This window comes from Dysgonomonas reticulitermitis (assembly GCF_054601275.1).
The window spans coordinates 57,672-275,673 of sequence record NZ_BAAHWU010000001.1; the positions used below are offsets into that span (position 1 = coordinate 57,672).

Consider the following 218,002-nt stretch of genomic DNA (forward strand, 5'->3'; position numbering starts at 1 on the left):
ATGATACATAAAAATAGCTTCATAAAATTGTTTGCAATAGCATCGCTAAGCATGTTTTCAGTAGCTTGTGTGGATGTAGATTTGCAACCGAAAACCAGCATACCGGCAGATGTATATTTTGACGATGATGCTCAGGTAAAAACCTATGTAGATAATCTCTATGCTCCTCGTACCGGTAGTAATTCTTTCGATCAGGAATTTTCCATTCATACAACATACAGCTACGGTACTTTTGCGTTGGATAATAATTCGGATAATCAAACCAACAAATACTATGACAAGTCTTTCTCTCCCTCCGAATATCAGGTTGGCGCATCCGGTGGCGATTGGTCTTTCGGCTACATCTATAAATGCAATTATTTCTTCCAGTTCGCGCTTCCAAAATACGAAGCAGGTCAGATTGGCGGTAATGCGAACAATGTAAAACATTATATCGGCGAAGTATATTTCCTTCGTGCATACGAATACTTCAAAAAATTGCAAAATATTGGCGATTTTCCTATAATTACGGATATTTTGCCAAACGATAAAGCTGTTCTGATCGAACAAAGTAAAAGAAGGCCTAGAACGGAAGTGGCTCATTTCATTCTGGAAGATTTGGACAAAGCGATCGAACTGATGTCAGGTGATGGCGGTACAGCAAAAACAAGGATTACTCAGAATGCGGCATTACTTTTCAAATCGCGTGTGGCTCTTTACGAAGGTACTTGGCTGAAGTATTTTAAAGGTACAGCATTTGTTCCCAACGGAACGGGATGGCCGGGAGCTACAAAGGATTACAACTCGGGCTATACGTTCCCTAAAGGAAGTATCGATAACGAGATTACTTTCTTCCTTGACGAAGCGGCTAATGCAGCGAAGTTGGTAGCGGATGCGATAAACCTTACACCTAACAGCGGTGTGTTGCCTCAATCGAATGCCGATGGAGATAACCAATACATTAAAATGTTTGGCGATGTAAACCTGAATGGATACCCGGAAGTCCTTTTTTGGAAACAGTATGTAAGAGGGCTTACCACTCATAACGTGGTGATGGCTACCAACAAAGGCTGTTACAATACCGGCCTTACACGCGGATATGTAGATAATTTTTTGATGGAAGACGGAACACCTGTATATGCGGCCGGAGCTGCTTATAAAGGAGATGACGATTTAAGTGATGTTGTGGAAAACAGGGACGGACGCTTGCGCTTATTCCTCAAACTTCCGGGACAACTCAATTACTGGAAAGGCGGTGCGATCGACGCTCCGCATACACAACCGTTAGAGCCTTATCCAGCTGTTTATGATGGTGGTGAAGAAACAGGCTATTCAACAGGTTATACAATACGTAAAGGTATCAGCTTTGAAACCGATCAATTAACAGAACATAATGGAAGTACTACAGGTTGTATTATTTTCAGAGCGGCGGAAGCCTATCTGAACTATATCGAAGCCTCTTATGAAAAAAACGGAACCTTAGATGCTACAGCTAAAGACTATTGGGCTAAAATACGCAGCCGTGCAGAAGGTCAGACTGTTACTTGGAGCGAAATACAGACGAACACAATCAATAAGACTGACATTACAAAAGAAGCTCCTAATGACTGGGCTGCCTATTCTGCCGGTGCGCTATTAACAGACCCTACTTTGTATAGTATTCGCCGTGAACGCCGTATGGAATTCTTAGCCGAAGGATTAAGAAAAGCGGATCTGAAACGTTGGAGAGCATTAGACCAGTTGATTACCACTCCTTACCATATTGAAGGATTCAAATTGTGGGGAGGTATGCAAAATGAATATGCAGCCGGTTTGTTGAAACCGGGCGTTAATGTATCATCTCCATCACAGAGTTTGTATATACGTCCGCTTGAAGTGGATGCAACCTCAAAGATTGCAATTAATGGCGGATTCACATGGCGAAAAGCTCATTATCTGAGTCCGATTGCGGTGGAACATTTTTTGCTCTCATCAAGCGATGGTTCAACTATCGAATCTTCGCCAATCTATCAGAATCCTTATTGGCCTACAAGGCCTGAGCCTGCAACGGAATAAGTTTGGTTATCTGTTTATTAATGGGTAATTACTGTTTAAGAAACGGCAATTACCCATAAAATTAAAAAAAATGGAACGTATATTACTTTTATTTATAACAATCCTGTTATCCGGTTCTGTCTGTTCTGCAGGTAAGAATCAAAGAAAAAATGCTATTTATCCCGGTGCTGTCCTGCCCGATAATAATGGTGTGCATGTTAATGCCCATGGTGGCGGCATCTTGTATCACAATGATAAATATTATTGGTTTGGAGAACATAAAGGAGAACACTCCAGTTCTGCATTTGTTGGCGTGACTTGTTATTCTTCCGGAGACTTATACAATTGGAAGGATGAGGGCGTGGCACTTTCAGTTAGCAATGATCCTAACAGTGACATTGTTTCCGGTTGCGTATTGGAACGTCCCAAAGTGATATACAATGAAAAAACGAAGAAGTTTGTAATGTATTTTCATTTGGAACTGAAAGGCAAAGGTTATGAAGCCGCAAGAGTGGCTATCGCTACCAGCGATAAGATAACCGGCCCTTATACTTATCTTAAATCTTACCGGCCTAATGCAGGCCATTGGCCTATCAACCTGACCGAAGCACAACGTGCGGATACAACTACACTCATCAATTTCGCTGAATGGTGGACTCCCGAATGGCGAAAAGCGACTATCGACGGCATGTTTGTCCGCCGTGATTATGAAGGCGGGCAAATGTCTCGCGACATGACCCTCTACGTGGACGATGATGGTAAAGCGTACCATATTTATTCCTCCGAAGAAAATTTAACGATACAATTGGCTGAATTAACGGATGACTACCTCGGCCATACCGGCAAATATATACGGATTGCACCTGCCGGACATAACGAAGCGCCGAGTCTCTTCAAAAAAGATGGCAAGTACTTCATGATAACTTCCGGTTGTACAGGCTGGGACCCTAATGCCGCTCGCCTCTTTACTGCCGACAATATCTGGGGGCCTTGGACAGAACACCCCAATCCTTGCGTCGGTGCAGGAGCAGATCTTACTTTTGAATCTCAAAGCACCTATATACAACCCGTCATCGGGAAAAAAGACGCCTTCATCTTTATGGCAGACCGTTGGACCCCCAAACACCCTATTGACGCCCGTTATATCTGGTTGCCTATCTTATTTGAAAACGGATTGCCTGTCCTGAAATGGTTCGATAAATGGGACTTATCTATATTCGATACGAAAGAGGTGGTATCGGGTGCAACTGCAAATAATGATTATAAATTGGCGTGGGCAGAGGAATTTGATTACGAAGGCAAACCCAATCCCGATTTCTGGTCATACGAACAAGGCTTTGTGCGCAACGAAGAATTTCAATGGTATCAATCCGATAATGCGAATGTTCATAATGGCATCCTTACTATCGAAGGCCGGAAAGAACAAAAACCGAATCCTGATTACAAAGCCGGCAGCCCTCGCTGGTCACAAAACAGGCAATATGCCGAATACACCGCCGCAAGTATCAAGACCAACGGGAAGAAGGAATTTCTGTATGGCCGGTTTGAGGTTAGGGCAAAAATACCTGTGGCAAGTGGCGCTTGGCCTGCTATCTGGACATTGGGCAATACTATGTCTTGGCCTTCAAACGGCGAAATAGATATTATGGAATATTATCCGATAAATGGTATTCCTCATATCTTGGCTAATGTGGCTTGGGGAACAGAGCAACCCGGAAATGCTAAATGGGATTCGCAAACAGTACCTTTTTCAAAGTTTACGGATAAAGACCCTGACTGGACGGATAAGTTTCACATTTGGCGGATGGATTGGGATGAGGAAGCTATCCGTTTGTATTTGGACAATGAGTTGCTGAATGAAACATTATTGTCAGAAACCATCAACGGATCACTCGGAGCCTTTAAGAATCCATTTAAGCAGCCTCATTACTTGTTACTGAATTTAGCCATTGGCGGACAAAATGGAGGAATACCCGACGATACCGCTTTTCCGATTGAGTATCAGATCGATTATGTAAGAGTTTATCAAAAATAAGAAAAGCATTAAGGTTTGATTCCTTCAAATTTAAGAATTATGGAAATTACATTAATTCAAGAAAAATTCCGGTCGCTTTATGGTGACGGAGGATTGGTTTATACTTCGCCCGGACGTATCAACCTTATTGGCGAGCATACCGACTACAATGGGGGATTTGTGCTTCCCGGAGCTATTGACAAAGTGATGTATTGCATCATAAAACCCAATGGCACATCCGATACTATACGAGCTTATGCCTATGACCTGTCGGAATCGGACGAGTTTCAACTGGACGATATTCCGATCAAAGGCTGGGGAAAATATATTTTCGGGGTTTGTCACGAAATGATTAAGCGTGGAGCTGAAATACAAGGTTTTGATACAGTGTTTTCCGGCGATGTTCCGCTTGGGGCTGGTATGTCCTCGTCAGCAGCGTTGGAAAGCTGTTTTGGCTTTGCCCTCAACGATATATATAATTTAGGTTTCGACCGTTTCGCTCTTGCCAAAATTGGCCAGGCGACAGAACATAACTATGTAGGTGTCAAATGCGGGATCATGGATCAGTTTGCCTCCTGCTTTGGTAAAGCGGGCTCGTTGATTCGTCTCGATTGCCGTTCGCTGGAATATGAATATATCCCCTTCAATCCCGAAAGTTACCGCTTGGTATTACTGAACACCTGTGTAGCTCATGAGTTGGCTTCATCGGCATACAACAAACGGCGTGAGTCGTGCGAGAATGCGGCGTCTTACATCCGCAAATATCATCCTGAAGTGGAATTGCTGCGTGACGCAACCATAGATATGCTCAAGGAAGTGGCGAATGAAGTAAGTGCGGAAGATTATATACGGGCTGAATTTGTCATCGAAGAAATAGAACGTATGGGAGAGGCTTGCGATGCTTTGAAGCGCGGCGATTACGAAACTGTAGGAAAAAAAATGTATGAGACGCATATCGGTCTGAGCCGTAAATATGAAGTAAGTTGCGAAGAGCTTGATTTCCTGAATAACATTGCCCGAGAATGTGGAGTAACTGGTTCGCGTGTTATGGGTGGCGGTTTTGGCGGATGTACCATCAATCTTGTTAAGGATGAATTGCACGATGCGTTTGTCAAGCGTGCGACTGATGCTTACGAACAAAAATTCCGCATCAAACCGAAAGTCTATGAAGTTGTCATCAGCGATGGCGCGAGAAAACTATAAGTATCCAATAATAAAGAAAGTTCCATGAAAAAATGTTTTTTACTGCAGATTTGCTGGATTATTGTTGGTATTACATGCGGGCAAACCCCCAAGGTAAGCATTACATTGCATCCCGGGCAAGCTCAAACTACTATCAGCAAGCACATCTACGGGCAGTTTGCCGAACATCTGGGCAGTTGCATTTATGGTGGATTGTGGGTAGGAGAAAACTCGCCCATTCCCAATACGCACGGTTATCGCAACGATGTAGTCGCTGCCCTGAAAGAGTTGCAAATCCCAAACTTGCGTTGGCCCGGCGGCTGTTTTGCCGATGAATATCATTGGATGGACGGTATAGGTAGCCCTGAAAAACGTCCGAAGATGGTAAATAATAATTGGGGCGGAACGGTGGAAGACAATAGTTTCGGTACGCACGAGTTTCTAAATCTCTGCGAACTACTGGGCTGCGAACCTTATCTGAGCGGAAATGTAGGCAGTGGAACGGTGGAAGAAATGTCGAAGTGGGTGGAATACATTACTTCTGAAGGCGATAGCCCAATGGCGAATTTGCGCCGCCGGAACGGTCGCCAGAATGCATGGAAAGTGAAATATTTCGGTGTGGGCAATGAAAGTTGGGGCTGTGGCGGAAACATGACCCCCGAATTCTATGCAGATCAATATCGCCGCTATTCAACCTATTGCCGCGATTATAATGGGACTCGTTTGTTTAAAATAGCCAGCGGAGCCAGCGACTACGATTACAATTGGACGGAAGTCCTGATGAAAAATGTAGGGCATAAAATGCAAGGTTTATCTCTTCACTATTATACGGTAAAAGGTTGGGAAGGCAGCAAAGGCTCGGCAACCCAATTTTCGCCCGAAGAGTATTATTGGACGCTGGGGAAATCCCTCGAAATAGAAGAAGTGATTCAAAAGCACATTGCCATTATGGATAAATACGATAAAGACAAACGTATTGGCTTAATGGTGGATGAATGGGGCACTTGGTGGGATGTAGAACCCGGTACGAATCCCGGATTTCTCTACCAACAAAACACACTTCGCGATGCGATGGTGGCGGCTTTGTCACTCAATATTTTCCATAAATATGCCGACCGCATCCAAATGACGAATATCGCACAAATAGTTAATGTGTTACAATCCATGATATTAACCGGTAACGATAAAATGGTGCTGACACCTACTTACTTTGTATTCAAAATGTATAAGGTACATCAGGATGCACTTCTTATACCATTGGAAATAACGAGTGAAACCAAGAAGATACGCGAGCGTGAAATTCCTGTTGTATCGGCTTCGGCTTCCCGAAAAGACGGGAAAATACATATATCGCTCGTAAATATGGATTTGGAATCGGAACAAGACGTAATGATTAAACTTTCCGGTGCGAAAACCGGCAATGTGACGGGTCAGATTTTGACAGCAAAAACCGTCAACGACCATAATACTTTTGAAAATCAGGGAGTAATCAAAGTTGCTGATTTTAAATACGTAAAGCTAAATAAAGGAGAATTGAGCGTGAAATTACCGGCTAAGTCAATCGTTGTTTTAGAAGTTTTATAAAGAATTGGTTAAATAAACATATTATGAAGAAAATCCTTTTCATCCTGTGCCTCGCCTTCGTTTGTTTACTATCGTGTACAAAGAAAGAAACCTTTGAAGTAGGCAAGCAAGCCTTCGTGTTGAATGGCGAGCCATTTGTCATTAAAGCGGCGGAAATTCATTACCCACGTATTCCGAGGGAATATTGGGAACACCGTATTCAAATGTGTAAAGCCTTAGGGATGAATACAATTTGTTTGTATGTCTTTTGGAATATACACGAACCGGAAAAGGATCAATTTGATTTTACGGGCAACAATGACGTAGCTGAGTTTTGCCGTTTGGCACAAAAGAACGGAATGTATGTGATCGTGCGCCCCGGTCCTTATGTGTGCGCTGAGTGGGAAATGGGTGGACTGCCATGGTGGTTACTCAGGAAAGACGGCATCGCTTTACGTACGTTAGACCCTTATTTTATGGAACGGGTAAGAATCTTTATGGGTGAAGTAGGCAAGCAGTTAAGCGATTATCAACTGGCTAAAGGGGGCAATATCCTCATGGTGCAAGTCGAAAATGAATATGGCGCTTACGGTATCGACAAGCCTTATGTCGGGGCTGTCCGTGATATAGTGAAAGCTTCAGGCTTTAATCAAGTTCCTTTGTTCCAATGTGATTGGAATTCCAATTTTGAGAACAATGCCCTGGAGGATCTGCTTTGGACGCTCAACTTCGGCACGGGTGCTAACATAGATGAACAGTTCAGACGCTTGAAAGAGCTTCGTCCGGAAACACCGCTGATGTGCAGCGAGTTTTGGTCCGGCTGGTTCGACCATTGGGGTGCTCAACATGAGACGCGCAGTTCGGCGGAGTTAGTCGCAGGCTTGAAAGAAATGCTTGATAAGAATATCTCTTTTAGTTTGTATATGACCCACGGAGGTACGAGTTTTGGGCATTGGGCAGGTTCTAATTTCCCGGGCTATGTACCCGATTGTACATCTTATGATTATGATGCTCCTATCAATGAGCAGGGTAACGTAACGCCTAAGTTTTTCGAAGTGCGGAACTTATTGGCAAACTATCTGCCCGAAGGCGCTACATTGTCTGCTATCCCTGATTCTATTCCAACTATCGCTATCCCAAGCATTGCTTTTGAAGAAGCGGCTTCTATCTTTGATAACCTGCCTACGCCTCAAGTAAGTGAGGATATTCACTCAATGGAGTACTTTAATCAAGGCTGGGGAAGCATCTTGTACCGTACAACTTTACAACAATCGGATATATCTCAATATATTAAGGTGACGGAAGCACACGATTGGGCGCAAGTCTATATAGACGGAGTTCGCATTGGCGTATTGAACCGATTGAAAGGAGAAACTTCGTTATCTATTCCTGCTGTGCGCGAAGGAGCGGTACTCGACATTTTAGTGGAAGCGATGGGCAGGCGCAATTTTGGAGCCGGCGTATTAGACTATAAAGGCATTACTGAGAAAGTAGAACTCCTTAATGAACGAGGAACTACCGAACTGAAAGGCTGGCAAGTATATTCCATTCCGGTGGATTACATTTTTGCGAAAAATAAAAAATACAGTAAAAAAACAATTGGAGAAAACCAAGCTGCTTATTACCGTGCTACTTTTAGTTTGGAGAAAACAGGGGATACTTTCTTAGATATGACGAATTGGAAGAAAGGTATGGTTTACGTGAATGGTCATAATCTCGGTCGTTTTTGGGAGATAGGTCCGCAACAAACGCTTTATCTTCCAGGTGTGTGGCTGCGGAAAGGAATCAATGAAATCATTGTATTAGACTTGGTTGGAACAACAACATCCACTGTCGAAGGTTTGCGTAAGCCTATATTGGATGTATTGAGAGGGAATGGTGCTTATAAGTTCCGCAAGCAAAATGAAACCTTAGACTTAACAGCTGAAAAACCTGTTGCGAGTGGTAGCTTTAAGCCTGGCAATGGTTGGCAGAAAATACCTTTCAATAAAGCGCTTCCTGCTCGCTATTTTGCTTTGGAAGCCTTGAATTCACAGGGAAATGATGACTTTGCCTCTATTGCTGAACTTGAAATACTTGGCGAAGATGGTAAACCCTTGTCCCGCCAGCATTGGAAAGTAGTGTATGCCGATAGTGAAGAAGCAGATGAGGCAAATAACATTGCCAGTAATATCTTCGACTTGCAAGAATCAACGATATGGCATACGAGTTATTCAAAGGCTAAAGACAAGTTTCCGCATCAAATAGTAATAGATTTAGGCGAAGACAAAGTAGTTACGGGCTTTGAATATCTCCCGAGAATGGAAGCCAACAAGCCGGGTGTGATCAAAGACTATAAAGTGTACGTCAAAACAAGTCCTTTTAAATTATGAAAAAGATAACGACTACGGATTGAAGATTTATAGGTTAGATTACGAATAAAATTCGGGGACTGTCCCTAACTTTGTGTAAATGTCGACTATAAGTCGAGTTCTTTTAAACATTCATTCAGGTATAAAATCCTCATCCCGACTGGATTGATACTCATGGTGATTTAGATAGTCTCCAACATATCTTCTGTGATATGAACCTGTATACCAACAGTTATAGCCGATACCCCAAAAGTGATCCCTCCAGTAACGACCTTAACTTGCGATAAAATTATGAGAACAGGACTGGAAAAAGATTCTGATGGCTTATGGAGGAAATGAATCCTGATAAAAAGGACAAAGATCTGAATCTGAAGCCCTATCCTTTTCCCAGGGCAGAATGGGACGGACTAAGGACTTTGGTAAAGATAGAATCGGAACGTTATATCAAATCCAGTGGTAAGACAGAGAAGGAAACCCGGCTTTATATCAGTAGTCTTGTGGCTGATGCTAAACTCATAAACCAGTCCATACGCGCTCACTGGAGTGTTGAAAACTCGTTGCATTGGGTACTTGATGTTGGTTTCAATGAAGATAGAAGTCGCAAAAGAAACGGATTTGCTGCTCAAAACTACTCTTTATTAAACCGGATAGCTTTAAACCTGTTGAAAAACGACAAAATAACAAAAGTTGGTGTCAGAGGGAAAAGGCTCAAAGCAGGGTGGGACAACAACTATCTAATCAATCTGATTAAAAATTAGATGCGTTTGACCTGAACTTAATTTCAATAATAAAATACTCTATATGCCGAGTTTCCTATGGAAGAGACGTAATATGTTTGCAGTTTTTCGGAAGAAACGCCTTCCATAACCTGCCCTGTTCCAAATATTATATCGTAAACAGATCCACATTTAGAACATTTGGCTGTACCGTCATTTGTAGGCACTACTCTGATACTTTCCAATCTTTCGTGAGGACAACATAGGTCAAAAGCCGCAAAGGGTGTTGGATTCAGGGTAGACCCCGTGTTAATGATAAGTAATCCGGAATAACCAATATATTCGTTGCTTAAACGAGGTGCAATAAACGTTTGTACCCCCTTCACCCCTGCCAATTGCTTATCGTATGCATTCTTATCGGCAGCTTTTATATAGACACTCATACTGCCAATATTTGCCAAATTATGATCTACGAAACCTATATTAAACTTAAAATCTACAGGTTTTGCAGGAATTGTATACTTAGGTTCTTCTTTACCGCATGCCGAAAGAAGAACGATTAACCCTGCTGCAAATATATATTTTATTGTTTTCATCTTATTATTTAAAACGCCAATACCAGGCGAATTATTATACTCTGTTTAATTTCAGAGCCTCCAGATTCCTCTTCAGTCCGGTATATTTAGCCCGTTTAACGGCCGAACCTTTAAATATCCGTTGATACTCTTCAACAGATAAATTATCGAGCTTATCGAAGGACAGATCCAGAAAGGCCTGCGAAGGGTTGAACTCTTCAGTCCTATGCGGCCGGGCATATTTATTCCACGGGCACACTTGCTGGCAAATATCGCATCCATAAAATCTATTGCTAAGATTCGGCAGTACAGACTTATCTATATCACCCTTATTCTCTATCGTTTGATACGAAATACACTTGCTGGCATTGACCACTTTAGGACTTACGATGGCCTTAGTAGGGCATGCGTCGAGGCAGCGGGTACAGTTTCCACACAACAAATTCAGAGGTGTATCATATTCTAATGTCAAATCGATTATCAATTCGCCCAAGAAAAAATAAGAACCCATCTTGGGTACAATCAATAATGAATTTTTCCCAATAAAGCCTAATCCCGCTTTCGCTGCCCAATAACGTTCCGGTACAGGGGCTGTGTCTACGAAACAACGTCCGTTTACAGTCGATTCAAAAGAACATATATAATCATATAATTTATTAAGCTTTTCTTTTACAACGTCGTGATAATCTTTTCCGTAAGCATAATATGCAAATTGCGGATGTTCCGCGGGCTGTTTTGTTTCGGGATAATAATTCAGCGCGACACAAACAACAGATCGGGCATTCTCTACCAGCAATGCCGGATCAAGCCGTTTATCCTTGTTCCCCGCCATATAGTCCATATCGGCATGATACCCCGAAGCAATCCACTCGTTAAAGTGCTGCTGTTCCTCAACACTAACAGGTTCAGCCTTACAAATACCGCAAGCGTCAAAGCCAAGGCTGTATGCATATTCTTTTATTTGCCGTGATGTCACTTCTGATATTTATCAACTCTTTTTACACCATACGAATCGAAAGCTACAGGATCTATGTATATTTCTTCCTTCGTATTCTTGTTACGGAAAATAACAAAATCGTGATCTTTAAACCAGCCGTCTTTCGCTTCTTTTGTCTTATTGCTTCCAAACAGGTATAGCTTTCCCTTCTTCGGCTTAGCCTCCCATTCGCTATTCAGGTACATCCGTGTCAGGTAATTGCCTATTGCCGCCGAAAAAGCCGCATAACCTTCATAATTGGCCAATCCTGCGACAAATGTCTTTTGAGGATCACTGTCAATTACTCTCCCCGAAAAATCGAGAGCTTTAGCCGTCATCTCCTGAGAAAAATCAACGATCATATCTATATCGATCTTTTTGTCCAACTCTTCATCGTTAGGCAAATTCTCATCGATATATTTTGCAAAAGCTTCATCCTTCACTTCATATGTTTTCCGTCCCCCGCCATCTTCATATTTGACGGCCATACGATATATATTTCCCTTCATTAAAAAAAGGAATCCCAGTACTATAAGAAGACTGGCTGCTATCCGTATAAACGTCGCTTTACTATTTTTCTTCATTAGAGTTTATATTTAATAAAAGATTATTCTATTTATTTACAGGTGTTTATACATAGTTGATTTTTTAAACACAGAGTCGCACCGAGTTAAATATCACGGAGTTACACCGTGAACCATAACTCCGCGCGACTCTGTGGTTAATTTATTGTTTATGAAATCCATAAATCTTTATTCTATATAATATCTAGTCAACAGTTATCAGCCAACAGTCAACAACTTGTACCTCGTATCTCGTCTACTCATAACTTTTTAACTAAAAAGTAACAAACTTCTACAGTGAACAGTAGTTAGTAGTTAGTAGTTAGTAGTCAGTAGTCAGCGCTCAGAACTTAAAACTTAAAACTTAAAACTCATAACTTTTTAACTCCTGCTTTTCGTTTTAACTAAAATGTAACAAACCTCTACAGTCAACAGTTATCAGTCAACAACTCGTACCTCGTATCTCGTCTACTCGTAACTTTTTAACTAAAAAGTAACAAACTTCTACAGTGAACAGTAGTTAGTAGTTAGTAGTTAGTAGTCAGTAGTCAGCGCTCAGAACTTAAAACTTAAAACTTAAAACTTAAAACTCATAACTTTTTAACTCCTGCTTTTCGTTTTAACTAAAAAGTAACAAACCTCTACAGTTATCAGTCAACAACTTGTACCTTGTACCTCGTATCTTGTCTACTCGTAATTTTTTAACTAAAATGTAACAAACTCCCATAGTACATGACAAAAAATATTGCAAAATCTTATATTGCCCTTACAGGGCGCGGTTTCAGGGGATTTCATTTTCCCACCCAAGGCGTTGCCATTGGGCTATATTATGTAGCCCCTTCAGGGCATCAAGGAAAGAAACAGGCTGAAAGCCTGATATATTCCAGCCCGGGGTAACACCCCGGGGAGATGACAACCGAAGGAACTGCGCCCTGTAAGGGCAACATAATAAGCCTTTTAAATATATATAAAATATTTTTTGTCATGTACTATGCAAACTCTACACTCATTTTCAAATTTTCAAATTCGCTAATTATCAAATTTTCAAATTATCACTATATCTATAGATAAAACGAACGCCGGACAATGTTTCACTCTTCGTTCTTCACTTTTCATCGCTTCGCGCCATTCTTCATTTTCACTTTTTTTTGGTTGCCTTGATTTTCTTTAAGTATTCTGCCAAATATACAACAATGTTTTTGAACTTTAATAAAAAATAGAAGCAGGTAAATATCTACCTGCTTCTCGCTAATTGGTCATCATTGTTTATTCAAATACATCACAACTCCTCGAATCTTGCCTGGAAGAAACGAAGATATTTAGGTTCATAGATCATTTTCAATCCTCTGGCATTATGCCTGTTCTTATACATCTCTATTATACTATATGCAGCCACGTCAAAATGTGCCTGAGTATATACGCGGCGAGGGATAGTAAGGCGTACCAGTTCCAGTTCCGGGTAATAGTGGTCGCCGGTGTCCTTATTTCGTCCCGCCGAAACAATACCCCGTTCCATACCCCTGACTCCACATTCTACGTAAATATCAGCAGCCAGCTTTTGCGCAGGGAACTGATCCTGAGGAATATGCGAGTAGAATTTTTTAGCATCGATAAACACTCCATGCCCACCTATCGGCAATACAATAGGTATTCCGGCTTCTTGTAATAATTTGCCAAAATACTCCACTTGTTTAATGCGCGAGGCAATTGTCTCATCCTGTACAGCCTCTATCAATCCTTGCGCCATTGCTTCCATATCACGGCCTGCCAGTCCTCCGTATGTCGGCATCCCTTCGTATACTACAACAAGGCTGCGTAATTCATCGTACAAATCAGGATCGTTACACATCACCAATCCGCCAATATTCACATAAAGATCTTTTTTGGCGCTAACCGTGGCAGCATCGCTATATGAACAAAATTCGCGGTTGATATCTTCCACGCTTCTCTTGTTATAGCCCGGTTCGCGTTGCTGTATGAAGTAAGCGTTTTCTATATTGCGGGTAGCATCCAGCACCACTTTTATTCCATACTTGTGAGCCATAGCAGACAAAGCTTTCATATTTTCCATACTTACCGGTTGCCCTCCGGCCATATTTACCGGTGCACCGACAGTAATATAAGCTACATTCTCTGCTCCTTTTTCTTTTATTAGTTTTTCAAATTTATTCAGATCTATATTTCCTTTAAAGGGATGATCCGATACGCTTTTGTATGCTTCATCAATAATCACATCTACGAATGTTCCTCCGGCTATTTCCTGATGCTGGCGTGTAGTTGTGAAATACATATTGCCGGCAACATACTGTCCGGGGATAATTGTACATTTACTCAACAGATTTTCGGCGCCACGTCCCTGATGGGTAGGAACGATATACTTATATCCATAGTATTTGCGGCATGTTTCTTCCAATGTATAAAAACTACGGCTACCGGCATATGCCTCGTCACCGATCATCATCTTCGACCATTGCATGTCGCTCATCGCGTTTGTCCCGCTATCAGTCAGCAGGTCGATATAAACATCATCGGCATGAAGCAAAAAGGTATTCCACCCTGCTTCTTTCACACATTGAAGGCGATGTTCGGGCGTTGTCGTCTTCAGCTGTTCTACAACTTTAATCCGGTAGGGTTCGGCCCATGGTTTCTTGGTAAATGCCATACTATAGATTTTCAGGTTAAATTTTATATAAATGAGTATACTCACAGAGCAGGCTAATTATCCATTTGATAAGATATCGCATCGCTCTTTACAAATATAGTAATTTTTATCGAAAAACAAATATTAAAAAACAATATTTCACTTACGTTTTATCATTTTCTTAAGACATAGCTGTAGACTTTAACTTAGCGGGAGACATATAGTTAAAAGCATCCTTTAGGCTCAAGTTTATCGGATCCGGAATATTGTTTCCTACTCTTTTTTTATATATTTGCAAGTAATTCTTTACGAACAACTAACATCTGTCAGACATATGAAACTATTTTTCTATACAACTTTACTGCTTGCTATTTCCCTTTTTACTTTTTCATGTAAAGCAAAACAAGACCAAGCGATGAAAGAGCATTATAGTACCGTAAATAAGTACTCTGCTTTAGAATATCAATTATTGAGAGACAATAATTCTCTCTTACTAAGTAACTCTACCTCTAAAAACAATAATCAAGGCTATAATAATTCCGTTAGTCTACAGCCACATCAAGATCAGGTAAATTCCAGCGAGTTTAAAGTTTTATATGATGATTCGGAAATTGTAAATGGAGACGTTTACCGGGAGGCAGCAGCTCACAGGCAGCAGCTAACAAACGACTGCAACTGTGGTGAGATGAAGACTAGTGTAGCTACTACTGCTACCATCCCTTCGGCGCCCGCAATTGCTGCAACAACCAATACTACGGCATCCGGCAATGTTGCGCCGGCAACCTTGCCTTCTGCACCGCAAGCGCCGGCAGTAGAAGTAAACCAGACTCCGGCTATCTTTGCTCATTTGCTTGATGCAGAAAAAAAACCGATACGCCGCGTAAAAGTGAGATTTATAAATGAGGATGATCGAGACCGGCTAAAACATTACAGCGTAATTATTGCAGCCCTGTCTAAACCGGCAGGTGTCGAGCGCCTGAAAAAAGCCTTTGCGACATCCAGTGACCAGATTTTCTTTGTACAGAATGAATTAGGTATACACTATGCTATTATAGGCAGCTATGATACAGAACATGAAGCCAGTGATAAAATAAGAAGAGTATATATGGAGTATACCAATCCTTATACGACAGAACAGCTATTTAATAAATATGGTATTAAATTTACCGATTTGTGGATTCTGAAAAAATAAGTGAGAATGAAAATTAAATTCTTGGGCACTGGAACATCTACAGGAGTCCCGGAAATAGGTTGTAAATGTGAGGTATGTATCTCAGACAACATAAAAGACAGGCGCTTGAGGGCGTCTGTTTTGATACATATTGAAAAAAAGAAAATATTGATCGATTGCGGTCCCGACTTCAGGCAGCAAATGATAAACGAAGAGTTTACCCCGATAGACGGAGTTTTGTTAACCCATGAACATTATGACCATGTAGGAGGATTAGACGATTTACGGCCATTCTGTAAATTCGACGATGTAGACATCTATTCGGAAAGCACCACTCTGAATGCTTTAAAGCTTATGATACCCTATTCTTTTGGTGAACGCAAATATCCCGGAGTACCGGTTTTCCGTTTGCATGAAGTAAACCCTGATGAGATTTTTTCTATTCATGGAGTAGATATACAACCAATAAAAATATTGCATTACAAATTACCTATATTAGGTTATCGCATTGGCAATTTTGCCTATCTTACCGATGTAAAATCTATTCCCGAAGAAGAATATTCCAAACTTAACGGGCTGGATGTTCTTGTCATAAACGCCCTGCGAATAGAAGAACATATGTCACATCTAAATTTGAGACAAGCTTTGGCCGAAGTGGAAAAAATCAGGCCCGGAAAAGCTTATTTCATTCATATGTCGCATCATATAGGGTTACACGAAAAAGTGCAAAGACTATTGCCCGAAAATATCTATCTGTCGTATGACGGGTTGGAAATAGAGATATAAAAGTAGTTATGTATTATAACTTCATCGAGGCAAATTATTGTAAATTTATTTCTTCTTAGACTTCTTCGGAGGAGCTTTCTTTTCAGTTTTTTCTTTGTCAAAATCCACCGGGTTGACCTTATTCATCAGATCGAGAATCTTTTTTTGCCGCATTTGAATATAACGCGATGGTTTCGCCGAATTAAACCGGATAGGATTCGGTAATGTTGCTGCAATCAAAGCAGATTCTCCGGCAGTAAGCCTTTTTGCCGGTTTATTGAAATGAGCCTGTGCCACAGCCTCAGCACCATAAATATTTTGTCCCATTTCGATGGAGTTGAGGTAGACTTCCATTATCCTTTCTTTACCCCATATCAACTCTATCAGGAATGTGTAATAAACTTCCAGCCCTTTGCGGATGTAGGAACGCCCCGACCACAAGAAGACATTTTTGGCTGTCTGTTGGCTTATGGTACTCGCGCCACGCTGGCGTTTACCCTTTTCGGCTTCATTCATCGCTTTTTCTATCTGGTCGAAATCGAAGCCCGAATGATCGAGAAATAAATTGTCCTCAGAAGCAACTACGGCCAAGGGTAACGATTTGGAGATTTCGCCAAGGGGAACCCATTGATGTTTACAGACAACCTTTTCGCCGGAGAAAAGCTGTGAGGCATTGTTCCATACCATCAATGGGGTATAATAAACAGGGACGAATTTGAGTAAAACGACTTGAAAAATGCTGAATAAGAACAGCGAAACAACGATACGTACAGTCCATCTGAATATTTTCTTTCTCATCCTTTTTTGTTCTCTTTAAAGTACGAAGTTAATAACAATTAAGAGAATTTAATGTTAGCCGGATGAAAAAATATGACGACAAAAAAGCCTTCCGGATTTTGTTTGTCCGAAAGGCTATCTATCAGTGAACAGTGAAGAATTAGCTAATTAGCAGATTAGCAAATATGCCAATGACGCGAAGCGACAAAAACATCTCCGAATCTCCGAATTTTCAAATTGGCTAATTTACTATACAACTCCTTGTGCGATCATTGCACGTGCTACTTTCATAAAGCCGGCAACATTTGCACCTTTTACATAGTTGATATATCCGCTGGCCTCTTTACCATATTTCAGGCTTTGACCATGTATATTTTTCATTATTTGGTGAAGTTTCTGATCTACTTCTTCTTCTGTCCACTGTATGTGCATCGCATTTTGGCTCATTTCCAAACCTGATGTGGCTACACCTCCCGCATTGACAGCCTTGCCCGGAGCAAACAATGTTTTCTTTTCGATGAACAGATCCACAGCCTCGGCAGTACAACCCATATTCGAAACTTCAGCTACACAAGTTACACCACTAGCAATAAGAGCAGCTGCATCTTTGTCGTTCAATTCGTTTTGTATAGCGCATGGCAAAGCAATATCCACTTTTTGTTCCCAAGGTTTTCTGCCCGGATAGAATGTAGAGTTAGGGTATTTTTCCGCATATGGAGCTACAACATCGTTGCCCGAATCACGAAGTTCGAGCATATATTCGATTTTCTCTCCGCTAACGCCATCCGGATCGTATATATATCCGTCAGGACCTGATATGGTAACTACTTTTGCTCCTAGTTCGGTCGCTTTCAGGGCTGCACCCCAAGCTACGTTGCCGAAGCCTGAAATAGAGACCGTTTTACCTTTAATGTCTATATTTTTAGCTTTCAACATCTCGTTTACGAAATACAAAGCTCCAAACCCTGTCGCTTCGGGACGAATAAGCGAGCCGCCGTAATCGAGCCCTTTTCCCGTAAATGTACCCGTATTTTCCCTTGCCAGTTTTTTATACATGCCATACAAGTAGCCGATTTCGCGAGTACCTACGCCTATGTCGCCGGCAGGAACGTCTGTGTCGGGGCCGATATTGCGCCATAGTTCAAGTATGAATGCCTGACAAAAACGCATGATTTCGGCATTCGATTTGCCTTTCGGACTAAAATCGGAACCACCTTTACCACCTCCCATCGGAAGTGTAGTCAGCGCATTTTTGAAAGTCTGTTCAAATCCTAAAAACTTAAGAGTTGAAAGGTTTACAGATGCATGGAATCTTAGGCCTCCTTTGTACGGGCCGATGGCGTTGTTGAACTGCACGCGATAACCAATATTTACCTGGATATCGCCTTTGTCGTCTACCCACGCAACGCGGAATGTAAATATCCTGTCGGGTTCAACGAGACGTTCTATGATACGGTTTTTTTCAAATTCGGGGTGCTGATTGTATACATCTTCAATGGATACAAGTACCTCTTTAACAGCTTGTAAAAATTCAGGCTCACCTGGGTGTTTTGCCTCTAGTGTTGATAAAATGCTATCTATTCTCATGATTTAAAAGGTTGAGTCAGTTAAATAACTATACAAATGTATAAATAAAGAAGCATTTAAAATCATTTTATTATTGTTTTTTTTATGATTTAAAACATAGAATAGCCTGATCATAACGTAATGGATCTGAATGAAATGACAGATTTTTTTTTATTTTTGATTAAAATGACAAGGTGTAACAAAGCATGAAATTAAAATGTTATAATTTCCAAAGAAAGGTGTTATATTTGTCTCTCTGAAAAAAAGAAGAGGTTATGATAAATATTTATAAAATAGCCAGCAAATTGAGAGCCGAATCAAAACATTTGCCTATAAACAGGATAGAGCTTGAAGATGCCCTGAATACACTTATCCACAGGGTGCTTTTTCCTATATGTGACCAGGAAAAATCGCGGGAAAAAAAACTTTATTATTTTTATTCGGTTCTTGTCGAGAATATTACTGCTTTGCTGGATCGTAAACAAGCTGAGGAAATTGTTGACAAGTTTATCGCAAAATTGCCTGAATTGCAGGATCAATTATATGAAGAAGCTGAGGAGTACTCACTGAATGACCCTGCTGCCAAATCGGTAGAAGAGGTGATATTGACGTATCCGGGTTTCTTTGCCCAAGTGGTTTACCGGATATCCCATGAGTTTTATAAAATGAATACTCCAATCATTCCACGCTTGTTTTCGGAATACGCCCACTCTAAGGTTGGTATAGATATAAATCCGGGTGCAGAGGTCGGCAGGGCGTTTTATATCGATCATGGTACAGGTATTGTAATTGGCGAGACGACTATAATAGGTGACAATGTGAAGATATATCAGGGTGTGACTTTAGGCGCTTTATTTGTAACCAAGGGCCAAAGCAATAGAAAGAGGCATCCGACCATTGAAGATAATGTGGTGATTTATGCCGGAGCCACGATTCTTGGGGGAACGACCGTCGTGGGGCACGATTCGGTGATAGGAGGAAACGCCTGGCTGACAAAAAGCGTAGTCCCTTACTCTCTGGTACAGCAAAATGCAGAAATCAGAATACATAATACTCTTAGCCCAAAAGGTGATATTCTCGATTTTAATATATAATGTCAATCAGTAGTTAGTAGTAAGTAGTTAGTAGTTAGTAGTAAGTAATAAGTAGTAAGTTACGAGTTTTTGTCGCTTTGCGCCGTTGTTTACGGCTCACTGTTTACTGTTTATTAAATAATTCTTTGTACTTTCGTAGCAACTAATCAATAGAATGTGATGGAAGAAGTACGTAAAAATCCTGCCTCTCTTATAAAAGCCACTTTCCAACAGGCGATAGCTACTTTAGCTACTGATTATAATGGAAGTTCGCTGACGGACATTTTTATAGTAGTAGATAAGGAAAGCGGAGAGGTCGCATTTTATGATGATGAAGAAAACAAAGTCGGTGAGATTGTCGTATTCGATTGGGTAAATAAAGTGGATGAACTGGAAGATGAAACCATTATATCGGTGCTCAGAGAAGTGACAACACAACTGGATGATGAGGATATGTTTTCTTCCCTCGATTTATTTAAGCCTTTCTCAGTGAATTATTCCGACGATAGCTTTTCCGTTATAGAAGAACTTCTGCTGATCAATGAGGATTCAATTGTGAAGATAGACAATGACCTGATGGAAAAATTCGATCGCGAATTCGACGAATTTCTGGATAAACTGCTGAAAGAATAATCAACTCTTCTTTTTCTTTACAGACCAACCAAAACCTCCGATCTTATTTCCAAGTTCGTAGTATTGTCCGTGTGAGTATGCGATAGGATTGGCGTCTTCGAGACTGAACTTGCCGGTTTCGGCATTCATATATTTTTCATCCGCTTTTACATTCACCACGTCGGCGATAAACATGTCGTGCGACCCTAAACTGAGTATTTCTCTTACCCTGCATTCTATATTCAACGGCGATTCTTCAATGACGGGAGCCTGTACGATGGAGGCTTTTCCGGCAGTCAATCCCATATCCGCGAACTTGTTAAAGTCTTTACCTGACTTTACACCGCACCAGTCGGTAGCATAAGCCAGCTCCTGTGTCGTAATATTGATCACAAACTCCATATTCCTTTTGATGATTTCGTACGAATACCTTTCGGGGCGGACAGAAATATAACACATGGGCGGATTAGTACAGATGGTTCCCAACCAGCTAAGTGTTATTATATTGTATTCTTCCGCGGTGCAGCCACAACTAATCATCGCGGCGGGCAGCGGGTATATCAATGTTCCGGGTTTCCAGTCTTGTTTCATTTCAGGATGACCTCGTCTTTCTTTATTTTGAGGTCGCAATAATGGCAGCGTAATTCTATGTTCTTGCAATCGATGACATTGAAGCGTGTTTGCATCGGTTCGTTGTTCGTTATGCATTTCGGATTGTTGCACTTTACGATACCCTTTATGACCTGAGGCAGTTCTACCCGTTTCTTCTCCACCACCCTGTAATCTTTGATAATATTCAGGACTACATTCGGCGCTATCAGGGCTATTTTGTTTATTTCATCCTCTTCGAAAAACTTGTCGGCAATCTTTATAATACCCTTCGAATCCATTTTTTTGCTTTCAAGGTTGTTTCCGATTGTAATAGGATTGTCCAGTTTTTCCAATCCCAACAGAGATACGACCTTAAAGACGACATTGGTTGGTATATGATCTATTGCTGTGCCGTCGCACAAAGCGGCTACTTGCAGTTCTTTTCTTTGTTCTTTCATGTTGTTGTCGTGTTAGAATCTACTTTTATATTCAACGAGTCGCAAATAACGGCCTGTCTTGTGAAAACACCATTCTTAGCCTGTTCGAAGTAGTAAGCTTTCGGGCTATCGTCCACGTCCTGTTGTATCTCGTTTACCCGTGGCAGCGGGTGCAATATTCTCAAATTATCTTTAGTATCTTCCAGCATGTCTTTCCTGAGAATGTATACGTTCTTCACTTTCTCGTATTCCATCAGGTCTGTGAAACGCTCACGTTGCACCCGCGTCATATATAAAATGTCGGCATGATTGATTACCTCGGGCGAAAAATCAATATCCTCATCGTATTTTATCCCTCGTTTGTCGCAGAAGTTCTTGTAAGTATCCGGTAATCTCAGTTCTTCCGGCGCTACAAAGTGGAATGTAGGGTTAAAGTGTGACATGCCTATTATCAGTGAGTGTACCGTGCGTCCGTACTTGAGGTCGCCAACAATGGTGATAGTCAGGTTTTCCAGCGTGCCCTGCGTTTTATATATCGAATAAATATCCAACATGGTTTGTGTAGGGTGCTGGTTGGCTCCGTCTCCGGCATTGATAACCGGCACAGACGATACTTCCGAGGCATAGCGCGCGGCGCCTTCCAGGTGATGACGCATAATGATGATGTCAGAATAGTTGTTTACCATCAATATCGTATCTTTCAAGGTTTCGCCTTTGGAAGAACTGGTTGTGGCTGCATCGGAGAATCCTATGATCCGCCCTCCAAGCCTGTTTACGGCAGTTTCGAAACTCAGGCGTGTACGGGTTGAAGGTTCGAAAAAGAGAGTGGCGCAGACTTTACCCTCCAGTAATTTTCTGTTGGGCTGTTCATCGAACTGTTTTGCCAGATTCAGTATTCGCAGAATGTCCTCTTTCGAATAATCTGTAATTGAAACCAGACTTTTGTTACTCATACGGTTATTATATTTTGAAAAGATGATTTTAGATCAAAAAAAATCCCCGAAAAAGAAAACTTCTTCGAGGGCAAAATATCTGATTGTCGCAATAAATCGTGAATAATAAACAGATCGTCGTAAGGCATATGGCTCATATTATGGATGGATGCTCTTTTCATAAAATTACGATCTTATTTCTTACAAAGATAAAAACTTTTTTCGAGATAGTTTGTATTATTTTTTTAGTAATTAGGGTAAATGCACGAAATAAATTTGGGTTTGCCCTACCCTATTTCCCCAGCAATCCCCGTGTTACATTCCATCTGAACTGCAACAACTTCCAACCTTTCGACGGGGTTAACCTGATTGTATAAATAAGGAACAGGACAATAGAGCCCAGCCATTTTTTACATTCCGACAGCATCCGGCCGCGATATGCTTTGGGCGAAACAGCTTTTGTTCGTATCCGTTCACTCTTTCCTATCGAGTACGTCAGTTCCCTGAAGTGAGATTCCGATAATTTCTTTTCAGGGATATAGTGGTGAATACCCATTTGCGGAAGATAGTAAAAAACTTCATTTCCCCGGGTCAGCCTGTCGTACAGATCTTTCTCCTCAGCCCCGATAAGCCCTGTCCCTTTTCTTCCCAGCTCTACATTGAAAAGTCCGTATTTGTCAAACACTTCTTTCCTGAACGCGGAGTTTCCTCCTCCGGGATATTTGCCATTGCGGAACGGCTTCTCCTTATCCCCTTCGTACAATGCTCCCCCCAGAAGCTGCTCGGTATAGTGGGACAGCCATTGGGGCTTTTCTACCTCATAGACGGGAATAATAGGCCCTCCGCAAGCGCTGACATCAGGGTACGATTCAAAAAAACAGGATATACAGGAAAGGTAATGGTCGAACACGGTAGCATCGTCATCTACAAAAACGAGTATGTCCCCCCTACTCTCCTTTACTCCTCTGTTGCGGGCATAGGATAGCCCCTGATTGGTTTCCAGGAAGTAATGAAACTCTACTTGCGGATAATCTGCCTGAAATTGCCTGAAAATACTCTCCGTACTATCTGTACTATTGTTGTTCACCATGACTATCTCATAGTCTTGGTACGGAAAATCCTGTTCTGCAACACTCTTCAAAGCGTTGTACAGGTATTTTTCCCTGTTATATGTACAGAATATGACGGATAGTTTCATTTTTTTCAGTAGTTAGTAGACAGTAGTTAGTAGACAGTAGACAATCTCTTCACTGTCTACAGCCTACTATCCTACTTAATTCTTTTAACATTCATCACAATAATCCCTACCAGCAATAGTATCAATAGTGCCGAAGATGCTGTCGTCACAGTACGGCTGGTATGGTATCCTTTCGGCTCGAATCTGAAAATTATTTCATGTTCGCCTGCCGGTATGCGCATCGCTCTCAATGTCCAGTCGGCACGGAAATGAGGGACTTCCTTGCCATCGATAGAAGCCTGCCACCCGTCAGAAAAATAAATCTCGGACAAAACAGCCAACTGCTCGCTTCCGGCTTTCGATTTATACGTCAATTTGTTTGGCTTATACCCTGTCAATGTAATGGTTGCCGTAGAATCGGCAACTATATTCAAGCCTGATAATTCGCTTTCGAAACGTTTATCTACAACAGCGGTTCTTGCTGCGTCTAACGTATTCAGGGCAAGAATTTCTTCATCAGCATTGTTCACCAACTTGTATTCACCCACAAACCACGCGTTACCCATTGCATATGGGTTTACAAGAGGCGGCTGACTAGGATGGTAGATCACATATTTGGCATTCAGCATGTTCAGTGAAGGTGTACCGGCAAATGAAGCTGTAATAGTATCAATATTTTGTGACTGGAAAGAACCGATTATATGATTTACCTCATCACCTAAACGGTGTTCGATCAACTCCTGATAGCGTTTTAGCTTGGCGGCATGGTATCCTCCTACCGATTTATGATAATATGATGTACTTGTTTCTTCGAATGTATTGTTCAGGTTCAGCACCCTGTAAGAAGGATGTTTGTCTTGCAATATCGCTTTGTCGGCGACTGATTGCGGGAATGTCTGAGTTTTATAGGTAGACTTGTTAACAAAGTTCTTTTCACCTAAATATCGTTTATCTACATTCCACAAATCGGCCAGTATCAGAACTGTTATCCCTATAGATCCGTACAACGCCAGTTTCCGCGCTTCCATTTTCGAACGAAGGGCAAAAAGCATCACTCCTCCCGCAAGCAGGACAAACAGAAGCGATCTGAAAGCATCGGCCGTCAGTAAATCTTTGCGGTCGGCAAGCAAAGCCTGGTAAAACCATTCAGGCACTTGATCTTTCCATCTGCCATCATTTTCTCCCGCAAAGTTGGTAAACATACCCGGAGCAATCCATGCGACTAAACAAATAACACCGATTGTACCCAATGATATGTAAAGAGCTTTTGTCAGTTTCTTTTTATCTATTTCGCCGGAGAAAAACTCTTTTACTCCCCATACAGCGACAATCACTACCGTTAAAGCCGGAATGACCAGAGCCGAAGACACTGCCCTGAATTTATTGTAAAGCGGGAAGTTATAAAAGAACCAGTCGTTGAACCATTCCAGATTTTTACCCCACGAAAGAAGAATAAAAAATACTGTAGCGGCAAGTAATGCCCATTTCACATTGCTGCGAATAATTATCATCCCCAGAATAAACAAAAAACAAACGATGACACCGAAATAAACAGGACCTGACGTAAATGGCTGAGCGCCCCAATATTCGCGCATCACCTGCGCCACCTGATTGGCAAACTCGGCTGGTATTTCTCCCGATTGTACTTTTTGAGTCAATATCTTAACACTCTTCGAATCGTTATCATACGGTTTGGAGACGCCTCCATACAGATTTGGGATCATCAATGTAAAAGTCTCCGCTTTGCCGTAACTCCAGCCAAAGGCGTAATCTTTATCCAACCCTTCCGATTGTTGGGCAGCCTCCGGTTTATTCAGTGTCAGTTCCGATTTTCCGCGTGTACTTTCCCTTGCCATTTCCAGATTGCCATAAATATTGCCCGCATTACAGGCAAGAGCCAATACCAGAGCAATAGCCAGTACGCCCGACGCTTTCAGAAATGTTTTTACATCTTTTTTCGATAAAGTTTCTATGGCATATGCGATAAACAGAATAACACAAAGCAAACCCGTATAATAAGTCATTTGCAGGTGGTTACTCTTTATTTGGAATGCCAGTCCCAAAGCAAAAAGTATCCCGCCCAATAATATCTTTTTCCGGAACAATGCCATCAGGCCTGCTACGATCAGTGGCATATAGGCCAATGTCCATGCTTTGGTAACATGCCCTGCATCGAGGATAATAATATTGTAAGACGATAACGAATAAGCAATCGCGCCTAATACAGAAACCACCGGACCGAAACCCATCATACAAAACAGGATGTAGGCCATCAGCATGGCTGTAAATACAGCTCCGGCACTACTGCTTCCTAATGCTTTCAGCGGAGTTTCGAGTACGTCGAGAAAGTTGGGACTGCCGCCCCAAATACCGATCTGATAAGCCGGCATCCCCGAAAACATCGCTCCTGTCCATTCAGACGATTCACCCTCGTTGTTATAGTAGTCGCTCAACTCCTTAGATGCTCCCTGAAACTGGGTAACATCGTGTTGAGGAAGAACCTTTCCTTCGATCAGCGGACTGAAATAAAACATCGTTATCGCCAAAAATGCAACGACTGCGATTACGTGCGGCAAAAGCGTTTTCAGTAGGGTTTGCTCTTTCTTTATCATCTTATTTCGTGTTTATTGTTATTTTTTCTTTATTTCTATACTCTTTTGTCATGCTGACGACAGGAAGCATCCTTATTTTCATGAGATTTTTCACTTCGTTCAAAATGACACAAGGGAGGATATTTCGTTATTTCTTCTTCAATATATAAATAAGCGAACTGCTTCGTCTTTTATTATTCAATGTACGCAGGAAAAACAGACCTCCTTTGACCAATCCCACAAGACCGGCAAGGAATGTTCCTTTATTTTTCTCGCTGAGCATGGATATGTAAAATGCGTCGAAATACATCGGCTTGACGGCAACAATCTTGAAATGATGCCTGTTTGCCAGATGCTCGAAATCGGAAGGTGAAAAATGCCACAGATGGCGAGGCACATCATACGCAGCCCAATATTCTTTATAATGTACCGCGTCGAATGATTCCTTGTTAGGCAGGGCGATAACGACAGTTCCGTCGTCTTTCAGCAATCCATGAAGACGATCCATAACACTGTTTAAACGCTCAAGATGCTCCAGTACATGCCACATCGTAACCACATCCTTCGCCTGGCAAGGAATATCGTACAGGTATCCGGAATCCTGACAGTTGATATCGAATTTTTGTTTAGTGTACCTGCGGGCTTGTTCCGATTTTTCTATCCCCGTTACAATCCACTTCTTCGACTTCATTTTGTTCAAAAAATAACCTGTCCCTGAACCTATATCGAGCAGCATTCCTGCTTTTTTAGGAGCATATTGTATTACGGTCTTAGCCTTCGACTTCAAAGCAATCTTCCGTACCAAATGATACAGGGTGTTAATTATACCCTTATGTGTGTCGGAATGTGAAACATATGCCGATGCTTCGTAATATTTTCCTATTTCATCTTCGGATGGGAAATCCTGCGTCAGGGCAAAACCACATTTGCTACACCGGCAAATATCAAAAACTTCCTGAGTAGTAAGGTAATCCTTACACGACAGATAAGGTAGTAATTCGGAATTTCCGCAAACAGGACATATATCGGTATGTATCGCTTTCATTTTCAATATTTAAATTGAGTACGGTCTACTTCATCAAAACTCTTGATTATCTGGCAATCTTTCCAGTCGCTATAATCATCGTCGTTACTATTAACAGCTATAATTTTGCCCGTTTTGGCATTTTTCGCCGCCTGCAATCCGGCAATAGCATCTTCGAAAACAATTATCTCCTCCGGTTTTTTACCTATAATTTCCATTGCCAATTCGTATATCTGCGGATCGGGTTTTCCCTTGATTTTCCCATTGTTGTAGACTACTTTGTCATACTCGAACCACTCTGTCAGAGGTAGGTGTTCGAAATAAAAATCCAAATTTTCTTTTCCCGACGCGGTTGCTATTGTAAAAGGAATATTGTTGCTTTTCAGGAAGTCCAGGAAGTCTGTCGCCCCGGGAGCCAATTGCATATCTGTTTCGAGGCATAGTTCCTGATAAAGACTTTCCTTTTCCATTATATAATCACTCACTTGCGTCTCGGTCAGAGTATTATGAAATAAAGATTGTAAAAGATCGCTGTTATTTTTTCCGTGCATCCAACGGAATTTGTCTTCATCTGAAAGAAATAAATCATAGCGTGTCAGGAATATATCCCATGCCCGATTGTGCAAACCCGTGTCCCAAAACAATGTTCCGTTAAAATCAAAAACAACTCCTGAAAAATGCATTCTGTTTTATATTATTCCGCCACAAAAGTACGTATTTTTTTGATAAATGGATAGTTCTACCAGGGCAAACGCACGAAAATAGCCAAAATGTTACATTGTGTTGATTTTCATAATATTGAAACTATTGCTTACATTAAAATTACCGGATTGCTTCGTCGGCTAACGCCTACTCGCAATGACGTAAAGTATGGGTTTTATCCGTCATTATCAACAAGCCTTTGAAGTTTTTAAACAAGATTTCCCCGATTTGGCGGAACACGAAAGAATGGATATCCATTAAAAGAAAACAAGACAGAAGGCGTCAGATAATGCCCGACGCCTTCCTGTTGACTTACTTTCTAAACACTACATTCTCAAATACAAATCGCACGTTTTAATGAATTAAGCCGACTTCCGTATGGGTAGGCTGCTTCGTTTTTTTATTCTTTAGGTTCCCGTAACCGATCCTGTACAAATCTTAGAGTCTGTTTAAATTTATATCAAAATTCGAAACGAAGTCCGGCATTGAAACCGAAAACACTTTGTTTGTCGGTACGGATACTCACCGGCTGATTGTTATCGAAGAAATAGGAATATCTTGGTTCTACATATATTCCCCAGTCCTGATAAAGCCTGTAGGATATACCCACCGAAGCATTCAGCGACCATTGCAAGCCGTCTATTCCTTCTTTTATCGCCCCGTTCGTATTCCTCTTAGTGTAGGTATAATTACGCTTCAGACCTTTTTCACCCATAACTCCCGCGGACATGTAAACACTCCAGTTGGAATTGTCCCACAGATAAACAACCGCATTGAGAGGTATACCCAGATAATGCAATTCCTGCTTAGCTTCTATAGCTTCGTCTCCGGGCGATGCCGAGTTGAAGCGGGATGAAAGATATGTATACATCAATCCCGTTTCGATACCGATGCGATCACTCAGGTTCTTTCTCACAGAAACTCCAAAGGACAGCGGTAACGAATGCTGGGCATTGCCCATCGTATAAGGATCTTTCGCGGCATATAAGCTTACATTACTCACCAGTTCACTCTTTAATTCAGCCGCATAATCGACATACATTCGTTTATCCATAGTATTCGAGGCACTTCCGTTGGATGAAAAGGCAGCAGCCAATAGCCAGTCTTTCTCTTTCTTATTCTTTTTTCCGGCAAGCCATATTTTAGGCTCCTCTTTTCGTTTCGCATCCGGTTTTGCAGGCACAGAGTCTGAAATCTTAACTTCAGACCCTGCATCAGCAATAAATTCAGAGAGTTTCTTTTCTGTTTCCCGCGCGGCAGAATCTGTAGAGAGAGATTTTTCGATGTCCGCCACAGTGTTTACACCATGACTTGTTGTTACAGATTCTGCTTGTTTTGCCATCAGCCTGACGCTTCCGGCCGATAACATCTTTCTCACAGGTACCGGACGAGCCGGTTCTTCTGCCTGTTGATGCTTCTTTTCGATTGATATTGACGGCATCTGATCAACAGATAATATCTGCCCGACGGTTGCAGGTTGTCCGTCGATATTGTCTTGCGGGCGGAAAAGAAAGACGGACACAAGAACAGCCACAGCAGCCGCAGCTCCTGCTATCCACCACAGCCTCAGCCTCTTTTGAGGTTTCAGGCGTTGTTCGATTTCAATCCAGCTATCGGCATCAACCGGTATTCTGTGACCTTCCAACTTCTGTCTTACCAGGCGGCTGAAATCGTCAAGTTGTTCGTTATATTCTTTCCTGTCTCGCATTTTCATGCATAATTAAAGATTCCACATTCTTTTGTAACACTTTTCTGGCTCGTATAAACTGCGACCGCGACGTGCTCTCTTTTATATTGAGCATTTCGGCAATCTCAGCATGACTGTACCCTTCTATGGCAAATAAGTTAAACACAGTGCGAAAGCCATTAGGCAAGTCTGCTATACAAGCCATCAGTTCGCCGGCAGATATATGTTCCAACGCAGATACTCCTACATCCCCGGCCACATCATCGTATTCATCAATACTGGTGCTTATCCTTAAAGTATCATTACGCCGAAGATATTCAAGAGATGTAGTCACAAAAATACGCCGTACCCATCCACCAAACGATCCTGTACCAGAGTAAGAATCCATTTTCGTATACACTTTGACAAAACCGTCCTGAAGCAAATCCCGGGCAGTTTCCCGATCACCGACATACCTCATGCAAACACTCATCATAGCCGGCGCATACAGCTCGTATAACTTACTACGAGCCTTTGCATCGCCACGTTTACATCCAGCAATCAGCAATTGTTCATCCATCGGTTTTCCACTCTCTACATATTATGATGCAGAATGGGTATAAAAAGTTGCACTATCAATTTCTTAAAAAAAGTAAAGCCTCGCCAAAGACGAAGCTTCCTTACTATTTCTTATCCTTTTATTTTTCAGGATTCATTTCCGGATTATCCGTAACGCCGTAGCATGTTTTACCATCAGGCGAGAGGATAAAATTCTTTATGGTTTCCTCGCCTCCGTTTGCCGCAACTTTAGCCTCCACCACCACAGCTATTACCTCTTCTGTCTTTTTACCATCGTATAATTTGGTCGGTTCAGGCTTTATAGCTTTCAACGAATCTATTGTTTGTTGCACTTTGGTCATTTGCACAGTATAGGCATCGGTAATCACTTTAGCCGACGTGCCCAGTCCTACCAGATCTTGCTGGAATTTTGTCAATTGTTTTTCTGCCGCTTCAATTTGCAGTTTTACAATCTGCCCGGCTTTTTGTTTTATATAGTTGATGCTATCGCCTACAGTAACTTTTTTCAGTTCCTTTACATCTTTCACTTTCACATCTTTTGCCATTTCGGTATTAACAATATACTCTGTAATCGCACTATCGTATTTGCCCGAACAAGAAATAGTGAAGAAGGCAATAGCAGCCAATATTACTGCAAAAAAATATCCTTTCATAATTTTCCTATTTAAATATGTGTTTCATTATTTTACTGATAAAAAAGTTTGCTTCATTATAACAAATGTATAAAAAGTCTTTGAACCTTACCAGCTACAATCCAAATAATTTAAGGTCGCCTATTTTCTTACCTTCGAAATGTTAACGTCTAATAGTAATTTTATTTTTGACCTTCCTGATCAAAGACTTACAAAAACTTTTTACGAAGCCATTCCCTGACCGGAATATCGTATAACTTCATAGAGAAATACGCCACAGCTATAGCTGTAAACACTGTCAGCACGGCATAAGGGCCGGCTTGTACCAAAGTAAGATTGTTGTTTGCCACATAAGCCATATAAGTATAGACTATCGGATAGTGCGTAATATAGATAGGATAAGATATATCACCTAAGAACTTACATACATGGGTTGCTTTTTTCCCGTTTACCTTGCCTCCTGCACCCAGCCATACAATAAACGGGAACATTATTATCAGGCAGAAACACTCATACAATCCGTTCATCCACATATGTTCCGTTCCGCCCAGGCGAGGTACGGAAAACAAGATCACAAGCAAAAGACTTGCCGTAAGAAACGCATGTTTGGTATATCGCAACTTACCTATGCGGGATAGCAATAATCCGCCCAGAAACGGAAACGCCAGGCGTGTGAAACCGATGCGCAACTGGGCAGGGTCGTCGATAGTCCATCCGCCTGTCAGATCCCCATTAGGATTGGTAAGCGCATATTGAATTGTAAACCCGGCAGCCACAGCGACACAAACAGCCAATATAATTTTTGACAAATGACGGAAAACAAGTGCATACAGGATATTTGCTATATATTCGAAAAATAATGACCACGCAGGCCCGTTGAGCGGATGCATTCCGCCCCAACCCCTTATATCCAAACCTTTACCGACAGGAATCAACGTCATGCCGATCAGCATAACCAGCAGCATTTTCCATACAGGAACGTCATGCATATTCCAACCCATGCGGGAGGAATCCTGAAAATAATAGAAAGCCGCTCCGACAACAGAGCCGATTATAATCATAGGTTGAAGACGTATGATACGGCGTTTGAAGAAATCTTTAAGCGTCATCTTACTCCAACGGTCATCGTAAGCGTAGCCGATAACATAGCCCGACAAAAGGAAGAAAAAATCGACCGCCAGATAACCATGGTTTATTATTTGTTTTATATGATCTCCCCTCGAATGCATTTCGAAGATGTGGAAAATAACGACCATCAAAGCTGCTACACCACGCAGGCCATCGAGTATTTCGTAGTGAGGCTTCGAGTCTGCCAATTTTATAGATTGTTCCATCTTGGTTTTAAAAGATTATTGATAAATGAATGTTATTATAGTGCCGGATGCAAAAGTAAGATGAATCTTATTATATCGATTGTTTTTAAGAAAAAAATCTCATCTTTTTTGTATAATTACAAATCATTTGATAAGCTCAAACACGTTTTTGTTTTTAACGCCTTCTTCGTCCTATGGGTGCCCCGTACTTGAAGCTAACGGCGCAGCTAAAGCCTGACAAGGCAGCCGCTTGTCATGCGTCAGTTTCCCGCGCATTAGTTTCGCAGGCGCGGCAGTGATGAGCATATGTTGAGAATATAAGCAATCTGTGATTGCGCGCAGAAGAGAATAAAAGAACGTTTTTACATTACAGCAATAACTTTAACTGCTGATTGGCATAAAGTATTATTATTTATTTTTTCGAATAATGATATCTCATCGATAACACATAGATTTCTATCAGATCCTCGTGTACCGAATAGATTATACGGTGTTCAGAATTTATACGCCTCGACCAATAGCCGGCAAGGTCATACTTGAGAGGCTCCGGTTTGCCGGTTCCGGTAAATGGGTGCTCTGCAATGTCTTCCAGCAACGATGTTATTTTATTCATTATCGCTTTATTGCCGCTTTTTTTCCAATATTCAATGTCTTCCAGAGCCTGAAGTGAATATATTATTTCCATATATCAGCGGTTTTTATAGCTTTTCCCTTACCGGCCTGCAATTCATTTTCAGCCGCTTTTATGCGCTCAAGCATAACAGGAGAAGACTTAATATATTCCGTTTCCTTAATCGAATTATATTCATCCAGAGATATAATGACAACACTTTCGTTGCCGGACCGGTGCACTATTAGCGGCTCACTATCATTTATAACCTTGTCTAAATAGCTTTTGAGGTTATTTCTTAAATCTGTATAATTCGTTGTTCTCATATTATTTATCATTAATAAGTACAAATATAAGTACTTATATACATAAATACAAATTTTGGATAAATATTTTAAATAGTAAAAGCCTTGTCTTGTAACAAAGCTTTTGCAACTAAAATCGAAAAATAAACCTATTTGGAAAGGTTCTTTTTCAGCTCCCGGAGATGATTTTTCAAGGAATCGACCAGGTCGTCTTTTCTTACCTGAATGACAAGTTCTTTTCCGTCTTTTCCTGTTATCTCCACCCTGTTTCCGAAGGCCGAAACATCGGTGTGTTTCCCTAAAAGTTCCAGATTACGGAGCTTGTCGGGCAGTTTTACTTTTTTGAGGCACGAGGTTGTTTCGCCCGCCGTACGCACCTGAGTTATCTCGATGGCTCCTACCGAGGTGCGCCATGCGCCGGGCCAATCGCCAACAGGAAGCACGTTGCCGTCAGCGTCGAGAATATCGGCTATATCGAGCTTGTCTATCTCCTCGAGGCGCCTGAGCACATAGTCGGAAGTGATATTCAGCACCTCGTTGCGCTCGTCCATCAGTTCGGCAATCCTTTTTTTCACATCGGGATTATCCAACAAGCGGTTACCGCAATAGCCTGCGTTCTTAGGGCTATATCCTGCCCGTATAACAGCCTGTGTGGCATTGAGGTCGGCAAGATACTCGCGGCAAAACAACTCCTGCTTGTCGGTCAACTCAGTCATTTACGGCTTTTTTACATGTTCTTTTCACTCTCTTTTCGACCGAAGGAGCTACTATCGGCGCGTCATTTTCGCTTACTTTTTCGAGCCACGAGCGCAGGTCTTTCACCTTGCGGATCAGACAGCTGGCACACGATTGCGGCGTTTCGTCCTTTTCGTTCACAATGTTCCACAGCGAATAGATGCGGCTCATAGAATAGCGGTGTGTGCGGTCTACTTCGTCGAGAAGGATTTCCACTTCTGATTTTAGTTCGGGATTAATCATTTCGTTACTTTTTTATTATCGATAATTTTTACTGCAAAAAACACAAGAAAAGCTGCGGCAAGGCCATACACAAACAGCTCGCGGGTCCATAGCACGAAAGCGAACAGCATGCTAAACAGCCACATGAGATGAAAAGTAAGGCAAGGGCGGCAGTTGAACGGTTTCGCATCGAACCGGCTATCCAGTTCAGGCAGTTTGACCGACAATACATTGCCCCAGTAAAGAGCCACCAGCGCGGTCATGCCAATGATTGTTATTATAATCCATGTTTCCATATGGTATAGATAAATTCGTTTAGAAAAAGCTTACTTAGAGCCTGTTTAAATTTCTAACGAATATTTTCTTATATAGATTAAGAAACCTGTTCTTCATTCATTTTTAGCCTCTTTTTGTCTGATTTATCCTTTTACTCAGTTCATATAGCCCGCTATTATCACTTCGTAAAAGAATAAATCAGTCTGAAAACAGTTCTAAAAATTTGAATGATATAAATTTAAACAGACTCTTAAACTTGAATAAAGGTTTTCTTATTCAAAATAAACACCCATAAATTTGAATAAGATATTTACTATTAAAATTAATTGCCATTTTATTTGAATAACATTATCTTTGTTTAAATGAAATTCAGAAGGGACGGATTTTTTCAGGAGTGGTCGGAAGATTCCAATATATCATATATTATTGTTTATCAATTCAATAGTTTATAATCAGGTCGGTAAATATATTTTATAACACTGAGTACCACTGAGCAGACACGGAGAAACACTGAGTTTTTTTAGGCTCAGTGAATTTCAGTGTAACTGTTTTTTTCTGATAAAACAAGTTATAATTAACTGATAGTTAATACCATAAAATATTCCGACCACTCCTGCGGATTTTTCCCTTTTTAATTAATGCCCTTCCGAATGTACTCACCCCACCTCCTTCCAGCGCCGGAAGAAGCCCGGATTCTCCTGAATATCTTTTTTAATTTTAGACACAATGCGCTGTATACTATATGCTTTTACCTGAGTGATCTCGGCCAGCGAATCGTAGTTGACCGCAGGTTTAAGACTGACATACATTTTGAAAAGCTCAAATTCGCGCAGATTGTAGTTGGCATATACATAACTAAAAATATCGTCTTCGAGCTGCTTTTGCTGGCGGTCGAGTTCCACCAGATGCTCCACGTCCATATCGGAACGGTCGAAGTTGGGTTGCAATTCGCAATAGCGGTTCTCCTTCATACTGCCATTGATGCAATTCGTAAAATAAGAGCGGATGAAGTAAGATTTGTAATCTTTGATCTTCAAACCTGAGAACAAAACGATGTCGTATATCTTGAGATAAGTATCATTTAAAATATCAACATCGTAAACTCTTTTGCCGATGAGTTGCCTCTCCACCGATTTGTGATCTCTGTCGAACCAGCGGTTAAAATCTTCAGCCATCTCGGCATACAGGCAATCGACACTATCCATATCCCTTTCGCGCATGAAATACTTTTTCCCTTTATTCTTTCCAAATGAGTTTCCTAAAATCATGTTTATTTTATTTAAAGCTATTGGCTCTTAGCTGTTAGCCTTTAGCTGATTATTAATTATTAATTATTAATTATTAATTATTATTTCCGAAAGATTCGCTTTGCGTCGCTAGAAGCTAACAGCTAACGGCTGAAAGCTATACTCTCAAGCTTTTCCCCCTGAATTCGATACGGCGGGTCATGGAGATAATCCGTTCGAATACCCGTTCACCGTAGCGACGGACAATTTCGTCCCTGCTCAGATTAGTAGAAATAATGACCAGTTTACCATATTTTTCGGCGGCGTCCATCACTTCGGCAAAGGCGTAGCGGCGATTGCCATACTGCATGCTGACCTCTTCTGTGCCAATATCGTCCAGCGAAATTATATGCTTTGTCAACACCTCATCCAGATTGCGGTTCATCTGCTGCACATCGTATACCGAAACTACCTTTTGCATATAGTTCAGGATGATGGCAGGCAACACATACCGCGCCAGGAAACTCTTACCCCGCCCGCAATCGCCATACAAGAACAATCCCCTACCCTCGTTGCAGGCAAGCCATGCGGCGACTTCTTCGTATTCGGATTGCCAGGCAAACGCCTTTCCTTGTGTGGAAAGGAAGTAAGAGAAGCATTCTTTAAGGGCGCTTCGCGCATCGGGTATCCCAATCCTGACCAGGGACGGGGGCAACGACATGCCATGTGTCTCCATTTGCCGCCATACGTCCTCGAAACTATTACCAACGTGCATCATCTTTTGCATTTTTAGTTGAGTTATTCAACCCCCGGTGTTTATCCTGCCTATCCACTTCAGCGACCGCCATTTTTCCCCGGGTTTTTACGTTACATTTACTTTCCGGCTTATCCGGCAAAAGCGTGTAAACAGGCGACTTCTTCTTCCGTTGCCCCGGCACAAAAGAGATCAGTCCTTTCTGCTGAAGGCGGCTACGGACGTCGATCAACGTTTTTTCGGTGACACCGATGGTTGCCGCTATGAGTCCGTTGCTGCACCCGAAAGGGTTTTCCCATCCGCGAATGTTCGACTCCTGCATCAGAAAGTAGTAGAGATCGGCTTCGGTAGAGGTAAGCCTTGTGCGGCGACGCTCCTTCCAGAAATGATTTATGAGTTCTATATAGTTCATTATTGGACTATGTCAATACATTTCACTCAGGCGGTCGGCGAGTATATCGTATGATTGCGACACCAGCTCTTTTTGGCCTTTATTATAATCTTTCAGAATACTGTTGAGACGGGAGGTCAGCACGGCAGTGTCTTCGTAAAACTCATCCCAATCGCTATCGAGTATAGCAACCGACTTGAGTTCGACTTTGTCGAGATACACCTCAAACTCGATACACACACGCACATTGCCTATCATGTCGTCGAAATCGGACAGGCTGAGGCGATCCGAGTCGTAGAGGTGGCGCGTGACATCCTTTACTATTGCCGACATTTGCTTTTCGCTGCAATAGCACTCGATCGGTAAAATGTTTCTTAAAGCTCCCATTGTTTCAAGATTTTTTGGTTATACATTCTATTTATCGTTCTCTTTTTTGTGAATAATACTATTAATCGGTTCGTTTTTAACTTGTTTGTATCAAAAAATATTTACATTTGTGATTAATTAGACTTTCAAAAACAAAGATACACTAATTTGTGAACATATTAATCACAATTAAGTGAATATTTTTGTTAACAAAAGCTAATACAATAGAAGTTAGAGGATTATGAAACCGAACAGCAAGGCTCTATATATTAGATAAAGTTCTTACGAAAAAAAACAAATCGAACATTCACTTATGGAAGTATACGAAAGAATAAAAAAGATTCGGGAGGATTTATTCAATGGTTCGAATATTGAATTTGCCAAAGCTATTGAAGAAAAACCGAACACTACCAGCAACTGGATGAGCGGAAGCCGAAAGGTGGGGCTGGAGGTTATCGAAAAGATACTATCAAGACTGCCACAGATAAATTCGGGTTGGCTGCTGTCGGGCGAGGGAACGATGTTGAAATCGGGAAGCAGTGAAGATCCCTACCTGATCACCAAATCGGGAATAAAATACTACCAGTTGCCCAATGGAAAGTTTCTGATGCAAGTGCCCTTTGTTCCGGTAAAAGCCTATGCCAAATACGTAGACGAATGCCGCGACGCGGAGCCGGGCGAATCGCTGGACGAATATAACTTTATAGTAGACCAGATAGGTCATGGCAGGTATATGGCCTTTGAGATAAAGGGGGACAGCATGGATGACGATACGCGCCGAAGCCTTGCCAATGGCGATATTATACTGGGGCGTGAACTAAATTGCGAGCACTGGAAAGAAAAACTCCATACTAGAGAGTATCCGAACTGGATAATCGTATTGGACAATACCATCCTGTGCAAACAGATCATAGATCAGGATCTGGAAAGAGGTACGATCACCTGCCACTCGCTCAACCCATCGCCGGAGTATGGGGATTTTGAACTGAAACTAAACGATATAAGGCAGATGTTCAATATCATACAGCGGGTATCGAATATGGTGTAGAAAATTATTTATTGCATTTCTCTAGGGATAAAAAAACATTTTATGCAATTGACATTCCTAATACAGATTTGTATGTGATTTTTTTCTTGCATTCCGGCACCGGGATATAAATCTTTTCCCTCCCAAAACACACCTCTAACGGAATCAAATTTAGGATCGACAAGAGATGCGTAAGCTTCGATTACGGCGCAATCCAACGGTCTTAATAACAAATCGGGAGAGGCGGTAGATACAGCCCTATTGACAGGCAATTTTCCACCGGTAAGTTGAAAAGCTTTTTCGAGTTGATAGTATGCGTCTTGTAAACCTTTGAGATATTGCGAGTCTAACAAATCCATACATTTACCTAAATCAATGTAAGCCCCTAATACTGACGGATTTTTGATTTTTCCTTTTGCCTTCTGCTCTTCGGCAAAAGATAATGCGCGTTCGTAGTTGTTTTCCCAAAAATAAAATCCATTCCCGAGCCAATCATACTTGTTACAACTTGGCCTCATTGAACTGGTATTTGTAACAATTTGATTGCGTACCTTTTCATCACACCCATGAAATCCGACAATGAACGTAGGTCTCTTAGAATACATCTATTATTGTCAGATTTGTTTATAAATAGGGTTCAAATCTCCATCTTCTGAAAAGATACCTGCTTTTTTTAAAAATTTGACAGCTTCTTCCTTAGACTCAATTGAGGGATATTCTAAAAGATTATCGAAAGCTTCTTTATTTATTTGTTTTGAATAATATATTTTAGTATCAGCGTCTTTAATAGGTTCGTTTTTTCCTGCTTCGTTATCCCAAACCTTATACCAAGGTGTATCTTCTTGATGCATTAATTTTGTAAGCTCATCTCCAGAGACATTTCTGTATTTGACATAGACTTTATTGAGTAGTATCCTGTGGATAGGTTTGATACAGATAGTTTCTTCTATCAGAAATTTTTTTACTAAATCATCTTTCCGTAAATCCTGCCCTTCAAACAAACTATGCAACGAAGGCATTACTGGTCCATATTTCCAAGCCTCTATTTTATCGGAAATAAGAGGTGTGTCATTAAGAGCAAGATTCCATCCATGAGAAATATATACTAATTTTATTAGCTGCAATACAGATAGTGGAGTACTCTCTCTATTTGATTTCTCAATAAAATAACCTGCTATTGTTGAAGATATGTAACACATGCAGCAATAATTTAAATTAAAAACAAAATTTTTAGTAGATTTGTTCGTTCATGACTACTTAATTTAACCTCATACTAAGCAAGAAGCGGGTTGCAAAGGTATTATTTCCTATCCAAAAATCCAAATAAATTATCTTTTATTCACTCCAAAAATTTAAACTTATCGCCTCGATCTCTTTCATTTTTCAGAAAAAAGACGAAACCTTACGATATATCCTCCAGCCAACTATTCCCGCCGCAAGGCTTCCGATGCAAGCCAAAACGACAAGCCAACGCGGATATATCTTTACTTCACGAGTTTCGACAACAGGGTATGGTATGGCAATAGTGTCGGACAGGGCAACAGTATCAGTTCTTAGCCTGTCACGATAGATATATTTATATTTCTCGAGCCAAACGGTATCTCCCTTGAGTTTCATAAATACCGAATCGTAAAGATGTACCGAGTCGCGCTGCAAACGATCGCGATATTCCGTCCGCACCGATTCCACTGGAACATAAACGGTATTGCTCTTACAGCCCGACAATGCAAGGAACAAACAAAATAACAGGCACCCCACCCCATCCCTCCCCAAAAGGGAGGGGGTGAATTCCCTCTTTACATCGAAACACGGACAGGCTTTTGCTGCAAATTCGTAATGTCCGTAAACTTTTGCTTCGGAATACTTTACTTTCAGATCATTTACCAAACCGATAAGAGATGCTTTCTGCGCTTCGGTACGGGTATCGGATGGTTTACCGTCCTGATCGAGTCCGCCGATATAGCATATTCCCACCGATGAAGAGTTCTGCCCCAGAGTATGAGCTCCTATTTGTTCTTCGGAACGTCCCTTGTGCACCGACCCGTCAAGATATATCACGTAATGATAGCCTATCTTGGCAAATCCGCGTGCCTTATGCCACCGGTCTATATCTTCCACGGTGAAATGCTGCCCTGCCTTTGTAGCAGAGCAGTGTATGATTATTTTGTCTATTTTTCTCATGATTATTGTCAATTTGAAAATTTGAGAATTTGAGAATAAATTTTAGTTATGAGTTTTAAGTATAAAGTTTTAAGTTATAGGTTATGAGCACTTACTACTTACTACTTACTACTTACTACTTTTTCATTTGCTAATTTTTCATTTGCTAATTCTCAAATTTGCTAATTAATTACTCGTCTTTGATGTCTATTATATCAGTTTTTCGGGCAAAGAGCTTAAAGATATTCACTTTGACATTTTTTCCCTTTGCCGCAAAATAATTGACATAAATACTTTCCAGTTCGACTCCGTAAATAACAAGGAGCATCAGCAAGGGAAGCAACTCGATACCAAATGGCCGGGCAAAGGCCTGACCGAATGTATAAGCGAGCACTACCCATAGAACATAGCTGCTAATCTTGTCGCAGGTGCGACGAATAGCTCTCGATTTTTTTACCGGTTCCTTCCTGTATCCGGATGCGGCAATACCGAAGCGGAGATCGGCAAGAGTGAGAATAAAAGCTGTAGCCAATAACCATTTTGCCCAGATAAAAAAATTGAGAAGCCCAACTAGAAATTGATCTGTATATGTCATTATGATATAGTCGTTCATAGTGATTGATTATAAAAACATATTTCGGTTGCGGTACTCAGCATCCTGTTTGTCTATCAGTATGTTGCTGACAGACCATACCTCACCTTCTTGAACCTCTTCTTTATCAAGGAGAACGGCACTTATGGAGTTCGCCACACCTTCTCCAACATCTGTTTTATCTATCAAGACTGAGCTAATCTCACTCCCGCTCATATCTGTGCCCTGAGGGGGCAATCCGTTATCAAAATCTGCCATTTTACAAAGGGTTTAATGTTGTTAATACGATTCTGAATTGAGCATAAACACCACATATCTGAAATCCGTTTTGCGGAATGCCGTTTAACCCTACAAGACGGCTGTAAAATTCAGGATGACCGGAAGCCATATACTTACCGTCAGAGGCTTTTAATACTTCATCTGATGCAGGATTGTTATTCTTGAAAAAACAGCGCGGATCATCGTCCACAACATCCATCCATTCAGGTTTTTGTATGTTTTGCCAAAACGATTTGTCCGTTGTTTCTGTGTTCAAATCAAAATCCTTGTGCCAACAACGGCGCAAATGTATGTTACCTGCTTTAGTAAATGTTGCAGTTCCCAACGCACAGAATGAACTTCCAGCCGGATAGTTGACACCGTTATAAGTTACATAGTCGGCTGTGTTGCTTTGGTCGGTGTCATGCTCAACAAGATACCAATAATCTGAAATTAAAGCCATACCCGCCGTTATAATGTCACTTGGTATTTTATTTGCGACACGGACTTGCAGGGTCTGATATTGCAGTTCATCAATAATTTCGTACACTTCTGCATTTTCTGATGCTGTGAATGACGTTTTACCACTTACACTCTTTATTATATTTTTCTTTGTATAAAGTAAAGATGTATAAGTAATGCCGTTGTATGTTACAGTAGCTAAATCCGTATTGTTCGACCTGACAATAAACAGCTTTGACAAACCGTTTTCATATCCTGTGATCTCTGAAACAGGCGTATTATTTAATGACTTAGTGGTATCAACATTCACTCCGAACTCTTTTGAAAACGTTTGAAGTATTTCCAAACTGCCTATGCTCTTTTTCCCACCTAGCCACATGATATTTGAATCTATATAAGCCGTTTTATTCAGGGATATATCTATATCATCCGACAAAGAGATAGAATTATTATTTATCACAAAATTTTCGTGTGGATTGAAGGGGTTGAATGAATTTTTCAGATTTGCTGTACTCACAAAAAATCCATTTCTCATTGATGTATATCCGAAATAGATTGACCTGCGTTGCTCAAACTTGTGTATAATTGAGTTCGGCAATACAGCCCCCTCGATAGAAGCGTTGTTTGCAAAAACCCAACGATACATAGATAGAGTTTCACCCAACTCAGTCACCGGAGAAGGAACGGTTAATCCGGCATTGGTACATCTCCTTACAAATTCGTTTCTAAAATCCAATTCAGTCGGATTTACAATTAAGGCGTTGTTTGCGTCTTTAGGCTGCAAGGTCGAAAATTCGGTTTCAGTTCCTATTCTGAACCTACAACTGTTAAAAGCAAAATAGCTGTTCAGATAAGTCGTTAATGTCGTTTGACTGACAACAATATCACATTGATCGAACAAAGACAGATTCCCAAGCATAGTATACCATCCGCTGTAAAATGAATTATTTATACTTGCTGTTTGTACATTAGGGATAGAAGTCACCACCTTTTTAAACAAACTCTGTTTAGAGGTCAGTCTAAAGTTTGAAGGAAGAGCACTTTGAAGACCGTCTATAATAACATTTGAAAACACAAAATTTAAACTGGGACTTGTGTTTGAAGTTGTAAATGTAGGTCTTATTAAAGATACATCTTTAAAGTATCTGGATGTTTCTCTGTCGTCATTATGTGCACATAAAAAGTCAATCAATACTGTATTTGCCTTTCCGTGACCAATAACATAAAAATTTTCATAGCGGCCTGTTGTTACTCCAGAGAATCTATATACACCATTCGCTAGTATATTGACCAGATTTTTGCCGAGGGCATTTGTGGGATTCTCGCGAGTTCCGTCACCGGATGAGAACGGATAACAGAACAATACGGTTTGTCCGGTAGCAATAACATCTATACCGTTCGGATTGTAATATTTATCTCTAAAACTATACCTCATAATCTATATTGTTTACTGTTGGTGTTATTATTATTCTACCATTAGTCAATAACGACATGCTGCAATTATCGAAAACGGCTGTATCTCCCAGTCTTTCATCATTAAAAATCCGTTGAACGGAAAGAGGCTGTTTGTCAAAGAGAACAAGATCATCGACCTCGAACTCTTGTTCGCCTTTTGTTACTTCGTATATCATAATATTTTTGCTTTTGCGTAAATAAATAAATACCCTTTGGAGTCGGTAAGAGTGCGGATAATGCTGAAAGTAGACAGTTCTCCTTTTGGAAGAGAGACTTCCACGTCTTCGCCGATAGCTACAATGTTTCCGTTAATTCTGCATTCACCGACATTATGCCCTTCCACCCGATAGATAGCTATCTCTTCACCGATAAACATATCTGTTTCGGTAGATTCCATAGTCAGGGAGATGCGCCGTTCAAGCTGAATCCTTTTTACTGCTTCGCCAAGTTCGGCGAACATTACCTTGCCCGATTCAACCGTGCCATCGGTATTCGTCTTCGAGGCAAAGACAAAAAACGAATCCGGATCTTTTATTTCATCCAGTTCCGATAAAGGAACCGGTAATATACTTGCCATATTTTTTAGTAGTTAGAGAAGTTCAGGAGTTAAAGAAGTTAGAGTAGAGTTGCCACTTAACTCCTTTGACTACTTAACTCCTTAATTTAAATTAAAATTGCTTTTTTGTTATCTTCGGTAGGTACCATCACACCCGGATGAGTGCCCAGTACAAGTATCTTGTTGAACTTGCGGGCATTGACCTCAAACAGGGGATAGATAGAATTCTTGGTAATCGCAATACTATATCCCGAAGCCTCGCCCTGTTGCCCCGTTTGCTGGCTAAAAGCGATAGTCGCTCCTCCATCGCTCCCGAAAGAGTAAAACATACCTTGCGAAGTTTTGAACACCACCAAGTATTTACGACCTGCCGATAATAGCAGATTGGATGTTTTAGATGCTTCGGGCGTACCCACAAATGTGGATAAGGTCTGTTTGAAAATGCCGCTATCCTGCGTTTCGGTAAAATTGCTTTCGATCACCGTATCCATCCGCAAGTAATCTACATTTTGCGTCTTGATTGTGTCCACCATACAACCGTCATACAAGGCATCACCTTCGAACTGATAAGCTACAAAGTCGTCAATATCGAGCAGATATATCTCAGTGATACCTCCCGCGTTATATTCGCACGAATGCTTAATATTTTGTATCAGTTTACATCCCATAGTTTATAGATAAAGCTGTTAGCTAATAGCCATTAGCTGTTAGTGCTTCGCGCCGCTAAGGGCTAAAAGCTATAAGCTAATGGCTAATAATGATTTTTTACGGAGCAACTACCGTTGAATCCACAATAGATTTGATAACACTTTCGCTTTCGAGCAGGCGGCCAATCTCCATTTCTGTTCCTGCCATTGTCACCGTCCAACCGTTGGCATCGGCTTCGGCAGCGCCCGAAGCATAGTTGAAAGCCGTTGCACTCAATCCGTTGATACGGCCGAGAACGACTATACGGCCCGATTTATCTACGACCACTACCGTAAATCTGCCCAGACTCAGAGCATCACCCTGATTGAGAATGTTGTAATCGTATTCGCTAAGTGTAAAGTTTACTGTATGGGTACGGTATTTTCCGCCGTTACCATTTACGGCTAACTCGTCGGAGAAGGAGGCTGTATTTTCCACAAAGTCTACTTTATAGGCTTTGGCTCCATCCGCTAAGGTTATCGCCGTAATAGCTGTAGTTGCCGAATCGGGTGTATATGAGTTTTCCGAATCGTAGTTGTAGAGATACAGCGCTTTTACTCCGGCTACTGAATAATTGCAATTTTCTTTTGTAATATTTGACGTTAATTTACATCCCATGATAAAATAATTTGAAAATTTGAAAATTTGAAAATGAATTAATTTGAAAATAAGTTAATTTGAAAATTAGCAGATTAGCAAATGTTTTTGTCGCTTGCGCTCCATTTTCAAATTTGCTAATTTTCAAATTGGCTAATTGACGTTTAGTTATTCGGTGAATAATACACTACTTCGTCTTCGAACGGAATAACGAAGCCCAGACGCAAACGTCCATCGATGAAGATTTTGTTGTCGTGAGGAGCAGGGAATTGTCCAAGGCGGATCTCTTCAAGATCGCTCAACAGGTCGGTACCCAAAAGGAAGTTCGATGCTTCGGCAACAATCATATCATTGTCGGCAAGACCTTTCACCGGTACGATCTCTGCGCCAAGATATTTAACCACATCATTTTCTACGATGAAGTTCGGATTTACCACCACGTTTGCACCAAACACACCACCCAAAGCGATTTTCACCTTCATCAGTGTAGCATAAGAAACATACACGTTAAGGCTTTCCTTTTCGAGACCTGCGGCTGCAACATCGTCGGGAAGCGCTGCAAAGGCTTCCTCGATTTCTGCCAATACATTGTCTTTGGTAAGGGCAACGCCTATAACCTTCACGGCCTCGGCGCTGTCGGTCAATACTTTGATAACGCCATCGAAGTCGTTGGCATTGGCTGTGCTGTCGCCTCGGAAGATCTTAGTTTCTATCTCGCTGCTCAATTCATTGGCAAGCAGAGTCATAGTAGCTTCTTCCAACGTGTCGGGCAATTCCTGATTCCTGGCTCCGGGACCCATCATCCAGATGGTACGTTTGCGCTCAAGCTCGTCGATACATTGTTCGAGGTTGATTTTATAGGTTTTTACTTTCAATTCTTTTTCGCTCAACTTGGCTATCTGTTGCGGTGTCCACGCGCAGTCGCGGGTATCGGCCTGAAGGATGTTTCCCGCAATGTCGATCAGATTGAGCTGAGTAGATTCCTTCACTCCGATGATAGGAGTTATTTTTCCTTTTTCTATCAGCTTTCCGCCAAACACGGCTTTAGTAAACCAATCCATGTTGGATGAAGGCTGATAAGTCAATGATGAAATGTCGTACATATTTGCCATAATGATTAATTTGAAAATTTGAAAATTAGGTAATTTGAAAATGAGCTATTGGCTGTTAGCTGTTAGCCATTAGCTGAGCAAAGCCACAAAAAGCTATAAGCTATCGGCTAAAAGCTAATGGCTAACCTCTGCGTATTATAGTTTGATTAAGCGCCATCGCCATGCGTTCGGCTGTAGTCATTTCGCTAACAGGCTTTTGGATATTGAGTTGCACGGCAGGACGGGCCGACGGCGTGCGGCGACGCATTTCTTCCACCTGTCCTTTGGTGTCTTCGAGCATCGATTGCGCTTCGCCTAATGACTGAGTAAGCAGGTCGATAGTTTGTTGCATCTCTGCGATTTTAGCTTTCAGAGCTTCGGATGTTTTAGGATCGAAATTCGAAGCCAGTTTTTGCTTGCGGTTGCGTCTCATGGCTTGCGGAGCTTTGGTTTCCTCGGGTTTGGTCTTGTCTTCCGACGGTTCGCGCGTTTCCACAAACTGCCCCTGCTCGTCTACTACCAAGAGGTTTCCATTAGCCAGCTTGTGTTCCCCTGCCGGCATCTGTTCGCCTTCGAGCGTAACGAATCCGTCTTCGTCCACATAGGCTTCTTTGCCGTCGACCAGCACGAACACCACATAAGGGATACCGCTTGCCGTAGCATCGGCAGAGGTGACAGTATCGAGGTCGAGAAGAAACCTCGATATCCGCCCCAGCAATGTAGATTCTTTTCTTTTTTTCTTGTTCATAATTAGTTGTTTATTTGATTTTGACATGGCAAGCTCCTGACTGAAGAAGCCCTCGAGCGAAAAGCCTTTGACATGGCCGGTCATTACCTGGCTGTCCCAATAGGCTTTATCATCGATCTTGTAACTGCACATTAGCGTACCTTTGGGCAGGTTGGCAAATCCCAGCGCATTGGCTTTGTCGTTGCGGGGGTCTTCCACAATCCAGAGTTCTGTCAAATAATTTCCGGTGAGAGGGGTGCTGTGCTGATGTGTCGTATTTTGCAGGGCTACACCTGTGCGCATCATTTTGCGGGCAATTTTTTCTATCTGTTCGGCCGAAAAGCGGATGTAATAGTCTCCCAGCTTTTCGCTGCGGCGATAGATCAGTTGTTCGGGTTTGAGGATAACGCCCGTAAGCACTTGTTTCTGCGTGTCTTTGTTAAGGTACACTTCTTCTTTGCCTTTGCCGAGGGCAACGAAATCGACCTCGTTGGCAGGCTGGTCTACAAACGAAATAGCCCAAACGCCTGTTTCGTCGTTCTCGTTTTCGTCTATCAGTAAGTTGTAAACAGGAATCTTCATATTGGTAGCGGTTATTTTCACTTATAGATAATTGCAGGAAAGAAAAATGCAATTTCAGTCAACAGTGAATAATTAATACCGCATCATTCGTCATTGCATTATGTTCGCAATGACGAGGAGATAATAATGAGTAAACAAAGAGTAAAAACTTTTAGCTTAGCACGTTGTTAATAAAATTCAATTACTTTATCTATTATAAAAATATCCGTGAAAAAATCACGGATGATAAAAATAATTGTATATTTGTTGAATATTAAGCAAAAAACCGCCAAGCTATGTTATTACGACTAAAAGTAAAGAATTTCCTTTCTTTTTATAAGGAAACAGAATTCAACATGTTTCCTAATCCAAAGCGTACAACTCTATCCGACCATATTTATACAGATATGGAAGTGCCTTTGTTGAAGCAGGCGGCAATATACGGCCCGAATGCTGCCGGAAAATCTAATTTGCTTAAGGCTATTGGTTTTATTGTTGGTTTTGCGAAAAAAGAAAACTATCTAACCGCAGAAATAGAATCAAAAAAAATTAAAGACTTTAAATTTGCACTTGTCAAAGAGAATACAGACCCCATTTCTATATCCATAGAATTCGAAAACGAAGGCAGATACTTTATATATGAAATAGAAGTAGATGAAGATATTGTAAAAAAGGAAGCTTTATATATTTCAGGAATTGGTAATTCAGAAAATCAGTTATTATTTCTGAGAAAGTGTAAAGAAATAAAATTATCAGAAAAGCTTGACGAAAAGTTTAGAATAGCTACGAATAAACTTATAGAAGACAACCCTCTATCTTCAATACTGTCTCTTAATAATAGATTTCCCATTATCGATAACGAAGATGTGAAGATTGCATATAAATGGTTCTCTAAAAAAATTGAGATTCTATCAACATCAAGTTTTATACCGCAATTGTTCAGTCTTTTAGCTAAAAACGACATGAAACTCCTTCATTTCACAAATAATATCGCGACAAAATTAAGCTTGGGAATCGGAGCTTTAATAATTGAAGAAGATAACCTTTTAGATTTATTGGCTAAAGATCCGGATTATTATAATTATATAAACGAGATAGTAAAAAAAACATTTAAAGATAAGGATACAGGGAGAGTATCTTTGGGCTCGTATAATAAACCTTCTATAAACATAGAAAAGGTCGATAATAAATTCCTTGTAAAAAAATTATTATTTGAACAATATGGCATAGATGGTTTTATCGGAAAATTAGCTTTTGATGATCAATCGGATGGCACAATTCGGCTTTTAATGTTAATTCCGGCATTATATGAAATGATTAATTCTAACAAAGTTTATTTTATTGATGAAATAGAACACAGCATCCATCCGGCTTTAATCTATAAGTTGCTTGAGTACTTCTCTAAAACAAAAACAAAAGGACAACTGATATTTACTACTCACGAAACGGAACTGTTAAATCAAAAGAAACAGCCGAAAGAAAAAGATACTGAAAAAGAATATACAGACAAACTGTTTCGTGCTGATGAAATCTGGCTTACAGAAAAACATAACGGAAATACTACGCTTTATTCATTAAATGACTTCAAAGAGCATAACACAATAAATATAAGAAACGGTTATATGGACGGAAGGTATGGAGGTATACCCGATATCGAAGAATTGATAGAAGAATAACCTCTAAACCTTACTTGCCATGAGTGATGAAAAGAAAAACAGTTACATAAAAGAAGGCGGCTTTAGGGAGATAAAAAAATCGAAGCCGACGACTAAAACAAAAGAAGTTCCTGCAAAACCTGCTCAACTGATACCGGAAGCAAGAGATGGATATTCAAAGCCAGAAAAGAATTTCAGTTCGTCTCTGTTTATCATTATTTCGGGAGGTGAAGAAAAAGAAAAGAAATATTTTAAAAAGTTGAAGTATGATTCAAGAACTCATTTCCCAAGAATAGATGCTAGATTCTTTTCTAAAAAAGGTCAGGGACTTGATCCTGAACAAATGCTCGAAAAAGCAAAAAATGTACAAAGTGGATTACAAGAGATTGTTAAGTCTGATAAATTTTATCTGGTTTCTGATGTAGATCATTTTAGAGCTAAGCTTTTAACGATAATACCAAAATGTAAGGAGCAAAACTTTAATCTAATTATTAGTAATTTCTGCTTTGAAGTATGGCTATACTATTCATGCTTCGATTGTAAACCAACAGACTTTGTGAAACCTAAAGAACCGGATAAATGCAGTGGAGCGTGTAAAGAGTATGTCCACAACAAATATAAAACCGGAATAACTCCGCATAGAGCTTTTTTGTATATTGAAGAAGCTATTGTAAATTCAGAAAAAAACTATACAGAAGATAAAGATGGTATTCCATCCGAATTTTCTTCTCAAATGCATATTTTAGCAAAAGAAATATTGCCTCTTATAAAAGAAGAGCTGTCAGAATATAGAAAGAAAGTACAAGAGGTAGCAGAAAGGCATAAAAACTCTAAGCCTAAAGATGCTGAAATACTCTAAACTGTCAATGACGAAACCTTTTTCTTACCCCCTCTTCAAAAACCTCTTCGTCAAATACCTCCGTACCGGCACATCATAAAACTTCAGGCAGATATAAGCTAAAACGATGCTTCCGGCAACAACTGCCGCCGCACCGGGAAATGATTCCTCGAATGTAAGATCATTATTCTTCACCCAGGCAAAATACAGGTAGATGAAAGGGTAATGTACCATATACAAAGGATAGGAAATATCCCCTAAAAACTTGCATATACGGGTTGTGTACCGATCGGTACATTTTCCCGAAGCTCCCAAATAGACAAGAAGCGGAAAAAACGCGACAACACACAACGTATCATAGATTCCGTTCATCCACAAATGACCGGCTCCACCTATGCGCGGTACAGCCAGAAGGGCAACCACAGCCAGAGTGCATATCCAAAAAGCGCCCCTTATATCAGCAGGTTTGAAAACGCGGGAAAGGAGCAATCCGGCCGAAAAAGAAAACAATAAGCGCAGCGATCCTCCTGTAAATTCTGTTCCGGTAAGCGAAAATCCGACACAAATATCACCCAAAGGCCCCAATATGGCAAATGACGCCAAGCCGCATCCGGTAGCAAAAACCAACAAGGCAAGCGCTTTGGTCGGTAGCTTGCGAATGAACAAGGCATACAGGATATTAGCAATATATTCGAAGAACAAAGACCAGCTTGGCCCATTCAGGGGAAACATTTCTCCTACACCCCGGACTTCTGTTCCGACAGTAGCCGGTATCAACAGCATGCTGAGAAATGTAGCGACAAACAACGCCATGACAGGCACTAACGACACATCCCATACCGGGCAGCCCTGAGTATAGAACATCACTGCCCCGATAATGGCTCCCATCACAACCATCGGATGAAGGCGTATGATACGGCGTTTGATGAAGTCCTTTATTTTCATTTTGCCCCAACGATCGTCATAAGCGTAACCGACAACGAATCCTGACAGTATAAAGAAAAAATCGACAGCCAAATAACCATGATTGATGCGTTGGTCCAAATGGCTGGTCGCAAAAGCTTCAAACAGGTGAAAACATACAACTGTGATAGCAGCCACCCCGCGCAATCCATCAAGTATCCCGTAATGTGGTTTGGTATCGGCAAATGCAGCCATAGGGATTTGTGTTTTCGACATAAGATCTGTTTCTATTTTTAATATTCCGGTCTTTCAAAAAGGAAGTTGCAAAAATAAGAAAAATCTTGGGATAGAGAATGATAATTGCCTGATAACATCCGGGCAAACGAAAATCAGTTCATCTGGATTGCTTCACTCCGTTCGCAATGACGGAGTACAAAGTTAAATAAGAAATCAAATACTTCCACTTTGTAATTTGTTTCATATATTTACGTTGTTTTTAATAACAAAATACTTACTTTAACATAAAGATCATGAAACAAACATTAAAACTGTTCCTATTCCTCTTGATGGCAACTTCGCTTAACGCGCAAAAAAACGTAAATATCGATAGCCACAGATTCAGACTCAGTTACCGAAGTTTTCCGGATAAAGCCCAAACTCCAAAGTTTTTCTATTACAGCAAACTAATCAATATGCCGGGAGAAACTCAGGAATCGTTAAGTAATATAGATGACCTGTATGATGCTTTGCAGATACAAGGTCAACGATTTGTCACAGACAATAAAGACAGCGATTTTTCTATTACAGTAAATCTGTTGCCGGTATCTTTCTCTGTTCCTGAGGTAAACGAGCGCGTAGAAGAAATAAAAGACAGAGATGGGAAGATTACCGGACGCAACCACTATTACAGTGTTATTGTTTCGTACTCTTTCAATGCAAATGCTCTATTTAAGCAGGGTGACAAACTAATTATCAACCAGCCGGTATTTAATAAGTTTGCCAGTAGCCTGAAATACCAGACTAAAGAATACTCGACATTGAAAGACGCAAATAATAACTGGAAATTGCAAAGAGATGATGTCTTTGAAAAAATAAGAAGTGACCTTGCCTTTGAAGCGATAAAAAACGCAACCTTTACATTTTCACGTCTATATGGATTTGCTGAATCGACATCGTCGGAAATGATAAAGACTATAAATGAGAAAAAACATCCTGAAAATGAGAAACTCAGGGAAATGGCCGACAACCTGAAATCGAAATTAGAATCGATGAATCCCAACAGTGGGCTTACCGAAGCCGATGTAGAAGAAGAGCTGAATTACTTCAAAGAACTGCCTAAAAGATATACCGACCCTAAGCTGAAAGCAGATGTTAAACTCCGCTATGTAGGATATTACAATGTAGCCAAAATATATTTCTATTTAGATCAACCTGAAAAAGTAGCAGAATATGCCGACTTGCTTTTCGCAAACGACCACGACAAAAATGATGGTAAGAAAATGAAGGAAGAAGCAGCGAAACTGATCGAGTCATTCAATGCCATGGATATAAAGACAAGGCATTTCAACACCGATAATTATTTTGTGGATTAAAAACAATTCCTTTCTAATTAGATATAAAACAGTCTCTCGATGTTAAGAGGCTGTTTTTTTTCGTCATTGCAAACGCCAAAAAAATTTCCTTGTGAATTTAAACCATCGGATGAAAAGGATAGTCTATATTTGTAAAGCGCCTCTCTTAATCTCCACAAAGGGGAGAAACAGGACTAAAAGCGAACGATTATGAATGTAATCTTTTCATATATAAAGGCAAAACTTCCCCTATGGGGGGCGGGGGGCTTACTGATCCTTTGCATTGGTTTATCCGCCTGTGGAGACGATAACCCGTACACGCCCGACCCGACTCCGCCGACGCCAACACCAAACCCTAATCCACCGACACCGAAGGAAAATATCGTCTTTACCCTCGATGGCAACCTCATCCGTGCGGGAAAGGGGACGACAGGCGATGCGGTCTTTAATATCGATGGGGACTATATCCGTGCGGGAAGCAGCAAATCGGGTGACATTGTTTTTAACCTGGACGATAAGCTGATACGTGCAGGAAGCAGCAAGACCGGCGACGTGGTCTTTAATATCGACAACAACTACCTGCGGGCGGGCGCTTCCGCCACAGGTGATATTGTCTATAATGTGGATGGAGAGTATGTAAGAGGGGGAAAGGATACAACCAGTCATTTAATTGCGACCATCTATAAATATAATGATGATGAATGGTATATCTGTGCAGGTAGCAGGACTTATGGAACTACGGTATATACCATTTATAAATATAATGATGATGAATGGTATATCTGTGCAGGCAACAGAACTTATGGGACTACGGTATATACCATTTATAAATATAATGATGATAAATGGTATATCTGTGCAGGTAACAGAACTTATGGAACTACAGTATATACCATTTATAAGTATAATGATGATAGATGGTGCATATATGCAGGCGATAACATATATTAAAAGCATGAAATAACCATGCTTCAGGTTACACTCCTGCCCAACTATCTATGCTAACCATACTATCCTGCACACGGTATATATCGGATACGGCCACACGAGGCTCGATGCGGATAGATTGTATAGCTTGCACTAGTGTATCCTCCTTGCTGGCGCGGACATTTTGTCCGTGTCTTGTTCGAAGAGCAATCGTTCTTTTTGCTGCGCAACACACAGACGGGACGTCTGCGCGAGCGAAGCAATCCGGAAGAAAGAACCACAAAACGCCAAAAAATTTCCTTGTGAATTTAAACCATCGGATGAAAAGGATAGTCTATATTTGTAAAGCGCCCCTCTTAATCTCTCCACAAAGGGGAGAAACAGGACTAAAAGCGAACGATTATGAATGTAATCTTTTCATATATAAAGGCAAAACTTCCCCTATGGGGGGCGGGGGGCTTACTGATCCTTTGCATTGGTTTATCCGCCTGCGGAGACGATAACCCGTACACGCCCGAACCGACTCCGCCGACGCCAACACCAAACCCTAATCCACCGACACCGAAGGAAAATATCGTCTTTACCCTCGATGGCAACCTCATCCGTGCGGGAAAGGGGACGACAGGCGATGCGGTTTTTAATATCGATGGGGACTATATCCGTGCGGGAAGCAGCAAAACCGGGGATATTGTCTTTAACCTGGACGACAAACTGATACGTGCCGGCAGCAGCAAGACAGGCTACGTGGTCTTCAACATAGACAACAACTACCTGCGGGCGGGCGCTTCCGCCACAGGTGATATTGTCTATAATGTGGATGGAGAGTATGTAAGAGTCGGGAAGGGTACGATGACTACTCAATTATATAATATGGAATTTATAAATTGGTCTGATGGCTTACATTCAGGTGAAATATATGCAGGAAGCACTTTGTTATATAGAATGGAATTTATAAATTGGTCTGATGGCTTACATTCAGGTAAAATATATGCAGGAAACACTTTGTTATATAGAATGGAATTTGTGAATTGGTCTGATGGCTTACATTCAGGTAAAGTATATAGAGAATAGCTGGGTACTATCGCCCCAGCTAAATAACTCTTACACTCCTGCCCAACCATCTACACTTACCATGCTATCCTGCACACGGTATATATCGGATACGGCCACACGAGGCTCGATGCGAATAGATTGTATAGCTTGCACTAGTGTATCCTCCTTGCTGGCGCGGACATTTTGTCCGTGTCTTGTTCGAAGAGCAATCGTTCTTTTTGCTGCGCAACACACAGACGGGACGTCTGCGCGAGCGAAGCAATCCGGAAGAAAGAACCACAAAACGCCAAAAAATTTCCTTGTGAATTTAAACCATCGGATGAAAAGGATAGTCTATATTTGTAAAGCGCCCCTCTTAATCTCCACAAAGGGGAGAAACAGGACTAAAAGCGAACGAGTATGAATGTAATCTTTTCATATATAAAGGCTAAACTTCCCCTATGGGGGGCGGGGGGCTTACTGATCCTTTGCATTGGTTTATCCGCCTGTGGCGACGATAACCCGTACACGCCCGAACCGACTCCGCCGACGCCAATACCAAACCCTAATCCACCGACACCGAAGGAAAATATCGTCTTTACCCTCGATGGCAACCTCATACGTGCGGGAAAGGGGACGACAGGCGATGCGGTCTTTAATATCGATGGGGACTATATCCGTGCGGGGAGCAGCAAATCGGGTGACATTGTTTTTAACCTGGACGATAAGCTGATACGTGCCGGAAGCAGCAAGGCCGGCGATGTGGTCTTCAACATAGACAACAACTACCTGCGGGCGGGCGCTTCCGCCACAGGTGATATTGTCTATAATGTGGATGGAGAGTATGTAAGAGGGGGAAAGGGGAAAGGAACCACTAAATTATATGACCTCTATTTCAGTTCTTTCTCAGGAAACTTGCTCAATGGTACTGTATATGCAGGAACCACTAAATTATATGACCTCTATTTCAGTTCTTTCTCAGGAAACTTGCTCAATGGTACTGTATATGCAGGAAATACTAAATTATATGACCTCTACTTCAGTTCTTTCTCAGGAAACTTGCTTAATGGTACTGTATATGCAGGAAATACTAAATTATATGACCTCTATTTTAGTTCTTTCTCAGGAGACTTGCTCAATGGGACTGTATACGCAGGAAATACTAAATTATATGACCTCTATTTTAGTTCTTTCTCAGGAGACTTACTCAATGGGACTGCATATCTATGATAAAAGATTCTTAGTAAAATTAGCTTCAAACGCCTGCCCAACCATCAACGCTAACCATACTATCCTGCACACGGTATATATCGGATACGGCCACACGAGGCTCGATGCGAATAGATTGTATAGCTTGCACTAGTGTTTCATTATCGATATTCGCTGTCGGTTCTGCGATGGGTAGCTGTCCGCCGTTTTGCATCATGCGACTAAAAGCCGGTTCAAATCCTCGGGATGAGCGGGCAAAGAAAGAATCGAGATCGGCAGGTTTCAGTTCTCTGCGTTCAGAATTTATATAACGTACCAATCGTAAATTCTTGCTGGTAGATTCACGGTTAACCACATACTCTCCGCCCTCTACTTCCATATTTGTGCCCTCGATGCGCATACCGCCCTGCGCATGTCGCTTTCCACGGAGGAGACCGCCATCTGCGAATTTGGCAAGCTGCTTGGTCATAATTCCTATTTGCACAGCTCCGGCAGCACCTACTATGGCTGCCAGTGCAATATTGAAAGGAAAAGGGTATGCACCAAGCGTTTTAGTTACCCCCTGAGCAACACTTGCCGTAGAATCTGCTATATTCTTCATTAGTGCAACTTTACGGTTTAGTTTATCTATTTTTTCTTGTTCGGCTTCTTTCTTAGCTTTCTTTGCTCGTAGTTCACGCTCTTTCCTTTCTATCTCTTGTTTTTCACTAAGCATTCCATCATAGGTCTTCTGCTCCTCATCTTTCCGTTTCTTCCCTTGCTGGCGCGGACATTTTGTCCGTGTCTTGTTCGAAGAGCAATCGTTCTTTTTGCTGCGCAACACACAGACGGGACGTCTGCGCGAGCGAAGTAATTTACCAAATCCATCTATGTTATCTTTGATCTGAGGAGCTAACCCTTTAAAAAAATTAGTCCCATCCTGCATAAGATTATTAAATTCACTAATTATAGGAATACCTTTTTTTGCTTGTATCGGGATTTCATCGATAGTATCTTTAAGCGCTTTGTAATTCTTTACACCATCTGTCAGTTCTTTATTAAACTTGTCTAATCCTCTTGATTGTACATCAATTATAAATCCTTTTTTCTTCGGGTCTTGCATAGCGTTTTATTGTATAGATAAACAACTTCAAATTTGGTTTAATAAAAAAAGCCCGAAAAAAATCGGGCTTTTAAATATCATGAAAACTTATTTTTAAATATAGCACTTAAGTACCTCAGACTTGTATAATTGTAATGCATCGTATCAGTCACGTGAGTAAGATCTTTATCTAAAAGAAAGAAAACGTTATATTTCTGACCTTTTGCTTTATAGGTATGGAGAACAGAGTAACCCAAAAATTGTTTGCTGTTTTTTAATGAATGATGCCTATACATAGCTTCTGCATACATTTTCTTATAGACTTTGATCTTTTCCTCCAACTCTACAATTCCTTTCAGTCTAGAATTATTTATCCAATCATATGAGGCTGTCTTATTTTCCTCATATATTTCTCTATAGCTATCTAATTGTTTTTGCGAATGGCGAATTAGTACAGGAGCAGCTTCTATTTCTTTTTTAAAAAACTCTATCTCTTCGATTGTTTTTCTCGAATAATTTAATGTATCAAGATATGATATATCTATGGTTTCATAACTATCTCCGTAAGAATGTTTCATCCAGTCTTTTACAACCTTTTCTGCTTTTTCCTGAGGGCTTTTGTACCAAAGTTTGTAGCCAATTAGTGCAACCAAGATAGCCAACACAATGTAGTTCTTTTTCATAGTCTGCTATTATTATCTTCGAGCCATAAAGATAAACTTAAAATCAAGACAATTTAATATTTCCTGTCTTTAGTTTTTAACAAAATCCCTTGCTGGCGCGGACATTTTGTCCGTGTCTTGTTCGAAGAGCAATCGTTCTTTTTGCTACCAACACACAGACGAGACGTCTGCGCGAGCGGGAGCCTCTATTTTCAATTTCATAGTTTTTTCTGCCATAATACTTTTTATCTTATAGATAAAGAATTATTAATCCGATAATTTAAACCAGATATTAGTTTTTTAGTCTTATCTTTATATAAAGAATAATATTAAATACTATGAAAAGATATTTATTGATAATTGGATTATTACTTCTCAGTATTGTTTCTATTAATTGCCAAGAAAATTCCTCCGATAAAAGTCTGTTTAATAATATTTTTGAAGTATTTGAAGGCAGAGGAGTAGCAGCTCCGGTTTACACCATTAGACCTGACAGAGAGAACTTTGAAGTATTTGAAGGTAGAGGAGTAGCAGCTCCGGTTTACACCATTAGACCTGACAGAGAGAACTTTGAAGTATTTGAAGGTAGAGGAGTAGCAGCTCCGGTTTACACCATTAGACCGGACAGAGAGAACTTTGAAATATTTGAAGGCAGAGGAGTAGCAGCTCCAGTTTACACGATTAGACCTGACGGAGAGAATTTTGAAGTATTTGAAGGCAGAGGAGTAGCAGCTCCGGTTTACACGATTAGACCTAAATAGCCCCCTTGCTGGCGCGGACATTTTGTCCGTGTCTTGTTCGAAGAGCAATCGTTCTTTTTGCTACCAACACACAGACGAGACGTCTGCGCGAGCGGGGTTCTTCATGTCTGCCATAATGTGTTTTATATTATAGATAAAGAAATTGTTTTCCGATTAAACTATTCAAAGATTAAAAAGTCTTATATTTATAAGCATAATAACACCAAATTATGAGATACATTATTCCGTTTTTTCTCCTATTGACTTTGCTGTTCACTGTCAATTGCGTGGGTGATGATGATATTTATAATTCGTCTTCCGGTACTAGAACCATTTATAGGATAAAGCTATATGGGGATACTTACTATGTAGAAGATTATTCTTCCAATAAAACGATTTATCAGATAAAACTGTATGGAGATACTTACTATGTTGATGATGATTCTTCCGGTAAAACCATTTATAGGATAAAGCTGTATGGAGATACTTACTATGTTGAGGAGTATTCCTCGGGTAAAACCATTTATAGGATAAAGCTGTATGGAGATACTTACTATGTTGAGGAGTATTCTTCGGGTAAAACCATTTATAGGATAAAGCTGTATGGAGATACTTACTATGTCGAGGAATATTAAATTCCGGATTTAATCCCTTGCTGGCGCGGACATTTTGTCCGTGTCTTGTTCGAAGAGCAATCGTTCTTTTTGCTACCAACACACAGACGAGACGTCTGCGCGAGCGGGGAAAAGAATTATTAATCCGGTAATTTAAACCATACGTTAATTTTTTAGTCTTATCTTTATAAACTTAATAACACCAAACTATGAGACACATTATCCGTTTTTTTTTCATGTTGACACTGTTATTTACTGTCAATTGTCTGGGTGATAATATTTATAAATCATCTTCCGGTAGTAGAACCATTTATCAGATAAAGCTGTATGGAGATACTTACGATGTTAAGGATTATTCTTCCAATAAAACGATTTATCAGATAAAGCTGTACGGAGATACTTACTATGTTAAGGATTATTCTTCCAATAAAACGATTTATCTGATAAAGCTGTATGGAGATACTTACGATGTTAAGGATTATTCTTCCAATAAAACGATTTATCAGATAAAGCTGTACGGAGATACTTACTATGTTAAGGATTATTCTTCCAATAAAACGATTTATCAAATAAAGCTGTATGGAGATACTTACGATGTTAAGGATTATTCTTCCAATAAAACGATTTATCAAATAAAGTAATATGGAGACAGTTACCCCCCGCTACCGCACGATTGCATCGTGTGGCGATTAAATAAGCCACGCGAAAGATTCGCGCGGTAGCGAAGAGCGAAAGAATATCACTTAGCGTTGTAAATATCGGAATACCGGTACTTCATTTCGAGGCGGAAAAGCTCGTCCTTCGAATTGGGTTTTATCGTCAGGTCGTCCACAATCACGTATCGTTTTGTGGATAGTTCGTACACAGCTTTCGAGGCGCTCAGTTCGCGCAGCCACTCTGTCACCTCGCGGGTAATGGGCATGGTCTGCACCGAGAATTGCTCTTCCACATCCTTACTGAATACGGCTTCCAACTCGCTGCTGACAGTCTTGTCGGGCGTATGCGTTTTGAAGATGGTGTTGGTCTTCGTCTTAAATTCCGATTGGTCTGTCCCCGCGAAGTTGAAACTGCTCCATCCTCCCAGCGAATTGAGGAACGCAAAGTCGTTGACCTTGTGCAAACACGATGGCAGTATCCTGAACCGCAACGGCTCGGTCACTGCAATGTAATTGTCCTCGTCGGGCAGCGAGCGCGACAGGCAGGCTTCCACCCGTCCGGCATTCGGATATTCGCTTATTGCCCCGTCGATGTCCAGGCGGATGGTATTCACGGCATGGAAGAGGTGCTTCGGTTGGGTGTGCATCACCTTTTCGGCAAGGAAACGTCCCGACTGGCTGAGGATACGGTACGTAATGGCAAGATTTCCCCCTGCCTCGTTGTCGTGACCGGCATCGGAAAGCAGGAAGTTGAAATACTGTGTCTGCCCTTTGATGTGAAACAGCGCGGGCTGGTTCGTAAGCGGTTTTGCTTTCGTATCTTCCGAGGTGTCGTAAACATAGGCCGACAGGTCGTTCGTTTCAAGATTGCGTCGATAGCCGCTGACAAGGTATAATACATCGGAATAGTAAAAGAGCGAATTTTCGTAATGGGTTCTGGTCGATATCAGTCTTTTAGCCGCGAACCGGAAATCGCGGACTGTACCGGTATCGAACCACAGGTGTTCTTCGTTCAGGAACCGGCGTGAATAATCTTTACTCTCCAGTATATTGACATTGAACCACAGAGGATTATTGGCATAAGACTTGGTCAGGGTAGTGGCAAGCGAGCCCATATTTTCGCCATCAGGCATACTGTCCGTTCCGGGAAATACGCCTGTGTCTTTATACAGTTCCAAATGCAATTCCACGGGGCTATGGCCCTCGGAGAAGGAATCTGAATCGGCAACAGTGGAAGGATCACCTGAAAGCGAAAAAAAACGTTCGTTCCCTTTAACCGTAAATGCATACTTCTTACCTCCGCCTTTCGACTTGAGATGAAGGGATTCTCCCAATGATAAAGCTCCGTGAGAATCCTTGATGAGAGATTGGTTCAATTCAAAATTATCTCTTATAAATTCATTTTGCATCAGGCAGTTTTTGAGGCTTTCAACCGTTTTCTCCCTGTAATATTGCCATCCGGCGGCATATTGGCTTATAGTACCTATGTAAAACACTCCCGGCCCGATTTTGTCAAGGTCGGACGTTCCCTCAAATTTATGTTCTGTCCCTGTATTTTCTTCTATTATGGAAAACGCGGATACGTTCTCATATATTTTTATACCGTGCACGTCGCTCCTGATGAATGTATAGCCGCAATTATAGAAATTCAGGTCAATATCTATCAGAGTTTGTGCATTCTCCATTGCCTCGAACTCTGCAAAATTCGGATTGGAGGACAGAGAAAATTTGGCAGGTCCGGTTACTTTGGCTATATCTTTAAGTTCTTCTATAAAATATCCCATGATTGTTTAATTTGAAAATGAGTTAATTTGAAAATTTGCCAATTTGCAAATTCGAAAATGGCGCAAAGCGATAAAAGTTAATTTGCTAATTTGCTAATTTAAAAACGTTCGTCATTGCTTCGAATAGTTTGTCGTACCACTCGTTTTCGAAGCTGTTTTCTATTTCGCGTTCGAGGGTTGCCAGCACAGGACGGCCTTCTATGCCGTCGCGTTTGATGGCATTGGCTATGGCAAAGAGCGTACTGTTATCGGTGGAAATGCCACGCGACTGCGCCCACTCTTTCAATGCGCTGATGGGCGGCATCTTACCCGGACGGCGGCCTTTTTCGATGTAGTCGATGTAGTTGTTGAATAAAAGCTCTATCACCACATTGTCGCCATTGTTGCCGAAGCTGATACGGGAACCCACATCTTTTACCAGAGCGCTGTCCTTCAGGGTGTTTCTTCCCGTTTTGCTGTTCACCCCGGCACTGTCGTTATCGAGGACAAACTGAGCCAGGGCCATCATGTCGCGGCTTATCTCTTCGATTACTTTTAACACATGATCATTCATATGATAATAATTTTGATTTTAATTGCCATATGGAACTCGCGTGATTTTTATTATCATGGACTTTAGTGATTTGACAAAAATCATGCTTCGTTTCATTTTCTTGTTTTTAGATCAAATACAGGAAACTTGTCTGTAAACACTTCGCAGGTGTTGGCAGGAGAAATGTCGAAGCTTCTCAGTGGGTTTGCTTCTTCAAACCGCTTGCCGGCATCGAATTGTTCGTCTATCAGGCACAAATTTTGCATGTTGGCTTGCGTCATATTGACGGAAAAACGGCATCCGCAGGCATTATCGTCGTAGTAGTTGCTCAGCGTCAAATAATTCCAGTCGGGTTGTATGCTGACGCCCAGTTCATTGCCGTGTTTCTTTATCCGTTCGATGATATTCAGCCCAACGGAAAAAGCAAGGCTCTGCAACTCCGCGACCGTGTGTTCCTTGCCGGGCAAAAAAAGAATAGAAAAATTAACCGAATTGGAGAATACATTGCCCCGGTTATACCCTGTCAAAGGATCTTCGAGCCACAAGAGAGGATAAAAGTCTTTGCCGCTACCGAGTTCGTAGTTACGTTCGTAATAAAAGGCTTTCAGCGATTTGTGCTGTTGTGCCTGTGTGTAAAAAATGTCGATTATACTGTTTATCATAATTAATTAATTTGAAAATTCGTCAATTAGCAAATTTGAAAATAACGACTTTGCCGCTTCGCGCAATTATCAAATTTTCAAATTATCAAATTGGCTAATTGGCATAGAATAGATAAACTTTTACAATCTTCATGAAAACAGTAAAAATGATGTAACATTTTTCGGATTGATACGTTATATAATTATTGGACATTTAAAAAAGTAACGTTATGAAAAAAGTAGTTAGTCTTTTTATTATTTCATTATTCAGCTTGTCTGTATTTTCACAAACTCCCGGCAAAACAATTCTGGACGATATACAAAAACTATATAATGCCGCAGGTGCTGCCGCAGGGAATAAGGATTATAAAAAAGCTATCGTTATTTACGACTCGCTGATCAGCTACTACAACCATCTGCCGGACAAGGATAAGGGAGCAGTTTCTCCTTTCCTCGGTTCGGTTTATTATAATAACGCTTGCTCCCACAGCCTTTTGAACAATAGCGAAAAAGCATTGGATAACTTCGAAAAAGCAATAGAATATAAATGGAACGACTACGCACATACGCTTCAAGATTCTGATCTGGATAACATCCGGAACGAAAAACGGTTTAAAGACGCGATACTGGAACTGAAAAAGATAGGGGATTTTACGCAAGTGCTAAAAGATGCGAACGGCTACAGTAACGAATTACCCAAACAAAAAATAGAGTTTACATACCTTGAGGCATCCAATCCGAATCTGGTACGTGTCCGCCAACATTTCAACCTCGACAGCATTGCAGGCAAGGGTGATGAAATATCGCAGATAAAAAATCTGATGACATGGGTTCACAACCGTGTCAGGCACGATGGAAGTTCTTTCAACCCATCTTCGAGAAACGCAATCGATATAGTGAAAGTATGCGATGCTGAAAACAGGGGAGTTAACTGCCGTATGATGGCAACAATGCTCAACGAATGCTATCTGGCAATGGGTTTCAAGTCACGGTTTATCACTTGCATGCCTAAAGAATATATCTCCGATTGCCATGTTATCAACTCCGTATATTCCAAAACGCTGAACAAATGGTTATGGATGGATCCTACATTCAACGCCTATGTGAGCGACGAAAAGGGCAACCTGCTCAGTATAGCCGAAGTAAGGGAACACTTGCGCGCCGATAAGCCGTTGGTACTGAACGAAGATGCCAACTGGAACAATCAGAGTAAGCAGACAAAGGAGTATTATCTGGATTCGTATATGGCTAAAAACCTTTACTGGCTGACGTCTCCTCTACATAACGGGTATAATGTAGAGACAGCCGGAACTACCAATGGTTATCTTAACTTATATCCTGTGGGTTACACGCCCGATCCTGTCAGGAACGATTATAGTACGACAAATGATAAGGTGTTTTGGGAGGAGTGATCAATTTGATAATTTGAAAATGAGTAAATTTGAAAATGGATTTACCGCCTGCGCAATTTTCAAATTTTCAAATTGATTAATTTTCAAATCATCTCCGTATCTGTTTCTCAAACTTGTACTGGTCTTCTTCGGCACGCGACTTGTCTATGCGGTAAAGGAGGAATCCGAAAACTTCGACAACTGTTTTTTCAGTGATCGTACTAAACAGATATATCTTATCCTCTGCCAGATCGGCAATAGTTTTATACCACCCCCATTTATTACAAAAGTCTCGGTATCCCTTAGAAACCGGTTTGCCTGATCCACCACCGTTGAATAGTGGTTCAAAATCTCGTCGGATCTTCTCTTTTTGAGTAAAAAAAAACCTATCAACGGCAGCACCTTATCGCAGGTCAGGTTGCGAAACATCGTTTGCCGTTCTTCGGCCAGGTCGGAGTTGTACTTCTCACCGGCAGGACGGCAAAGTACAGCCAGCATTTCCGATAATTTGCTAATGCTTTCGCTGCCGATAATGCTTTCAATATCTACCCATTCGCCCAGGGTAAGCTTGTCCGAGAAGGATACGAAATAATCTTTGCCACCGATGCTCACTTTATTGCACGGTTCGGGCTCCGGGTCAAAAACGAAACGGATAGCTTCGGTGATAATGTCAAATACCTGTGCCGGAGCTTCGAGCAGCACATTGGCCTCTACGTTGCATACATCGGCCACAAAACGGACATATTCCTGTTTGGTCTCAGGCTTCTGCGCGTTCCATCTCTCATAATCAGCCAGTTTTACCTCATGCCAGCCTTCGGGAATAACAATTGACGTGTTCTCAAATTCAAGTTTTATCATATGTTCTAAAATTATCTAAGTAACTTATAGATAATTTGGCGGGGAAAGGATGAGGGGGGAACATCGAAATGAAATTTATCTATATAAAACGATAAAATCTCTCAAAAATACATTTTATAGATATTTTACAGAAAAAATAAATATATTACGAGATTTATTCGTTTTATTTGTAGTATAAACCTAAAATGAACAAAATTTATGTTGATTAGATTTAATGTTTCTAATTTTTTGTCGTTTGACGAAGAAACTGAATTTAACATGTTGGCAGCAAAGTCGCTGAGAACTCACAAAGAACATGTATATTCTGTAAAAAAGAACTTAGATGTTTTAAAAGCCTCTGCTATATATGGAGCAAATGGTGCAGGAAAATCGAATTTGATAAAAGCGATAAGAAACTTAAAAGAAATCGTAACTAATGGTGTGGTTTCTTCTGATATTACCAATAAAAAATTTAGAATAAAGTCTGAAAATAAAAATAAGCCTATCTATCATGAGATAGAATTTTCTATAAATAAACAGATTTATACTTATGGTATAAGTTTTGACAATGATATTGTTCTCGATGAATGGCTATATGAAACGGGTACAGCTAAGGCTAAGATGATATTTGAGAGAACTCATTCTAAAAGTAAAAAACATCCAATAATTAAGGTTGCAGACAAATACGTTCAATCGGAGAGAGCTAAAATGCGTATTTCTATAATGGAGGAAGATATTCTCAAGCAGAACCAACTGCTTATATCACAGAACAGCACTCTTAAGATTGATGAGATTAATGATGTTTTGGAATGGATTCAAAAAAAATTGATTATTATCTTTCCTAGCACAACGAATGAAAATATTGCAGCAATCTTGTACAAAAATGATATTTTCAGGAATTTTTCTGAAACGACCTTGAAATCATTTGATACAGGAATTGATGCTCTTGAACTTAAAAGCGAGCCATTGGATGAATATCTTACTAAAAGTCGAACGATAAAGATGAATGATTTAGATGGATTGAAGAAGCATCTAGATAAAGGAAAAATGGCAAAACTATCTCCTTTTAACTCTTTAACAATGGCAATAAAGGAAGAGAATAAATACATGGTTAAAAAATTCTTAATGAACCATAAAGATGTGCCTTTTGGAACAGAAGAAGAATCAGACGGAACAAGACGCTTGATAGATTTTATTCCTTTACTTTTCTCGGTTCTAAACCAAGAAATCACCTACATTATCGACGAAATAGACCGCAGCCTGCACCCATCTCTGTTGCACATACTTATCAAAAAAATAATGGATGACAATACAACTAAGGGACAATTAATATTCACAACTCACGAATCAAGCTTACTTAACTGTAAAATCTTCCGGTCAGATGAAATCTGGTTTGCTGAAAAAAACAAAACGACTCAGAGCACAGAACTATATACGCTTAACGAATTTAAACCACGCCCAGACCTCGATATAGAAAAAGGATATTTAAACGGACGTTTTGGAGCTATTCCTTTTTTATCTAAATTAGAAGATCTAAACTGGCATGAACAATGAGTGGATTCAAAGTAAGAGGATACGACAGGGAAGCCTCCGCAAAGAAAAGAGATTACAGTTTGTTTGCCATAGTATGTGAAGGTACAGTTCGTGAACCCGAATATTTTCGTCCCTTTATGAATAGTATCGACAAACTTAAGGTTGATATAATAGAGGACAAAGATGGCAAACGAGGCTCTGCTCCTAAGAAACTATTAGAACGAGCTAAAGAATATATTACAGAAGTTGGTTTGTCTGAAAAAGACGGGGACACACTCTGGTTTATTGTAGATGTCGATAAATGGCCAAGAGAGCAGCTCGAAGAACTAAATGAATATTGTTTGAATATAAAGAATTGGAATGTTGTAGTAAGTAATCCTTGCTTTGAAATATGGTTGTTGTACCATAAGCGTACAGACTTGAATACTTATGACTGCTCGTCATCGAATAAGGCCAAACAAACACTTCACACCATAGAACCGGGAGGATATTTTTATCTGGAGTATCTTCCTTTGCTCCCGGAAGCTGTAAAGAATGCGAAAGCAAAGGACACGAATAAAACACATTACATGCCTAATCCGAAAGAAACGAAAGTTTATCTTTTGGGTGAAGCCTTATTAGATAAAATGGGTAAACCAAGATTTAATATATTTGCATCTAAATTTTTACCTACTTTAAAACTTCAAATAAAGAAGAAATAAACCCAGCTTGCCCAAATTCATGCTATCACCTCTGCTTACGGCTGTTACCGACCTGATTATAAACTATTGAATTGATAAACAATAATATATGATATATTGAAATCTTCCGACCACTCCTGGTGATTAGCTCCCTTTATTTATTCCTCTACTCTGGTGCAATAAGACCATCTCTCCTTTTCATCTATAATTCCTTTATATTTCAACTTAGTTCCTTCTATTTCATATATCTGTATAGCAGGCACAAAACTAAAAGCTTTATCGTTAATTATATATTTAATCCCAATTGATTCTTTTTTATATAACCCATTTGGATAAAACACCACATTATATGCTATAAAATCTTCTGAGAAATATATCCCTCTTTCCGTATCCCAATCGAACCTCCACAACCCCTGTATCGGATTATACATTCCTTTATAAGTAGCATAATGAGGATCATTCGGATCATTCCAGTCACCGCCCCATACGAATTTCTCGGGTTCGTCATCATCACTACCACCACAAGCCGAGAAAGCAAACGATAAGCTAAGCAACAGAAATATAGACAGTATTTTCTTCATAATCGGTCTTGGTTTAGTTTTTAGTTTGTATGCTGCAAAGATAAAGTATTTTGTTTAGCAAAAGATACAAAAAGGACTTATAGTTAAGGCAACTCTCAGATTTATATTTCTCTCTGGATTGCTCCGTTCCTATTGGCTCCGCCGATTACTTCGTAATTCAGGATGACAAAGAATTACTTGCCTTTTTGGGGGTTGATATATCCAACAGGGTTTCGGGGCTTGGATTCAGTTACAACTTTCTGCTTTTTAGCCAATTCGGCAAGGGCGATGTATATTTCATCAAAAGCATTTTGGTTATCTTCACTCAGGTCATTTATCGCCCTGAGGTTTTCTTCGCTTTGTTCTTCAAGTGCTTTTACATGTTGCCAAAGGTTTTCTATCTCTTTTGATGTAGCAGCATGTTGCAGTAAATAATTCCGCACAGTGACGAAAACCCGCATAATATTGATATTTACTTCAATAGCTATATCACTATTGAGTAACCCCGAAAGCATTGCAACACCCTGTTCCGTAAAGGCATAGGGAAGATATTTATCACCTCTGTGTTTGCGGTTTGAACTCATCACAGTTTGTGACGAGTTGGAGTCATTTTGGGAACTCATCACAATTTGTGATTTCAATTTTTCCCATTCTTCTTTTTCCAATTGGAACATAAAATCAGATGGAAATCGCTTCATATTGCGCTTAACCGACTGATTTAATGTTCTTGTTTCTACCTGATACATTTCTGCCAAGTCGAAATCCAGCATTACCTTACATCCGCGTATCTCGTATATTTTGCTTTGGATGATTGAGAGTTCCATGTGTTAGTTCTATTTTTCTGTCGGACATAAAGGTAAAAATAATAGTCGGAAACGCAAGTACATTTTTCCGTCCGCTCAGACTTCCGAGTCTTATTTTCGCGCACTATCCCTAATTTCACTAAAGCCTTTCCACTAATCTTAATGTAAAATACTATCTTTATAGGAAATTTTCAGAAAAGGTAAAACCACAGAGAAACACAGAGTTTTCACAGAGTAGATATGTTTATAGAAAGAGATTTAACGGAAAGAATTTTAAGATGTGCTTATACTGTTCATACAGAACTCGGACCGGGACTTTTGGAAAGTGCCTATGAAGCATGCCTTTTTTACGAACTGCAACAAAACGGACTAATTGTAGAAAGACAAGTTGAGCTTCCTGTTGAATATAAAGGTATAGAAATAGAAGCCGGATATAGAATAGACCTGCTTATTGAAAATAAAGTTATTTTAGAACTAAAAGCTGTGGAAGAATTTAAAGACATTCACACCGCCCAACTATTGACTTACCTCAAGTTGGCAGAATGTAAAATAGGTTATTTAATAAATTTTAATGTTAAATCGCTGAGAACAGGAATTAAGAGATTTGTAATGTAAAAACTCTGTGCCTCCTCCGTGTTACTCTGTGGTTTAAAGAATAAGGCTAAAAAATAAAAACTATGAAACACCTCTATCTCATTATCCTGCTGCTGTTTGCCACTGGCTTGCAAACGGAAGCATGCACCACCGCGATCGTTTCGGGAAAATATACCGCCAACGGTCGTCCTTTGCTCTATAAACACAGGGACACAGGCTCGTTGCAAAACAAACTGATGCACTTTACCGACGGCAAATACAGCTATGTAGGCATCGTCAATAGTAGCGACAAAGATGGTAAAGAAGTCTGGGGAGGCTACAACTCGGCGGGCTTTGCCATTATGAACTCGGCTTCGTACAACATCAATCCTACCAACGAAGGGAATGAAGAGCGCGAAGGTATCGTCATGAAAATGGCTTTGCAACGTTGCGCCACGCTTGCCGACTTTGAGAAGTTGCTCGCCGGGCTGCCCAAGCCCATGCAATTGAGCGCCAACTTCGGCGTGATAGACGCACAGGGAGGCTGCGCTTACTACGAAACCAACGACATAGGCTATAAGAAATTCGATGCCAACGACCTGTCCACCGCACCGATGGGATACATTATCCGTACCAATTATTCCTTTTCGGGCGATAGGGAACGGGACATGGGGCTGAGCCGCTATCAGTCCGCTTCCGGCTTGTTTTATAAGGCATCCCTGGCAAACGGTCTGTCTTACAGGTTCTTGCTTCAGGACGTATCGCGTTGCCTTACTCACGGCATCACTGGCGTTGACCTGTACAGCATCATGCCCGAAAACGGCGATAAACCGGTATATTATCCGTTCCGCGACTTCATTCCCCGTTATTCTACCTCATCGGTTATTGTGGTGCAGGGAATAAAAGACAAAGAACCTGTGCAGCAGACTACCATGTGGACAATACTTGGCTCGCCACTGACCACTCCGGCTATACCTATATGGTTGAATGAAAATAAGATATATCCATCGACCATGCTTGCCGGCGAAACAGGCAACGCCAAAATATGTGATTGGTCATTGGAGTTAAAGAAACGATTATTCCCTATTGAAAGGGGCGAAGGCAAGGATTACATCGATCTGTCGGCACTCGTATCAAAGGACAAAGAAGGCGTTTTACAGCGGATTTCAGGCATAGAAAATCAAATTTTCGATTATTCGGAAAAGGCCATTAAAGAATGGGGCGGAAATGGCTATACAAAAGAGGATTTAAAAAGCTTTTATGAAGAAATTGGCAAGAAACTGGAGGAATATTTCAATTTGTGATATTATGTTCGCTTTTATAAATATTTACATCGGGGAAAAGCTTCGTCATTGCAAACGGAGAGAAGAATAAACTGGATTGCTTCAGGTAAACCCTCGCAATGACGAGAGAAGAGTAAGACACGTCAAAAGAAAAACAAAAGGGGACTTCGTCATTGCGAACGGAGTGAAGAATAAACTGGATTGCTTCGGGTAAACCCTCGCAATGACGAGAGAAGAGTAAGACACGTCAAAAGAAAAACAAAAGGGGACTTCGTCATTGCGAACGGAGTGAAGCAATCCAGAGGATGATAACTGGATTGCTTCAGGTAAACCTTCGCAATGACGAGAGAAGAAAAAAGCAGGAAAAAACAAAAAAGAGGACTTCGTCATTGCGAACGAAGTGAAGCAATCCAGAAAACAAAAAATTAGTGGAAAGAGGAGGCTGTGTATACATTATGACTAACCAACGAAACGGAACACTATATATTGGTGTTACTTCTCGATTGATTGAGCGTGTTCAGGAACATAAGACTCGTATACATACTCAAAGTTTTACTTCAAAATATGGATGTACTATGTTGGTGTATTATAACGTTTTTAGTTCGATAGAAGAAGCTATAGCTGAAGAAAAACGAATAAAAGCAGGCAGTCGTTCCAAAAAGTTGAAATTGATAGAACAAATAAATCCTGAATGGAAGGATTTATGGAACGAAATAAAAGAATGGTAACTTCGTCATTGCGAACAGAGGGAAGAATAAACTGGATTGCTTCAGGTAAACCTTCGCAATGACGAGAGAAGAGTAAGACACGTCAAAAGAAAAACAAAAGAGGACTTCGTCATTGCGAACGAAGTGAAGCAATCCAGAGGATGATAACTGGATTGCTTCAGGTAAACCTTCGCAATGACGAGAAAGAAAAAAGCAGAAAAAACAAAAAAGGGGACTTCGTCATTGCGAACGAAGTGAAGCAATCCAGAGGATGATAACTGGATTGCTTCAGGTAAACCTTCGCAATGACGGGACAGAAAGAAAATATAAAACAAAAATAACTTTAACCTAAAATAACAACCAAAGACATGACATTGTACGACATCGCAATCATCGGCGGAGGCCCTGCCGGATACACGGCAGCAGAGAGAGCTTCGGCCGGAGGACTGAAAACCATCTTGTTCGAAAAGAACGCCTTAGGCGGAGTGTGCCTCAATGAGGGCTGCATTCCCACAAAGACGCTTTTGTATTCTGCCAAAACGCTCGACAATATAAAAAACTCGGCAAAGTACGGCGTCTCGGTAGAAGGTGAAGCAACCTTCGACCTACCCAAAATCATTGCCCGCAAACAAAAAACGGTTCGCAAGCTGGTAGCCGGCATCAAACAAAAGCTGGCGGCGCACGACGTGACGGTCGTAACAGGCGAGGCGGTAATAGATGGCGAGGACGGCGAACGCAATATCCTGATCTCTTGCAACGGCGAAACCATCACTGCCGCCAAAGTATTGCTTTGCACAGGATCGGAAACCATCGTTCCGCCGATCAAAGGGCTGGAAGGAAGCGATTACTGGACATCGAAAGAGGCTCTCGACAACAAGGAACTGCCCGAATCGCTCGCCATCATCGGCGGAGGCGTTATCGGCGTGGAGTTTGCTTCGTTCTTCAACAGTTTGGGCGTAAAGGTGAATGTCATAGAAATGCTTCCGGAGATACTCGGCGCGATGGACAAAGAACTGTCGGCAATGCTCCGCGCCGAATATGCGAAGAAAGGAATCAACTTCCATCTCGATACCAAAGTAGTGGAGATAAGGGGTAAGGAAGTGATCATCGAAAAAGACGGCGAACAATCGACTATCCCTGCATCCCGGATATTGCTGAGTACAGGCCGCCGCCCCGTAACGGCAAACCTCAGTCTCGACAAGCTCGGAATAGAGCTGTTCCGCAACGGCGTGAAGACTGACGGACAAATGCGTACATCGCACCCGAACGTATATGCCTGTGGCGATATTACCGGATATTCTCTTTTGGCACATACGGCTGTACGTGAGGGAGAAGTGGCTGTCAACAATATTTTGGGTAAAAAGGACAACATGAGCTACAAGGCTATTCCGGGAGTAGTTTATACCAATCCCGAAATAGTAGGCGTAGGACAGACCGAAGAAGAACTTACTACGAAAGGAATCGCATACTCGGTATTGAAGCTGCCGATGGCCTATTCGGGACGCTTTGTTGCCGAAAACGAAATGGGCAACGGCGTGTGCAAGCTAATCGTAAGCGAAGACCAAAAGATAATCGGCTGCCATATGCTGGGTAATCCGGCATCGGAACTGGTCGTCATTGCAGGAATAGCTATTGAGAAAGAATACACTGTGGATGAGTTCCGCAAGATCGTATTCCCTCACCCTACTGTGGGCGAGATTTTACATGAGGCGTTGTTTGCGTAAAACGGAATAAAAGAGAAAAGGGCTGTCCCAAAAGTATTTTCTTATATCTATTTACATACGCTACGCTCCTGTGACCGTTGATTGTCATGTTGAATTGCAAATCGGCGGAGCCAACAGGAGTGAAATATCTCTTTTCCTGAGGAATGAGATCCTTCGTTGCGCTCAGGATGACAAATAGGATAACACTTTGATAGTGTAATTTTACTTTTGGGACAGCCTCTTTCTTTATTCTTTGTAAAATAGATTCTTTATTTCAATACCTCGTCAATTTTAGCTTTCATCGCTTCGCCGCGAAGTTCACGGGCTACGATTGTACCATCGGGGCCGATGAGGATAATATGCGGAATACCATTTATACCATACAGAGTGGTAGGTATTTCTTTCGCATCTAAGATCTGAGGCCATGTCATGCCGTCTTCCTCGATAGCTTTCCTGGTCTTGTCCACTTCATCCCAAACCACAACGCCCAACAGTTCGAATTTATCGCCCTTATGCTTTGCATAAATTTCTTTCAGGTTAGGGCCTTCGGCACGGCACGGGCCGCACCAGCTTGCCCAGAAGTCTACCAATACATATTTGCCTTTTCCGGCATAGTCCGACAACGATTTCTTGGTTCCGTCGGGCTGATCGATGGTAAAGTCTACGAATTTCTGTCCTGCGGCTGTTACCTTCAGAGCATTATTGCGATCTATCAGACGAGTAACCATAGGCAGAGACGCAACACTCTTGTCCAGTTTGGCAAATATTGTATCCATTTGCCCTATACGATACGACATTGACATATCGCTTGCCACAATGGCGCCAATTATATTGTTTGCATTCTTATCGAAGGATTTCTCCAATTGGGCGGCATATCTCGGAGACCATGAAACTTCATCTATACTGTCGAAGGTTTTTCTCATCTGAGCTTCGTCTTTTATCTTTTCTTTCAGGTCTTTGTACAGATCGGAACGCTCTTTATACAGATCAGACATCCCTTTGTTGTAAGCCACCAATGCTTCGTTGAGTGCAGTACCCGAAGCGCTGCGTTCTTTCAGATCGGCGATAATATTGCCGTCCTCGAGTATAAGATTGGCGTAGTTGCGTTCGATACTGATTCGGGCATACTTCGCGCTGTCTGCCGTTCCTTTAAACAGGAATTTGTTGCCGGCTACTACCGTACTGTCTATTGCTTTGCGTGTATTATAATCGTAAAGATAAGCTTTCTTTCCGTTCAGGGCATCGTCTGCAACTCCTTCTACCGTGTACGACTGTGCTTTAATGCCGGAAGCAACAGTAAGCAAACCTATTGCCGTTGTTAAAAAAAATCGGGTTACTCTTTTCATCGCTGTATGTTAATTGATTAATATCATACAAATATAAAAAACAATTTCAGGAAACAATGTTTCAATCAAGAATGCTTTTCTTTTTATCCGGTTAAACACCTAAATTGTTATTAATGCCAATCAGCAGTTAAAGTTATTGCTGTAATGTAAAAGCGTTCGGTTATTTTCATACTTTTCTTCTGCGCGCAATCACAGATTGCTTGCGTTCTCAACATATGCTCATCACTGCCGCGCCCTGCGAAACTTATGCGCAAGAAGCTGACGCACGACAAGCGGCTGCCTTGTCTGGCTTTAGCCGCGCCGTTAGCTTCAAGTACGGGGTACCCATAGGACGAAGAAGGCGTTAAAAACAAAAACGTGTTTGAGCTTATCAAATGATTCGTATACTACAAAACCCGGAGCGAGTTTTTTTGTTTAGCCTTTAAGTCCGTTATGGGTCGGACGTTGAAGCGGGGCGCAAAAGCGTTTTTGGTTCCTTTTGCGGCTTTGGGCAAAAGGGACGCAAGCAATCTGTGATTGCGCGCAGAAGAAAAGGATGAAAATAATCGAACAATTAATTACATACACTTCGTTCCTGTGATTCCTATGATTATTAATTCAACTACTGATTCACATTATTAACAAAATATTTTTGGAAAACAAAAACAAATAATTACTTCTGTGTCTCGAAAGTGCCCTTGCAATATTGTCTAACAAGCATTGTGATCTGCACTATAAAAAGTATCAAAAACCTGGACTTCTGAAAAGATGCTCTAGGTTTATTTTTTTATATTACTTTATCACCGGCTTTTTTGTAACGAGGGCATCCTATGTGATGAGGGTGAAGCAATACGGACACAACGTGTACGAATCGGGAGTGAGAAGGGAATAAAAAATAATTGTATCTTCGTAATCGGAAACAATTAGTTTATGACAAACGACCATATAAAGAAAGCGGGTAAATTTATCTACAAGTACAAGTTTACCATTCTTTCGCTGATATACATCGGGCTAATAGCATTTCTGCCTATCAGGTTCGCGCCCAGCATACCAATGGCATTGCATGTACTGTCGTTTCTCTTTTTGCTGAACATTCTGGCAAAGACGAAATACACCCTTGCATTTACGCTGGTATTGGCGTATATACTTACTTTCAACGCCTATTTTGCATTCGTCTTGGGTACAGATGTATCGCTCGAAGTAATGGCTTCCATCTTCGAGACCCATGCCGCCGAGGCCGCCAGTATGCTCAAAAAAATATGGTTGCCCGCTATCGTGGCTTTTGCTGCGACCTCTGCCCTATTGGTATTTGCCGAAAAGGAATTGAAAGAAGCTAAATTCTCACGTAAATATTCTATAATCGTCCTGTTGGCTTATTTGTTGGCTATTCTCCCTATCATCTGCTACAAACGGATAAAGTATGAATATCAGGAAGAACTCTTTCTAGAATTTCCTGTACGGGTAGGGCAAGACAAGGTGAATATGTATGCCCCTGTGCTTTACGGCAATATAGCCACCATTGTAGCCTACCGGGAAGAAATGAACCTGCTGCGTGAATTTGCACAGGCTGAAAAAAAGCTGCCCGAAGGAATTGTATATAGCGATACCATACAGGTTCCGCAAAAAATATATCTGGTAATAGGCGAAAGCGCCTACCGCAAACATTTGTCGCTATACGGATATGCCGTGAAAACGACTCCGTTCCTCGATAGCCTTTCACTTGCCGAACCGCCTGTGATGAGGCGCTACGACGGCATAGCGGCGGCTCCCTTTACACGCAATGTATTGCGGATGGCTCTGTCGTTTGCCTCGCCACGCGACATGAAGCCTTTCTACGAAGAAAAAACATTGATAAATCTTGCCAACGACGCGGGTTACGATACGTATTGGATATCGAACCAGGGGGCTTCGGGCATACAGGATTCTTATTTGGGATATCTGGCTGCGAGCACAAAAGAAGCCATCTTTACGCAAGGGGGCTATCTGGCGAACGATGATTTTGACCTGATTCCTCTACTCAAAGGGGTGCACAATGGCAGTCGCAAGCAGTTTTTCGTTATTCATCTGGTAGGCAGTCACAACGATTATTCTGACCGCTACGATGCCGAAGATGCACAAGCCATACCGGGCGACAAGTCCCTGAAAAACGAGTACGACCGTTCGATCCATCATACCGACAGGGTTTTGCGGGAGATTTACAAGGTGATGCAACAGGATTCTACAGCGGTGTTCCTGCATTTTTCCGATCATGGCGAGATATTGGGCAAAGGTCACGGTCCCTGGAAAAACGGCGTGGCTCAGTTCGATATTCCGTTGCTGACTATCAACCGGAATGCCCAACAGATAAACAACGTAATGACAAAATACCTCGATCCGAAAACGAAGCTTATCAACAATTCGAGCACGATATACGTTTTGGCGGAAATGATGGGTTACATCATCCCTCAAAAATACGTGGAGCAATCGATCGAAGACGGCCGTTATGTACGCCATGCCGACCAAAGCTATTCGCCGTATGCGGATGTGAAGGAGGATTAGTTAATTTGAAAATTTGGAAATTTGAAAATGGCGCGAAGCGACAAAAAGGCTAATGTACTAATTGGCTAATTGGCACATTTTCAAATTGGCATATTTAACTCATTTCATTACCTTTGTAGGCAACAAAAATACAGATGGCAGATAATCTCAAGCGAAAAACAAGTTTAGCCCTTTTCTGGAGTTTCGTGGACAAGGGCGGGCAGCAAGTTATCCAACTTGTTTTCTTTTATATTCTCTCCCGTCTGATAGCCAAAGACGAAATAGGCGTCGTAGGGGTGCTCGCCTTGTTTACCGCCGTTGCCAACCTGTTGCAGGACAGCGGATTTTCGTCTGCCCTTATCCGCAAAAAAGAGGTAAGCCCGCAGGAATATACTTCGGTCTTCTATTTTAATATCTCGATAAGTATTTTTATCTACATCGTTTTCTTTCTGGCGGCTCCTGCTATTAGCTGGTATTACGAAAAACCGGTATTGACAAACCTTTCGCGCTTTATTTTCCTTGCTTTCGTATTCAATGCCTTTGCCACCATACAGAATGTAAACCTGATAAAAAAGCTCGATTTTAAGTCCAACACCCGCATCACTCTCTTTGCAGGGTGCATATCGGGATTGGTAGCCATCGCGATGGCATACTACGGGTTCGGAGTATGGAGCCTCGCCGCTCAACAGGTATTACAGGCTTTCCTGCGAAGTTCGTTACTTTGGATGTTCGTCAAATGGCGTCCCGAAGGAGGATACAGGCATGTGCACATTCGCGAGATGTCGTCTTTCAGCCTGAAACTGCTGCTAACAGCATTGCTCAATCAGGTATGTTCCAATATATTTCCGCTTATCATCGGTAAACGGTTCTCTTTTGAGCAGGTGGCTGCTTATGGACAGGGTAACAAGCTGACCAGCACACCACAGTCGATAATCAGCGAAGGAATAAAAAGTGTGGCTTATCCCTTGCTTACCAACGTGGGCGAGGAAGGAACCAGAGGCAAGAAGGTATTCCGCAAAATAGTACGCATCACGGCATTTATTTCCTTTCCGGTGGGCTTATTGCTTATTGTTTTGGCAAAGCCGGTAGTCGCGTTCTATCTGCCCAAAGAATGGGGCGATGTAGTTCCTATCCTGCAAATACTGGCAGTAGGCGGGGCTGTTTATCCGCTCTACGGACTTGTCTCCTCGCTGCTCCAATACAAAGGAAAATCGGGGATGATGCTACGGATCGAAGTTTTCCGCAACATATTGCTGCTCCTGTCCATCCTCATCAGCATCAAATACGGTGTTGTGGGTTTGGTCGCAGGAATCAGCCTGGTAAATCTCGTAGCCTTTTGCGTCGGAATATACATTTCGGGCAAAACGATATTGTACACACTGAAAGAAGTATTTCTGGACGTTGCTCCTTATATGGCTATTGCCGGCATATCGTTTCTGCCGTTACTATTCCTCAACAAGTTGGGAATCGAAAATATGTACCTTCTGTTTGCCGTTCCGCTAGTTCTGGGCAGTTTTTTATATCTGCTTATTGTAAAATTGCTGGGATCGGTAGTATTGCAGGAGACAATAGATTTTGTAAAACAATCTTTTAAGAAATCATGCTAAAAACGTTGCAACTTATATTTGGAATATACCCCCGCCGCATCATGCGAAGCGTGAAAGCGATACCGTGGTACAGACGAACGAAAAAAGAATTTGCCCGACAAACAAAAGATTCGGGCATGCCTTTTCCATTGACTAAGAGTTATCCTTGTCTGCGTGATAAGGATGAAGACGGTGGCAATGCATCGGGACATTATTTCCATCAGGATTTGCTGGTGGCGCAACATATTTTTAAAGCTGATCCGGCGAGGCATGTCGATATAGGTTCGCGCATCGACGGCTTTGTATCTCATGTGGCATCGTTTCGCGAAATAGAAGTGATAGATATCCGTCCTTTAGATAGCGAATTGCCCAATATTAAGTTTGTACAGGCAGATATGATGAATCCTGTAGGCGAACACCTGGAAGGCTATGCAGATTCGGTGTCTTCGCTCCATGCCACAGAACATTTCGGGCTAGGCAGGTACGGCGACCCTATCGATGCAGAGGGGCACCTGAAAGGCCTTGTTAATATTTATAATATTTTACAACCCGGAGGAACGCTCTATTTTTCCGTTCCTATTGGCCCTCAGCGGGTCGAATTTAATGCGCACAGAGTTTTCTCGGTACGCTATCTGCTTGATTACTTTGAAGATAAATATAGCTTGCTGTCTTTTTCGTTTGTAGACGACAGGGGCGATATCCATCGCAATATTGAGTTAGATGAACAGAAAACAGCCGACAACTGCGGATGTAACTATGGATGTGGTATATTTATTCTGAAAAAGAAATGAAAATGAGCTGATAGCTATTAGCTAACAGCCGCATTATATAAAAACCAGATGGTAACAGTACTATTATCAGGAGGATTAGGGAACCAGATGTTCCAATACGCGGCGGCAAAGGCGTTGGCAAAACGGCTGAATACGTCTGCGGCAATAGACCTCTACCCCCTGACAAAGAAAACACATGCCACTATCCGTCGCTACGAACTGGGGATTTTCAATACAGACGCACCTATCGTATCTACCCTCAGGGGGAGGATGCTGACAAAGGCGCGCCCTTACGTTCAGAAGCACAGAGCATTCTTCCGGCGTTTCGGACTGTTCACCGACACCTATGCTATTCTTTATCAACCTGCATTCGACTCCCTGAAAGGAAGTGTTACTCTGTCGGGCTATTTCCAAAACGAAAAATACTTTAAAGGCGCTGAAGCCGATATTCGCGACGCTTTTACCTTTCGCCATCCCTTGGAGGGGAAGAACAAACATGTCGCAGGACTCCTTACCGCCACAGAATCTGTATCGATACACATCCGCCGGGGCGATTATGTGCAAAATGCAAACGTAGCGTCCAACTTCATTACTTGCGACGCGTCGTACTACGAAAAGGCTGTTACGTATCTGTGCGAAAAAGTAAGCAATCCGTCTTTCTATATATTCTCCGATGATTTTGATTGGGTAAAAGAAAATCTTAATTTTGGAAATCATCCCGTATCGTTCGTCGATTGGAACAGGGGAAACAAAAGCTACATCGACATGCAGCTGATGAGCCTTTGTAAGCACAATATCACAGCCAACAGCAGTTTTAGTTGGTGGGGAGCCTGGCTCAATGCCAATCCTGATAAGATTGTTGTTTGCCCCGATAAATGGTTTCGGGAGGAGAAGAAAAACGCCATGCTGAAAGATTTTTATCCCGAAGGATGGAAGATGATATAAAGCCAATAGCCTTTAGCTAATAGCTATAAATTAATTTAACGATTTAATATTTAAATATTTAAACATTGAATTTTTAAATCATTTAGTTGCTAAAAGCTAACGGCTAAGAGCTAAAAGCTATAAAAGAATTATGACAAAAGTTTCCATATTAATGCCGGTCTACAATGCAGAGCAATATCTTGCCCAGGCAATAGACAGTATCCTGAACCAGACGTTCAAGGATTGGGAACTGATTATTATAAACGATGGTTCTACCGACAGTAGCGAGACCATTATATCCCGCTACAAGGACAATCGTATCTACTACTACAAGAATCCCGAAAACCTGAAACTTATAAAAACCCTGAACAAGGGGATCGATTATTGCCACGGGAAATATATAGCCCGCATGGATGCCGACGATTTCAGTTTTCCTGAAAGGCTGGAATATCAGGTCGAGTTTTTGGACAACAATCACGATTATGTGATGTGTGGAACAAACGCCATTGTGATAGATGGGAATTTCAATAAGACCGGTAAAATACGCAATCTGCCGGACGACAATCTACTTCAGGTCAATCTTCTGTTTTCGCCGCCGTTTATTCATCCCAGCGTAATGATCCGCCGCGAAGTTCTTCAAAAAAACCGTTACGATGAGGATTACAAGCATGTGGAAGATTACGAATTATGGTGCCGCGTAGCACGGCAGGGCAAGGTGGCAAACCTGCAAAAAGACCTGCTGGCTTACCGTTGGCACGATACCAATGTATCGGTGCTGAACAATCAGTTGCAGGAGGAAATGAAAGACAGGATTATCCGCGAACAGCTAAAAAGACTGGATATAGAGCCTACCGACGAGGAACTTTATTGTCATAAGATCACATTCAGGCTCTACGCTTTGGGACGGAAGCAGGATATTTCCGTACAACAATCCGAAGCTGTTTCGGCATGGTTTGAAAAGCTGCTTCGCCAAAACAAAAAGATAAAAAGATACGACCGGGATGATTTTAAAGCTTTCCTATGGGCACGATGGGCAGTGCTGTGCATCTCACAAAAAAGATATTCAAAAATATTCTCGCCGGCTTTTGCCTCATACCATCCGGACGTACTGTCACAATTATTTGAACTGTTTTTTTTCTTGAAAAATAAATAATGGAAGAGAATCTGAAAGAGATATATAACCCCGAAGGATCGGAACTAAGGACATTGCAACTCAAAATGCTCGATATACTGATTACCGTAACCGACATTTGCGACCGTCACAACCTGCCGTATTGGATAAGCGGAGGAACACTGTTGGGTGCAGTCCGGCATGGAGGATTCATCCCTTGGGATGATGATATAGACATCGAACTGCTTCGTCCTGATTATCAGAAATTGCTCAAAATATTGCCGAAGGAGCTACCCGGTAACCTGTATCTGCAAACCCCAAAAGAGAAATCGTACCGGCTATTGTTTTCCAAAGTCAGAGACAGAAATTCCATCGTTTATTCCGAAGAGGAAGATATGGCAAGTTATAAGGAAAAAGGCATATTCATCGACATTTTTTCGGAAGAAAGAAGCTACCGTTGGCTCAAAAACATTGTCGATTTCTTCTATGGAAGGGCTTTTCGCCGATTGAAGCGTGGACGTCCTTTTCATTCATTAAAATATTTCTACGAATATACTACGTCGTTAGCGCTCTACCCTATCGGCATTCTGCTGATATGGATTGCCCGTGGCATTTGCGCCATCACCAAGCCCGGCAATATTCTGCACAGCTACGGCATCGGCAACTCTACCAACCACAATGCCCGGTACATGTTTCCGGTAAGTAAGGTAGTATTCGAAGGTCGTGAGTTCTCCGCGCCGAAAGATGCAGACACTTATCTGACAAAGCAGTACGGAAACTATATGTCTATCCCTGCGAAAGATAATAGGCCTAGCCACTTTATGAAAGTAGAGTATCTTGGTAAGTAGTTAGTAGTAAGTAGTAAGTAGTAAGTAGTTAGCTTATAGTCTTTTATCACTTCGCGCCATTTTAACTACACTTCGTTCCGTTGAACGTTGTTTCACATTTTCAAATTGGCTCATTTTCAAATTGGCACATTGGCACATTGGCAAATTAGTTTTACTTTTGTAAGTAGAAAAAAGACAAACAATGAAAACGAGCATGAATAGCGATTCACCAAAGTCTATGATAATTTTGTCATGCGAGTTTCCATACCACCATTAAAAACAAAATTATCGTATGAAACAAACGCTACTTACTATATTTACAATATTCTCAGGATTCCTGACAGGGCAAACCCTTAACATCGGGGTGATTACCGATATGCACTACCTGTCGGAAAAGCTGATGGATGGCGGTTATGCCGTAGACAACTACGTATTTGCCGGCGGTAGGAACATAAAAGACGTACCTGCCGTGCTGGATAAAGTGATCGACGAATATCTGCACAGCAACATCGAAGTGCTGCTCATATGCGGTGATATGACCAAAGACGGTGAAAAGCAAAGCCATACCGACTTTGTAAAGAAGCTGAAACCATTGCAGGATAAAGGAGTCCGCATATTTGCCATTCCGGGAAACCACGACATTAATATACCTAATGCGGTAGAGTTCAGAGGGAATAAAACCTTTCCCGTGCCGAACGTTTCGCCCAAAGAATTTAGTGACATATACGCAAGCTGCGGTTACAAGGGCGCGCTAAAATATGATGCCTCATCGCTGAGTTACGTGGCTGCGCTCAATAGTAAAACATGGCTGCTGGCAATAGATGCCGCCAAATATACCGACGGGGCCTCTTCGTCGGGACGCATATTGCCCGAAACGGAAAAGTGGATTGTGGACGTGCTCTACGAAGCCCGTGAAAAAGGTATTCAGGTGATAGGCATGATGCATTGGGGACTGACCGAACACATTATGTATCAGTCGGTAGTGTTTGGAGACTATCTGGTTGGGGATTGGGAAAGACTGAGAACCTTGTTTGCCGACAAGGGTATGAAAGCTGTATTTACGGGGCATTTCCATGCCAACGACATCACGGCTTTTACTTCCGGCGAGGGAAATACCATTTATGATATAGAGACAGGCACATTGGCAGCCTACCCGTTTGCCTATCGCTTTGTAGAACTGGATGCGGAAGGAATGAATATTACGACCAAAAATGTGACATCTATTCCCTCGAATCCCAATCTGGCAGCCGATAGCAAAAAGCTGATACGCCAATTGGCACATAAACAGGCAGAGGGTAAACTCAAAAAGATGAACCCGGACTTTCCGGCTGAAATATCAGCCCGTTTTGCCGAAGTATTGGCACAAATATTTGTACTCCATGCCGGTGGCGACGAGCAGATGGACGATCACCTGAAACAGTTGATACAAAATCTGGCTCTGGCTTTGGGGAATCCGGATGAGGATATGGACGAAATGCAGCTCGATTTTCCTCCTGCCGACAATAATACTTATTTGCCAATTTGAAAATGTGCCAATTTGAAAATTTGAAACAACGTTCAACGGAACGAAGTGTAGTTAAAATGGCGCAAAGCGACAAAAAGGCTAACTACTTACTACTTACTGAAAATATATGCTACAACTATCTCTATATAATGTTAATATATCAATAAATCTACCACTATGAAAGCGTATATATTTTTGCTAATATGTGTTTTAGGTATTTCCTGTAAATCAAGGAATGATAAACCAAAAATATATTTCTCCGATGTGGAAAATTTTTGGATAGCATATGACAGCCTTACTGATACAAACGATAGTATCGCTGTAATTCAGGCATTGTATTTCGACAAAGCAAGTAAAGGACTATCAGAATTTTTTAAAGTCAGACCAATGTTTACTCCAAGTGCTTATGTAGAATCGATAAGAAAACACCCCAAATTTTGGCAGTCGGTAAGAAGCCGCACCGAAAAAATAAAAAATGAAGTCGAAAGTATCGACAAAGCTTTCTCTAAAATAAAAGAAATATATCCTACATTCAATATTCCTGAAATCTATTTTTTAATAAGCCCTATTGGAACAGGAGGAACAACTTCTCTTGATAACAAAATGTTATTATTAGGAGCCGAAATAGTTATGGCAGATTCAACCGTAAGTAAAATAGAATTTGACAGTCCTTTAAATAACATCATAGGTACAATCAATGTTCCTCTATACGTTATCCATGAATCAATCCATACAGCACAAAACACAGAAAATGAATCCAGTGTATTAATAGAAACTCTAATGGAAGGTTCTGCTGAATTTATTTCATGTTATATCCTAAACAAGCCATTCAGAGAGAAAAAATATAATTTTGGCTACGAGAACGAATGTATGTTATGGAATGAAATGAAATTAGATATGGAAAAAGATTCCAACTTTGATAAATGGTTTGGTAATTATTATTCAAATCCTCATCCCGATATGGGATATTTTATAGGATATAGAATAATTGAATCTTATTATAATCTTAAAGAGAATAAGGCCGAAGCTTTGATTAAAATAATAGAACTAAATAATCCGAACGAAATATTATCAGAAAGTAAATACAACGGAAATTGCAATTAACTAATTACCTAAAATACAAGATGCTACAACTATCTCTATATCCCGATCTGATAGAAGCCGGATGCGACGAGGCCGGACGCGGTTGTCTGGCTGGGCCTGTTTTTGCGGCGGCAGTCATATTACCCGACGATTTCGAATGTGAGGAACTGAACGACTCGAAACAATTGAGCGAGAAAGTCCGCTACAAGCTTCGCCCCTTTATCGAAGAAAAGGCTTTGGCATGGGCGGTCGGCATTGTGGATCAAAAGGAAATAGACGAAATAAATATACTCAACGCATCCTTTCTGGCAATGCAGCGCGCTGTGGCTTCGCTAAAGATAAGGCCACAACATCTGCTGATAGACGGCAACCGCTTCCGCAAATACGAAGACATACCTCATACCTGCGTAGTGAAGGGTGACGCCAAATTGCTGCCCATAGCAGCGGCATCGGTGCTGGCGAAGACATACAGGGACGACTTCATGCTGAAAATAGCAGAAGAACATCCTCTTTACGACTGGAAGAATAATAAGGGCTATCCGACACAAAAGCATCGCGATGCCGTATGCAGATACGGCGCTACGCCCTACCACAGGCTAAGCTTTAACCTGAAAGAAAAGCAACTGAAACTGGATTTTTGAGGAAATGAGTAAAACGATGGTTAAGATTTCATCTGGATTGCTTCGTCAGCTAACGCCTCCTCGCAATGACGCATAAAGCCAATACTTTACGTCATTGAGAGACATATTTTCTCTTCTCGTCATTGCGAACGAAGTGAAGCAATCCAGGGTATTGATTATTAATGGATTGCTTCGAGCAAAGCTCTCAATGACGGGCGTTAAGATATTGAATAGTCTTTCATCAACTCTTGAGGGTAACCGTCATGATAGCAAATATACAATATTACAGAGATGGAAAAGGGCAAGAAGCACGATATTCCAAAGAATCCATAATATATTATCTTATGAGAAAGGCTATTCTCGTCGTAAGGATTTAAAGCGCAATCTATATCCATAAAAAAGGTGTATAATAAATTTGCAACTCCCATCATGATAAGATATGCGATTCCCTGAAAAAACATTGTAAATAGAGTTACTTCAAAGTATGGAGCAGGAATCAATATACTGCCTATAATGCAATAGGAAATAAAACCTAGAAGTCCAGCTATTACCAGAGCAATGTTGTATTTTCGCCGATGGCTTTTCCACCACTCTCTTGTCCTAAATTCTTCATTCACCATATACGGAAACAAAACACCTACTTGGCAGCGCCTTCAGCCACTTTCTCAAACAAAACCGCTTCTTTTGCCCTTGCCTTTTTTACAGATTCTTCATCTTGAGGATTGATTCCGTATTTTACAGGAGCAGGTATCGTGAGTTTTGTACCTAAGGGTACATTATTGACATTCTTTATTTTGCCTTTATTTTCTTCGTAAATGTATACCCAGAAAGACTTATTTCCGTAATATTTCAACGCTATATTTCGCAATGTATGTCCGGGCTGTATAGTTTCCACACCTATGGCTCCATTTGCCGATGCCTGCGGAGTAACAGCTTCAGCCGGCTTAACAGGTGGCGGTGGCGGAGCTTGCATATCCCTGCCACGGTCTTTCAACAAAGGATTCGGTTCTTGCACATCTTTTTTTACTGCATCCTGCTTTGGCGCGAGAGTATCCATAAGAATAACGTCAACTTGAGGCTTCGGAACAGGAGCTTCTGCTACCTGCATATTATTTTCGCTATCGGATGTAGCTTTGTCGAAATACGAAACTATCTCCTGAAAATACAATCCTCCTACAACAAATCCGGCTATAATGAGGAAAATGAAGAATGCAAGAGTGATATACCGCTTGCGTATACCCTTTCTTTTTGGGACTATGTCTTCGTAGACAAGGTCGCCGTCTTCATCATCAATCATTTTACTTGCCAACTTTTTATCTTTTAGCTTGTCTTCTTTTATTACCAAAAGTATGTCTTCTATATTTACATTGTGCGATGCAGCCTCTTCTTCTATCTTAGCGATGATGTCCTCCGGAACGTATTTGCTTGCAGGCTCAATTATTTTTTCTTCTGTTGCAGACTCTGGTTCAGCAACTTCGTCCGCAAGTTCTTCTACGACTTCTTCTTCCGGTATGCCAGTATTTATAATTCCAACAGATTGAGTAGCTGTTTCAGATATATTTTCAGTGATTTCTTCTTCTATGGTTACATCTTCTTCAACCTCTTCGCCTTTTTCTTCCTCAATTTCGCTTTCTATATTATCAAAAGTCACGCCCTCCTCAAGCACAACACTCTCGAAGTGTGCAAACGGACGGTTCACAGACTCTTTCAGCAATTTATCGGGATTGAAGCTCAGCTTGTAATGCGCGGCTATTTCAATGGCCTCTCCGGTATTTACATCCACACTCTTGCGCGCATTTACTTTTACAAGCTTGAAAGTACCGAAGTCTTTAATCTTTACAGATTCGTTAGCCTCTATATTTTCCGTAACTACAGCAATAAGCTCCCGCAAGAAAGCTTCCGCGTCTTTCTTGGTTATTTCCTGTTTTTTAGCCAGAAGATCTATTAAATCCTGGAGGCTGAGACGTTCATCCATTGACCTCTAATTTTTTAAGGTTATCTTTTATGCTCTGACAGGGACGAAAAGCCAGCGTTATTTTAGGAGGGACAAGGAAACGTTGTTTCGATACAGGATTTACCGATATGCGCTCTCCTTTTTTCTTCGTTTCGAACTGGCCAAAACCTTGTATATTAATGGTATTGCCTTCTTCGAGATTGCTGCTTATAACAGATACCGCCGACTCCAGCACTTCAGTTGCCTGGCGCTGTGTCCAGCCTAAACGTTTGGCAAGGGTAGCCACTAATTCCTGATTTGTCATAATTCATATTTTAAAAGCTGTTAGCCATTAGCCGATAGCTGTTAGTAACGCAAGCGACAAAAAAGCTAATAGCTAACGGCTAACGGCTATCAGCTGTTAACTATTGCTTATTTCTCCAAAAAGGTCAAACGGATGCGCATCGGTAACGCGAACATCGTAATATTCTCCAATATTAAGAATTTTATTTTTCTTTACCAACACTTCGGGGTCAATTTCCGGCGAATCGTACTCAGTGCGGCCGATATAATAATCAGCATCCTCTCTGTCTATAATCACTTTCAGGGTTTTACCTATTTTCGCTTCGTTTATTTCGAGCGCTATACGTTCCTGTACGGCCATCAGTTCGTCCATGCGCTCTTGCTTCACAGCATCGGATATACTGTCTTTATAGTTATCGTAGGCGTATGTTCCATCCTCGTGCGAATAAGGGAAAGCCCCCATACGTTCGAAGCGTACATCTTTTACAAACCGGAGCAGTTCGTCAAAATCTTTCTGAGTTTCGCCGGGATGCCCCACCATTAGCGTTGTGCGCAGATGTATTCCGGGTACTTCTTCCCGGATGCGCTTCATCAGGTCGTATGTCTCTTGTCTGGAAATATTGCGGCGCATCTTGGTCAACATATTGTCGCTGATGTGCTGCAAGGCTATATCGAGGTATTTGCACACGTTGTCGTTTTCGCGCATTACCCTCAACAGGTCGTAAGGGAAATGAGCGGGATAGGCATAATGCAGGCGAATCCACTCCACGCCGGGTATCTTAGCAATACGTTCGATGAGTTCGGGCAATTTAGCGGTCTTGTAATTGTCGAGCCCATAGAACGATAAGTCCTGCGCTATTACCTGAAATTCTTTTACTCCGTTGGCTACCAGATGGCGGACTTCTTCCTCTATCTCTTCTATCGGGCGCGACTGGTGTTTGCCTGTCATGATAGGGATAGAACAATAAGAACAGGTGCGGTTGCAGCCTTCCGATATTTTGAGGTAGGCATAATGTTTCGGCGTGGTGATGCTGCGTTCCAAAGCAAGGTCTTGTTTGAAGGTCTTGCCCAGATCGGAGATCAGCGCCTTCCATCCGAATTTGCCGTAAAAATTATCTACTTCGGGTATTTCTGTCCTGAGTTCATCCATGTACCTCTCGGTAAGGCAACCCATTACAAACAGTTTACTAAGCTTGCGCTCTTTCTTGGCTTCGGCAAATTCGAGGATCATATTGATCGACTCTTCTTTGGCATCGCCTATAAATCCGCAAGTATTGATTACAACTATTTCGCCTTCCGACTTGTCGGGATCGTGCTTTACGGTGTATCCGTTAGCCAGAAGTTGTTTCATGAGCAGCTCGGAATCCACCAAATTTTTGGAGCATCCGAGTGTTATAACGTCTATTCTGTTTTTCTTCATTAAATTTTTACCAGTGTCTCCCGTTTCTCAGGATTTGCAATCAGGAATGATCGGAAGATTTCAATATATCATATATTATTGTTTATCTATTCAATAGTTTATAATCAGGTCGGTAAATATATTCTATGACACTGAGGCTCACTGAGCAGACACGGAGAAACACTGAGTTTTTTTTAGTCTCAGTGAACCTCAGTGCCTGCTCAGTGTTTCTCAGTGTAACTGTTTTTTTTTGATAAAATAAGTTGCAATTGACTGATAGTTAATAACATAAAATCTTCCGCCCATTCCTGATTGTAAATCCGAAAGAACGAAAGACCAATTTTCATATGTATAAAGCCAGATTTTTTCAATATCGTCAAGGGCTTCTTTACTTATTGTACAAGAAGACATTATTTCAAATATTTAGCATGAAGCTTTTCCAAATGTTTTACCCCGTCAAAATTTCTTACAATCTCACTTTTTTCTCCTTTTTTCAGTTCGTTCACAAGGGCTTTTTCCCGATTTTCCTCTTGCTCAAAACATCGTAAAGCCGCCCTGATAACTTCACTTACAGAATTATACTTTCCGGAAGCAATTTGTTCATTGATGAAATTTTCAAAATATTCGCCCAACAAGATGGATGTATTTCGTGCCATGACTTTTTCTAACAAATATACCAATTATTGGTATACGATCAAAATGTTTTTAAAGAATTTACCCACCAAACAGGCTGTCGACAAATTCTTTGCGGCGGAATACCTGCAAATCGTCGATACCCTCTCCTAAACCTATATATTTAACAGGAATTTTAAATTGGTCTGATATGCCGATCACAACACCGCCTTTGGCCGTGCCGTCGAGCTTGGTAATAGCCAACGCTGTAACGTCTGTTGCAGCTGTAAACTGGGTCGCCTGCTCAAATGCATTTTGTCCGGTAGAGCCGTCGAGTACGAGAAGCACTTCGTGTGGAGCGCCCGGAACAATTTTGTTCATAACGTTCTTTATCTTGGTCAGCTCGTTCATCAACCCCACCTTGTTGTGAAGACGTCCTGCCGTATCGATAATAACCACATCGGCATTGTTCGACTTGGCAGAGCTCAGTGTATCGAATGCAACGGATGCCGGGTCGGAACCCATCGACTGTTTTACAACAGGCACGCCTACACGCTCGCCCCAGATAACCAATTGTTCTACGGCAGCGGCGCGGAATGTATCGGCAGCGCCAAGATAGATCGATTTACCGGCTTTCTTGAACTGATTGGCCAGCTTGCCTATTGTCGTCGTCTTGCCCACACCGTTTACACCTACCACCATGATTACATACGGCGAAGGTTGGCCTTCCAGCGAGAAGTCTTCCATATCACCCGTATTGTTTTCGGTGAGCAGTTGGGCAATCTCATCGCGAAGTATGGTGTTAAGCTCTTCGGCGCTCACGTATTTGTCTTTAGCTACACGGTCTTCGATGCGCTCTATGATTTTCAGCGTGGTATTTACACCAACATCCGATGTAATCAGGACTTCCTCCAGGTCGTCGAGCACATCTTCGTCTACCTTCGATTTTCCGGCTACGACGCGCGACAGTTTAGAGAACATCGACTCTTTGGTCTTTTCGAGTCCCTTATCTAAAGTTTCTTTTTTTTGTTTCGAGAAAAAGTCAAATAATCCCATGATAGTTTAATTCTTTTTGATTTATTCCTGGCAAAACAATTGCCTTGTGCAATCTTGTAAATATCTTTATTAATGGCCTTGTACAAAGCTACAAAATGGATAATAAAAAACCTCCCTGCATGAGAATGAAGGAGGTGTTTTAGATATTTTTAACAAGATTATTTTGCGAAATAATCTTTTACGGCTTCATTAGGAACCATTTCTTCTTTAAATGTGTAAGCGCCTGTTTTAGGAGACTTTACCATTTTAATTACTTTTGCATAGTTACGACCATCTTTAGCAGATGGATCACGGTAACCCGCTACTGTCTTCTTTGCCATGGTTTATATTGTTTTACTTAATTTCTTTGTGAACAGTCATTTTTCTAAGAATCGGGTTGTATTTTTTCAACTCAAGTCTTTCTGTTGTATTCTTTCTGTTTTTTGTAGTAATGTAACGGGATGTACCCGGCATACCACTTTCTTTGTGCTCTGTGCACTCGAGGATCACTTGTATCCTGTTTCCTTTTGCTTTCTTAGCCATTTCTCTTTCCTCCTGAAATTATGCGTTCAAATAACCTGCTTCCGCCGCTTTTTTAAGCGCGGCATCCAACCCTATTTTATTGATTGTACGAAGCCCGTTAGCTGAAACGTTTAGGCTGATCCAACAATCTTCTTCTACCCAGTAGAATTTTTTAGTAAAAAGATTGACGTTAAATTTTCTCTTAGTCCTTTTATTAGAGTGAGAAACGTTATTGCCAACCATAGCTTTCTTTCCTGTAATTTGACAAATCTTGGACATTGCTATCGTATTTTTTATGTTTATTTTTCTATATTCGTGTGCAAAATCGGGATGCAAATTTAGTTATATTTTTCAAACCTACAAATATTTATCACGTTAAAGTTTTGTTTATTTTTCATTTGACAGAACAAAAAGATGTAAAGTCTTAGAGGGTTACTCATTTTTGATTACTTTTGTCAAGTTCATAAACAGAATAAGCAAAACTAAACAAATTAGACAATCCTAAATGCTTTTTAATAGCTATATTTTTATCGTTTTATTAATCATAACCTTTGGACTATACTATATACCTAAGCTGGGAAAACTTCAGATCCCAATCCTTATTATATCTAGTCTTATATTTTATTCTTACGATCAATTTCACTTTGTTCTGTTGCTGCTTTTTTCAGCCGGAATAAATATACTGACCAGTTACTATGTAGTGTACGGGAATGTTAAAAGAAAAAAGATATTGGCGCTCACAGGTGTTATTGCTAATCTTTGCATCCTTGCTTTTTTTAAATATAGTTCTCTTATATCTACATTCCTTAACCCTGCCGACTCGATAGGCAATTTTTTACTACATATACCTCTGCCCATTGGAATATCCTTTTTCACATTCGAGGGGATAAGCTTACTGATGGATGTTTGGAAAGAAAAATACGTGAAAAATAAGCAAATAGTGTCTAAGTCGTTAGCCAAACATGCTCAGCACACCTTGTTTTTCATATCCTTCTTTCCTCATCTGATAGCTGGTCCTATACTGAAAGCTCACGAATTTTTCCCGCAGATCAAACAGAAATACTTCAAGGAAATACCGTGGGAAGCTGCATTTAAGAGCCTGATAACGGGTTACTTCCTAAAAATGGTTGTGGCAGATAACCTGAAAGATTTTACTTTCTGGATTACTTATTTTGAGTCGGCTTCATCACTCACACTCATTGTTATGCTGTTTGGATATTCGATCCAGATTTTCGCAGATTTTGCGGGCTATTCTCTTATTGCTATTGGTCTGGCAAAGTTATTTGTGTACAACTTCAATATCAACTTCCATTTCCCTTACATATCCACTTCTTTTAAAGAATTCTGGAAACGATGGCATATTTCACTCTCTACATTCCTGATGGAGTATCTTTATTTTTCGTTGGGTGGAAACAGAAAGGGTAAAATTCGTACATATCTCAATCTTATAGTAACCATGACTTTGGGTGGATTGTGGCACGGTGCAGCATGGAGTTATGCCCTGTGGGGGTTAATGCATGGACTGTTATTGGCTATCGAACGATTTATAACAAACAATAATCCAGGTAAAGGATCATACAAGTTTACCAATTTTATTAAATGTATATTCGTTTTCTCAGCGGTTTCTCTTCTTTGGTTGTTTTTTGCGCTCCCTGATATAAATCACGTTTTCTCTTTTTTTCGATCTGTAGGAAACAATCTCTCTTTTAATAATGATATTAGCCTTATCAGTTATATACTGGTATATTCTTTCCCTGTGATATTGTATCATTTGCTTTACCTCTGTAAAGGGAGTTTCGCTTGGAATTTTATTAAAAAAATTGAGTTTGTATTTTATGCCAATATGTTGTTTCTCATTATTACAAACAGCGGAACGACATATGCTTTTATCTATTTCCAATTCTAAGAAAAACGATTTATGATAAAAAAAACACTTTTAGGTTGTTTACTGTTGCTTTCCATCCACTTTTATGTAAGGGAAATATACAAGCCTCATGTTATACAAAGTCAGTCCCAATGGCAAGACAATCAGATATTAGCTCAAGGATATCTTTATTCAAACACTGATAGCATAGAAAATCTGTTAATAGGAAGCTCGATGACCCTGAGGCTTATAATGGATAGTCTCCCCAATTTTTACAGATTGTCGTTCGGAGGCGAAGCCCCAAGACAAGGCTTAGGACTAGTTGTTTACAAAGGAACTTATCCTAAACGGGTCTTTATAGAAATAAACACTTTGATAAAGGAAACCAACGATAATTTCAGCAATAGCTTGTACAACCCCGTACTTGCCCCCATACGCGAGAAATTTATTTGTATGCGCGATGGCAGACAACCTATCCCTTTATTAACGTTAAAAGTAAGAGTGAATATTGTAGAACGCATTGTTCCCGCCAGTTTCTATGTGAAGAATGAAAATAACAGGAATACGAGAGTAAATAACACTGGCAATATAAAAATCAAAAAGCAAGAAACTCTTAATGCGAAACAACAAGAAGCATTCGAAGAAACGAAGAATTTAATAGAAAATTTAGTTCGCAATAAAGTAGAAGTTATTTTCTTTGAAATGCCTCAGGAGAGAGACATGGATTGCAAGTCAGGTGTTTATCCGCTGTATAGGACGGTGGCAGAATCAAATTTTGATAATGGCAAATATGCCTTTTTACCCAAACCGGAATGCGGAACTTATGAAACCACAGACGGTATCCATCTGGGGTATGAAGAGGCAAAAAGATATACATCTCATTTCAAAACTCAAGTAGATAGTCTTATCCGAAAAAACAAATAATATTTATATTTGTGCCATGGATACAAAGCGCATATTAATTACCGGAGCAAGCGGCTTTATAGGCAGCTTCCTTGTGGAGAAGGCTCTGGAAAAGGGGTACGAAACATGGGCAGGCGTACGCCGGAGCAGCAGCAGGGAATACCTCAAAGACGAGCGTATACAGTTTATAGACCTTCATTTCGCCGACAAGGAAAAGTTGACAGTTCAGCTAAAAGAATTTGCAGCCGGGCATGGTAAGTTCGACTATGTAATTCATAATGCAGGAGTTACCAAATGCCTGAACCCTGTTGATTTTGACAAGGTAAATTTCCGTTATACGGCAAACTTCATCGATGCCCTGAAAGATGCCGATTGCACTCCCGAAAAATTTGTACTGATGAGCAGCTTAAGCGCTTTCGGCGTAGGTGACGAGATTAATTACACGCCTATCTGCCTGCCGGATAAACCGAATCCGAATACAGCTTACGGACGGAGCAAGCTGAAAGCCGAAGAGTACTTGCAATCGGCTACTGATTTCCCTTATATAATATTGCGTCCTACGGGTGTATACGGCCCGCGTGAAAAGGATTACTTCCTGATGCTGAAAACCGTAAAATCGGGACTGGATGTGGGTGCAGGATTCAAGCCTCAACACCTGACGTTTATCTATGTCAGGGATTTGGCGGATGCCGCGTTTCTGGGATTGGAAAGCACAGTCTGTAACAAAGCTTATTTTGTAGCCGACGGTGATGTACACACCGACAGGGAGTACACCCGGCTGGTGAAGCAGGTGATAGGCCGAAAACACGTCCTCAGCCTGAAAGTACCGTTATGGCTGCTTAAAGGTATTTCGGTAATGGCAGAGGAATTGTCGAAGCTGACCAAGAAACCGTCGACCCTCAACCGGGACAAGTACAAAATAATGAAGCAACGCAATTGGGAATGCGATATAGAACCTCTGAAGAGTGATTTAGGTTTCTCGCCCAAATATAACCTGAAGCGTGGACTCGAAGAATCGGTTAAATGGTACAGGGATAACGGATGGCTGTAAAAAAGTAGTAAGTAGTAAGTAGTAAGTAGTAAGTAGTGAGTTGTAAGTTGTAAGTTGTAAGTAATTAATTAATAACGTACTTACTTACCGGTTTTCGCTCACGAAAAAAAATGGTACAATCTTTATATTACTTAAAAACGGAATTTAGCAAAGTCGGGTTAGCAAAATAGCTAAAAACGTGATTATCACTACCAAAAACACCTCTTTTACTATTAAAAATAATGAACGTTGTAAGTTGGTAAGGAAAATTTTTATTACCTTTGTAGCGCTTAAAAAATATGTTCTACAACATAAAAGATCTGGAATCGATTTTAAGACATAAATATCGTTGATTCAATTTTTTAACTATAAAATTTAAAACAAAGATGATTAAAGTAGGTATTAACGGTTTTGGACGTATCGGTCGTCTTGTATTCCGTGCTGCACAAACAAGAAATGACATTCAGGTTGTAGGTATCAATGACCTTATCGACGTAGAATACATGGCTTATATGCTACGTTACGATTCTATCCACGGACAATTCAAAGGAACTGTTGAAGTAAAAGACGGTAAATTGGTTGTTAATGGAAACGCTATCCGCGTAACTGCCGAAAAAAATCCCGCAGATTTGAAATGGAGCGAAGTAGGCGCTGAATACGTAGTAGAATCTACCGGCCTTTTCCTCGAAAAATCTAAAGCACAAGGCCACATCGACGCCGGTGCAAAATATGTAGTAATGTCTGCTCCTTCAAAAGACGACACCCCTATGTTCGTTACAGGAGTAAATACCGACAAATATGTAAAAGGAACTCAATTTGTTTCTAACGCGTCTTGTACTACAAACTGTCTTGCTCCTATCGCTAAAGTATTGAACGACAAATTCGGTATCGTTGAAGCTTTGATGACAACTGTACACGCTACCACTGCTACTCAAAAAACAGTAGACGGACCTTCAGCTAAAGACTGGAGAGGCGGACGCGCTGCCGCCGGCAACATCATCCCTTCTTCTACAGGCGCTGCTAAGGCTGTAGGTAAAGTTATCCCCGAATTGAACGGAAAACTTACAGGTATGGCATTCCGCGTTCCTACATTGGACGTATCAGTTGTAGACCTTACAGCCCGTTTGGCTAAAGAAACTACTTATGCTGAAATCTGTGCTGCTATGAAAGCTGCTTCTGAAGGCGAATTGAAAGGTATACTCGGATATACTGAAGACGAAGTTGTATCAACTGATTTCATCGGCGATGCACGTACTTCTATCTTCGACGCTAAAGCCGGTATCCAACTAAGCCCAACTTTCGTAAAAGTGGTTAGCTGGTACGATAACGAGTGGGGTTATTCAAGCAAAGTATGTGAACTAATCGCTCACATGGCTAAAGTAAACGGATAATATCAATTATCTTAATATACGGAAAAGAGCTGTCTCAAAAGGATGGCTCTTTTCTCTTTATATATATTCAGACTTTTATTTTATATTTGCCGATACTATACCGTTGCACATCAGTCCCACACGAAAATAAAAAAGCTAATGTAAACCTAGAAAAAAACGAAGCAATCCGCAAAAGGAGCTGGATTGCTTCGGATAAATCCTCGCAATGACGAGAGAAAGTTCGCAATGACGGGTATATTATTTCTTCCTGCAAAGACAATCTACCAAGTGGTCATTTATAAAACCCGCAGCCTGTAAATGGGCGTAGCAAATAGTAGAGCCAAAGAATTTAAATCCCCGCTTTTTCATATCCTTACTCATAGCATCCGATTGGGGAGACGACACAGGAGCCTCACTCAACGATTTAAGGTTATTTACTATCGGTTTTTTATTAGGGAAAAATGACAATGTATAATCGTAGAAACTGCCAAATTCTTTTTGTATCTCGATAAACAGTCTTGCATTACTGATTGTCGATGCTATCTTCAACCGGTTCTTTATTATTCCGTCAAACGTCATTAAACGTTCAACATCTGCATCGGTCATCTTAGCTACCTTCTCAACATCAAAACCATGAAAAGCTTTACGATAGCCTTCACGTTTTCTCAAAACGGTGATCCAGCTCAAACCGGCCTGCGCGCCTTCCAAAACCAGAAATTCGAACAGTGTTTTATCATCGGTTACAAGCCTGCCCCACTCTTCGTCGTGGTATTTTACATACAATTCGTCTGTTCCACACCACCCACAACGCCCGTTTATTATATCCTCCATTTTGTAGTTCGTTATTTAACCGATATTGTTATTGTAGAGTTCTCTTTCTCGTCATTGCGAGCCTAAAAGGCGAAGCAATCCAGAATAAAAGAACTAGATTGCTTCGGGTAAACCCTCGCAATGACGAAAAAAGATAACTATTAATTATACGTCGGCAGCGTAGAGAACTCTTTAGAGTAGCGCATCATCTGCTCAGCATAACCTTCAGTGTAAGAAATCTTTACATCCGTAATTTTGCCATCAGCGCCTTTCACAACTTCAAATACCGGATTTACGAACCCTTTGTACGGTTTCATATTCAGTTTCTTATAGCGTTCAAGAACTTCCTTATGCAGCTTCTGGTCTACCTTCACTGCATAATTTCCGACAATGGCCTTTGCTCCGTTGAAGTCTCCTTCCGACTTGATACGTTGTATTTCTGCCAGCAGGTCGCCGAATAATGTACGCAGCTTGCCGTAATCGTTCACTACAACATAAGTCTTTCCGTCCCGCACTTTGAACTCAACCACATTGTCAGCCTTTCCTATTTCATATACCCAACGGGCTATCAACTGACGGTTGCGCATATGCGATTCTTCAATGTCTTTACCCGGTTCGATGCGCACAAGCTGTGTCATCAACCCGTTCATCATAAACTTGTAATACTCTGCTTTGTAGGCATCGGCATTCGGGATAATGCCCAACTCCACCAGCTTGGCATCGGCAAGGAAATAAAGCCCGAACAGGTCGGCGCGGGCTTCCTCGATAGTAGAACTAAATTCGCCCAAAGCATTCGGATCTACCTCCGGTAACAATTTACCCGAACCATGACCGAGACATTCGTGCAAATCGGTATGCAACACATCGGTAATGAAGCCGTACTCTTCTGTCGATTTAATTTCCACATCAGACCACATAAATTCTTTACCGAATCCGGTATGGGCGCCGGCTGCATCGTAAGCCTCCATTATATTTTCGATAGTAACCGATTTAGAGCCGTGATCTTTGCGAATCCAGTCGGCATTCGGCAGATTGATGCCGATAGGCGTCGCAGGATAACAGTCACCGCCCAGTTGAGCCACAGTAATCACTTTGGCAGTAACACCTTTTACGGTTTCTTTCTTGAAACGTTTGTCCACAGGCGAATGATCTTCGAACCACTGTGCATTGGCGCTGATAGTTTCGGTACGCTTGGTTGCTTCTACGTTCTTGAAGTTGACAACCGACTCCCAACTTGCTTTAATACCCAGCGGATCACCGTAAACTTCGGTAAAGCCGTTTACAAAGTCCACCTGCGAATTTAAATCTTCAACCCATGCAATGGCATATTGATCAAACATCTTCAAATCGCCACCTTTATAATAAGCAATCAGTTTGGTGATAACGTCTTTCTGCTTGTCGTTTTCGGCTACAGCCTGAGCTTTTTCGAGCCATGAAACAATCCGTTCGATGGCAGGGGAATATAGTCCGCCCACTTTCCAGACTTTTTCGACCAGCTTGCCGTTCTCTTTCACCAAGCGGCTGTTCAATCCGTAAGATACCGGGGTAAGGTCGGTCGTATCTTTCATTGCGCCATAGAAGTCCTGCACGTCTTTCTGCGTAACACCTTCGCCGTAATAGTTGTTGGCAGAAGCCGCAATCAGATCACCGCCCGACTGATTCACTTTCTTAGCCATTACCGCAGGGTCGAACATCACAGGGGTAATCATAGTGATGAACTGCTCCACGGTTTGCCCGTCCTTTACAGGCACTTTGTCTGCCGGAAGAGCTTTTACCTGTTCCGCGAAAAACTCTTTGGAGAATGCAGGCAGGAATTTTTCTTCTCCGTAGTGGTGATGTATTCCGTTGGAGAACCATACACGCTTAAGATAAACTTCAAATTCTTTATAATCGGGAGTGGTTTTATCTCCTTTATAATTTTCATAGATGGCCTCCAAGGTACGGCGGATAGCCAGATTGTATCTGTTATTCTGATCAAAGAGAATATCACGTCCTTCGATGGCTGCCATCGACAGGTAGTAAACCAATTCTTTTTGTTGTAAAGTGAGATTGTTGAATCCCGGCACATAATAGCGTAAGATTTGCAGATCGGCAAACTCGTCTACCTCATATTTGAAATCGGCAGGGGCTGCGTCCGCTTGTACCTGTACATTCGTTCTTTGTCCGCCGCATCCGGCAAACAGCATGGATAATCCGGCCATAGCAATAAAAACTGTTTTTTTCATTGTTTGTTTATTTTTTTCACACCTGATACAAAAGTAAGGATTTATTTTTTTCCGTCATTACGAGTGCAACGAAGCAATCCGAAAAATGAATGGTAATATTATAGATTTCTTCGCCTTTGGCTCCGCTTCGCTCTGCCGAATGTTGTTTTAGGCTCGCAATGGCGAAATTCTATGACAATACTCCTAATCACCGACCGTAGAATCAAATAGAATATCTTTCATCGAGATACTGTATGCCTCTTCATCCGATTCGCTCCGTGTGATTCTTAAAGTGTTTTCGTCCACAAATTCAATGTCCTTGTCACAGCCCAATACGCAATTTTCGATGTAAAGAGGAAAATAAAGTTTTTTATCTTTATTGTACCCGATAATATTCCCTCTGAAGTAAGACCGGAAAAGGTACTTCCCGTTTTCTATAACGCTATTTTCACTTCCCTTATTGAGGGTGAAAAGGTCAGCCTGATAATAAGTAGACCTGATAGGAGTAACAATGTCGCCATAGCCCGCAGCATACCGGTTATGGCTTTTGTTGTCGCGACCCCATTTTTCTTCATAATTCAGGTAATAATAAATATCATCGTCTTTAGCTCCCCGTTGATATATAAACTTACTTGTCTTGCTCATTTCTTTCAGCTTGTCTAATATTTCAGGAGTGCTTCGCAACTGATCGGTAATCACAAAACGGCCCTCAATACAGTCTTCACACTTAAAACTTGGTTCTCCGGCATACAACAAGCGGTAATGCTCCAATGTATTCATATCAAGGAGATGGAAATTTACATTACGCTCTATTATAGCCTGTCCCATGAATCCTTCTGTTGTCGAAAAATAGAGATACGGCTGGTCGAGAACTGTTACCTGCTCAAACGATGACGAATCGATGGTAAGGTATGCCCATTCGTTTTCCAGGATCAGGGTTTTAGACAGAGTATCTACACCGTAGGCACCCAATTTGCACTTTGCGGCATATACCCGGTTGAGGGTGTCGCTGTAAAAGTACGAAACGAATCCATCTCCGGCATATAACGAAACATAGGTGGAATCGCCCTGCAAAGAGCTTTGGTAAAAGCCTCCCAAAGGGACGGATATGCTTTCGTCCGAAACATCAAAAAGCAACCCTACATCATTGCAAACTGTCACATTCTTTTTACATGATAATAATAAGGCAAAGAAACAAAGTAGGCCGAGTGTTGTTTTCAGATTCATCAAGTTATCTAAGTAACTGTTTAAATATACTATGCCATCCTGAAAAAATGAAGGGTCTTTTTCTTCTTTAGGAACAAGACGCTTCCTCTGTCAGCATGACGAGAAAATAAAATATATCAGTAAATTATATTAGTATTCAACAAAACTATTTGCATCCGAAGATAATAAATTAATCTGATATACAATATATTCTCACATGATCACACTTAAATATTTACTTTTTTAAAATTTATTTTCCGTTATTTCTTCTGCGGGCGCTTTTGATCGTTGCGATATTGCTCCATCTGCTTGTCGATAGACTGATTTATTTTCTTATTCATATCTCCGGGCACATTGTAGCTCTGACAGTGGGTACTGCAATAATTACAATTGTCGACGCACTTGTTCGTACAATCGGGATAATTACATTCATCATATCCCAAAAGGGCATTTACTACGACGGCACAAGAAGTAAAGGATGTAAATAGAAACAGAATAAAAGTTACGATCAGGATTTTTCTCATATATGTCGTTTTTTACAAAAATAGTAATCCCCAACGAAAATGCAATGCCTGAAATAAAAAACAGGCTGTGTTAAAAGATGGAATTTCCGTCATTGCGAACGAAGTGAAGCAATCCAGATTATTGATTATTACTGGATTGCTTCGGGCTATCGCCCTCGCAATGACGTGCAAAATACCTTTTGGGCATCCTCTTCACTCTTAAATTATATTATTATTGTAAACATTACCCTCTCAGTACCAACAGTGGCGTATCGGAGTGGAAGAGCATCTTACGCGAAATACTGGGACTGAACATACGTGCAAAGATATTGCGCTTGCTGGTAGTCAGGGCCAATATCTGTATTCCATCGTCTTTTATGTATTCATCGAGGCTCTTCAGCATATCGTTGGTATCGACCAGCTTGTAATCCAAATTTAAGCCCGGATACTGCCGTGAGAAATAAGACTTGATCCCTTCCAGCTTGATCTCGTCCCACTGATCTCCTTTCTTCTGCGAGATGTGCGTTATCGAAATACGTATATCGCCGAACGGTTCGAAAAGCTTGGCCAGCAGGTCGAACGAGATAAGGTCGCGTTGACTGAAATTGGTAAGGAAAGCAATGTGCTTAACGTCTTTCATATCAGCAAACGGCGTATTTTCGGGAATGGCTATCAATGGCACGTGAGTCATCTCTATCACTTCGGCTGTCACACTACCTATCAGGTCGGCGTCTTTCTGGTCTTTGCCTCGTGTACCCATCAATATAAGGGTCGGTTTATATTCCTTTGTAAAAGTTACAATTTCTTCTTCGGGCAAGCCTTCACGCAATACATACGAATAATTGACAGCAGGAAATTCCCCATCCGAGATTTTTTTGTCTATCGTATTACATAGCTTCTGGATATTTTCCTTTACTTTTTCTATTATATTCTGAAATTCTTTTTCTTCCTTTCCCTGATATGCAAATGCCTCGGCCATAGGAAGAGCCGTAGGAAAGTATGGATTAAAATACACATGCATAATCTTTACTTTCGCATTCAGTTCGCGTGCCAGGTTAAATGCTATCCGGCATGCCTTGAGCGAATAGTCCGAGAAGTCGACAGGAATAAGAATCCTTCTTCGTCCGTCGTCAGTCCTATATGTTTCATCGTTATCGTAGCTGAACAAATGGCGGCTTTCTACAACATTGAGGGCTCTGGGAAGATCCGATTCCTTGATACGGATGCGCACTCCCGGAGCTACGCCCGGATTATCGGCATCTATATCATTAATATGGACTCCAATATTCTCACTTGCCAGAACTTTTTTCAATATTTGGGCTTTTTCATTTGTATGAATCGCGAGTGTTACCAATTTATCTTCCATTAGCCTTTTATATTTTTAGGTTGGTTATTATCTCTATATTTCAAAAAGAGATGAACACTGCTGTATCCATCTCCTTGTTTTACCTTTTTCAGACCTCTTTTGGTTCCATCATTTCCAAAGCCATATCCAAAATAGTGGTATCGTCAAGAGAGACGTATCCGCCATCCGGACCGGGCTCGAGATGTACTCCACAGCTTTGGCCCTTATTGTAATTGGACCCGCCAAAGTAATTTCTTACTGTTTCCACAGGTAATTGCAAATTTTCAGCTATTTGATGTATACTTCCATCAGGCAGATTGTCTTTAATTCTGCGAAGCTCTGTAAATTTTATAACTCTAGCCATACTATCTATGTTTTTAAATGGTAAATGATTAGGAATATGCTCCTAAAGTTATAAAATACTTTTCTGAAAAACAATCAAATTATGCTTAGGAATATTAAAAAGCGCTATAAATGAAAATAAACAGAATAGTAAGCCATATAGTACCTGCGACAATATAGCTTCTAACAGTTGAATATACAGGTATTTTAAGTTCTTCTTCAGGTACTTTCAGGATGTGGCGCCGCGAGGTTAAATAAATATAATAGACCAAAAAACCGGTAAGCGAACCCCAGATAGCCCCGCCTACGACATCGGAAATGAAATGTACCCCCAGGTAGATACGTGAATAGGCGGTTGTGAGCGCCCACAAAAAAATAGTCAGCGTATAGAATTTATTCCGGAAAAGAAGAGAAGAAAAAACCACGACGCCGAAACCGTTTGCCGCGTGATTGGATATAAACCCGTATTTACCGCCTTTCTGCCCGTTGACGGTTTCTACAAGTGCTGCAAAGTCGGGGTGATGGGTCGGGCGAAGCCGTTCGAAATAAGGCTTTATAAATTCAGCGGATATGTAATCGCAAAGTAGTCCTACCAATACCGCACAAGCCAATACCAGCACAGCTTCTTTCCATTTCATTTTGTAAACGCAGGCAAAAAGAAATACTATAGCCAGTGGCAGCCATATTACTTTTCCACTATACAAATACATAAAATTGTCCCAATATTCGGTGTGATGGTCATTCAACCACAGAAACAGGTCTCTTTCGAAAGGAAGGATTTTTTCTACTAAGCTCATTCTTTTTAGCTGTTAGCTGCTGGCTATTAGCCATCAACTACTTACTACTTACTACTACTAAATAATTTCCAGTTTATCTTTCTGCATCCATCCCACTGTGCCGTTGTCTATCTCAATTTCGAGCCAGTTACGGTCTTCCTTGGTCACTTGTACTTTAGTACCGGCATGCAGTACGGTCAACTCTTTACTATTGATATCGGGAGAACTGACCATAGGTGCAGAACCCACCATAACGACGGCTGTGCCGCGGTGTTCGATTTTCTCCTTCTGCCTGAAAGTAAAAATATTCGCGAATATAACTATAACTATCAGCACAATACCTGCATAGAATGCTGTTTTTTTGACAATTATAAGTTTTGAGAAAAAGAAAGCTACCAACGATGCCACAAACAACAAGAAACATACGACGGCTGTCTTAGCCCAAGCATTAGCGCTGAACAGGTTTTGCACGGCATTGAACCAGATAGACAGGAAGAATGTATCGGCTACCAGTATTTTATCCTCAAGCTTGGTAGAGAGGTAGTCAATATTGTGTTTAGTATCCCTGTCACCCGGATCGAGCAGTAAAGCTCTTTCGTAGTTGAGGCGGGCATGTGCCAGATCGTTCACTCTGAAATAGGCATTCCCCAGATTGTAATACAAACCGGCAGACTCCAGACCTTTTGCCTTTTGTTCGTTTTTTTCTTTTTCGAGCAATTCGATAGCCTTGCGAAAGTCGGCTTCGTTATACAGGGTTGCTGCTTGTTCGGCAACAGATATTCCCGCCACTGCCGCGGAGTCTTTCTTCACAGGGGGAACAGAATCCTGAGCATAAGATGTTGCAAATGCTGCCAATAGGATCAAATATGATAATATTATCCGTTTCATTATTTTTGAGTTTTAAGTTATGAGTTGTAAGCATTAAGTACTGAACCACTTACTACTTTCTACTTTCTACTTACTACTTTCTACTTACTACTTACTACTTTTTTCATCGTATTTTCCATTTTACCAATAGCATCCACCGTATCGTTATACAGCTTGTCCATATCCCCTTGTCCCGAAGGTGCATAGCGGGCAAATTCGCCTGTATCGAGCACGCTCATAAATGTGGTTATAAGCTCCCCACCTACTCCGTATTTGGTCAGTTCGGCTTCTATATTCTCCCTGCTCAGGTCGGCAACAGGGATCGTAAGCTTATCGCTGAGATATCCCCATACGGCGCGGAGTATCTCTTCATAGAAACTGTCTTTCTGCTGGGTTTGCAAATATTTCTTAGCCAGTTTCAGACGTTTTGTAGCCACCTTGTTTGCCTTCCTGGTACGCATCAGAGCGATGTCTGCATTGGCTTTAATTTGCTTCCTGTATATGACGGAGAAGATAATAAACAACGCCAGCGGCACAAGATAGAACAACGCATAGGATAAGGAGCCTGTAAAGAAATTATCCGGATTGTGGAACGAAAATTCGCCAGTCTTGATATAGCGGATATCTTGTTCTATTTCCAGCTCCTTCTGGTTGGAATAGCTGGTAGATGTATTCTTCCCTGCGTTCGGGTCTTTATCCACATCGAGCGTATAAGCCGGAGATGAAACCGTTTTATAAGAATTGGTTCTTGTATCGAAATAAGAAAATTCGATAGGTGGTATAGTAAACTTACCCGGATAGCGCGGGATAAAGTTATATTCGATTGTTTTTGTCCCTGTCAGTCCGTTTTCGGTCAATTTGAAATCGTTTTTCACCTGAGGGTCGTAAGTCTCAATATCCTTAGGAAATTTAATTTCAGGATTTTTGATCAGTTTCAGATTACCTGTTCCGCTTATATCGAGCTTGATGGTAACGGCATCGTTTGCCTTCATTTTCTCTTTCGAAATAGAAGGAGTAAAGTTGAAAGCTCCTACCGCGCCCGAAAATCCGAGGGGCTTGCCATCTATCGGCAGAGGAGACACATCTACCGTTTCGGGTGTTGTCCGAAGTACTTTGCGGGCTTCGGTCATCACGTTCTGAGGGCCGAAGAATGTCTGAACCTTACGTCCCGATGCTACCTCGAATACGATTTCCATCGTTCCGGCAGGAATAGTCATTTTACCCGACCGCTGAGGAAAGAGGAGTGTTTTCTTTACATCTATCACATAATAGTTTCGGCCGTTGTAGTGTTCCATTTGCATCTGGCGGTTGGCCGGAAGCTCGAAATCTTCGGTCATGAAACCCTCAAACTCAGGGAATTGTATCTTACCTACGTCTCTTATATTCAATACCGTATAGAAACGGAATGTGACTACTACGGCCTCCTGCTCTTTTACTTTGGTCTTTGAGAAGATTGCTCTCACGAAGGCATCGTTAGGATTAACGGTTCCATCGGTAGAAGACTGTGTTGTTGCCTGAGGCTGCTGCCCCGGCTCTGTTGCCTGTGCGTTCTTATCAGGCGGTAGTACGCGTATCTGTGCCGAACCCGATTTGTAACTGTGGCCGTTTACTTTTATTGTTGCCGCAGGAAGGGTGAATGTACCTTCCTCTTTAGCCATCAACACGTAGGTATATGTAATGTTACTTTCTGATGTGGTTTTTCCGTTTACACTATACGAACTGTAATTCTGCGACACAGACGGGCCAAACAGCATATCGAAACCTCTTATCTGTTCGGGAACCTGTGGCTCTTCTGAGGCATTACCACCTCTGAGTACATACTGAAGTTGTATCCGCGCACCTTTGACAGCAGATGCGGGAGCATTGATAACAAAACTTACATCCTGCGCGCATATTTCAGATATGCCGGTGAGTAATAACAGGAATAGAAACCAATACTTTTTCATTAACCTTTCTCTAATTTTTGGCAAAGTTACAATTTTAAGTAGTAAGTAGTAGGTAGTTAGTAGTTAGTTTTTTTAAGTTTTAAGTTCTTACTACTTGCTACTTACTACTTAATTTATATCGATAGCAAATTGTGCACCCGTATTGTCACCGGTTCCATTTGCAATGTTTTCTCAGTCGTTGCCGTTTCGTCATACACATCGCCCCATACATCCCTCACCTTACGTCCCGTAGGCGCCGAGTACAGAACCGTGACAGAACCCTCGGGAATAGTAATCACTCCTATTTTCTTAGGTTGTAACAACATCTTGCGTATTTCTACTACTTTATAAACTTTCCCGCCTACCTTTTCTTCCGAAAAACTTTGACGCCTGCCTGAAATATTGCTGGCGTAAAAATTGTCGATGTACGGAAAATCAGTATCCAGTATCCTGCTTATTTCCTTAGTGGTATAAAGCTTATAGGTAACAGTCAGTGTATCTTCCAGATTGACATTACTTCGGGATGGTATCACCCTTACAAAGGCGTCGACATTGTCTATTTCCTTTGCCATTTCGCCAATATCTTTTACCTCTATGCTGAAGTTGTCCGACTTGTATCTTTTACCATCTATCACAACCTCGCCCCGGGGCAAGGTATATTTCCCTTTCTTCAACGCCTTGAGAATGTATGTCGATGAGGCTGAATATGCCTGTACCCTTTTTCCTTCCTTGAACGTTGTAGAAAGAGATGTGGAAAGAGACGGACCATAAACAATCTCGAATCCGCTCATATTTTTTATGATAACGGACTCTTTTACTTCCTTATTGCTCTTTACAACATAGGCTATCTTAAATTGCTCTCCTACCGTTACGGCTTCGGGCGCTTGTATAGTCACTTTGTTTTCCTGAGCCGGTACCGGTATGGCAAAAGCAAGTAATAACGTGGCCAAAATATATAGCCGTTGTAAAGAATAGTGTTTCAATTTATTCATTACCAGTCTTTATTCTGTCTTCTGTTATCCTCGTTCTTACGTTTTTGTTCCTGCGCTTTGCGTTCTTTAACACGTTGCTGTGTGCCCTTTTCGTCTTGTTCTATTGCTTGCAGTATCTGCTGGATGTTGTCTTGCGACATCTGGTTCTGCTGGTCTTGCTTATCTTTCTGATCTTGCTTATCCTGATTTTGATTTTTGTTCTGGTCTTTCGGGTCCTCTTTTTTATCTTCTTTCTTATCGTCCTTATTCTGATCCTGACCGCCTCCGCCGCCTTCACCTTCCTTGTCTTTCAACATTTTCTGTACTACGGCAAGATTATAGCGGGTTTCATCGTCTTTAGGATTGAGGCGTAAAGCATTCTTGTAGGCTTCCATCGACATTTGCAGATTATCGGCTTGTTGTCCGCCGCCCGGTTGCCCTTGTCCCTGTTGAGCCATCTGCTGCCCCATTTGTTGAGCTTGCTGACCTTTCTCATTAGCCTTTTTCTTCAGATAAGTATTGCCCACATTGCTCCATGCAGCGCCCATCTTGTCTTTATCTTTACTTTCCAGTTTCAGATAATGGTCGTACTCTGTCAGGGCATCATCCCATCTTTGTTGTTTATAATATGTATTCGCCAAATTGAACGAAGCCTCTTTCGATTTTGCATTCTCTTTGATTGCCTTGGCATATTCGGCTTCGGCAGCGCCGAATCGTTGTTCATTATAGGCATTATTCCCCGCGCGGACAGCCTTACGCTCTGCTTTTTGAGCAGACAGGCCAACAGCCATCAGGGCAAATAATGTTATCAATATCGTTTTTTTCATAACTTTAATTATCAGTGACCCCTCCAACCTCCCCGTGGGAGAGGCTTAAGTCCCCCTCGGGGGATTTAGGTAAGCTTTATTTAAACAATCGTATATTCCTGAATATCTTGTTCTTCTTATCGAAGATACATACCTCGACAAAGAGCAGAACCAACATAGCCCATGCGAATATCTGGAACTTTTCGTCATATTCCGAATAGGCGGCTCCTCCGTCGATACCTTTCTTTTGCAATTTTTCCAATTCAGCCTGAAGGCTTTTCAATGCACTGTTTGAATTGTCGGCATGTGCATACAACCCTTCTCCGGCTTTGGCTATCTGGCGGCACATTTCTTCGTTGAGTTTAGTAACCACAGGTTGTCCCTGATTATCCCTCTTCATATCTCTCGCGCCTTCAGCCACAGGAATCATAGCCCCATCGGTAGTACCGATACCTATAACATTCACATGGACACCCCTTTTGGCAGCTTGTTCGGCGGCTTGTTCGGCATTGCCTTCATGCCCTTCACCATCGGTAATGAGAACGATGGCCTTATCGATATTTTCATCGTTGGAAAAACAACTCATACTAATGTCGATCGCGCTTCCGATAGCCGTTCCCTGTACCGGAACAAGCCTTGTATCAATCGTTTCGAGAAACATTTTCGCCGATTGGTTATCGGGGGTCATTGGCAATTGTATAAAGGCTTCTCCTGCAAACACAACAATAGCGACCTTGTCGTCCCGGCGCTCGTCGATGATGCGGGTAAGTATTTGTTTGGCCTTTGCAAGCCTGTTTGGCGAAATATCTTCGGCCATCATCGAATTGGATACGTCGATGGCGATAACAAGTTCTATCCCTTTCCTGTCAACAGATTCTTTCTTTGTTCCGAATTGCGGGCGAGCCAGTATTACGATCCCGAAACCAATAATGACCATTGTCAGCCAAAATTTCAGGTAAGAACGTTTTAGCGAAAGCTCCGGCATCATTTTCTTTACCAGAGCAAGTGTGCCCAGCTTTTCCACGCTTTTGCGTTTCCGTATATTCAGGAAGATAAACCCCAGAACGAAAACCGGAATGGCGAAGAATAAATAAAGGTATTCCGGATTGGCAAACTTAAATATATTCATGTTCGAGTTGTTTATAGCTATTAGCTGTTAGCCATTAGCTAAAAGCTTTTAATTCTTAATTTTTCATTCTTAATTTTTCACTTTCAAGGTATACTCCTCAACCATGTACGGCGAAGCAGAATTTCACAACCGACCAGCAACAGGGCTGCCAGCGCATACGGGAAATAAAGCTCCTTGCGTCTGGTCACCGTATTTACTTTAATATGGGTTTTCTCCATCTGGTCTATTTCTTCGTATACCTCTTTCAGGCTGGTATTGTCCGTAGCCCGGAAATAAGTACCTTTTGTTATGGATGCTATTTCGGTCAACGTGCGTTCGTCGAACTCACCCGACACATTCATACGCTGCATACCGTAAGGAGTCGCCACATTGGCATACGACGTACCGCGCGAACCCACTCCGATAGTGTAAACACGAATACCGTACGATGCCGCCAGTTCGGCAGCCGTAAGCGGCGCTATTTGCCCTGCATTGTTCGATCCGTCGGTAAGCAACATCACCACTCTCGATTGCGACTTACTGTCTTTAAGCCTGTTCACGGCATTGGCCAGTCCCAGGCCGATAGCCGTACCATCTTCTACCATGCCGAATTTCACATCATTCAGCAGGTTGAGCAATACGCGGTGATCGGTAGTCAGCGGGCATTGTGTAAAGCTTTCGCTTCCGAAGATAACCAGCCCGATGCGGTCGTTGGGACGGTCGTTGATAAACTCCGCCGCTACTTTCTTAGCAGCATCCAAACGGGTAGGATTGAAGTCCTGCGCCAACATGGTACTTGATATATCGAGCGCCATCACAATATCTATCCCCTCCGAATTAGTGGTATCGGACGAGTTGATACTCTGCGGACGCGCCAAAACCACAATAACCAAAGCAATAGCCACAACCCTCATCAGGAAAGGCAGGTGACGCATATAAACCCTCGCTGTGGAAGGCGCTTTATCGAATGCAAAGCCCGAAGATAGCTTGAAAGAGGCCTGCGTTCTCCTCAACTTAAAGATATACCAGCCGATAAGCGGTACAAGCAATAAGAGTAAGAATAAGTATTTGGGATTTGCAAATTCAACCAATTCCATATTTAAATATCTTTAGCTTTGTTTTCTTCTTTATTTTTTGCCGCCGGGCCTTCACCTCCTTCTTTTTGCTCATCCAGAGTGGGACGTTCTTCTATCTTCGTCTGGTTTACAAAGAGATATGCATTCACAAGGCTCAGGTCGTTTTCGTCGGTAAACGGAACATACTTGGCAAACTTAACCATGTCGGCAAGCCTTAGTATCTGCGCCAGTCCATCGGTAGCCGACCGGGTATCGGTAGCCAGATGCACAGCCGAAATAATGTCTTCGGAGATCATCTCGGGAGCATCGATACCGAAACGGCGGTCGATATAACCACGAAGAATATCGGTAAGTTCGGTATAGTATTCTTTTTCCTGACCTCTTTGCCATATTTTCGATGCTTTCAGCTTATCCAGTTTCTGCAAGGCTGTTACATGCGGAGGCAATTCCACTTTAGGCTTGAAGTAGTATCCCATTTTCTTTTTCCTCAGGATGAAGTAAACAACCAGTCCGATAATTGCCAGCAACAGTACCAGCAACAACGGAATAAGGAGTTCTTCGAGAAAATCCATCAAAACAAAAGGCTGACTCTGAATATCCTTTATATCGTTGAGTTGCAGCTTCACAAAATCGATAGAGTCGGTTTCGTGGTTTTTCAGTTTTTCGAGATATGCCAATGTGGAATCGGACAACTGCGGAGCCGATACTTTCAACCCGAAGTCATTTGTCAGTAACGTATCCGTTCCGTCGATAACCATCATATGCGGTATATGATACAAGGTGGAATCGAACGAGGTGACTACATATTTCTGGCTGATGGTCATTACCTCGGTCATCACCGTATCGGGTTTCAGCATATCCAACACTTCCACCCCTTTGACGAGGGTATCGGGATAGACCTGAAACAGGATATTGCGCCCTTTGGGGACGATAGCCTCCACGTTTATGATCGCCTGCTCGCCTATCAGTATATCGGAAGGCTGTATGGTAGCACGTACAGTCGTTTTCTGCGCAAAAAGCGAAAAACCCGTGCAGCACAGCAAGGCAAGCAATAGTATATTTTTTAGTCTCAACATATATTCTCAATTTGGAAATTAGCCAATTTGAAAATTAGCCAATTCCATTTTCACATTTTCACATTTTCAAATTGGCACATTAGTTATCTTCTTTTTTTAAACAAAGCCATCAATGCTTTTACATAATCTTCGTCGGTACGCACCGAAACGCTGTCTACCTTGCTGCGGTTGAAAGAGGTCTGCATACCGTCCTGCTGTTTCTTCCACCAGTCTTGGTAAACTTCACGTACTTTGCGCGACGATGTGTCCACCCATTTTTCGGCGCCTGTTTCCGAATCCATAACCTTCATCAGCCCCACATCCGGCAGCTGCGTTTCCAGATTATCGTACACCTGCAAGGCTACAATATCGTGCTTGCGGTTGGCAATTGTCAGGGCATTGTTATAATCCTTTACATCGATAAAGTCGGAGATCATAAAGGTCGTACACCGCTTCTTGATGACATTGGTCAGATACTTGAGCGCCATACCCATATCGGTCTTCGGACTTTCGGCCTCGAAGTTAATCAGTTCGCGGATAATGTACAGGATATGTTTCTTCCCTTTCTTAGGTGGAATAAACTTCTCTATCTTATCGGAGAAAAATATCACCCCGATCTTATCGTTATTCTGAATCGCCGAAAAAGCCAGCGTGGCGGCTATCTCGGTGACAACATCGCGTTTGACAGATTGCCTTGTACCGAAATCCTGACTGGCAGAAACGTCTACCAGCAGCATGACTGTGAGTTCGCGCTCTTCTTCAAACACCTTGACGAAAGGCTTGTTGTAACGGGCGGTCACATTCCAGTCGATGTCGCGTATATCGTCGCCGTATTGGTATTCGCGCACTTCGGAGAAAGCCATCCCCCTGCCCTTAAAGGCTGAGTGATATTGCCCTGCGAAGATGTTGCGTGACAATCCGCGGGTCTTGATCTCTATCTGGCGTACCTTTTTTAATAATTCACTTGTTTCCAAAACACTCTAAGCTGTTAGCCATTAGCCGTTAGCCAATAGCTGGTTTACAATACTAAAAAAGCTAATAGCTAAAAGCTATCAGCTAAAGGCTTTATTTAAGGTACTTCTATCTTATTCAGTATTTCGCTGATGATTTCTTCCGATGTTGTATTATTGGCTTCCGCTTCGTAAGTCAGGCCTATACGGTGGCGCAATACGTCGTGGCATACGGCGCGAATATCTTCCGGAATCACATAGCCCCTGCGCTTGATGAAGGCATAAGCGCGGGATGCCAGCGCCAGACTGATAGATGCACGCGGAGAAGCTCCGAACCCGATCATTCCTTTCAGCGAAGTCAATCCGTTTTCTTCAGGGAAACGTGTAGCAAATACGATGTCTACGATATATTTTTCGATCTTCTCATCCAGATAAACATCGCGTACAACTTCGCGGGCGCTGATAATTTCGTCGGCTTTCATCACCGGAGTAAGGTGTCCGTAGTCACCCGAAAGATTGTTGCGAAGGATGAGTTTTTCTTCTTCTTTTTTAGGATAGTTGATAACCACTTTCAGCATGAAACGGTCTACCTGTGCTTCGGGAAGCGGGTATGTACCTTCTTGCTCAATCGGGTTCTGCGTAGCCATCACAAGGAAAGGAGACGGCAGTTTATACGTTTTTTCACCGATAGTTACCTGACGTTCCTGCATAGCTTCGAGCAAAGCGCTCTGTACCTTTGCCGGAGCACGGTTGATTTCGTCAGCCAACACAAAGTTAGAGAACACCGGACCGTGCTTTACGAAAAACTCTTCGTTCTTCTGACTGTAAATCATTGTACCCACTACGTCGGCAGGTAGCAGGTCGGGTGTGAACTGTATACGGCTATACTTGGCATCGATAAGCGAAGCAAGAGATTTTATAGCCAATGTTTTCGCCAATCCGGGCACCCCTTCAAGCAGGATGTGTCCGTCGGCAAGCAGCCCGATAAGGAGAGATTCCACAAGATGTTTTTGTCCGACGATGACTTTATCCATCCCCATTGTGAGCGCCTCTACAAATGCGCTTTTACTCTGTATCCTTTCGGTGAGTTCTCGAATATCAACTTGCGCCATACTTTTAGTCAATTTTGCGTTTATATTTATTGTTTGATTATTCCATTTTAGTAAGCACGACAAAAATAGAAATGTTAAATCTGAAAATTGCTATTTTGCCGTTAAAAATATTTAAGCTACGTAAAAGATATGGCTAACGCGCCAATACGTCAATTTGAAAATGTGAAAATGTGCCAATGTGCCAATTTAAAAATGTGCCAATTTGAAAATGTGAAAATGGCGCGAAGCGATAAAATACTATAAGCTAACTGCTTACTGTTCACTGCTTACTGTTCACTGATAAATGACTGAATTAATCTTTCTTTTGTTCATTCCGTTTTCCTGCAAAAATATCGTACCGGCGAAATTCGCATTGTAGCGAACCGTTTACCAGCTGGATCTTTTTGGACGGTTTCAAACCGATCTTGTCGAAGCACTCCTTTTTGTAGCTGAGTATCCACGCCGAATAACCGGTGAAAACGTGCTTTATCCGTTCTCCCAACCGTTCGTACATTCCCAACAAGTCATCGGGTTTTATGCGTTCGCCGTATGGAGGGTTGGTTACCAGAATCCCCTTTCCGGCAGGGGCTTCGGCATATTCCTCGAAAGGCATAACTTTCAGATCGACACACTTCTCTACTCCGGCGCTTTTTATATTTTTCGACGCAATGGCGATTGCCTCGTCCGAAATATCCGATCCGTAGATTTTATATTTAAATTCGCGTTCGCCGCTATCGTCATTGTATATAGTTTCGAAAAGGCCGGCATTGAAGTTTTTCCATTTCTCGAAAGCAAAACTCTTCCGGTAAATCCCCGGAGGCACATTCATGGCTATCATGGCGGCCTCGATGAGCAACGTACCCGATCCGCACATGGGATCGACAAAGTCCGATTCGCCACGCCAGCCTGTTTTCAGTATCATTCCGGCGGCCAGCACTTCGTTGAGTGGGGCTTCGGTCTGTTCTACACGGTATCCTCTTTTGTGCAGCGACTCGCCCGAACTATCGAAGGACAAGGTACATTTATCGTGCGCTATATGAAAATTGATAAGCAAATCGGGGTCTTTGGTATCTACCGAAGGACGTTTGCCTGTCTTTTGCATAAAGTAATCGGCAATGGCGTCTTTCACCCTATATGCCACAAATTTGGAATGGGTAAAATAGTCGGAAAAAGTAATGGCATCGATGGCAAAGGTACTGTCTTCGGTGAGATGTTCGTACCAGTTCATCGCCTTTATTTTTTTATAAATATCATCCGTATTTTTCGCTTTGAACTCATACACGGGTCGAAGTATACGCAAAGCCGTGCGGCAATGTACGTTAGCTTTGTACATGAGGGCAAGGTCGCCCTCGAAGGAAACCATACGTGTGCCTATTTCGAGATTATCGGCTCCCAAAGCGATAAGCTCCTCTGCCAAAACGTCTTCGAGACCGGCCATCGTTTTGGCTATCATCGCAAAATTTCTTTTTATCATCTATTTATTTAATAAGTACTGGTTAAAAATTAAATGACCATTTCGTTCCGGATTGCTTCACTCCACTACGTTTCGTTCGCAATGACGAGAAAAAAGCATTAGAAACATATCAATCTTACAATTTCACTTTTTTCGATTTGCCTTTCGATTCGTTGTGGAAAGCATCGATGGCTGTCACCACGTATTTATATTGCTTGCCGCCGCCTTCGTATGGCAGTACAATAGCCGCATCGCGGGTAACGGCAACAATGAACCGCGCATTCTCAAGATTCTCTTTCTCGCCTTTGGCAAAGCGGTATACTACGTAATACTGAGCCGTAGTAGGATCGTATTTGTCGGCATTGCTTCTCCAACTAAGGGTGTGGGTAGTAGCCGTATAAGCCTCCGTCAGTTTATCCACTTTCTTCGGTTTTTTCTTGTGCATATGGGTATATGCAGGTATGAGAGCCGGATAGCGGTGATAGTTATTTTTCAGACGGGTGGCAATATCCTTATAGTTGTCCAGCAATTCGTATGCAGGCCAGAAGCAATTGCCATGTACGGTGTTGAAACTACGCGAAAGCACCATCTTCTCATCTAACTGGTCGGCGCCCGAAGGGGATGTAGATACATCCATTGTACGCTTCACATCCTGACCAATGTAAAGCGGTTGCTCAAAATTGTTGAGCGCCCACCACTCTATCAATGTCTTATAATCGGCCGCTTTATTTCCTATTTCCCAGTATATCTGCGGCATATTGTAATCTATCCATTTATTTTTTACCCACAGTTTAACATCGGCGTACAGGTCGTCGTAGTTTTGAAGCCCGTTAGTATTGCTGCCCGATCCGTCGGGTGTATTTTTCTTGTTGCGGTAGATGCCGAACGGACTGATACCGAAACGCACCCACGGCTTGTTCACATCTATGGTATTCTTTATTTCACGAATCAGCATATCTACATTGTAGCGGCGCCAATCGTCGCGCTGATTCTGGTTAAAACCTTGCGCGGCCGCATAAGTATTGAAGCTTTTATTGTCGGGGAAAGGTTCTCCGGCTATCGGATAGGGATAAAAGTAGTCGTCCATGTGAATGGCATCGACATTGTAGTTCAGAATAATATCTTTTACCACATCGCAAATAAACTGCCTGTTTTCGGGAATGCCCGGATCGAAGTATATATTCTTTCCATATTTTACAAAACGCTCCGGATATTTGTTATAAATATGGTTGCTTGCCAACACGTCGCTCTCGCCCGACGTCACACGATAGGGATTGAGCCATGCATGCAGCTCCATATTGCGTTTGTGGCACTCTTCGACAAGGAAAGCCAGCGGATCGAATCCATTGTCGGGAGCTTTGCCTTGTGTTCCGGTGAGGAATGCGCTCCACGGTTCGAGATTGGATTTGTAAAACGCATCGGCATAGGGGCGTACCTGAAATATGAGGGCATTGATGCCTTCGGCTTGCAATTCGTCCAATACCCGGGTGAAGTATGCCTTCATCTGCTGGGAATTCATCGACTTGTAGCGGCTTTGCCATGCTGTGCTAAGCCATGCGCCACGAAATTCGCGTTTGGGATGAGCTATATCGGAGAAGGTTATACGTTTGGTTGTTCCGCAAGAGGCAAGTATCAGTGTAAGTATCAGTGTAAATAAAAACAGAGCGTTGGTTCTCTTCATAATTGATTATATTATAATTATTTCTGCAAAAATAGGAATAATAACGGAATATCTCATTTCGCAGGAATAGAAGCTGTAACAAAAAGCATCCATCTTAATAAATGAATGCTTTTATATTCTTAGTTGCCTCCCCAACGCTTCAGTTTGGGAAAATACATCCTCATTTGTTGAACAGCTTCATCACGTGTCAGATTGAGGCCTGTATCCCGATTGAAGTCATCTACATAGTTTGCACAATGTTCTATCATCTCATCCATTGTTACATCCTGTGTATAGCGACCATTTTTGAAGCAATAGATACAGTATTCCTCATTTTTGCTCCGATTGGCATTGGTTCCAAAAAGCCCTTCTTCTTCCATGGGCATGCCACAACTTTGACAAATTAGTTTACTTTCCATAATCTACGTTTTAGAGTTCGTATCATTGATAATACAATGATACAAAAAATAAGTGATTAAAACCATCACGGCCTTAATCACTTAAAAAAATAGTGTTTATAGATGATTATTTATTCCGTATATTTCTCGCTGCCGTCTAACGGCGATGTAGAAAGACCGCTAACAGCTTTATCCGCGGCCGGGTCGTCAGTACCCATAGCATTAAGCGCAGCAAAGTCTAATTGTGGACTGTTACCGTTGAGCGTTTTCATAAAGGGGGTTCCACTCTTTATATTATTAGTAAAATAACCGCCCATTTTCAGGAAAATAGCGCCCGATTGCGGGTTTCCGGAAGGCATGACACCCCCTGCATAATCCACACGTTCAAGCGCACCGGCGGTAGCGTCGTTCGTAAATGTATACTTCTCGCACTCGTAGAATGTTCCGTTCCGGCCAATGTAGTAGTCGTTGTTCCATGTGCCGTAACGCGTCAGGTGACCGGTTGCCGGGCCGAAGTTTTCAAGGAAGTGATGAGCGCCGGTGTACCACTTCAAAGTCGGTTGCACGCCATTATTGTCGACCGCAAGGATTTCCGCACGGCGCCATTCGGCCACAAACACCCATTCCGTACCGTTGTGGAACCAAGCTTTATAGAGCGACGAGTAAGGATATTTTACCTGATCGGGATGAGGCCTTACACGGGTCAGCATCTTCAGCACTTTTCCGGCAGGCCACATGGCGTTATAACGGCTTTGCCCGCCGGTGCCTTCACCTGAGAATACCGTATATGTGAACAATCTACGATATTCGGACTGATTATTAACGCGCACTAGCCTAGGCGCATATCGCCCTGCGCGCGGATCGGCCGGAGTTGTTTCCGGAACCGCATTCCAGATAGAGAACAGTACCCGGCGATCGGTCAGGCTATTCACCTGAATACCCGCATAACCTTCGCCAAAGCCGTTACACATAAAGTAGGAGTTCAATATATCCTGGCCTTCGGGTATAAACACTTCAGAATAGAAATATTCCATCTCTCCGTCAGGCTTGTCAGGCTTGATGTGTACCGATGGTCCGCGCCGTCCGAAAGTAGCGCTTGCCGACGGCACCCAGTTCAGCCCGGTACCGCTATAACCGCCCGAGCCGCGTGTTGCCCAGCCCGAAACCCATAATTCAGGGAAATAGAAATAATAGCTGCCGCTTCGAGTGCCGACAACACCCATATCCAACTCGATGGTATGCGCTACCTGCCCTTCGGGAATTTCCGGTAAAGCAACGCGATGCAGAATCAGCGTATCCGTATTCACGTTGGTCTTCGTGTAAAGATAATTGTAGTCGTAATCCGTTCCGTCATTTTCTTTCTTGGCCGGCACTCCATTGACCTTAACCTTTACATTCAGCGTATTGCCCGCAGCATTACCGGCACGCCCCCGCAATGCCAGTTGCAGTTCGCCTTTATAACGAACGGTAAAGTATAATTTGATGCGTTCCGTTGTTCCGGCAGTTGTCCATACCAATCCGTTGCTTGTACTTAACGACGCGCCCGACCCCAGTCTGGTTCCCATATCGTTAGTCGCCAAATAGGAGTTAGAATATGTCGGAATCTTATAGACTTTATACTTATCGGTCTCTTCTAACAGATGCCGGGGATTGTTGTCGCGGCCGGGTTCCGGCTCTTCTAACCATTTCATATACACTTTCCATGTTTTCTTCGATCCGTTTTCAGCACGGACGGTGTAAATCATCGGGCTCTGTGAAAAGTCCTGTATACTGCCCGATATGGGCGACAGGCTGGCATTGTCGGACACCGTAATCTGTGGACGGATCAGCTTGCTCACATACCAAGGAACAAACACTGTGATCGAGTCTTTGTCTGTATCGATCTCCGTTTGGATTTTGTCTCCTTCTTTAAATTCGGCAAATTCGGATAAGCTAAAGTCGAACGAGAGTATTTGATTGATCCCCTGACGATTAGGATCAGGTTTATCAATCTCGGGATATTTGGTATCCTCACATTGTGAAAATACAAGGACGATAGTCAAAGCAAATAAAATATATTTAATTTTTTTCATAACAAATTGGCTATTAATTATTGAACTTTTCCAAACAATTCAATTTCACCCACAGAGCCATGCCCGTTGCGCGAGCCGTTCGGCGCTGAACCCTTCAGTACGAATTTCACGCTTTTAGGATTGGCTACCGATACAGGCAAAACAACCGTCGTAACGTGAGTTACAGCTATATTCGGCACATCATTGCCTTTATAGAGAAGCTTGAAACCATCGGCATCTACCGAGCCGAGGTCGCCGCCCCATCCATCCCAATCCACGCCGCTTGCATCTTCAATCGTGCTTGGAACGTCGGTGCCGTCGCCCTTCACCCAGATGCTGAAATAGCCCCAACGCCCGTTGGCAGCGCCATTATTGACGCGCGAGTAAATCATAATGAGATCGAGGCTTCCCGAAGCGTCTTCCACATTGTAGAGCAACCAATGGTCTTGATACTGCTTGCTGCTGGGACTGTATTCGCTGTGCCAGTAGGTGCCGGGGTCACCGTCATACGTAGCTCGGAACGATCCTTCGCTGGACTGTGCCGAACTGCAAGAACCACCTGTGATAACCAGCTTTCTGGTTGGAAGCCCTGCCTGTGCTATCGCCAGCGACGCGACGCGTTCTTTGCTCTTCACCGCCACAGTAGAGTTTCTCGGGCTAATAGAAACATTCGGCTGTGTTACAATTTCCAGATGCTTGTCTTTCACCGTGACAGACAACCAATCTTTCGCCGCGTCGGGCACCTCTATGGTAACCGATTCAGCAGTCGTATAAAACCGGTTGAGGTATGTTTCACCTTCCGCGACAAACGTCAAATTAGCCTCTTCAATAAATAGTCCTTCCGGTACCGGAATTTTATCTTCAGAGCATGAAAATAATGCCGCTACGAATGATAGTATATAAATAAATTTTTTCATATTAAAATCAAAATTAAATGATTGACTAATAGGTAATTACTGCGGATTCTGTTCCAATTCGATAGGATAAGCATTCAATTCCCGCTGCGGGATAAGTTCTACTATCAGCAAAGAAGTAGGCGCTACAGTAAGATGCACAGGTGATCCGTTCAAATGGCTTCCCGGATAGTTGCGATCGAGTGTCAATCCGTTACGGAATATATCATATTTGCGCTGTGATTCCCAAGCCAGTTCCAGGCGGCGTTCGTCAAGAATGTCTGTCAGATCTACCGAACTGAGTTCAGGAATGCCCGCCCTGCTGCGGATCGTATTTATATCTTCCAACCCGCCACCATTGAGATGGAATTCAGCTTCGGCACGATTCAAATACATTTCTGCAAGACGTATCATTACCGGTGAATAAAGGTGTGACTGATCTTCCTGCATAGAGCATTTGTAGATAAACCATTTCGGATAATCGTTCCTCTTGTTTATGGCATCCTCTATCACTACATAACGTTTTTTGGATGTTGATTTTTCTACCACATAGTAACCTCCGGCATCCTCTTGTACTACCGCGCTGTTAAAATCTTCCGGTTTTTCTGCGATGGTATAAGTTCCTCCGCTTTCAGTCACCTCACGGGTAACGTACATAGGAATATCGTTGATATATCTCAGCCATTTATAAGGAGTATCAAGTTTTTGCCCCCTGATAAAGCCATGACGTAAATCTTGCGGATATTTATCAAGCAACTGAAGATAAGTAGATGACGGATACATTTCACCCCAACCGACATTATCGATCTCGGCGTACAATGCTCCTACCGAATAATAGTCCATATTATACTTTTTAAAGTCTACGTCCTTATTCATGCGGATAGCAAAAATAGTTTCCGTATTGCTTTCGGGCACAGCATTTGCATAGTTCTGATAAGCAGTACCCTGCAACAAAGTATAACGTCCCGAAGAGATAACTTTATCCGCATACTCTTTCGCCTTTTGCCATTCGCCCATATACAGGTATACGCGTGACAAATATGCCTGAACTACCTCTTTGGATGCATAGATATCCGGTTTATTTTCGGTCATCAGCCTTTCAGCCTTTTCCATATCGCTTATTATCTGCTCATAAACCTGTTTTACTGTGGCACGAGACGGAAAATCTGTGATATCGGTGGTCAGTTTAAGAGGAACACCCGGATTTGTTTCCGGACTTTGTACATAAGGGCGTCCGAATACATTGCACAGGTTGAAGTATAAGAAACCGCGCAGAAAGTAATTTTCTCCCAGCAACTGGTCTTTTGATGCCGATTCACCTTCAGTAATCAACTCGATCATGGAATTAACATTGACCACTGCCTGATAAGTGTACTGCCACAGGTTAGCGGTATAATGGCTGGTATTGACACGCCGGTAGGTATAGGTATTGTAAAGTAAGTCGGATGTACTACCGCTCAACGAAATATTATCCCCACCATACTCCCCAACCTGATGAATAGGTTTAAAGTAATATTCCTCCTTCAGCTTGGCGTAGGTACCTCGCGTAATATTCTCTATATTGTTCGGATCAAGCCCTCCGGGCGGAACCGGAACCTCACTATAAGGCAGGCGTTCCAAATCGCATCCCACTAGCAGCAATGCCGCTACTCCTGCTATAATAATTTTTTTTAGTTCGTTTTTCATTTTATTTTCAGTTAAAGATATTTCAGTTAAACGACAATCTGAAGTTAAATTAGAATGTAAGATTCAAACCCACTGAGAAGCGGCGCGGAGCCGGATATTGCATACCTTCGCTAACATTACCGTTGTTTCCGCCGGTAATTTCCGGATCGAAACCGGAGAAATCAGTAATCGTAAATAGCTTTTCACCCGATAGCGTGAGATCCAAAGCTTTAACCTTTATCTTATCCAGCATCTTCTTAGGCAATGAGTATGTAAGGCTCAGGCTGCTCATTTTAAAGAAGCTACCGTCTTCGAGATAGCGGGATGAAGGTTTTTCAGACATTTTATTGCCTCCCCATATAGCTTTAGGATGAGTAGCAATATCTCCCGGCTTTTCCCATCTGCTCCATCCGTCCTTAAGCTTCATCGAATTAAATTCAGGGTACGCACCATCGTTATCGAAGAACTGGCGCGCCCCGTTATAGATTTTGTTTCCTGAAACAAATGTCATGCCTGCCGACAGAGTAAATCCTTTGTAACTGAACGAAGTAGTCAAACCTCCCGCAAATTTAGGCTGTGAACTGCCCATTCCTACACGGGGGGTAGCTTCATTCCAATTGGTAGTAAGCCTACGGCCGGTAACATTTCCATCGGCATCGTAATTGTAGATATACCACATAGGATCGCCTGTGTACACATCCACACCTGCCCATTCGCGCAAGTACCATGCATCTACATTTCCTCCTTCTACCCTCTTTTTCTGAGCGCTCATATCTCCTCCTTCAATATAAGGTTGTCCTTCATATAATTTTTCAACTTTCCCTTTGTTGAAACCTATATTGAAATCGGCTGTCCAGAGAATGTCTTTGGTACGGATAATATCCGGGCTAACCACAATTTCCACACCCTTGTTTCTTATCGCGCCTACGTTGCGCCACTGGTGAGGGTATCCTGTAATGGTAGGAAGAGGAATATTGTACAGCAAGTCCGAAGTGTTTTTGTCGTACCATTCTATACTTAAACCTACACGGTCGAACAAACGCGCGTCTAAAGCAACGTTGGTTTCATAACATTTTTCCCATGACAGGTCGGGATTCCCCAGGCGGCTTGGAAATACGGACGGTATACCATTATATTGTGTTGAAATGGAATATACCGACAGATAACCATAGTTAGAGCCAGGAACGTTACCTATAGATCCGTAGCTGGCGCGTAATTTCAGCTGATTGACCCATGGAAGGCCTTTCATAAACTCTTCTTGATGAATAGCCCATCCCGCGCCGAACGTAAAGAAATTACCATAACGGTTATTCTTACCGAAACGGGATGAACCGTCTCTACGGAAAGAGAACTGAGCCATGTATTTGTCATCGTATGTATAGTTGGCATTGAAGTACACGGATTGTATGGCATATTCGTTGATACTACCGCCCACACTGTAAGGATTGGCCGCTACGTCTAGCACTTCGCTACCTGCAGGAATGCCTTGTCCTTCAGACCTGTTCATTTCGGCGCGGTAGTCGCTGAACTCATATCCCAGGAATGCGCTTATGTTATGCACCTGATTGAATGTATTTATATAACGCAGCAACTGGTTGGTATAGCGTGTAGTATAAAAGTTGTTTGTTGCCCCGATGCTGCCACTATAACCTTCGGCTCCGATTGCTTTCGGGTCGGTATAACTTTCGTCAAGTGTATAACGATAACCTATATTATTGGTAGATTCGAATATCAACCAGTCCGTAAATTTATAATCGAAGCCTACGGTTGCCGAAATACCGACTGCTTTCCCCCTGCTCCATCCGTAAGGTATATTGTAAAGATAATTGCTCATATCGCGTCCGTTCCAGTCGGATTCGTCACCTGTACGTACACTTCCATCTTCATTATACGGGTAATCCCATGGTAAATTAAGCATAGCCGAACGCACGCTGTGCTCCTGTGAGAAGTTACGGTAGAAACTACCTGAGAACTTGGTTTTGATAGTTAACTTATTGTTCACCACATAGTCGTTGTTGCTGCGAAGGCTGTAACGTGTGTAGTCGAACCCTTTCATAGTACCTTCTTCTTTGTAATAATCCGCCATCAGGAATGAACGGGTCTTCTCACGGCCTGCAGTATAGCTGACAGTATAATTCTGAGACAAAGCGTCACGTGTGGCAATATCGAACCAATCTGTGTCGTGCTTCAACAAGTCTTCTTTAACCCATGAAGTAAGATTCCCACCCATAGATGAAGTATAATCATAGAGTTCCCTCGAGTTCATTAATTTGAAATTACCAAGGTACTGTGTGGCAATGCCAACTTTTGCCGATATATTCAATGCATTTTCACCCGACCGTCCCGATTTAGTGGTAACAATGATAACCCCGTTAGTGGCGCGCGAGCCGTACAGAGCCGTAGCAGCCGCATCTTTCAGTACACTGATGCTGGCAATTTCATTCGGGTTGAGCGGAGCTCCTACCTGAGCCACTACACCGTCGATAACCCATAACGGATCTGTTGGTGAATCGAATGAACCTTTACCACGGATACGGATTTGCGCTGCTTCGCCCGGTTTTCCCGAAGTGTTGAGTACCTGTACTCCGGCCGCTTTACCCTGCAACATGGAATTCACACTGGGGGAAGTAACAGTTTTCAGATCTTTTTCGTTGATTACAGCAATAGAACCGGTTACCGAACTTTTCTTCTGAGTACCGTAAGCAACAACGATCACTTCGTCCAGAACAGAAGATTTGGACTGTAATGTAACATTTATTGTTTTCTGATTTCCTACAGTCATTTCCAATGGTTCGTGTCCTACATAGCTAAAGACAAGAACCGGGTTTTGTCCTCTCAGGCCAATAGAGTAATTCCCGTCGATATCGGTCATTACACCATTGGTTGTATTTTTTTCTGTAACGCTGACCCCCGGAAGAGGTTCTCCTTCGTTATCTGTAACTTTACCGTTAACAGTGATTTTTGCCTGATCGATGTCTTTCACATCTGCTAACTCAATATTTGCAATAATATTCGCGGCATTATCCCTATAAATAATAACCTGGCGGTCTTCGATCTTATATCCGGATGTTTTATCCAGAATTTTATCCAAAATCTGGGAGATAGTACCTTTGTCAATGGATAAATCGACGCGCTTATTTACATTTACAGCCTCATCGTTGTAGAAGAAAATATATTCGCTCTTACTTTCTATTTCACGGAAAACATCTTTCAGGGCTTTATTGTGAACCTTCAATGTAAGTACTGTGTTTTGGCTGTACGTGGTACTTGCAGAGATTACTCCGATTCCAATAAACATCAAAAAAATACTTATTTTCATTATCCGCAAGCATTTTTTAAATTTATAACATGGATGGTTCTTTTTAATGAATTGTTTCATAGAAATACCATAGATTAAAGTTAATAAAAGTTTAATTTCTAAATTAGGGTAATAAGTTAAAATTCAACTTATTCAAGATTGATCGGCTCCTTTTTTTTCATAAGCTATTAGTTTTTAGGGTTTTATTTTTTTTGGGGTAGATTCGATTTTTATTTTTTCACCGTTTATTTTATAGCTGATAGGAGCTGTAATTCCAATATATTTGAGAGCATTCTCCGGAGTTCCCTTCAGATCCAGTTTTCCACTCACCCGGATATTGCTAAAGTTCTTCGCGTCATATATGAATGAGATATTGAAATATCTTTCTAATTTTTGAAGTACCAGATCAAGGCTCTCACTTTTCAGCATCAGGTATCCATGTATCCATGACACGTAGTTATCGACGTCTACTTCCTGAATATCCGCCTTACTGGAAGCTATGTCGTAAGAGAACATCTGGCTCGGATATATTTTATAGCTGCCTTTCAATTCCTTACTTTTGATATTGACCGCACCTGATACCAGAACTACCGACTGTGCATTCGCATCGTTATATGCCGAAACGTTCAATTTCGTCCCCAACACATTCACGTCCATATGGTTTGTTTTTATAATAAAGGGACGGTCTTCGTCTTTTGTTACATCCAGATACACTTCGCCCACAAGGTATATTTCTCTTTTATCCTCGTCGAAAACCGTTGGATATATAAGTTTTGTGCCGGAGTTTACCCATATTTTAGTTCCGTCGCTAAGGGTCAGGAATGTGGTTTTTCCATAAGGAACAATCAGCTGATTGAGCGATGGTTTTCCATTCTCAGCGCCTTTTATTTCTTCCGAGTCCACATTGATACGTCCTTTGTCATCATATACTACCTGCGAACTATCTTTGCGTATATTAACCACTTTATTGTTTGACAATATCAGGCTGATATCCCCCGATTGCGCTGTCTGGTTATCATCCAGCATCGACGCATAATCCACCTCTATTTCAGTTTTATTCGAGGAAACATAGAAGTAACCTCCCACCAATAACAGAACGATAGCGGCAACAGAAGCGACCTGCATCCATCTTCTCAAGAAGAATCGTTTCTCCATCTTGTCTCTTCCTATATTTTGCTCGATCCTTTCCCAAATGAGCTTTTTTTCGTCGATGGACAAGGCCGGCTCTTCTATCTTTATATTTTTTATTATATCTTTCAAAGTGTAAACGTTGTCTTTAAGTTCGTCATCCCTGTTCATTTCATTTTCCCAGAACGCATCCAGTTCCGGTGTCGGGTTAACTATCCATTTCATGAATAAGTCATTATCCAACAAGGAGGAAATAATATTGTCCGAACAATTTTTTCTCATTTATTATAGAGATTATAGAATACAAACGATACTCGCAAATCGTTTGTACTCAATTTGTAATTAATTATTTTTTAAAGAAATCTATGATTCTAGTCGAATATCTTGATAAACAAAGCAATAAAGAGGGAGAAATCCATATTTTCTCTAATCTTGGATATCGAGCGATGGATTAAATTCCGGGCCGACTGATAATTTATTTGTAGCAATTCGGATATTTCTTCGTACGATAAGCCCATCTGGTAACGCAGATAGATAGCCTCTTTTTGTCTTGGATTGAGCAAGCTCATCACCCGCTCAAATTTTTCTTTTATTTCTTCTTCATTTTCAGTTTCTTCCTGATCGTTGGAATATTGATATGTGGCAATGAAAGGCAGATCTTCGGGAGACACATAGGTCAACCGCTTATTCCGGGCAATGCTGTCGAGGATCATATTCTTCAAAGAAAACAAAAGGTAAAATTTAGGATTGGTAGTCGGAGAAATCGATGCTCGATTATTGTGTAACTTTACGAATAGATCTTGTATACAATCTTTGACGAGACTTTCATCTGCAACAAATTTCATCCCGTACCGGTAAAGCGGGTCTAAAAATGTTTCAAACAAAATAGAGAACGAGATTTCATCTCCCTCCCTGAATTTGTCCCATTGTTCTATTATGTTTTTGTCCAAGCCTTGCTAAATATCAAAAATTTCTACAAAAATAACAAAAACTAACAAAAAATCTTATTCGTTCTTGTTATTTTACAAAAATGATATATATTTGCAAAAGAAAAAAGAAAAAATGAGTTTTCGATTAACAAATACATTTTGGTGGTGGCACTTACAACTCAAAAAGTCGTGAGCAAAGCTGGTATGTATATATAATTGGGAATAATGAAATACAAAGCTTGTCGTAACTCACGACAGGCTTTTTTTATAACAGAAAAAAATTAAACTCAACATAAAATGGAAAAATTTGCAGTAGACATCAACGGTTATTATGGAGAATTCGGAGGGGCTTATGTACCTGAGATTCTCTTCGATAATGTGGAGAATTTAAAACGTACTTATCTCGAAGTATTGAACGACCCCTCGTTTCGCGAGGAATACAATTCCCTGCTCAGGGACTATGTAGGGCGTCCGTCTCCCCTTTATCCGGCAAACAGGCTTTCCAAAAAGTACGGATGCAAAATATACCTGAAACGCGAAGACCTGAACCATACGGGTTCACACAAGATAAACAACGCCATCGGGCAAATACTGTTGGCTCGGCGCATGGGTAAAACCCGCGTCATTGCCGAAACAGGAGCCGGACAACACGGTGTGGCAACAGCTACCGTCTGCGCACTGATGAATATGCAGTGTATCGTCTACATGGGAGCTACCGATGTAGAACGCCAAAAGCTGAATGTACAGAAGATGGAAATGCTGGGAGCAACTGTCGTACCCGTAACCAGCGGCAATATGACATTGAAAGATGCTACCAACGAAGCTATCCGCGACTGGTGCAGCAATCCCTCCGACACCTATTATGTAATCGGATCTACCGTAGGGCCTCATCCCTACCCCGATATGGTAGCTCGCCTGCAATCGGTTATCAGCGAAGAGATACGTAAGCAGCTGCTCGAAAAAGAAGGCTTTGAAACGCCCGATTATGTAATAGCCTGCGTAGGCGGCGGAAGCAACTCGGCGGGAACAATTTTCCACTTCTTAGACGAACCCGAGGTTAAAATAGTACTTGCCGAAGCCGCCGGAGAGGGTATAGACTCAGGGAAATCTGCCGCTACCATCCATCTGGGAAAACTCGGTATCATTCATGGAAGTAAGACACTGATCATGCAGTCGGAAGACGGACAGATTGAAGAGCCTTACTCTATCTCTGCCGGACTCGATTATCCGGGTATCGGCCCGATGCACGCACATCTGGCTAAAACAGGGCGCTCGACAGTTCTTGCCGTTACTGACGATGAGGCCATGCAAGCTGCTTTTGAATTGACAAAACTGGAAGGAATTATTCCCGCCATTGAGTCGGCGCATGCTCTGGGAGCGTTGGACAAAGTCAATTTCAAACCGGACGATGTGGTTGTACTCTGCCTGTCAGGACGAGGGGATAAGGATATGGAAACGTATATAAAAAGTTATAAGTAGTAAGTAGTAAGTAGTAAGTAGAAAGAATGCAAAACAAAAGCTAATAGCTATAAGCTTAAAAAATATGAAATACAAAATAAACGTCAAAACAAAAAAGCTTCTCGCCGACCTTCAAACACCGGTAGGCATTTACCTGAAAGTAAGGGATGTATATCCCGAATCGGCTCTATTGGAAAGTTCCGATTATCACAGTGCCGACAACAGCTTTTCATTTATCGGTATCAGCCCTATCGCCCGGTTTAAGGTAGAAAATAACGAGATAACCCGTACCTACCCCGACAATACGGTAACGCAGGAAACATTATCCTGTCACGAAAAACTAACTTATAAATTCCACGATTTCGTCAAGCAATTCGATGTACAAGGAAAAAATGAAACCGGCGTCAACGGGTTCTTAGGATATACCTCCTACGATGCTATCCGCTATTTTGAAGCCGTAGACCCTATAAATAAAAAACTGAACAATGCCGATGTGCCGGAATTCTACTATATTTTGTACCGTTTTATATTGGTAATCAACCACCTGAAAAACGAACTGACAATAGTAGAAAATGTGGTGGAAGGCGCAGAAGAAAAAGCGCACGAGCTGGAAGCCATCCTCACCAATAACAATATAGCCTTGTACAATTTCGAGACTGTAGGCAACGAGCAATCGATGATCAGCGATGAAGAGCATCAGGAAATGATAAAGAAAGGAATTGCCCATTGCAAGCGTGGCGATGTATTCCAAATCGTTCTCTCGCGCTGCTTCACCCAAAAGTTCGCGGGAGACGACTTCAAAGTTTACCGTTCGCTCCGTTCCATCAACCCTTCGCCCTACCTCTTCTACTTCGATTTCGGTTCGTACCGCATATTCGGCTCATCGCCCGAAACCCACTGCAAAATTGCTAAAGACAAAGCCTATATAGACCCCATTGCCGGAACATACTTCCGCACGGGAGACGACGAAAAAGACCGCATCCTCTCCGAAAACCTGTTGAAAGATGAAAAGGAAAACGCCGAACATGTGATGCTTGTCGACTTGGCACGAAACGACCTCAGCCGCAATTGCCACGACGTTAAGGTAGAGTTTTACAAAAACGTACAGTTCTATTCTCATGTCATCCACTTGGTTTCACGGGTTAGCGGCGTTATCGAAAAAGGAAAAAACAACATGGAAGTTTTCGCCGACACTTTCCCTGCCGGAACATTGTCGGGCGCACCCAAAGTAAGAGCGATGCAACTGATTCGCGACATCGAGAAACAAATGCGTGGCGTATATGGCGGTTGTATCGGCTACATCGGCTTCAACGGCGACCTCAATCAGGCCATCACGATACGTACATTCCTCAGCCGCAACAATACGCTTTACTATCAGGCAGGAGGAGGAATCGTTTCCAAATCGGATCCCGAAACCGAAGTCATGGAGGTGAAAAATAAACTGGGCGCTCTGACCAAAGCCGTAAAGTTTGCAGAAGAATTAAGAAATTAAATCAGCTTTTAGCCGATAGCTGTTAGCTATTAGCTGTTAACTTTAATAAGATCCTATGTTTGAAAGAGATAAATATGAATAAGTAATAAAAATACTTCATGGTTTTATAAAACAAATAAAAAAGAATTAATAATCAGGCTTTAGCCAAGCTATCAGCTAACGGCTAATAGCTAACAGCTCTTACAATATGAAAATCCTAATATTCGACAACTACGATTCGTTCACATACAACCTCGTTCATCTGGTAAAGGAACTGGGATACACCGACGTTGATGTACACCGCAACGACAAAATAAGCCTTGCTGATATTGCAAGATACGACAAGATCATCCTGTCGCCGGGCCCGGGCATTCCGTCCGAAGCAGGCTTGCTGCTTCCTCTCATAAAAGAATACGCCGGAAAGAAATCCATACTGGGCGTTTGTCTCGGACATCAGGCCATCGGTGAAGCATTCGGGGCAAAACTCGCCAATCTGGAAAACGTTTACCACGGAGTGGCGACACTAGTCGATATTGTAAAACCCGATTATCTTTTCGACGGATTGGGAAGCAAAATAGAAGTAGGTCGCTACCATTCATGGATAGTAGATCCGAACGGACTGCCCGATTGCCTCGAAGTAACAGCCACCGACAGCAAAGGACAAATTATGGCTCTCCGTCATAAAGAATACGATGTGCACGGTGTACAGTTTCATCCCGAGTCGGTATTAACTCCTGCCGGAAAAACAATAGTGAAGAGTTTTCTTAATAAGCCATTAGCTCTTAGCTGATAGTTTTTAGCACGCAAAGCGATAAATAAAAATAATTATAAACGAGAGCTATCGGCTAAAAGCTAATAGCTATAAGCTTTAAATAAAATTATGAACAAAAAAATCTTACTGACCGAAAACGACATTCCAAAGAATTGGTACAACATTGTAGCGGATATGAAAAACAAACCGCTTCCGCCACTCAATCCTCAGACAAAAGAAGTATTAAACCCCTCCGACCTGGAGCCTGTATTTGCCAAAGAGCTTATCAAACAGGAACTTTCGCAAGAGAGATGGATCGAAATACCCGACGAGGTAAGGGAGCTCTACAAAATATGGCGGCCAACCCCGCTTGTAAGGGCTACCGGATTGGAAAAAGCGCTAGGAACACCGGCCCATATTTACTTCAAAAACGAAAGTGTAAGCCCTGTAGGTTCGCACAAGCTGAACTCGGCTTTGCCACAGGCGTATTACAATAAAATGCAAGGCATCGAACGCCTGACCACCGAAACAGGAGCCGGACAATGGGGCGCAGCTTTGAGCTTTGCATCCAGCGTATTCGGTCTCGGACTGGATGTATATATGGTAAAAGTAAGCTACGGACAAAAGCCTTACCGCCGCATGATGATGCAAACATGGGGAGCCAATGTAGTAGCTTCGCCAAGCAACACAACCGATTCGGGAAGAAGCATATTAGCCAAAGATCCCGACAACTCGGGAAGTCTGGGTATCGCTATTTCCGAAGCTGTGGAAGCAGCCGTAAAAGGCAAAAACACGAGGTATACGCTGGGCAGTGTGCTCAACCACGTTATTCTGCATCAGAGCATTATCGGATTGGAAAGTGAAAAGCAAATGGAGATTGCCGGAGAATATCCCGACATCGTGATCGGATGTTTCGGTGGAGGTTCTAACTTTTCGGGAATAAGCTTCCCTTTCCTTCGCCACAAACTAACTGACGGTAAAGATATTCGCGTAATAGCGGCCGAACCTGCAAGTTGTCCGAAACTGTCGAGAGGTAAATTCGAGTACGACTTTGGCGATACTGTCGGACTAACGCCTCTATTGCCGATGTACACGCTTGGGCACGATTTTCAACCTGCCGACATTCACGCCGGAGGACTTCGTTATCATGGCGCGGGAACTATTGTCAGCCAATTGCACCGCGATGGCTTCATCGAAGTACAGGACATTCCTCAGATAGAAACATTCGAAGCAGGACAACTCTTTGCCAACACCGAAGGGATCATCCCGGCACCGGAATCTACCCACGCTATTGCATCTGCTATCCGCGAAGCAAAGAAAGCGAAAGAAGAAGGTGTACAGAAAACGATACTTTTCAACCTGTCGGGACATGGATTGATAGACATGACAGCCTACGACACATACCTGAGCGGAAAGATGACAAATTATAAATTAACTGACGAGGATATAGCCAAAACAACAGACATTTTAGAGAAATTGGTCTGAATAAAATTCGGTATGGATATTTGTCCTAATATTAGCCTGCTAACAAAGTTTTTTTGTCAGAAAATTATTACCTTAACGGCCGTTTTTAAAAACAAGTATATAACGATATAAACAGATCAGCAACTATTTTGTGAATTTTAAAATTCGGTCAAATGAGCAACATTCACACCTCCTATGTAAGGATAAAGCGAAGAGACGGCCGGGATATGTCCGGCGATGAGGTCGATTATTTGTTCAACAATGTGGTCAATGTTCACGGCGATTTCGGTTCTTACTGGGTACGCATCGTGAAGAAGTACAGGGCTTCCGGACAATGCTTGAATATCCAGTTCGGATCGGGTAAAAGGACGGAAAACATATTGCGGCTTCCGGAAATTTTCAAAGAATATTATGTCGTGGAAAGGATCAATTACGAACACAGCCTCGACCATATATTCGAGTACGGATACAAAGAAGGCGATGCCTTTGCCTCAGAAACTCCGCCGCGACTGTGTAAATATGCTTTCGACAAGGTAATCATTACTTGTGAGGAAAACTGGCTGAAAAAGGAAGGAGCCGAATGGATGAGCTCCGACACGCAGGAACTGCTGATAGACGGATCGTATTACTGCTGCAATTGCAGGTCGTACGTAGACGTGTACGATGATTCTGAATATTACGGCACTCAGATAGGCTATACCGAAGATTATCCATACGACTATTTTGTGCTGACCGAATCGTCTGCCATACAATTTATCGACCCTCCGTTTTTGGAACAGCTATGCGCCGGCAAATTTGTAAGGATGCCCCGGTCTTCGAAGATGGAATTCCTTTACAAACACAGGAAGGTACTGAGTATACGGAAGACGGGGCTTGGCAATATAGAAATATCGTCTGCCGACCATTGGGACAATTGTGTGGATGAGGCTTACCTCGAAATGAGAAAGAAATTAAAAACTTTAAAATAATTTGATGAAAAATCTAAGCTGGATTGCTTCACTACACTATATTCCGTCATTGCGAGGGCTTGACCCGAAGCAATCCAGTAAGAAGAAAATTAAGAACCTCTTTGTCATTCTGAACGAAGTGAAGAATCTCTCGAAAACAGAGATGCTTCCTATCGTCAGCATGACAAAAATAAAAAGTCAAGATGGCTTGAACTTATAGAAAAAATGAAACAAACACTAAACAGATTATTTGAACATCAATATCTGAACCGTGCCGAAGCGAAGGAAATACTGACCAAGATGGCGGCGGGGGAATATAACGATTCGCAGATTGCCGCATTTATTTCGGTATTCCTGATGAGAAGTATCAGTGTAGACGAGTTCCTCGGATTTTCCGACGCGCTGCTCGATCTTCGGGCAAATGTAGATGCGTTGGCAGCCTACAACCCTATCGACATTGTAGGTACAGGTGGCGACAACAAGAACACGTTCAACATATCCACCCTGTCTTGCTTTGTGGTGGCGGCATCGGGTTACAAGGTAGCCAAGCACGGCAATTACGGAGCGACATCGGTTAGCGGGGCATCCAACGTAATGGAACAGCATGGAGTAAAATTCACCGCAGATGTAAGCAAGCTGGAGGAATCGCTGGATAAAACCAACATCGCATACATGCACGCCCCCTTGTTCAACAATGCGCTGAAAGTAGTAGCGCCTGTACGTAAGGCATTGGGAGTGCGCACGTTCTTCAACATGCTGGGGCCGGTGGTCAATCCCATCAAACCAAAACGGACTGTATTGGGTGTATTCAACCTGAAAATGGCGAGATTATATTCCTACATGTATCAGCAAACCGATGTGGATTACTCTATCGTTCACAGCCTCGACGGGTACGACGAAATATCGCTGACAGGCGATTTCAAGATCATCAATAAGTTCGAAGAAAAAATCTGCAGCCCCGAGCAAATAGGCTTTACCCGTTGCTTGGAAAAAGATCTGGACGGAGGAGCAACACCCGAAGATGCATCCAGAATATTCGACAATGTGATAAATAACGTAGCGACCCCTGCCCAGAAAAACGCAGTGATTGCCAATGCAGCCACAGCCATACAGACAATCAACCCGAAGCTTTCGTTCGAAGAATGCGCGGCGCAGGCGAGAGAGTCGATAGACAGCGGACGGGTGAAAGAAACGCTTGAAAGGTTTTTAGTTTTGAATACGTAATGTTATAAGTAGTAAGTAGAAAGTAGAAATCTTGAAATCGAATTTATATATATGAAAAAAGTACTGATAATCAACGGGCATCCCGACAGGGAAAGTTTTTGCTTCGGATTGCACGAAAGCTACAAAAAGAGTAGCCTGCGAGCGGGTAATGAAGTAAAGGAAATCATCCTTGCGGATATGACCTTCAACCCCATACTGATGTACGGATACCGCAAACGCACCGAGCTGGAACCCGATTTGCTCGAAGCATGGGAAAAGATAAAATGGGCTGAGCATATCGTTTGGATATACCCTACATGGTGGGCATCGCCACCCGCATTGCTAAAAGGCTTTATCGAACGTGTTTTCCTGCCCGGATTTGCATTCGAGTACCGGGAAAAATCGCCGTTCCCCAAAAAACTGCTCACAGGAAAGACTTCCGAGATAATCAGTACAATGGATGCCCCTGTATTTTACTACAAATGGATAGTAAAGGACATTGGCGGAAAAATGATACGTAAAGATATAGGAGCATTCTGCGGAATAAAAAACAAACGCACCACCTATCTGGCAACGCTAAAAACATCGACACCCGAACAACGGCAAGGTTGGCTGGAGAAAGTAGAGAAACTAGGAAATAAGGGATAAGTTATCTTAAAAACCATAAGTATAAAACCGCTATTTTTTATTAAGTTTGCATTACATTTTTAATAACAACTAAACACACACTATGAACTGGACTACAACCTTACCATTTATTCTCGACAATGTCGATGGCGATCTTAAGATCGTATACACTCCGATGAATCAAAGATTTTATCAGAACGGACAGGAAATAAAAAGAACCGGCTCTGTTTTCGGCGGACAAAAGTATAAAGTAGAAACTACCGATGGCGGCGACAACATCGTATCGGTAAAAGGCAATCTAAAAAACGGAAGACAGATCGTATTCAGGGGCGAAACAATAAATCTGGAAACTCCAATCAGTACATTGGCTCTTATTCTTTCATTCTTGCCTTTCATCTTTATTGCTATTCTAGTATTTTCCTTACTGGGAATAACAAAGCAGCACTTTGGAATTATAGACGGAGCACTATTAGGGGGTTGCGGGGCTCTGGGAATGCAGATGATAGCAAATATGCTACGTGGAGAAAAAGATTTTATCAAACAATTAATATACAGTATAGTTATCGCAGTAGCTGCAACTATTTTATTTATCGTACTTGCTCTGATTGTCGGATTCTTTTTTGGTCTGATCTTCGGTGTGGCATTTTCATTATTTTAAAAATTAAGTTTTGAGTCAAAAAAGTACACTTATTATGTCGATGGGCCGTGTCAGGCTGGCCATTTTTAGCCTGTATTTTTGTACCGGCATCTGTTTTTCAAGCTGGGCGAGCCGCATACCCGACATCAAAATAACCTTAGGATTGGGAGATGCGGCGTGGGGTACCATCCTGTTGATGATTCCCGTAGGGCAAATCTGTGGGATGACTATCTCCGGTTTACTGATCTCTAAAGCAGGAAGTAAGCGGATATTTCCAATCGCCCTTACAGGTTATGTGTTGGCGTTGCTGGCTATCGGCATTTCATCGACGGAATACGCACTGATTATGAGCCTGATTGTCTTCGGATTCTTTGGCAACTTCTGTAATATATCCGTCAACACACAGGCTGTGACTCTCGAAAATGCTTACAACCGCCCTATCATGGCATCGTTTCACGGAGGATGGAGCCTAGCCGGACTGACAGGCGCGGCAGTAGGATTACTTATGGCATCGTTACATATACACCCGGTATATCATTTCTGTATTGTCGGCGCTCTTGTAATCACCACTCTGCTTGTCAACAAACCCTATCTGCAAGACGATTTGAAAAAAGAAAAAGACCCTGCCGATATTGCCGCCAAAAAGAAAAACAAGCCCGAAACATTTCTGTTCCTATTGGGTATTGTGGCCTTCTGCGGAATGGCAGCCGAAGGCGCCATGTCGGACTGGAGCGGGCTATTCCTGATAGATGTGGTAGGTACTGAAAAACATTTGGCTCCTATCGGATTGGCAGCTTATATGATTACCATGGCATCGGGGCGCTTTATGATCGATAAAGCCACACAGCGGTGGGGACGCCAACGGGTAGTTCAGGCAGGAGGAATACTTATTGCCACAGGACTGTTTACGGCAGTGGCTTTTCCGCATTTCATCACTACGATTATCGCCTTTATGATTATCGGTTTTGGTACAGCGGGCATCGTGCCGACAATATACAGCGTAGCCGGACAGCATACCAAAATACCGACAAGTATTGCACTTACCATCGTTTCCAGCGTCAGCTTCCTCGGTTTTCTGATGGGGCCTCCGCTGATCGGGTACATTGCAAGTGCAACCAATCTGCGGTATTCTTATGCACTGATCGGGCTGTTTGGTATTGGCATCGTAATATTGGCATCTGTGATCAAGATTTTCAGAGTAGATAAGAGAAGAGTATAAAATGAAGAATATGAAAAACTAAAAATATTTTTGGCTCTGCCGATTTTCAATTCACTTTTCACTTTTAGCTTTTCACTTTTTTTGGATTGCTTCACTCCGACTCGCAATGATGGAAAAAGAAAAAACTTATAGAAATTATGGCAAATATATTAGACAAAATAATTGCGAATAAAAGAATCGAAGTTGAGCGTCAGAAAGCCGCACTTCCTCTAGTCGATTTGGAGTATTTGATTCCCAATGTAGAGGCGGTAAAATCATTCAAAGAAGCTTTGGCTAACTCTCCGACAGGTATCATCGCCGAATTTAAACGCCGTTCTCCGTCCCGAGGCTGGATATTCAAGAACGCCAGAGTTGAAGATGTTATTCCTCTCTATTCACAAAACGGAGCCAGCTCCATATCCGTGCTTACCGATATGGACTTCTTCGGAGGGAACCTGAATGACTTGGAAGTGGCTCGCAGCTTGACAGACACCCCTCTGCTCCGCAAGGATTTCATGATAGATGAATATCAACTCTATCAAGCAAAACTGTCCGGGGCAAGCGCCATACTGCTCATAGCTTCGGCTCTGACTATCGCTGAAACAAAACAACTGGCACAAACAGCCAAAGAACTCAGACTCGATGTACTGCTCGAAATACATAACGAACAGGAGCTGGGTCACATCAACGACAAAGTGGATGTAGTGGGCGTTAACAACCGTAATCTGGGTACGTTCGTCACCGACGTGCAAATCTCGTTCGACCTTGTTGAAAAAATACCGGACGAGTTTATAAAAATATCCGAAAGCGGTATTTCGCTGCCTCAGACTGTTATCGATCTGCAAGCAGCAGGCTATCGTGGTTTCCTTATGGGAGAAAACTTTATGAAAACCGCCGATCCGGGCAAGGCTTTAGGCGAATTTATAATGCAACTGGGATGAAAATTAAAGTCTGCGGGATGAAGTATCCCGGTAATATAAGGGAATTAAATAAGCTTCCTGTTGATTTTACAGGGCTGATTTTCCACAAAAAGTCTCCCCGTTACGTAGATGACCTGAAACCGGCGGACATCCGGAACTCATTTCACGGAGGTAAGGAAAAGGTTGGCGTATTTGTGAATGCAGACATGGATTATATTATACAGATGGTTAACGAATACACCCTATACCTAATCCAGCTACATGGAGATGAATCCCCCGATTTTTGCAAGGAACTGAATAAAACGGCGCCTGTTATCAAAGCTTTCAGTATCACAGAAAATTTCGATTTCGACCAAACGAAGGCTTACGAAGACATCTGCGACTATTTCCTTTTCGACACAAAGACACCCCGGCATGGAGGCTCGGGACTAAAATTCGACTGGAAAATACTGGACAGATACAGCGGCAACACGCCGTTTTTCCTTAGCGGAGGAATTTCTTCGGAAGATGCGGAAAGGATAAAAGAGATACAACATCCCCAACTATATGCAGTAGACCTTAACAGCAGGTTTGAAACTGCACCGGGACTTAAAGATATAGAATTAGTGGAACAATTTATTAAACGACTAAAAGATGAACAGGATCAACCGGCTATTCAATGACAAGCAAAAAGACATACTATCCATCTATTTTACAGCAGGATTTCCTCAACTGAACGATACATGCGAAGTTATCCGCGAGTTGCAGGCAAACGGTATCGACCTGATAGAAATAGGCATCCCATTTTCCGATCCGATGGCCGATGGCCCTACAATTCAGGACAGCGGAACAGTCGCCCTGCGCAATGGCATGACTTTGAAAATACTTTTCGACCAACTGAAGGGTATTCGCAAGGATGTGGCTATCCCCCTGATTATGATGGGATACCTGAATCCTGTGATGCAATACGGTTTCGGAAATTTTTGCAAACAATGCGCCGAAACAGGTATAGACGGCGTGATTATCCCCGATCTGCCATTCAACGACTATATCAATGAATACAAACCTGTTGCGGACAAATACGACATCAAGGTAATTATGCTTATCACCCCCGAAACATCTGACGAACGCATCCGTCTGATAGACGAGCATACCGACGGGTTTATCTACATGGTGTCTTCGGCATCTACCACAGGAGCGCAAAAAAGTTTTGATGAAAAGAAACAGGACTATTTCCGCCGTATCAACTCTATGGGATTGAAAAACCCTCGTCTGATAGGCTTCGGTATATCGAACAAAGCGACATTGGAAGCTGCCCGGCAAAATGCAAGCGGAGCAATCATCGGCAGCAAATTTATAACCCTGCTGAAAGAAAGCGCAAATATAAAAGAGGCTGTGAAGGCGTTGAAGAAAGCGTTGGCGGAGTGATTTCAGTGAACAGTAAGCAATGGCGCAAAGCGAAAAAGGCTACAAAGTTAAAAGCTAACTGTTGACTGCTGTCTGTTGACTGTTGACTGATAACTGATTACCTCTTCCTGAGAATATTTATATCACCGCCTTTCTTGTACTTGATACCATCCGAACCTTCGGCCTCGATAACATAGAAATAAACACCGGTGTTTACATATTTACCGTTGTACTTCCCGTCCCAGCCTTTCGCCGGGTCAGTCCACTGGTAAAGCTTCGTACCCCAACGGTTGAAGATCGTACACTTGAATTTGACCAGGGATTTGTATGCCACTCTGAACTCTGCATTAGAGCCAGATGGATTGCCCGGAGAAAAGTAGTTAGGCACATCGAGATCAGATTCGGTTACTTTCACAGATACGCTTGTCGTATCCACACAAATAGAGTTACGGTCGGCTACTTCAAGAGTTACCACAAAATCACCCGATTGCCCGAATGTATATCTGATATCCTTATCCGTATAGCGGGCAACCGGATTTTCCATATCCTTTTTATTGTAAATAAACCACGTGTAATATGCGGTCACAGGTTCGTTGGAATATCCGTAAAAACTAACAATAACCGGGGCTGACCCTACAATCGAGCCATTTTCTTCGATTCTCATCTCGTTGGGAGCGTTCCTTAACTCTTTCTCGGCTACAATATGCGCTTCGCAAGTAACAGCCATTTGCGCCTGCATCGAAACAGTCAGAAGAGATATAAACAATAATACCGGTAGTTTTTTCATTTTAGAAGCTATTAGCTATTAGCCGTTAGCTGGTTTCCAATACTTAGAAAGCTAAAGGCTAAAATCAAAATAAACAACCCTCTATCTTTTAACGGACAGAGGGTTCTCTTATTATTTTATATCGAAAGTATTATATCCGCCTTCTTATTGGTTGGCACCGAGGGCAACGCCCACCTTCTTAAATACTCTTTCTATTCTTTCCAAAGCAATATCGATTTGCTCTTTTGTATTCGTTGCCATCAATGAGAACCTGATCAGCGTATCGGCAGGAGCTACAGCCGGTGAAACAACCGGATTGACGAAAACACCTTCTTCGAACAACATTTTGGTGATCATGAATGTTTTCTCATTATCTCTGATAAACAACGGAATAATCGGGGTAGAAGTATGACCGATTTCGAAGCCCCGGCTACGGAATCCTTCCAATGCATAGTGGGTAATATCCCACAGATGCTGAATCCTTTCAGGCTCAGACTGTATGATATCCAACGCGGCGCTGGCAGCAGCTGTAGCGGAAGGCGTCGCACTGGCGGTAAATATATATGCACGTGAGTTGTGGCGAAGATAATCGAGAATAGTTTCATTTCCTGCAATAAATCCGCCGATAGAAGCCAACGATTTACTGAATGTACCCATAATGAGTTCTACATCATCAACAAGACCGCATTGGTCTACAAGCCCCTTACCACTAAAGTCTTTACCAAAAACGCCTAAGCTGTGTGCTTCGTCGACCATAACGCTGGCATTGTATTGTTTTGCCAGACGTACTATTTCCGGGAGATTCGCCACATCGCCTTCCATACTGAATACACCGTCGACAACGATAAGCTTCACCTTGTCCGGCTCGCATTTCTGCAATTGCTTTTCAAGAGAATCCATATCATTATGGCGGAACTTCAACTTTGTTGAAAACGAAACCCTGGCGCCTTCAATGATTGAAGCATGATCCAACTCATCCCATATGATATAATCTTCACGACCTGTTATGCAGGACAAAACACCTTCGTTGACGCCAAAACCCGTAGAATAGACAATAGCATCTTCTTTACCTACAAATTTCGCCAGTTTTTTCTCCAGCTCCACATGTATATCAAGTGTTCCGTTCAGGAAACGTGATCCGGCCATTCCCGTACCATATTTCTTTACGGCATTGATGGCTGCTTCTTTTACTTTGGGATGATTAGTCAGCCCCAGATAGGCATTAGAGCCAAACATCAGTACTTTTTTACCATTGATGACTACTTCCGTGTCCTGATCGCTCTGGATTTGTCTAAAGTAAGGGTAAATTCCGGCGGCGCGCGTTAATCTTGCCGCGTCGAACCGATATAACTTATCAGTTAATAAACTCATATTCAATATTACAACAAATATCTATTACTATAATTGCTACCTGTCAGTTTTGGATTCTACTCACAAATCGCAGGCTGCAAAAATAGCTAAAAAAAATCATAAAGAAGAGGTTTTGATATAAAATTTTAAAAAAGGATAATTTAAGACAATCTTATATTAATTCTAGCCGCAGTATATTGCTTTTTTTCTTAATTTTGTGGTTTGGTCTGATATATTGTCAATTATACAAAATATTAGTCTGAACAGAGAAAGAAAGACCAAAAACTGAATGGCAAAAAAGAAAAACAAACATAATTTCTGGAAGCGGTTACACTTCAAATACCGTCTTTCGGTAATGAACGAAAATACATTGGAAGAAGTATGGAAGATAAATGCTTCCATGTTTTCGGGCGCCATGTTGCTTCTCGTCTTTGCCGGCTTTCTTATTACCGTGACATCCATTATCATTATTGCCACACCCATCCGTTACTACCTGCCGGGATATCTCGACGCCGAGATACGTGAAAAGGCTATCAGGATGTCTTTCAGGGCAGACTCGTTGCAAGAACAAATTGACAATCAGAATATATACATAAACAACATGCGGGGTGTATTTGCCGGAAGAATACTGAATATAGATTCGGTAAAGACGACAATGGTAGATACCGTATCCATTCCGGATACCGATCCGTCACTTCAGAAATCGAAAGCCGAACGCGAGTTTGTACAACGGTACGAAGAAGAAGAAAAATATAACCTGTCTGTTCTTCCGGCGTCGGTTACCGGCTCTGCCGAAAGCTTCATTTTTTACAAGCCGGTGAATGGCTCTATTGTCAGCAAATTCAATCCTTACAACGGGCAACATGGTTTAATCCTTAAAGTTTTATCGAAAGAAACCGTTCAATCCGTCATGGCCGGCACTGTACTGTCTGCCGGTTATGACATCAACGGCGGATACACAATTCAGATACAGCACAAAAACGGGTATGTTTCAGTGTATACAGGTAATACCATGCTATTGAAACAGACAGGAGACAAAGTGCGGACAGGTGAAGCTATAGCTGTCGCAGGAAGCGATAAAGATAAAAACGACGGGACATTCGCAGGATTTGAGCTTTGGTACAAAGGAAGCCCTGTAAATCCGGAAGACTTTATCCTGTTTAAATAAAAATTACCGGATAACATGAAACGAAATATTGCAATACTTGGTTCAACGGGCTCCATCGGCACACAAGCGCTGGATGTGGTGCGCGAACATCCCGGACAATTCGAAATATATGCGCTTACTGCAAACAACAACATAGACCTGCTCATAAAACAGGCCAGGGAGTTCCAGCCCGAAGTTGTGGTTATTGCATGCGAAGAAAAATACAACCGGCTGAAAGAAGCCTTACACGACCTACCCATAAAAGTATGGGCGGGAAGTGATGCCATTGCACAGGTGGTAGAAAGCCAACCGATAGACATGGTACTCACGGCCATGGTGGGCTATTCGGGATTGAAACCAACCATAAATGCCATAAAAGCAGGAAAAGCGATTGCTTTGGCAAATAAAGAAACGCTGGTAGTAGCAGGCGAGTTGATAACAAGCCTTGCCCTGGAAAATAAAGTTCCCATTTTGCCTGTCGATTCCGAGCATTCGGCGATCTTTCAATGCCTCAACGGAGAGCGTTCCCCCATCGAAAAAATCATCCTTACGGCATCAGGCGGCCCGTTCCGTAATCACTCTATGGAGCAGCTCCAAAAAGTAACAAAGAAAGAGGCTCTGAGACACCCTAACTGGAATATGGGCGCAAAGGTTACGATAGACTCTGCCTCGTTGATGAACAAAGGACTGGAGATGATAGAGGCTAAATGGCTGTTCGATGTCAATCCCGATCAAATAGAAGTTGTGGTTCATCCGCAATCGATCATACATTCAATGGTGCAATTCGAGGACTCGTCGATCATCGCTCAACTGGGATTGCCCGACATGCACCTGCCCATACAGTACGCGCTGGGCTACCCTGCACGCCTGAAATCGAACTTCGAACGTCTCGATTTCTTCAAGCTGAAAACAATGACTTTCGAAGAACCGGACACCAAACGTTTCCGCAACTTGTCTTTTGCTTTCGAAGCGGCAAGAGCAAAAGGAAATATGCCTTGCGCCATGAACGCAGCCAACGAAATAGCCGTAGCCGCCTTCCTGCAAGACAAGATAGGATTCCTTGAAATGAGTGACGTGATTGAAAAAACAATGCAAAAAACAGCTTTCGTACAGGTTCCGGCATACGACGATTATGTACAAACCGATATCGAAGCCCGCAGTATAGCACAGGAATTTATAACCCAGCCCCTCCAACCTCCCCAAAGGGAGGCCTGATTCCCCCTGCGGGGGAACTAAAGGGGGCTAAACAATATAATATATAACATAATTAAATGGAAACAATTTTAATCAAGGCACTACAATTAATTCTGAGTTTATCGATACTGGTTGTAGTACATGAGTTCGGCCATTTCCTTTTTGCCCGGATTTTCAAGATAAGAGTAGAAAAATTTTATCTTTTCTTCAACCCATGGTTTTCCCTGTTTAAGTTTAAACCTAAAAACAGCGAAACCGAATACGGTATAGGATGGCTCCCTCTTGGCGGCTACGTAAAAATATCGGGAATGATAGACGAATCGATGGATAAAGAACAAATGGCTCAGCCTGCCCAACCGTGGGAATTTCGTTCCAAACCGGCATGGCAACGCCTGTTGGTGATGGTAGGAGGCGTTTTGTTCAACTTTATCCTTGCTATTTTCATTTTTGCAATGATATTGTTTGCATGGGGCGACAGCTATATACCATTCAAAGCCGTAAAAACGGGTATGGAATTTCCTGCTGTAGCCAAAGAAGCCGGATTTCAGGACAAAGACATACTCATCAGCGCCGACGGCAAAGAACTTGCTCATCGCGCAGGCGTGGTGTATATGAACACTGTTATGCACTTTATCGATGCGAAAGAGGTAGTAGTAGAACGCGACGGTAAACCGGTAACAATAACACTTCCCGAAGATTTTGCGGAGAAAGTGATTGCAGACAAAGAAGTTCCACCTTATTCGTTTTGGGTGTCGCCTGTTGTAGATTCAGTCATTGCAAACAGTGGCGCCGGCAAAATAGGGCTGATGAAAGGCGACAGCATTGTAGCTATTAATAATGTCAGTGTGGCATCCAATAACCAGACTATACGCGAGTTGAAGAAAACAAACAAAGACTCGCTTGTTCTGGTTTCATTTTACAGAGACACCACTCTGATCACTGCTGTGGCAAAACTGGACAGCACAGGCGCTTTAGGTTATTATCCTAAATTCGATTTGAAATCGTTAATAAAAGAAGACGAATACGGATTCTTTGCCTCACTGCCTGCCGGAGCCGCCTTGGGCGTAAACACCCTGAAAGGCTATGTAGCGCAGGCTCGCTTTGTATTTAGTAAGCAGGGAGTCAAAAACCTCAGCGGATTTGCCGGAATAGGAAACATGTTCCCTCCTGTTTGGGACTGGCATGCATTCTGGGCTATGACAGCTTTCCTGTCCATCATTCTGGCGTTTATGAACATTCTGCCCATTCCGGCATTGGACGGAGGCCACATCATGTTCCTGCTCTACGAGGTCATTACCAAGCGGCAACCAAGTATGAAGTTTATGGAATACGCGCAGATGGCAGGGATGGTGTTCATCTTGCTACTGCTCATAGTAGCCAACGGAAACGATATACTAAGGATATTTTTTAAGTAGAAAGTAAAGAAGTTAAAAGTAGTAAGTTAAAAGTGATAAGCCAAAGCACTTAAAACTCATTACTCAAAACTTATAACTTATAATTATGACAGTAACGGAACTTATAAATAAAAATGATAAAACAGCTTTTTCTTTCGAGATTTTGCCCCCGTTGAAAGGCAACAATATAGAAAAAGTTTACAATATAATAGATAAGCTGATCGAATTCGATCCGCAATACATCAATATAACCACGCATCACAGCGAATATATCGATCAGGTTATGCCAGACGGTACTACCAAAAGGGCAAATATCCGCAAACGTCCGGGATCGGTAGCTATTGCGGCAGCCATTCAACACAAATACGGGGTAACAGCCATACCGCATATGATCTGTAAGGGATTTTCGAGGGAAGAGTCAGAATATGCGATGATCGATTTAAATTTTCTGGGTGTCCATAATTTATTACTTTTGCAAGGAGACGGCAAGCGGCTGGCTCCTGAACAGATATACCCCAACCGGAACGAATATGCGACCGAGCTTCAGCAGCAGGTCAACGATTTCAATGAGGGTATATCCGAAGACGGTTCTACTTTCGAAAAGAACGCTACGCCTTTTGCATACGGAATGGCGTGCTATCCGGAAGTGCATGAAGATGCTGAAAGCGCGGAATCGGACTTGTTTTACATGAAGAAAAAAGCGGACAACGGAGCTGAGTATTTTGTTACCCAGATGTTCTTCGATAACCGGAAATATTTCTCCTTCGTGGATAAATGCCGCAAGGCTGGAATCACACAACCGATCATACCGGGAGTGAAGCCAATTGTACTAATGAGCCAATTAGAAGTTCTTCCCCGTATTTTCCGTTCCGGTATTCCCGAAGAACTGGCATCCGAACTGCGTAAGTGCAAAACGGACGATGAAGCCAAAGAAGTAGGCGTGGAATGGGGTATCAAACAATCGAAGGAGCTAATCGCACACGGTGTACCAAGCTTGCACTTCTACTCGCTGCTGGCAACAGAAAGCGTGAGAAGGATAGCAAAGGAAATATACTAATAAGCTGTTAGCCTATAGCCATAAGCATTTATAAAGCGACATAGACTATAAGCTAACGGCTAACAGCCAAAAGCTAATTGAAAAAATGTTTTTTAAAGATATAATAGGGCAAAAAGATGTAAAAGAGCGGCTGACACGTACAGCCAGAGAAGGGGTAATACCCCATGCACAGCTCTTCTGCGGACCGGAGGGAATCGGCAAGTTTCCTTTGGCGCTGGCTTATGCCCAATATCTTAACTGCGAGAATCCATCGGAAAACGATTCGTGCGGGCAATGTCCATCCTGTATCAAATACAATCATCTGGCACATCCCGACTTGCACTTTGTTTACCCTATCGTAAAAAAAGCAGCGAAGAAAAAAGAAGTTTGTGACGACTATATTACCGATTGGCGCAACTTTATAAAAGAGAAGGATTATTATTTCAGCTATAACCAATGGCTGGAGTATATCGATGCCGAAAACTCGCAGGGGCTGATCTATGCGAAGGAAAGTGAGGAAATTCTCCGCAAACTGAGCCTGCGCATCTATGAGGCAAAGTACAAGACCATGATTATCTGGATGCCTGAAAAGATGCACGAATCGTGCTCCAACAAGTTGCTCAAGATCATAGAAGAACCCACGGACAATACAGTTTTCCTGCTCGTTTCCGATACGCCCGATAACATTATTACAACCATACAGTCGCGCTGCCAGCGGATTAATATACACGGTATAGAAAAACAAGATATCGTACAGGCTTTGGAGTCGGCATACAACATCACGCCCGAAGATGCCGGGAATGTCGCACACCTGTCGAAAGGCAGCTACCTGAAAGCAATAGAAACAATTAGTCTCGACGAAGAACACAAGCTCTTCTTCAACCTGTTTGTACAAATGATGCGTGCTTCGTATGCACGGGATATTAAACAAATAAAAACCATAGGAAACGAACTGGCAGGCGTAGGACGCGAAAACCAGAAAAGTTTTCTGATATATAGCCAGCGGATGATTCGTGAATACTTTATAAGTAATCTCAAGCATCCCGAAATGATATACGTATCGTCCGACGAAGCAAATTTCGGTACCCGTTTCGCTCCGTTCATCAATGAGCGCAATATTACCGGATTTATGGACGAACTGGCCTTGGCCGAAAGACATATAGAACAGAACGTAAATGCCAAAATGGTATTTTTCGATCTGTGCCTTAAAATTACTATGTTGATAAAAAGTTAATTTCAAAAATTTAGTAATTTAGGGGACGCATAACTTACAGTCGACAATCTGCAAACCGCTAACCGTTGACTGTGAACCGTATAAACCCACAAAGCCGGAAAAAGGGGCTTTGTTTTATTAATTAAATATTATATTACAATGAATTCAAACCAAAATACATACCCATTCGATTGCCAAGGTACCTGCAAAACACCCATAGGATGTACGTGTGCCAAATCAAATGGAAAAGTACCGGAAACAGGAGAAGTAGAACTTTCCGCCAAAACCGCGGTTAAAACATGTGGATGCAAATCGGGAGGAAGCTGTGGCTGTAAGTCCGGTGGAGGTGGTTGCTGCGGTTCAAAAAAAGGAGGCTGTTGCAGCGGAACCAATAAACTGGAAGTATACAATTGGCTGCAAGATTTGCCGGAGATAGCAGGCGAATCGCAAATGGTAGAAGTACAATTCAAGAACACTCGCAAAAGCTACTACCTCAACAGTAACAACATAGAAGCATTTAAAGGAGATATGGTAGCCGTAGAAGCCACTCCGGGACACGACATCGGCGAAGTTACGCTCACCGGCAAACTGGTGCAGTTGCAAATGCTGAAAAACAATTACAGAGGCGAAACCAAGCGCATCTACCGCATAGCCAAGCCCAATGATATAGAAAAATGGAACGAGGCCAGGGCTAAAGAACATAAAACAATGTTGCGCGCGCGTGAGATAGCCGAAGAACTTGCTTTGGCAATGAAAATCAGTGACGTAGAATATCAGGGAGACGGCAATAAGGCCATTTTCTACTATATAGCCGACGAGCGTGTAGACTTTCGCCAACTGATCAAGGTATATGCTTCTGAATTTCGTGTAAAGATAGAAATGAAACAAATCGGGGCCCGTCAGGAAGCAGGGCGTGTAGGCGGTATCGGTCCATGTGGACGCGAATTGTGCTGTTCCAGTTCCATGTCGAACTTTATTTCGGTATCTACATCGGCTGCCCGTTTACAAGACATTCCTTTGAATCCGCAAAAACTCGCCGGACAGTGTGGTAAACTGAAATGTTGCCTCAACTTTGAGGTCGATACATATGTAGAAGCGCAACGAAAGTTGCCTTCCCGCGAAGCTGTATTGGAAACAAAAGACGGTTCATTCTACCATTTCAAAACAGATATCCTGTCCGGGGAAATGACGTATTCGACAGACAAGAATTTTGCCGCAAACCTTGTCACTTTACCTAAGGAACGTGTTTTTGAAGTAATCAAGATTAACAAACAGGGAGGAAGGCCTGCCCATTTGGCGAATGAGGCTCAGGAGCAAGCAGAAAAACCGACATCACACGATATCCTGCAAGAGAATATCAACCGGTTTGACAATAATAGAAACAAAAAGAAGTTCTCGAAAAGCAATAATAACAACAATAATGAAAACAAGGATTTAAACCGTCAGGGCAAAAATCCGGAAAACAGGCTACAACCAAGAAACCAAGGCAACAACAAACAGTTAAATATTAAGCCTGGAAATAACAATCAGAACCAGCCAAGCCAACCGAATAATCAGGTTCAACAAGAAAATAAACAACCAAATAATAATCAACAGGAGAACCGACAACCTGGCTACCAGCAGGAATATCGACACAGGAAAAACCGGAATAGAAATAAGCCGTACAGAAATAACAATGGACCGTCTGATCAGAAAAAGCCTGAATAATAAAGCCCTTCGCGCCCTGCTGTGCGTATTCTTGGCCATTGTTTATACCTCTTGTAATCATCGGGAGATATATTATAATTTTCATGAATTAAAGAATACGGAGTGGGCACAAAACGATACGCTGTTTTTCGATATAGACTCTACCCTTTTCGAACTGAACAGGCCTTACCTCATGTCGATAGAAGTTACCAATAACGTAAATTATCCTTATCAGAATATTTGGTTCTTCGTACAAATAAATCTGGAAAACGACAGTACATTCAGTGCTATCTCTAAAGAATACCTGTTGGCTGACAAGTTTGGAAAATGGAAGGGATCGGGCTTCGGCTCATTGTATCAGCTTTCACTGCCGATGGATGATATTGTATTTAAAGAGAAACGTAACTACCGGATAAAGATCGAACACGGAATGCAGGACGAATCTCTGATAGGAATAGAGAAGCTGGGAGTAAAAATAAGCAAGGAATAAATAAAAGAAAGCGGGTGTTATTAGAAGACTACACCCGCTTTTTTCCTCGTACTATTGAAAAACCTCAAAACCTATTCACCCAAATTATTTATCTTCTGTTTCTTTCACTTGATGCTAAACGATAGCTACTGTTAGACGATGAACGTGTCGATTTAGTATCCTTATTGTTTGATCTTACCGAAGGACGGCTGCCTTCTTTGCTTCTGTCCGGACGGCTATTATTGTTTCCGTAATCCGGACGGTTATTGTCCTTCCGGTTGTTATCGTACTTCTTATCATTGCCTTTATTCCTGTCCGGATTGTTGTTTCCGTAGTTATAGTCGCGGTTCGGGCGAACGCTGTTACCCTTATACTGGTTATCCCTGCGGTCATAATTGTAATTCTTATAATCGTATCTATAATCGCGTTGAGATTTGCTCTTTGAGAACCATACTACCTTATTCCGGCGACTGTCATGGTAGCGGTTGTCGCGGCTGTCGCGTATAACTACCTGATTGCGGTATCCTCTGTAACGGGCATAATCTCTGTAATGGCTATGGTGATATCTCCAAGGATCATTCATATTCAATACCACTTTATACATTCCGTACAAATCGTAGTGACGATATGCATATGGAAGATAACGGGCTGAGATCCAGTGTCCACGATCGAAATAGTAGAACAACGACATATTTACATCGTAGTAGCAGTCAATATCAGGAAGGTAGTAATAGTTCACATAGTCATACCCTACCGGACCCCATGCAGGCTGACGGCCTATATTGATGTTGATGCTTATATTTTGAGCTTCTACCGGATTATTAAAAGATGCTATTCCTATTAATAATGCAAATGCGACGATAAACTTTTTCATAATGCTGCGTTTTAAGAAGGTGAATACTTTTTATTTTCATCTCTTTGTACCTTTGATATGATTTTCACCAAAAAGATTAATCACAATTCATCTCTTTAAATTTTATTAACATAGTAAAATCCTTCACGAATTATTAACCACATGAAAACAAATCAATTACCTGCAACAAACAAAGATTTGTCTAATTTTAGGTTCTGAGAGTAAATGCTTAAATTTGTAGAACTTGTAAATATATCGCGGCTGTACATATTATTCCTTATATATCGGAGAAGGCATAAATATGCTTCACACGATAAATAGTTATCATTATGTTTTGGGGGAAGTACTATAATGGTTCGGTTATATTCATCCTTTTCTTCTGCGCGCAATCACAGATTGCTTGCGTTCTCAACATATGATCATCACTGCCCCGCCTGCGGAACTAATGCGCGGGAGGCTGACGCACGACAAGCGGCTGCCTCGTCGTGCGTCAGCTGCGCCGTTAGCTTCAAGTACGGGGCACCCATAGGACGAAAAGGCGTTAAAAACAAAAACGTGTCTGAGCTTATCAAATGATTCGTATACTACAAAACCCGGAGCGAGTTTTTTTGTTTAGCCTTTAAGTCCGTTATGGGTCGGACGTTGAAGCGGGGCGCAAAAGCGTTTTTGGTTCCTTTTGCGGCTTTGGGCAAAAGGAACGCTAGCAATCTGTGATTGCGCGCAGTAGAAAAGAATTGAACAATAAAATATATCAATAAGCTTTTTATGTAAACTTAATCATAGTACATGACAAAAAATATTACAAAATCTTATATTGCCCTTACAGGGCGCGGTTTCAGGGGATTTCGTTTTCCCGCCCAAGGCGTTGCCATTGGGCTATATTATGTAGCCCCTTCAGGGCATCAAGGAAATAAACAGGCTGAAAGCCTGATATATTCCAGCCCGGGGTAACACCCCGGTGAGATGACAACCGAAGGAACTGCGCCCTGTAAGGGCAACACAATAAGCCTTTTAAATATATATAAAATATTTTTTGTCATGTACTATGAAACTTAATATAAAATGATTCGAGTTGCTTTTATTTTTACAGCGCTATTAATCCTGCCTTTCAAAAGATTATGCACAACAGAACATTTAATGTGAAAGTTTATTCATATAAGTCTGATGGAACGGTTTCCAGAGTTGAGCAAAGAGTGACGTATTCTAATAAAAGAGAAACAATAAAACTATGAAAATAACATTGAGCTTATTATTATTGATCGTAACAATGAACTGCTGTTCTCAAAACAAACAAGACAATACCGAAAGGTTAGTCTTAGGAAAAGAGCATGCTGAAAAAGAATTAAGAGAATCTTTATCAGATAGTCTGCTTCATAACGTTGTAAATAAAGACAAAATCTTAATTGACAAAGAAGAAAATGCAGTAAAAATAGCAGAGACGATACTGTTTCCAATCTACACCGAAGAAAACATTATCAGACAACGTCCGTATGAAACCTACCGAATTAATAACTACTGGGTTATTAGTGGAACATTACCCAAAGGATATCTTGGCGGCGTTTTCCTTATAATACTGGATGCCAGAGACGGAAAAGTAATACGTATAACGCATGGAAAATAAAACATTTATACTAACTAAAAACATAAACACATGAAAAAGACATTTGTAGCATTATTGATGCTGGCAGTAACCGTAATGGGATATGGTCAAAAGCCTATCTTGAAATTCAAGTCGAATGGAAATTTCAAAATCGTACAATTTACCGACGTCCACTACAAAAAACTAATGAAAGAATCGGAGGTAGCCATACAGCTAATCAATGAAGTGCTGGATACCGAAAAGCCCGATCTGGTAGTTTTCACAGGAGACATAATTTGGGCGAAACCTGTATTTGAAGGATTGGACGATGTTTTCGATCCGGTATCGAGGAGAGGAATACCCTGGGCGTATGTATTTGGCAATCACGACGATGAATTTGGAGTTTCGCGTCAGCAATTAATGGACTATGCCACCCGGAAACCTTATTGTCTGGCTCAGGCAGGCGATAAATCCTTGTCGGGAGTAGGTAATTACATACTCGAAGTGAGAAATGCAGCTAAACCGGACAGCATTGGTTCGCTTCTATACTTCTTCGATTCAGGAGCATACACCCCGATAAAAGAAATCGGAGGCTACGACTGGTTACGGCTCAATCAGGTGAATTGGTTTAGCGAACAAAGCGCGGCTTATACCAAAGCAAACAATAACAATCCTTACCCGGCATTGGCTTTCTTCCATATTCCATTGGCAGAATATCCTATCATGAAAAATTCTGAGAACGCTCAAATAATCGGAAGCAAAGATGAAAAAGAATGCAACGGCAGAATCAATACAGGCATGTTTGCGGCTATACGTCAGGCAGGCGATGTGATGGGAACATTTGTGGGACACGACCACAATAATGACTATATAGGAGAATACTTCGGCATATATCTAGCTTATGGTCGCTACTCGGGTGGAAAAACCGTATATAACGATCTTGGTAAAAACGGTTGCCGCGTGATAGAACTCAAGGAAGGGAAACATGAGTTTTCTACTTACATACGTCTACTTGGTGGCGAAAAGCTCTATCTTGTTCATTATCCTGAAACATTCAAGAAAGCAGAAAAATAATATAATATCAAAGAGGCTGTCCCAAAATATTGACAGCCTCTCCTTATTATTATGATCCAAATATTGAATTAAATCCAACGAACATAAGCAAAGTCCATACGGTGTGCCATATCCGGATGTTTAGGGAACACACGATATGCAAAATTACACAGACCCGGTATTTTCGCTACAGTCTTCAACTCGAGGTAAACTTTAGAGCCTTCTTTCTTAACTTGCTTGAACTCCATCGAAGAAATAAATTTATTCACTTGTTGTTCGGCATCGTATTCAACAATTATACAGTCTACACCAAGATCGCCAACCATGTCTTTCTTGTCGATAACGACTTCTATTTCTATCTTTTCGCCTTCAATAAAGTGAGCATTTGTCAACTGCGATCCATCAGCGATACTCTGTCCGTTAACAGTAAAACGATCTACAGTAAACTTATCCCATTTGGTTGCAGTATCTTCTTTCCATGCCGCAAGTTCTTTAGCTTTAGCATAATTATTTTCCGTCACCAATTTAGAACGTTTAGCTTCCGGGCTATAGAAATTCCTGATATAATCATCTATCATTCGCTTGGTAGTATATTCAGGTGCGATATTAGCTATCGAGTTCTTGATAAACTGTATCCACTCAGGAGAGTATCCTTTCGAGTTGCGAGCATAATAAAGAGGAAGTATATCGTTTTCGAATGTAGAGTATATTTCCAGCGCATCCAGCTGATCCTGATATGCCTGGTTTGTATAAGTACGCTTGTCGGTCAATGCCCAACCTGCATCTTTACGATAACCTTCGTACCACCATCCGTCGAGAACCGAGAAATTCAGTACACCGTTCATTACAGCCTTTTCACCCGAAGTTCCCGAAGCCTCGAGCGGACGGGTAGGTGTATTCAGCCAGATGTCTACTCCCGAGATCAGACGTTTTGCCAGACGCATATCATAGTTCTCAAGGAAGATAATCTTTCCTAAGAATTCAGGACGACGCGATATTTCGACAATTTGCTTGATCAATCCTTGTCCGGCTCCATCGGCAGGGTGAGCCTTACCTGTATAAAGAAACTGTATCGGATATTTCTCGTTGTTCACCAGTTTAGCCAGACGGTCGAGGTCGGAAAACAACAAGTGAGCGCGTTTGTATGTCGCAAAACGGCGTCCGAATCCTACAAGCAAAGCATCAGGGTTGATCTGGTCTACAACAGACATGATTGCCGAAGGCGCTTTCTGGTTCTTAATCCAGCCCTCTTTCACTTGTTCGCGAACGTAGTTGATCAGACGTTTCTTCATCGCCATGCGAAGCTTCCATATCTGCTCGTCCGAAACACTGTGTATCTTAGACCATATATCGTGATTAGACTGATCGTCATAGAAATTCTTGTCGAATGTTTTTTCGTACAATTCTTTCATTTCTTTGGCTGTCCACGTCGGCATATGCACCCCGTTGGTAACATGTCCTACATGCAGTTCTTCGTGGAAATAACCCGGCCATATAGGCTGGAACATTTTACGCGATACTATTCCGTGCAGATAGCTTACACCATTGGCCTCGAGACAAGTGTTCAGTGCGAATACGCTCATACTGAACTTCTCGTTGCTACCCGGATGTTCACGTCCCATATCTACAAAATCTTGCCAGGTAATTCCCAAACGGGCGGGATAATTGCCCATGTATTTACCTAACAGTCCTTCATCAAAATAGTCGTGTCCCGCAGGAACCGGGGTATGCACAGTGTACAAACCGGATGCGCGCACGACTTCGAGCGCCTGGTTGAATGTAAGTCCCTCACCTTCTATAAGGTCGAGCAAACGCTGTACGTTGATTAGTGCGGCATGGCCTTCGTTACAGTGATATATTTCTTTTTTAATACCCAATTTGTTAAGCAACAAGATACCGCCGATACCGAGCAGATACTCTTGTTTCAACCGGTTTTCCCAATCTCCTCCGTATAGCTGGTGCGTAATAGGACGATCCCATTCGCTATTCAGCTCCATATCGGTATCGAGCAAATATAAGCTTATACGGCCTACATTTACTTTCCATATATTTACATATATATCGCGATCGTGGAATGGAACAGCCAGGATCATCTGGTTTCCGTCTTCGTTCAGTACCGGTTCGATAGGTAGTTCGTTGAAATTCTGGGGCTCATAGTTTGCCACTTGCTGTCCGTCGGGAGAGATAGACTGTGTAAAGTAGCCATAACGGTATAGAAAGCCTACTCCCGCAAGGTCGACATAGCTGTCGCTGGCTTCTTTCAGATAATCGCCTGCCAAAACGCCCAAACCTCCGGAATATATCTTCAAAACAGAGGTAAAACCATATTCCATGCTGAAGTATGCAACTGATGGTTTTGCCGTATCATATTTTTTAGACATATATGATTCGAAATTCTTAACAACGCTTTTCACCTTGCTTAATAGGGCTGCATCTTTAAGAATTTCTTCTATTCTTTCGTAAGAGAGTTTTTTTAACAGAAAAACAGGATTATGCGCTGATTGGCTCCATAATTGAGGATCTAATTCTGCAAAAAGGTCCATTGCCTCATTATTCCATACCCACCATAAGTTACGTGATAGTTTTTCCAATGACAACAGCTCCTTAGGTAGATTAACTTGCGTATACGCACTTCTCCAACTCGGAGTGTTCGAATTACTCGCTTTAATTCTCATAATTTTATTTTTATACTATAATAGACTGATCTTGAGTGTAGACTGCAAATATAACTAATTTAAAGGTTTATTTTTCTGCATTTTGTAAAATAGAACACCGCAACGATTGCAAACGATTGCGTACCAGAAGTTTTAAGTTTTAAGTTATAAGTATTGAGTATTGAACTACTTACTACTTACTACTTACTACTTACTACTTACTACTTACTACTTACTACTTACTACTTATTTACTCTTCCCCCTTTCATTGGCCTCATCAAGTGCTTGTGCATAAGCGTCCTGATAATAGGCAAAGAAGTGCGCCCAATCGGCCAGAGAGGCTCTGTCCAGAGCAGCTTGCCGTAGCAGGCGCTCCTGTTCGGCACTTTTGGTTGTCATTTCAAATACACGGTTGCAAATATCTTCCGATACTTCCATAAAGTTGTAATCGTCGCGTGTAATAACCTCTGCACCGTCGTCCATTCCGCGCTCATCTCCCATCTTACGCATCCAGAGCCCAAATCCGGCCAAAGACGTAGTAATAGTAGGCACCGAAAAGGCGATACTCTCGTGCGGGGTATATCCCCACGGTTCGTAGTAGGACGGGAAAACGGAGACATCCATACCTATAAGCAGGTCATAATAAGGGACATCGAATATACCATCGTTTCCATTGAGGTAAGACGGTACGAATATGATTTTCACCCTGTCCTCTTTCCGGTTTTCCATATTCAGATAACCTATCTGGTTCAATATCGAATCGTTATTCATATTGCGCAACCAGTGAGTTACGTGCGGATGGCTAAGCGGAGTATCCGGTGTTTTCTTATGTTTAAGACGTTCTTGCAAATCCACACGGGCTGTATCTATCCATGCCGGTATGGTAACGAAAGCAATAACATCTTTTTCCAATTGTTTTATACGTTCCAAACGTCCCATAGCATCTATAAAAACATCGATACCCTTATTGCGGTATTCGTAACGGCCGCTGGTGACTACCAGTAAAGCATCGGGCTGAATATCGTATCCGAGAAGTTTCTCCGCTACATTTATTAGTTTCCGGCGTGCGGCAAGGCGTTTTTTCTCGTGCTCCGCCCCTACCGGGATAAAATCTTTTTCGAAACCGTTTGGCGTAACCACAGGTTCGCGATGCAGGAGTTGTTTACATTCACGTGCAGTTATATCACTGACAGTAGTGAAGCAATCCACTTGCCTGGCCACGATCTTTTCTATCGAATGCTTGGCTTCCATATTCAGCTCACGTGCCATCTGGTCGCTGTCGTATGCCGACAGATAGTTGTATAGAGGTTTTCCGTTTCCGGCTATCGATCGTCCTATAGATGTAGCATGTGTGGTAAACAGCGTACCCACCTTTGGCAACCGGTCTTTTACGTACAAAGCCCCCATACCCAGCATCCATTCATTAAAGTGAGCTACGACACTTCTGTTCTCAAGTTTGTAGAACCGATAGATACTCTCTATTACCGCCCCTGAAGTATAGGCAAACATGCAAGCTTCGTCATAATCGCCATAGGCATGTAGTGAATCCACCCCATACTTTTTCCACATATAACCATATATGGCATCTTTGTTGGCAAACGTTTGGGTAAAATCGACGAGAATCACGATAGGGTTCCCCGGTATCAACCATCGTCCTACGCGTACATTAAGCCTGTCGTATACCGAAGCCATCTTGACCCAGCCGGCCAACAACGTTTTATCTTCTTCAAACCAGGGATTATTTTTATCTTTCCACATATCGGGACCTATAAAAACGACATTGTCCTTGTACAAATCCCTCATTGTTTTTGCCTTTGTCGACAAAACGGTGTATATCCCTCCTACTTTATTACAGACTTCCCAGCTTGCTTCAAATATATACTCAGGTTTTTTCTTTTGTTTAGCCATAAGATAGTTTTAGTTCCACTCGACCTCTTCCAACTCGAAATACTTATTAATTTTAAATAAGTAAAAGTTGTCAGTTTCTTTTTAGTAACTTTGTGCCGTCTTTTATTAACAACATAATAAAGAAAGCAAAGATAATAATTTAATATATATACCGATTGTGAGTAGCAGGAGAAAACTAAAAAAAAGCATAAATACAACGATGGATTTACTCTGTATGGATTGTATTTTTTATAAAGTATATGTTGTGGATGCAGATATAGAAGCAGCCGATAAAGTGATCGTTCACATAGCAGAAGCACAGGACGAACTACTGAAAAGGGCAAATTCCACAGAGGGAAAAGAAGTAAAAGGGAGAATCAAGGCTTATTACAAAAAGCTGAATGCCGATTTCGAAAAGCAAGTAAATGCTATTGGCAAAGAAATAGCAGCATTAGGTTAAATGAGAAGTATTTGTAAATTTATCCTCCGTCTGATAGGATGGAAGATAACAGGTTTGGCAGATCTACCCGGCAAGTGTGTCATCTGCGTTGCCCCGCATACCAGCAATTGGGATTTACCATTGGGACTGATAGTGTACAAAGCCATGGGACGAAAAGCATCGTTCCTCATCAAAAAAGAATGGTTCTTCTTTCCGATGAACCTGCTATTCGATCTGCTGGGAGGAATACCTGTAGACCGTTCGAGAAAGACTTCGCTGACCGACCAAATGTCGGAAATATATGCAAAGAACGATACATTCCAGCTGGCCATAACACCCGAAGCCACCAGAAAACTGAACAATGAGTGGAAAATGGGGTTCTACTATATTGCATTAGCAGCCAACGTGCCCATCGTAATTGCAATACTGGATTATGGTAAGAAAGAAGTCGTTTTTGCCGGTGCATTTATGCCTTCAGGAGATGCCGGAGCAGACCTGGAAAAAATAAAATCTTATTATAAAGGCGCGACTGCCAAATTTCCGGAAAGGTTCTCTTTATAACAGTGAGTAGTCAACAGTAAACAGTTAGTTACGAATTACAAGTTTTGTCGCTTCGCGCCATTGGCACATTTTCAAATTGGCACATTTTCAAATTGACTAATTTTTCATTTTAATAATATGCAACAAGATGACATACTCAGGATTACTCTTGTGCAATACGACATTGCATGGGAAGACAAACAGAAAAACCTGAACAGGATAGATAGTATCGTGTCGGAACTGGCCGGACAAACAGATGTTATCGTGCTGCCCGAAATGTTTTCGACCGGCTTTACGATGAACAGCCGTAATCTGGCTGAACCTACGGACGGGAAGACCATTGGGCGAATAAAAGAATGGACTGCAAAATCAGACGTTGCCATTTGTGGAAGTTACATTGCCGTAGAAGAAGGTAATTACTACAATCGCGGCTTCTTTATCACTCCCGATAAGGAATATTATTACGACAAACGCCACCTGTTCAGAATGGGCAGCGAACCCGGATCTTTCTCGGCAGGAAAAAACCGCCTCATATTTGAACATAAGGGCTTCAAAATATGTTTACTAGTCTGTTACGACCTTCGATTTCCGGTATGGACAAGAAATGTAAACAACGAATACGACTTGCTCATTTACACAGCCAACTGGCCTGCTTCGCGCATAAAAGTATGGGAAACATTGCTGGCGGCAAGGGCAATCGAAAATATGAGTTATGTTTGTGGAGTAAATCGTGTGGGCACAGATGGAAACGGGCTTGTGTACAATGGGTGCTCGAAACTGATAAATGCCCGTGGAGAAGAAATTTCGAATATTGGAATAAGTCAGGAACAAGCCGAAACTGTAGAAATATCCAAAACCGAACTGGAAGCATTCAGGGCAAAATTTCCGGTATGGAAGGATGCCGATGAATTTAAAATATATTGAAAACCAATAAAATAAATAACAAAAAGAATTTATTGATATATTTTTGTCATCCTGAGTGAAACGAAGGATCCCAGCCTTAACAGGCACGAGATGCTTCCTTCGTCAGCATGACAAAGAGAAAGAAAAAATATATCATTAATATTTATAGAATACTTAATCGCTTAACAGATCAACATTATGAAACGAATCTTAAAAACGACTTTATTTTTCGCAGCAATAGCCATTGTTGCTTTTGCAATACAGAGTTGTAACTCTGTGAAACCTATCGACAAAACCAAACTAGAAGGAAATTGGGTATTAAAAACTTTGCAGGGAGAAAATGCCAAAACTGCTTTTGCCGGAGAATTGCCTAGCATTGGATTCGACTTTGAAAAAAACTCGGTACACGGAAGTGGTGGCTGTAACAGATACACAGGCGCTTTCACCCTGACCGAAAAGAACGAATTTTCAGCGCCGAACCTGGTATCTACAATGAAAATGTGTGTAGACCCCAATAAAGAACCGCAATTCCTGACCGCACTATCTACTCCCAATCTGGCAGTTTCGATAGAAGACGGTTTACTAACATTCTCACAGAACAAAACTGTTCTGATTCAGTTTGAAAAAGGAACAGAGAAGCCTGCGCTAACCAGCGAAGCTTTGACCGGGAAATGGAATCTGACATCGATAGCCGGTGGAGATTTGGCTACGCTGTTTGCAAACAAATTACCATCCATGGAAATTACTGCCGATGGCAAAGTTTCAGGTAATGCCGGTTGTAACAACTACCGTTCGACTTATACGTTGGACAGCAATACTGTAACTTTCGGGCCTGCAATATCTACCAAGATGGCATGCCCAGGCCTTCAGGGCGAACAATTATTCACTTCGCTCCTAACCACTCCTTTACAAGCCGCTTTGGACGGCAACAAGCTTACCTTTTCCAAAGAGGGCAACGTTGTGCTTGAGTTGACAAAAGCTGAATAATTTGCTTTCTTCATAGGCAGTTAATATTATTAATGCACATCAGTAGTTGAAATTAAGAATCACAGGAGCGAAGTGTGTGTAATTAAAATGTTCGGTTATTTTATGTATATAATCATTCATAGAACCTGTTTAAATTTTATTCGTTCCGATTTTCAGAACTATTTTCAGAATGATTTTTTCTTTTTTGAAGAGCGAATAGCGGGCTATTCAAGCTGAAGAAAGGGAAAAATCAGATAAAAAGAGACTGAAAATGAACGAAAAAAGAGCTATAATAAAATGTTTTGGTAAAATTTAAACAAGCTCTAAACATTTTACTTGTTTTGTACATTTTGTATTTTTAGTACTAAACGGTTTAGCATCCATAATATAACTGTAAGTATTCGGTGAACCCTGTCTTTCTATCATTATTGCAGCATGTATCTTTGTTAGCAAAACAGAATTTATATGCGAAGCAAAAAGTGGAACATAGAAGTTTTTGAAGCAATTTACAATCGTTATCATGAGAGCGGTTTACCGCCAAAAGCCTTCTGCGCCAATGAAGGGATTCGCCTGGATCGATTTTACGAATGGCGGGTAAAGTTGACCATCCCAAAGAAGCGCCGGTTCATCCCCGTAAAAGTGGGTAACCAGGGTCAATTACGCCTGCCTCACCGGAATAATCCTGCGTATTCATCCCCCGGTACTGTCCGGGGCGGGAGTTATTTTATTTTTTGAAAAAGAGATAATTATTTTATGACTTTAACAGTTAAGAGTTTGTTACTCAGTTTTTTTTAAGACAAATTGGTATTATCAAGATAAACAGATTTTCCCTGGTTATATATTATGTTGTTCCTACAGTTTTGTTATTCGATCGATATATCAGCTTCAGTTGTGTTGGCAATTGTATAGTTAGAGCCTGTTGAACTATAAAATTATCTTCATATTTAGTTTGTTTGGGGCATCTAAAAAATGGCTTTTTATTACAAAAGCCATTTTCTTTTATCTGTTTTACCCTTAATTTGTTTTGTTCCCATTCTTTATTCGCCCACTTTTGCGTAATGCTTGATCCAATATATATTGTATTTGCCCATTGGTACTGCGAAATTCATCCGCAGCCCATTTCTCGATAGCTTCCATCATATTCTGGTCTATTCGTAGAATAAAGCTTTTTGTGTTAGATTCTTTTTTAGCCACGATATAGTATTTTCACTTTTGAGAATTTAATGGTGTAGTGTTCCTGCGTTAACTATGGGTTGGGCAGCTTCATCGGCGCAAAGGACGACAAGAAGATTGCTTACCATAGATGCTTTCCGTTCTTCATCCAGTTCTACTATTTCATCTTTTTGTAATTTGTCCAGAGCCAGTTGGACCATGCTCACAGCTCCTTCCACTATTTTTTCACGTGCCGCTATTATGGCGTCGGCTTGTTGACGGCGAAGCATTACACTTGCTATTTCAGCTGCATATGCCAGATAATTTATCCGTGCTTCAATTACTTCGATCCCTGCTATTTCGAGCCGGCTGTTCAATTCCACTTCCAATCGTTGGCTAACTTCCTCTCCATCTGAGCGAAGGGTTATTTTATTTGCCTCGTTGTTATTATTGTCATATGCAAATAATCCGGCCACTTGTCGTAGTGCTGCATCACTCTGTATTTTTACGAAATTTTCGTACGCTTGCATTCTATTCGAAAATTGAATGTAATTGTTAGTTGTACCTGGTACAACCCCTGAGATAGAAGATGTGTCTATGTCAAACATAGCTTTGTAAGTGTCTCTTACCCTCCATACTAATACAGAACCTATCATAATAGGATTGCCTACTTTGTCGTTTACTTTGATTGGTGGTACATCAAGGTTCCGCGCACGTAGTGTTAATTTCTTTTTGCTATAAAAGGGGTTTACCCAAAAGAATCCATTTTTGGTAATAGTACCTTTGTATTTTCCAAAGAATATCATAACCCGTGCATTGTTAGGCTCTATAACGATAAAGCCCAATATAGAAATAGAAGCCAGAATACATCCCAGTAAGCCAAGAGGCAAAGCCCAAATCAATCCTGTCGATATACCCCATACACTAACCGTTAATACAATAAATGAAAGTAATAATGCTAAAAATCCGGAGATTATAAAGCCCTCAAATGTACGTTCTTGTGTTTTCATATGTAATTTATTTTGATATTAAAATAATATCAAAAATATAAATAATTTATATTAACGGCAAATTATAAGATACATATTTTTAAAAAAAAGCATTTTCCGCCTGACGATGAAATATTTTCCCGTCTTGGGGACTGGAAATTACATAAAAAGGTCGAAATGATTATTTCAACGAAGGTATATGCCTCTTGCAGTATTAGACTGCAATGATTACAGTTTCAGAACAGTAAAGATGTTAATCTCTATTTTCTCAGCAAGGAGGTTGCGATTTATTTATTACTTTTATTTTTCAAAACAGGCGGATAGCAAATCTAATACACCCAATGAGAAGCACTTTCATTCTGATACTATTGTTCCTCACAACCTTGTTTGCCAAGGGTAATGAGCGTTACTACTTTTCCAACCTGTCACTTGCCGATGGTCTGTCGCAGATAACCGTGTCCTGCATCCATCAGGATGCCAAAGGCTTTATGTGGTTCGGCACCCGTAACGGGCTGAATAGATATGACGGGTATAATTTCGACATATTTCTGTCTGACCCCGACGATAATACCAGTATCACCGATAACCACATCATTTCCATAACCGAAGACAGGGAAGGTAATCTATGGATAGGCACAAACAACGGACTGAATAAATTCGATATGAACACCAACAAATTCAAAAGATTTTATGTCGACAGTAACAACCCAAAAAGCCTGTCGCACAATACTATTTATTCCGTTTATGCAGACGAAGAAGATAATATCTGGATAGGAACCGAAACAGGGCTTGAACTCTACAACAAAAAGACAGACTCCTTCAGCCGGATACTTATTGACAACAAACCGATAGATAACCGCATCAATGCAATACTTCGAAAGAATGATATACTATATTTAGGCACCTTGTCGAAAGGCCTCTTTCTGTACAACCTGAAAACAAAACAATGCACGGTATACAAAGACGCGGAAGGTCCTTACAATATTCATAGCAACCAGGTAAAAGCCATCGTTATCGACAAGCTGGGCAATCTGTGGGTAGGAACTCAGACAGGGGGAGTCAGCCTACTCCGCAAAGGAGACAATAAATTCATTCATTACGGGCAGGACAAAGGATTGACAAACAATAATGTGAGGTGCATTTCCGAAACCCCTGACGGAGACATATTGATCGGCACCTTCAACGGGCTGAATGTTCTCAATCCTTCGACAAGAGAGATAGTCCAATACAAAGAGTATGGTATCGGGCAACAAGGGGCACTAAGCCACTACTCTATCATCTGTGCCTATTACGACCGTTCGCAGACGCTCTGGGTAGGAACTTATGCAGGAGGAGCATGCTATTATAACAAATACGGGCAGAAGTTTCGCTACTATAATCCGAATGCCAATCAAAAAAGGCTGTTAGGTATTATCGGCCCGATGGTTGAAACAGCCAACGAACTGTATATTGCCACCGAAGGAGGAGGATTACTTGAAATGAACAAAAGAACAGGTGCATTCCGTAACTATGTGATGCATGAAGGTGAAAACGCCACCTATGGGAAAAACATCATCAAGGCCATGTACCTCGACGGATCGCGAATCATTTGCGGAACAAACTCAGGCGTTATCTACAGTTTCGATATGGCCGGAAAACGCTTTACCCAAATATACAACCTGAAGGAAGAGCGCTCTGTTTATAGTATCAGCCGGAGCGAACGAGGCGACCTTATACTGGGAAGCGTCAGCCTGTGGGGTTTCATCATCGTCTCCGATAGGGGCGTTAAAAATGTATTTCCGGTAAAAGGAGGTAAAGATATGTACTTCTCCGATGTGAGGTGTATCCTTGAGATACAGGACGATGTATTCCTCATCGGCACAAGGAATAACGGGCTGTATTATTACGACTGCAACACCCACATAATGAAAAACTACAAGAACAATCCAAAGGAAAACAATCCGGACAATATACCCGACAACTTCGTTACCAATATAATGAGGGACAGTAATGGCAACATCTGGATAGGCACCTATGGCGGAGGAATCAGCCTGTTCGTTCTCGGAAAAGGGAAATTCACCACTTATAATACAAAAAGCGGCCTGTTGAACAACAATATATGCAAAATTGTAGAAGATAGCGACAATCATTTATGGATCAGCACTATTGCCGGAATTTCCGATTTTGATCCGAAAACAAAGACCTTCAGGAATTATACCCACTCCAACGGGATTAAGATAGACGAATTCACCCTGCACGCCGGAATCAGGCTGGCTAATGACGAAATCATTTTCAGCGGGAACAACGGCTTTGTCCTGTTCAATCCGCGGCGAATGTCCATCAACCCGTATATACCGCCTGTGATACTCAAAAATCTGTTTATCAACAACAGCCTGATTTTGCCCGACGGGCAGGACAAAATATTAAGTGAGCAACTCGGTAGCCAGACAGAAATCATACTGAACTACGATCAGTCGAATATCTCTATCGAATACAGTGCATTGAACTTTATATTCTCCGACAGAAATCAATACGCCTACAAGCTCGAAGGTTTCGACAAAGACTGGAATAACGTCGGTTCGCGGCGTATGGCCTACTACACGAACGTTCCTCCGGGTGAGTATCGTTTTGTGGTCAAAGGATCAAATAACGACGGAGTATGGAACAATGCCGGAACCGGTATCCGTATCGTAGTAAAACCACCTTTCTGGAAAACATGGTGGGCCTACATTCTCTACATAGCCGCGGTAGCTGCCGTCATTTGGTTTATCATCCGTTACTTCACCGAAAAGAAACGCCTGCAGGACAACATCAGGATAAAGCAGCTGGAGGCTAAAACACAGGAAGAGTTTCATCAGGCCCGCGACAAGCTGTTTACCAACTTTTCGCACGAACTGCGTACACCACTCACACTGATTATCAGTCCGCTCGACGATATGGCAGTCCGTGACGACCTGTCGCCGAAAGTGAAGGAAAATGTATTGCTGATGCAGAGTAATGCTCGTCGCCTGCTCCGCATCGTAAACAACCTGATGGATTTTCAGAAGAAAGAAAGCGGTACCATGAAACTCAAAGTATCGGAAGGCGATTTCATAAAATTTTCAGAAGAAATGGTCATGTTTTTCAGAGAACTGGCCTTGTCGCGAAAAATAAACTTTGTGTACTGTCACAATGTGGAATCGATACAATTATGGTTTGATAAAAGTCTGATGGAAAAAGTATTTTTCAATTTCCTGTCCAATGCCTTCAAGAATGTTCCCGATAAGGGTTCCGTAGAAGTGGAAGTCGATGAAATGTACCTCGAAAATCTAAAAGAAGCTTATCCGTTACATAGCGAAAGTTTTACAAACGGAAGCATCCCTTACATTGTGCTCGAAATAAAAGATTCCGGTACAGGCATCGCACAGGACGAACTGGAAAAGATATTCATTCCGTTCTATCAGGTGGCACAGAATGAGCATTCTGCTTCAGGGACAGGTCTCGGTCTCAGCCTCAGCAAATCGATTATAGGAATGCATCACGGCATTATATGGGCCGAAAGTCCGGAAGGATCAGGAGCCATATTCAGATGTATTCTACCTGTATGCAAGGAATATTTCGGGGAAGAAGACTTTGCGGAAGAAGCTGTGGTGTCCGACTTTCCTTATTCGATAGATGTATTGCAGGCAAAAAAACAGGAAGCGAGCAAAGCAAAAAAGACATATACAATTCTCGTAGTGGAAGACAATGTGGATGTAAGGCATTATATTATTTCGCACCTGAAAGATTCGTACAACATCATTGAGGCGGCTAACGGTGAAGGAGCCATAGAAAAAGCAGTAAACTATATGCCCGACCTGATCATCACCGACCTGATGATGCCGAAAATGGACGGCATGGAAATGTGCGCCATTATCAAGAAAGATATTCGGACAAGCCATATTCCGGTGATTATGATCACTGCCCGGACTATGACCGAAGATATGAAGCAGGGATACGAAGCCGGAGCCGACGATTACATCACCAAACCGTTCAATTCGGCTCTGCTGGCTACCCGTGTAGACAATATTATACAGGCAAGGGAGAAACTGAAAGAACTATACGGCAAACGTTTCTCTCTGGAAACACTGGGTGTTGAAGCCACTTCGATGGACGAACGCTTCATGCAGAAGTTATATGAAATATTGGAGAAAAACATTTCAAACCCTGATCTCAGCCTGGACGAGTTCAGCCGTGATGTCGGTATGAGCAGGGCGAACCTATACCGGAAAATCAAATCGATAACCGACCTGTCGCCAAACGAGTTTGTCCGCAATTTCCGTCTGAATATGGGAGCCAAACTGCTGAAAGAGGCCAGAATGCCTGTTTCGGAAGTTTATGTAGCTGTAGGATTCAACAGCCATGCGTACTTTTCCAATTGCTTCAAAACCTATTACGGTGTATCGCCATCAGAGTATGCAGGAAAGGAAAACGATAAGCTTGTTTAAATAAATCGGCGCCGCTAAATACTTAACCTATTTTAGTATAAATCAATTCTATTCCTTTGCCGTTTTTCGGATTGAGGTTACGCGAGTATTGGCGTTGATCGTCGTTGTTCCAGTGTTCGTGTACGCCCAGACTGGCAACCGTTTTGCCGTTTTGCCTGTACACCATACCCGATGGCGGATTGTTCGCGAGAGCCATCTCGTGCATATAACCGTCTGCATTTTCGCGGATCAGCATCCACGGGCGGTATTCGTTATTCGGGTCTATATTGTTTTTCGTCTGCGAATACAGGATATCGAGCCCTACCGAATCAAGGGCCACACCGTCGAGCGAACCCAGCATACACGATGGCCATTCCGGATTTTCGTACGGATAGTTCTTGTTGAAGAACGGTGCATTGGGGAAATGTACGGCATACGAGGAATGTTTGCGTGCGCAGTACAGTCCGTCCAGAATATAGAGGATGGTCTTGGCTCCCAAATTGGGCGATGCCGCAAGGTCTACCATCGGCGAATAAGTGTCCTTTTTGCCTTCACGGTTCGTGTTGATCAGGCCGTGCAGGTCGGACGGCCCCTGTATCGATCCGAAATTGTTCTTGGCTGTCATCGTTACCCCTGTCTGCCCTTCGTCGCCACCCTCCATGTTGGAATAAGGGTAAGAGTGAGCCTTTAGCATGGCCATATTGATGAGGTATGAAGCCTCCTTTACCTGTCCCGGTATAAATGTGGCTTTGGGATAATCCACTCCATTGGAATATTCGATCGCCTTCACCCAGTCGGGTAGTTCGAAGCGGCTGAAATCACTGTACACAGGATGCCTCTGGTCTTCTGTAAACTCTTTTTCCTGTACGAAACGCACATCCTTGAAGTCGCGCCAGATCTTCTCCAGCAGTTCGGCCAGGATATAACGTTTGGCATCGTAGATCACGATCTTGTTCTCAGGAACGCCGGCATGCTTCACCAGTTGCTCCACCATCGCATAGACTGTCTGCGGGGCAAGGTCGGTATAATTGTTGATCCGCTGCGGACGGTTGGTCGAATTCATATTGATCTTCACCGCCACTATTTCGTCCTTGTTGTAGCCCCTTTTCAGGTTCCTGTTGCTACGGTTGTAATGCTCAAAGATCGATTGCCAGGCATTTTTATAATTTTTCCGACCTGTCAGGTCGAGCATAATGGTACCGATCATAGCATCCACTTTGGTCTGGTCGGTATTCTCGTCGAGCCACCACGGACTTTTCATCGATTTCCACTTACCGTCCCAGTGTGCGGCGCCCGGGGCATGTGTCCACGATACCCTGCCCGGATAAATGCCTTTGGCTGTACCTACGGGGCGGTTAGGCGTTTCGGGTCGCCAGTCGTATTTGGTGATTGGTTTCGGTTTGTCCTGTGTCTGCCTCAGGATGGAGGCCTTACTACTTACGAACGGGATAGTGGCAAAGGTTAGGGTTACATACCTGATGAACGCCCGCCTGTTTATTTTACTGAATTGTCGCTTCATAATAGATTTTATTTAGTGAAACTGATTGCTTTCGTTTTTCCTCCGTCCACCGCTTTTACTTTTTGTGACGATTTCAGGATTGTCGTTCCTTTCAGTACGATTTGGCTATTATTCTTTCCCGACACTTCGGTCAGACTGGCGGACGCTCCTGTTAGCCCTGGCAGGCTGAACTGCATGTTCTGTACATCTTTGAAGCGGATAGCCGATTCGCAGCCGGTATACAGCTCTGCCTGAATTCCCGTAGCCGATGAGTTTTTAATATCTTCGAATATGCAAACAGGGCGCCGGTCGGGCTTGTTTACTTTGAATGTAATGTCTTTCAGTATCAGGCCGTCGGCATGTCTTGCCCAGATACCGTATGCGGGAATGGTGGGGCCGAATGTCTTCACTTCGGGATATTCTTTTACGGCCTCCGGAACTTCGTGGCGTCCTTCGGTAACGGAGCCTCCTCCGGGCAGTTCGATTTCGATATTTTCCAAAGTCAATCCCTTCATGTAATGGCCCGGTATGCCTGTAATGAGAATACCCGAAGCAGAGGTGAGTTGTGTCTTTTCTGCGCTCTTAGCTTTCACGTTGCGGATAGCCACGTTCTCGAAAATACCTGTCGGCTGCTGCTCGTCCTGCCCCTTGCGGAATACGTTGAGGCGCGAACCCAGACGGAAAAGTATAGGGGTACGCACATTGTCCATTTTAACGTTCTCTATTACAATATTTTTCAGATGTGCCCCGTCTACAGTAAACAGTTTGATGCCGCCATTGTTCGTGTTGTAGATATAACAATTCGAGATTCTGATATTCTCAAAGGCTGCCATCGATTCGGTACCCGCTTTAATCCCTGCCTGGTTGCTTTTCAGCTTCATATTGTCCACCACAATGTCGCGGCACGGGTATTTGCTGTGTGTTGTCTTGAAACACAGGGCATCGTCTCCGCTCTCCACATCACAATTGGTGATTTTCACGTGCTGGCATCCATCAATGTCGATGCCGTCGTTATGCGCTACGCCCAAACTGGTGATCTTTACATTATCGATCACAACGTCGGTGCTCTGTGCATAGTGCGAAGTCCACGAAGCCGAGTATTTCAGCGTAACGTCCTGCACCCTTATGTTCCTGCATCTGACGATGCGCAGCAGGAACGGCCTTTCGCCCCAGCGCTGCCCTTCGGGGCGGGTGTCGGTTTCTATGTGTCTGGCCTTCAGTGCAGAGCCTTGACCGTCGATAACACCTTTGCCTTCGATGGCTATATTCAGGGCATCTACGGCAGCAATGAAAGTGCGGCCGACACTCACTCCCAGACCGTCGGTAAACGGATCGACCATCGTGTAATCGTTCAGGTCGGTAGAGCCGAGCAGCAATGCCCCTTCTTCGAGGTGCAGGGTTACATTATCCTTGATGACTATCGTTGCCGACAAGTATGTTCCTTTCGGGACGATCACTGTACCACCGCCCTTTTTTGTGCAGTCGTCTATCGCTTTCTGGATGGACGGGGAGTCCATTTGCCTCCCGTCACCCGTTGCGCCGTAATCTTTTACATTGTATGTCTGTGCCGCAATATTCCCACAGGAAATTATCAGTAACAGGCAGAAGAATATTTTTTTCATAACCTTGCTTTTGTTATATTTTCTTGTTCATTTTGGTATTGCCCGAAACGAACCAAAAGTTTAGCGTCCGCATTGCGGAGCGTAGGCGCAAGTGGCTGACACCATTGGCAAATTTTCACATTTTCACATTGATTGTTTCCCCTTCTTTTATCAGCTTTTTCAGTATCGTTTTCGACTGGTTTTTTACTATCACTTCCAGTTTTCCGCTTTTACGGGTCACGTCGATATCGAATGCCTGTCCAAATGAGCGGATCGATTTCAGGTTCATAAAATCCCATACTGCCGGCAGATGAGGGGTCAGTTCGAACGATCTCAACCCCGTCGGACGTATGCCGAGCAATCCTTCCGTATAGATGCGGCAATATAGTCCACCTTCAGCCGACAGGTGGCGCTGCGAGCCTTCCGGCCATGCTTCGATAGCATAAGGGACATGTTCGCCGAGTAGCCTTCTGCGTGAATATTTATAGAGATATTCAAGCCCTTTCTCCGCTGCTCCTGCCGCGAATACTCCCCTGAGGGCGTAGAGTGTGGAGCGATCCCAGAATGTTTCGGTTCCGGCTTGAGTGAGCAGTCCGTCGTCTGTCCACAGGCGTGGCGAGAACAGCGCTTTGATGGTTCCTTCCGCACGGTCGTAAATTCCCATTGTCAGCGGAATGCACATCCACGAGCGAAGGATGTCGTTACCGTCGTAATAGCGATATGTATCGAATCCCTCTACTTTATACCCGAAATGCGATTCGATGGCTTTGCGCAGGGTTGCCGCTTCTTTTTTGTATTGCTGTATCCGGCTGTTAGGCTTACCCAGGTCACAGGCCAGATAAGCTGCCGAAATCAGTGCATCGTAGTATAATGCGGATGTACACAGGTTGGCATTTCCTGCCGGGAACCTGTTTTCCAGCTCATCCGAATCGGAAGCTACCACGCCTTCACTAGTGAGTTTGCGCTTACAGTATTCGAGACACCATTCTATCAGCGTCCACAATTCCTGTGCTTCGGCTTTGCTGCCTCTTGCAAGAGCATAACGGGCCGCCCCGTAAGCGATCATGGCTCCGTCGCCGCGGTCTTTAGCTCCGTGCCATATCGAAGCGCCTTCTGAGATAATGGAACTGGGGATAGGGTTATATTCGGGATTCATAAAACGTGCGAAATGACGATATGTGTTGATTGCCGATTCGTTGCCCACCTCGTAGCCGAGGAACGGGAAGAATGGGTTGATATATTCTGCCTGGTCGTTAGCCCAGATGGCCGCATAATAGGTTTCCCCTCCCGGGCCGTGCATAAATCCGCCTTTCGTTTTGTAGATGCTTTCGGCTCCGCGTATCTTGGCGAAGGCAAACATGCGGTTGAGTACCGGATCGGGCGTTTCTAACACGAGGTTCGACCACCATTCTTTTACCAGAGATTGGCGTGCACTGCGCTCGGCATCTGTATTGACCGAAGCGAAAGCGGGATCAGCCTTTTTCCGTGCCGAGAATACAACATGGAACGAAAAGCTTTCGCCCGGCTCCAGGTCGAACCATCCGCTTTTCGAAATATCGGCATCGATGAGGTAATCACCGTATAGCGTCTGGTCGGCAGGAATAGCGTATTCCATATGCAGTTCGGGCAGGCGCAATATTACATTGGCTGTTCCCGTATTTTTGAAGGTATATTCTTCCAGATAATAGGTTGAAGTGGTGGACGGGTAGTGGACGCGTGTCAGTTCCAGTCCTTTTTCCACTTTTTTGCGGCCCGCCATATAGTCGAACGTGCTTTCTACCTTCAGTAGCCCGTCGAAACTGATCTTACTTACCTTTTCACCTTCCGGATTCATATTAGCAATAGTAACCATTTTGGCGATGTCTATGTCGAAACGCTGCAAGAGGTTGGCTTGTGTGCGTGTGACAGGTTGCATACGCAGCATCGGGAACACCAGCGAACGGTTGATGTGAAACGCTCCGTTGGCGTCTACTCCGTAGCGCAATACCACGGATAACTGCTGCCCGCTCATTTCCAGATGGTCGTTATGGGGCAGGCGGTTGTCGATGATCCATTCTATACCGCCCGAATCAGCCAAACGCCACCTGTCCTGTTGGGCGTGAACAGCACAAAATCCTGTTATCAAGGCGATTATTGTTAAAATAGTTCTTTTCATAATATTTTGGTTTTATAGTTAAATATCTGTTTTATAGATTGCTTCGGACAAATCCTCGTCATTGCGAACGTAGTGAAGCAATCCAGTCATTAGTTCCAATATATTGGATCGCTTTGCTACACTTCGTTTCACTCACAATGACGTAGTTAAATCATTATTCCACATTCAGTCCGATAACCATACTTTCAAGCTGAGCCTTACATGACGGTACAAAGCCATTCTTCATCAGTTCCTCTCCCGAAAGAGTTTTTCCATCCAATTCGAAAGAAGAGTTTTTTCCTGCTTCCAGATTCAGTTCTTTTACTTTATATGTTTTGGCAGGATCGAGCCCGTTCAGTTTTATTTTGCCATTCTGCCCGTCTTCTATCTGATAGACAAATACCACGGCTTTATCTTTATCTTTCGAAACATAGCTAAGTGCTGCACAAGGGTTTTCGTACGGGCTGCTCAGCCGGAACAGGTCGCCATACTGCACCACCGGACGCAGGCTCTTCTTGTAAAGTTCCACGCTGCGCTTTATCTGTAATCGTTCGTCTGCTGTCAGTTTTGACAGGTCGAGGTCTACTCCGTAGGCGCCGCTCAGGGCAACATCGATGGTAAATTTCATCGGACGCTTGCCCATACGTGTTACGTGTGCCGATATGGTATTGGCAGGGAAGATATGCGAGAATCCCCACTGGATGAATACCCTTTTCAACGGATCGGTATTGTCGCTCGGCCAAAACGAATGGAAATACTGCAAACTGCCGTAATCGGTGCGGCCGCTACCTCCTGCGCAAAGCATCATCATTACGTTGGGAAAATTATCCCTTGTCTTTTTCATTAGGGCGAGCAGGTTGTTATTGTAATCGATCAGCAGGTGCGACTGTTTTTCCGGAGAAAGGTAAGACGAACCCGGTTGCGTCACATAGCGGTTAGCATCCCATTTCACGTATGAGATACCGGGATTCGGTCTCAAGGTTTTGTTTATCACCTCGTTCCATTCAAATTGCTGTACTTCGGGGCGCGTCAGGTCGAGTATCATCTGGTTGCGGCCGTATAGCGGTTCACGTTTCGGCTGCGTGATCACCCAATCCGGATGCTTTTCGTAAAGTAAGCTCAATGGGTTTACCATCTCCGGTTCGAGCCAGATGCCGAAGCCTATTTTTCTTTTAGCCGCTTCTTTACAGAGATAAGACAATCCGCTAGGGAGCTTCTTGGCATCTGGTGTCCAGTCGCCGAGTCCGTGTTTGTCATCGTCACGGGCATATTTGCCGTTGCCGAACCAGCCGTCATCGAGCAGGAAGAGTTCTATATCCACCTCTTTGGCTCCATCGAACAGGGATACGATCTTTTTCTCGTCAAAATCGCAATAAGTGGCTTCCCAGTTGTTGAGCAGGATGGGACGGTCTTTGAAACCGTCGCGGATAGTATAATTCACCGCCCAGTGGTGCAGGTTGCGGCTGACCTGCCCTTTGCCCATAGAACTGTATGTCCATGTAGATAAGGGTGTTTTCAGCTTCTGATCTTTTTCGAGTATATATTTCGACATATATGTATTAATGCCCGTCAGTGTGCGCAGATTGTTGTTCCAGTCGAGGTCGAAAGCCAATTGGAAGCTACCCGGCCACGACAGGGTGCTAGCAAACACTTCACCGCTGTTTTCCGAGGCCGCTCCGTCCAGTGACAACATAAACGACGGAATGCGCATCTGGTGAGCCCTTACGCCAATCTTTGAATCCAGTACCTTGATGCCTGGAGTAAGTTTTTCTTCCACCACGGTAGCCTCACGCTTATAATTGCCGCAAAATTGTGTCACCCAGTATTCTTTTGCCGTAAAAATAGGTGATGCCGAAGCGTATTTGTAGAGGGTAACGGAGCCGTTTTCCTGATGGAAAATTTCAGTCCACATTTCTATTACATCTTCCTTTTTATATGTCTTGATGTAAATATCAACAAAGAAAGGATATTGCGGATCTTTGAGTTGGATAACAGTCTGGTCGGAATTAGCATCTACGGTTTTGGTCTCGTGACTCTGATAGTACAGGTCGGTGGATGTATTTCCATCCGCGTGTACTGCCTGTATGGCCGGTTCGGTAATCGATCCGTTTCCTGCCGGAGGGTAAAACTCCTTTTCACGGGGCATACCGTTGCGGGCAGGTATTTTATACAACTCGGTGCCTGGATTTCCGTAAGCCATCTGGTAGAGGCGGCTATCGTTCCCTGCCATCAGTGTCAGTACCGAGTTATTTGTGGTTATCTTGAAAATCTTCCCGTCCGTGGCTCCTTGTCCCCATGCCGTAAGTCCCGGCAGGCAGACGATCAATAGGAATGTCATTTTCGTTATAAGTTTTTTTACATTCATGATTATCAGTTTGTTATATTTGTTGTTTTTATTTTTGTCATACTGACAATAGTAAGGCATCACATGCATCGGAGTCAAGATCCTTCGTTTTACTCAGGATGACAAAACAATATGAAAAGAACTATTAATATGCTTAAATACCTTTGTTTTCCGGATGTGAAACCCGAGGACAAAGCCCCTGCCTTGTCCTGTAAACGGATCTTTTTATTGTTGTAAATTTATGTAAATCAGATCTATATCTTTTTTATTTTGATAGTTCGGTATTTTGCAATTCGTATGTTCTCCCTTTTTCGGTAGGGAAATCTATCGAGGTGGTTTCTTTCAGGTCGAATTTCTGTAACTGTACGGCATTATCTCCTTTTATAAGTTCAGGAGCTTTAGCCACAAAGTAGAATTCGTTCGGGTTTTGTCCTTCGGCAGCTTTGGCTACCGCACCTTTTACCTGCAACGGTACGTGGCAACGCACACGGCAATTTCCGCCCAAGTTGGAATGTATGGTTGCTTTGGTCACTTTGCCATCTTTCCATTCCATATCCACGGTGAATCCTCCACGCGCACGGAGACCTTTTACTGAGCCGTTTTTCCAGTTGTCAGGCAGAGCAGGCAGCAGGAATATGTCGCCGCCATGGCTTTGCAGCAGCATTTCGGTGATGCCCGATGTGCCACCGAAGTTGCCGTCAATCTGGAACGGCGGGTGCGCATCGAACAGGTTAGAATAAGTGCCGCCTCCTCTGACCGGAGTTTTAGACGAAGTATCCACATGTTTCAATCCGTTTTTCAGCATCAGGTAGGCGTGGTTTCCGTCTTCGAGGCGTGCCCAGAAATTGATTTTCCATGCCATAGCCCAGCCTGTTCCACCGTCGCCTCTCAGGACGAGGGTTTGTTTGGCTGCGGAAGCCAGACCGGGCGACATGCGCGGAAGTATCTCCTTGCCCGGATGCAGGGCAAACAGGTGCGACACGTGGCGATGTTGTGGCTCTACTTCTTCAAAGTCTTTGAACCATTCCTGCAACTGGCCTTTCGAACCCAGATGAGGAGGATAAAGTTTTTCGCGGGCATCTTCGAGGGTTTTACGGAAATCGGCGTCGGTGTTCAGCGCTTTGGATGCTTCTATGCAGTTGGAAAATAAATCCCATATCATAGCCATATCCATTGTAGTTGCTTTGCTTATACCGCCGACCTTTTGTTGTCCTTTGGCGTCGATATATTTAAATTTATTTTCGGGCGAAGTAGACGGGTTTGTTACCAGATAATCGGTTTCATTGTCCTGTTGAAGCCATTCCAACATAAATTCGGCGGCGCCTTTCATCAGCGGATAAGCTTTTTCCTGTAAGTATTGCTTGTCGCCTCCGAATGCATAATGTTCCCACAGGTGTTGACTGAACCATGCTCCGGCCATCGGCCAGCAGGTTACATGTGGCAGGTCTGCTTTGTCCCAATCATATCCGCCCGAAGGATAAGTCATTGCCCAAATGTCGCTGTTATGATGGGCAACCCATCCGTTTGGTATGCCGTAGTTCACCTTAGCGGTTTTGCTGCCGTTGGCGGCAAGTGACGGCAGAAAGTCGAGCAAGGGTTGGTGACATTCCTGCAAACCTGTCGGCTCGCTGGGCCAATAATTCATTTCGGTATTGATGTTTACCGTATAGCCCGATGCCCAAGGTGGTTGCACATGTCGATTCCATATTCCTTGCAGATTTGCAGGAATGCTGCCCGGGCGTGACCCTGCGATGGTAAGGTATCTTCCAAACTGGTAGTACAGTTCTACCATACCGTTGTCGGAATCGTCCGTAGCAAACGAAGCCAGACGTTTATTGGTCGGAAGAGCTTCCTTTTCAGGATTCTTCTCTCCAAGGCTCAGTGTCATGTTGTCGAAAAGTGACTTGTAATCTTTGATATGGTCAGCCAATAGTTCTTCGTGTGTTTTTTTTGCCGCGGTTTCCAAATCGGCGATCGCTTTTATCGATGGGTCTTTGCCTTCGAGTCCCGGCGACTTGTCGAATCCGTTGAAGCTTGTTGCCGCCGAAAGTATCAGGGTGACGGCGTTGGCGTTTTCGATGCTCAGTATACTGTCTTTTCCTATCGATTTACCGCTTTCCAAGAGGATTTTCACATGTACTTCAAAGTTTGTCCCTTCCCCGTTTTCGTTGTCATAAACGATCTGTTCGGGTTCATAGTTTCTGTGTGCGACAAATTTGGGGGCTTTCCCTTTCAGTACCAGATAGTTGTTTTCGTAAGCTTTTGTCGTGTATCTTAATTGACTGTTAAGTCCTACATCAAAATTAAGAGAACCATTTTTGTCTGCCTCTATCCTTACCACCATTACCTGATCGGGGTAGGAGATAAAGGCTGTACGTTTGTATTTTATGCCGTTCTGTACGAATGTAGTTGTGGATACGGCATTGGATATATTCAGGTCCCTGTATAGGTTACCGGTAGAGTCTTTCGCGGTCATTACCAGATGGAGGTCGGCCAGCGGTTGATAGCGTGCCGAGTATGGCCCCTGCGAGTTTTTCTTCCATAATTCCGCTGCTTTTGCATAATCTCCCTTGTTGACAGCTTCGCGGATGGCAGACAGTACCGAAGGCGCTTTCGGGTTGTTGCCGTCCTGCGGATAGCCCGACCATAGCGTATTTTCGTTGAGTTGTATCAATTCGTCTGTCGGATTTCCGAATACCATCGCCCCGATGCGTCCGTTACCCAATGGCAGAGCTTCCTCCCATGCGCCGGCAGGGCAGTCGTACCAGAGTTTGAGTCCTCCACCTTTATTCTGGGTTTCGCAACTTCCCGCCCAAAGCAGGGTGAAACATGTGATAAGCATAGATTTTAGAAGTGTTTTCATCGGTTCATATTTAAGTGTTTTCATTTTTTCACTTTTATCGCGTTCCTCTCTACTATCTCTGTGGCCCATACAAATCCTACATAGGCTTCTTTCGCGTTGAGCGATCTTTTGTAGTGAATGTATTTTTCATAATCGGTTTGCACGCCGACACCATCACAGGCTTCATATACGTCAACCAGTCCCTTTTCATTGATTTTGGCATGGTTTACAATAGATTTGTAGCCGTCTTTTACGACTTGTCCGTATTCTTTTTCATCCAGCAAACCGAGGTTTATTCCCTGTGCGATGCTATAGGTAAACATGGCCGTACCGGATGTTTCTATCCAATTATCGGGCATGTCTGTCTTGTCCACGACCTGGAACCATCCCCCTGTTTTCGGATCTTGTGTACGCTTTAAGGCTTCAGACAGACGAAGATAAATATTTTTTACATCATTATAGCCCTTATTGGCCGGCGGAATTGTTTCTAAAGCTTCAATAATTACGAGTGCGTACCATCCCAGCCCTTCGCCCCATACGTCTGACGATTGTCTATTTTCGGCAGTGGCCCACCTGCATTCGCGGTCGCCGTGCCCCGGTTCATAAACACCATGCACATAGAGTCCCGAGTTATCTTTCTCTCCTGTTTTGGAATAGGCTACAATCTGCCTGGTGGCTTCGTCGTAGGCGTTATCCGCATCACCTATCGAACGCCCGTAACGTAGGAGGAACATCTGTCCCATAAAAATACCGTCTATCCACATCTGTCCGTGCAGACCACGTCCGTGCCAGAAACCACCATCGTTGTTTCGCGGGTAGTTTTTAAAACAACTATGGATGTAGTCGGCCACTTTCCGGTAGCGTTCATCCTTGTAATGTTCATACAGCATGACCACGGTATTGCCCAGCATCATATTGTCAAGATTGTCACATACATTGGGCACGCGGGCTATTCCTTTGTTGTTGGCTACGGGCACAAGGTTGCCTTCACTGTCGATAAAGGTATCGATATATCGCTTGATATATTCGAGGTAAGTCTTATCACCTGTGTCTTTGTAGAGCCGCTCGAAGACACAGGCCATGTATCCGTTTACGTAAGTCCATGCATTCCAGTATGTCTGCGTAAAGTCCGGGTAGCGGGCTATTGTGCTTTGCGCAGCGGCTATCGACCAGAATACAGGAGCCTTGCCGGGAATGTAATCCAGCTTTGCCCACGAAACGGCGTTGGCCGTGATGTCGTTCAATTCCGATGCTTTCGGGCCGATGTTTGTGATGTATATATCTCGGGTCTGGTCTCTTATCACCATATCTTTATCTTTTGTACCTGTTACCTGTATATTGTTGAACCACATGCTTTCGATGGGTTCTGTATTTTTTGGTAATGATTTGAAGTAGATAGCATTCCCGCTTACATTCAGATTTGAAAAATTCTCGAAATATCCGTACCAAATGACGGGGTTGTCAGTTTTTTTTACCTGATCGGTTGCCTGTTCCAAATGGAAAGCTGTCCGGCAGGGATAGCCTTCCGAATAGTTGTTGCGCATCCGGATGTCTTCGATCTTTCCGGTAGAGGATTTTATCTGTACAATATGGCCGGGAATCACTCCGAAGGTATTGTTTTCGGCAAAAATATTCCGGATCGTTCCTGATGTTGCGTCACCCAAAGCGATCGCACTGTTTTGTGCCTTGCGGAAGTAATTGCCTTTTATGATGATATTTTCGTTTGTATTACCCGATTGCAGGGATATATTGTCCCCGCCCGACTCTATGTCGCAGTTTTCAATCAGGATATTTTTGCTGTTGGCCAACAGGATGCCGCCTTTGCCGCTCCCCCTGATTTTTCCGGGGCCTGTGACAGAAACGTTTTCTATCCCGTAGCATTGGATGAGGTATGTGACTGCCGGACTGAATGACAGGATAGCTCCATCGGATAGTTGCAGCCTGACGTTGGAAAGCAGCTTGACAGATGTATCCATCTTGTACATACCACGGGGGACATAAACTGTGCCTCCTCCGGATTTATTGCATATCTCGATAGCGTGGGAAAATGCCGGGGTATTGTCGTGTAGATTGTCGCCCAGCGCGCCATAGTCGGCCACGTTGAACGTCTGCGCGGGAAATGATGTGTTTATTTTTGATTCCAGTTCGGGAGCCGTATCCCAACCTGTTTCCTGTCGCTGATGCTTGTCGGCCAGTTCGGTGAATTCTATATCGGCATACAAAACGGTTTCGTCGCGCAGGTAAGACGGCGCTTTGAGGCTGCGGTATATACCGTATTTGGGACGATTGAACCGTGCTCCATCGCGCCACAGGTCGGCGTTTTTGCTTTTTGCCTTGAGTAATATCTTTCCATCCGATACCCTTCTGATCTCTATTTCTACCATTCCGGCACGGTCGTGCAGTATTTTTTCTGTCGCTTCCACCCATACGCCTTTAAACTGGGCCAGATCGGCCTCGGCCAGTATGGTGGGTATATTTTTAGCGGTGACTGCATGATATTGCAGCACCTCTTTTCCTTTTTCGGTAATTTTAGGTGTCAGGGTGATGATAGGCGCTCCGGCATTGGGTCCGGCGTCGGCTTTTACCTGATGGATGTGGCAGAAATTGGGTGAAGGCCGGAAGTCCTTGTCCAGTTTAAATTTCCATTTGTAAAGATGTGTTTTTCCCTGATAGCCTTTCATGCTTTCGGGAGAAGGGCCGAACGTTTTTATTTCGGTTCTCTGCCTGTCTGAAGCTCCACAACGGTCGTAGTCGAGGGTGGCATGCAATGTGAAGGCGAATACCTGTTTTTGCAGTTCAGGGTCGTATACTTGTGTGATGTGCTTTACAGAATGCCCGCAGTCGGGTACTTCGACTCCATAGCCGAAGGATTCTATCAGCTTGTAAGTATCAGTCCTGCCGTCGGCATTCATTGTTTTACCCGCTTGCGCATGGGTGTGCAGGCAGACTGTACAGAATAGTATGAATACGTTCAGAATATATTTCATGTCAAACGTTTTTTACCGATACTTTTTATTTTCGAAATATCCGGGGCAGAGCGATTTTGCGCTGCCCGGATAAATCTTAATTTATGAATCAATAAGGAATTATTTATAAGCATCATTTTGTACCCATATATCGGACATGATGTCCATTTGTGACTGCGGAATAGGCCACAATAAGCCATCATATTTACGGAACATTGTCGCTTCTTTGTCATAGGCAATCATAGGAATAACATTTTTTGCTATATCCCAACGAAGAAGATCATTATAACGTAAGCCTTCATAAGCCAGTTCTATCCGTCTCTCGTTACGTATGTTTTCGCGGGTAAGTTCTGTTTTGGCCGGCATTTCCACACCACTGCGCGCACGTACATCGTTCAGAGCTTTCAGCGCGCGGGTATCTGTGCCTTTACCACTTTCAAACATGGCTTCGGCGTACATTAGCAGCAGATCGGCATAACGCATTTTTACAATATGCTGGTCACTCATATATGTTCCTGTCGGCACGTATGCTTCCGGGTTGATCCATTTTTTCCAAGCCATGTTGGTGATAGGGATCACGCTTTCCGATTTACGTCCATCTTCTTGAAATATTCCGTATATATTGTTTATCCACGAATCGCCAATTTGGAAAATCGTCATTTTCAGACGTGGATCACCGGGTTCGTAAGCATTGCGAAGCTCTTTGGTAGGGAAGCAACTCATACGACTGCCAACCATCTGGTCGAGCGAGTGGTAATCGGCCGGAGCCTTGAATATAACCGAGAACATAATTTCAGGATTGTTTTCTTGTTTTCCGAAAAATATTCCTGCGTAATCATTCGCCAGTCTGAACGGATTGGCTGTGTCGCCAATAACCGTCCATGCTGCGTCTGCCGCTTCCGTGTAACGGTGGTTGTTCATCAGTATTCTTACTTTCAGCATGATGGCAGAGCCTCTGACAGCATGCCCGTTGGTATAAGCTGTATTCGGCAGGAGAGGTATGGCAATTTCCAGATCGGCAAGGATTTGACTTACAACATCTTCTTTCGAACTTCTCGGTGTATTTTCGTATCCGCTGCCTACGTATTCAGATTTCAAGGTTAGCGGTACGGCGCCGTATAGTTGTATTAGTTCGTTGTAATAATAAGAGCGAAGGAAAAGCGCTTCTGCCTTATACTTGTTCAGGGTTTCGGCGGGGAGGAAGCTTTCGGCCCTGCTGATATTGTCCAGAAAGTAGTTACAGGCTGCAATACCTTTATAGCTATTTGACCAGAGATCGTTAATAGCACCTCCGGTAGATGGCGTGATACCTCCCCTGAGTATTGTGGCATAACTTTCGAAGCCCGATGAACATAATGCATTGTCTGAAAGCGATTCTATGTCCATATACACTCCGGCTACACTCTGACGGGCTGAGTATATATCTGATCTCAGGCCTACCGCATAAGCTGCAGTCAGGGCTGCCTGCACATCGCTTTCAGTCTTCCAGAATGTACTGCCGCTGATATCAACCAACGGGTCTTTGTCTAAAACGTCACTACAAGAGTAACAGACGAATATCAGACTCAGGATCATCAATTTTATTGTATTTGTTTTCATGATATTTTGTTCTTATAGTGTGATTTTAACTCCAAATGAATATATTTTAGTCTGAGGATAGATGACAGCTCTAGCATTGGCTGCGGTTCTTTCGGGATCGATTCCCTGAAACATATTCGAGTGTGTCCACAGATTATCTCCGGAGAAGTAAACTCTCAGGTTCTGTATATTAAATTTCGATACCAGGCTCTTAGACAACGTATATCCTATCTGAAGATTTTTCAGACGCAGGTAAGAAGCATCCTGCAACCACCATGTAGATACCTGTGTGTTAGCTGCATAGCTTTCGTTGAAGATGTGAGGTATAGAGTTTGACGTACCTTCGCCATCCCAAGCGCCGCGCCAGAATACAGCAGGCGCCGCCGCCTGACGGAACGGAGCGATACCCCATTCTTTCAAGTAGACTTTACCGCCCTGTACTCCCTGGAAGAACATAGACAAGTCGAATCCTTTATACTCCATGTTGATATTGAATCCATAGTTGAAGTCGGGGAATGCTCCCTTCACAACGATCCTGTCGTCGGTCGTAACTTTACCGTCGCCTGTCGTGTCTTTGTATTTCATATCGCCCGGCTTCGGATTTGTTCCCGAAAGCGGTTTCGGATTATTAGTGTTTGTTCCCGCATTCGCTTCGTCTATCTCTGCCTGTGTCTGGTAAATACCATCGAATATGTACATGTAGTATGAGTTCCAAGGAAGCCCTTCCTCTTTGATCTGTCCATTGCCACTGTTGATCTCGCGTGCACCGTACTTCAACAGTTTGTTTCTGTATGTTTCCAGATTTGCATTGATACTGTATTTAAATCCGTTGATAGAGTTTTGATGACCCAACACGAATTCCCAACCCTTGTTCTGCATTTTACCGTCGTTTACGGTCGGTGCACTCAGCCCGATGAAATTAGGAACCTGCAAGCTTCGCAGAATATCTGTCGTTGTCTTGTTGTACCAATCTATCGAACCGTATAGTTTGGAGTTGAAGAACCCGAAGTCGAGGCCAACGTCGGCGATGGTTGTTGTTTCCCACTTGATATCGGGAACATTGAGTCCCTGCTTGTATATACCTTGCATAGGGGTGCCGCCGAAGTTGTAGATGATCGGGTTAGAACCGCCGGAATATGTGCTTGACAATAAGTCCTGATAAGGATAATTCCCGATATTCTGGTTGCCGAGTTGTCCCCACGAACCTCTTACCTTCAGGTTGCTCAACCAAGAAACGTTTTTCAGGAATTCTTCTTCCGAAGCTCTCCATCCGGCCGATACCGAAGGGAAAAATCCCCATCGATTACCTTCGCGGAAGCGGGAAGAACCATCGTTACGAAAATTGGCTTCCAACAGGTATTTTCCCCTGAAATCGTAGTTTATACGACCGAATATGGATTGAAGTCCCCACTCGTACGCGTTTCCGATGTTTTTCATACCGGCAGTAGGAGCTGTGTCGAGTTCCCACATATCACCTACCAACGTTCCGATACGGTAACCTGCCAGTTTTTCGTTACGCAGATTTTCCTGGCTATACCCAAGAAGGGCAGTGAGATTGTGTTCTTGGTTGAACGATTTGGCATAAGTCAATGTTCCGAAGAGGGTGTATTGCGTTTCTTTGATGTCTCGCACAGTAAGTTGGCGCTCAGTGCTGTTCCATGTTGATTGAAGAAGGTATTCACCCTTGTTGTCGGGGAAGAAGTAGTAACCGTAAGTAGGTTCGGTCAGCGCTTTATCCGTTCTGTTGAGATGGCGTATGCTTCCTTTGACTTCGGCATTCAGTCCTTCGATTATTTTTACATTGACGTATGCACTTAGCAGGGCATAATAGTCTTTGTATTTTTTCTTGTTTCCTCCTTTGGCTATGGCCACCGGATTTTTGTTTCCTCCCTTACCTTGTAGGGATGTGGAGAAGCGTCCGCTGCCGTCAGGCAGGTAAGGGGCTATCAGTGGCGACATAGCATATGCGCACAGCATCTGGTCTTCTGTAGCATTGAAGTCCAGAATAGCTTCGGGAGTGCTTCCGCTTGTTACTGCCGGTTCATATCTGTCACCTGTAGAGAAGTTCATATTAGTACCGAAAGTAACACGTCCGCCTAGGTTGGTCTTGAAGTTGAATTGGACATCGTATTTCTTATACCCCGTTTCTATCATAACCCCTTTCTGGTCGAGTATGCCGGCTCCGAAATTATATGTCGTTCCGCCTTTGCCGCCGTTTACGCTCAGGTAATATTGGTTCATAGGGGCATTGCGGGTCACATCGTCTACCCAGTCGGTATTTGGATACTGAGCCGGATTGGTGAGGTATCCCTGACGGTATGATTCTATTTCTTCATCCGTGTATTTCCATGTCGGTTGCAATCCGGTGTGATTAACGGCTTTGTTCATCAGTTCCATATATTCCACCGAATTGGTTATACGCTTTTGCTTTTCGGTAGGAGTCTGCAATGCGAAAGTATATCCGAAGTCGATATTCAGGCGTCCTTCCGAACCGTTTTTCGTTGTGATGAGTATTACCCCGTTAGCTGCACGCGATCCGTAGATAGCGGCAGAAGCGGCATCTTTCAGTACCGATACGCTTTCGATGGTATTCGGATTTACTTTTGTCATATCACCAGCCACACCGTCGATCAGGATCAAAGGGTTGTTGCCTGCTGACGAAAAAGTACCCATACCGCGTATCTGTAGATTGTTGCCTTCCGATCCGGGCTGTCCCGAATTTTGTACTACCTGAAGTCCCGGCACACGACCTTGTAGCAACGATGCTGTATTAGGGGCAGCGCGGGTTATAAGCTCTTCTGAACTTATTGTTCCCACAGCTCCGGTGAGATTAACTTTTTTCTGGGTGCCATAACCTACTATTACGACTTCATCCAGCAACTGCTGGTTTTCTTTCAGAACAATGTCGAAACGGCGTTTGGCGCCGACTTTGATTTCCTGACTGATGTAACCTACATAGGTAACAGACAATAAGGTGTTTTCATCAGGGACATTCAGGGTAAAATTACCGTTTTCATCGCTCACTGTTCCATTGATTGTTCCTTTTACAACAACGCTGACGCCGATGATAGGTTCTGATTTTTCGTCAACGATTGTTCCGCTTACTTTGACGGACTGTGCCATTAAATATACCGGCCCTAAAAGACATGCCAGAAGGAAGACACATCTTTTGATAAACCATGCTAAATTTTGTTTTTCCATAGTAACTTGTGTTGGATGTTAATTAATACCATATTATTTGATTTAGAGTTTAATAGTACCAGCAAAGCCGCCGTAGGGAAGGAGGTCTATAACAATGCGGCTTCCGGTTTTCGTGTGTTTTTCGTCAAAAGTGGTTCTGTCTTTTCCATCTGTAATGAGGTCTATATTTTTTCCTGCCGGAATGAATGGCAGGTCGAACTCTATCTGTCTGCTTTCGCTCTTGCCGCTGATACCTCCCAGATACCAGGTGTCGCCTTTGCGCCGGGCCATCACTACGTAGTCGCCCGGATATCCGGCTACGAGGCGTGTTTCATCCCATGTTACGGGTACTTTCTTCAGGAAGTTCTTCGGCGCATCGGGTAGCGAGCGGTACGATTTTTCGTTGTCGGCAAAGTTTTGTACACCCGACTCGAAGATTACCGACAAAGCCAGCTGATGCCCGTAGGTCGTGACATTGAATGCTTCTACGCCCTGACGTATCTTATTTGAAAAAGTAACCGGAGTATAATCCATAGAGCCTACCACATTGCGTGTAAATGGCAATATTGTGTTGTGTAGCGGGGCTGCGTCGCAGGCAGGCTGTCGGCCGAAGGATTCGGCTCCTCTTACGGCCTCGGTGGTCATCAGGTTGGGATAGGTGCGTTCCAGCCCGCGTGGAAGGCTTGCTCCGTGGAAGTTGACGAGGATATGGTGTGCGGCCGCATCGGCGAGTATGTCTTTGAAAAGTTTCACTATGCCCTGTTTGTCGCTGTCGAAGAAGTCTACCTTGATGCCTTTGACACCCAGCGATTGCAGTTTCTGCATTTCCTGCCTGCGTACATCAGGAACAGACATGAGGTTCATCACATTCACCGTGTCTGTAGTCCGGCCTGCTCCCGAGTGGTACCATAACCAAACATCAACATTCTTTTTCTTCGCATATTTTACGATATTTTCTACATCACCGTCTTTCATATTATACCATCCCGCATCGATAAGCATATACTCCCAGCCCATTTCTGCTGTGAAGTCCACGTATTCTATCTGTGCTTTGTAGTCGGAAGCCGATTGTCCGTTAGACCACCAACTCCAGCTGGAACGTCCCGGCCTGATCCACGATATGTCGGTCAGTGCACATGCCGGATTGAGGTTCTGCACGAGATTTGTTTCCACTATCCCTGCAAGCTTGTCACTTACAATAATCACTCTCCACGGTGTTGCCCAAGGCAGGGTAGATACCGGTTCGGGATCGTCGGGAAGAATCACTTCTTCTTTTTCTGCAAAATGGACTTTATAGAGCCCGTCCTTGTTGCTTCTGACATGTGTTCCGCAATAAGTCCCATCCATGGTGGCCTCGGTGATCATAATCCATTTTCCGGCCGTATTGAACAGCATCGGATAAGCCCATCCGGCTTCGTTAGGCGAGTCGGAACCAATGGCTATATCGTTGCTGCTGTATTGCTCGTAACTCGGTTTCTTACGGCTGTTCATATCGTAAGGAAAGAGCCATGCCTTGCCGTCGAGTGGTACGGTAAACCCTGTTTCTTCGCCTGTAACCTTATATGTTCTGTTACTCTTGTCGGGGAAGCGGTAGCGGAAGGCCACACCGTCGTCGCAGGCCCTCAATATAAGCTCAACCTTTTTGCCGTTGCTGTTGTGGAATGTCAGCGTCTGTTCATGGGCATGGTTGTGTACGTTGAGTCTTTTACCTGCTTTCAGGGTATATTTTTCGTCGATTGTTTTCTGCGGGCTTTTCGATGCGAATTGCAGGTTCGACGAAAACTGCTGATCCTGCCTGTCGATACCGAGAGGTGAATCTTTTATGACCGTTTGCCCTTTAAAGTCTACGGTATAAGACAGTTTCATGTCGTTGCTACCTGCTGTTTTCTTGGAAAAAACAGAGATGGAAACCTGCCTGTCGGGCGATGTCAAAACCCATTTGCCTGTCTGGGCAAAGCATGTGAAAGGGAAGAGGATGATAAAAATCATCCCTGATATTAAGTTTTTCATAATGTTCGGTTATTTAGTCATAAATCGGAAAGTCATTGTTCCAATATTGTTGGGCTTTCCTTTTTCAGCCGGGGATACGCTTCCTGCCAGCCGGTTCTTTTTGTCTTTTTTAATTTCGATCTTTCTCCACGAGTAAATTCCTTTTTCATAGTCGAAACTGACGCCATCGTCGTCGTACAGATTGTAAACACCTTCCTTCGTACCATAGAGCCGTACTTCGATGTCTGTCTTTTCGCCGGGAGTGGGAGCGTGTAGCTGTGTTTTCATCATAGGGATGATTCCGCCGTCTTTCACATAGACGGGAATCCGGTCCAGTCCGGGTGTTACAGTGATTTCCTTACCGTTACCTGCAAATTCTCCGGTATAGAAATCGTACCAGTTGCCTTGCGGCAGCAATACCGTGCGTGATGTTTGTCCGGTAAACATCGGCGCAACAAGAATATATTCGCCGGCCATATATTGGTCTTTCACTTCTTTGTTCACGGCCTCCAGATAAGGGTTATCCTCCAAGTTCCGGCTTCCGGTAACTGTTTTGCTTTCGAGCCTGAAACCGGGTTCGAGAGCCATCGCCCTGAAGGGGGGAGTTCCTTCGAAGTGATATTTCGCAAATTCTGAATAGAAGTATGGCATAAGTTGCATGCGGAGTTCGGCATAGTACTTCACCTGATCGGATACTTCGGGGAAAGACCATGGTTTGGTACCGCTCGACCATGCATTGATCATTGCCATCGGTGAAAACACCACCGACTGGAAACGGCGCAGCCATTCCTCACCTGTCTTTGAATTTCTGACCTCAGGTGTCCACAATACTCCGCAGAAGCCGCTGTTGACAAGGGCGGTGATAAAATCCTGATGACTGTAATAATCGTTGTAGATGACATAAGGCAGGTTGTTGGCCCCTGCATTGGAAGCCCTGACCAAACCGAAAGTCCGCGTATTTTCCTTTCTGTACAGTTCGTCGGTCAGTTTCTGAGCCAGTACACCGTAAGTCTGACGCATCTGTATGCCGCTGATGCCTGACGGAAAAGTAGCCATATCGGGCCACAGGTAAAAGTCGTAGCCATCCACTTCGTCTATCTTGTATCCGCTGATGCCAATTTTCACCTGATCTTTATCAAGCTGGTTGGCGAGAATGCGTCTTCCTTGGGGGTGATTCAGGTCGGGCACGGTTCCGCACCATACGGTATGCGAGCCTGTGTACGGATCGATGGCCTTGCTGATGGATGCATCCGGCGATACGTACGGGTTTGTCCACAGATTGAGGCGGACTCCTTTTTCCAGCAGCTTTTGCGTAAATCCGGCAGGATCGGGGAAGCGGGTCTTATCCCATTCGAAGGTGCACGGATAGGCTTTGGTCTGCCATCCGGGTTCTAGCCCGACGAAATCGAGCGGAAAGCCGTGCTTTTCGAAGTCATCCACTTCTTTCATTACATCGTCGGCCGTGTATAGTGTCCGTACGCGTTGCGTGAATCCGAGTCCCCAGCGTGGAGGCAGGGTTCCGCCGCCGCAATAAAGGTTGTATTTCTTCACAGCGTCCAGCGCATCTTTTCCCGAAAATATATAAAACTCGATTCCTCCTGCCGGAATAAAGACTTCCACGGCATCGGAATAAGGGCGCGAACTCCATGTCTTATCTATATTGCGGTCTTTGGCCACAGGCGGATTTTTTGCATCTTTTCTCACGCTTGTTCCCACGTAGAATGTAAGGTATTGGGCGGAGTTGATAAAGATACCATATCCCTGCGACGATACGTAGAAAGGGACGGGAGCATGGGTACGGCCGTTGTCTTTGCCGCCGTAGTGGTCTACATGCAGGTTGAGGATCTTGCCTCTCTGGTGTACGGTCTGGAAATTAAGTCCCAGCCCGAATATCTGCTCGCCTTTTTCCAAAGGGAAACGCATATAGGTTTTTCCGTCAATCAACTCGGCGTGAATATCTGCCTTGTCGAACGGGAAATTCTGCGGAGACTGGCTTTTCAGGGCATTGGCGGCCGGTTTACTGCCGGAAGCGCTCAGCAGTGTGTACGAATCCGGTTTGCCGAATACGCCCTTCCATACTCCGGGATATTCTTCCGTCCATTGTATCTGTTGTGCAGACAGGGCGAACGGGATAAGGAAAAGGATTATTACAAGGATATTTTTCATTTTATTCTTGATTACTGTTCACTGTAAAAGCGCTGCTGCGCACCACATGATAGGTGCCTGCCCGTGCATATCGCCTGTTTTTCGTTTACGGTCGAGATAGTACTGGTAATCGTTCTTCCGGTTTGTACCCTCGCATACGTTGGAAATGTCGCCGTCTTCGTTTATGTAGTCTATCAGTGCGATCCATGCTTTGCGTGCTACCGGAGTGTATTCTTTCTTGTCGAGCCAGCCGTTTTTCACGCCTACAATCATAGCATAAGTAAACATAGCCGAACCGGATGTTTCTACCCACGATTCGGGTTTGTCTATCAATTGGCCCCACAGGCCATCGGCACGCTGGTATTCTTTCAGGCTTTTCATCATTTTCAGGTACGAAGCCATGATAGCCGGGCGGTCTTTATTGTCTTTCGGTACCGAGGATAGCAACTCGCTCATTCCGGCGGCCATCCAGCCGTTGCCTCTTCCCCAGAAGAAAGGGGCGTCGGGTGAGTGGTAGAACAAGCCGTTCGGCTTTTGTATGGTATCGAGGTAAACTACCATTTCATGGGCGGCACGGTCAATATATTTGCGATCTTTTGTGGCACGGTATGCCTGCGACTGCACCATGGTGATCATGTACATATCGTCTATCCAGTAACGGGTGTGCCATGTGAGGTTTTTATCTAGTAGTTCCTTATAGATTTGCTTCTTATCGGCTGCTGCATTTTCGGGCATGGTCCATTGTCCGTCGGCAAAGTACAGGCCGAGATCGAGATACTTCTTATTTTTGGTCAGCATATATAACTCGAAAGGAATAGAACCAAAGACTGTTGCATCCACGTGGACAGGCTTAGGTACAAGATGCTTTTCCTCACTGAAGAACGGCTGAAAACGTTGTTCGAGTTGGACGAGCAGGGTTTTATTTTGGGTTACTTCCCCGAATTTCAAAGCGCCATACCATGCACAAGTTTCCGGATAGGTAATTGAATTGGGTGGCGCCGGCGGTCTGAAACTGTTGTGCGGACTGGCCACAAAGCGGTTTGCAACCAATAAACCTATGGTTTTCGGGTCTTTGCCTTCCGGCCACGATTTCAGATCCTGACCGTGTGTGATAAGACTGAAAACAATAAGCAATAGAAATAGGAATGGTTTTTTCATGGTTAGTCGACTATTTCAAATATTTTTGTAGAATCAGACTGGTATTTATAAGCAGGAAGTTTTTCAGTTAATTCGAGTTTAATCACTGAGGCTATTTTATCTGGAGCGTTTGCCGGAAGGTGTATAAGAATACCGCCGGCAGTATTTTCCACTTTCAATGTAGAACCGTTTTGCAACAGTCTGGCCTGTTTACCTTTATAATTAGTCTTTAACAACAGCTTACCGTTTGCAGGCCATTCTGTTACTGATAAATATAAAATCGTACTGTTTTTATTGTCTTTACGTGTGCAGTAACCCCATTCCGGTTTTTCGACCGGGCTTCTGAGTGTACCGTAAATGGCTTCACCATTCATTTTCATCCATTTCCCCATCATACGCAGCCCGTCTATGCTTTGATGAGGAATTTCACCTTCAGGAGTCGGGCCTACGTTCAACAGGTAGTTACCTCCTTTGGATGCGATATTGATCAGGTTGCGGATAAGTGTTTCGGGTGTCTTCCAGTTTTGGTCGTAACTCTTGTAGCCCCACGAACTGTTCATGGTCATGCAGGTTTCCCAGTCGCGCCCATCGAGTTCGCCCGGATCGGGTATCTTTTGTTCAGGTGTTTTGTAGTCCCCTGGGAAGTTAGGGCGTTTTAGCCTGTCGTTGGTTATTACGTTCGGATAGTTTTTCAATACATTGTTGAGCTTTGCGGCAAACTCATCGGTCATCTGAGTAGGAGTATCCCACCAGATAACAGCTACATCACCATAGTTAGCCAGTAGTTCCTTTACCTGTGGGACAGAAACTTCGTTGATGTATTGCTCCATAGACTTTGTTTCTTGTGCAGGATCCCAATGGCCTTTATGCGCGAGGGTATAGGCATCGATACGTGCCGAATCGGGATTAAGCCATCCTTCGTTCATCACCTTGCGTGCAGCCGACCCGCCCGGATTGTTCCAGTCCTGCGCCTGTGAATAATAGAAACCCAGCTTCATTTTATGCTTGCGACAAGCCTTAGCGAGGGCATCCAGTACATCTTTCTTGTAAGGGGTAAAGTCTACGATATTGAATTTGCTGGCGTTGCTTTTAAACATGGCAAATCCGTCGTGATGCTTGGCGGTGATAACTATATATTTCATTCCGGCTTCCCTGGCCAGCAGTACCCACGATTCGGGGTCGTACTTCACCGGATTGAATGTGCTTGCATATTGCTGATATTCGGCAACGGGAATTTTACAGCGGTTCATGATCCATTCGGCTCCGCCACGGCGTTGCTGATGGCCTTTGTACATGCCTCCGAGTATAGAATAGGGCCCCCAGTGGATAAACATGCCGAACCGGGCTTCGCGCCACCAGTCCATTTTATCTGCTTTGGTTTGTGCCTCGATATTGATATTGGATAAGATGAGGCATAGTAGGATCGATAAGGTTAATTTTTTCATGGTCGTTAGTTATGATATGTCACAAAAGTAAAAGCCTATTGTAAATATCGTTTGTAATAATTGTTCAATTATTTGTAAAAACTATTCAAAGTGATTTCTCATTGCTGATTGTCAGCTGTTTTTATTTAAAACTTCTTTTTCTTTCTAACCATCTTTACTGCTTTTTCGCCCAACCTGTCTTTCAACTGTTGATAGTACAGGCTACCAGGTGTAACGGCCTTATCTGCATGCTCGATCCATCCGTCTCCTACCGACTGAAAACCTTCGTATCTGAAGTTACTGCGTGAGACTCCATTAATGGCCCTGATAGTGGATTCGCGGCCACTTTCGGCCCACTGATCTTTTATAAGACCGTTGCTCCCGATGGCAAAGTTTTGTGCTGTGGGTGGTTGCATGGCCATAATAACGGGTGCGCTGCAATTCCAGAAAACGATCTGAGCTCCTGACCATCCGTGGCCTGAACCGTACCATCCGCGGTTTACGGCTAGCAAAGAACCGTCAGGCCCCTTGATGGTAATGTTATCGTAAAGACAGCCTGCCGCCCATCGCTGATGTGGTTCGCTGGAAGCAAAGGTCATATCGCCGTGACCTTCGACAAAGGCATTGGGCCCCGCCACACTGGCCCCAAGTACAAATTCGTGACGGTGGTGGCTCGAATAGCAATGCTCAAACAAGCACATCTGCCCCCATACCGAATAGGCGTAGCGGCGCCCTCCGGTGATAATGGATATCGGATTGATAGCCGAAAGGCTTTGTCCGGTGATAAATTTGGATGTACGTGACGTCCATACGCAGCAATCGAAATGCTCTACACTGACATTGCGTACCCATGCGTTTTCCACGGCATAACAGAAAGCGAAATTATTCGCATGATTCTCATCACAGAAATATTCACCGATGTTTTTGTAGACCTGTTTCACGCTTTCGTCGAACAGCGACACACCGTACATATTTTCCACTCCGCAGTTGGAAATACGTTCGGGAAAGGAATATTTATAAACCCGTGCTCCGCCGAATTCTTTTTGCAGGGCGTTGACAACCGGTATATCCAATGTAACCTTATCTCCTTCTACAGATACGATCCTGCGCTCGAACAACAAGTCCTTGCTGCCCGGTTGCCACTGTTTTGTTCCGTTCAGTTCGGTTTTATTTCCGTATGTGCGATAGCGGAGGAACGAGTCGTAGGTTGTTTCCCCTTTGAGAGGGCGTGGGGCGATGGAGTCCATACCGATGACGTGTATCCATGCAGCGGTACTGGGACGGTGAACGACGATATTATCACCAGCCTTGAATACTTTGCCAGCGTTTTCAACGTGTATAACTTTGCTGCCCGAAGGTACGTAATCGTCAGTAATGGCCTGCTCGGATGCCACGATAGGGGTAAGGTCTTTGTTTAAACCGATCTCGATCACATTGTACCGTTTTGGAGAGGTAGCCAATAGTATTGTACCGTTTGTTTTACTGTCCCCTTCACCACGGAGGACAATACCGCCAGTGGTTATTTTCAGCGGTTCGGATATGCGGTATATTCCTTTCTTGATGAGTATTGCGCCTCTGAACCCATCCTTTTTCATTTGCAGACGCGAAACGGAATCGATCACGGCCTGTATGCGCGGGTGGTCGTCTCCTCCGGATGGCCTCTGTATAATGGCTGCGACGGGAACATCGGGAATGGGCACGCCCCCACCCATGTATCCACAACCCGAAAAATCAGGGATGATATCCCCTTTGTCGGTATAAGGAGTGTACTCCAGTTTGCCGTTCTTCATCTGAACGAGCTTGCTCTGTGTCTGGGCATATGTCTTCCCGTAAGAGAGGCAGGTCAGCACCGAGAACAGGATTGCAGTTTTTAAAATGTTTCTTTTCATATTTTAGTATAGTTATCGGCTGTTAGCTAATAGCTGTTAGCCCGCATTATATTGCTAAAAGCTCTATTTATTAATTTTTTTAATAATGGGCTGTACTGTATTATCCGGAACACTGATGTTTTCTACCGTGGGATCGATCACATCATCCATCACTATGGCATAGCGTTCATCGGGTTGTTCTACTTTGATCGTGCAATTTTTCAGTGATGCGTCTTTCACATGGCGGAACCAAAAGCCGAATGCAGGCTGTATATTTAGATCGCCAACGTTGTACTTACCCACTCCGATCTCAGGAGGCGAGGCGTTCCGGTCTTCTGCCGGGTGGCCTCCTTTGACAGTCAGATGGATATTATTGAGTTTTATATTTTTGATATAGCCCGTATGCTCACCGTTCGGGAGCCTGAAGTTAAGCCCGCCTTCCACCTTATCATTGTCGGGCAGCTTGTACCCTGCGATAATCGGGGTGGCTTTGTTTTGTTTGCCATCGTAAGGAGTCCATCGTTCTCCGCGGAACGAGCTTCCGGCATATGCTTCGGCTATTTCCACATTGTTCAGTACGATGTTTTCCACCTGCCCTATATTTACATTGGTGCATAGCAGTTCGTTCCTTGTTTTGCCGTTTTCATTGAATGAGAACATTTCTACATCGGCGCCTATTACTCTTGCCCTGTTGGAAATGGAAATGAAAAAAGGTGCACGCGTGCGAAACATTTTCGAAGTATGGTGCAACGGGCCCGTATGTCCTGTATTGAGGAAGACGTTTTTTATGTGGCCTCCGTCATTGGTAGAGATGGAGAAGCCTGCCTTGTTGGATCCCAATACGTAGATGTTGTCGACGTAAATATCCTGAATGTCGTCAGCCGTTTCTGAGCCTATCTGAAACAGGTTGCAGTTGGTATCGCCTATGATGTTTCGCACAATGTAATCCTTCGCAGGACGGGTAAAGCCCAGAGAGCAGTCGGCGCCCAGCTTGACAATATCGTCGGAGCTGACCTTCGAGTATATATTCCGTGCGATAACGTGGCTGCAACTCATAAAGTCGTAAATGTCGCGGGCATTACCCGATGCTTCTTTGGCAAAATAACTATCGTGTACGTTGATGCTGTCGGAACCTGTAGCCAGCAGTACAAAGTGTCCGCCCTGATCGATATGCAGCATATTGTCTATCGATGCCTCCCCAATGTAATACGGTTCGTCCGTGGCAGGATCGTACCATAGGTCTTTGCCATTGTCATAGCCGCCTATTTCGATATTCTTACACAACTTGAATGTGAACATCTTGTCGGCTCTTTTGTCCGGCTCATTGTCCATCACCCGGTCGGAGGTTACCAAGTTACCATCACCCGTGATACGCCCGTTTCCGAATATCTTTATATTCTCCTGCCGTTCGGCAAAGAACATCGTATTTCGGAAGAAAGTATGACCTACATCCTGTTTGGTGAGGTAGTTCTCCGGATCAGAATAAGGGCGCTTGTCTGTTGGTGATAACCCCGAACGGTAGGCCTTGTCGCTGAACCATGTGACTTCGGGCGCATCGCTGCCCCTGAGGGCTTTCAATGTGGCATTCTTGCCGATGTGCAGCCACACATTGCTTCTGAGGTGCGCCGTGCGGATATTGTATGTTCCTGCCGTAAAATACAGGATGCCTCCACCCAGCGAATGAACGTGCTTGATTGCTGCATTGATGGAGTCGGTATCGTCGACGATGCCATTACCTTTTACACCAAATGATTTTATGTCGAATTTGCCTGTATTGAAGTGTATGAGATTGGATTCACCGTTGTTTATACCTCCGGTTACTATTATTTTAAATGTATAGAGTTTATCGGGTTGAAGTCCTGATATTTTCGCGGAATTGACGTTCATCACTGCATTTTTTACCTTCGACCAGCTTTTGCCTTTGTCGGTGGATTGTAGTAGGGCGATCTTACCCGAAGGGGCTGTCCAATTTAGTTTTACTTCATTAAATAGAGCCGGATCTTCTTTGTATGTGACCATATTCGGTAGATCACGCCGCAGGTCGGTAATCGTATTCACTGCTCTGACGGTTGCTATACTCATCGGAGTACCGGCGCTTTTATAAACTTTTGGCTGCGAAGTGATATATTCCGAACGGAATACGTAATCTCCTGTTTTATTTAGCTTTATATCTTTTATTCTGATTTGCAGGTCGATACCGTTTAATGGACGCAGGTCGATGTCGGTGAATGTGACGACTTGTCCGCCGTCGGAAAGACCGGAGATATTCACTTGTCCTACTTGCCGGTATGGATAATTTGTGCCTGCGCGACCTATCGATTGTTTGGGCAGATCGCGCAGGCCGACTTCACCTCTGCCGATAACGTTTACCGTGGTATTGCCCGGCGTCACGTTTATCCCTTTTGGAATATAAATGTTGATAGTGGCTGCCGGTGTGCGCTGTCCGGCTACAAAGTCGAGAATAATATCGGATTCTACACCGGCTGTTACTTCTTTCCGGTGAACGGTGAGGATAGGTGACAGGGCTTTTTCTTCCAGAGCGATAGTATATCCTTTCTTGGCTGTTTTCAGTCTATCACCTGTTTCCAGCAGCGTATCTCCGGATTTGATTTTTCCATTCCGGTCATAAATAGTATAGCCTGTCAGATGTAACTGTTCACCGAGTTGATTCGCTGTCAATCCCGTAGAAAGAAGGCCTTTGTCTTCGGGTGTATCTACTGTGAAGCGATAGGTTGTACCGGTAACCAGATAAAGGGTGTCTTGTGTTATCCGTACTATATTAGGCGAATGGGAAATATTGAAGGGTGAAACAGCTGCCTTTACCGTATATACCGATAATAAGTATAGAAGAAAAGCGACGAGAAGATATTTTTTCATATTCTCCGGTTTAGATTTACGGTGTAAAACTATATCAGGAAAAATATTTTTATTTGTAAGAACTGTTCAAAAGGTTGAAGAAATCGATCAAAACATTCTTTTTGTTTGTTCTGCACGCTTTCTATTTACTATTTACAGAAGTAATAAATCATTAATAACGCGAATCAATAGTCAGAGAAGTTGTTGCTCATTTAATTGATTTATAATCAATGAATTAAAACGAAATATAAGCTCTTCTATATAACGCCTAAGTTGCTAAGCAACTGATAACTACTTTGACTCCTTTAACTACTGATTGGTATTAATAGTTATATGCAACTTTACATCTCTACCTTGCCATGTACCCATTTATGTATTGATTTAGTTTATCAATTTGACCTAAATTTATAAAAAAATGATCAAATATTACAAATGAAAATCTGTTTTCGACTCTACTTTTGAAATAGTAATATAAAGCAAATATATAAAAGCAAATATATAAACCTTATTTCTCGTACCCTTTATAAAGATTACCATGAAAGAAACCATGTTTTATTGTGACATGTGTTGCAATTACCCCATTAATGAAATCAGAATTATTCGTTGATAAAATCTATTCATGCAAGTATGTGTTCGCAAACACTAAAAAACAATTTATAACTAAAAATCTTAACTAAATGAAAAAAAAGGAAACAATATCCAAATTGCGGAGCAGATGGCTCATCCTACTATTATTTGTCTTATGTCTGAGTCAAAATACTTTTGCCCAGACATTTAATATTACGGGAGAAGTCAAGGATGCATCGGGAGAACCTTTGATAGGCGTTACGGTTACCTTAAAGGGATCAAACAAAGGCGTTATAACAGATGTGGATGGTAACTTTAAGATAACATGTAGTAAAGGCAACGTCTTGAGATTCACATATACGGGCCATATCGCTCAAGAAGTGAAAATCGAATCTGAAAAAAAGCTGGAAGTTATAATGATCGAGAACTCACTTGATCTTGACGAGGTTATTGTTGTCGGATATGGGGTACAGAAAAAGCGCGACATAACAGGAGCTATTGCTTCTGTCGATTCTAAATCGATAGAGGAAAAATCTCCGGTTAATATTTTTCAAGCTCTTCAAGGCGCCGCGCCGGGTCTTCAAATTACTTCGGCATCAGGGGCGCCGGGAGCAGAGAACATGGTAATACTCCGTGGAGCATCTACATTCTCTGATGGTGGAGTTGCGCCTTTGTATATTGTGGATAATGTAATAACAAGCAGCATTGACAATATAAACCCCTCCGACGTCAAGTCGATAGAAGTGCTTAAAGACGCGGCATCTGCATCCATATATGGAGCACGTTCGGCAAATGGTGTTATAATTATTACGACGAAAGCCGGAGAAGCCGGAAAACCCAAAGTAGATTTGAGTTATTTAAGAAGCTATCGTTCTATGGCAAGAAAAGTGCCACAAGTAAATAATTTTGAGCGTGTACTCAATTTACAAGCTACTAATTTTGACGATCCATCTAAAACTCTGGAAAAATTTGGAGTAGTAACCGATTCTGTCGGGATGACAAATAGTGAAAACAACTTTTATCAGGATCTTTTGACTCAAACAGCCATCAGGAATGATTACAAAATTAGTATTAGCGGAGGGCAAGACAGGATAAAATATTTGGCGTCGTTTGGTTTGGTCAATGATGAAGGTATTATCAAAACCAGCTATAATGACCGTATTACCGGACGCTATAATATGGATTTCCAAGCATGGCCTACTGTAAAATTTACAACGAGAGTTAGTTTCAGTAACATGAAAACAAACAGTATTAGCGAGGGTAACGTTTTACAAACATCGATGAGGCGTCCTACCAATATGATAATATATTATCCTGACGGGTCATTTGCCCCGTATTACGATATGGGAGGAAACCGAAACCCCGTGCAGGAACTCTATGGGCGTGAAAATAAAAGAGAAAGATTCCAAGGAACTATTTACCAAGGAATGGAATGGAATTTAACGAAAAATCTTATACTATCGGCTAGCGCGCAAGCCGATCTTGGCTTAACCAGATATACCCAGTTCACATCTAAAGAACTGGATTCTAACGCAAATGAAGATTTGCGTAAAAACTCATCATCTGATAAAACAACATTCAATCAGAAATATGCAGGAGATATGTTTCTTGCTTATAGTAAAACCTTTAATTCCGACCACAATCTTTCTGCTATGATCGGAACGAGTGTTGAGATGGGGAAAAGCGAATATTTAAATTTTGCCGGAAGTTATCTCGTTACGGAGGCTATCCAGACCATGAATATGGTAACGGCCTGGGATTTGGCTAACACTTATACATCCGGGGAAGAATATGCCATTGCCAGTTTTTTCGGGCGCTTGTCTTATAGTTACAAAGGTAGATATCTATTTAATTCCACAGTGCGCAGGGATGGCTCTTCTCGCTTCGGACCAAACAAACGATGGGGGACATTCCCTTCTGCTTCATTAGGATGGCGTTTCTCTGACGAACCGTTTATGTCTTGGGCGACTAACATACTTACTGATGGGAAATTGCGTGGTAGCTGGGGGATTACAGGTAACGACCGCGTCGGATATTATGAATACCAGACCATGTTTACAGCCGGTAAATATAGTTATAATGGTATTGGTGGAGTTGTACCTGTTTCTACTTTTGGTAATCCGAATCTACATTGGGAAGAGACTAAGCAAACTAACTTTGGTTTGGACCTGACTTTCTTGAACGGACGCGCCGGTGTTATTGTCGACTATTACATCAAAAATACAAAAGATTTGCTTTCATCTATGAACTTGCCTTATACAACCGGATATGATGATATGCGTGTCAATTTGGCCAGCATTGAAAATAAAGGCCTGGAAATATCTTTGAACGGATATCCTGTGAGAACTAAAGATTTTATATGGGGCACTACAATCAACTGGTGGAAAAATAGAAATACGATAACAGATTTGGCTAAAGATGATTATGTCCAAAGCAATCTCTGGATGGTTGCAAAAGGAAAACCCGCGGGCCAATGGTATGGGTACAAAAATCTGGGCGTATATCAATATGATGTGAGTAATGCATATACAGAAGACTTCAAAACACGTTTGAATCCTGTATTAAAGAGAGATGACAACAACAATGTTATTATCGGTTTGAATGGACAACCCACCCTGTTAGGTTATACGCTACCCGATGGCACAGCGTATGCGGGTAGTGTCAAACAAATGAGAGTATCCGGAGAAAATATTGCAAAAGGTGGAGATGTTATTTGGGAAAACAGGCCGGATACCGATGGCAATTACGATGGTTATATTAATGAAGGGGATAAGTACATACTTGGAAATGCCAATCCTGACTGGCATGCTTCGTGGAATAATGACTTTACCTATAAAAACTTTACGTTTTCTTTCAATTTCTACCTGAGTTGGGGTGGTTTGGTTTATAATGGATTGAAACGGTACTATACAACATGGGGAGGTAATACACATATGCAACACCCCGATTACATCAGGACAGGATGGAAATATCAGGGACAGGATACACCTTGGTATGCATTAAATACGAGACAACGGGCAACAAATAATGCTAATACCGGAGAATTGAACAGTATGTACCTTGAAGACGCTTCATTCCTTCGCTTAAAAAATGTAAAATTAACTTACAATTTGAACAGTAAATATGTGAAAAAGACTCCGCTTCGCAGTTGCCAGGTATATGTATATGCCAATAACCTGTTGACTTGGACTAACTATTCGGGATATGATCCTGAAATTGGAGGAAGTGTGTTGACTCCGGGCAGGGATAATTCAGCTTATCCACGATACAGAGAACTTGGATTTGGAATTAATGTCGGATTTTAAACTGTTTAATCAAAAGTTTTAATAAAATGAAAAAATATCTATTTATATTGACAATGGTTATGCTAGGTATTACTAGCTGTAATGATTTTCTGGACAGAAATCCAATATCAGACATGTCTCCTACAACTTTTTTTACGACAAAAGGCGATATGCGTAGCTGGAATGCAGGAATATATAATGCTATGCAGCTTACTCTAAATGTAGCTCATTTATCTTGGGGAGATCTACGTTCCGACTCTTATGAAAGTACGGGTTATGCCGACTCTAATGATTTATATATAAACGGACTAAAAGCAAGTAATAGTGGTTACGCCAGTTGGAATAACTTATATTCTTGTATTGCAAGATGTAATATCGCAATTGAAAACTATCCTGAAATTCCTCAAATATTGGAGTCTGAATATTCTAACTATATAGGGCAGGCTTACGGTATGAGAGCATTGATGTATTTCTATGCTTTACGTGTATGGGGTGGCGTTCCCATCGTTACCAAGTCTTGGGATGGCGATGTTTCGAGTACGCAAATAGGAAGAGCCACAATAGAAGAAGTCAAAGCTCAAATCATGAGTGATCTTACCGAAGCCAAACGTTATCTGAACAATCCGACTGACAAATTTTATTTTTCCACAGCAGCATATTATGCTTTGAAAACAGATGTACATATGTGGTTTAAGGAATATGACGAGGCTCTGAGCACATCGGATTATTTCATAAATAACAGCAATTTTACACTGGTTAATTCTGAGATTGAATGGAAACAAATGTTTCTGACTCCTGGCGCTTCCAAAGAGATAATTCTGGCTGTAGCATGGGATTATGCTACAAATGGAGCTTCAGGTTGGCCTTCACAGCTCGGTGCATCAAATACCAATAATGGGTTTATGATGTCAAAAGCTATATTCGAAACGTTCATCGACCGGCTTCGATCCGGAAAGGGAACAGATAGCCGTTTCTGGAACACACTGGATACTGTGAAAATATTTTACAACACGAATCGTATTCCTCTTACTTATGCCTCATATAAAGGCACATCCGGAATAGAAAAGAATACAAAATATTGTGATGTCGATCCTAACAGGGTTTTCAATGCTAGTTATGGTGTTTATCAATCCCATTGGTTGGTACTCTCCACATCGAACGCCGCTGTTCAATTTCCGGTATACCGCTTAGCCGACGTACTCTTATTAAGAGCAGAAGCGTTAAACAAACTAAGTAGAGGCGCGGAAGCTCTAAACGTCGTAAACAATATACGTAAACGTGTAGGATATAAGGCTGACGCCGCTCAAGAAGCAGAGAGCACAGATAAAGCCAAAATTGAAAATATTATCCTTCAGGAGCGTCAGCTTGAATTTTTAGGCGAAGGTAAACGCTGGTTCGATTTAGTACGGACAGATAAGGTTATAGATATTATGGATCCTATTTACAAATTACGGCAATCTACTCCGGTAGGTTTTGGCGATCCCGGGCGTATTTTATTTCCTATCTATACCCGTGAGTTTGAGGCTAACTCCGCGTTAGAACAGAATTATCCTTATACTAAAGGAAATTAATATTTAATATTTATCAAAATAGAATAAAGCTATGATAAAAAAATATATAAGAATTACACTTGCTGTTGCCATTATTTCCTTAATATTCTCTAGCTGTGAAATTTTTGGGCTCAAGGTACAGGAATCTTATGATTACGACTACAATGCCGGACAATATGACAACCATATTAATATGACGGTGTGGGAATTTATAAACTCTCGTCAGGACTTGTTTCTTCTGATGAAAGAGGCGATAGAATATGCCGATATGCAGGATATGTATAACGAAGCGAACGCGACATATATATTGTTAGCTGACAAAGCTTTCAATTCAACAACAGCGGCCGATTTGAGTTATTTTCAGACGCATAAGCTGATAGATAACACAGGTGTTGCGTATGCCCCTATATCGATGACTCAATATCCTAAAAATGTAGTAAAAGAGTTTTTACTCTATCATATAGTGAAAGGAAAATATACATGGAGCAATCTGCCGCCATCGTCTGCATGGTATGGCACCTATGCTACGGCCGACACTGCTAAAGTGAATATGTACATCATTAAAGACCGTAATCCGAACATTGTCTTTAACAACTTTGGCGGTCATTATAAAAGTGCGATAAAACCACGGACGAGCAATCTGCTTTCAAATTCAGGGGCTTATGTACATGTTTTGGAATCTTGGATTGACAGGCCTACCAAAAATCAATTGGGACAGTAATTGAAAATTAAATCAGTATAATTATGAAATATATAAAATCGTTTAAATATATAAAATTCCTGCTTGCATCGCTTTATATTGTGTTTTCTACAAGTTGTACCGATGATAATTATGTACATATCGACTCGTTAAGTACAGACGGTGACGAATTTTATTGCAATCAGAAGGTAAAAATGTGGATGGTAGTTCGCTCCGACGATTTGATGAAGGTAGACTATGAATGGTCATGTGATGGAGGACGAATTACCCAGCCTCAAGGACTGGACGAAAACACATGGCAGGCTCCTAATGTTCCCGGAACCTATACTGTATCATGTAAAGTTACAGCAGGAGGTAAATCCGAAATCCGGACACACTCTATGTATGTATCTTCTTATTATTTTGAAAAATTCGAAAAACTACCTTTCAGTTTTTCAGCGCAATCCGAATCTACTATTACACCCAAAACTGAAACTGTAAATGGCGTCGTTAACGGCTATGCAGAGTTTAAAGGGAATTCTACAACGAATGCTTATCGTTACTTGAATAAAAACTTTAACGACTCGGAGTTAAAACTTCCTTTCAGTACGATGAGTAAAATAGGATTCTCAAGCAATATACCAAAAGACACGCTGAAAGTTGGAAATAATAAAGGGCCTCACTCCTTATATTATGCATGGGGATTTAATCGTGATCCGAAGAAAGCCGACGCTGCTTATCCAACTGAATTTCAGTTTGAATGGTATCCAAATAAGGATGGTAATGTCCCAAATATACCACCTCTTGTCACACCGCAAGGTAAATTTAATGTACGGCTGCGAATTAATTATTTAGATAACGGTATCGCAAGGAATATAGTTAGTTATCTAAGTGTAAACGAATTGTCTACTTTTGCGGACAAGATTTACAAGAAAGTTTCATTGAGTATTGATAAAGACTATCTGATACACGTGAACCTGGATGGCGTAGAAGTACTCAAATCTGATTTCTTACAGGTTTTCAGAAGAAATTTCGACTGTGTCGATGATGTTTATATCAACTGGTGGAGAATAGGATTCCCTGTCGGAGCCAGTAGAGAATTACCTGTTCTTTATCTGGATGATGTATACAGCATAAATGATGGAACAATATTGAAATAATCATTTTATTCAGGCTTATCCGTTAAATCTGTAATAGTACAGGTTTGGCGGATAAGTTCTTTAGAAAAAAAAATATCAGGCATTATGAAGCAGATATTATATTGTACACTCTTCCTTTGTTTAACCTGTATTAATCAATTAATTGCAGGAAACATCACAGGAAAAGTGTCAAATGAGAAAGGAAAACCTTTAAAAGGAATTCCGATAAGTGTAAAAAATACTTCTAATAGTGTAAAGACGCTTGAAGACGGTAGTTTTATTCTTGAAGACGTCTCGGAAAAAGATACATTAATGATCTATCCTTCTAAAAATAAATTTGTTCTCATACCTGTAAAAAATAACACATCCTTTGATATCAGGATAAATAAGCGGGATTTATCTGTAGCTAGCGGCGATTACAGGGAAATACTTACTTTTTTAAATATAGCGAAGGCACGGACTAACCCTAATGTACTGACTAAAGGACAAATAGAAAAGCTCAGCGCCAATTCTGTATCAGAACTTCTTCGGGGAGATATTCCCGGACTGCAAATTACGATGATAGATAATGCTCCGGTGGCTATAATTCGGGGAGCATCTAGTCTTACCGGAGATGTAGAACCTCTCTATCTGGTAGATAGTGTTCAATATACTAAATTAGCAGATGTAGATTCTTCTGTAGATGTAAAAGACATCGAATCTTTAGAAGTCTTAAAGGACGGTTCAATGTTCGGGGTAAAAGGCGCCAATGGTGTTATTATTATAAAAACAAAAATATATTAATGAATTACTGATGTTACGCAAAAGACTAATTATGTAGGGCTAAAAAGGCTATCTTTGGAGGATGGAAAATTTATTAGATTTATACAGTGACTATCTGTGATGCAGTACCCGTCAGACGACCGCACCCGGATTGTCGGCCCTGTCTAATGGGAGCCTCAGCCACGACGGTATAACCCGGTTCATATCAGGAGAAGAACTAAACTCGAAAGACTTATGGTTAGAGGTTAAACCCATAGTACGGGAATATGAAAACACCGGCGGCTGTTTGATATTTGATGATACGATAATAGAGAAGCCGTACATGGATGAAAATGATTTGATTTGCCGGCATTGGGATCACAGTAAAGGCCGGAATGTAAAAGGGATTAATATCCTGTCGGCGTTTTATGTTTGCGATTCGGATGACGGGACTTCCGCCCTTGATATTCCGCTGTCTTATAATACAGTAAAAAAGACAGTTCGATTCTGTGAGGTGCAAACACCTAAAGAAAAGCGTCAAAGCCCCATAACCAAAAATGAAATGATGCAGGAAATGATAGCCATACAACTAAAGAATCAAGTCCTTATTTTTTTATACATTTACAGAAAATATCAAGATTATGACCGCAATAACTCTAACAGATAAGGAAACAGCAATCAGAGAAAAGCTAATCAAGGCTGTCTCCGAGGGCGAGAAGGTGTATTATTCGGATTTGATAGGTGGAGAGGATGCTTCTCTTATTCGTAGTCTTGGGGCAATATTAGAAAGGATTACCCGATACGATATTGAGAACAAACAGCCTATCTTGGCATCTATTGTTGTCGCTAAATCGACAGACTTACCCAATGAGGGCTTCTTTGAGATGTGTGACTCTGTGACTCACTGATATAGATGCTTGTTTGAGTGATATGCAGAAAGAGTGTTTTGAGTGGTGGGGAAAAGAATTACACTAGTATAGTAGATGAATCGAATGGATATAGTGATTTATTGTGGAAAAAAAATATCTCCATTGAGATGAAAAATTTGAGTAAGGCTGTAGATTTAGCATATCGCCATCAAGCATTGATGAATGAGAAAATCCGTATGGAGTTACTTTTTGACCTCTATAAAAATTATATCAAAAGCATGTTTAAGAAAGAAAAAAAGGATTAGAAAATGAAGGATATAATTGATTTTACAGTCGCCTTTATTGCAACTATACTGGGTATTGCTTTCCCTTTAATTTTGCAATCAATTCAACGATTAGATGAAAAATATTCTTCTACTCGCATAATGAAACGGTTCGTAAAAGAGACATACTTCAAGTTGTTTTACATTTCCCTTATAATAACTATTGTCTTATCTTTTTTATGGTTTTTGGATTCACACAAATTTTTCAATACACCTATTTTAGAGTTACAAATAGACATTTTATTGTATATATCAACTGGGATAACTGTAGTTCTACTATTTTTGCTTTTTCAGCTTATTCAAACATATAACTTCCCTACTGACTTAAGTTCTGTAATATTCACCGAAAACCCTCCTACACCACCATCGAAAGACGATCTGCTCGATATCAATGATCTATACGTGTACGGTATGCATATACAAGATGAAGATATTGCTCTTAAATTTCATGATTGTATGATTTCATATTTAGCTGAATTTAGAGAGCAGCACCCTAATGAAAAATTAGTTTATGAGCCTTGGTTTTACAAAATGCTCCGAAACATTAATGAGTCTATGTTGAATGAAAATAATTCATATGTTTCTTCAATATATAATGTCAATGTTATAGACTGGCTCCTTGACCGCGGTTTAAATACATTTACAAGCAATGATACTTTTAGGGTAATTTGGCTTATTCTTCTTGCTCAAATAAAACGAGGAGATGACAATAGGCTTAATTCTTTTCTCGATTCATTATACTATCACATGCAAGGATGCAGCTTTCAACATAATAGATATGATCTTTCTCCAGAAAAAGAAAAATCGGTAAAGGAAGAGGAGGAAAATCTAAAATGGTTTTTCTATACTTTATCAGGGTTGTTATTAAATGAAAATAAAATATACACGATAGAATTGGGAGCAAATCTTACTCATTCGGAACCACCCAAATACTATTTAACTCCAAACAATATAGACGAAGTAATGCGATATTTAGTGAAGATGCATTATCAATATGAATTGAATTTTATAATGCAATATTTTTCATTATTTCAGTACCCCAATCTTCGCGGAATATTTGACAATGACACTAAGGTAGCTTACATCAAAGAAGTATTTGCATTCTTTTTCTTAAGATTATATACATTAATCCCTAATTATGGGAATAATCCTTTAAGAGAACCAAACTATCCAAATAATGTAAGAGATTTACATATTTGGTTAGATGAAATTAAAATTTTAAAATCAAATGTAGAAGAACTTCTACACAATAAGCGGAGATTGGAAGAATATCGATTGCCAATGGCAAATGAAGATTGGGAACCGATAAAAGAGGGAATTCCTTTACCGCTGAACTTAATAGATATTTTACAAAAAGAGTGTGAGAATCGAATAGAGACATTAAAAAATAATCCTGAAATTAGTAAAGAGAAAATTGATTTGTTTAAAGAAAAAACGAGGCAGTCTATTGATAACTTTAGGAAACAAATAAAGAATATAAACAATTACAAAATATCTGATGGAATAGAATGTAAAATAATTTCCCATAAAATAAATGGAAATTGGATTGTGGAAACAGCTGCATTTTGTGATAATCAAGAGATTAGTTATGTCGATTTTGATGAAATATCAGGAAACTTGATAATGCAAAAGGCAAGAGCATTTTTATACAAAGACTATTTTTCTTCTATAAATACAACTTCATTTAAAGTCTCGGATCAAGATATTTTTTCTATTATTAATAAGTTACTAGGAGACAGTCTAGATCTGTATGTAATAATAAATTTTGACCTTTACGTTCCATATTATGCACATTTTGAAAAAGATATTAAATTTGTAGAAAATGATGATATTTCAAAAGCATATTATCGAAATGTAGAAATTATCACACCTCCCATTAGTGTTCCTGTAGATGAAAGAGGGTTCTGTGTAATGAAGAAAGAAGAACTTGCTAATATAACGTTAAGTGATCCTTATGATATGTTCGTAGAACCATTGGCTGAAAACAAGAAAAAATCAAAAATCAAAGCCTATGTTAATTTAGAAATAAAATCTCCTAAAATAAGTGAGTGTATAAAACTCGTGTCCTCTTATAATGATAAAGAATGGGATAATATAGACCAAATAGAATGGAGCAACCGCAACTAATCAATTATTTTACCTTTATAATATGGGGTAAAAGTTCTATCTTTAAGCATCTTTTTGATTAATCAGTGCCCATTCCAGTGCTCTTTTTAGCGCTTCTCCATGACTATTGCAGCCTCACATAGCTTCTTAATTTACATCTAGCAAGGAATTGAAAGAATCCACGCAAAGCAGCGAAAATCATTTCAATTCACGGTAAACTCACAAGTGTGCCCACTTTTTTAAACTCAACTATTCGATATCAGATAGTTGAGTTTTTAATTTTATAATGAATATCATTAACTTTTACAATATTTTATTCCCATGTCTATTATTTCCTTTATTACTGCATAAGGTATTACAATTTTACAAATCAGAATTTTACTTCAAAGCGATGCATGCTGTTTTGGTAAGAATATATTATTTCCCAACCATGAAGTTTGCATACCTGATATGCAATGGATAAACCCAGCCCATTACCTTTTTTGTTTTCTGATGTCCTACTAAATCTCCGGAATATTTTGTCACTATCTAAGGGTTGTTTCTCCCCGGTATTTTCTATAATAAAAGAACCTTCACTGAGTGTAATAATAATTTGGGCATCTGCTGTTGCTGTATTATGACGAATAGAATTTACAACCAGATTATTTATTAAACTCTCTAATAATATTTTATTTGCTGATAAAGTTACATCTTCAATATTGGTCGTAATCGCAATACCTTCGCTCTCTGCCAAAACTTTCAGATAATCGAGTTGTTTCTCCAAGACCCGTCTAAAGTCAATATTTTCAGTCTCTTTAAACTGATTGTTATCTATTCGCGCCAGTAATAGCAGATTTTTATTTAAGCGGGTTAAACGGGAGAGGATATCATATAAAGAATGAATTGTTTCAACTTGCTTCTCGGAAAGATTCGGCTCCTGAAAAAAAACGTCTAATTTACTTTGAAAAACCGCCAAAGGTGTTTGCAGTTCATGGGATGCGTTTTGGACAAACTCTTTTTGTTGATTATAAGCTTTTTGGTTATTACTAATTAAATTTGATAATATTGTATTTAACCGGTCAAATTCTTTTATATCAACTTTATCAAAATGGGGAACATTTCCTTTAATAATATCAAAGTTGTCAGCTTTAGATAAACTACTATAAAAAGGCTTCCATAGTTTTCTTGATATAATTCTTTGAACAAGCAACGTACACACAAGCAATATAAGAAACAATATCCCATATTGCCCGACAAGGGCACTAATCAAATCCTTATCTTCAATCATTGCTATACGTGACACGAGAATATACGGATTGCCCTGAATCTTTATTTCCTTATAATAAATCCTGTAATCAACTTCGTGTCCTTCAGCCTTGTTATAATAAGATTTTTGAATTACGCGGTTCATGGGATAGGCAATATCCGCATCCATGATTTCCATCTCATTATTATACTTATTCCAATGTCCTATTTCGTCAACAGTAAAGGTCGGCAGGTATTCAGATACAAACTCGTCACTTCTGTAAATAATCAGTTCGTCCAGATCCTCGGCATAGAAGTGTTTCATTACTAAAAAGAATAAAGGCGAACAACATATCAATAGAATGACAGTCGACACAGCAAACTGCCACATGCTTTTACTCAACAACCCTTTCATTCTACCCATTGATAACCCGTTCCATAAATAGTTTTAATACAATTCTCGCAACCAATATCCGCTAGTTTGGACTTTAAATTCTTTATATGAGCATATACAAAATTGTGACTATCCAACATATCAGCCATATCACCCGATAAATGTTCGGCAATAGCATTTTTTGATACCACTCTGTTTTTATTTCCTATAAGGTATAACATTAATTCATATTCAGATTTTGTAAGTATAACAAGGTTTCCATTTACTGTAACTGTTTTAGACAGGAGGTTTATTTCCGCCTTATTTGATTTAAGTACATTGTTATGAGAAAATTGCTGTCTTCTCATAAGTGCATAAATTCTTATACTTAATTCGGAAAGAGGGAACGGCTTTGCCAAGTAATCATCCGCACCGATTTTCAAGCCTGTAATTTTATCATCTAAAGAGCCCCTTGCCGAAATAATGATAATTCCACTGTCGATATTACGTTTTTTGATTTCCTCCAGTATTTCCAATCCATCACCTCCCGGCAGGTTCAAATCCAAAAGAATACAATCATAACTATACATCGAAATTTTTTCTATCGCGCTGTCAAAACTATAAGCCTGTTCACACAAATAATTATCAGCTGACAGATAAGTCACTATATTTTGTGAAAGTTCCCGCTCATCTTCTATTATCAGGATTTTCATTTTCTTAAGTCTTGTATTATTGTTTATCCATTAATATAACTAAAGAACCGCCGGCAATAAATAAACCACCCACGATCACTTTCCAGCTGACAGTCTCTCTCAGTATAATAAATGAAAGGAATATTGTAAAAACAACGCTCAATTTATCTATTGGAGCCACTTTAGACGCATCTCCCAATTGCAATGCCTTAAAATAGAATAACCATGATAACCCTGTGGCTATTCCCGAAAGGATAAGAAATGCCCAATTCATCTTTGTCAATTCTTTTATCCCGCTAATCCCGCCGCTTGCAAACACAATACCCCAGGTAATAAGAAGAATAACACAAGTCCTGATAGCTGTGGCTAAATTAGAATCGACATTCTTAATTCCTATTTTGGCGAAAATAGCAGTCAGAGATGCAAATACAGCAGAAAGTATAGCATAATATTTCCACATAACTATTCGATTTTCAATTATATTCCAAATGTAGTAAATCAACTTTGTAGAAAAATTGAATACAATAATATTTTATTATTCCGTTGCAGTCAAAATTCTAAATTTCTGCAAAATCAAACATCAATTTTGCAATATTATTATTCATATTAGCAGATGAAACATTTACTTGCGGTTATTTTATTGCTTATAGTTGGCAGTTTTAGCATATACGCACAACAGGAGGATACAATAAAAATAAAAATGCCTCCCCAAATTATGGTACAATCTAAAGACTCGCTGGGGAAGGATAAAAACAGCTTAAATTTTACACCTTTGTATCGGGATTATAATCGTTTGGAAAATGATCTACTTATATCAATGGATGAAAAAATTACTTCCTCATTCGATAAATCCAAAGGGAAGACAAATATATTCAATGCTCCCTATTCAAAATTCATTATCCCTGCAGCACTGGTATCTTATGGAATCATAACCAGAGGAAATAAGCCTTTGCAACAGCTCGACCATAGCACCAACAACGAAGTCAACGAACACTTGAAAGTATCCATCCCCATTGATGACTATTCTCAGTTTGCTCCGGCCATAGCTGTATACGGACTTGACTTTATGGGAATAAAGGCGAAGCATAATTTCAGGGATCGTTCCATTATAATGGCAACATCTTATATTGTTATGGGAGCAACTGTACAAACAATGAAAAACACGATACCCGTTCTACGTCCGGATGGCTCGAACGATAAATCATTTCCATCGGGACATACCGCGACTGCCTTTGTCGGGGCACATATACTGTTCAAAGAATATAAAGATACCTCGCCATGGATCGGTATAGCCGGATATGCCGTCGCAACGGGTACCGGAACATTACGCGTATTAAATAAAAAACATTGGGCAAGCGATGTGGTTACCGGTGCCGGCATAGGCATCTTAAGCGCAGAAGCAGGATATCTGATGCTTCCGGTTTTCCATAGTATGCTTGGGATAAACAATAAAACTAACAATCTCACCATAGCCCCATCGATAGGAGTCGACAATTACGGTATAGGTTTATTATATACATTTTAATACTTTGCCACATAGTACATGACAAAAAATATTACAAAATCTTATATTGCCCTTACAGGGCGCGGTTTCAGGGATTGTATTTTCCTACCCAAGGCGTTGCCATTGGGCTATATTATGTAGCCCCTTCAGGGCATCGTGGAAAGAAACAGGCTGAAAGCCTGATATATTCCAGCCCGGGGTAACACCCCGGGTAGATGACAGACTAGGGAACCGTGCCCTGTAAGGGCAACATAATAAGCCTTTTAAATATATATAAAATATTTTTTGTCATGTACTATGACTTTGCCATAAATATCAGGATCATAAATATAAATTCTAAATTTCTGCAAAATCTTAGCCATAACTTTGGATAAATTTTAGCCCAATGTATTATGTTCGATAAAATAATACCTTACGAGAAAAATCTGTTTTTGGCGATAAATGGTGCGCATACCAATTTATTAGATAATATGTTGTGGCTGTTTTCAAGCATGAGTATATGGATTCCTCCGGCTTTATTCCTGATTTTGAATATTGTCTATAAAAAAAGCTGGAAACAATGGCTGCCGGTATTATTAGGTATAGTACTGGTTTTTATTCTTTGCGATCAACTATCCTCTCATATTATAAAGCCTCTTGTCGCCCGTCCGCGTCCGACCCACTATCCGGAAATAATGGAACATGTCAGAACGCTTTTCGGATATACCGGAGGTCAGTATGGATTCATTTCAGGACATGCGACCAATAGCTTTGGGTTTGCGATGTTTACAGCTTTGTTATTTCGGAACAGATTATTTACCTTTACCATTTTTGTTTGGGCGTCTATAGTTGCCTATTCACGCATTTATCTGGGAGTACACTTTATTTCTGATATCGTAGGAGGAGTAATAGCAGGAATAACAATGGGTTTCCTGGTCTATAAAGGCTATATATACATTACGTCTAAGATTCAGGTTAATAATACTATAAGTCAATACAATATTGAATATTCTAATAAGCAGATCGATACAATGACAATATTTATCATATTATATATATTGTCTTTCGCTGCTTTAAGTAAATATATAATACTATTTTTGCAATAACTTATACAATGAATAGAGTAATATCGGTTCTAATATTCTCATTGGTAATATGTGCGGGTTGCTATAATGACGGCGATAATTATGTGCCGGACATTAAGGTTCATACATTTTATGAAACAATAGATAAACCCGGAATAAAGATTCCCTACATCGGCGCCAAAGTATTCTATTATTATAAAGTTTGTCTGGAAGATTCTATAGGATATACATACAACGGAGAAGGGCTTTTACGAAATATTCAAACCAACTAAATGAATTATACAAATTAAAACTATATGAATACTACCAAAAAAGTACATGTAATTATTAATCCGGTATCAGGTACAAAATCGAAGAAAAATATTCCCGATTATTTTCAATCTATGGATGCTAAAAGATTTAGTATCCAACTACTATATACAGAATATCCGGGACATGCGACAGAATTGGCAAGAGAAGCAGTTGCAAATAATGTAGATTATGTTATTGCGGTGGGCGGAGATGGCACTATAAACGAAATCGCAAAAGCACTGATCGGCACTAATACTACCTTGGGAATACTTCCTGTCGGCTCGGGCAATGGATTGGCCAGAAGTTTGAACATACCTATGAATAAAGCAAAAGCTATAAACATTATAAGTAAAGGGATAACAAAGCAAATCGACTATGGAATAGTTAACGAACATATCTTCCTATGTACATGTGGAGTCGGATTTGATGCTCTGGTAAGCGAGAAGTCAAAAGATAAGACAAAACGAGGAAAACTGATGTATGCCAGAAACATGATCAGCACATTCTACAACTTTAATCCTGAGAGATATAAAATCATAACTTCTGCACAGACATTCGAAATAGATGCTTTTGTCGTTACCTGCGCCAACGCTCCTCAATATGGCAATGACGCTTATATAGCGCCAAATGCAAAAATGGATGACGGGCAAATGAACATTGCTATTCTAAAGCCTCTTTCTGTACTTAATATTCCTAAAATAGCCATACAGATGTTTTCTAAGACAATAGGTAATAATCGCAAGAAAATAGAGATTATGACTACCGAGGCTACTATATTACGGAAAAATGGAGGAGTAATGCACCTGGACGGGAACGCCATACACACCGGGAATGAGATAAATATAAAAATCGTTCACCGTGGATTAAATGTCCTTATTCCTTCAGCAATTTTATAAGTATTTAAGCAAAAAGAATGAAAATAAAAGAGATAAAAATACAATCCGGAATATACACTTTCGCTTTCAGCAGGCTAATAACGTTATCTGTTATCATAGGCTTCCTTACAAGAATTGTCCTACTGTTTAATGAACAAACTGATTTATCTTTCCCTGTACCGGATTGGCTCAAAATATTCGGATTTGGATTGATAAACGATATATGTTTCGGATTTATCGCTTCTTTTTTTCTATGGATGACATTTATATTTTTCTCGGAAGGAAAATACAGGAAACCTTGGGGATATATTATTGAAGGATTACTCGTATTGGCTTTCTGCTATGTTTCGTTTTTCAATACCATATTTGATGAGTACGGCAGTGTTGTTCCTAAAATCGCCCGGTATTTTCTGCTCTACAAATTTGTTAGTTTTACTATCCGTCTGCTTATACCTTCGGTAAGAGATAAATGGCGGGCGAGTCAATTTTATCTTATATTTTTTATTTATGTATTCTGTACTATATTAAATGCTATATGTGAATATGTTTTCTGGAATGAATTCGGGGTACGGTATAATTTTATTGCCGTAGATTATCTAATCTATACAAATGAAGTTATAGGAAATATCGTTGAATCTTACCCTGTTATACCTATGTTTGCCGGATTACTCATTATTTCGTTAGGAATTTCATATATATTGTTGCGAAAACAAGAGTTGTCTTTTTCTGTCCTGGCATCCTTCAGGACTAAAATGCTCGTTACCGGAACTTATATTATATTATTTATCATTTCTTGTGGACTATTAAATTTCAATTTACGCTTTCAACAAGCCGGCAACGTATACATAAACGAATTGCAGGCAAACGGACTACATCGCTTTTATCTGGCCTTTTTAAATAGCGAACTCCAATATGAAGAATTCTACATTACCATCCCCGAGGACAAGGCTATGACTATTATCCACGAGGAATATGGTAGCAGTGAAAATAACCTCCAAATCATAAAAGACTCTTTACCCGAAGTTCATAAAAACATTATCCTTATCACGGTCGAAAGCCTTAGCGCCTCATTCCTCAATCGTTATGGAAACGCAGAAAATATAACTCCCTGTTTGGATAAACTAATGGATGAAAGTCTTGTCTTCGACAATATGTATGCGACAGGCAACAGAACGGTGAGAGGACTTGAAGCGGTAACACTCTGTCTTCCTCCAAGTCCGGGAGAGAGTATTGTAAAGCGAGCCAATAACTCAGATTTATTTTCAACAGGAAAAGTATTGAAAGAAAAAGGATATATCGTCCAGTATCTATATGGTGGTGACAGTTATTTCGATAATATGGAAACATTCTTTTCCGGTAATGGTTATGAGATAATTGACAAAAAATCCTTTGCCAAAGATGAAATAACCTTTAGTAATATCTGGGGTGTTTGCGATGAAGATATATACAATAAAGCTATTAAAGTTTTTGATAATGATACAAAAACGGGGAAACCTTTCTTCGGCCATATAATGACCGTCAGTAATCATCGTCCGTTTACTTACCCGCAAGGTAAAATAGATATTCCCAATGATTCTAAATCCAGAAATGGAGGTGTAAAATATACAGATTATGCAATCGGCCGGTTTATAGAAATGGCCAGGCAACAATCGTGGTTTAATAATACCATATTTGTTATTACTGCCGACCATTGTGCATCGAGTGCCGGAAAAACGGAGATACCCCTCGATAAATATCATATTCCGGCTATCATCTATGCTCCGGGATATATCGAGTCTCAGCAAGTGAATACACTTGTTTCACAAATAGATATTATGCCTACGTTATTCGGCTTGATGCATTTTTCTTACAGTTCTTATTTTTATGGAAAAGATGTATTTTCTCCTGATTATAAGTCCAGGGTTTTGGTGGCTACCTATCAGAATCTGGGATATTGGAAAAATAATATTTTTACAGTATTATCTCCTGTAAGAAAAGTCAATCAATATCAAGTTAAGCAGAATGGCAATTACCAGTTTGAATTAACGCCTCTAAATCAAACCGACTCTGTTTCATTAAATCAGGCAATATCTAATTATCAAACAATAGGTTACAGCCTAAATAATTAAATAACTTATCCGATAAGGAGAGAAGACACTAACTCTTAAGATACTTATAGTAATTATAAATGGATGAAAACAGATTCTTACGTCTCTTTAGTTTAACTTGTCTATATAAATTAAGGTAAGCATCCATATGAAAGCTAAGATAACATTAATGAGAATAAAAGACAAGGCAGACTTTTTTATACTTGAACTTAAAATGACTTTTTAAGGATTGACTAAATAACATGAAAAAACTTAATTTAAAAGATGCCAACTTAATGACTGACAGTGAAATGAAAATGATTGTAGGAGGGTATGAAATTGTGGGAGGTGGATATACTACCGCAGCAAGTAGATGCGTTGGTAAAGATTTGTGTGCCGAATGTGTGGCTCGGGTAAACAGTATAGGACAAGATGTTATGGGCAAATGTTCACAAAACTCATTTAATGACGGTCAGCGTTATTGTTCTGAACTAAATTGCCATTATTAAAAAGGAAAATAAAGAACAATGAGGTATAATTATCTGTAATTAATAAAGATATCCCTTGCACAAGTAGGGATATCTTTTTGAAAAAATATAATAAATATTAAGGTTATGGCATCACACATGATAAAACGACTATATAAATACATAAACTCTAATGTTATGAAAACATATAAACTAGTCCTATTTTTATCTTTATTAATGTGTAGTTATAATGTTATTTCTCAAAATAACGATTGGTCCCCTTCAACTATCACACAGCTGGGAGCCAAAATAACTAAAGTAAACGGGAGTATTACGTATTTTATTGATCCCCAATCGAGTGCCTCTGAACGTAAGAGTATCATTGAAACAACAAAAAAATACATAGAGCATAACTTGGAGTTAATAGGAGAATCTGACTTTAAAGATTCTGTTTACATCGTGTTAGCTCGTGACAAAGATGAAATGATTAAATATGCAGGAGGACGAATCTCGGGTATTTCCATGTTGAAAGACCAATATGTTCCCCAAAATATGATCTGTTGTATCCCCAAAGTCCTGAAACATGAACTCATGCATATGATAGTTAGCCTAAAATGGAATCCTTTAATAAAGAATTATATTGGACATCCGGACTGGCTAGCAGAGGGTTTAGCAGTTTATGCTGACCCCGAAGCCGAAGACCTCAAAGGTTTTACCTTAGAAGAAATATATACCAAATTTTATCAAAGTAATAAACTATTGCCGGATTTGTTAACCAAATTTCCAAGTGTTACATCCTCAGAAATTAAAATTGCATATATTCAATCTGGTTACATAGTACAGTTTCTAATTGAAAGATATGGTGTTCAAAAATTTAAAGAGTTGTGGTTTGAAAATTCTGATTTTGAAAGAATATATGGAATAGACCTGGAATGTATGGTTCAAAAAATAAATAACGAACTAGATCAAAGATATTGTAGTTCGATAAAATAAGATTGGGAAGAATTTCCGATTAAGATAGTTATTAACCATCTCTTAGTCTGAAAGTTTGATCTAGTAAATCAACTCTATTGCTAAGTTGCAGGGCAATAGGCAATAAACTGATCACTTATTGTAATATTCTGCGACATAACTAAACAATTTTAACAATGAAGAAACTTAGTAATAAAAGACGCCAGTCTAATGACTGACAGTGAAATGAAGATGATGACAGGCGGGTATGAGGTGACAGGCGGGTATAGTAGTGGAGGAGGTTGTGGAGCTTATCTCTGTAATTCAGATTCGAATTGCCCTCCAGCTGTGAGTGGATATAGTCATTGCACAAAGTGTAAAGAAGCACCAAATACATCTGGTTATAAAGGGTTTTGTTCTTAACTAAAGCAGTTAGGATCAGATGGGTAATATTCCCATCTGATCCTAAAATAATACTCTAAGATATGAAAAGAAAAATGCTTATAATATTTTTGCTGTTTTATTCAGCTTTATATTCTCAGGAATCTCAATTCTGTTTTAATTTGAATGGCAAAATAGAAAATATAGAAAATGTAAAAGGTCAAGAATTAGAACTTTCTTATATTGATAATGGAACGATAATTCAAAAAACCATTGATATGAGAAATGGAAAATTCTCTATAAAAGGAAATATATCCGAACCAACATTTGCACAATTGAAGTTAGGTGAGGTTTCTGTTCACTTTTGGCTTGAGGAAGGTAATATATCTTTATCTTTTTCTGTTGTAGAACCAGACAAATTAGAAATTAAAGGATCTGAACTTTGGCAACAAACAAATATGATAAAGAATGAAGTCTCTAAATCGTTAGTAATACAAGATTCTATAATAAGTGTAAGGGACTTGATTGCAAAAGAACTTGAAATAGAAAAAGATTCAATTCGTACTAAAAAGTTAAAATTAGAACAGAAGAAGGTAACCCAAGTATTAGATTCTATTATTAAAAAAAACCAATTATATTCTATCTACCGTTTTCGTTCAGATCCTAACTCTTTTATTACTATAAAAGCTTTAATCCAATTGTTCCCTATGTTCTATGGAAGATGGATTTCATCTGAAGAAGCAATAGAAATATATAACGAATTATCATTTGAAAAGCAAAACACTCCAACTGGCAAGAAAGTGAAACAATTAATAGAAAATTATAGAAATACAGAAATAGGTCATCAAGCTCCTGATTTTGAAACAAAAGATATACATGGAAATACTGTGAAGTTATCAGATTTCAGATGCAAAAAAGCAGTTTTACTTGATGCTTGGGCAAGTTGGTGCGGACCATGTATTAAAAATATTCCGCACATTAACGAAATTTACCATCAATACAAAGACAATGGATTGGTTATTATTGGTATTTCTATGGATTCGGATATAAAACAATGGCAAGAGGCTATAATAAAATACAAGACAGAAGACTGGATACATATATTAGCTGATAGAGAGAATCTTAGTTGGTTTACCAAAGGCTTTTCTGAAGAAGATATACTTTTTAAGTATCCATTAATAGAATCAATCCCAAGATATTTTCTAATTAATAAAAAAGGAATAGTTGTAGGTAACTGGAAAAAATATAGTAATGAAATTCTTATAGAATTACAGAAAATATTAGAAAACTAAAAAGTTGCTTTCTAATATTTCACTGAACAACAACTTTATACAACTATTTATTTAGTTCTAAAATAACATCGAAATCACTTAATTAGTCGTCCCTTAAAGAGCATTCATACTTCTGATTATCAGTAAAATAACATTTAAAATAATTGTTTAAATCTGCAAGAATTCATATCTTTGTGGTATAATTCTTGCAGATTTTTATGCTACAATACAGTAAAAAAGATAATCAGAGAAGTTTATTTTTCTCCTTATCAGATACATTAGATCAGCATCATCCGCTTTATATTTTAGCAGATAAAGTGGATTGGGCAATGTTTGAGTATGAA

Annotated in this window: 194 protein-coding genes and 1 pseudogene; 87 read left to right on the plus strand and 108 right to left on the minus strand. The window is 41.8% G+C overall.

Going from position 1 to position 218,002, the window contains the following annotated elements; translation table 11 throughout:
- From ACYPZI_RS00175 to ACYPZI_RS00200, 6 genes are all read left to right on the plus strand, one after another.
- Positions 1–2,034 carry a RagB/SusD family nutrient uptake outer membrane protein gene (locus ACYPZI_RS00175; protein ID WP_459597413.1) on the plus strand — a complete coding sequence of 678 codons (2,034 nt, stop codon included), beginning with the start codon at positions 1–3 and terminating at the stop codon, positions 2,032–2,034.
- A 70-nt stretch (positions 2,035–2,104) separates the two neighbouring features.
- Complete coding sequence (locus ACYPZI_RS00180) at positions 2,105–4,048, plus strand: family 43 glycosylhydrolase (protein ID WP_459597415.1); 1,944 nt, start codon at positions 2,105–2,107, stop codon at positions 4,046–4,048.
- A 39-nt stretch (positions 4,049–4,087) separates the two neighbouring features.
- Positions 4,088–5,230 carry a galactokinase gene (galK, locus tag ACYPZI_RS00185; protein ID WP_459597417.1) on the plus strand — a complete coding sequence of 381 codons (1,143 nt, stop codon included), beginning with the start codon at positions 4,088–4,090 and terminating at the stop codon, positions 5,228–5,230.
- Between the two features lie 24 nt (positions 5,231–5,254).
- A complete protein-coding gene (locus tag ACYPZI_RS00190) occupies positions 5,255–6,793 on the plus strand; it encodes an alpha-N-arabinofuranosidase (protein ID WP_459597419.1) in 1,539 nt (512 codons plus the stop codon).
- A gap of 23 nt (positions 6,794–6,816) precedes the next feature.
- On the plus strand, positions 6,817–9,144 hold the full coding sequence (locus tag ACYPZI_RS00195) for a beta-galactosidase (RefSeq protein ID WP_459597421.1): 2,328 nt from the start codon (positions 6,817–6,819) through the stop codon (positions 9,142–9,144).
- Positions 9,145–9,449: 305 nt separating this feature from the next.
- Entirely contained in the window at positions 9,450–9,881 is a 432-nt protein-coding gene (locus tag ACYPZI_RS00200) for an ISAs1 family transposase (RefSeq protein ID WP_459597423.1), read from the plus strand.
- Positions 9,882–9,904: 23 nt separating this feature from the next.
- On the opposite strand, the gene ACYPZI_RS00205 is transcribed toward ACYPZI_RS00200, so the two are convergent.
- The 3 genes from ACYPZI_RS00205 to ACYPZI_RS00215 are packed head-to-tail and all read right to left on the minus strand — an operon-like array spanning position 9,905 to position 11,974.
- Positions 9,905–10,435, minus strand: coding sequence for a hypothetical protein (locus tag ACYPZI_RS00205; RefSeq protein WP_459597425.1), 531 nt, complete (start codon positions 10,433–10,435; stop codon positions 9,905–9,907).
- 34 nt (positions 10,436–10,469) lie between these two features.
- Positions 10,470–11,399 carry a tRNA epoxyqueuosine(34) reductase QueG gene (gene queG / locus ACYPZI_RS00210; protein ID WP_459597783.1) on the minus strand — a complete coding sequence of 310 codons (930 nt, stop codon included), beginning with the start codon at positions 11,397–11,399 and terminating at the stop codon, positions 10,470–10,472.
- Positions 11,387–11,974, minus strand: a complete 588-nt coding sequence (locus ACYPZI_RS00215) for a hypothetical protein (protein ID WP_459597427.1) — start codon at positions 11,972–11,974, stop codon at positions 11,387–11,389. The genes queG and ACYPZI_RS00215 overlap by 13 nt, the downstream gene beginning before the upstream one ends.
- Before the next feature lie 711 nt (positions 11,975–12,685).
- On the opposite strand from ACYPZI_RS00215, the gene ACYPZI_RS00220 reads away from it, so the two are divergent.
- Positions 12,686–12,850: a hypothetical protein gene (locus tag ACYPZI_RS00220; RefSeq protein ID WP_459597429.1), complete on the plus strand. Its 165-nt coding sequence runs from the start codon at positions 12,686–12,688 to the stop codon at positions 12,848–12,850.
- Positions 12,851–13,232: 382 nt separating this feature from the next.
- On the opposite strand, the gene ACYPZI_RS00225 is transcribed toward ACYPZI_RS00220, so the two are convergent.
- Positions 13,233–14,615 (minus strand): tyrosine phenol-lyase, encoded by a 1,383-nt coding sequence (locus tag ACYPZI_RS00225; RefSeq protein ID WP_459597431.1) that lies wholly within the window; start codon positions 14,613–14,615, stop codon positions 13,233–13,235.
- A 313-nt stretch (positions 14,616–14,928) separates the two neighbouring features.
- On the opposite strand from ACYPZI_RS00225, the gene ACYPZI_RS00230 reads away from it, so the two are divergent.
- Entirely contained in the window at positions 14,929–15,786 is an 858-nt protein-coding gene (locus ACYPZI_RS00230) for a hypothetical protein (RefSeq protein ID WP_459597433.1), read from the plus strand.
- A 6-nt stretch (positions 15,787–15,792) separates the two neighbouring features.
- Positions 15,793–16,551: an MBL fold metallo-hydrolase gene (locus ACYPZI_RS00235; protein WP_459597435.1), complete on the plus strand. Its 759-nt coding sequence runs from the start codon at positions 15,793–15,795 to the stop codon at positions 16,549–16,551.
- 45 nt (positions 16,552–16,596) lie between these two features.
- Here ACYPZI_RS00235 and mtgA read toward each other — a convergent pair whose 3' ends face one another.
- A complete protein-coding gene (mtgA, locus tag ACYPZI_RS00240) occupies positions 16,597–17,328 on the minus strand; it encodes a monofunctional biosynthetic peptidoglycan transglycosylase (RefSeq protein ID WP_459597437.1) in 732 nt (243 codons plus the stop codon).
- 228 nt (positions 17,329–17,556) lie between these two features.
- Positions 17,557–18,894, minus strand: a complete 1,338-nt coding sequence (gdhA, locus tag ACYPZI_RS00245) for an NADP-specific glutamate dehydrogenase (RefSeq protein WP_459597439.1) — start codon at positions 18,892–18,894, stop codon at positions 17,557–17,559.
- Positions 18,895–19,148: 254 nt separating this feature from the next.
- On the opposite strand from gdhA, the gene epsC reads away from it, so the two are divergent.
- Complete coding sequence (epsC, locus tag ACYPZI_RS00250) at positions 19,149–19,967, plus strand: serine O-acetyltransferase EpsC (RefSeq protein ID WP_459597441.1); 819 nt, start codon at positions 19,149–19,151, stop codon at positions 19,965–19,967.
- A gap of 159 nt (positions 19,968–20,126) precedes the next feature.
- Positions 20,127–20,579 carry a hypothetical protein gene (locus tag ACYPZI_RS00255; RefSeq protein ID WP_459597443.1) on the plus strand — a complete coding sequence of 151 codons (453 nt, stop codon included), beginning with the start codon at positions 20,127–20,129 and terminating at the stop codon, positions 20,577–20,579.
- Here the strand turns inward: ACYPZI_RS00255 and ACYPZI_RS00260 are convergent, their stop codons facing one another.
- From ACYPZI_RS00260 to ACYPZI_RS00355, 20 genes are all read right to left on the minus strand, one after another.
- Positions 20,580–21,149: a flavin reductase family protein gene (locus ACYPZI_RS00260; RefSeq protein ID WP_459597445.1), complete on the minus strand. Its 570-nt coding sequence runs from the start codon at positions 21,147–21,149 to the stop codon at positions 20,580–20,582. It abuts the gene before it with no gap.
- On the minus strand, positions 21,146–21,607 hold the full coding sequence (pyrI, locus tag ACYPZI_RS00265; protein ID WP_459597447.1) for an aspartate carbamoyltransferase regulatory subunit: 462 nt from the start codon (positions 21,605–21,607) through the stop codon (positions 21,146–21,148). Before pyrI ends, ACYPZI_RS00260 begins: the two co-directional genes overlap by 4 nt.
- Positions 21,604–22,539, minus strand: coding sequence for an aspartate carbamoyltransferase (pyrB, locus tag ACYPZI_RS00270; protein WP_459597449.1), 936 nt, complete (start codon positions 22,537–22,539; stop codon positions 21,604–21,606). The genes pyrI and pyrB overlap by 4 nt, the downstream gene beginning before the upstream one ends.
- 271 nt (positions 22,540–22,810) lie before the next feature.
- Positions 22,811–23,716: a glycosyltransferase family A protein gene (locus tag ACYPZI_RS00275; RefSeq protein ID WP_459597451.1), complete on the minus strand. Its 906-nt coding sequence runs from the start codon at positions 23,714–23,716 to the stop codon at positions 22,811–22,813.
- Between the two features lie 71 nt (positions 23,717–23,787).
- Positions 23,788–26,307 (minus strand): hypothetical protein, encoded by a 2,520-nt coding sequence (locus tag ACYPZI_RS00280; protein WP_459597453.1) that lies wholly within the window; start codon positions 26,305–26,307, stop codon positions 23,788–23,790.
- A 127-nt stretch (positions 26,308–26,434) separates the two neighbouring features.
- Complete coding sequence (locus ACYPZI_RS00285; protein WP_459597454.1) at positions 26,435–27,331, minus strand: class I SAM-dependent methyltransferase; 897 nt, start codon at positions 27,329–27,331, stop codon at positions 26,435–26,437.
- Positions 27,332–27,333: 2 nt separating this feature from the next.
- Complete coding sequence (locus ACYPZI_RS00290; protein ID WP_459597456.1) at positions 27,334–27,993, minus strand: HAD family hydrolase; 660 nt, start codon at positions 27,991–27,993, stop codon at positions 27,334–27,336.
- A gap of 479 nt (positions 27,994–28,472) precedes the next feature.
- Entirely contained in the window at positions 28,473–29,720 is a 1,248-nt protein-coding gene (locus tag ACYPZI_RS00295; protein WP_459597457.1) for a porin family protein, read from the minus strand.
- The gene (locus ACYPZI_RS00300; protein ID WP_459597459.1) at positions 29,698–30,258 is read right to left on the minus strand and encodes an RNA polymerase sigma factor; all 561 of its coding nucleotides are present in this window, start codon (positions 30,256–30,258) and stop codon (positions 29,698–29,700) included. Before ACYPZI_RS00300 ends, ACYPZI_RS00295 begins: the two co-directional genes overlap by 23 nt.
- A 118-nt stretch (positions 30,259–30,376) precedes the next feature.
- Positions 30,377–30,910: a hypothetical protein gene (locus ACYPZI_RS00305; protein WP_459597461.1), complete on the minus strand. Its 534-nt coding sequence runs from the start codon at positions 30,908–30,910 to the stop codon at positions 30,377–30,379.
- A gap of 188 nt (positions 30,911–31,098) precedes the next feature.
- A complete protein-coding gene (locus ACYPZI_RS00310; protein WP_459597463.1) occupies positions 31,099–32,223 on the minus strand; it encodes an acyltransferase family protein in 1,125 nt (374 codons plus the stop codon).
- 391 nt (positions 32,224–32,614) lie between these two features.
- The gene (locus ACYPZI_RS00315; RefSeq protein ID WP_459597465.1) at positions 32,615–32,887 is read right to left on the minus strand and encodes a Txe/YoeB family addiction module toxin; all 273 of its coding nucleotides are present in this window, start codon (positions 32,885–32,887) and stop codon (positions 32,615–32,617) included.
- The gene (locus ACYPZI_RS00320; protein WP_459597467.1) at positions 32,878–33,138 is read right to left on the minus strand and encodes a type II toxin-antitoxin system Phd/YefM family antitoxin; all 261 of its coding nucleotides are present in this window, start codon (positions 33,136–33,138) and stop codon (positions 32,878–32,880) included. The genes ACYPZI_RS00315 and ACYPZI_RS00320 overlap by 10 nt, the downstream gene beginning before the upstream one ends.
- Positions 33,139–33,266: 128 nt before the next feature.
- Complete coding sequence (locus ACYPZI_RS00325; protein ID WP_459597469.1) at positions 33,267–33,833, minus strand: terminase small subunit; 567 nt, start codon at positions 33,831–33,833, stop codon at positions 33,267–33,269.
- The gene (locus tag ACYPZI_RS00330; RefSeq protein WP_459597471.1) at positions 33,826–34,095 is read right to left on the minus strand and encodes a hypothetical protein; all 270 of its coding nucleotides are present in this window, start codon (positions 34,093–34,095) and stop codon (positions 33,826–33,828) included. Before ACYPZI_RS00330 ends, ACYPZI_RS00325 begins: the two co-directional genes overlap by 8 nt.
- On the minus strand, positions 34,092–34,370 hold the full coding sequence (locus ACYPZI_RS00335) for a hypothetical protein (protein WP_459597472.1): 279 nt from the start codon (positions 34,368–34,370) through the stop codon (positions 34,092–34,094). The genes ACYPZI_RS00330 and ACYPZI_RS00335 overlap by 4 nt, the downstream gene beginning before the upstream one ends.
- A 636-nt stretch (positions 34,371–35,006) precedes the next feature.
- Positions 35,007–35,618 carry a hypothetical protein gene (locus ACYPZI_RS00340; RefSeq protein ID WP_459597474.1) on the minus strand — a complete coding sequence of 204 codons (612 nt, stop codon included), beginning with the start codon at positions 35,616–35,618 and terminating at the stop codon, positions 35,007–35,009.
- A gap of 136 nt (positions 35,619–35,754) precedes the next feature.
- The gene (locus ACYPZI_RS00345) at positions 35,755–36,363 is read right to left on the minus strand and encodes an nSTAND3 domain-containing NTPase (RefSeq protein ID WP_459597476.1); all 609 of its coding nucleotides are present in this window, start codon (positions 36,361–36,363) and stop codon (positions 35,755–35,757) included.
- A complete protein-coding gene (locus ACYPZI_RS00350; protein WP_459597478.1) occupies positions 36,338–36,742 on the minus strand; it encodes a hypothetical protein in 405 nt (134 codons plus the stop codon). Before ACYPZI_RS00350 ends, ACYPZI_RS00345 begins: the two co-directional genes overlap by 26 nt.
- A 12-nt stretch (positions 36,743–36,754) precedes the next feature.
- The gene (locus tag ACYPZI_RS00355) at positions 36,755–37,108 is read right to left on the minus strand and encodes a hypothetical protein (RefSeq protein ID WP_459597480.1); all 354 of its coding nucleotides are present in this window, start codon (positions 37,106–37,108) and stop codon (positions 36,755–36,757) included.
- 292 nt (positions 37,109–37,400) lie between these two features.
- Here ACYPZI_RS00355 and ACYPZI_RS00360 point away from each other — a divergent pair, with 292 nt between their 5' ends.
- Positions 37,401–38,135, plus strand: a complete 735-nt coding sequence (locus ACYPZI_RS00360) for a LexA family transcriptional regulator (protein ID WP_459597482.1) — start codon at positions 37,401–37,403, stop codon at positions 38,133–38,135.
- Between the two features lie 8 nt (positions 38,136–38,143).
- Here ACYPZI_RS00360 and ACYPZI_RS00365 read toward each other — a convergent pair whose 3' ends face one another.
- The 12 genes from ACYPZI_RS00365 to ACYPZI_RS00420 form a co-directional block, all read right to left on the minus strand.
- On the minus strand, positions 38,144–38,632 hold the full coding sequence (locus ACYPZI_RS00365; RefSeq protein ID WP_459597484.1) for a hypothetical protein: 489 nt from the start codon (positions 38,630–38,632) through the stop codon (positions 38,144–38,146).
- Between the two features lie 96 nt (positions 38,633–38,728).
- Complete coding sequence (locus tag ACYPZI_RS00370) at positions 38,729–39,313, minus strand: Panacea domain-containing protein (RefSeq protein ID WP_459597486.1); 585 nt, start codon at positions 39,311–39,313, stop codon at positions 38,729–38,731.
- A 184-nt stretch (positions 39,314–39,497) separates the two neighbouring features.
- On the minus strand, positions 39,498–40,295 hold the full coding sequence (locus ACYPZI_RS00375; protein WP_459597488.1) for an N-acetylmuramoyl-L-alanine amidase: 798 nt from the start codon (positions 40,293–40,295) through the stop codon (positions 39,498–39,500).
- 169 nt (positions 40,296–40,464) lie between these two features.
- On the minus strand, positions 40,465–40,887 hold the full coding sequence (locus ACYPZI_RS00380) for a phage holin family protein (protein ID WP_459597490.1): 423 nt from the start codon (positions 40,885–40,887) through the stop codon (positions 40,465–40,467).
- A gap of 9 nt (positions 40,888–40,896) precedes the next feature.
- On the minus strand, positions 40,897–41,124 hold the full coding sequence (locus tag ACYPZI_RS00385; protein WP_459597492.1) for a hypothetical protein: 228 nt from the start codon (positions 41,122–41,124) through the stop codon (positions 40,897–40,899).
- A 1-nt stretch (position 41,125) separates the two neighbouring features.
- Complete coding sequence (locus tag ACYPZI_RS00390; protein WP_459597494.1) at positions 41,126–43,021, minus strand: hypothetical protein; 1,896 nt, start codon at positions 43,019–43,021, stop codon at positions 41,126–41,128.
- On the minus strand, positions 43,011–43,217 hold the full coding sequence (locus ACYPZI_RS00395) for a hypothetical protein (protein WP_459597496.1): 207 nt from the start codon (positions 43,215–43,217) through the stop codon (positions 43,011–43,013). Before ACYPZI_RS00395 ends, ACYPZI_RS00390 begins: the two co-directional genes overlap by 11 nt.
- On the minus strand, positions 43,214–43,618 hold the full coding sequence (locus ACYPZI_RS00400; RefSeq protein ID WP_459597497.1) for a hypothetical protein: 405 nt from the start codon (positions 43,616–43,618) through the stop codon (positions 43,214–43,216). The genes ACYPZI_RS00395 and ACYPZI_RS00400 overlap by 4 nt, the downstream gene beginning before the upstream one ends.
- 86 nt (positions 43,619–43,704) lie before the next feature.
- The gene (locus ACYPZI_RS00405) at positions 43,705–44,265 is read right to left on the minus strand and encodes a hypothetical protein (protein WP_459597499.1); all 561 of its coding nucleotides are present in this window, start codon (positions 44,263–44,265) and stop codon (positions 43,705–43,707) included.
- Positions 44,266–44,362: 97 nt separating this feature from the next.
- Complete coding sequence (locus tag ACYPZI_RS00410; RefSeq protein WP_459597501.1) at positions 44,363–44,902, minus strand: hypothetical protein; 540 nt, start codon at positions 44,900–44,902, stop codon at positions 44,363–44,365.
- A 143-nt stretch (positions 44,903–45,045) separates the two neighbouring features.
- Positions 45,046–45,993: a hypothetical protein gene (locus ACYPZI_RS00415; protein WP_459597503.1), complete on the minus strand. Its 948-nt coding sequence runs from the start codon at positions 45,991–45,993 to the stop codon at positions 45,046–45,048.
- Positions 45,994–46,114: 121 nt separating this feature from the next.
- Positions 46,115–47,281 (minus strand): XkdF-like putative serine protease domain-containing protein, encoded by a 1,167-nt coding sequence (locus ACYPZI_RS00420; protein ID WP_459597505.1) that lies wholly within the window; start codon positions 47,279–47,281, stop codon positions 46,115–46,117.
- 275 nt (positions 47,282–47,556) lie between these two features.
- Here ACYPZI_RS00420 and ACYPZI_RS00425 point away from each other — a divergent pair, with 275 nt between their 5' ends.
- Entirely contained in the window at positions 47,557–48,936 is a 1,380-nt protein-coding gene (locus tag ACYPZI_RS00425; RefSeq protein ID WP_459597507.1) for an AAA family ATPase, read from the plus strand.
- Between the two features lie 19 nt (positions 48,937–48,955).
- Positions 48,956–49,774 carry an RloB family protein gene (locus ACYPZI_RS00430; RefSeq protein ID WP_459597509.1) on the plus strand — a complete coding sequence of 273 codons (819 nt, stop codon included), beginning with the start codon at positions 48,956–48,958 and terminating at the stop codon, positions 49,772–49,774.
- A gap of 24 nt (positions 49,775–49,798) precedes the next feature.
- On the opposite strand, the gene ACYPZI_RS00435 is transcribed toward ACYPZI_RS00430, so the two are convergent.
- Complete coding sequence (locus tag ACYPZI_RS00435; protein WP_459597511.1) at positions 49,799–50,932, minus strand: acyltransferase family protein; 1,134 nt, start codon at positions 50,930–50,932, stop codon at positions 49,799–49,801.
- 254 nt (positions 50,933–51,186) lie between these two features.
- Here ACYPZI_RS00435 and ACYPZI_RS00440 point away from each other — a divergent pair, with 254 nt between their 5' ends.
- Positions 51,187–52,248, plus strand: coding sequence for a hypothetical protein (locus tag ACYPZI_RS00440; protein WP_459597513.1), 1,062 nt, complete (start codon positions 51,187–51,189; stop codon positions 52,246–52,248).
- 189 nt (positions 52,249–52,437) lie between these two features.
- Positions 52,438–53,178 (plus strand): hypothetical protein, encoded by a 741-nt coding sequence (locus ACYPZI_RS00445; RefSeq protein WP_459597515.1) that lies wholly within the window; start codon positions 52,438–52,440, stop codon positions 53,176–53,178.
- Positions 53,179–53,203: 25 nt separating this feature from the next.
- Here ACYPZI_RS00445 and ACYPZI_RS00450 read toward each other — a convergent pair whose 3' ends face one another.
- Complete coding sequence (locus ACYPZI_RS00450; protein ID WP_459597517.1) at positions 53,204–53,437, minus strand: hypothetical protein; 234 nt, start codon at positions 53,435–53,437, stop codon at positions 53,204–53,206.
- 119 nt (positions 53,438–53,556) lie between these two features.
- Here ACYPZI_RS00450 and ACYPZI_RS00455 point away from each other — a divergent pair, with 119 nt between their 5' ends.
- The gene (locus ACYPZI_RS00455) at positions 53,557–54,225 is read left to right on the plus strand and encodes a hypothetical protein (RefSeq protein ID WP_459597519.1); all 669 of its coding nucleotides are present in this window, start codon (positions 53,557–53,559) and stop codon (positions 54,223–54,225) included.
- A gap of 30 nt (positions 54,226–54,255) precedes the next feature.
- Here ACYPZI_RS00455 and ACYPZI_RS00460 read toward each other — a convergent pair whose 3' ends face one another.
- A complete protein-coding gene (locus tag ACYPZI_RS00460) occupies positions 54,256–54,489 on the minus strand; it encodes a hypothetical protein (RefSeq protein WP_459597521.1) in 234 nt (77 codons plus the stop codon).
- Positions 54,490–54,606: 117 nt separating this feature from the next.
- Between ACYPZI_RS00460 and ACYPZI_RS00465 the strand changes: the two genes are divergently transcribed.
- Positions 54,607–55,416 (plus strand): hypothetical protein, encoded by an 810-nt coding sequence (locus ACYPZI_RS00465; RefSeq protein ID WP_459597523.1) that lies wholly within the window; start codon positions 54,607–54,609, stop codon positions 55,414–55,416.
- Between the two features lie 25 nt (positions 55,417–55,441).
- On the opposite strand, the gene ACYPZI_RS00470 is transcribed toward ACYPZI_RS00465, so the two are convergent.
- Positions 55,442–56,497, minus strand: a complete 1,056-nt coding sequence (locus ACYPZI_RS00470; protein WP_459597525.1) for a hypothetical protein — start codon at positions 56,495–56,497, stop codon at positions 55,442–55,444.
- A gap of 77 nt (positions 56,498–56,574) precedes the next feature.
- Positions 56,575–57,159, minus strand: a complete 585-nt coding sequence (locus ACYPZI_RS00475; RefSeq protein ID WP_459597526.1) for a hypothetical protein — start codon at positions 57,157–57,159, stop codon at positions 56,575–56,577.
- Positions 57,160–57,476: 317 nt separating this feature from the next.
- Between ACYPZI_RS00475 and ACYPZI_RS00480 the strand changes: the two genes are divergently transcribed.
- The 3 genes from ACYPZI_RS00480 to ACYPZI_RS00490 all read left to right on the plus strand — a co-directional run bounded on the left by ACYPZI_RS00480 (position 57,477) and on the right by ACYPZI_RS00490 (position 59,133).
- Entirely contained in the window at positions 57,477–57,899 is a 423-nt protein-coding gene (locus ACYPZI_RS00480) for a hypothetical protein (protein WP_459597528.1), read from the plus strand.
- Positions 57,900–58,108: 209 nt separating this feature from the next.
- Positions 58,109–58,513, plus strand: a complete 405-nt coding sequence (locus tag ACYPZI_RS00485; RefSeq protein ID WP_459597530.1) for a hypothetical protein — start codon at positions 58,109–58,111, stop codon at positions 58,511–58,513.
- A 188-nt stretch (positions 58,514–58,701) separates the two neighbouring features.
- Positions 58,702–59,133 (plus strand): hypothetical protein, encoded by a 432-nt coding sequence (locus ACYPZI_RS00490; protein ID WP_459597532.1) that lies wholly within the window; start codon positions 58,702–58,704, stop codon positions 59,131–59,133.
- A 98-nt stretch (positions 59,134–59,231) separates the two neighbouring features.
- On the opposite strand, the gene ACYPZI_RS00495 is transcribed toward ACYPZI_RS00490, so the two are convergent.
- From ACYPZI_RS00495 to ACYPZI_RS00505, 3 genes are all read right to left on the minus strand, one after another.
- Positions 59,232–60,932 (minus strand): hypothetical protein, encoded by a 1,701-nt coding sequence (locus ACYPZI_RS00495; protein ID WP_459597534.1) that lies wholly within the window; start codon positions 60,930–60,932, stop codon positions 59,232–59,234.
- 85 nt (positions 60,933–61,017) lie between these two features.
- Complete coding sequence (locus ACYPZI_RS00500) at positions 61,018–61,437, minus strand: hypothetical protein (RefSeq protein ID WP_459597536.1); 420 nt, start codon at positions 61,435–61,437, stop codon at positions 61,018–61,020.
- Between the two features lie 140 nt (positions 61,438–61,577).
- Complete coding sequence (locus ACYPZI_RS00505) at positions 61,578–62,126, minus strand: hypothetical protein (protein ID WP_459597538.1); 549 nt, start codon at positions 62,124–62,126, stop codon at positions 61,578–61,580.
- Between the two features lie 209 nt (positions 62,127–62,335).
- Between ACYPZI_RS00505 and ACYPZI_RS00510 the strand changes: the two genes are divergently transcribed.
- A complete protein-coding gene (locus tag ACYPZI_RS00510) occupies positions 62,336–63,517 on the plus strand; it encodes a TPR end-of-group domain-containing protein (RefSeq protein ID WP_459597540.1) in 1,182 nt (393 codons plus the stop codon).
- Between the two features lie 144 nt (positions 63,518–63,661).
- On the opposite strand, the gene ACYPZI_RS00515 is transcribed toward ACYPZI_RS00510, so the two are convergent.
- Positions 63,662–64,354 (minus strand): hypothetical protein, encoded by a 693-nt coding sequence (locus ACYPZI_RS00515; protein WP_459597541.1) that lies wholly within the window; start codon positions 64,352–64,354, stop codon positions 63,662–63,664.
- Positions 64,355–64,552: 198 nt separating this feature from the next.
- Here ACYPZI_RS00515 and ACYPZI_RS00520 point away from each other — a divergent pair, with 198 nt between their 5' ends.
- Positions 64,553–65,887 carry an AAA family ATPase gene (locus tag ACYPZI_RS00520; protein WP_459597543.1) on the plus strand — a complete coding sequence of 445 codons (1,335 nt, stop codon included), beginning with the start codon at positions 64,553–64,555 and terminating at the stop codon, positions 65,885–65,887.
- Positions 65,884–66,567 carry an RloB family protein gene (locus ACYPZI_RS00525; RefSeq protein ID WP_459597545.1) on the plus strand — a complete coding sequence of 228 codons (684 nt, stop codon included), beginning with the start codon at positions 65,884–65,886 and terminating at the stop codon, positions 66,565–66,567. Before ACYPZI_RS00520 ends, ACYPZI_RS00525 begins: the two co-directional genes overlap by 4 nt.
- Before the next feature lie 137 nt (positions 66,568–66,704).
- Here the strand turns inward: ACYPZI_RS00525 and ACYPZI_RS00530 are convergent, their stop codons facing one another.
- Complete coding sequence (locus ACYPZI_RS00530; RefSeq protein WP_459597547.1) at positions 66,705–67,127, minus strand: hypothetical protein; 423 nt, start codon at positions 67,125–67,127, stop codon at positions 66,705–66,707.
- Positions 67,128–67,300: 173 nt separating this feature from the next.
- The gene (locus ACYPZI_RS00535; RefSeq protein WP_459597549.1) at positions 67,301–67,930 is read right to left on the minus strand and encodes an ORF6N domain-containing protein; all 630 of its coding nucleotides are present in this window, start codon (positions 67,928–67,930) and stop codon (positions 67,301–67,303) included.
- A 219-nt stretch (positions 67,931–68,149) separates the two neighbouring features.
- Here ACYPZI_RS00535 and ACYPZI_RS00540 point away from each other — a divergent pair, with 219 nt between their 5' ends.
- From ACYPZI_RS00540 to lpdA, 4 genes are all read left to right on the plus strand, one after another.
- Positions 68,150–68,524, plus strand: a complete 375-nt coding sequence (locus ACYPZI_RS00540; protein ID WP_459597551.1) for a GxxExxY protein — start codon at positions 68,150–68,152, stop codon at positions 68,522–68,524.
- A gap of 62 nt (positions 68,525–68,586) precedes the next feature.
- Entirely contained in the window at positions 68,587–69,786 is a 1,200-nt protein-coding gene (locus ACYPZI_RS00545; RefSeq protein ID WP_459597553.1) for a C45 family peptidase, read from the plus strand.
- A gap of 407 nt (positions 69,787–70,193) precedes the next feature.
- Complete coding sequence (locus tag ACYPZI_RS00550; protein ID WP_459597555.1) at positions 70,194–70,493, plus strand: GIY-YIG nuclease family protein; 300 nt, start codon at positions 70,194–70,196, stop codon at positions 70,491–70,493.
- A 347-nt stretch (positions 70,494–70,840) separates the two neighbouring features.
- Entirely contained in the window at positions 70,841–72,196 is a 1,356-nt protein-coding gene (lpdA, locus tag ACYPZI_RS00555; protein ID WP_459597556.1) for a dihydrolipoyl dehydrogenase, read from the plus strand.
- A 248-nt stretch (positions 72,197–72,444) separates the two neighbouring features.
- On the opposite strand, the gene ACYPZI_RS00560 is transcribed toward lpdA, so the two are convergent.
- The gene (locus ACYPZI_RS00560) at positions 72,445–73,521 is read right to left on the minus strand and encodes a redoxin domain-containing protein (RefSeq protein ID WP_459597558.1); all 1,077 of its coding nucleotides are present in this window, start codon (positions 73,519–73,521) and stop codon (positions 72,445–72,447) included.
- A 909-nt stretch (positions 73,522–74,430) separates the two neighbouring features.
- Between ACYPZI_RS00560 and ACYPZI_RS00565 the strand changes: the two genes are divergently transcribed.
- From ACYPZI_RS00565 to ACYPZI_RS00605, 9 genes are all read left to right on the plus strand, one after another.
- On the plus strand, positions 74,431–76,038 hold the full coding sequence (locus ACYPZI_RS00565; RefSeq protein ID WP_459597560.1) for a sulfatase-like hydrolase/transferase: 1,608 nt from the start codon (positions 74,431–74,433) through the stop codon (positions 76,036–76,038).
- 134 nt (positions 76,039–76,172) lie between these two features.
- Positions 76,173–77,624, plus strand: coding sequence for a lipopolysaccharide biosynthesis protein (locus tag ACYPZI_RS00570; protein ID WP_459597562.1), 1,452 nt, complete (start codon positions 76,173–76,175; stop codon positions 77,622–77,624).
- Positions 77,618–78,394, plus strand: coding sequence for a DUF268 domain-containing protein (locus ACYPZI_RS00575; protein ID WP_459597564.1), 777 nt, complete (start codon positions 77,618–77,620; stop codon positions 78,392–78,394). Before ACYPZI_RS00570 ends, ACYPZI_RS00575 begins: the two co-directional genes overlap by 7 nt.
- 48 nt (positions 78,395–78,442) lie before the next feature.
- Complete coding sequence (locus tag ACYPZI_RS00580) at positions 78,443–79,318, plus strand: alpha-1,2-fucosyltransferase (protein ID WP_459597566.1); 876 nt, start codon at positions 78,443–78,445, stop codon at positions 79,316–79,318.
- Positions 79,319–79,448: 130 nt separating this feature from the next.
- Positions 79,449–80,450 carry a glycosyltransferase family 2 protein gene (locus ACYPZI_RS00585; RefSeq protein WP_459597568.1) on the plus strand — a complete coding sequence of 334 codons (1,002 nt, stop codon included), beginning with the start codon at positions 79,449–79,451 and terminating at the stop codon, positions 80,448–80,450.
- Positions 80,450–81,256: a LicD family protein gene (locus ACYPZI_RS00590; protein WP_459597570.1), complete on the plus strand. Its 807-nt coding sequence runs from the start codon at positions 80,450–80,452 to the stop codon at positions 81,254–81,256. The genes ACYPZI_RS00585 and ACYPZI_RS00590 overlap by 1 nt, the downstream gene beginning before the upstream one ends.
- 271 nt (positions 81,257–81,527) lie before the next feature.
- Entirely contained in the window at positions 81,528–82,760 is a 1,233-nt protein-coding gene (locus ACYPZI_RS00595; RefSeq protein ID WP_459597572.1) for a metallophosphoesterase family protein, read from the plus strand.
- Positions 82,761–82,916: 156 nt separating this feature from the next.
- Positions 82,917–83,843 carry a gliding motility protein GldB-related protein gene (locus tag ACYPZI_RS00600; protein ID WP_459597574.1) on the plus strand — a complete coding sequence of 309 codons (927 nt, stop codon included), beginning with the start codon at positions 82,917–82,919 and terminating at the stop codon, positions 83,841–83,843.
- 20 nt (positions 83,844–83,863) lie between these two features.
- The gene (locus ACYPZI_RS00605; protein WP_459597576.1) at positions 83,864–84,463 is read left to right on the plus strand and encodes a ribonuclease HII; all 600 of its coding nucleotides are present in this window, start codon (positions 83,864–83,866) and stop codon (positions 84,461–84,463) included.
- Positions 84,464–84,660: 197 nt separating this feature from the next.
- Here ACYPZI_RS00605 and ACYPZI_RS00610 read toward each other — a convergent pair whose 3' ends face one another.
- From ACYPZI_RS00610 to rpmB, 9 genes are all read right to left on the minus strand, one after another.
- Positions 84,661–85,062, minus strand: coding sequence for a hypothetical protein (locus ACYPZI_RS00610; protein ID WP_459597578.1), 402 nt, complete (start codon positions 85,060–85,062; stop codon positions 84,661–84,663).
- Positions 85,063–85,079: 17 nt separating this feature from the next.
- Positions 85,080–86,417 (minus strand): HU family DNA-binding protein, encoded by a 1,338-nt coding sequence (locus ACYPZI_RS00615; protein WP_459597580.1) that lies wholly within the window; start codon positions 86,415–86,417, stop codon positions 85,080–85,082.
- Complete coding sequence (locus ACYPZI_RS00620; protein ID WP_459597581.1) at positions 86,410–86,700, minus strand: HU family DNA-binding protein; 291 nt, start codon at positions 86,698–86,700, stop codon at positions 86,410–86,412. Before ACYPZI_RS00620 ends, ACYPZI_RS00615 begins: the two co-directional genes overlap by 8 nt.
- 96 nt (positions 86,701–86,796) lie before the next feature.
- Positions 86,797–88,098, minus strand: a complete 1,302-nt coding sequence (rimO, locus tag ACYPZI_RS00625) for a 30S ribosomal protein S12 methylthiotransferase RimO (RefSeq protein WP_459597583.1) — start codon at positions 88,096–88,098, stop codon at positions 86,797–86,799.
- 389 nt (positions 88,099–88,487) lie between these two features.
- Positions 88,488–88,733, minus strand: coding sequence for a type II toxin-antitoxin system ParD family antitoxin (locus ACYPZI_RS00630; RefSeq protein WP_459597585.1), 246 nt, complete (start codon positions 88,731–88,733; stop codon positions 88,488–88,490).
- A gap of 58 nt (positions 88,734–88,791) precedes the next feature.
- The gene (gene ftsY, locus ACYPZI_RS00635) at positions 88,792–89,745 is read right to left on the minus strand and encodes a signal recognition particle-docking protein FtsY (protein WP_459597587.1); all 954 of its coding nucleotides are present in this window, start codon (positions 89,743–89,745) and stop codon (positions 88,792–88,794) included.
- 158 nt (positions 89,746–89,903) lie between these two features.
- Positions 89,904–90,065, minus strand: a complete 162-nt coding sequence (locus ACYPZI_RS00640; RefSeq protein ID WP_459597589.1) for a DUF4295 domain-containing protein — start codon at positions 90,063–90,065, stop codon at positions 89,904–89,906.
- 13 nt (positions 90,066–90,078) lie between these two features.
- The gene (gene rpmG, locus ACYPZI_RS00645; RefSeq protein WP_459597591.1) at positions 90,079–90,267 is read right to left on the minus strand and encodes a 50S ribosomal protein L33; all 189 of its coding nucleotides are present in this window, start codon (positions 90,265–90,267) and stop codon (positions 90,079–90,081) included.
- An 18-nt stretch (positions 90,268–90,285) separates the two neighbouring features.
- Positions 90,286–90,525, minus strand: coding sequence for a 50S ribosomal protein L28 (gene rpmB / locus ACYPZI_RS00650; protein ID WP_459597593.1), 240 nt, complete (start codon positions 90,523–90,525; stop codon positions 90,286–90,288).
- 373 nt (positions 90,526–90,898) lie between these two features.
- Between rpmB and ACYPZI_RS00655 the strand changes: the two genes are divergently transcribed.
- The 4 genes from ACYPZI_RS00655 (at position 90,899) to gap (ending at position 95,434) form a co-directional block, all read left to right on the plus strand.
- Positions 90,899–92,152 carry an MBOAT family O-acyltransferase gene (locus tag ACYPZI_RS00655; RefSeq protein WP_459597595.1) on the plus strand — a complete coding sequence of 418 codons (1,254 nt, stop codon included), beginning with the start codon at positions 90,899–90,901 and terminating at the stop codon, positions 92,150–92,152.
- Between the two features lie 12 nt (positions 92,153–92,164).
- Positions 92,165–93,034 carry a hypothetical protein gene (locus ACYPZI_RS00660; protein WP_459597597.1) on the plus strand — a complete coding sequence of 290 codons (870 nt, stop codon included), beginning with the start codon at positions 92,165–92,167 and terminating at the stop codon, positions 93,032–93,034.
- A gap of 16 nt (positions 93,035–93,050) precedes the next feature.
- On the plus strand, positions 93,051–94,064 hold the full coding sequence (locus tag ACYPZI_RS00665) for an NAD-dependent epimerase/dehydratase family protein (RefSeq protein WP_459597599.1): 1,014 nt from the start codon (positions 93,051–93,053) through the stop codon (positions 94,062–94,064).
- Positions 94,065–94,429: 365 nt separating this feature from the next.
- On the plus strand, positions 94,430–95,434 hold the full coding sequence (gene gap / locus ACYPZI_RS00670; RefSeq protein ID WP_459597601.1) for a type I glyceraldehyde-3-phosphate dehydrogenase: 1,005 nt from the start codon (positions 94,430–94,432) through the stop codon (positions 95,432–95,434).
- Between the two features lie 237 nt (positions 95,435–95,671).
- Here the strand turns inward: gap and ACYPZI_RS00675 are convergent, their stop codons facing one another.
- The 25 genes and pseudogenes from ACYPZI_RS00675 to ACYPZI_RS00795 form a co-directional block, all read right to left on the minus strand.
- Entirely contained in the window at positions 95,672–96,244 is a 573-nt protein-coding gene (locus ACYPZI_RS00675) for a DNA-3-methyladenine glycosylase I (protein ID WP_459597603.1), read from the minus strand.
- A gap of 140 nt (positions 96,245–96,384) precedes the next feature.
- Positions 96,385–98,448, minus strand: coding sequence for a dipeptidyl-peptidase 3 family protein (locus tag ACYPZI_RS00680; protein ID WP_459597605.1), 2,064 nt, complete (start codon positions 98,446–98,448; stop codon positions 96,385–96,387).
- A 183-nt stretch (positions 98,449–98,631) separates the two neighbouring features.
- Positions 98,632–99,654 carry a hypothetical protein gene (locus tag ACYPZI_RS00685; protein ID WP_459597607.1) on the minus strand — a complete coding sequence of 341 codons (1,023 nt, stop codon included), beginning with the start codon at positions 99,652–99,654 and terminating at the stop codon, positions 98,632–98,634.
- A gap of 239 nt (positions 99,655–99,893) precedes the next feature.
- Positions 99,894–100,157: a hypothetical protein gene (locus ACYPZI_RS00690; protein WP_459597609.1), complete on the minus strand. Its 264-nt coding sequence runs from the start codon at positions 100,155–100,157 to the stop codon at positions 99,894–99,896.
- Between the two features lie 223 nt (positions 100,158–100,380).
- On the minus strand, positions 100,381–101,502 hold the full coding sequence (locus ACYPZI_RS00695) for a universal stress protein (RefSeq protein WP_459597611.1): 1,122 nt from the start codon (positions 101,500–101,502) through the stop codon (positions 100,381–100,383).
- A gap of 88 nt (positions 101,503–101,590) precedes the next feature.
- Positions 101,591–101,845: a DNA-binding protein gene (locus ACYPZI_RS00700; RefSeq protein ID WP_459597612.1), complete on the minus strand. Its 255-nt coding sequence runs from the start codon at positions 101,843–101,845 to the stop codon at positions 101,591–101,593.
- A gap of 94 nt (positions 101,846–101,939) precedes the next feature.
- The gene (locus ACYPZI_RS00705) at positions 101,940–102,620 is read right to left on the minus strand and encodes a phosphatase PAP2 family protein (RefSeq protein ID WP_459597614.1); all 681 of its coding nucleotides are present in this window, start codon (positions 102,618–102,620) and stop codon (positions 101,940–101,942) included.
- A gap of 57 nt (positions 102,621–102,677) precedes the next feature.
- Entirely contained in the window at positions 102,678–103,487 is an 810-nt protein-coding gene (locus tag ACYPZI_RS00710) for a tetratricopeptide repeat protein (RefSeq protein WP_459597616.1), read from the minus strand.
- An 80-nt stretch (positions 103,488–103,567) separates the two neighbouring features.
- Entirely contained in the window at positions 103,568–105,412 is a 1,845-nt protein-coding gene (locus tag ACYPZI_RS00715; protein ID WP_459597618.1) for a BatD family protein, read from the minus strand.
- Between the two features lie 113 nt (positions 105,413–105,525).
- Positions 105,526–106,383 carry a BatD family protein gene (locus ACYPZI_RS00720; RefSeq protein ID WP_459597620.1) on the minus strand — a complete coding sequence of 286 codons (858 nt, stop codon included), beginning with the start codon at positions 106,381–106,383 and terminating at the stop codon, positions 105,526–105,528.
- The gene (locus tag ACYPZI_RS00725; RefSeq protein ID WP_459597622.1) at positions 106,383–107,189 is read right to left on the minus strand and encodes a tetratricopeptide repeat protein; all 807 of its coding nucleotides are present in this window, start codon (positions 107,187–107,189) and stop codon (positions 106,383–106,385) included. Before ACYPZI_RS00725 ends, ACYPZI_RS00720 begins: the two co-directional genes overlap by 1 nt.
- A 76-nt stretch (positions 107,190–107,265) precedes the next feature.
- Positions 107,266–108,291 (minus strand): vWA domain-containing protein, encoded by a 1,026-nt coding sequence (locus ACYPZI_RS00730; RefSeq protein WP_459597785.1) that lies wholly within the window; start codon positions 108,289–108,291, stop codon positions 107,266–107,268.
- Between the two features lie 89 nt (positions 108,292–108,380).
- A complete protein-coding gene (locus ACYPZI_RS00735; protein WP_459597624.1) occupies positions 108,381–109,373 on the minus strand; it encodes a vWA domain-containing protein in 993 nt (330 codons plus the stop codon).
- Positions 109,374–109,375: 2 nt separating this feature from the next.
- Positions 109,376–110,428: a hypothetical protein gene (locus tag ACYPZI_RS00740; RefSeq protein WP_459597626.1), complete on the minus strand. Its 1,053-nt coding sequence runs from the start codon at positions 110,426–110,428 to the stop codon at positions 109,376–109,378.
- Between the two features lie 83 nt (positions 110,429–110,511).
- A complete protein-coding gene (locus ACYPZI_RS00745; protein ID WP_459597628.1) occupies positions 110,512–111,381 on the minus strand; it encodes a DUF58 domain-containing protein in 870 nt (289 codons plus the stop codon).
- A gap of 95 nt (positions 111,382–111,476) precedes the next feature.
- Positions 111,477–112,469: an AAA family ATPase gene (locus tag ACYPZI_RS00750; protein ID WP_459597630.1), complete on the minus strand. Its 993-nt coding sequence runs from the start codon at positions 112,467–112,469 to the stop codon at positions 111,477–111,479.
- Between the two features lie 298 nt (positions 112,470–112,767).
- Positions 112,768–113,901 (minus strand): annotated as a pseudogene (locus tag ACYPZI_RS00755) (THUMP domain-containing class I SAM-dependent RNA methyltransferase); the annotation flags it as partial.
- A 136-nt stretch (positions 113,902–114,037) separates the two neighbouring features.
- Positions 114,038–115,582: a glycoside hydrolase family 10 protein gene (locus ACYPZI_RS00760; RefSeq protein WP_459597632.1), complete on the minus strand. Its 1,545-nt coding sequence runs from the start codon at positions 115,580–115,582 to the stop codon at positions 114,038–114,040.
- A gap of 119 nt (positions 115,583–115,701) precedes the next feature.
- Positions 115,702–115,980, minus strand: coding sequence for a zinc ribbon domain-containing protein (locus ACYPZI_RS00765; protein ID WP_459597634.1), 279 nt, complete (start codon positions 115,978–115,980; stop codon positions 115,702–115,704).
- A gap of 110 nt (positions 115,981–116,090) precedes the next feature.
- Positions 116,091–118,031, minus strand: coding sequence for a DUF3472 domain-containing protein (locus ACYPZI_RS00770; RefSeq protein WP_459597636.1), 1,941 nt, complete (start codon positions 118,029–118,031; stop codon positions 116,091–116,093).
- A gap of 17 nt (positions 118,032–118,048) precedes the next feature.
- Positions 118,049–118,927, minus strand: a complete 879-nt coding sequence (locus ACYPZI_RS00775; protein ID WP_459597638.1) for a hypothetical protein — start codon at positions 118,925–118,927, stop codon at positions 118,049–118,051.
- A gap of 36 nt (positions 118,928–118,963) precedes the next feature.
- Positions 118,964–120,589 carry a RagB/SusD family nutrient uptake outer membrane protein gene (locus ACYPZI_RS00780; protein ID WP_459597640.1) on the minus strand — a complete coding sequence of 542 codons (1,626 nt, stop codon included), beginning with the start codon at positions 120,587–120,589 and terminating at the stop codon, positions 118,964–118,966.
- Between the two features lie 49 nt (positions 120,590–120,638).
- Complete coding sequence (locus ACYPZI_RS00785) at positions 120,639–123,887, minus strand: TonB-dependent receptor (RefSeq protein ID WP_459597642.1); 3,249 nt, start codon at positions 123,885–123,887, stop codon at positions 120,639–120,641.
- A gap of 174 nt (positions 123,888–124,061) precedes the next feature.
- Positions 124,062–125,276, minus strand: a complete 1,215-nt coding sequence (locus tag ACYPZI_RS00790) for a FecR family protein (RefSeq protein WP_459597644.1) — start codon at positions 125,274–125,276, stop codon at positions 124,062–124,064.
- An 89-nt stretch (positions 125,277–125,365) separates the two neighbouring features.
- Positions 125,366–125,944: an RNA polymerase sigma factor gene (locus tag ACYPZI_RS00795; RefSeq protein WP_459597646.1), complete on the minus strand. Its 579-nt coding sequence runs from the start codon at positions 125,942–125,944 to the stop codon at positions 125,366–125,368.
- A 276-nt stretch (positions 125,945–126,220) separates the two neighbouring features.
- On the opposite strand from ACYPZI_RS00795, the gene trpB reads away from it, so the two are divergent.
- From trpB to trpA, 13 genes are all read left to right on the plus strand, one after another.
- A complete protein-coding gene (gene trpB / locus ACYPZI_RS00800; protein WP_459597648.1) occupies positions 126,221–127,402 on the plus strand; it encodes a tryptophan synthase subunit beta in 1,182 nt (393 codons plus the stop codon).
- A 64-nt stretch (positions 127,403–127,466) separates the two neighbouring features.
- The gene (locus ACYPZI_RS00805) at positions 127,467–128,873 is read left to right on the plus strand and encodes an anthranilate synthase component I family protein (RefSeq protein WP_459597650.1); all 1,407 of its coding nucleotides are present in this window, start codon (positions 127,467–127,469) and stop codon (positions 128,871–128,873) included.
- A gap of 187 nt (positions 128,874–129,060) precedes the next feature.
- Positions 129,061–129,642 (plus strand): anthranilate synthase component II, encoded by a 582-nt coding sequence (locus ACYPZI_RS00810; protein WP_459597652.1) that lies wholly within the window; start codon positions 129,061–129,063, stop codon positions 129,640–129,642.
- Between the two features lie 87 nt (positions 129,643–129,729).
- Positions 129,730–131,088 carry a TrpB-like pyridoxal phosphate-dependent enzyme gene (locus ACYPZI_RS00815; protein WP_459597787.1) on the plus strand — a complete coding sequence of 453 codons (1,359 nt, stop codon included), beginning with the start codon at positions 129,730–129,732 and terminating at the stop codon, positions 131,086–131,088.
- Between the two features lie 152 nt (positions 131,089–131,240).
- Positions 131,241–132,035 (plus strand): hypothetical protein, encoded by a 795-nt coding sequence (locus ACYPZI_RS00820; RefSeq protein ID WP_459597654.1) that lies wholly within the window; start codon positions 131,241–131,243, stop codon positions 132,033–132,035.
- Between the two features lie 4 nt (positions 132,036–132,039).
- Positions 132,040–132,234, plus strand: a complete 195-nt coding sequence (locus ACYPZI_RS00825; protein ID WP_459597656.1) for a hypothetical protein — start codon at positions 132,040–132,042, stop codon at positions 132,232–132,234.
- 5 nt (positions 132,235–132,239) lie between these two features.
- A complete protein-coding gene (gene trpD / locus ACYPZI_RS00830; protein WP_459597657.1) occupies positions 132,240–133,238 on the plus strand; it encodes an anthranilate phosphoribosyltransferase in 999 nt (332 codons plus the stop codon).
- A 51-nt stretch (positions 133,239–133,289) separates the two neighbouring features.
- On the plus strand, positions 133,290–133,865 hold the full coding sequence (locus ACYPZI_RS00835; protein ID WP_459597659.1) for an NAD(P)H-dependent oxidoreductase: 576 nt from the start codon (positions 133,290–133,292) through the stop codon (positions 133,863–133,865).
- A gap of 82 nt (positions 133,866–133,947) precedes the next feature.
- Positions 133,948–134,502, plus strand: a complete 555-nt coding sequence (locus tag ACYPZI_RS00840) for a hypothetical protein (protein ID WP_459597661.1) — start codon at positions 133,948–133,950, stop codon at positions 134,500–134,502.
- Between the two features lie 10 nt (positions 134,503–134,512).
- Positions 134,513–135,700, plus strand: coding sequence for an MFS transporter (locus tag ACYPZI_RS00845; protein WP_459597663.1), 1,188 nt, complete (start codon positions 134,513–134,515; stop codon positions 135,698–135,700).
- 137 nt (positions 135,701–135,837) lie between these two features.
- Positions 135,838–136,620: an indole-3-glycerol phosphate synthase TrpC gene (trpC, locus tag ACYPZI_RS00850; RefSeq protein WP_459597665.1), complete on the plus strand. Its 783-nt coding sequence runs from the start codon at positions 135,838–135,840 to the stop codon at positions 136,618–136,620.
- The gene (locus ACYPZI_RS00855) at positions 136,617–137,261 is read left to right on the plus strand and encodes a phosphoribosylanthranilate isomerase (RefSeq protein ID WP_459597667.1); all 645 of its coding nucleotides are present in this window, start codon (positions 136,617–136,619) and stop codon (positions 137,259–137,261) included. The genes trpC and ACYPZI_RS00855 overlap by 4 nt, the downstream gene beginning before the upstream one ends.
- Positions 137,233–138,006 carry a tryptophan synthase subunit alpha gene (gene trpA / locus ACYPZI_RS00860; RefSeq protein ID WP_459597669.1) on the plus strand — a complete coding sequence of 258 codons (774 nt, stop codon included), beginning with the start codon at positions 137,233–137,235 and terminating at the stop codon, positions 138,004–138,006. The genes ACYPZI_RS00855 and trpA overlap by 29 nt, the downstream gene beginning before the upstream one ends.
- A 97-nt stretch (positions 138,007–138,103) precedes the next feature.
- On the opposite strand, the gene ACYPZI_RS00865 is transcribed toward trpA, so the two are convergent.
- Together ACYPZI_RS00865 and spt are read right to left on the minus strand one after the other, a co-directional pair.
- Entirely contained in the window at positions 138,104–138,772 is a 669-nt protein-coding gene (locus tag ACYPZI_RS00865; RefSeq protein ID WP_459597671.1) for a T9SS type B sorting domain-containing protein, read from the minus strand.
- A gap of 144 nt (positions 138,773–138,916) precedes the next feature.
- Positions 138,917–140,122, minus strand: coding sequence for a serine palmitoyltransferase (spt, locus tag ACYPZI_RS00870; RefSeq protein ID WP_459597673.1), 1,206 nt, complete (start codon positions 140,120–140,122; stop codon positions 138,917–138,919).
- 268 nt (positions 140,123–140,390) lie between these two features.
- Between spt and ACYPZI_RS00875 the strand changes: the two genes are divergently transcribed.
- From ACYPZI_RS00875 to ACYPZI_RS00905, 7 genes are all read left to right on the plus strand, one after another.
- Positions 140,391–141,269 carry a murein hydrolase activator EnvC family protein gene (locus ACYPZI_RS00875; RefSeq protein ID WP_459597675.1) on the plus strand — a complete coding sequence of 293 codons (879 nt, stop codon included), beginning with the start codon at positions 140,391–140,393 and terminating at the stop codon, positions 141,267–141,269.
- Positions 141,270–141,284: 15 nt separating this feature from the next.
- A complete protein-coding gene (locus ACYPZI_RS00880; protein ID WP_459597677.1) occupies positions 141,285–142,463 on the plus strand; it encodes a 1-deoxy-D-xylulose-5-phosphate reductoisomerase in 1,179 nt (392 codons plus the stop codon).
- A 56-nt stretch (positions 142,464–142,519) separates the two neighbouring features.
- Positions 142,520–143,857, plus strand: coding sequence for an RIP metalloprotease RseP (gene rseP, locus ACYPZI_RS00885; RefSeq protein WP_459597679.1), 1,338 nt, complete (start codon positions 142,520–142,522; stop codon positions 143,855–143,857).
- Positions 143,858–143,942: 85 nt separating this feature from the next.
- Positions 143,943–144,893 carry a methylenetetrahydrofolate reductase gene (locus tag ACYPZI_RS00890; RefSeq protein ID WP_459597681.1) on the plus strand — a complete coding sequence of 317 codons (951 nt, stop codon included), beginning with the start codon at positions 143,943–143,945 and terminating at the stop codon, positions 144,891–144,893.
- An 85-nt stretch (positions 144,894–144,978) separates the two neighbouring features.
- A complete protein-coding gene (gene holB / locus ACYPZI_RS00895) occupies positions 144,979–146,106 on the plus strand; it encodes a DNA polymerase III subunit delta' (protein WP_459597683.1) in 1,128 nt (375 codons plus the stop codon).
- Between the two features lie 138 nt (positions 146,107–146,244).
- A complete protein-coding gene (locus ACYPZI_RS00900; RefSeq protein WP_459597685.1) occupies positions 146,245–147,792 on the plus strand; it encodes a PSP1 domain-containing protein in 1,548 nt (515 codons plus the stop codon).
- On the plus strand, positions 147,761–148,261 hold the full coding sequence (locus tag ACYPZI_RS00905; protein WP_459597687.1) for a gliding motility lipoprotein GldH: 501 nt from the start codon (positions 147,761–147,763) through the stop codon (positions 148,259–148,261). The genes ACYPZI_RS00900 and ACYPZI_RS00905 overlap by 32 nt, the downstream gene beginning before the upstream one ends.
- Positions 148,262–148,349: 88 nt before the next feature.
- Here the strand turns inward: ACYPZI_RS00905 and ACYPZI_RS00910 are convergent, their stop codons facing one another.
- Positions 148,350–149,114 (minus strand): hypothetical protein, encoded by a 765-nt coding sequence (locus ACYPZI_RS00910; protein WP_459597689.1) that lies wholly within the window; start codon positions 149,112–149,114, stop codon positions 148,350–148,352.
- A 765-nt stretch (positions 149,115–149,879) separates the two neighbouring features.
- On the opposite strand from ACYPZI_RS00910, the gene ACYPZI_RS00915 reads away from it, so the two are divergent.
- The 3 genes from ACYPZI_RS00915 to ACYPZI_RS00925 all read left to right on the plus strand — a co-directional run bounded on the left by ACYPZI_RS00915 (position 149,880) and on the right by ACYPZI_RS00925 (position 151,746).
- Positions 149,880–150,044, plus strand: coding sequence for a hypothetical protein (locus ACYPZI_RS00915; protein WP_459597691.1), 165 nt, complete (start codon positions 149,880–149,882; stop codon positions 150,042–150,044).
- A 277-nt stretch (positions 150,045–150,321) separates the two neighbouring features.
- Positions 150,322–150,714, plus strand: coding sequence for a YbbC/YhhH family protein (locus ACYPZI_RS00920; protein ID WP_459597693.1), 393 nt, complete (start codon positions 150,322–150,324; stop codon positions 150,712–150,714).
- A 30-nt stretch (positions 150,715–150,744) separates the two neighbouring features.
- A complete protein-coding gene (locus ACYPZI_RS00925) occupies positions 150,745–151,746 on the plus strand; it encodes a metallophosphoesterase family protein (protein ID WP_459597695.1) in 1,002 nt (333 codons plus the stop codon).
- A 68-nt stretch (positions 151,747–151,814) separates the two neighbouring features.
- On the opposite strand, the gene glgP is transcribed toward ACYPZI_RS00925, so the two are convergent.
- On the minus strand, positions 151,815–154,400 hold the full coding sequence (gene glgP / locus ACYPZI_RS00930; RefSeq protein ID WP_459597697.1) for an alpha-glucan family phosphorylase: 2,586 nt from the start codon (positions 154,398–154,400) through the stop codon (positions 151,815–151,817).
- Positions 154,401–154,625: 225 nt separating this feature from the next.
- Positions 154,626–156,287, minus strand: coding sequence for a glycogen/starch synthase (locus tag ACYPZI_RS00935; protein ID WP_459597699.1), 1,662 nt, complete (start codon positions 156,285–156,287; stop codon positions 154,626–154,628).
- A gap of 214 nt (positions 156,288–156,501) precedes the next feature.
- Between ACYPZI_RS00935 and ACYPZI_RS00940 the strand changes: the two genes are divergently transcribed.
- From ACYPZI_RS00940 to tnpA, 5 genes are all read left to right on the plus strand, one after another.
- A complete protein-coding gene (locus ACYPZI_RS00940) occupies positions 156,502–156,726 on the plus strand; it encodes a hypothetical protein (protein ID WP_459597701.1) in 225 nt (74 codons plus the stop codon).
- Positions 156,727–157,266 carry a 1-acyl-sn-glycerol-3-phosphate acyltransferase gene (locus ACYPZI_RS00945; protein WP_459597703.1) on the plus strand — a complete coding sequence of 180 codons (540 nt, stop codon included), beginning with the start codon at positions 156,727–156,729 and terminating at the stop codon, positions 157,264–157,266.
- A 117-nt stretch (positions 157,267–157,383) separates the two neighbouring features.
- Complete coding sequence (locus tag ACYPZI_RS00950) at positions 157,384–158,169, plus strand: amidohydrolase (RefSeq protein WP_459597705.1); 786 nt, start codon at positions 157,384–157,386, stop codon at positions 158,167–158,169.
- A 177-nt stretch (positions 158,170–158,346) separates the two neighbouring features.
- Positions 158,347–159,135 carry an META domain-containing protein gene (locus ACYPZI_RS00955; RefSeq protein WP_459597707.1) on the plus strand — a complete coding sequence of 263 codons (789 nt, stop codon included), beginning with the start codon at positions 158,347–158,349 and terminating at the stop codon, positions 159,133–159,135.
- Positions 159,136–159,579: 444 nt separating this feature from the next.
- Positions 159,580–159,849, plus strand: coding sequence for an IS66 family insertion sequence element accessory protein TnpA (tnpA, locus tag ACYPZI_RS00960; RefSeq protein ID WP_459597709.1), 270 nt, complete (start codon positions 159,580–159,582; stop codon positions 159,847–159,849).
- A gap of 279 nt (positions 159,850–160,128) precedes the next feature.
- Here the strand turns inward: tnpA and ACYPZI_RS00965 are convergent, their stop codons facing one another.
- Entirely contained in the window at positions 160,129–160,308 is a 180-nt protein-coding gene (locus ACYPZI_RS00965; protein ID WP_459597711.1) for a type II toxin-antitoxin system antitoxin, read from the minus strand.
- Between the two features lie 26 nt (positions 160,309–160,334).
- The gene (locus ACYPZI_RS00970; protein WP_459597713.1) at positions 160,335–161,276 is read right to left on the minus strand and encodes an SPFH domain-containing protein; all 942 of its coding nucleotides are present in this window, start codon (positions 161,274–161,276) and stop codon (positions 160,335–160,337) included.
- Between the two features lie 320 nt (positions 161,277–161,596).
- Here ACYPZI_RS00970 and ACYPZI_RS00975 point away from each other — a divergent pair, with 320 nt between their 5' ends.
- A complete protein-coding gene (locus tag ACYPZI_RS00975; RefSeq protein WP_459597715.1) occupies positions 161,597–165,700 on the plus strand; it encodes a hybrid sensor histidine kinase/response regulator in 4,104 nt (1,367 codons plus the stop codon).
- 22 nt (positions 165,701–165,722) lie between these two features.
- On the opposite strand, the gene ACYPZI_RS00980 is transcribed toward ACYPZI_RS00975, so the two are convergent.
- From ACYPZI_RS00980 to ACYPZI_RS01045, 14 genes are all read right to left on the minus strand, one after another.
- The gene (locus ACYPZI_RS00980) at positions 165,723–167,198 is read right to left on the minus strand and encodes a DUF362 domain-containing protein (RefSeq protein ID WP_459597717.1); all 1,476 of its coding nucleotides are present in this window, start codon (positions 167,196–167,198) and stop codon (positions 165,723–165,725) included.
- A gap of 8 nt (positions 167,199–167,206) precedes the next feature.
- Positions 167,207–168,799, minus strand: a complete 1,593-nt coding sequence (locus ACYPZI_RS00985) for a glycoside hydrolase family 28 protein (protein ID WP_459597719.1) — start codon at positions 168,797–168,799, stop codon at positions 167,207–167,209.
- 115 nt (positions 168,800–168,914) lie between these two features.
- Positions 168,915–170,933, minus strand: a complete 2,019-nt coding sequence (locus ACYPZI_RS00990; protein ID WP_459597721.1) for a glucosidase family protein — start codon at positions 170,931–170,933, stop codon at positions 168,915–168,917.
- Between the two features lie 154 nt (positions 170,934–171,087).
- Positions 171,088–173,277 carry an alpha-galactosidase gene (locus ACYPZI_RS00995; RefSeq protein ID WP_459597723.1) on the minus strand — a complete coding sequence of 730 codons (2,190 nt, stop codon included), beginning with the start codon at positions 173,275–173,277 and terminating at the stop codon, positions 171,088–171,090.
- 244 nt (positions 173,278–173,521) lie between these two features.
- The gene (locus ACYPZI_RS01000; RefSeq protein ID WP_459597724.1) at positions 173,522–176,143 is read right to left on the minus strand and encodes a glycoside hydrolase family 95 protein; all 2,622 of its coding nucleotides are present in this window, start codon (positions 176,141–176,143) and stop codon (positions 173,522–173,524) included.
- A complete protein-coding gene (locus tag ACYPZI_RS01005) occupies positions 176,140–179,085 on the minus strand; it encodes a glycoside hydrolase family 88 protein (protein WP_459597726.1) in 2,946 nt (981 codons plus the stop codon). Before ACYPZI_RS01005 ends, ACYPZI_RS01000 begins: the two co-directional genes overlap by 4 nt.
- A 99-nt stretch (positions 179,086–179,184) precedes the next feature.
- Complete coding sequence (locus ACYPZI_RS01010; protein ID WP_459597728.1) at positions 179,185–180,663, minus strand: RagB/SusD family nutrient uptake outer membrane protein; 1,479 nt, start codon at positions 180,661–180,663, stop codon at positions 179,185–179,187.
- A gap of 12 nt (positions 180,664–180,675) precedes the next feature.
- Positions 180,676–183,843, minus strand: coding sequence for a SusC/RagA family TonB-linked outer membrane protein (locus ACYPZI_RS01015; RefSeq protein WP_459597730.1), 3,168 nt, complete (start codon positions 183,841–183,843; stop codon positions 180,676–180,678).
- Positions 183,844–183,885: 42 nt separating this feature from the next.
- The gene (locus ACYPZI_RS01020) at positions 183,886–185,832 is read right to left on the minus strand and encodes a glycoside hydrolase family 97 protein (RefSeq protein WP_459597732.1); all 1,947 of its coding nucleotides are present in this window, start codon (positions 185,830–185,832) and stop codon (positions 183,886–183,888) included.
- A 9-nt stretch (positions 185,833–185,841) separates the two neighbouring features.
- Positions 185,842–187,977, minus strand: a complete 2,136-nt coding sequence (locus tag ACYPZI_RS01025; protein WP_459597734.1) for a glycoside hydrolase family 31 protein — start codon at positions 187,975–187,977, stop codon at positions 185,842–185,844.
- Positions 187,978–187,995: 18 nt separating this feature from the next.
- Positions 187,996–189,114, minus strand: a complete 1,119-nt coding sequence (locus ACYPZI_RS01030; protein ID WP_459597736.1) for a glycoside hydrolase family 88/105 protein — start codon at positions 189,112–189,114, stop codon at positions 187,996–187,998.
- Positions 189,115–189,116: 2 nt separating this feature from the next.
- Positions 189,117–190,538 carry an alpha-L-fucosidase gene (locus ACYPZI_RS01035; RefSeq protein ID WP_459597737.1) on the minus strand — a complete coding sequence of 474 codons (1,422 nt, stop codon included), beginning with the start codon at positions 190,536–190,538 and terminating at the stop codon, positions 189,117–189,119.
- Positions 190,539–190,663: 125 nt separating this feature from the next.
- On the minus strand, positions 190,664–192,406 hold the full coding sequence (locus ACYPZI_RS01040) for a pectate lyase (protein ID WP_459597739.1): 1,743 nt from the start codon (positions 192,404–192,406) through the stop codon (positions 190,664–190,666).
- Positions 192,407–192,469: 63 nt separating this feature from the next.
- Complete coding sequence (locus ACYPZI_RS01045; protein WP_459597741.1) at positions 192,470–195,262, minus strand: glycosyl hydrolase family 28-related protein; 2,793 nt, start codon at positions 195,260–195,262, stop codon at positions 192,470–192,472.
- A gap of 656 nt (positions 195,263–195,918) precedes the next feature.
- Between ACYPZI_RS01045 and ACYPZI_RS01050 the strand changes: the two genes are divergently transcribed.
- From ACYPZI_RS01050 to ACYPZI_RS01085, 8 genes are all read left to right on the plus strand, one after another.
- Positions 195,919–199,113, plus strand: coding sequence for a SusC/RagA family TonB-linked outer membrane protein (locus tag ACYPZI_RS01050; RefSeq protein ID WP_459597743.1), 3,195 nt, complete (start codon positions 195,919–195,921; stop codon positions 199,111–199,113).
- A 26-nt stretch (positions 199,114–199,139) separates the two neighbouring features.
- Positions 199,140–200,663 carry a RagB/SusD family nutrient uptake outer membrane protein gene (locus ACYPZI_RS01055; protein ID WP_459597745.1) on the plus strand — a complete coding sequence of 508 codons (1,524 nt, stop codon included), beginning with the start codon at positions 199,140–199,142 and terminating at the stop codon, positions 200,661–200,663.
- Positions 200,664–200,694: 31 nt separating this feature from the next.
- Positions 200,695–201,363, plus strand: coding sequence for a fasciclin domain-containing protein (locus ACYPZI_RS01060; protein ID WP_459597746.1), 669 nt, complete (start codon positions 200,695–200,697; stop codon positions 201,361–201,363).
- A gap of 23 nt (positions 201,364–201,386) precedes the next feature.
- Complete coding sequence (locus ACYPZI_RS01065; RefSeq protein WP_459597748.1) at positions 201,387–202,481, plus strand: hypothetical protein; 1,095 nt, start codon at positions 201,387–201,389, stop codon at positions 202,479–202,481.
- Between the two features lie 84 nt (positions 202,482–202,565).
- Positions 202,566–203,243, plus strand: a complete 678-nt coding sequence (locus ACYPZI_RS01070; RefSeq protein ID WP_459597750.1) for a TonB-dependent receptor plug domain-containing protein — start codon at positions 202,566–202,568, stop codon at positions 203,241–203,243.
- A 130-nt stretch (positions 203,244–203,373) separates the two neighbouring features.
- A complete protein-coding gene (locus ACYPZI_RS01075; RefSeq protein WP_459597752.1) occupies positions 203,374–203,868 on the plus strand; it encodes a hypothetical protein in 495 nt (164 codons plus the stop codon).
- Entirely contained in the window at positions 203,843–204,109 is a 267-nt protein-coding gene (locus ACYPZI_RS01080; protein WP_459597754.1) for a hypothetical protein, read from the plus strand. Before ACYPZI_RS01075 ends, ACYPZI_RS01080 begins: the two co-directional genes overlap by 26 nt.
- Before the next feature lie 269 nt (positions 204,110–204,378).
- Positions 204,379–206,520, plus strand: a complete 2,142-nt coding sequence (locus ACYPZI_RS01085) for a hypothetical protein (protein ID WP_459597756.1) — start codon at positions 204,379–204,381, stop codon at positions 206,518–206,520.
- Positions 206,521–206,869: 349 nt separating this feature from the next.
- On the opposite strand, the gene ACYPZI_RS01090 is transcribed toward ACYPZI_RS01085, so the two are convergent.
- From ACYPZI_RS01090 to ACYPZI_RS01100, 3 genes are read right to left on the minus strand one after another with little or no spacing between them, the layout of a single operon-like run.
- Complete coding sequence (locus ACYPZI_RS01090; protein WP_459597758.1) at positions 206,870–208,147, minus strand: sensor histidine kinase; 1,278 nt, start codon at positions 208,145–208,147, stop codon at positions 206,870–206,872.
- A complete protein-coding gene (locus ACYPZI_RS01095) occupies positions 208,135–208,809 on the minus strand; it encodes a response regulator transcription factor (RefSeq protein WP_459597760.1) in 675 nt (224 codons plus the stop codon). The genes ACYPZI_RS01090 and ACYPZI_RS01095 overlap by 13 nt, the downstream gene beginning before the upstream one ends.
- Before the next feature lie 16 nt (positions 208,810–208,825).
- Entirely contained in the window at positions 208,826–209,248 is a 423-nt protein-coding gene (locus tag ACYPZI_RS01100; RefSeq protein WP_459597762.1) for an EamA family transporter, read from the minus strand.
- Between the two features lie 153 nt (positions 209,249–209,401).
- On the opposite strand from ACYPZI_RS01100, the gene ACYPZI_RS01105 reads away from it, so the two are divergent.
- The 9 genes from ACYPZI_RS01105 to ACYPZI_RS01145 all read left to right on the plus strand — a co-directional run bounded on the left by ACYPZI_RS01105 (position 209,402) and on the right by ACYPZI_RS01145 (position 217,679).
- Entirely contained in the window at positions 209,402–210,313 is a 912-nt protein-coding gene (locus ACYPZI_RS01105) for a phosphatase PAP2 family protein (protein ID WP_459597764.1), read from the plus strand.
- A 371-nt stretch (positions 210,314–210,684) separates the two neighbouring features.
- On the plus strand, positions 210,685–211,377 hold the full coding sequence (locus tag ACYPZI_RS01110) for a phosphatase PAP2 family protein (protein ID WP_459597766.1): 693 nt from the start codon (positions 210,685–210,687) through the stop codon (positions 211,375–211,377).
- An 8-nt stretch (positions 211,378–211,385) separates the two neighbouring features.
- Complete coding sequence (locus ACYPZI_RS01115) at positions 211,386–211,628, plus strand: hypothetical protein (RefSeq protein ID WP_459597768.1); 243 nt, start codon at positions 211,386–211,388, stop codon at positions 211,626–211,628.
- A gap of 24 nt (positions 211,629–211,652) precedes the next feature.
- A complete protein-coding gene (locus tag ACYPZI_RS01120; RefSeq protein WP_459597770.1) occupies positions 211,653–212,543 on the plus strand; it encodes a diacylglycerol/lipid kinase family protein in 891 nt (296 codons plus the stop codon).
- 17 nt (positions 212,544–212,560) lie between these two features.
- On the plus strand, positions 212,561–214,630 hold the full coding sequence (locus ACYPZI_RS01125; RefSeq protein ID WP_459597772.1) for an LTA synthase family protein: 2,070 nt from the start codon (positions 212,561–212,563) through the stop codon (positions 214,628–214,630).
- 221 nt (positions 214,631–214,851) lie between these two features.
- Positions 214,852–215,097, plus strand: a complete 246-nt coding sequence (locus tag ACYPZI_RS01130; RefSeq protein ID WP_459597774.1) for a hypothetical protein — start codon at positions 214,852–214,854, stop codon at positions 215,095–215,097.
- A 156-nt stretch (positions 215,098–215,253) separates the two neighbouring features.
- The gene (locus ACYPZI_RS01135; protein ID WP_459597776.1) at positions 215,254–216,048 is read left to right on the plus strand and encodes a peptidase MA family metallohydrolase; all 795 of its coding nucleotides are present in this window, start codon (positions 215,254–215,256) and stop codon (positions 216,046–216,048) included.
- A gap of 189 nt (positions 216,049–216,237) precedes the next feature.
- The gene (locus tag ACYPZI_RS01140; protein ID WP_459597778.1) at positions 216,238–216,429 is read left to right on the plus strand and encodes a hypothetical protein; all 192 of its coding nucleotides are present in this window, start codon (positions 216,238–216,240) and stop codon (positions 216,427–216,429) included.
- A gap of 62 nt (positions 216,430–216,491) precedes the next feature.
- Positions 216,492–217,679, plus strand: a complete 1,188-nt coding sequence (locus ACYPZI_RS01145; protein WP_459597780.1) for a redoxin domain-containing protein — start codon at positions 216,492–216,494, stop codon at positions 217,677–217,679.
- The last annotated feature ends 323 nt before the right edge of the window (positions 217,680–218,002 follow it).

What these genes read in the sequence shown, in the direction of transcription:
- ACYPZI_RS00175 (WP_459597413.1), top strand. Translation starts at nt 1, where the DNA reads ATGATACATAAAAATAGCTTCATAAAATTGTTTGCAATAGCATCGCTA.
- ACYPZI_RS00180 (WP_459597415.1), top strand. Translation starts at nt 2,105, where the DNA reads ATGGAACGTATATTACTTTTATTTATAACAATCCTGTTATCCGGTTCT.
- galK (WP_459597417.1), top strand. Translation starts at nt 4,088, where the DNA reads ATGGAAATTACATTAATTCAAGAAAAATTCCGGTCGCTTTATGGTGAC.
- ACYPZI_RS00190 (WP_459597419.1), top strand. Translation starts at nt 5,255, where the DNA reads ATGAAAAAATGTTTTTTACTGCAGATTTGCTGGATTATTGTTGGTATT.
- ACYPZI_RS00195 (WP_459597421.1), top strand. Translation starts at nt 6,817, where the DNA reads ATGAAGAAAATCCTTTTCATCCTGTGCCTCGCCTTCGTTTGTTTACTA.
- ACYPZI_RS00200 (WP_459597423.1), top strand. Translation starts at nt 9,450, where the DNA reads ATGGAGGAAATGAATCCTGATAAAAAGGACAAAGATCTGAATCTGAAG.
- ACYPZI_RS00205 (WP_459597425.1), bottom strand. Translation starts at nt 10,435, where the DNA reads ATGAAAACAATAAAATATATATTTGCAGCAGGGTTAATCGTTCTTCTT.
- ACYPZI_RS00215 (WP_459597427.1), bottom strand. Translation starts at nt 11,974, where the DNA reads ATGAAGAAAAATAGTAAAGCGACGTTTATACGGATAGCAGCCAGTCTT.
- ACYPZI_RS00220 (WP_459597429.1), top strand. Translation starts at nt 12,686, where the DNA reads ATGACAAAAAATATTGCAAAATCTTATATTGCCCTTACAGGGCGCGGT.
- ACYPZI_RS00225 (WP_459597431.1), bottom strand. Translation starts at nt 14,615, where the DNA reads ATGGCATTTACCAAGAAACCATGGGCCGAACCCTACCGGATTAAAGTT.
- ACYPZI_RS00230 (WP_459597433.1), top strand. Translation starts at nt 14,929, where the DNA reads ATGAAACTATTTTTCTATACAACTTTACTGCTTGCTATTTCCCTTTTT.
- ACYPZI_RS00235 (WP_459597435.1), top strand. Translation starts at nt 15,793, where the DNA reads ATGAAAATTAAATTCTTGGGCACTGGAACATCTACAGGAGTCCCGGAA.
- mtgA (WP_459597437.1), bottom strand. Translation starts at nt 17,328, where the DNA reads ATGAGAAAGAAAATATTCAGATGGACTGTACGTATCGTTGTTTCGCTG.
- gdhA (WP_459597439.1), bottom strand. Translation starts at nt 18,894, where the DNA reads ATGAGAATAGATAGCATTTTATCAACACTAGAGGCAAAACACCCAGGT.
- epsC (WP_459597441.1), top strand. Translation starts at nt 19,149, where the DNA reads ATGATAAATATTTATAAAATAGCCAGCAAATTGAGAGCCGAATCAAAA.
- ACYPZI_RS00255 (WP_459597443.1), top strand. Translation starts at nt 20,127, where the DNA reads ATGGAAGAAGTACGTAAAAATCCTGCCTCTCTTATAAAAGCCACTTTC.
- ACYPZI_RS00260 (WP_459597445.1), bottom strand. Translation starts at nt 21,149, where the DNA reads ATGAAACAAGACTGGAAACCCGGAACATTGATATACCCGCTGCCCGCC.
- pyrI (WP_459597447.1), bottom strand. Translation starts at nt 21,607, where the DNA reads ATGAAAGAACAAAGAAAAGAACTGCAAGTAGCCGCTTTGTGCGACGGC.
- pyrB (WP_459597449.1), bottom strand. Translation starts at nt 22,539, where the DNA reads ATGAGTAACAAAAGTCTGGTTTCAATTACAGATTATTCGAAAGAGGAC.
- ACYPZI_RS00275 (WP_459597451.1), bottom strand. Translation starts at nt 23,716, where the DNA reads ATGAAACTATCCGTCATATTCTGTACATATAACAGGGAAAAATACCTG.
- ACYPZI_RS00280 (WP_459597453.1), bottom strand. Translation starts at nt 26,307, where the DNA reads ATGATAAAGAAAGAGCAAACCCTACTGAAAACGCTTTTGCCGCACGTA.
- ACYPZI_RS00285 (WP_459597454.1), bottom strand. Translation starts at nt 27,331, where the DNA reads ATGAAAGCGATACATACCGATATATGTCCTGTTTGCGGAAATTCCGAA.
- ACYPZI_RS00290 (WP_459597456.1), bottom strand. Translation starts at nt 27,993, where the DNA reads ATGCATTTTTCAGGAGTTGTTTTTGATTTTAACGGAACATTGTTTTGG.
- ACYPZI_RS00295 (WP_459597457.1), bottom strand. Translation starts at nt 29,720, where the DNA reads ATGCGAGACAGGAAAGAATATAACGAACAACTTGACGATTTCAGCCGC.
- ACYPZI_RS00300 (WP_459597459.1), bottom strand. Translation starts at nt 30,258, where the DNA reads ATGGATGAACAATTGCTGATTGCTGGATGTAAACGTGGCGATGCAAAG.
- ACYPZI_RS00305 (WP_459597461.1), bottom strand. Translation starts at nt 30,910, where the DNA reads ATGAAAGGATATTTTTTTGCAGTAATATTGGCTGCTATTGCCTTCTTC.
- ACYPZI_RS00310 (WP_459597463.1), bottom strand. Translation starts at nt 32,223, where the DNA reads ATGGAACAATCTATAAAATTGGCAGACTCGAAGCCTCACTACGAAATA.
- ACYPZI_RS00315 (WP_459597465.1), bottom strand. Translation starts at nt 32,887, where the DNA reads ATGGAAATAATATATTCACTTCAGGCTCTGGAAGACATTGAATATTGG.
- ACYPZI_RS00320 (WP_459597467.1), bottom strand. Translation starts at nt 33,138, where the DNA reads ATGAGAACAACGAATTATACAGATTTAAGAAATAACCTCAAAAGCTAT.
- ACYPZI_RS00325 (WP_459597469.1), bottom strand. Translation starts at nt 33,833, where the DNA reads ATGACTGAGTTGACCGACAAGCAGGAGTTGTTTTGCCGCGAGTATCTT.
- ACYPZI_RS00330 (WP_459597471.1), bottom strand. Translation starts at nt 34,095, where the DNA reads ATGATTAATCCCGAACTAAAATCAGAAGTGGAAATCCTTCTCGACGAA.
- ACYPZI_RS00335 (WP_459597472.1), bottom strand. Translation starts at nt 34,370, where the DNA reads ATGGAAACATGGATTATAATAACAATCATTGGCATGACCGCGCTGGTG.
- ACYPZI_RS00340 (WP_459597474.1), bottom strand. Translation starts at nt 35,618, where the DNA reads ATGATTTTAGGAAACTCATTTGGAAAGAATAAAGGGAAAAAGTATTTC.
- ACYPZI_RS00345 (WP_459597476.1), bottom strand. Translation starts at nt 36,363, where the DNA reads ATGCAAAAGATGATGCACGTTGGTAATAGTTTCGAGGACGTATGGCGG.
- ACYPZI_RS00350 (WP_459597478.1), bottom strand. Translation starts at nt 36,742, where the DNA reads ATGAACTATATAGAACTCATAAATCATTTCTGGAAGGAGCGTCGCCGC.
- ACYPZI_RS00355 (WP_459597480.1), bottom strand. Translation starts at nt 37,108, where the DNA reads ATGGGAGCTTTAAGAAACATTTTACCGATCGAGTGCTATTGCAGCGAA.
- ACYPZI_RS00360 (WP_459597482.1), top strand. Translation starts at nt 37,401, where the DNA reads ATGGAAGTATACGAAAGAATAAAAAAGATTCGGGAGGATTTATTCAAT.
- ACYPZI_RS00365 (WP_459597484.1), bottom strand. Translation starts at nt 38,632, where the DNA reads ATGAGGCCAAGTTGTAACAAGTATGATTGGCTCGGGAATGGATTTTAT.
- ACYPZI_RS00370 (WP_459597486.1), bottom strand. Translation starts at nt 39,313, where the DNA reads ATGTGTTACATATCTTCAACAATAGCAGGTTATTTTATTGAGAAATCA.
- ACYPZI_RS00375 (WP_459597488.1), bottom strand. Translation starts at nt 40,295, where the DNA reads ATGAGAAAAATAGACAAAATAATCATACACTGCTCTGCTACAAAGGCA.
- ACYPZI_RS00380 (WP_459597490.1), bottom strand. Translation starts at nt 40,887, where the DNA reads ATGAACGACTATATCATAATGACATATACAGATCAATTTCTAGTTGGG.
- ACYPZI_RS00385 (WP_459597492.1), bottom strand. Translation starts at nt 41,124, where the DNA reads ATGGCAGATTTTGATAACGGATTGCCCCCTCAGGGCACAGATATGAGC.
- ACYPZI_RS00390 (WP_459597494.1), bottom strand. Translation starts at nt 43,021, where the DNA reads ATGAGGTATAGTTTTAGAGATAAATATTACAATCCGAACGGTATAGAT.
- ACYPZI_RS00395 (WP_459597496.1), bottom strand. Translation starts at nt 43,217, where the DNA reads ATGATATACGAAGTAACAAAAGGCGAACAAGAGTTCGAGGTCGATGAT.
- ACYPZI_RS00400 (WP_459597497.1), bottom strand. Translation starts at nt 43,618, where the DNA reads ATGGCAAGTATATTACCGGTTCCTTTATCGGAACTGGATGAAATAAAA.
- ACYPZI_RS00405 (WP_459597499.1), bottom strand. Translation starts at nt 44,265, where the DNA reads ATGGGATGTAAACTGATACAAAATATTAAGCATTCGTGCGAATATAAC.
- ACYPZI_RS00410 (WP_459597501.1), bottom strand. Translation starts at nt 44,902, where the DNA reads ATGGGATGTAAATTAACGTCAAATATTACAAAAGAAAATTGCAATTAT.
- ACYPZI_RS00415 (WP_459597503.1), bottom strand. Translation starts at nt 45,993, where the DNA reads ATGGCAAATATGTACGACATTTCATCATTGACTTATCAGCCTTCATCC.
- ACYPZI_RS00420 (WP_459597505.1), bottom strand. Translation starts at nt 47,281, where the DNA reads ATGAAGATTCCTGTTTACAACTTACTGATAGACGAAAACGAGAACGAC.
- ACYPZI_RS00425 (WP_459597507.1), top strand. Translation starts at nt 47,557, where the DNA reads ATGTTATTACGACTAAAAGTAAAGAATTTCCTTTCTTTTTATAAGGAA.
- ACYPZI_RS00430 (WP_459597509.1), top strand. Translation starts at nt 48,956, where the DNA reads ATGAGTGATGAAAAGAAAAACAGTTACATAAAAGAAGGCGGCTTTAGG.
- ACYPZI_RS00435 (WP_459597511.1), bottom strand. Translation starts at nt 50,932, where the DNA reads ATGTCGAAAACACAAATCCCTATGGCTGCATTTGCCGATACCAAACCA.
- ACYPZI_RS00440 (WP_459597513.1), top strand. Translation starts at nt 51,187, where the DNA reads ATGAAACAAACATTAAAACTGTTCCTATTCCTCTTGATGGCAACTTCG.
- ACYPZI_RS00445 (WP_459597515.1), top strand. Translation starts at nt 52,438, where the DNA reads ATGAATGTAATCTTTTCATATATAAAGGCAAAACTTCCCCTATGGGGG.
- ACYPZI_RS00455 (WP_459597519.1), top strand. Translation starts at nt 53,557, where the DNA reads ATGAATGTAATCTTTTCATATATAAAGGCAAAACTTCCCCTATGGGGG.
- ACYPZI_RS00465 (WP_459597523.1), top strand. Translation starts at nt 54,607, where the DNA reads ATGAATGTAATCTTTTCATATATAAAGGCTAAACTTCCCCTATGGGGG.
- ACYPZI_RS00470 (WP_459597525.1), bottom strand. Translation starts at nt 56,497, where the DNA reads ATGCAAGACCCGAAGAAAAAAGGATTTATAATTGATGTACAATCAAGA.
- ACYPZI_RS00475 (WP_459597526.1), bottom strand. Translation starts at nt 57,159, where the DNA reads ATGAAAAAGAACTACATTGTGTTGGCTATCTTGGTTGCACTAATTGGC.
- ACYPZI_RS00480 (WP_459597528.1), top strand. Translation starts at nt 57,477, where the DNA reads ATGAAAAGATATTTATTGATAATTGGATTATTACTTCTCAGTATTGTT.
- ACYPZI_RS00485 (WP_459597530.1), top strand. Translation starts at nt 58,109, where the DNA reads ATGAGATACATTATTCCGTTTTTTCTCCTATTGACTTTGCTGTTCACT.
- ACYPZI_RS00490 (WP_459597532.1), top strand. Translation starts at nt 58,702, where the DNA reads ATGAGACACATTATCCGTTTTTTTTTCATGTTGACACTGTTATTTACT.
- ACYPZI_RS00495 (WP_459597534.1), bottom strand. Translation starts at nt 60,932, where the DNA reads ATGGGATATTTTATAGAAGAACTTAAAGATATAGCCAAAGTAACCGGA.
- ACYPZI_RS00500 (WP_459597536.1), bottom strand. Translation starts at nt 61,437, where the DNA reads ATGGCCCTGGCTCAGTTTGTCCTCGATAACGACAGTGCCGGGGTGAAC.
- ACYPZI_RS00505 (WP_459597538.1), bottom strand. Translation starts at nt 62,126, where the DNA reads ATGATAAACAGTATAATCGACATTTTTTACACACAGGCACAACAGCAC.
- ACYPZI_RS00510 (WP_459597540.1), top strand. Translation starts at nt 62,336, where the DNA reads ATGAAAAAAGTAGTTAGTCTTTTTATTATTTCATTATTCAGCTTGTCT.
- ACYPZI_RS00515 (WP_459597541.1), bottom strand. Translation starts at nt 64,354, where the DNA reads ATGATAAAACTTGAATTTGAGAACACGTCAATTGTTATTCCCGAAGGC.
- ACYPZI_RS00520 (WP_459597543.1), top strand. Translation starts at nt 64,553, where the DNA reads ATGTTGATTAGATTTAATGTTTCTAATTTTTTGTCGTTTGACGAAGAA.
- ACYPZI_RS00525 (WP_459597545.1), top strand. Translation starts at nt 65,884, where the DNA reads ATGAGTGGATTCAAAGTAAGAGGATACGACAGGGAAGCCTCCGCAAAG.
- ACYPZI_RS00530 (WP_459597547.1), bottom strand. Translation starts at nt 67,127, where the DNA reads ATGAAGAAAATACTGTCTATATTTCTGTTGCTTAGCTTATCGTTTGCT.
- ACYPZI_RS00535 (WP_459597549.1), bottom strand. Translation starts at nt 67,930, where the DNA reads ATGGAACTCTCAATCATCCAAAGCAAAATATACGAGATACGCGGATGT.
- ACYPZI_RS00540 (WP_459597551.1), top strand. Translation starts at nt 68,150, where the DNA reads ATGTTTATAGAAAGAGATTTAACGGAAAGAATTTTAAGATGTGCTTAT.
- ACYPZI_RS00545 (WP_459597553.1), top strand. Translation starts at nt 68,587, where the DNA reads ATGAAACACCTCTATCTCATTATCCTGCTGCTGTTTGCCACTGGCTTG.
- lpdA (WP_459597556.1), top strand. Translation starts at nt 70,841, where the DNA reads ATGACATTGTACGACATCGCAATCATCGGCGGAGGCCCTGCCGGATAC.
- ACYPZI_RS00560 (WP_459597558.1), bottom strand. Translation starts at nt 73,521, where the DNA reads ATGAAAAGAGTAACCCGATTTTTTTTAACAACGGCAATAGGTTTGCTT.
- ACYPZI_RS00565 (WP_459597560.1), top strand. Translation starts at nt 74,431, where the DNA reads ATGACAAACGACCATATAAAGAAAGCGGGTAAATTTATCTACAAGTAC.
- ACYPZI_RS00570 (WP_459597562.1), top strand. Translation starts at nt 76,173, where the DNA reads ATGGCAGATAATCTCAAGCGAAAAACAAGTTTAGCCCTTTTCTGGAGT.
- ACYPZI_RS00575 (WP_459597564.1), top strand. Translation starts at nt 77,618, where the DNA reads ATGCTAAAAACGTTGCAACTTATATTTGGAATATACCCCCGCCGCATC.
- ACYPZI_RS00580 (WP_459597566.1), top strand. Translation starts at nt 78,443, where the DNA reads ATGGTAACAGTACTATTATCAGGAGGATTAGGGAACCAGATGTTCCAA.
- ACYPZI_RS00585 (WP_459597568.1), top strand. Translation starts at nt 79,449, where the DNA reads ATGACAAAAGTTTCCATATTAATGCCGGTCTACAATGCAGAGCAATAT.
- ACYPZI_RS00590 (WP_459597570.1), top strand. Translation starts at nt 80,450, where the DNA reads ATGGAAGAGAATCTGAAAGAGATATATAACCCCGAAGGATCGGAACTA.
- ACYPZI_RS00595 (WP_459597572.1), top strand. Translation starts at nt 81,528, where the DNA reads ATGAAACAAACGCTACTTACTATATTTACAATATTCTCAGGATTCCTG.
- ACYPZI_RS00600 (WP_459597574.1), top strand. Translation starts at nt 82,917, where the DNA reads ATGAAAGCGTATATATTTTTGCTAATATGTGTTTTAGGTATTTCCTGT.
- ACYPZI_RS00605 (WP_459597576.1), top strand. Translation starts at nt 83,864, where the DNA reads ATGCTACAACTATCTCTATATCCCGATCTGATAGAAGCCGGATGCGAC.
- ACYPZI_RS00610 (WP_459597578.1), bottom strand. Translation starts at nt 85,062, where the DNA reads ATGGTGAATGAAGAATTTAGGACAAGAGAGTGGTGGAAAAGCCATCGG.
- ACYPZI_RS00615 (WP_459597580.1), bottom strand. Translation starts at nt 86,417, where the DNA reads ATGGATGAACGTCTCAGCCTCCAGGATTTAATAGATCTTCTGGCTAAA.
- ACYPZI_RS00620 (WP_459597581.1), bottom strand. Translation starts at nt 86,700, where the DNA reads ATGACAAATCAGGAATTAGTGGCTACCCTTGCCAAACGTTTAGGCTGG.
- rimO (WP_459597583.1), bottom strand. Translation starts at nt 88,098, where the DNA reads ATGAAGAAAAACAGAATAGACGTTATAACACTCGGATGCTCCAAAAAT.
- ACYPZI_RS00630 (WP_459597585.1), bottom strand. Translation starts at nt 88,733, where the DNA reads ATGGCACGAAATACATCCATCTTGTTGGGCGAATATTTTGAAAATTTC.
- ftsY (WP_459597587.1), bottom strand. Translation starts at nt 89,745, where the DNA reads ATGGGATTATTTGACTTTTTCTCGAAACAAAAAAAAGAAACTTTAGAT.
- ACYPZI_RS00640 (WP_459597589.1), bottom strand. Translation starts at nt 90,065, where the DNA reads ATGGCAAAGAAGACAGTAGCGGGTTACCGTGATCCATCTGCTAAAGAT.
- rpmG (WP_459597591.1), bottom strand. Translation starts at nt 90,267, where the DNA reads ATGGCTAAGAAAGCAAAAGGAAACAGGATACAAGTGATCCTCGAGTGC.
- rpmB (WP_459597593.1), bottom strand. Translation starts at nt 90,525, where the DNA reads ATGTCCAAGATTTGTCAAATTACAGGAAAGAAAGCTATGGTTGGCAAT.
- ACYPZI_RS00660 (WP_459597597.1), top strand. Translation starts at nt 92,165, where the DNA reads ATGATAAAAAAAACACTTTTAGGTTGTTTACTGTTGCTTTCCATCCAC.
- ACYPZI_RS00665 (WP_459597599.1), top strand. Translation starts at nt 93,051, where the DNA reads ATGGATACAAAGCGCATATTAATTACCGGAGCAAGCGGCTTTATAGGC.
- gap (WP_459597601.1), top strand. Translation starts at nt 94,430, where the DNA reads ATGATTAAAGTAGGTATTAACGGTTTTGGACGTATCGGTCGTCTTGTA.
- ACYPZI_RS00675 (WP_459597603.1), bottom strand. Translation starts at nt 96,244, where the DNA reads ATGGAGGATATAATAAACGGGCGTTGTGGGTGGTGTGGAACAGACGAA.
- ACYPZI_RS00680 (WP_459597605.1), bottom strand. Translation starts at nt 98,448, where the DNA reads ATGAAAAAAACAGTTTTTATTGCTATGGCCGGATTATCCATGCTGTTT.
- ACYPZI_RS00685 (WP_459597607.1), bottom strand. Translation starts at nt 99,654, where the DNA reads ATGAATCTGAAAACAACACTCGGCCTACTTTGTTTCTTTGCCTTATTA.
- ACYPZI_RS00690 (WP_459597609.1), bottom strand. Translation starts at nt 100,157, where the DNA reads ATGAGAAAAATCCTGATCGTAACTTTTATTCTGTTTCTATTTACATCC.
- ACYPZI_RS00695 (WP_459597611.1), bottom strand. Translation starts at nt 101,502, where the DNA reads ATGGAAGATAAATTGGTAACACTCGCGATTCATACAAATGAAAAAGCC.
- ACYPZI_RS00700 (WP_459597612.1), bottom strand. Translation starts at nt 101,845, where the DNA reads ATGGCTAGAGTTATAAAATTTACAGAGCTTCGCAGAATTAAAGACAAT.
- ACYPZI_RS00705 (WP_459597614.1), bottom strand. Translation starts at nt 102,620, where the DNA reads ATGAGCTTAGTAGAAAAAATCCTTCCTTTCGAAAGAGACCTGTTTCTG.
- ACYPZI_RS00710 (WP_459597616.1), bottom strand. Translation starts at nt 103,487, where the DNA reads ATGAAACGGATAATATTATCATATTTGATCCTATTGGCAGCATTTGCA.
- ACYPZI_RS00715 (WP_459597618.1), bottom strand. Translation starts at nt 105,412, where the DNA reads ATGAAAAAGTATTGGTTTCTATTCCTGTTATTACTCACCGGCATATCT.
- ACYPZI_RS00720 (WP_459597620.1), bottom strand. Translation starts at nt 106,383, where the DNA reads ATGAATAAATTGAAACACTATTCTTTACAACGGCTATATATTTTGGCC.
- ACYPZI_RS00725 (WP_459597622.1), bottom strand. Translation starts at nt 107,189, where the DNA reads ATGAAAAAAACGATATTGATAACATTATTTGCCCTGATGGCTGTTGGC.
- ACYPZI_RS00735 (WP_459597624.1), bottom strand. Translation starts at nt 109,373, where the DNA reads ATGGAATTGGTTGAATTTGCAAATCCCAAATACTTATTCTTACTCTTA.
- ACYPZI_RS00740 (WP_459597626.1), bottom strand. Translation starts at nt 110,428, where the DNA reads ATGTTGAGACTAAAAAATATACTATTGCTTGCCTTGCTGTGCTGCACG.
- ACYPZI_RS00750 (WP_459597630.1), bottom strand. Translation starts at nt 112,469, where the DNA reads ATGGCGCAAGTTGATATTCGAGAACTCACCGAAAGGATACAGAGTAAA.
- ACYPZI_RS00760 (WP_459597632.1), bottom strand. Translation starts at nt 115,582, where the DNA reads ATGAAGAGAACCAACGCTCTGTTTTTATTTACACTGATACTTACACTG.
- ACYPZI_RS00765 (WP_459597634.1), bottom strand. Translation starts at nt 115,980, where the DNA reads ATGGAAAGTAAACTAATTTGTCAAAGTTGTGGCATGCCCATGGAAGAA.
- ACYPZI_RS00770 (WP_459597636.1), bottom strand. Translation starts at nt 118,031, where the DNA reads ATGAAAAAAATTAAATATATTTTATTTGCTTTGACTATCGTCCTTGTA.
- ACYPZI_RS00775 (WP_459597638.1), bottom strand. Translation starts at nt 118,927, where the DNA reads ATGAAAAAATTTATTTATATACTATCATTCGTAGCGGCATTATTTTCA.
- ACYPZI_RS00780 (WP_459597640.1), bottom strand. Translation starts at nt 120,589, where the DNA reads ATGAAAAACGAACTAAAAAAAATTATTATAGCAGGAGTAGCGGCATTG.
- ACYPZI_RS00785 (WP_459597642.1), bottom strand. Translation starts at nt 123,887, where the DNA reads ATGAAAATAAGTATTTTTTTGATGTTTATTGGAATCGGAGTAATCTCT.
- ACYPZI_RS00790 (WP_459597644.1), bottom strand. Translation starts at nt 125,276, where the DNA reads ATGAGAAAAAATTGTTCGGACAATATTATTTCCTCCTTGTTGGATAAT.
- trpB (WP_459597648.1), top strand. Translation starts at nt 126,221, where the DNA reads ATGGAAAAATTTGCAGTAGACATCAACGGTTATTATGGAGAATTCGGA.
- ACYPZI_RS00805 (WP_459597650.1), top strand. Translation starts at nt 127,467, where the DNA reads ATGAAATACAAAATAAACGTCAAAACAAAAAAGCTTCTCGCCGACCTT.
- ACYPZI_RS00810 (WP_459597652.1), top strand. Translation starts at nt 129,061, where the DNA reads ATGAAAATCCTAATATTCGACAACTACGATTCGTTCACATACAACCTC.
- ACYPZI_RS00820 (WP_459597654.1), top strand. Translation starts at nt 131,241, where the DNA reads ATGAGCAACATTCACACCTCCTATGTAAGGATAAAGCGAAGAGACGGC.
- ACYPZI_RS00825 (WP_459597656.1), top strand. Translation starts at nt 132,040, where the DNA reads ATGAAAAATCTAAGCTGGATTGCTTCACTACACTATATTCCGTCATTG.
- trpD (WP_459597657.1), top strand. Translation starts at nt 132,240, where the DNA reads ATGAAACAAACACTAAACAGATTATTTGAACATCAATATCTGAACCGT.
- ACYPZI_RS00835 (WP_459597659.1), top strand. Translation starts at nt 133,290, where the DNA reads ATGAAAAAAGTACTGATAATCAACGGGCATCCCGACAGGGAAAGTTTT.
- ACYPZI_RS00840 (WP_459597661.1), top strand. Translation starts at nt 133,948, where the DNA reads ATGAACTGGACTACAACCTTACCATTTATTCTCGACAATGTCGATGGC.
- trpC (WP_459597665.1), top strand. Translation starts at nt 135,838, where the DNA reads ATGGCAAATATATTAGACAAAATAATTGCGAATAAAAGAATCGAAGTT.
- ACYPZI_RS00855 (WP_459597667.1), top strand. Translation starts at nt 136,617, where the DNA reads ATGAAAATTAAAGTCTGCGGGATGAAGTATCCCGGTAATATAAGGGAA.
- trpA (WP_459597669.1), top strand. Translation starts at nt 137,233, where the DNA reads ATGAACAGGATCAACCGGCTATTCAATGACAAGCAAAAAGACATACTA.
- ACYPZI_RS00865 (WP_459597671.1), bottom strand. Translation starts at nt 138,772, where the DNA reads ATGAAAAAACTACCGGTATTATTGTTTATATCTCTTCTGACTGTTTCG.
- spt (WP_459597673.1), bottom strand. Translation starts at nt 140,122, where the DNA reads ATGAGTTTATTAACTGATAAGTTATATCGGTTCGACGCGGCAAGATTA.
- ACYPZI_RS00875 (WP_459597675.1), top strand. Translation starts at nt 140,391, where the DNA reads ATGGCAAAAAAGAAAAACAAACATAATTTCTGGAAGCGGTTACACTTC.
- ACYPZI_RS00880 (WP_459597677.1), top strand. Translation starts at nt 141,285, where the DNA reads ATGAAACGAAATATTGCAATACTTGGTTCAACGGGCTCCATCGGCACA.
- rseP (WP_459597679.1), top strand. Translation starts at nt 142,520, where the DNA reads ATGGAAACAATTTTAATCAAGGCACTACAATTAATTCTGAGTTTATCG.
- ACYPZI_RS00890 (WP_459597681.1), top strand. Translation starts at nt 143,943, where the DNA reads ATGACAGTAACGGAACTTATAAATAAAAATGATAAAACAGCTTTTTCT.
- holB (WP_459597683.1), top strand. Translation starts at nt 144,979, where the DNA reads ATGTTTTTTAAAGATATAATAGGGCAAAAAGATGTAAAAGAGCGGCTG.
- ACYPZI_RS00900 (WP_459597685.1), top strand. Translation starts at nt 146,245, where the DNA reads ATGAATTCAAACCAAAATACATACCCATTCGATTGCCAAGGTACCTGC.
- ACYPZI_RS00905 (WP_459597687.1), top strand. Translation starts at nt 147,761, where the DNA reads ATGGACCGTCTGATCAGAAAAAGCCTGAATAATAAAGCCCTTCGCGCC.
- ACYPZI_RS00910 (WP_459597689.1), bottom strand. Translation starts at nt 149,114, where the DNA reads ATGAAAAAGTTTATCGTCGCATTTGCATTATTAATAGGAATAGCATCT.
- ACYPZI_RS00915 (WP_459597691.1), top strand. Translation starts at nt 149,880, where the DNA reads ATGACAAAAAATATTACAAAATCTTATATTGCCCTTACAGGGCGCGGT.
- ACYPZI_RS00920 (WP_459597693.1), top strand. Translation starts at nt 150,322, where the DNA reads ATGAAAATAACATTGAGCTTATTATTATTGATCGTAACAATGAACTGC.
- ACYPZI_RS00925 (WP_459597695.1), top strand. Translation starts at nt 150,745, where the DNA reads ATGAAAAAGACATTTGTAGCATTATTGATGCTGGCAGTAACCGTAATG.
- glgP (WP_459597697.1), bottom strand. Translation starts at nt 154,400, where the DNA reads ATGAGAATTAAAGCGAGTAATTCGAACACTCCGAGTTGGAGAAGTGCG.
- ACYPZI_RS00935 (WP_459597699.1), bottom strand. Translation starts at nt 156,287, where the DNA reads ATGGCTAAACAAAAGAAAAAACCTGAGTATATATTTGAAGCAAGCTGG.
- ACYPZI_RS00940 (WP_459597701.1), top strand. Translation starts at nt 156,502, where the DNA reads ATGGATTGTATTTTTTATAAAGTATATGTTGTGGATGCAGATATAGAA.
- ACYPZI_RS00945 (WP_459597703.1), top strand. Translation starts at nt 156,727, where the DNA reads ATGAGAAGTATTTGTAAATTTATCCTCCGTCTGATAGGATGGAAGATA.
- ACYPZI_RS00950 (WP_459597705.1), top strand. Translation starts at nt 157,384, where the DNA reads ATGCAACAAGATGACATACTCAGGATTACTCTTGTGCAATACGACATT.
- ACYPZI_RS00955 (WP_459597707.1), top strand. Translation starts at nt 158,347, where the DNA reads ATGAAACGAATCTTAAAAACGACTTTATTTTTCGCAGCAATAGCCATT.
- tnpA (WP_459597709.1), top strand. Translation starts at nt 159,580, where the DNA reads ATGCGAAGCAAAAAGTGGAACATAGAAGTTTTTGAAGCAATTTACAAT.
- ACYPZI_RS00970 (WP_459597713.1), bottom strand. Translation starts at nt 161,276, where the DNA reads ATGAAAACACAAGAACGTACATTTGAGGGCTTTATAATCTCCGGATTT.
- ACYPZI_RS00975 (WP_459597715.1), top strand. Translation starts at nt 161,597, where the DNA reads ATGAGAAGCACTTTCATTCTGATACTATTGTTCCTCACAACCTTGTTT.
- ACYPZI_RS00980 (WP_459597717.1), bottom strand. Translation starts at nt 167,198, where the DNA reads ATGAAGCGACAATTCAGTAAAATAAACAGGCGGGCGTTCATCAGGTAT.
- ACYPZI_RS00985 (WP_459597719.1), bottom strand. Translation starts at nt 168,799, where the DNA reads ATGAAAAAAATATTCTTCTGCCTGTTACTGATAATTTCCTGTGGGAAT.
- ACYPZI_RS00990 (WP_459597721.1), bottom strand. Translation starts at nt 170,933, where the DNA reads ATGAAAAGAACTATTTTAACAATAATCGCCTTGATAACAGGATTTTGT.
- ACYPZI_RS00995 (WP_459597723.1), bottom strand. Translation starts at nt 173,277, where the DNA reads ATGAATGTAAAAAAACTTATAACGAAAATGACATTCCTATTGATCGTC.
- ACYPZI_RS01000 (WP_459597724.1), bottom strand. Translation starts at nt 176,143, where the DNA reads ATGAAAACACTTAAATATGAACCGATGAAAACACTTCTAAAATCTATG.
- ACYPZI_RS01005 (WP_459597726.1), bottom strand. Translation starts at nt 179,085, where the DNA reads ATGAAATATATTCTGAACGTATTCATACTATTCTGTACAGTCTGCCTG.
- ACYPZI_RS01010 (WP_459597728.1), bottom strand. Translation starts at nt 180,663, where the DNA reads ATGAAAACAAATACAATAAAATTGATGATCCTGAGTCTGATATTCGTC.
- ACYPZI_RS01015 (WP_459597730.1), bottom strand. Translation starts at nt 183,843, where the DNA reads ATGGAAAAACAAAATTTAGCATGGTTTATCAAAAGATGTGTCTTCCTT.
- ACYPZI_RS01020 (WP_459597732.1), bottom strand. Translation starts at nt 185,832, where the DNA reads ATGAAAAACTTAATATCAGGGATGATTTTTATCATCCTCTTCCCTTTC.
- ACYPZI_RS01025 (WP_459597734.1), bottom strand. Translation starts at nt 187,977, where the DNA reads ATGAAAAATATCCTTGTAATAATCCTTTTCCTTATCCCGTTCGCCCTG.
- ACYPZI_RS01030 (WP_459597736.1), bottom strand. Translation starts at nt 189,114, where the DNA reads ATGAAAAAACCATTCCTATTTCTATTGCTTATTGTTTTCAGTCTTATC.
- ACYPZI_RS01035 (WP_459597737.1), bottom strand. Translation starts at nt 190,538, where the DNA reads ATGAAAAAATTAACCTTATCGATCCTACTATGCCTCATCTTATCCAAT.
- ACYPZI_RS01040 (WP_459597739.1), bottom strand. Translation starts at nt 192,406, where the DNA reads ATGAAAAGAAACATTTTAAAAACTGCAATCCTGTTCTCGGTGCTGACC.
- ACYPZI_RS01045 (WP_459597741.1), bottom strand. Translation starts at nt 195,262, where the DNA reads ATGAAAAAATATCTTCTCGTCGCTTTTCTTCTATACTTATTATCGGTA.
- ACYPZI_RS01050 (WP_459597743.1), top strand. Translation starts at nt 195,919, where the DNA reads ATGAAAAAAAAGGAAACAATATCCAAATTGCGGAGCAGATGGCTCATC.
- ACYPZI_RS01055 (WP_459597745.1), top strand. Translation starts at nt 199,140, where the DNA reads ATGAAAAAATATCTATTTATATTGACAATGGTTATGCTAGGTATTACT.
- ACYPZI_RS01060 (WP_459597746.1), top strand. Translation starts at nt 200,695, where the DNA reads ATGATAAAAAAATATATAAGAATTACACTTGCTGTTGCCATTATTTCC.
- ACYPZI_RS01065 (WP_459597748.1), top strand. Translation starts at nt 201,387, where the DNA reads ATGAAATATATAAAATCGTTTAAATATATAAAATTCCTGCTTGCATCG.
- ACYPZI_RS01070 (WP_459597750.1), top strand. Translation starts at nt 202,566, where the DNA reads ATGAAGCAGATATTATATTGTACACTCTTCCTTTGTTTAACCTGTATT.
- ACYPZI_RS01080 (WP_459597754.1), top strand. Translation starts at nt 203,843, where the DNA reads ATGACCGCAATAACTCTAACAGATAAGGAAACAGCAATCAGAGAAAAG.
- ACYPZI_RS01085 (WP_459597756.1), top strand. Translation starts at nt 204,379, where the DNA reads ATGAAGGATATAATTGATTTTACAGTCGCCTTTATTGCAACTATACTG.
- ACYPZI_RS01090 (WP_459597758.1), bottom strand. Translation starts at nt 208,147, where the DNA reads ATGGGTAGAATGAAAGGGTTGTTGAGTAAAAGCATGTGGCAGTTTGCT.
- ACYPZI_RS01095 (WP_459597760.1), bottom strand. Translation starts at nt 208,809, where the DNA reads ATGAAAATCCTGATAATAGAAGATGAGCGGGAACTTTCACAAAATATA.
- ACYPZI_RS01100 (WP_459597762.1), bottom strand. Translation starts at nt 209,248, where the DNA reads ATGTGGAAATATTATGCTATACTTTCTGCTGTATTTGCATCTCTGACT.
- ACYPZI_RS01105 (WP_459597764.1), top strand. Translation starts at nt 209,402, where the DNA reads ATGAAACATTTACTTGCGGTTATTTTATTGCTTATAGTTGGCAGTTTT.
- ACYPZI_RS01110 (WP_459597766.1), top strand. Translation starts at nt 210,685, where the DNA reads ATGTTCGATAAAATAATACCTTACGAGAAAAATCTGTTTTTGGCGATA.
- ACYPZI_RS01115 (WP_459597768.1), top strand. Translation starts at nt 211,386, where the DNA reads ATGAATAGAGTAATATCGGTTCTAATATTCTCATTGGTAATATGTGCG.
- ACYPZI_RS01120 (WP_459597770.1), top strand. Translation starts at nt 211,653, where the DNA reads ATGAATACTACCAAAAAAGTACATGTAATTATTAATCCGGTATCAGGT.
- ACYPZI_RS01125 (WP_459597772.1), top strand. Translation starts at nt 212,561, where the DNA reads ATGAAAATAAAAGAGATAAAAATACAATCCGGAATATACACTTTCGCT.
- ACYPZI_RS01130 (WP_459597774.1), top strand. Translation starts at nt 214,852, where the DNA reads ATGAAAAAACTTAATTTAAAAGATGCCAACTTAATGACTGACAGTGAA.
- ACYPZI_RS01135 (WP_459597776.1), top strand. Translation starts at nt 215,254, where the DNA reads ATGAAAACATATAAACTAGTCCTATTTTTATCTTTATTAATGTGTAGT.
- ACYPZI_RS01140 (WP_459597778.1), top strand. Translation starts at nt 216,238, where the DNA reads ATGACTGACAGTGAAATGAAGATGATGACAGGCGGGTATGAGGTGACA.
- ACYPZI_RS01145 (WP_459597780.1), top strand. Translation starts at nt 216,492, where the DNA reads ATGAAAAGAAAAATGCTTATAATATTTTTGCTGTTTTATTCAGCTTTA.